The 206,003-nt window shown below is 72.3% G+C and carries 194 protein-coding genes, 1 tRNA gene, 1 rRNA gene, 1 pseudogene and 1 riboswitch (1 of these 198 cut by a window edge); of the genes and pseudogenes, 118 read left to right on the plus strand and 79 right to left on the minus strand.

The window, feature by feature from the left end:
* From AC3A3L_RS15920 to AC3A3L_RS15935, 4 genes are all read left to right on the plus strand, one after another.
* On the plus strand, positions 1 to 345 hold the 3' portion of the coding sequence (locus tag AC3A3L_RS15920) for an NUDIX domain-containing protein (protein WP_487641013.1). The gene continues 153 nt to the left of window position 1, outside the view; the window shows 345 of its 498 coding nt (coding positions 154-498); the start codon falls outside the window, past its left edge; it ends in the stop codon at positions 343 to 345.
* Entirely contained in the window at positions 342 to 1,277 is a 936-nt protein-coding gene (locus AC3A3L_RS15925) for an SMP-30/gluconolactonase/LRE family protein (RefSeq protein WP_487641014.1), read from the plus strand. Before AC3A3L_RS15920 ends, AC3A3L_RS15925 begins: the two co-directional genes overlap by 4 nt.
* Before the next feature lie 16 nt (positions 1,278 to 1,293).
* Positions 1,294 to 3,198 carry a 1-deoxy-D-xylulose-5-phosphate synthase gene (gene dxs / locus AC3A3L_RS15930; protein ID WP_487641015.1) on the plus strand — a complete coding sequence of 635 codons (1,905 nt, stop codon included), beginning with the start codon at positions 1,294 to 1,296 and terminating at the stop codon, positions 3,196 to 3,198.
* Positions 3,199 to 3,274: 76 nt separating this feature from the next.
* The gene (locus tag AC3A3L_RS15935; protein WP_487641016.1) at positions 3,275 to 4,792 is read left to right on the plus strand and encodes an amino acid permease; all 1,518 of its coding nucleotides are present in this window, start codon (positions 3,275 to 3,277) and stop codon (positions 4,790 to 4,792) included.
* A gap of 144 nt (positions 4,793 to 4,936) precedes the next feature.
* Here the strand turns inward: AC3A3L_RS15935 and AC3A3L_RS15940 are convergent, their stop codons facing one another.
* Together AC3A3L_RS15940 and AC3A3L_RS15945 are read right to left on the minus strand one after the other, a co-directional pair.
* A complete protein-coding gene (locus AC3A3L_RS15940; protein WP_487641017.1) occupies positions 4,937 to 7,015 on the minus strand; it encodes a 3-hydroxyacyl-CoA dehydrogenase NAD-binding domain-containing protein in 2,079 nt (692 codons plus the stop codon).
* Positions 7,012 to 8,223 carry a thiolase family protein gene (locus AC3A3L_RS15945; protein WP_487641018.1) on the minus strand — a complete coding sequence of 404 codons (1,212 nt, stop codon included), beginning with the start codon at positions 8,221 to 8,223 and terminating at the stop codon, positions 7,012 to 7,014. The genes AC3A3L_RS15940 and AC3A3L_RS15945 overlap by 4 nt, the downstream gene beginning before the upstream one ends.
* A 118-nt stretch (positions 8,224 to 8,341) precedes the next feature.
* Between AC3A3L_RS15945 and AC3A3L_RS15950 the strand changes: the two genes are divergently transcribed.
* Both AC3A3L_RS15950 and AC3A3L_RS15955 read left to right on the plus strand, forming a co-directional pair.
* Entirely contained in the window at positions 8,342 to 9,301 is a 960-nt protein-coding gene (locus AC3A3L_RS15950; RefSeq protein WP_487641019.1) for a PAC2 family protein, read from the plus strand.
* Positions 9,301 to 10,167 carry an acyl-CoA thioesterase gene (locus AC3A3L_RS15955; protein WP_487641020.1) on the plus strand — a complete coding sequence of 289 codons (867 nt, stop codon included), beginning with the start codon at positions 9,301 to 9,303 and terminating at the stop codon, positions 10,165 to 10,167. The genes AC3A3L_RS15950 and AC3A3L_RS15955 overlap by 1 nt, the downstream gene beginning before the upstream one ends.
* Before the next feature lie 2 nt (positions 10,168 to 10,169).
* On the opposite strand, the gene AC3A3L_RS15960 is transcribed toward AC3A3L_RS15955, so the two are convergent.
* Together AC3A3L_RS15960 and AC3A3L_RS15965 are read right to left on the minus strand one after the other, a co-directional pair.
* On the minus strand, positions 10,170 to 11,051 hold the full coding sequence (locus AC3A3L_RS15960) for a MaoC/PaaZ C-terminal domain-containing protein (RefSeq protein WP_487641021.1): 882 nt from the start codon (positions 11,049 to 11,051) through the stop codon (positions 10,170 to 10,172).
* A complete protein-coding gene (locus AC3A3L_RS15965) occupies positions 11,051 to 12,385 on the minus strand; it encodes a 3-oxoacyl-ACP reductase (protein ID WP_487641022.1) in 1,335 nt (444 codons plus the stop codon). Before AC3A3L_RS15965 ends, AC3A3L_RS15960 begins: the two co-directional genes overlap by 1 nt.
* 151 nt (positions 12,386 to 12,536) lie before the next feature.
* Here AC3A3L_RS15965 and AC3A3L_RS15970 point away from each other — a divergent pair, with 151 nt between their 5' ends.
* The 4 genes from AC3A3L_RS15970 to AC3A3L_RS15985 all read left to right on the plus strand — a co-directional run bounded on the left by AC3A3L_RS15970 (position 12,537) and on the right by AC3A3L_RS15985 (position 16,692).
* Positions 12,537 to 13,832, plus strand: a complete 1,296-nt coding sequence (locus AC3A3L_RS15970) for an acetyl-CoA C-acetyltransferase (RefSeq protein ID WP_487641023.1) — start codon at positions 12,537 to 12,539, stop codon at positions 13,830 to 13,832.
* A gap of 87 nt (positions 13,833 to 13,919) precedes the next feature.
* Entirely contained in the window at positions 13,920 to 14,489 is a 570-nt protein-coding gene (gene pyrR, locus AC3A3L_RS15975; RefSeq protein WP_487641024.1) for a bifunctional pyr operon transcriptional regulator/uracil phosphoribosyltransferase PyrR, read from the plus strand.
* Positions 14,486 to 15,424 carry an aspartate carbamoyltransferase catalytic subunit gene (locus AC3A3L_RS15980; RefSeq protein ID WP_487641025.1) on the plus strand — a complete coding sequence of 313 codons (939 nt, stop codon included), beginning with the start codon at positions 14,486 to 14,488 and terminating at the stop codon, positions 15,422 to 15,424. The genes pyrR and AC3A3L_RS15980 overlap by 4 nt, the downstream gene beginning before the upstream one ends.
* Positions 15,424 to 16,692: a dihydroorotase gene (locus AC3A3L_RS15985; protein WP_487641026.1), complete on the plus strand. Its 1,269-nt coding sequence runs from the start codon at positions 15,424 to 15,426 to the stop codon at positions 16,690 to 16,692. The genes AC3A3L_RS15980 and AC3A3L_RS15985 overlap by 1 nt, the downstream gene beginning before the upstream one ends.
* A gap of 142 nt (positions 16,693 to 16,834) precedes the next feature.
* Here the strand turns inward: AC3A3L_RS15985 and AC3A3L_RS15990 are convergent, their stop codons facing one another.
* Both AC3A3L_RS15990 and AC3A3L_RS15995 read right to left on the minus strand, forming a co-directional pair.
* Positions 16,835 to 17,482, minus strand: coding sequence for a DUF3060 domain-containing protein (locus tag AC3A3L_RS15990; protein ID WP_487641027.1), 648 nt, complete (start codon positions 17,480 to 17,482; stop codon positions 16,835 to 16,837).
* Positions 17,483 to 17,528: 46 nt separating this feature from the next.
* Positions 17,529 to 18,260 carry a VOC family protein gene (locus AC3A3L_RS15995; protein WP_487641028.1) on the minus strand — a complete coding sequence of 244 codons (732 nt, stop codon included), beginning with the start codon at positions 18,258 to 18,260 and terminating at the stop codon, positions 17,529 to 17,531.
* Between the two features lie 32 nt (positions 18,261 to 18,292).
* On the opposite strand from AC3A3L_RS15995, the gene AC3A3L_RS16000 reads away from it, so the two are divergent.
* Positions 18,293 to 18,757 (plus strand): VOC family protein, encoded by a 465-nt coding sequence (locus AC3A3L_RS16000; RefSeq protein ID WP_487641029.1) that lies wholly within the window; start codon positions 18,293 to 18,295, stop codon positions 18,755 to 18,757.
* Positions 18,758 to 18,767: 10 nt separating this feature from the next.
* Here the strand turns inward: AC3A3L_RS16000 and AC3A3L_RS16005 are convergent.
* Positions 18,768 to 19,891: pseudogene (locus tag AC3A3L_RS16005) on the minus strand (acetyl-CoA hydrolase/transferase family protein).
* Positions 19,892 to 20,073: 182 nt separating this feature from the next.
* Between AC3A3L_RS16005 and AC3A3L_RS16010 the strand changes: the two are divergent.
* From AC3A3L_RS16010 to AC3A3L_RS16095, 18 genes are all read left to right on the plus strand, one after another.
* Positions 20,074 to 21,732: an ABC-F family ATP-binding cassette domain-containing protein gene (locus AC3A3L_RS16010; RefSeq protein ID WP_487641030.1), complete on the plus strand. Its 1,659-nt coding sequence runs from the start codon at positions 20,074 to 20,076 to the stop codon at positions 21,730 to 21,732.
* A 128-nt stretch (positions 21,733 to 21,860) separates the two neighbouring features.
* Positions 21,861 to 23,012, plus strand: a complete 1,152-nt coding sequence (gene carA, locus AC3A3L_RS16015) for a glutamine-hydrolyzing carbamoyl-phosphate synthase small subunit (protein ID WP_487641031.1) — start codon at positions 21,861 to 21,863, stop codon at positions 23,010 to 23,012.
* A 1-nt stretch (position 23,013) separates the two neighbouring features.
* Entirely contained in the window at positions 23,014 to 26,340 is a 3,327-nt protein-coding gene (gene carB, locus AC3A3L_RS16020; protein ID WP_487641032.1) for a carbamoyl-phosphate synthase large subunit, read from the plus strand.
* Positions 26,341 to 26,342: 2 nt separating this feature from the next.
* Complete coding sequence (locus tag AC3A3L_RS16025; RefSeq protein ID WP_487641033.1) at positions 26,343 to 27,374, plus strand: quinone-dependent dihydroorotate dehydrogenase; 1,032 nt, start codon at positions 26,343 to 26,345, stop codon at positions 27,372 to 27,374.
* Positions 27,367 to 28,233 (plus strand): iron-sulfur cluster-binding protein, encoded by an 867-nt coding sequence (locus tag AC3A3L_RS16030; RefSeq protein ID WP_487641034.1) that lies wholly within the window; start codon positions 27,367 to 27,369, stop codon positions 28,231 to 28,233. The genes AC3A3L_RS16025 and AC3A3L_RS16030 overlap by 8 nt, the downstream gene beginning before the upstream one ends.
* The gene (locus tag AC3A3L_RS16035) at positions 28,230 to 29,069 is read left to right on the plus strand and encodes a nitronate monooxygenase (protein WP_487641035.1); all 840 of its coding nucleotides are present in this window, start codon (positions 28,230 to 28,232) and stop codon (positions 29,067 to 29,069) included. Before AC3A3L_RS16030 ends, AC3A3L_RS16035 begins: the two co-directional genes overlap by 4 nt.
* Positions 29,066 to 29,890, plus strand: a complete 825-nt coding sequence (pyrF, locus tag AC3A3L_RS16040; RefSeq protein ID WP_487641036.1) for an orotidine-5'-phosphate decarboxylase — start codon at positions 29,066 to 29,068, stop codon at positions 29,888 to 29,890. Before AC3A3L_RS16035 ends, pyrF begins: the two co-directional genes overlap by 4 nt.
* Complete coding sequence (locus AC3A3L_RS16045) at positions 29,887 to 30,339, plus strand: hypothetical protein (protein WP_487641037.1); 453 nt, start codon at positions 29,887 to 29,889, stop codon at positions 30,337 to 30,339. The genes pyrF and AC3A3L_RS16045 overlap by 4 nt, the downstream gene beginning before the upstream one ends.
* A 152-nt stretch (positions 30,340 to 30,491) precedes the next feature.
* Entirely contained in the window at positions 30,492 to 30,815 is a 324-nt protein-coding gene (mihF, locus tag AC3A3L_RS16050; protein WP_135840118.1) for an integration host factor, actinobacterial type, read from the plus strand.
* Positions 30,812 to 31,435 (plus strand): guanylate kinase, encoded by a 624-nt coding sequence (gene gmk, locus AC3A3L_RS16055; RefSeq protein ID WP_487641038.1) that lies wholly within the window; start codon positions 30,812 to 30,814, stop codon positions 31,433 to 31,435. Before mihF ends, gmk begins: the two co-directional genes overlap by 4 nt.
* 15 nt (positions 31,436 to 31,450) lie before the next feature.
* Complete coding sequence (rpoZ, locus tag AC3A3L_RS16060) at positions 31,451 to 31,762, plus strand: DNA-directed RNA polymerase subunit omega (RefSeq protein WP_172261153.1); 312 nt, start codon at positions 31,451 to 31,453, stop codon at positions 31,760 to 31,762.
* 13 nt (positions 31,763 to 31,775) lie between these two features.
* Positions 31,776 to 32,993 carry a bifunctional phosphopantothenoylcysteine decarboxylase/phosphopantothenate--cysteine ligase CoaBC gene (coaBC, locus tag AC3A3L_RS16065; RefSeq protein ID WP_487641039.1) on the plus strand — a complete coding sequence of 406 codons (1,218 nt, stop codon included), beginning with the start codon at positions 31,776 to 31,778 and terminating at the stop codon, positions 32,991 to 32,993.
* 72 nt (positions 32,994 to 33,065) lie between these two features.
* Positions 33,066 to 34,268 carry a methionine adenosyltransferase gene (gene metK, locus AC3A3L_RS16070; protein ID WP_487641040.1) on the plus strand — a complete coding sequence of 401 codons (1,203 nt, stop codon included), beginning with the start codon at positions 33,066 to 33,068 and terminating at the stop codon, positions 34,266 to 34,268.
* A 163-nt stretch (positions 34,269 to 34,431) separates the two neighbouring features.
* A complete protein-coding gene (locus tag AC3A3L_RS16075) occupies positions 34,432 to 36,441 on the plus strand; it encodes a primosomal protein N' (protein WP_487641041.1) in 2,010 nt (669 codons plus the stop codon).
* A gap of 114 nt (positions 36,442 to 36,555) precedes the next feature.
* On the plus strand, positions 36,556 to 37,101 hold the full coding sequence (gene def, locus AC3A3L_RS16080; RefSeq protein ID WP_487641042.1) for a peptide deformylase: 546 nt from the start codon (positions 36,556 to 36,558) through the stop codon (positions 37,099 to 37,101).
* A gap of 13 nt (positions 37,102 to 37,114) precedes the next feature.
* Positions 37,115 to 38,056, plus strand: coding sequence for a methionyl-tRNA formyltransferase (fmt, locus tag AC3A3L_RS16085; RefSeq protein WP_487641043.1), 942 nt, complete (start codon positions 37,115 to 37,117; stop codon positions 38,054 to 38,056).
* Positions 38,053 to 38,466 (plus strand): MmcQ/YjbR family DNA-binding protein, encoded by a 414-nt coding sequence (locus AC3A3L_RS16090; protein WP_487641044.1) that lies wholly within the window; start codon positions 38,053 to 38,055, stop codon positions 38,464 to 38,466. The genes fmt and AC3A3L_RS16090 overlap by 4 nt, the downstream gene beginning before the upstream one ends.
* Entirely contained in the window at positions 38,459 to 39,784 is a 1,326-nt protein-coding gene (locus tag AC3A3L_RS16095; RefSeq protein ID WP_487641045.1) for an RsmB/NOP family class I SAM-dependent RNA methyltransferase, read from the plus strand. Before AC3A3L_RS16090 ends, AC3A3L_RS16095 begins: the two co-directional genes overlap by 8 nt.
* Before the next feature lie 17 nt (positions 39,785 to 39,801).
* Here the strand turns inward: AC3A3L_RS16095 and AC3A3L_RS16100 are convergent, their stop codons facing one another.
* Positions 39,802 to 40,539, minus strand: coding sequence for an AAA family ATPase (locus AC3A3L_RS16100; RefSeq protein ID WP_487641046.1), 738 nt, complete (start codon positions 40,537 to 40,539; stop codon positions 39,802 to 39,804).
* 176 nt (positions 40,540 to 40,715) lie between these two features.
* Here AC3A3L_RS16100 and AC3A3L_RS16105 point away from each other — a divergent pair, with 176 nt between their 5' ends.
* The 7 genes from AC3A3L_RS16105 (at position 40,716) to AC3A3L_RS16135 (ending at position 45,816) form a co-directional block, all read left to right on the plus strand.
* Positions 40,716 to 41,774 carry a hypothetical protein gene (locus AC3A3L_RS16105; protein ID WP_487641047.1) on the plus strand — a complete coding sequence of 353 codons (1,059 nt, stop codon included), beginning with the start codon at positions 40,716 to 40,718 and terminating at the stop codon, positions 41,772 to 41,774.
* Positions 41,775 to 41,812: 38 nt separating this feature from the next.
* Complete coding sequence (gene ligD, locus AC3A3L_RS16110; RefSeq protein WP_487641048.1) at positions 41,813 to 42,787, plus strand: non-homologous end-joining DNA ligase; 975 nt, start codon at positions 41,813 to 41,815, stop codon at positions 42,785 to 42,787.
* A 104-nt stretch (positions 42,788 to 42,891) separates the two neighbouring features.
* Entirely contained in the window at positions 42,892 to 43,839 is a 948-nt protein-coding gene (locus tag AC3A3L_RS16115) for a lipid kinase (RefSeq protein WP_487641049.1), read from the plus strand.
* Between the two features lie 9 nt (positions 43,840 to 43,848).
* Positions 43,849 to 44,511 carry a ribulose-phosphate 3-epimerase gene (rpe, locus tag AC3A3L_RS16120; protein ID WP_487641050.1) on the plus strand — a complete coding sequence of 221 codons (663 nt, stop codon included), beginning with the start codon at positions 43,849 to 43,851 and terminating at the stop codon, positions 44,509 to 44,511.
* Complete coding sequence (locus AC3A3L_RS16125; protein ID WP_487641051.1) at positions 44,511 to 44,918, plus strand: hypothetical protein; 408 nt, start codon at positions 44,511 to 44,513, stop codon at positions 44,916 to 44,918. Before rpe ends, AC3A3L_RS16125 begins: the two co-directional genes overlap by 1 nt.
* Positions 44,915 to 45,328: an MmcQ/YjbR family DNA-binding protein gene (locus AC3A3L_RS16130; protein ID WP_487641052.1), complete on the plus strand. Its 414-nt coding sequence runs from the start codon at positions 44,915 to 44,917 to the stop codon at positions 45,326 to 45,328. Before AC3A3L_RS16125 ends, AC3A3L_RS16130 begins: the two co-directional genes overlap by 4 nt.
* 23 nt (positions 45,329 to 45,351) lie before the next feature.
* On the plus strand, positions 45,352 to 45,816 hold the full coding sequence (locus tag AC3A3L_RS16135; protein ID WP_487641053.1) for a DUF427 domain-containing protein: 465 nt from the start codon (positions 45,352 to 45,354) through the stop codon (positions 45,814 to 45,816).
* Between the two features lie 19 nt (positions 45,817 to 45,835).
* On the opposite strand, the gene AC3A3L_RS16140 is transcribed toward AC3A3L_RS16135, so the two are convergent.
* The 3 genes from AC3A3L_RS16140 to AC3A3L_RS16150 form a co-directional block, all read right to left on the minus strand.
* The gene (locus tag AC3A3L_RS16140) at positions 45,836 to 46,207 is read right to left on the minus strand and encodes a hypothetical protein (protein WP_487641054.1); all 372 of its coding nucleotides are present in this window, start codon (positions 46,205 to 46,207) and stop codon (positions 45,836 to 45,838) included.
* A gap of 116 nt (positions 46,208 to 46,323) precedes the next feature.
* The gene (locus AC3A3L_RS16145; RefSeq protein WP_179620627.1) at positions 46,324 to 46,551 is read right to left on the minus strand and encodes a DUF5703 family protein; all 228 of its coding nucleotides are present in this window, start codon (positions 46,549 to 46,551) and stop codon (positions 46,324 to 46,326) included.
* Positions 46,552 to 46,589: 38 nt separating this feature from the next.
* Positions 46,590 to 47,537 carry an aldo/keto reductase gene (locus tag AC3A3L_RS16150; protein ID WP_487641055.1) on the minus strand — a complete coding sequence of 316 codons (948 nt, stop codon included), beginning with the start codon at positions 47,535 to 47,537 and terminating at the stop codon, positions 46,590 to 46,592.
* Between the two features lie 67 nt (positions 47,538 to 47,604).
* Between AC3A3L_RS16150 and AC3A3L_RS16155 the strand changes: the two genes are divergently transcribed.
* Positions 47,605 to 48,426 carry an undecaprenyl-diphosphate phosphatase gene (locus AC3A3L_RS16155; protein WP_487641202.1) on the plus strand — a complete coding sequence of 274 codons (822 nt, stop codon included), beginning with the start codon at positions 47,605 to 47,607 and terminating at the stop codon, positions 48,424 to 48,426.
* Here AC3A3L_RS16155 and AC3A3L_RS16160 read toward each other — a convergent pair.
* Positions 48,392 to 49,654, minus strand: a complete 1,263-nt coding sequence (locus tag AC3A3L_RS16160) for an MFS transporter (RefSeq protein WP_487641056.1) — start codon at positions 49,652 to 49,654, stop codon at positions 48,392 to 48,394. The two genes, AC3A3L_RS16155 and AC3A3L_RS16160, sit on opposite strands and share 35 nt — an antisense overlap.
* Positions 49,645 to 50,625 carry a magnesium/cobalt transporter CorA gene (gene corA, locus AC3A3L_RS16165; protein WP_487641057.1) on the minus strand — a complete coding sequence of 327 codons (981 nt, stop codon included), beginning with the start codon at positions 50,623 to 50,625 and terminating at the stop codon, positions 49,645 to 49,647. The genes AC3A3L_RS16160 and corA overlap by 10 nt, the downstream gene beginning before the upstream one ends.
* Before the next feature lie 33 nt (positions 50,626 to 50,658).
* On the opposite strand from corA, the gene AC3A3L_RS16170 reads away from it, so the two are divergent.
* From AC3A3L_RS16170 to mshC, 4 genes are all read left to right on the plus strand, one after another.
* The gene (locus AC3A3L_RS16170; RefSeq protein ID WP_487641058.1) at positions 50,659 to 51,381 is read left to right on the plus strand and encodes a histidine phosphatase family protein; all 723 of its coding nucleotides are present in this window, start codon (positions 50,659 to 50,661) and stop codon (positions 51,379 to 51,381) included.
* Positions 51,382 to 51,391: 10 nt separating this feature from the next.
* Entirely contained in the window at positions 51,392 to 51,976 is a 585-nt protein-coding gene (locus AC3A3L_RS16175; RefSeq protein WP_487641059.1) for a DUF3090 domain-containing protein, read from the plus strand.
* Complete coding sequence (locus AC3A3L_RS16180; RefSeq protein ID WP_487641060.1) at positions 51,966 to 52,748, plus strand: SCO1664 family protein; 783 nt, start codon at positions 51,966 to 51,968, stop codon at positions 52,746 to 52,748. The genes AC3A3L_RS16175 and AC3A3L_RS16180 overlap by 11 nt, the downstream gene beginning before the upstream one ends.
* A gap of 153 nt (positions 52,749 to 52,901) precedes the next feature.
* Positions 52,902 to 54,140, plus strand: coding sequence for a cysteine--1-D-myo-inosityl 2-amino-2-deoxy-alpha-D-glucopyranoside ligase (gene mshC / locus AC3A3L_RS16185; RefSeq protein ID WP_487641061.1), 1,239 nt, complete (start codon positions 52,902 to 52,904; stop codon positions 54,138 to 54,140).
* Between the two features lie 435 nt (positions 54,141 to 54,575).
* Here the strand turns inward: mshC and AC3A3L_RS16190 are convergent, their stop codons facing one another.
* Positions 54,576 to 55,421: a PAC2 family protein gene (locus AC3A3L_RS16190; RefSeq protein ID WP_487641062.1), complete on the minus strand. Its 846-nt coding sequence runs from the start codon at positions 55,419 to 55,421 to the stop codon at positions 54,576 to 54,578.
* 193 nt (positions 55,422 to 55,614) lie between these two features.
* Here AC3A3L_RS16190 and metH point away from each other — a divergent pair, with 193 nt between their 5' ends.
* Together metH and AC3A3L_RS16200 are read left to right on the plus strand one after the other, a co-directional pair.
* The gene (metH, locus tag AC3A3L_RS16195) at positions 55,615 to 59,343 is read left to right on the plus strand and encodes a methionine synthase (RefSeq protein ID WP_487641203.1); all 3,729 of its coding nucleotides are present in this window, start codon (positions 55,615 to 55,617) and stop codon (positions 59,341 to 59,343) included.
* Positions 59,344 to 59,496: 153 nt separating this feature from the next.
* On the plus strand, positions 59,497 to 61,416 hold the full coding sequence (locus tag AC3A3L_RS16200; protein WP_487641063.1) for a PAS domain S-box protein: 1,920 nt from the start codon (positions 59,497 to 59,499) through the stop codon (positions 61,414 to 61,416).
* A gap of 15 nt (positions 61,417 to 61,431) precedes the next feature.
* On the opposite strand, the gene AC3A3L_RS16205 is transcribed toward AC3A3L_RS16200, so the two are convergent.
* Positions 61,432 to 62,853, minus strand: a complete 1,422-nt coding sequence (locus AC3A3L_RS16205; RefSeq protein ID WP_487641064.1) for a GntP family permease — start codon at positions 62,851 to 62,853, stop codon at positions 61,432 to 61,434.
* 141 nt (positions 62,854 to 62,994) lie between these two features.
* Here AC3A3L_RS16205 and AC3A3L_RS16210 point away from each other — a divergent pair, with 141 nt between their 5' ends.
* Positions 62,995 to 63,750 (plus strand): HAD family hydrolase, encoded by a 756-nt coding sequence (locus tag AC3A3L_RS16210; protein WP_487641065.1) that lies wholly within the window; start codon positions 62,995 to 62,997, stop codon positions 63,748 to 63,750.
* Between the two features lie 12 nt (positions 63,751 to 63,762).
* Here AC3A3L_RS16210 and AC3A3L_RS16215 read toward each other — a convergent pair whose 3' ends face one another.
* Complete coding sequence (locus AC3A3L_RS16215; RefSeq protein ID WP_487641066.1) at positions 63,763 to 64,683, minus strand: RecB family exonuclease; 921 nt, start codon at positions 64,681 to 64,683, stop codon at positions 63,763 to 63,765.
* Positions 64,684 to 64,750: 67 nt separating this feature from the next.
* Between AC3A3L_RS16215 and AC3A3L_RS16220 the strand changes: the two genes are divergently transcribed.
* The 5 genes from AC3A3L_RS16220 (at position 64,751) to AC3A3L_RS16240 (ending at position 69,724) form a co-directional block, all read left to right on the plus strand.
* Positions 64,751 to 65,920: a site-2 protease family protein gene (locus AC3A3L_RS16220; RefSeq protein ID WP_487641067.1), complete on the plus strand. Its 1,170-nt coding sequence runs from the start codon at positions 64,751 to 64,753 to the stop codon at positions 65,918 to 65,920.
* Between the two features lie 35 nt (positions 65,921 to 65,955).
* Positions 65,956 to 66,930, plus strand: coding sequence for a tRNA (adenine-N1)-methyltransferase (locus AC3A3L_RS16225; protein ID WP_487641068.1), 975 nt, complete (start codon positions 65,956 to 65,958; stop codon positions 66,928 to 66,930).
* Complete coding sequence (locus tag AC3A3L_RS16230; protein WP_487641069.1) at positions 66,927 to 67,469, plus strand: GrpB family protein; 543 nt, start codon at positions 66,927 to 66,929, stop codon at positions 67,467 to 67,469. The genes AC3A3L_RS16225 and AC3A3L_RS16230 overlap by 4 nt, the downstream gene beginning before the upstream one ends.
* A 125-nt stretch (positions 67,470 to 67,594) precedes the next feature.
* Entirely contained in the window at positions 67,595 to 69,340 is a 1,746-nt protein-coding gene (arc, locus tag AC3A3L_RS16235) for a proteasome ATPase (protein ID WP_487641070.1), read from the plus strand.
* An 18-nt stretch (positions 69,341 to 69,358) separates the two neighbouring features.
* Complete coding sequence (locus AC3A3L_RS16240) at positions 69,359 to 69,724, plus strand: hypothetical protein (RefSeq protein WP_487641071.1); 366 nt, start codon at positions 69,359 to 69,361, stop codon at positions 69,722 to 69,724.
* A gap of 166 nt (positions 69,725 to 69,890) precedes the next feature.
* Here the strand turns inward: AC3A3L_RS16240 and AC3A3L_RS16245 are convergent, their stop codons facing one another.
* On the minus strand, positions 69,891 to 70,514 hold the full coding sequence (locus tag AC3A3L_RS16245; protein ID WP_487641072.1) for a class I SAM-dependent methyltransferase: 624 nt from the start codon (positions 70,512 to 70,514) through the stop codon (positions 69,891 to 69,893).
* A gap of 3 nt (positions 70,515 to 70,517) precedes the next feature.
* On the opposite strand from AC3A3L_RS16245, the gene dop reads away from it, so the two are divergent.
* From dop to prcA, 4 genes are all read left to right on the plus strand, one after another.
* The gene (gene dop, locus AC3A3L_RS16250; RefSeq protein WP_487641073.1) at positions 70,518 to 72,038 is read left to right on the plus strand and encodes a depupylase/deamidase Dop; all 1,521 of its coding nucleotides are present in this window, start codon (positions 70,518 to 70,520) and stop codon (positions 72,036 to 72,038) included.
* A gap of 164 nt (positions 72,039 to 72,202) precedes the next feature.
* Positions 72,203 to 72,400, plus strand: a complete 198-nt coding sequence (locus AC3A3L_RS16255) for a ubiquitin-like protein Pup (protein ID WP_172261243.1) — start codon at positions 72,203 to 72,205, stop codon at positions 72,398 to 72,400.
* A 5-nt stretch (positions 72,401 to 72,405) separates the two neighbouring features.
* The gene (gene prcB, locus AC3A3L_RS16260) at positions 72,406 to 73,236 is read left to right on the plus strand and encodes a proteasome subunit beta (protein ID WP_487641074.1); all 831 of its coding nucleotides are present in this window, start codon (positions 72,406 to 72,408) and stop codon (positions 73,234 to 73,236) included.
* A gap of 23 nt (positions 73,237 to 73,259) precedes the next feature.
* On the plus strand, positions 73,260 to 74,219 hold the full coding sequence (gene prcA, locus AC3A3L_RS16265) for a proteasome subunit alpha (RefSeq protein WP_487641075.1): 960 nt from the start codon (positions 73,260 to 73,262) through the stop codon (positions 74,217 to 74,219).
* A 4-nt stretch (positions 74,220 to 74,223) separates the two neighbouring features.
* Here the strand turns inward: prcA and AC3A3L_RS16270 are convergent, their stop codons facing one another.
* Both AC3A3L_RS16270 and AC3A3L_RS16275 read right to left on the minus strand, forming a co-directional pair.
* Positions 74,224 to 74,634, minus strand: a complete 411-nt coding sequence (locus tag AC3A3L_RS16270; protein ID WP_487641076.1) for a hypothetical protein — start codon at positions 74,632 to 74,634, stop codon at positions 74,224 to 74,226.
* 32 nt (positions 74,635 to 74,666) lie between these two features.
* Positions 74,667 to 75,143 (minus strand): hypothetical protein, encoded by a 477-nt coding sequence (locus AC3A3L_RS16275; RefSeq protein WP_487641077.1) that lies wholly within the window; start codon positions 75,141 to 75,143, stop codon positions 74,667 to 74,669.
* Positions 75,144 to 75,254: 111 nt separating this feature from the next.
* On the opposite strand from AC3A3L_RS16275, the gene pafA reads away from it, so the two are divergent.
* The 12 genes from pafA to AC3A3L_RS16335 all read left to right on the plus strand — a co-directional run bounded on the left by pafA (position 75,255) and on the right by AC3A3L_RS16335 (position 87,376).
* The gene (gene pafA / locus AC3A3L_RS16280; RefSeq protein ID WP_172261247.1) at positions 75,255 to 76,616 is read left to right on the plus strand and encodes a Pup--protein ligase; all 1,362 of its coding nucleotides are present in this window, start codon (positions 75,255 to 75,257) and stop codon (positions 76,614 to 76,616) included.
* A gap of 121 nt (positions 76,617 to 76,737) precedes the next feature.
* A complete protein-coding gene (locus AC3A3L_RS16285) occupies positions 76,738 to 77,697 on the plus strand; it encodes an FKBP-type peptidyl-prolyl cis-trans isomerase (RefSeq protein WP_487641078.1) in 960 nt (319 codons plus the stop codon).
* 49 nt (positions 77,698 to 77,746) lie between these two features.
* Positions 77,747 to 78,727, plus strand: a complete 981-nt coding sequence (locus tag AC3A3L_RS16290) for a helix-turn-helix transcriptional regulator (RefSeq protein WP_487641079.1) — start codon at positions 77,747 to 77,749, stop codon at positions 78,725 to 78,727.
* Positions 78,724 to 79,719, plus strand: a complete 996-nt coding sequence (locus AC3A3L_RS16295; protein WP_487641080.1) for a helix-turn-helix transcriptional regulator — start codon at positions 78,724 to 78,726, stop codon at positions 79,717 to 79,719. The genes AC3A3L_RS16290 and AC3A3L_RS16295 overlap by 4 nt, the downstream gene beginning before the upstream one ends.
* A 46-nt stretch (positions 79,720 to 79,765) precedes the next feature.
* Positions 79,766 to 80,083 carry a Sec-independent protein translocase subunit TatA gene (gene tatA, locus AC3A3L_RS16300; protein WP_487641081.1) on the plus strand — a complete coding sequence of 106 codons (318 nt, stop codon included), beginning with the start codon at positions 79,766 to 79,768 and terminating at the stop codon, positions 80,081 to 80,083.
* A gap of 20 nt (positions 80,084 to 80,103) precedes the next feature.
* Positions 80,104 to 80,940 carry a twin-arginine translocase subunit TatC gene (gene tatC, locus AC3A3L_RS16305; RefSeq protein ID WP_487641082.1) on the plus strand — a complete coding sequence of 279 codons (837 nt, stop codon included), beginning with the start codon at positions 80,104 to 80,106 and terminating at the stop codon, positions 80,938 to 80,940.
* Between the two features lie 31 nt (positions 80,941 to 80,971).
* Positions 80,972 to 81,382 carry a hypothetical protein gene (locus AC3A3L_RS16310; RefSeq protein ID WP_487641083.1) on the plus strand — a complete coding sequence of 137 codons (411 nt, stop codon included), beginning with the start codon at positions 80,972 to 80,974 and terminating at the stop codon, positions 81,380 to 81,382.
* A gap of 75 nt (positions 81,383 to 81,457) precedes the next feature.
* Positions 81,458 to 82,363: a diacylglycerol kinase gene (locus AC3A3L_RS16315; RefSeq protein WP_487641084.1), complete on the plus strand. Its 906-nt coding sequence runs from the start codon at positions 81,458 to 81,460 to the stop codon at positions 82,361 to 82,363.
* A 7-nt stretch (positions 82,364 to 82,370) separates the two neighbouring features.
* Positions 82,371 to 85,175 carry a DEAD/DEAH box helicase gene (locus AC3A3L_RS16320; protein WP_487641085.1) on the plus strand — a complete coding sequence of 935 codons (2,805 nt, stop codon included), beginning with the start codon at positions 82,371 to 82,373 and terminating at the stop codon, positions 85,173 to 85,175.
* A 12-nt stretch (positions 85,176 to 85,187) separates the two neighbouring features.
* Positions 85,188 to 86,117: a 5'-3' exonuclease gene (locus AC3A3L_RS16325; RefSeq protein WP_487641086.1), complete on the plus strand. Its 930-nt coding sequence runs from the start codon at positions 85,188 to 85,190 to the stop codon at positions 86,115 to 86,117.
* A gap of 10 nt (positions 86,118 to 86,127) precedes the next feature.
* Positions 86,128 to 86,595, plus strand: a complete 468-nt coding sequence (locus tag AC3A3L_RS16330) for an Lrp/AsnC family transcriptional regulator (protein ID WP_487641087.1) — start codon at positions 86,128 to 86,130, stop codon at positions 86,593 to 86,595.
* A gap of 130 nt (positions 86,596 to 86,725) precedes the next feature.
* Positions 86,726 to 87,376, plus strand: a complete 651-nt coding sequence (locus tag AC3A3L_RS16335; RefSeq protein WP_487641088.1) for a maleylpyruvate isomerase family mycothiol-dependent enzyme — start codon at positions 86,726 to 86,728, stop codon at positions 87,374 to 87,376.
* 127 nt (positions 87,377 to 87,503) lie between these two features.
* Here the strand turns inward: AC3A3L_RS16335 and AC3A3L_RS16340 are convergent, their stop codons facing one another.
* Together AC3A3L_RS16340 and AC3A3L_RS16345 are read right to left on the minus strand one after the other, a co-directional pair.
* Positions 87,504 to 88,448, minus strand: a complete 945-nt coding sequence (locus tag AC3A3L_RS16340) for a type IV toxin-antitoxin system AbiEi family antitoxin domain-containing protein (protein ID WP_487641089.1) — start codon at positions 88,446 to 88,448, stop codon at positions 87,504 to 87,506.
* A gap of 163 nt (positions 88,449 to 88,611) precedes the next feature.
* A complete protein-coding gene (locus tag AC3A3L_RS16345; protein ID WP_487641090.1) occupies positions 88,612 to 90,078 on the minus strand; it encodes a KamA family radical SAM protein in 1,467 nt (488 codons plus the stop codon).
* Between the two features lie 174 nt (positions 90,079 to 90,252).
* Here AC3A3L_RS16345 and kdd point away from each other — a divergent pair, with 174 nt between their 5' ends.
* From kdd to AC3A3L_RS16380, 7 genes are all read left to right on the plus strand, one after another.
* Positions 90,253 to 91,332 carry an L-erythro-3,5-diaminohexanoate dehydrogenase gene (gene kdd / locus AC3A3L_RS16350; protein ID WP_487641091.1) on the plus strand — a complete coding sequence of 360 codons (1,080 nt, stop codon included), beginning with the start codon at positions 90,253 to 90,255 and terminating at the stop codon, positions 91,330 to 91,332.
* Between the two features lies 1 nt (position 91,333).
* Complete coding sequence (gene kamD / locus AC3A3L_RS16355; RefSeq protein WP_487641092.1) at positions 91,334 to 92,926, plus strand: lysine 5,6-aminomutase subunit alpha; 1,593 nt, start codon at positions 91,334 to 91,336, stop codon at positions 92,924 to 92,926.
* Positions 92,923 to 93,675: a lysine 5,6-aminomutase subunit beta gene (gene kamE, locus AC3A3L_RS16360; RefSeq protein WP_487641093.1), complete on the plus strand. Its 753-nt coding sequence runs from the start codon at positions 92,923 to 92,925 to the stop codon at positions 93,673 to 93,675. The genes kamD and kamE overlap by 4 nt, the downstream gene beginning before the upstream one ends.
* Positions 93,672 to 94,076 carry a 3-aminobutyryl-CoA ammonia lyase gene (gene kal / locus AC3A3L_RS16365; protein ID WP_487641094.1) on the plus strand — a complete coding sequence of 135 codons (405 nt, stop codon included), beginning with the start codon at positions 93,672 to 93,674 and terminating at the stop codon, positions 94,074 to 94,076. Before kamE ends, kal begins: the two co-directional genes overlap by 4 nt.
* Before the next feature lie 424 nt (positions 94,077 to 94,500).
* Entirely contained in the window at positions 94,501 to 96,069 is a 1,569-nt protein-coding gene (gene lnt / locus AC3A3L_RS16370) for an apolipoprotein N-acyltransferase (RefSeq protein WP_487641095.1), read from the plus strand.
* A gap of 26 nt (positions 96,070 to 96,095) precedes the next feature.
* Positions 96,096 to 96,818, plus strand: a complete 723-nt coding sequence (locus AC3A3L_RS16375) for a polyprenol monophosphomannose synthase (RefSeq protein ID WP_487641204.1) — start codon at positions 96,096 to 96,098, stop codon at positions 96,816 to 96,818.
* The gene (locus AC3A3L_RS16380; RefSeq protein WP_487641096.1) at positions 96,815 to 97,369 is read left to right on the plus strand and encodes an FxsA family protein; all 555 of its coding nucleotides are present in this window, start codon (positions 96,815 to 96,817) and stop codon (positions 97,367 to 97,369) included. Before AC3A3L_RS16375 ends, AC3A3L_RS16380 begins: the two co-directional genes overlap by 4 nt.
* Before the next feature lie 24 nt (positions 97,370 to 97,393).
* Here the strand turns inward: AC3A3L_RS16380 and AC3A3L_RS16385 are convergent, their stop codons facing one another.
* The 3 genes from AC3A3L_RS16385 to AC3A3L_RS16395 form a co-directional block, all read right to left on the minus strand.
* A complete protein-coding gene (locus tag AC3A3L_RS16385) occupies positions 97,394 to 97,774 on the minus strand; it encodes an RNA polymerase-binding protein RbpA (protein WP_179620692.1) in 381 nt (126 codons plus the stop codon).
* Between the two features lie 254 nt (positions 97,775 to 98,028).
* The gene (locus tag AC3A3L_RS16390; protein WP_487641097.1) at positions 98,029 to 99,390 is read right to left on the minus strand and encodes an MFS transporter; all 1,362 of its coding nucleotides are present in this window, start codon (positions 99,388 to 99,390) and stop codon (positions 98,029 to 98,031) included.
* A gap of 28 nt (positions 99,391 to 99,418) precedes the next feature.
* On the minus strand, positions 99,419 to 100,222 hold the full coding sequence (locus AC3A3L_RS16395; RefSeq protein WP_487641098.1) for a glycerophosphodiester phosphodiesterase family protein: 804 nt from the start codon (positions 100,220 to 100,222) through the stop codon (positions 99,419 to 99,421).
* Positions 100,223 to 100,266: 44 nt separating this feature from the next.
* On the opposite strand from AC3A3L_RS16395, the gene AC3A3L_RS16400 reads away from it, so the two are divergent.
* Positions 100,267 to 100,518, plus strand: a complete 252-nt coding sequence (locus AC3A3L_RS16400) for a TFIIB-type zinc ribbon-containing protein (protein ID WP_487641099.1) — start codon at positions 100,267 to 100,269, stop codon at positions 100,516 to 100,518.
* 177 nt (positions 100,519 to 100,695) lie between these two features.
* On the opposite strand, the gene AC3A3L_RS16405 is transcribed toward AC3A3L_RS16400, so the two are convergent.
* On the minus strand, positions 100,696 to 102,219 hold the full coding sequence (locus AC3A3L_RS16405; protein ID WP_487641100.1) for a helix-turn-helix domain-containing protein: 1,524 nt from the start codon (positions 102,217 to 102,219) through the stop codon (positions 100,696 to 100,698).
* A 124-nt stretch (positions 102,220 to 102,343) separates the two neighbouring features.
* On the opposite strand from AC3A3L_RS16405, the gene AC3A3L_RS16410 reads away from it, so the two are divergent.
* Together AC3A3L_RS16410 and AC3A3L_RS16415 are read left to right on the plus strand one after the other, a co-directional pair.
* Complete coding sequence (locus tag AC3A3L_RS16410) at positions 102,344 to 103,360, plus strand: zinc-dependent alcohol dehydrogenase family protein (RefSeq protein ID WP_487641101.1); 1,017 nt, start codon at positions 102,344 to 102,346, stop codon at positions 103,358 to 103,360.
* A complete protein-coding gene (locus AC3A3L_RS16415; protein WP_487641102.1) occupies positions 103,357 to 105,165 on the plus strand; it encodes an alkaline phosphatase D family protein in 1,809 nt (602 codons plus the stop codon). Before AC3A3L_RS16410 ends, AC3A3L_RS16415 begins: the two co-directional genes overlap by 4 nt.
* A gap of 24 nt (positions 105,166 to 105,189) precedes the next feature.
* Here AC3A3L_RS16415 and AC3A3L_RS16420 read toward each other — a convergent pair whose 3' ends face one another.
* Positions 105,190 to 105,336: a hypothetical protein gene (locus tag AC3A3L_RS16420; RefSeq protein ID WP_487641103.1), complete on the minus strand. Its 147-nt coding sequence runs from the start codon at positions 105,334 to 105,336 to the stop codon at positions 105,190 to 105,192.
* A gap of 146 nt (positions 105,337 to 105,482) precedes the next feature.
* Between AC3A3L_RS16420 and AC3A3L_RS16425 the strand changes: the two genes are divergently transcribed.
* A complete protein-coding gene (locus AC3A3L_RS16425; protein WP_487641104.1) occupies positions 105,483 to 106,598 on the plus strand; it encodes a DNA glycosylase AlkZ-like family protein in 1,116 nt (371 codons plus the stop codon).
* Between the two features lie 74 nt (positions 106,599 to 106,672).
* A complete protein-coding gene (locus AC3A3L_RS16430; RefSeq protein ID WP_487641105.1) occupies positions 106,673 to 106,885 on the plus strand; it encodes a hypothetical protein in 213 nt (70 codons plus the stop codon).
* A 16-nt stretch (positions 106,886 to 106,901) separates the two neighbouring features.
* Here AC3A3L_RS16430 and AC3A3L_RS16435 read toward each other — a convergent pair whose 3' ends face one another.
* Genes AC3A3L_RS16435 through AC3A3L_RS16445 form a run of 3 tightly spaced genes read right to left on the minus strand, consistent with a single transcriptional unit; the run spans position 106,902 to position 108,923 of the window.
* Positions 106,902 to 107,609 (minus strand): 4a-hydroxytetrahydrobiopterin dehydratase, encoded by a 708-nt coding sequence (locus AC3A3L_RS16435; RefSeq protein ID WP_487641106.1) that lies wholly within the window; start codon positions 107,607 to 107,609, stop codon positions 106,902 to 106,904.
* Positions 107,610 to 107,627: 18 nt separating this feature from the next.
* Positions 107,628 to 108,428, minus strand: a complete 801-nt coding sequence (locus tag AC3A3L_RS16440; RefSeq protein WP_487641107.1) for an SRPBCC family protein — start codon at positions 108,426 to 108,428, stop codon at positions 107,628 to 107,630.
* A 12-nt stretch (positions 108,429 to 108,440) separates the two neighbouring features.
* The gene (locus AC3A3L_RS16445) at positions 108,441 to 108,923 is read right to left on the minus strand and encodes a pyridoxamine 5'-phosphate oxidase family protein (protein ID WP_487641108.1); all 483 of its coding nucleotides are present in this window, start codon (positions 108,921 to 108,923) and stop codon (positions 108,441 to 108,443) included.
* A gap of 138 nt (positions 108,924 to 109,061) precedes the next feature.
* Here AC3A3L_RS16445 and AC3A3L_RS16450 point away from each other — a divergent pair, with 138 nt between their 5' ends.
* Complete coding sequence (locus AC3A3L_RS16450; protein WP_487641109.1) at positions 109,062 to 111,425, plus strand: ATP-binding cassette domain-containing protein; 2,364 nt, start codon at positions 109,062 to 109,064, stop codon at positions 111,423 to 111,425.
* Positions 111,425 to 112,105: an alpha/beta fold hydrolase gene (locus AC3A3L_RS16455; protein WP_487641110.1), complete on the plus strand. Its 681-nt coding sequence runs from the start codon at positions 111,425 to 111,427 to the stop codon at positions 112,103 to 112,105. Before AC3A3L_RS16450 ends, AC3A3L_RS16455 begins: the two co-directional genes overlap by 1 nt.
* 9 nt (positions 112,106 to 112,114) lie before the next feature.
* On the opposite strand, the gene AC3A3L_RS16460 is transcribed toward AC3A3L_RS16455, so the two are convergent.
* On the minus strand, positions 112,115 to 112,906 hold the full coding sequence (locus AC3A3L_RS16460; protein WP_487641111.1) for an Fpg/Nei family DNA glycosylase: 792 nt from the start codon (positions 112,904 to 112,906) through the stop codon (positions 112,115 to 112,117).
* Positions 112,907 to 112,968: 62 nt separating this feature from the next.
* Between AC3A3L_RS16460 and mmuM the strand changes: the two genes are divergently transcribed.
* Positions 112,969 to 113,871, plus strand: a complete 903-nt coding sequence (gene mmuM / locus AC3A3L_RS16465; protein ID WP_487641112.1) for a homocysteine S-methyltransferase — start codon at positions 112,969 to 112,971, stop codon at positions 113,869 to 113,871.
* Here mmuM and helR read toward each other — a convergent pair.
* Complete coding sequence (helR, locus tag AC3A3L_RS16470) at positions 113,861 to 116,041, minus strand: RNA polymerase recycling motor ATPase HelR (RefSeq protein ID WP_487641113.1); 2,181 nt, start codon at positions 116,039 to 116,041, stop codon at positions 113,861 to 113,863. The genes mmuM and helR overlap by 11 nt on opposite strands.
* A gap of 64 nt (positions 116,042 to 116,105) precedes the next feature.
* Here helR and AC3A3L_RS16475 point away from each other — a divergent pair, with 64 nt between their 5' ends.
* The 14 genes from AC3A3L_RS16475 (at position 116,106) to AC3A3L_RS16540 (ending at position 128,685) form a co-directional block, all read left to right on the plus strand.
* A complete protein-coding gene (locus AC3A3L_RS16475) occupies positions 116,106 to 116,546 on the plus strand; it encodes a YiiD C-terminal domain-containing protein (RefSeq protein ID WP_487641114.1) in 441 nt (146 codons plus the stop codon).
* Positions 116,543 to 116,905 carry a DNA polymerase ligase N-terminal domain-containing protein gene (locus AC3A3L_RS16480; RefSeq protein WP_487641115.1) on the plus strand — a complete coding sequence of 121 codons (363 nt, stop codon included), beginning with the start codon at positions 116,543 to 116,545 and terminating at the stop codon, positions 116,903 to 116,905. Before AC3A3L_RS16475 ends, AC3A3L_RS16480 begins: the two co-directional genes overlap by 4 nt.
* Before the next feature lie 31 nt (positions 116,906 to 116,936).
* Entirely contained in the window at positions 116,937 to 117,146 is a 210-nt protein-coding gene (locus AC3A3L_RS16485) for a hypothetical protein (RefSeq protein WP_487641116.1), read from the plus strand.
* Positions 117,147 to 117,390: 244 nt separating this feature from the next.
* Positions 117,391 to 118,215, plus strand: a complete 825-nt coding sequence (locus AC3A3L_RS16490; RefSeq protein ID WP_487641117.1) for a bestrophin-like domain — start codon at positions 117,391 to 117,393, stop codon at positions 118,213 to 118,215.
* The gene (locus AC3A3L_RS16495) at positions 118,190 to 118,852 is read left to right on the plus strand and encodes a hypothetical protein (protein WP_487641118.1); all 663 of its coding nucleotides are present in this window, start codon (positions 118,190 to 118,192) and stop codon (positions 118,850 to 118,852) included. Before AC3A3L_RS16490 ends, AC3A3L_RS16495 begins: the two co-directional genes overlap by 26 nt.
* Positions 118,853 to 118,977: 125 nt before the next feature.
* Complete coding sequence (locus tag AC3A3L_RS16500) at positions 118,978 to 121,854, plus strand: Na+/H+ antiporter subunit A (RefSeq protein WP_487641119.1); 2,877 nt, start codon at positions 118,978 to 118,980, stop codon at positions 121,852 to 121,854.
* Positions 121,851 to 122,348 (plus strand): Na(+)/H(+) antiporter subunit C, encoded by a 498-nt coding sequence (locus AC3A3L_RS16505; protein WP_487641120.1) that lies wholly within the window; start codon positions 121,851 to 121,853, stop codon positions 122,346 to 122,348. The genes AC3A3L_RS16500 and AC3A3L_RS16505 overlap by 4 nt, the downstream gene beginning before the upstream one ends.
* The gene (locus AC3A3L_RS16510; protein ID WP_487641121.1) at positions 122,345 to 124,051 is read left to right on the plus strand and encodes a Na+/H+ antiporter subunit D; all 1,707 of its coding nucleotides are present in this window, start codon (positions 122,345 to 122,347) and stop codon (positions 124,049 to 124,051) included. Before AC3A3L_RS16505 ends, AC3A3L_RS16510 begins: the two co-directional genes overlap by 4 nt.
* Entirely contained in the window at positions 124,048 to 124,608 is a 561-nt protein-coding gene (locus AC3A3L_RS16515; RefSeq protein ID WP_487641122.1) for a Na+/H+ antiporter subunit E, read from the plus strand. Before AC3A3L_RS16510 ends, AC3A3L_RS16515 begins: the two co-directional genes overlap by 4 nt.
* On the plus strand, positions 124,605 to 124,910 hold the full coding sequence (locus AC3A3L_RS16520) for a monovalent cation/H+ antiporter complex subunit F (protein ID WP_487641123.1): 306 nt from the start codon (positions 124,605 to 124,607) through the stop codon (positions 124,908 to 124,910). The genes AC3A3L_RS16515 and AC3A3L_RS16520 overlap by 4 nt, the downstream gene beginning before the upstream one ends.
* The gene (mnhG, locus tag AC3A3L_RS16525) at positions 124,907 to 125,272 is read left to right on the plus strand and encodes a monovalent cation/H(+) antiporter subunit G (protein ID WP_487641124.1); all 366 of its coding nucleotides are present in this window, start codon (positions 124,907 to 124,909) and stop codon (positions 125,270 to 125,272) included. Before AC3A3L_RS16520 ends, mnhG begins: the two co-directional genes overlap by 4 nt.
* 52 nt (positions 125,273 to 125,324) lie before the next feature.
* Positions 125,325 to 127,040, plus strand: a complete 1,716-nt coding sequence (locus AC3A3L_RS16530) for a cation:proton antiporter (protein WP_487641125.1) — start codon at positions 125,325 to 125,327, stop codon at positions 127,038 to 127,040.
* Positions 127,041 to 127,075: 35 nt separating this feature from the next.
* Positions 127,076 to 127,915 carry an aldo/keto reductase gene (locus AC3A3L_RS16535; protein WP_487641126.1) on the plus strand — a complete coding sequence of 280 codons (840 nt, stop codon included), beginning with the start codon at positions 127,076 to 127,078 and terminating at the stop codon, positions 127,913 to 127,915.
* Between the two features lie 38 nt (positions 127,916 to 127,953).
* Positions 127,954 to 128,685 carry a peptidylprolyl isomerase gene (locus AC3A3L_RS16540; RefSeq protein WP_487641127.1) on the plus strand — a complete coding sequence of 244 codons (732 nt, stop codon included), beginning with the start codon at positions 127,954 to 127,956 and terminating at the stop codon, positions 128,683 to 128,685.
* 43 nt (positions 128,686 to 128,728) lie between these two features.
* On the opposite strand, the gene AC3A3L_RS16545 is transcribed toward AC3A3L_RS16540, so the two are convergent.
* Positions 128,729 to 129,157, minus strand: a complete 429-nt coding sequence (locus tag AC3A3L_RS16545; RefSeq protein ID WP_487641128.1) for an OsmC family protein — start codon at positions 129,155 to 129,157, stop codon at positions 128,729 to 128,731.
* A gap of 396 nt (positions 129,158 to 129,553) precedes the next feature.
* Here AC3A3L_RS16545 and AC3A3L_RS16550 point away from each other — a divergent pair, with 396 nt between their 5' ends.
* From AC3A3L_RS16550 to AC3A3L_RS16570, 5 genes are all read left to right on the plus strand, one after another.
* The gene (locus AC3A3L_RS16550) at positions 129,554 to 130,378 is read left to right on the plus strand and encodes a formate dehydrogenase accessory sulfurtransferase FdhD (protein ID WP_487641129.1); all 825 of its coding nucleotides are present in this window, start codon (positions 129,554 to 129,556) and stop codon (positions 130,376 to 130,378) included.
* 59 nt (positions 130,379 to 130,437) lie between these two features.
* Positions 130,438 to 131,631, plus strand: a complete 1,194-nt coding sequence (locus AC3A3L_RS16555) for an exonuclease SbcCD subunit D (RefSeq protein WP_487641130.1) — start codon at positions 130,438 to 130,440, stop codon at positions 131,629 to 131,631.
* On the plus strand, positions 131,628 to 134,612 hold the full coding sequence (locus AC3A3L_RS16560) for an AAA family ATPase (protein WP_487641131.1): 2,985 nt from the start codon (positions 131,628 to 131,630) through the stop codon (positions 134,610 to 134,612). The genes AC3A3L_RS16555 and AC3A3L_RS16560 overlap by 4 nt, the downstream gene beginning before the upstream one ends.
* Before the next feature lie 434 nt (positions 134,613 to 135,046).
* Positions 135,047 to 136,567, plus strand: coding sequence for a TldD/PmbA family protein (locus AC3A3L_RS16565; RefSeq protein WP_487641132.1), 1,521 nt, complete (start codon positions 135,047 to 135,049; stop codon positions 136,565 to 136,567).
* Entirely contained in the window at positions 136,567 to 137,964 is a 1,398-nt protein-coding gene (locus AC3A3L_RS16570) for a metallopeptidase TldD-related protein (RefSeq protein ID WP_487641133.1), read from the plus strand. Before AC3A3L_RS16565 ends, AC3A3L_RS16570 begins: the two co-directional genes overlap by 1 nt.
* A gap of 16 nt (positions 137,965 to 137,980) precedes the next feature.
* Here AC3A3L_RS16570 and AC3A3L_RS16575 read toward each other — a convergent pair whose 3' ends face one another.
* The 13 genes from AC3A3L_RS16575 to AC3A3L_RS16635 form a co-directional block, all read right to left on the minus strand.
* A complete protein-coding gene (locus AC3A3L_RS16575; RefSeq protein ID WP_487641134.1) occupies positions 137,981 to 139,276 on the minus strand; it encodes a serine hydrolase domain-containing protein in 1,296 nt (431 codons plus the stop codon).
* Between the two features lie 27 nt (positions 139,277 to 139,303).
* Positions 139,304 to 142,126 (minus strand): aminomethyl-transferring glycine dehydrogenase, encoded by a 2,823-nt coding sequence (gcvP, locus tag AC3A3L_RS16580; protein WP_487641205.1) that lies wholly within the window; start codon positions 142,124 to 142,126, stop codon positions 139,304 to 139,306.
* Between the two features lie 105 nt (positions 142,127 to 142,231).
* Positions 142,232 to 142,339: riboswitch (glycine riboswitch) on the minus strand.
* Positions 142,340 to 142,434: 95 nt separating this feature from the next.
* Positions 142,435 to 143,001 (minus strand): MerR family transcriptional regulator, encoded by a 567-nt coding sequence (locus tag AC3A3L_RS16585; protein WP_487641206.1) that lies wholly within the window; start codon positions 142,999 to 143,001, stop codon positions 142,435 to 142,437.
* A 236-nt stretch (positions 143,002 to 143,237) separates the two neighbouring features.
* Positions 143,238 to 143,705 (minus strand): bifunctional nuclease family protein, encoded by a 468-nt coding sequence (locus AC3A3L_RS16590; protein WP_191195587.1) that lies wholly within the window; start codon positions 143,703 to 143,705, stop codon positions 143,238 to 143,240.
* Between the two features lie 451 nt (positions 143,706 to 144,156).
* Positions 144,157 to 144,897, minus strand: a complete 741-nt coding sequence (gene ftsR / locus AC3A3L_RS16595) for a transcriptional regulator FtsR (protein ID WP_487641135.1) — start codon at positions 144,895 to 144,897, stop codon at positions 144,157 to 144,159.
* A 3-nt stretch (positions 144,898 to 144,900) separates the two neighbouring features.
* Positions 144,901 to 145,413, minus strand: a complete 513-nt coding sequence (locus tag AC3A3L_RS16600; RefSeq protein WP_487641136.1) for a zinc-ribbon and FHA domain-containing protein — start codon at positions 145,411 to 145,413, stop codon at positions 144,901 to 144,903.
* A gap of 138 nt (positions 145,414 to 145,551) precedes the next feature.
* Positions 145,552 to 145,938 (minus strand): glycine cleavage system protein GcvH, encoded by a 387-nt coding sequence (gene gcvH, locus AC3A3L_RS16605; protein WP_487641137.1) that lies wholly within the window; start codon positions 145,936 to 145,938, stop codon positions 145,552 to 145,554.
* 72 nt (positions 145,939 to 146,010) lie between these two features.
* On the minus strand, positions 146,011 to 146,817 hold the full coding sequence (locus AC3A3L_RS16610; protein ID WP_487641138.1) for a DUF881 domain-containing protein: 807 nt from the start codon (positions 146,815 to 146,817) through the stop codon (positions 146,011 to 146,013).
* A gap of 15 nt (positions 146,818 to 146,832) precedes the next feature.
* Positions 146,833 to 147,165 carry a small basic family protein gene (locus tag AC3A3L_RS16615; RefSeq protein ID WP_254182985.1) on the minus strand — a complete coding sequence of 111 codons (333 nt, stop codon included), beginning with the start codon at positions 147,163 to 147,165 and terminating at the stop codon, positions 146,833 to 146,835.
* Positions 147,162 to 148,070, minus strand: a complete 909-nt coding sequence (locus AC3A3L_RS16620) for a DUF881 domain-containing protein (protein WP_487641139.1) — start codon at positions 148,068 to 148,070, stop codon at positions 147,162 to 147,164. The genes AC3A3L_RS16615 and AC3A3L_RS16620 overlap by 4 nt, the downstream gene beginning before the upstream one ends.
* Entirely contained in the window at positions 148,063 to 148,662 is a 600-nt protein-coding gene (gene clsA, locus AC3A3L_RS16625; RefSeq protein ID WP_487641140.1) for a cardiolipin synthase ClsA, read from the minus strand. The genes AC3A3L_RS16620 and clsA overlap by 8 nt, the downstream gene beginning before the upstream one ends.
* A 20-nt stretch (positions 148,663 to 148,682) precedes the next feature.
* Positions 148,683 to 149,747, minus strand: a complete 1,065-nt coding sequence (locus AC3A3L_RS16630) for a hemolysin family protein (RefSeq protein ID WP_487641141.1) — start codon at positions 149,745 to 149,747, stop codon at positions 148,683 to 148,685.
* On the minus strand, positions 149,737 to 151,086 hold the full coding sequence (locus AC3A3L_RS16635) for a hemolysin family protein (RefSeq protein ID WP_487641142.1): 1,350 nt from the start codon (positions 151,084 to 151,086) through the stop codon (positions 149,737 to 149,739). Before AC3A3L_RS16635 ends, AC3A3L_RS16630 begins: the two co-directional genes overlap by 11 nt.
* Positions 151,087 to 151,344: 258 nt before the next feature.
* Here AC3A3L_RS16635 and AC3A3L_RS16640 point away from each other — a divergent pair, with 258 nt between their 5' ends.
* Positions 151,345 to 152,868, plus strand: coding sequence for a sulfatase-like hydrolase/transferase (locus tag AC3A3L_RS16640; protein ID WP_487641143.1), 1,524 nt, complete (start codon positions 151,345 to 151,347; stop codon positions 152,866 to 152,868).
* Between the two features lie 4 nt (positions 152,869 to 152,872).
* Positions 152,873 to 153,958, plus strand: coding sequence for an SLC13 family permease (locus AC3A3L_RS16645; RefSeq protein WP_487641144.1), 1,086 nt, complete (start codon positions 152,873 to 152,875; stop codon positions 153,956 to 153,958).
* Between the two features lie 266 nt (positions 153,959 to 154,224).
* Here the strand turns inward: AC3A3L_RS16645 and AC3A3L_RS16650 are convergent, their stop codons facing one another.
* Positions 154,225 to 155,583: a phospholipase D-like domain-containing protein gene (locus AC3A3L_RS16650; protein WP_487641145.1), complete on the minus strand. Its 1,359-nt coding sequence runs from the start codon at positions 155,581 to 155,583 to the stop codon at positions 154,225 to 154,227.
* Between the two features lie 380 nt (positions 155,584 to 155,963).
* On the opposite strand from AC3A3L_RS16650, the gene AC3A3L_RS16655 reads away from it, so the two are divergent.
* Together AC3A3L_RS16655 and AC3A3L_RS16660 are read left to right on the plus strand one after the other, a co-directional pair.
* Positions 155,964 to 156,767 carry an S-methyl-5'-thioadenosine phosphorylase gene (locus tag AC3A3L_RS16655; protein ID WP_487641146.1) on the plus strand — a complete coding sequence of 268 codons (804 nt, stop codon included), beginning with the start codon at positions 155,964 to 155,966 and terminating at the stop codon, positions 156,765 to 156,767.
* Complete coding sequence (locus AC3A3L_RS16660; RefSeq protein ID WP_487641147.1) at positions 156,764 to 157,813, plus strand: NAD-dependent epimerase/dehydratase family protein; 1,050 nt, start codon at positions 156,764 to 156,766, stop codon at positions 157,811 to 157,813. Before AC3A3L_RS16655 ends, AC3A3L_RS16660 begins: the two co-directional genes overlap by 4 nt.
* 5 nt (positions 157,814 to 157,818) lie before the next feature.
* Here the strand turns inward: AC3A3L_RS16660 and AC3A3L_RS16665 are convergent, their stop codons facing one another.
* Positions 157,819 to 159,144, minus strand: coding sequence for a hypothetical protein (locus tag AC3A3L_RS16665; protein WP_487641148.1), 1,326 nt, complete (start codon positions 159,142 to 159,144; stop codon positions 157,819 to 157,821).
* A 118-nt stretch (positions 159,145 to 159,262) separates the two neighbouring features.
* On the opposite strand from AC3A3L_RS16665, the gene AC3A3L_RS16670 reads away from it, so the two are divergent.
* The 6 genes from AC3A3L_RS16670 to AC3A3L_RS16695 all read left to right on the plus strand — a co-directional run bounded on the left by AC3A3L_RS16670 (position 159,263) and on the right by AC3A3L_RS16695 (position 163,396).
* Complete coding sequence (locus AC3A3L_RS16670; RefSeq protein ID WP_487641149.1) at positions 159,263 to 159,913, plus strand: glycosyltransferase family 2 protein; 651 nt, start codon at positions 159,263 to 159,265, stop codon at positions 159,911 to 159,913.
* A gap of 62 nt (positions 159,914 to 159,975) precedes the next feature.
* Positions 159,976 to 160,560, plus strand: coding sequence for a TIGR04282 family arsenosugar biosynthesis glycosyltransferase (locus tag AC3A3L_RS16675; protein ID WP_487641150.1), 585 nt, complete (start codon positions 159,976 to 159,978; stop codon positions 160,558 to 160,560).
* Positions 160,557 to 161,192 (plus strand): class I SAM-dependent methyltransferase, encoded by a 636-nt coding sequence (locus tag AC3A3L_RS16680; RefSeq protein WP_487641151.1) that lies wholly within the window; start codon positions 160,557 to 160,559, stop codon positions 161,190 to 161,192. Before AC3A3L_RS16675 ends, AC3A3L_RS16680 begins: the two co-directional genes overlap by 4 nt.
* Before the next feature lies 1 nt (position 161,193).
* Positions 161,194 to 162,366 (plus strand): molybdopterin-dependent oxidoreductase, encoded by a 1,173-nt coding sequence (locus AC3A3L_RS16685; protein ID WP_487641152.1) that lies wholly within the window; start codon positions 161,194 to 161,196, stop codon positions 162,364 to 162,366.
* Positions 162,363 to 162,767 (plus strand): hypothetical protein, encoded by a 405-nt coding sequence (locus AC3A3L_RS16690; protein WP_487641153.1) that lies wholly within the window; start codon positions 162,363 to 162,365, stop codon positions 162,765 to 162,767. The genes AC3A3L_RS16685 and AC3A3L_RS16690 overlap by 4 nt, the downstream gene beginning before the upstream one ends.
* 155 nt (positions 162,768 to 162,922) lie before the next feature.
* A complete protein-coding gene (locus AC3A3L_RS16695) occupies positions 162,923 to 163,396 on the plus strand; it encodes a DUF6326 family protein (RefSeq protein WP_487641154.1) in 474 nt (157 codons plus the stop codon).
* Between the two features lie 12 nt (positions 163,397 to 163,408).
* Here AC3A3L_RS16695 and AC3A3L_RS16700 read toward each other — a convergent pair whose 3' ends face one another.
* Together AC3A3L_RS16700 and AC3A3L_RS16705 are read right to left on the minus strand one after the other, a co-directional pair.
* Entirely contained in the window at positions 163,409 to 165,202 is a 1,794-nt protein-coding gene (locus tag AC3A3L_RS16700; RefSeq protein WP_487641155.1) for a histidine kinase N-terminal 7TM domain-containing protein, read from the minus strand.
* 76 nt (positions 165,203 to 165,278) lie between these two features.
* On the minus strand, positions 165,279 to 165,986 hold the full coding sequence (locus AC3A3L_RS16705) for a GntR family transcriptional regulator (RefSeq protein ID WP_487641156.1): 708 nt from the start codon (positions 165,984 to 165,986) through the stop codon (positions 165,279 to 165,281).
* Between the two features lie 81 nt (positions 165,987 to 166,067).
* Here AC3A3L_RS16705 and AC3A3L_RS16710 point away from each other — a divergent pair, with 81 nt between their 5' ends.
* A complete protein-coding gene (locus AC3A3L_RS16710; protein ID WP_487641157.1) occupies positions 166,068 to 166,313 on the plus strand; it encodes a DUF2630 family protein in 246 nt (81 codons plus the stop codon).
* Positions 166,314 to 166,374: 61 nt separating this feature from the next.
* On the plus strand, positions 166,375 to 167,211 hold the full coding sequence (locus AC3A3L_RS16715) for a MerR family transcriptional regulator (RefSeq protein ID WP_487641158.1): 837 nt from the start codon (positions 166,375 to 166,377) through the stop codon (positions 167,209 to 167,211).
* On the opposite strand, the gene AC3A3L_RS16720 is transcribed toward AC3A3L_RS16715, so the two are convergent.
* Complete coding sequence (locus AC3A3L_RS16720) at positions 167,184 to 169,013, minus strand: helix-turn-helix domain-containing protein (protein ID WP_487641159.1); 1,830 nt, start codon at positions 169,011 to 169,013, stop codon at positions 167,184 to 167,186. The genes AC3A3L_RS16715 and AC3A3L_RS16720 overlap by 28 nt on opposite strands.
* A 121-nt stretch (positions 169,014 to 169,134) precedes the next feature.
* Here AC3A3L_RS16720 and AC3A3L_RS16725 point away from each other — a divergent pair, with 121 nt between their 5' ends.
* Positions 169,135 to 169,488, plus strand: coding sequence for a nuclear transport factor 2-like protein (locus AC3A3L_RS16725; RefSeq protein WP_487641160.1), 354 nt, complete (start codon positions 169,135 to 169,137; stop codon positions 169,486 to 169,488).
* Between the two features lie 130 nt (positions 169,489 to 169,618).
* Positions 169,619 to 170,320, plus strand: a complete 702-nt coding sequence (locus tag AC3A3L_RS16730) for an alpha/beta fold hydrolase (RefSeq protein ID WP_487641161.1) — start codon at positions 169,619 to 169,621, stop codon at positions 170,318 to 170,320.
* A gap of 51 nt (positions 170,321 to 170,371) precedes the next feature.
* Here the strand turns inward: AC3A3L_RS16730 and AC3A3L_RS16735 are convergent, their stop codons facing one another.
* Together AC3A3L_RS16735 and AC3A3L_RS16740 are read right to left on the minus strand one after the other, a co-directional pair.
* Positions 170,372 to 171,196: an ERCC4 domain-containing protein gene (locus AC3A3L_RS16735; RefSeq protein WP_487641162.1), complete on the minus strand. Its 825-nt coding sequence runs from the start codon at positions 171,194 to 171,196 to the stop codon at positions 170,372 to 170,374.
* Positions 171,197 to 171,589: 393 nt separating this feature from the next.
* Positions 171,590 to 171,663 (minus strand) — tRNA-Pro (locus AC3A3L_RS16740).
* 179 nt (positions 171,664 to 171,842) lie between these two features.
* Between AC3A3L_RS16740 and AC3A3L_RS16745 the strand changes: the two genes are divergently transcribed.
* Positions 171,843 to 172,523 carry a M23 family metallopeptidase gene (locus tag AC3A3L_RS16745; protein WP_487641163.1) on the plus strand — a complete coding sequence of 227 codons (681 nt, stop codon included), beginning with the start codon at positions 171,843 to 171,845 and terminating at the stop codon, positions 172,521 to 172,523.
* Positions 172,524 to 172,534: 11 nt separating this feature from the next.
* Here the strand turns inward: AC3A3L_RS16745 and der are convergent, their stop codons facing one another.
* From der to AC3A3L_RS16810, 13 genes are all read right to left on the minus strand, one after another.
* Entirely contained in the window at positions 172,535 to 173,902 is a 1,368-nt protein-coding gene (der, locus tag AC3A3L_RS16750) for a ribosome biogenesis GTPase Der (protein WP_487641164.1), read from the minus strand.
* Between the two features lie 6 nt (positions 173,903 to 173,908).
* Positions 173,909 to 174,658: a lysophospholipid acyltransferase family protein gene (locus tag AC3A3L_RS16755; RefSeq protein WP_487641165.1), complete on the minus strand. Its 750-nt coding sequence runs from the start codon at positions 174,656 to 174,658 to the stop codon at positions 173,909 to 173,911.
* Positions 174,655 to 175,341, minus strand: a complete 687-nt coding sequence (gene cmk / locus AC3A3L_RS16760) for a (d)CMP kinase (RefSeq protein WP_487641166.1) — start codon at positions 175,339 to 175,341, stop codon at positions 174,655 to 174,657. The genes AC3A3L_RS16755 and cmk overlap by 4 nt, the downstream gene beginning before the upstream one ends.
* Before the next feature lie 11 nt (positions 175,342 to 175,352).
* The gene (locus AC3A3L_RS16765) at positions 175,353 to 176,450 is read right to left on the minus strand and encodes a prephenate dehydrogenase (RefSeq protein ID WP_487641167.1); all 1,098 of its coding nucleotides are present in this window, start codon (positions 176,448 to 176,450) and stop codon (positions 175,353 to 175,355) included.
* Complete coding sequence (aroH, locus tag AC3A3L_RS16770) at positions 176,443 to 176,820, minus strand: chorismate mutase (protein ID WP_487641168.1); 378 nt, start codon at positions 176,818 to 176,820, stop codon at positions 176,443 to 176,445. Before aroH ends, AC3A3L_RS16765 begins: the two co-directional genes overlap by 8 nt.
* Before the next feature lie 55 nt (positions 176,821 to 176,875).
* The gene (locus tag AC3A3L_RS16775) at positions 176,876 to 177,286 is read right to left on the minus strand and encodes a VOC family protein (RefSeq protein ID WP_487641169.1); all 411 of its coding nucleotides are present in this window, start codon (positions 177,284 to 177,286) and stop codon (positions 176,876 to 176,878) included.
* Positions 177,287 to 177,326: 40 nt separating this feature from the next.
* The gene (locus tag AC3A3L_RS16780) at positions 177,327 to 178,142 is read right to left on the minus strand and encodes a helix-turn-helix domain-containing protein (RefSeq protein ID WP_487641170.1); all 816 of its coding nucleotides are present in this window, start codon (positions 178,140 to 178,142) and stop codon (positions 177,327 to 177,329) included.
* Positions 178,143 to 178,206: 64 nt separating this feature from the next.
* Positions 178,207 to 179,010 (minus strand): pseudouridine synthase, encoded by an 804-nt coding sequence (locus AC3A3L_RS16785; RefSeq protein WP_487641171.1) that lies wholly within the window; start codon positions 179,008 to 179,010, stop codon positions 178,207 to 178,209.
* Positions 179,011 to 179,065: 55 nt separating this feature from the next.
* Positions 179,066 to 179,848 (minus strand): SMC-Scp complex subunit ScpB, encoded by a 783-nt coding sequence (gene scpB / locus AC3A3L_RS16790; protein WP_487641172.1) that lies wholly within the window; start codon positions 179,846 to 179,848, stop codon positions 179,066 to 179,068.
* Positions 179,845 to 180,750 carry a segregation and condensation protein A gene (locus AC3A3L_RS16795; protein WP_487641173.1) on the minus strand — a complete coding sequence of 302 codons (906 nt, stop codon included), beginning with the start codon at positions 180,748 to 180,750 and terminating at the stop codon, positions 179,845 to 179,847. Before AC3A3L_RS16795 ends, scpB begins: the two co-directional genes overlap by 4 nt.
* The gene (locus tag AC3A3L_RS16800; protein WP_487641207.1) at positions 180,747 to 181,100 is read right to left on the minus strand and encodes a hypothetical protein; all 354 of its coding nucleotides are present in this window, start codon (positions 181,098 to 181,100) and stop codon (positions 180,747 to 180,749) included. Before AC3A3L_RS16800 ends, AC3A3L_RS16795 begins: the two co-directional genes overlap by 4 nt.
* A gap of 2 nt (positions 181,101 to 181,102) precedes the next feature.
* Positions 181,103 to 182,011, minus strand: a complete 909-nt coding sequence (locus AC3A3L_RS16805) for a ParA family protein (protein WP_487641174.1) — start codon at positions 182,009 to 182,011, stop codon at positions 181,103 to 181,105.
* A 653-nt stretch (positions 182,012 to 182,664) separates the two neighbouring features.
* Complete coding sequence (locus AC3A3L_RS16810) at positions 182,665 to 185,262, minus strand: DEAD/DEAH box helicase (RefSeq protein ID WP_487641175.1); 2,598 nt, start codon at positions 185,260 to 185,262, stop codon at positions 182,665 to 182,667.
* Positions 185,263 to 185,345: 83 nt separating this feature from the next.
* Between AC3A3L_RS16810 and AC3A3L_RS16815 the strand changes: the two genes are divergently transcribed.
* Positions 185,346 to 186,371, plus strand: coding sequence for an ATP-binding cassette domain-containing protein (locus AC3A3L_RS16815; protein ID WP_487641176.1), 1,026 nt, complete (start codon positions 185,346 to 185,348; stop codon positions 186,369 to 186,371).
* Positions 186,368 to 187,180, plus strand: coding sequence for an ABC transporter permease (locus AC3A3L_RS16820; protein WP_487641177.1), 813 nt, complete (start codon positions 186,368 to 186,370; stop codon positions 187,178 to 187,180). The genes AC3A3L_RS16815 and AC3A3L_RS16820 overlap by 4 nt, the downstream gene beginning before the upstream one ends.
* Here AC3A3L_RS16820 and AC3A3L_RS16825 read toward each other — a convergent pair.
* From AC3A3L_RS16825 to AC3A3L_RS16840, 4 genes are read right to left on the minus strand one after another with little or no spacing between them, the layout of a single operon-like run.
* Positions 187,164 to 190,292, minus strand: a complete 3,129-nt coding sequence (locus AC3A3L_RS16825) for an ATP-binding protein (RefSeq protein WP_487641178.1) — start codon at positions 190,290 to 190,292, stop codon at positions 187,164 to 187,166. The genes AC3A3L_RS16820 and AC3A3L_RS16825 overlap by 17 nt on opposite strands.
* Positions 190,289 to 191,221 carry a site-specific tyrosine recombinase XerD gene (xerD, locus tag AC3A3L_RS16830; protein WP_487641179.1) on the minus strand — a complete coding sequence of 311 codons (933 nt, stop codon included), beginning with the start codon at positions 191,219 to 191,221 and terminating at the stop codon, positions 190,289 to 190,291. Before xerD ends, AC3A3L_RS16825 begins: the two co-directional genes overlap by 4 nt.
* Positions 191,218 to 192,333 (minus strand): alanine dehydrogenase, encoded by a 1,116-nt coding sequence (gene ald, locus AC3A3L_RS16835; protein ID WP_487641180.1) that lies wholly within the window; start codon positions 192,331 to 192,333, stop codon positions 191,218 to 191,220. The genes xerD and ald overlap by 4 nt, the downstream gene beginning before the upstream one ends.
* 45 nt (positions 192,334 to 192,378) lie before the next feature.
* Positions 192,379 to 193,032 carry an NUDIX domain-containing protein gene (locus AC3A3L_RS16840; protein ID WP_487641181.1) on the minus strand — a complete coding sequence of 218 codons (654 nt, stop codon included), beginning with the start codon at positions 193,030 to 193,032 and terminating at the stop codon, positions 192,379 to 192,381.
* Positions 193,033 to 193,090: 58 nt separating this feature from the next.
* Between AC3A3L_RS16840 and pepN the strand changes: the two genes are divergently transcribed.
* Positions 193,091 to 195,556 carry an aminopeptidase N gene (pepN, locus tag AC3A3L_RS16845; RefSeq protein WP_487641182.1) on the plus strand — a complete coding sequence of 822 codons (2,466 nt, stop codon included), beginning with the start codon at positions 193,091 to 193,093 and terminating at the stop codon, positions 195,554 to 195,556.
* Positions 195,557 to 195,558: 2 nt separating this feature from the next.
* On the opposite strand, the gene pyrG is transcribed toward pepN, so the two are convergent.
* Genes pyrG through AC3A3L_RS16885 form a run of 8 tightly spaced genes read right to left on the minus strand, consistent with a single transcriptional unit; the run spans position 195,559 to position 204,146 of the window.
* Positions 195,559 to 197,253, minus strand: a complete 1,695-nt coding sequence (gene pyrG / locus AC3A3L_RS16850; RefSeq protein ID WP_487641183.1) for a CTP synthase — start codon at positions 197,251 to 197,253, stop codon at positions 195,559 to 195,561.
* Positions 197,254 to 197,264: 11 nt separating this feature from the next.
* Positions 197,265 to 198,158: a copper transporter gene (locus AC3A3L_RS16855; RefSeq protein WP_487641184.1), complete on the minus strand. Its 894-nt coding sequence runs from the start codon at positions 198,156 to 198,158 to the stop codon at positions 197,265 to 197,267.
* The gene (gene steA / locus AC3A3L_RS16860) at positions 198,155 to 199,354 is read right to left on the minus strand and encodes a putative cytokinetic ring protein SteA (protein WP_487641185.1); all 1,200 of its coding nucleotides are present in this window, start codon (positions 199,352 to 199,354) and stop codon (positions 198,155 to 198,157) included. Before steA ends, AC3A3L_RS16855 begins: the two co-directional genes overlap by 4 nt.
* A gap of 15 nt (positions 199,355 to 199,369) precedes the next feature.
* Positions 199,370 to 201,142, minus strand: a complete 1,773-nt coding sequence (gene recN / locus AC3A3L_RS16865) for a DNA repair protein RecN (protein WP_487641186.1) — start codon at positions 201,140 to 201,142, stop codon at positions 199,370 to 199,372.
* Positions 201,135 to 202,088 (minus strand): NAD kinase, encoded by a 954-nt coding sequence (locus AC3A3L_RS16870; RefSeq protein ID WP_487641187.1) that lies wholly within the window; start codon positions 202,086 to 202,088, stop codon positions 201,135 to 201,137. The genes recN and AC3A3L_RS16870 overlap by 8 nt, the downstream gene beginning before the upstream one ends.
* Entirely contained in the window at positions 202,085 to 202,924 is an 840-nt protein-coding gene (locus AC3A3L_RS16875; RefSeq protein ID WP_487641188.1) for a TlyA family RNA methyltransferase, read from the minus strand. The genes AC3A3L_RS16870 and AC3A3L_RS16875 overlap by 4 nt, the downstream gene beginning before the upstream one ends.
* A gap of 6 nt (positions 202,925 to 202,930) precedes the next feature.
* Positions 202,931 to 203,116, minus strand: coding sequence for a hypothetical protein (locus AC3A3L_RS16880; RefSeq protein WP_487641189.1), 186 nt, complete (start codon positions 203,114 to 203,116; stop codon positions 202,931 to 202,933).
* Positions 203,117 to 203,126: 10 nt separating this feature from the next.
* Positions 203,127 to 204,146, minus strand: a complete 1,020-nt coding sequence (locus AC3A3L_RS16885) for an HAD-IIA family hydrolase (protein ID WP_487641190.1) — start codon at positions 204,144 to 204,146, stop codon at positions 203,127 to 203,129.
* Between the two features lie 48 nt (positions 204,147 to 204,194).
* Here AC3A3L_RS16885 and AC3A3L_RS16890 point away from each other — a divergent pair, with 48 nt between their 5' ends.
* The gene (locus AC3A3L_RS16890) at positions 204,195 to 205,313 is read left to right on the plus strand and encodes a DUF1015 family protein (RefSeq protein WP_487641191.1); all 1,119 of its coding nucleotides are present in this window, start codon (positions 204,195 to 204,197) and stop codon (positions 205,311 to 205,313) included.
* Here AC3A3L_RS16890 and AC3A3L_RS16895 read toward each other — a convergent pair.
* Complete coding sequence (locus AC3A3L_RS16895) at positions 205,288 to 205,623, minus strand: single-stranded DNA-binding protein (RefSeq protein WP_487641192.1); 336 nt, start codon at positions 205,621 to 205,623, stop codon at positions 205,288 to 205,290. The two genes, AC3A3L_RS16890 and AC3A3L_RS16895, sit on opposite strands and share 26 nt — an antisense overlap.
* A gap of 310 nt (positions 205,624 to 205,933) precedes the next feature.
* Positions 205,934 to 206,003, minus strand: a 5S ribosomal RNA gene (rrf, locus tag AC3A3L_RS16900); the annotation flags it as partial.

The raw sequence follows: 206,003 nt of genomic DNA on the forward strand, positions 1-206,003 counted from the left end.
GAGAAGTGGGGGTTGGCCGGCGGCCACGTGGAGCCCGGCGAGGACTTCGAGCCCGCCGCGCACCGCGAGCTCGAGGAGGAGACCGGCGTCAGCCTGCCGGCAGGCGGGCTGCAGCTGTTCCGGGAGTTCGTGGTCGACCACCGCCAGGCCTACGGCACGTGGGACGTGATGCAGGTCTTCGTCGCCGCCACCGACCTGGCCGACTCCGACATCGACTGCCGCGAAGGGCGCCAGATCGTCTTCGTGGACCCGGCCGTCGCCCGGGGGCTCGACCTGAGCTCCGCGGCGGTCGAGATCGTGCCGGCCTTCCTCGACAGCGACGTCTACGCCAGCATGGCGCCATGACCGGCCAGGCCCTCACCGTCCACCCCGTCCCGTCGATGGGCGCCGAGGACGTACTCGTGACGCCCGACGGCACCGTCTGGACCGGCACCGAGGACGGGGCGATCTGGGCGCTCGACCCCGCCACGGGCAGCACCCGCCGCGTCGCCGACACCGGCGGCCGCCCGCTCGGCATCGAGCTGCTGCCCGACGGCGACCTCCTCGTCTGCGACGCGGAGCGCGGCCTCCTGCAGGTGTCGCCGACCACCGGTGCCGTCGAGCTGCTCGTCGGCGAGGTCGGCGGCGAGCCGATGAGGTTCTGCAACAACGCCGCGGTCGCCGGCGACGGGACCGTGTGGTTCAGCGACTCCTCGCTGCACTACGGGGTGGCGCAGTGGAAGGACGACTTCGTCCAGCACACCCGCACGGGCCGGCTGCTGCGTCGCCATCCGGACGGCTCGGTCGAGGTGGTGCTGACCGGGCTCGCCTTCGCGAACGGCGTCGCGCTCGCCGCCGACGAGTCCTACGTGGCCGTGGCCGAGTGCCGCGGTCGCACCGTCGTACGCCTCTGGCTCACGGGTCCGCGCGCGGGGGAGCGCGACCACCTCGTCACGGACCTCCCCGGTTACCCCGACAACATCAGCCGCGGCAGCGACGGCCTGGTCTGGGTGACGGTCGCCAGTCCGGTCGACCCGTTGGTCGAGCGCCTCGGCACCGCCCCGACGCTGCTGCGGAGGGCTGTCACGAAGATCCCCGAGGCGTTGCAGCCCAAGCCGAAGCAGACGATCCGCGTGCAGGCGTACGACGACGACGGCCGTCTCGTGCACGACCTCGACCTGCCGCGTCCCGACCGGGGTCCCGGGTTCCACATGGTCACCGGCGTCCGGGAGCACGAGGGCCGGGTGTGGCTGGGCAGCCTCCACGAGCCGTCGGTGGCGGTCATCGACCGGCCATGAAATAGACTCTCGCCCCATGGCTCTCCTCGACTCGATCGCCTCCCCGCGCGACCTCCGCGGTCTCTCCGCGGAGCAGCTCGACGAGCTCGCCGCCGAGATCCGTGACGTGATGATCCGCACCGTCGCGACGAACTCGGGACACCTCGGCCCCAACCTCGGTGTCGTCGAGCTGACGCTGGCGATCCACCGGGTCTTCGACTCCCCGCACGACCGCGTCGTGTTCGACACCGGCCACCAGTCCTACGTCCACAAGCTCGTCACCGGCCGCCACGCCGACTTCGCCACCCTGCGCAAGGAGGGTGGCATCAGCGGCTACCCCAGCCAGGCCGAGTCCGAGCACGACATCGTCGAGAACTCGCACGCCTCCACCGCGCTGTCCTACGCCGACGGGCTCGCCAAGGCCTACGCCATCCGGGGCGAGGACCGCCACGTCGTCGCGGTGATCGGCGACGGCGCCCTCACCGGCGGCATGGCCTGGGAGGCCCTCAACAACATCGCGATCGCGAAGAAGAGCCGCCTGGTCATCGTCGTCAACGACAACGAGCGGTCCTACACCCCGACCATCGGCGGGCTCGCCACCGCGCTGACCTCGCTGCGCACCAACCCGCGCTACGAGCAGGTCCTCGACCTCGTGAAGAAGCGCCTCAACGCCGTGCCCGGCGTCGGGCACGCGGCCTACGACGCCCTCCACGCGGTCAAGAAGGGCATGAAGGACGCCCTCGCCCCGCAGGGGCTGTTCGAGGACCTCGGCCTCAAGTACGTCGGGCCGGTCGACGGCCACGACCGTGCCGCGATGGAGCAGGCGCTGGCCAACGCCAAGCGCTTCGACGGCCCCGTCATCGTCCACGCCCTGACGCGCAAGGGCCAGGGCTACGACCCCGCCCTGCGGCACGAGGCCGACCAGTTCCACGCTCCCGGCCCCTTCGACGTGCAGACCGGTGCGGAGAAGCCCAAGGGCAAGATCTGGACCGACCACTTCTCCGAGGCGATCGTCGACCTCGGCGCCCGCCGCGAGGACGTCGTCGCCATCACCGCGGCGATGATGCATCCCGTCGGGCTCGACGTGTTCGCCGAGAAGTACCCCGAGCGCACCTTCGACGTCGGCATCGCCGAGCAGCACGCCGTCACGTCGGCCGCCGGGCTGGCGATGGGCGGCCTCCACCCCGTCTTCGCGGTCTACGCGACCTTCCTCAACCGCGCCTTCGACCAGGTGCTGATGGACGTCGCGCTGCACAGGTGCGGTGTCACCTTCGTCCTCGACCGCTCGGGCGTCACCGGCGACGACGGTGCCAGCCACAACGGCATGTGGGACATGTCGATCCTCCAGGTCGTCCCCGGCCTCCGGCTGGCGGCGCCCCGCGACGTCACCCGGCTGCACGAGCTGCTCGACGAGGCCGTCCAGGTCGACGACGCCCCGACCGTGGTCCGGTTCCCGAAGGGCCCGCCGCCCGAGGACGTCCCGGCCGTCGACCGCGCCGGTGGCGCCGACGTGCTCGTCCGCTCGGGCGACCGCGACGTCCTCGTCGTCGCCGTCGGGTCGATGGCGACCACGGCCGTCGAGGTCGCCGCGCGGCTCAGCGACCAGGGCATCGGCGTCACCGTCGTCGACCCGCGCTGGGTCAAGCCGGTCGACCCGGCCCTCATCGAGCTCGCCCGCGAGCACCGGCTGGTGGTGAGCGTCGAGGACAACGGACGCGTCGGAGGCTGCGGCGCGACGCTCCTGCAGGCACTCAACGACGCCGCCGTGCGTACGCCGTTCCGCCTGCACGGCATCCCGCAGGAGTTCCTCGACCACGCCAAGCGCGACGTGATCCTGGCCCGCATCGGCCTCGACGCGCAGACCCTCGCCCGGTCCATCGTCGAGGACGTCACCGCCCTCGACCGCGGGCTCACCGTCGTCGAGGTCGACCACACCGCCTGACCGCCCGGCTCAGGGGCGACACGCGACACGCGAGACCGGGAGGCGCGGGAGGGCCACTCGGGTCTACCTTGCTGGGATGAGTCTCTTCCGGACCAAGTCAGTCGAGCAGTCGATCGCGGAGACCGAAGAGCCCGAGCACCGCCTGAAGAAGAACCTCGGCGCGCTCGACCTCACGATCTTCGGCGTCGGCGTCATCATCGGTGCCGGCATCTTCGTCTACACCGGCCTCGTGGCGGCGACCAACGCCGGTCCCGCCATCTCCATCTCCTTCCTCATCGCCGGGCTCGCGTGCGCGCTCGCGGCCCTCTGCTACGCCGAGTTCGCCTCGACCGTGCCGGTCGCGGGCAGTGCCTACACGTTCTCCTACGCCACCTTCGGCGAGCTGATCGCCTGGATCATCGGCTGGGACCTCGTGCTCGAGTTCACGGTCGGCGCCTCGGCGCTGGCGGCCGGGTTCTCCGGCTACCTGCAGAACGTCCTAGACGGCACGCCGCTCGAGGTGCCCGCCTCGCTGGCCTCGGCGAGCGACGGGGTGGTCAACCTGCCGGCCGTGCTGATCTCGCTGCTGGTCGCCGCGGTGCTGATCGGGGGCATCAAGCTCTCCAGCCGGATCAACCAGGTCATCGTCGCGATCAAGCTCGCGGTGGTCGCGCTGGTCATCGTGATGGGGATCGGCTACATCAAGGTCGCCAACTACTCGCCGTTCATCCCGCCGAGCCAGCCCACCAGCGGGTCGGAGGGCGGCTTCTGGAAGTCACCTCTCATCACCTCGATCTTCGGCCTGGAGCCCGCGGTCTTCGGCATCGGCGGCGTGATCGCAGGCGCCGCCATCGTGTTCTTCGCGTTCATCGGCTTCGACGTCGTCGCCACCACCGCGGAGGAGACGCACAACCCGCAGCGCGACGTGCCGATCGGCATCCTCGGCTCGCTGGCGATCGTCACCGTGCTCTACATCGCCGTCTGCCTCGTCATCACCGGCATGCAGTCCTACAAGACGATCGACCCCGACGACGCCGCACCACTCGCGACCGCCTTCGACAAGGTGGGCGTGGAGTGGATCGGCAACGTGATCTCGGTCGGGGCCACCATAGGTCTGACGGTCGTCGTCCTCATCCTGATGATGGGCCAGACCCGCGTGGCCTTCGCGATGGCACGCGACGGCCTGCTCCCGACCTGGCTGGCCCGGGTGCACCCGACGTTCGGCACGCCCTACCGCATCACCGCGATCACCGGCCTCGGCGTCGCGCTGCTGTCCGGCTTCGTCGACTTCGCCACCCTCGGCGACCTCGTCAGCATCGGCACGCTCTTCGCGTTCGTGCTCGTCAGCGTCGGCGTCCTGGTGCTGCGGCGCACGCGACCCGACCTGCCGCGCGCCTTCCGTACGCCGGCCATCCCGGTCGTGGCCACGCTGTCGGTGCTCCTCTGCTTCTACCTGATGCTCAACCTCATCGGCGAGACGTGGGTCCGGTTCCTCGTCTGGATGGCCCTCGGGCTCGTCGTCTACTTCCTGTACGGCCGCTCCCACAGCCGTCTCGGCCGGGGCGAGCTCGCCGGCACGCGCGCGCCCGACGCCGCGGCCGACCCCGGCGCCTGAGCGGTCGGGTCGGCGCGACCAGGCCCGGAAATGGGGTCGAGTCGGCGCATCTGCTCCGCAAATTGGCGTCGAGTCGGCGCATCCTCCCGCAGGATGCGCCGACTCGACGGGCTACGGGCGACAGATGCGCCGACTCGACCTCCGTCAGTGGAAGCGCCTGCCGGTCGCCTTCTCCGAGATGCCGGCCACGTCGAGCAGGAAGGTCAGCCCGCCGTTCCAGAACGAGAACCCGGCGCCCGTGATCATCGCCAGGTCGATGTCCTGCGGCGCGGCGACCACGCCCTCGTCGAGCATGAGCCGGGCCTCCTCGGCCAAGCCGGACAGGGTCCGCTCCCGCACCTCGTCGGCCGTCAGCACCACCGGGTGCTCCGGCTTCTCGAGCAGCTCCTCGACCTCGGGGTCCAGGCGGCCGTCGGGGCCGTAGTAGGCACCCTTCCTCGCCGCCACGATCCGCTCGAGGGCGGGGGAGACGTAGAAGCGGTCGGGGAACGCGCCCTTCAGGGTCTCGTTGTTGTGCAGCGCAATGGCCGGCCCGACGAGCGAGAGGAGCACGAACGGCGGCATCGGTGCGATGCCGGCGAAGGCGCTGTCGGCGACGCCGACGGACGTGCCCTCGTCGACGATGCGGCCGACCTCGCTCATGAAGCGGCCGAGCAGCCGGTTGACGATGAACGACGGGCTGTCCTTGACCAGGATCGTCGTCTTCTTCAGCGCCTTGCCGGTCGCGAAGGCGGTGGCCAGCGTGGCGTCGTCGGTGGCGTCGCCCTGCACGATCTCCAGCAGCGGCATGACCGCGACGGGGTTGAAGAAGTGGAAGCCCACCACCCGCTCGGGGTGCTCGAGGTCGGCGGCCATCTCGGTGATCGACAGCGACGAGGTGTTGGTCGCGAGGACGCACTCGGCACTCACGACCTTCTCGACGTCGGCGAAGACGGTCTTCTTGACCGCCATCTCCTCGAAGACGGCCTCGATCACGAAGTCGGCGTCGCCGAAGGCGACCTGCTTGTCCGTCTCGCCGGACACCAGGGCCTTGTGGCGGTTGGCCTTGTCCTGGTTGATCCGGCCCTTGGCGAGCAGCTTGTCGATCTCGGCGTGGACGTAGGCGACGCCCTTGTCGGCCCGCTCCTGGTCGAGGTCGGTCAGCACGACCGGCACCTCGAGGCGTCGTACGAACAGCAGCGCCAGCTGGCTGGCCATCAGGCCGGCACCCACGATGCCCACCTTGGTGACCGGGCGCGCGAGCGACTTGTCGGGCGCACCGGCGGGTCGCTTGGCCCGCTTCTGGACGAGGTCGAAGGAGTAGAGCGAGGCGAGCAGCTCGGCGGTCTGCGACAGCGCCTCGAGGGCGTCGTCCTCGGCTGCGAAGCCGGCATCCCGGTCGGTGTCGCGAGCGGCGGCGATGAGCTCGACTGCCTTGGCCGCTGCGGGGGAGCCGCCACCGGTCTTCGCCGCCACGATGCCCTTGGCCCGCTCGACGGCGGCGTCCCAGGCCGCGCCGCGGTCGACCTCGGGACGCTCGACGGTGGTCTCCCCGCGGAGCACGGAGGCCGCCCAGAGCAGCGACTGCTCGAGGAAGTCGGCGCCGTTGAAGACCGCGTCGGCCAGCCCGTGGTCGTACGCCGCCTGACCGCCGAGGGTCTTGCCCTGGTTGAGCGGGTTCTCGACGATCAGCGTGACCGCCTTGTCGGCGCCGACGAGGTTGGGCACGAGCCAGGCGCCGCCCCAGCCGGGGACGAGGCCGAGCATGACCTCGGGCAGTCCGAGGGCCGGCGCGGAGTCCATGACGGTGCGGTAGGTGCAGTGCAGCGCCACCTCGAGGCCACCGCCGAGGGCGAGGCCGTTGATGAAGCCGAACGACGGCTTGCCGCCGTCCTGCAGCTTGCGGAAGACGGCGTGCCCGAGCTCGGCCACGGTGCGTACGGCGTCGGGGCCGCCGCCCTGGATGGCGGTCAGGTCCGCGCCGGCGGCCAGGATGAACGGCTTGCCGGTCACCGCGATCGCGTCGACCGTGTCGTCGGCCAGCGCCGCGTCGATCGCCGTGTTGAGCGCGAGCAGCGAGGCAGGGCCGAAGGTGTTGGGCCTGGTGTGGTCCTCGCCGTTGTCGAGGGTGATCAGGCCGATGGTCGCGCCCGGCAGGGCCACGGCCCGCAGGTGGGCCTGGGTGACGCGCTCGGCGTCGGACACGATCGCCTGCGCACGCTCGAAGATGCTGACGTCGTTCACTTGCTGTCTCCCTCGTTGCCGCCGGTCCAGTGCGGGTTCTCCCAGATCACGGTGCCGCCCATGCCGATGCCGATGCACATGGTGGTGAGGCCGTAGCGGACCTCGGGACGCTCCTCGAACTGGCGCGCCAGCTGGTTCATGAGGCGTACGCCGGACGAGGCCAGCGGGTGCCCCATCGCGATCGCGCCGCCGTAGGGGTTCACGCGCGGGTCGTCGTCGGCGATGCCGTAGTGCTCGAGGAAGGCGAGCACCTGCACGGCGAAGGCCTCGTTGACCTCGAACGCGTCGATGTCGTCGATGGTGAGGCCGGCCAGGCGGAGCGCCTTCTCGGTGGCCGGGATCGGGCCGGCGCCCATCACCTCCGGCTCGACGCCGACGAAGGCGTAGGTGACCAGGCGCATCTTGACCGGCAGGCCGAGCTCGTGGGCGGTCTCCTCGTCGGCGAGGAGGGCAGCGGTGGCACCGTCGTTGATGCCGGCGGCGTTGCCGGCGGTCACGTTGCCGTGCGAGCGGAACGGCGTCTTGAGCCCGGCGAGCGACTCCAGGGTCGTCTCGGGGCGCATCGGCTCGTCCGTCGTCGCCAGGCCCCATCCGGCCTCGGCGGAGCGCGTCGCGACGGGCACCAGGTCGGGCTGGATCTTGCCGGCGTCGTAGGCCGCCTTGGTCTTCTGCTGACTGCGGACGGCGTACTCGTCCACGCGCTGCTTGGTGATCATGGGGTAGCGGTCGTGGAGGTTCTCCGCGGTCTTGCCCATCACGAGCGCGTCGGGGTTGACGATGCGCTCGGACATGATGCGCGGGTTCGGGTCGACGCCCTCGCCCATGGGGTGGCGGCCCATGTGCTCGACGCCGCCGGCGATGGCGACGTCATAGGCACCGAAGGCGATGCCCGACGCGGTGTTGGTCACCGCGGTCATCGCACCGGCGCACATGCGGTCGATGGAGTAGCCCGGCACGCTCTGCGGGAGCCCGGCGAGCAGCGCGGCGGTGCGGCCGATGGTGAGGCCCTGGTCGCCGATCTGGGTGGTGGCGGCGATCGCCACCTCGTCGACCCGCTCGGGCGGCAGGGACGGGTTGCGGCGGAGCAGCTCGCGGATGCTCTTGATGACGAGGTCGTCGGCGCGCGTCTCGGCGTACTGGCCCTTGGCCTTGCCGAACGGGGTGCGCACGCCGTCGACGAAGACGACCTCACGCTGTGGTCGGGACACTGGCTACTCCCAGGCTCTGAGGGGGACAGGGTGCGCTCACGTTACCCTTGAGTAACAAGGCCTGCCACCACGGCGGGTGTGTGTCGGGTCACGGACCGCGAGTCACTAGGCTGGAGGCATGGCCGACCGACTCGTGCACATCGTCGACGACGCCGAGGTGCTCGCCGACGCCGGTGACCTCAGCCTCGTCGTCGTCCTCACCGGGTTCCTCGACGCGGGCAAGTCCGCGGAGCTGGCCGCCCGGCACCTGTCCGACCTCTCGGACGGCAAGGTGGTGGCGACCTTCGACGTCGACGCGCTCCACGACTACCGGGCCCGCCGGCCTCCCGTCACCTTCGTGCGCGACCACTACACCGACTACGAGGCGCCGCGGCTCGTCGTCCGGGCGCTGCGCGACACCGGCGGCACGCCGTTCCTGCTGCTCGCCGGCCCCGAGCCCGACATCAAGTGGGAGGCGTTCGCCCGCGCCGTCCGCGAGGTGGTCGAGCGCTTCAGCGTCAACCGGGTCGTCAGCCTCGGCGCCGTGCCGATGGCCGTGCCGCACACCAGACCGATCGCGATCACCCCGCACGCAAACCGTCCAGAGCTCGTCCCCGGCGAGAGCCCGTGGCAGGGCGAGCTGCGGGTCCCGGCCAGTGCGCAGGCGCTGCTCGAGATCCGGCTGGGTGAGTGGGGCATCGACGCCCTGGGCTTCGTGGCCCACATCCCGCACTACCTCGCCCAGATGGAGTACCCCCAGGCTGCGCTGGTGCTGCTCGAGCACCTGGAGATCGGCGGTCACCTCACCATCGACCTCGGCGAGCTCCGCGAGGCGGCCGAGATCACCGAGAACGAGGTCGACCGCTACCTCTCGACCCACGACGAGGTCGGCGACGTCGTCCGCGGGCTCGAGCAGCAGTACGACTCCTTCCGCGAGGCCGAGGCCAGCGGTTCCTCCCTGCTCGCCGGCGACGAGCCGCTGCCGACGGGTGAGGAGATCGGCAGCGCGTTCGAGGCGTTCCTGGCCGACCTCGACGACCAGGGCCGCGACCAGTCCAAGGACAACGGCGACGACGCCGGCGGCTGGGACGGCCGCTGATGGCGGGCAGCGCCGACGAGCTGGCGACCCTGCTGGACCTCGAGCGCCTCGAGGTCGACCTCTACCGCGGAGCCCAGGCGCGCACCGAGCGCCAGCGCGTCTTCGGCGGCCAGGTGGCCGCGCAGGCGGTCGTCGCCGCGACCCGCAGCGTGGAGGGGGAGTTCGTCCTGCACTCCCTGCACTCCTACTTCCTGCGCCCGGGCGACACGACTGTCCCGATCGTCTACGACGTCGAGCGCATCCGCGACGGGCGCTCCTTCGTGACCCGGCGCGTGTCGGCGCGCCAGCACGGTCGGCCGATCTACTACATGACCGCCAACTTCCAGGTCCCCGAGCCGGGCCTCGAGCACCAGGACCGGATGCCGGAGGTGCCGGCGCCCGAGCAGGGCATGCCGCTCGTCGAGCTCGCCCGCTTGCGCGGCCCCGAGGCGGCCGAGCACTGGGAGCGGGAGTGGGCGGCGCTCGACATCAGGTACGTCGGGATCACCGGCCAGGGGCTCCCGGAGGACCCCGAGCAGCCGGCCCGCGCCCGCCTCTGGATCAGGGTCGACGGCGAGCTCGCCGCCGATCCGACCGTCCAGCAGGCGGCGTTCACGTACGCCAGCGACCTCACGCTGCTGGGCGCCACGCTGGTGCCGCACGGCATCCACATCGCCTCGCCGCGCCTCCAGCCCGCGTCGCTCGACCACACGATCTGGTTCCACCGGCCGTTCCGCGCCGACGAGTGGTGGCTCTATGACCAGTTCTCGCCGTTCGCGGGCGGCGCCCGCGGCCTCGCGCTCGCCCGGGTATTTTCGCAGTCGGGTGAGCTCGTCGCGACCGTCGCCCAGGAGGGCCTGATCCGGCTCCGCGACGACCGCTCGTAGCGTCAGGCGGGCGTCGTACGCCCCAGCAGGTGCGGCGAGCCGTCCTTCGGGCTGGTCATCGCGAACGTCCAGCCCCCCTCGTGCCGCTGCGCGGCGTAGCGGACGGTGCCCGGCAGGAGGACCGGCTTCCTGAACGCCACCTCGACCGTCACGGCATCGGGAAGCCGGTTCTCGATCGCGGCGACCGAGCGGGCCAGGGTCCACATGCCGTGGGCGATCTGGCGTGGGAAGCCCAGTGCCTTCGCGGTCAGCGGGTGCAGGTGGATCGGGTTGGCGTCACCCGACACTCCCGCGTACGTGCGCCCGAGGTCGGCGGGCAGCCGCCACTCGACCCCGCCCGCCGGCGGGTCGGGCAGGGAAGGGCCGGTGCTCGGGTCACCGTCGACCGACCGTCCGCGGCGCAGGTAGGTGGACGTGGACTCCCACGCCGTCTCGCCGTCGGCGGACACCGTGGTCGCGAAGTCGAGGAGCACGCCCTTGGCGTGCGGGCGCGGCGCGGCGACCGAGGTGGTGAGGTCGAGGGCTTCGCCGACCGCGATCGCGCGGTGCGCCGTGATCGTGTTCTCGACGTGGACCATGCCGATGGCGGTGTAGGGGAAGGCCGGGTCGCTCATCACCGCCATGTGGAGCGGGAAGGCGAGCAGGTGCGGGAACGGCACGGGTACGACGTCGCGGCGCGGGAAGCCGCACACGGCGGCGTACGCCTCGACGCGGGAACGCTCGACGACCACGCCCTCGCGGGAGTAGGAGAGTCCGGGGAAGTCGCCCGCGGCGGCCTTGCGGACACCCGGCAGCCGGTTGACGCCCGGCACCGCCGGCAGTGCGGCGCGGACGAGCGTCGTCAGCCCGCCCGGCTCGCCCTCGAGGGTCTTCGGCGTCGTCATCAGGCGCCCAGCATCATCTGGCCGCAGACCCGGACGGTGTTGCCGTTGACCGCTCCCGAGCCGGGGCTGGCGAACCACGCGATGGTCTCGGCGACGTCGACCGGCAGGCCGCCCTGGGACATGGCGTTGAGGCGCTGGCCGACCTCCCGCGTCGCGAAGGGGACGGCTGCCGTCATCTTGGTGACGATGAAGCCGGGCGCCACGGCGTTGACGGTGATCCCGTCGGCGAGCTCGTCGCGCAGGCTGTCGACGAGGCCGATGACGCCGGCCTTGGAGGTCGCGTAGTTGGTCTGGCCGACGTTGCCGGCGATGCCGGCGATCGAGGCGACGCCCACGATGCGGCCGCCGGCGTTCACGACTCCCTGGTCGAGCAGCTCGCGGGTGATCAGCTCGGGTGCGGTGAGGTTCACGGCGACGACGCTGCTCCAGCGGTCGTCGGCCATGTTGGCGAGCTTCTTGTCGCGGGTGATGCCGGCGTTGTGCACGACGACGTCGACGCCGCCGTGGTGCTCGCGGAGGTGGTGGGCGATGCGCTGCGGGGCGTCCTTGGCGGTGATGTCCAGCACGAGGTGGTCGCCGTCGAGCTCCTCCATGAGGGTCTGGAGCTCGCTGGCGGACTGCGGCACGTCGACGCCGACGACCGTCGCTCCGTCGCGGTGCAGGACGCGCGCGATCTCCTCGCCGATGCCGCGGCTGGCGCCGGTGACGAGGGCGATCTTGCCGGTCAGGGGACGAGCCTGGTCGGGGACGTCGTCGGTGGTCACCGCTCCGTGTGCGCCGATGCGGACCACCTGTCCGGAGACATAGGCGGACTTGGGGGAGAGGAGGAAGGCGAGGGTCGAGTCGATCGCGCCGTCGGCGGCAGGGGCGACGTACACGAGCTGGACCGTGCCGCCGCGGCCGATCTCCTTGCCGAGCGAGCGGGTGAAGCCCTCGAGCGCGCGCTGGGCGACCCGCTCGGAGCCGCTGCGCTGCTCCGGCGGCGTGCCGATCACGACGACCCGGGGGCAGGTCTCGAGGCGGCGCATGAGCGGGGTGAAGAACTGCTGCAGGGCGACGAGGCCGGCGGTGTCGGTGATGCCGGTGGCGTCGAAGACCAGGGCCTTGGCGCGGACGCCCTCCTCCAGGGTGGTGGCCGAGGCGATGCCGAGGCCGTCCAGGGTGGTCGGGAGGGTCTCGGCGAGGCGACCCTCGCCGCCGAGCACCACGAGCCCGTCCACCAGCGGGGAGCCGACGGACCAGCGCTCGAGCGGGGTCGGGTTGGGCAGGCCGAGGTTCTTGACGAGCAGCTTGCCGATCGGGGTGGACACGAAGCCCTGGTAGCGGTCGCTCATGGTCGCGGTGTTCCCTCTTCGTTCGACGGGGACGGGGTGGGGACGGGACGGTCTTGTCGATGTGTAACGCGTGCTGTAACTCTGAGTCCACTTTTCGTGACGTGCCCCTCACGCCGTTGGCCGGGGGCGACTCTCCGGCAAGGATAGGAACATGCAGCCCACCACCCGTCCGGTCGCCGTCGTCGGCGGCAACCGCATCCCCTTCGCCCGGTCCAACACCGTCTACGCCGGCGTCTCCAACCAGGAGATGCTGACCGCCGCGATCGACGGGCTCGTCGACCGGTTCGACCTGCGGGGAGAGCGGCTCGGGGAGGTCGTGGCCGGTGCGGTGCTCAAGCACTCGCGCGACTTCAACCTGACCCGGGAGTGCGTGCTCGGCTCGCGGCTCGCGCCGGAGACCCCCGCGACCGACATCCAGCAGGCCTGCGGCACCGGCCTGCAAGCGGCGATCCAGGTGGCCGGCAAGATCGCGCTCGGTGTCATCGACGCCGGCGTCGCCGGCGGCACCGACACCACCTCCGACGCCCCGGTCGCGATCAGCGACAAGCTGCGCCGGAAGCTGATGAGGGTCAACTCGGCCAAGGACACCGCGTCGCGGCTCAAGGCGCTCGGCGCCATCCGGCCCGGCGACATCGGCCTCGACATCCCGCAGAACGGCGAGCCCCGGACCAGGCTCTCCATGGGTGAGCACGCCGCACTGACCGCGCTGGAGTGGCGGATCACGCGCGAGGCGCAGGACGAGCTGGCCGCCCGCTCGCACCACAACCTCGCCCGCTCCTACGAGGAGGGCTTCCACGACGACCTGGTCACGCCGTTCCGCGGTGTCGAGCGCGACAACAACTTGCGCCCCGACTCGACGGTCGAGAAGCTCGCGACCCTCAATCCGGTCTTCGGCAAGGGGGCGGCCGCGACGATGACCGCCGGCAACAGCACGCCGCTCTCCGACGGAGCGTCCGCGGTGCTGCTGTCCAGCGACGAGTGGGCCCAGGAGCGCGGACTTCCCGTGCTCGCGCACCTCGTCGACGCCGAGACGGCGGCGGTCGACTACGTCAACGGCCACGAGGGCCTGCTGATGGCGCCGGCGTACGCCGTCCCGCGGATGCTGGAGCGCAACGGCCTCACGCTCCAGGACTTCGACTACTACGAGATCCACGAGGCGTTCGCCTCGCAGGTGCTGTCCACGCTCGCGGCCTGGGAGGACCCGGTGTTCTGCAAGGAGCGCCTCGGCCTCGACGCGCCGCTCGGGTCGATCGACCGCGACAAGCTCAACGTCAACGGCTCCTCGCTCGCGGCCGCGCACCCGTTCGCCGCGACCGGCGGCCGGATCATCCCCGTCGCCGCCAAGCTGCTCGCCCAGAAGGCTGAGTCCACTGGCACGGGGGGCCGTGCGCTCATCTCGATCTGCGCCGCCGGCGGCCAGGGGGTCGTCGCGATCCTGGAGCGCTGAGCGCCAGGGCGGTCCGGTAGGGTCGCCACCGATCGACATCCTTTAACGAGCCGTCCCGTGAGGCGGAGAAGGAGGTCCGGCGCGCAGATGCCTGCCCCCGAAGAAACCGTGTCCGACCTCGCGAGCGGGAGGGCGGACCGCACCGTCCTCGACGCCCGTGACATCTCCCGGGCGCTGACCCGGATCTCGCACGAGCTGCTCGAGCGCAACAAGGGCGCCACCGACCTGGTGCTGCTCGGGCTGCACACCCGCGGCGTTCCCCTCGCCAAGCGCGTCGCAGAGAAGATCGCCGCCGTCGAGGGCACGCCCGTCGCCGTCGGCGAGCTCGACGTGACGATGTACCGCGACGACCTGCGCTCGCAGCCCACCCGACGCGCGCACAAGACGGCGCTGCCGCCCGGCGGCATCGACGGCAAGGTCGTCGTCCTCGTCGACGACGTGCTGTTCTCGGGCCGCACCATCCGCGCAGCGCTGGACGCCCTGGCCGACCTCGGCCGCCCCGGCGCCGTACGCCTGGCGGTGCTCGTCGACCGCGGCCACCGTGAGCTGCCCATCCGCGCCGACCACGTCGGCAAGAACCTGCCCAGCGCCCTCGCCGAGCGCGTCAGCGTGCGCCTCGCCGAGGTCGACGGCACCGACGAGGTGACGATCTCGTGAAGCACCTGCTCTCCATCGACGACCTCTCGACCGACGAGATCCACCAGCTCTTCGAGACCGCGGCCGACATGCACGACGTGCAGAGCCGCGAGGTCAAGAAGCTGCCCGCGCTGCGCGGCCGGACCGTCGTCAACATGTTCTTCGAGGACTCCACCCGCACCCGGTCGTCGTTCGAGATCGCCGGCAAGTGGCTCTCCGCCGACGTCATCAACGTCAGCGCCAAGGGGTCCAGCACCTCCAAGGGCGAGAGCTTGCGGGACACCGTGCTCACCGTCTGCGCGATGGGCGTCGACGGCCTCGTCATCCGCCACCCGGCCAGCGGCGCCGCCGTCCAGGTGAGCCAGTGGGTCGACGCGGCCGTCGTCAACGCCGGCGACGGGATGCACGAGCACCCGACGCAGGCGCTCCTCGACGCCTACACGCTGCAGCGCCACCTCGGCTCGCTCGAGGGCCGCCACGTCGCGATCATCGGCGACCTGACCCACAGCCGGGTCTTCCGGTCCAACGTCCAGTGCCTGACGCGGCTCGGCGCTCGGGTGACCGTCGTCGCGCCACCGACGCTGATGCCGAGCGGCATCGGCGCCTGGTCGGCCGCGGCCGGCTTCGAGACGTCGTACGACATCGACGCGGTGCTGCCGGAGGCCGATGCCGTGATGATGCTGCGCGTCCAGCGCGAGCGGATGTCGGGCGCGTTCTTCCCGAGCCCGCGCGAGTACACCGTCGGCTACGGCCTGACCCGCGACCGGCTCGGGCTGCTCAAGCCGGACGTCCCGATCTGCCACCCGGGACCGATGAACCGTGGCCTCGAGATCGCGGCCGACGCCGCCGACGCGGCCCAGTCGGTCGTGCTGGAGCAGGTCTCCAGCGGCCTGGCGATCCGGATGGCCGTGCTCTACCACCTGCTGGCCGGGGACACCCGGGGAGGAATTGCCTGATGTCGCTGGTGATCAAGGGACCCTCGCTGCTCGGCGAGCAGACCCGGGACCTGTACGTCGACGACGCGGGCGTGCTCGTCGACGAGGCGCCGTCCGGTGCGGAGACCATCGACGCCGACGGCCTCGTGGCCCTGCCCGGCCTCGTCGACCTGCACACCCACCTGCGCGAGCCCGGCCGTGAGGACGCCGAGACCATCCTGACCGGCTCGCAGGCCGCCGCGCTCGGCGGCTACACGGCCGTGCTGGCGATGGCCAACACCTCGCCCGTGACCGACACCGCCGAGGCCGCCACCCGGGTGTGGGAGCTCGGCCGCGAGGCGGGCCTCGTGCACGTCCAGCCGGTCGGCGCGGTGACGCGAGGCCTGGCGGGCGAGGAGCTCGCCGAGCTGGGGCTGATGCACCGCTCGCGCGCCGCCGTGAAGGTGTTCTCGGACGACGGGAAGTGCGTCCACGACCCGCGGGTCATGCGCCGGGCGCTGGAGTACGTCAAGGCCTTCGGCGGCGTCGTCTCCCAGCACTCGCAGGATCCGTCGCTCGCCGGCCCGAGCGCCTGCTGCCACGAGGGTGAGCTGTCCGGTCGGCTCGGGCTCCCGGGCTGGCCCGGGATCGCCGAGGAGGTCATCGTCGCTCGCGACGTGATGCTCGCCCGGCACACCGGGTCGCGGGTGCACGTCGCCCACGTCTCCACCGCCGGCTCGGTCGAGGTGCTGCGCTGGGCCAAGGGGCAAGGCATCGACGTCACCGCCGAGGTCACCCCCCACCACCTGCTGCTCACGACCGACCTGTTGACCGGCTACGACCCGACCTACAAGGTCAACCCGCCGCTGCGCCCCCAGGAGGACGTCGACGCACTCCGCGAGGCGCTCGCCGACGGCACCATCGACGCGGTCGCGACCGACCACGCTCCGCACGCGCGCCACGACAAGGAGCACGCGTTCGTCGACGCAGCCTTCGGGATGCTCGGCATCGAGACCGCGCTCGGCGTCGTCCGCACGGCGCTGCCCGACCTGTCCTGGGCCGACGTCGCGCGCGTGATGTCGACGACTCCTGCCCGGATCGCGGGCCTGCCCGACCAGGGCCAGCCACTGGAGGCGGGCTCGCCCGCCCACGTCGTCCTCGTCGACCCCTCCGCCGCGATCACCGTCGACCGGGACGCCTCGGCGTCGCTGTCGCGGAACAACCCGTGGCACGGGCGCAGCCTGACCTCGCGGGTCGTGCACACGGTGTACGGCGGCCGGGTGACGGTGCGCGACGGCGCGCTCGCCTGAGGCGTCGTACGTCCGCACTGGCCAGTGAGTCGCCCAGAGACTCACTGGCCAGCGCGGGGGAAGTGGCGGCAGATGACGTGCCTGTCGGGCGTCTGGATGCGACGTGCCGCCACCCCGCGGACGAGTGGCGGCACGAGCCGGCTCAGCGGCGCCGGCGCGGGCGCAGGTCGAGGACGTTGTCGTTGCCGCGGGCGCGGAGCGTCGTACGACCGCGGGAGACCGTGACGGCGTTGCGGTCGCCGGTGAGCACGAGCTTGTCGGCCCGCCGGAGGGACACCACGTTGTCCGAGCCGGTGACCCGCGTGCGGTAGGCCTTGCGAGCAGTCAGGGCGTCGGCGCCGCGCAGGCGAGCCACGTTCACGACGTCGGCCGTCAGGGTCGACGAGGTGCTGGACAGCTCCACCGACTCGACGAGGCCGGAGACGGTCACCGTGGTGCCGGCGCCGGTGACGGTGAGGGACCGCGCGGACGGCGTGGTGAGGCTGTTGCCGGCCCCGGTCACCTCGACGTCGAGGAGCGGCTTGGCGGTCACCGCGTTGCCCGCGCCCTCGAGGACGAGGCGGGTGGCGGCCGGCATGGTGACGGTCGCGCGGTCGGCGCTGACCCGGACCACGCCGCACGTGCCGTGCAGCTCGTAGGTCACGTCGTCCCACGGCAGCACCGTCTCGGCGCCGATCTCGCACTGCACGGGCAGGGCCGGCGCGTCGGCGTGAGCGGGGGCCACGGCGGCGGCCGGTGCGAGCGCGGCCGTGAGCGCGAGGACGGGCAGGACGCGGTGGCGAGAAGTCACATACCGACAGTACGCACGGTGGGGCTCGAGTGGGCGGTGGGGTCGGTCACACGCCGCCGGCGCGACCGGTGGCCGGGTCGCGGTCGGTCAGGCAGTAGACCTGGCCGCCCGGTGCGGTCAGCACGGTCCAGAACGCGTTGATCGACACGACCTCCGCGCCCAGCCCGACGTGGAGGGCGGTGTCGGCCTCCCGGTCGGCGGTGGCGAGGTCGGGGTGCGCCCGGACCGGAGCGTCGGGCTCGTCGAGGCGCTGGAGCAGGATCCGCGGCCGCCCGTTCTCGACCAACAGGGTGAACTCAGGGAGGCTGCCGACCTGCGGACCGCGGCCCGTCAGCGCAGCCCAGAAGGCCACCTCGGACTCCCAGTGGGCGGCTGGGATGTCGATGCACACCTGGTCGAGGAGGGTCGCCCCGTCGCGGACCAGGCTCGGTTCGCCGTCGAGCAGCGTGTGGCAGAAGACGAGGCCGCCGGGCGAGCGCATCACCTCGACGTCGTGGTAGGTCCAGGCGGACGTCGCGCCGAGGTCGCGGGCCCGCTCGACCGTGGCCGGACGGTCGCCCGAGTCGAGGTCGAGGTGCACGCCTGCCGGCCCGTCGACGGCCTGCAGCTTGAGGTACGACGCACCTGCCGGTGGTAGCAGCGTGAGGAACTGACCGTCCTCGCCGCGTCGCTCGGACGGCGTCCAGCCGGTGACGGCCGACCAGAACGCGACAGCCTCCGCGAAGGAGCCCGCGGGGGTGTCGAGGAAGACCTGGATCCACTCGGGTCGAGCGCTCATGACGTGATCCTCACACGCCGTAGGGTCGGGTGATGGTCACCCCTCCAGCCGGCCACGCCCATCCCGCCGACTTCCCGCCGGCCGTCCCGCAGCTGCTGCACACCGTCCTCGACGCGCGTGACGTGCGCCGTGAGGCGGAGTTCTGGCGGATGCTGCTCGGGCTGGTCTACCGCCCGGGCGACGAGGCGCCGGACGAGGGCGCCGACGGCGACGACGACGACAAGGACTGGCTGGTGCTCACCCACCCGGACGGTAGGCGTGCCCTGGCGGTGCAGCAGGTCGAGGAGCTTCCGCCGAGCCGGTGGCCCGAGCCCGGGCACCCGTCGGTGTCGCACCTCGACACCACCGTCCCGTCGCGGTCCGCGCTGGACGCCGTGCACGACCTGGTCCTCGAGCTGGGCGGCGAGCTCCGATTCGACCGGACCGACGACCCCGAGGAGCCGCTCCGGGCCTACGCCAGCCCCGAGGGCCACATCTTCTGCGTCTTCGTCGCCTGACGACGCACGATCACGCCAGCCCGAGCCCGCGCGCCTCCTCCCGGAGGTCGTCGCGGACCCGCGGGTGGGCGGCGTGCTCGATCAGGTTGCGCGCCTGCTCGCGCTCGCTGCGACCCCACATCCAGGCGATGCCCTGCTCGGTGACCACCGCGCCGTGCTGGAACGACGTCACCGGCTCGTCGACCAGCGGCACGATCGTCGAGACGTCGGCGCGCGGGTGCCAGCTGCGCAGGGCCATGAACGCCCGGCCGCCGGGCGAGTGGCTGGCGCCCACGGTGAAGTCGGTCTGGCCGCCGAACCCGCTGTAGATCCGGGTGCCGATCCGCGACGCGTTGGCCTGGTCGAACAGGTCGACCTGCAGCGCCGTGTTGATCGACGTCATCGCCGGCTGCTGGGCGATCGCGGCGGGGGAGTTGGTGGTCTCCGTGCGCAGCATCCGCACACGTGGGTTGTCGCCGACCCAGTCGTAGAGCTCCTGGCTGCCGAACACGAACGACGTACGCACCGGGGTGCCGCGGTCGAGCGCACCGGCCTGCTCCAGCACGAGCACCCCGTCGCTGAACATCTCCGTCCGCACCTTCAACCCGCGGCGTTCGAGGACGCCGCCGATCGTGGCGTCGGGCACCTCCCCGATGCCGGCCTGGAGGGTCGCCCCGTCGCCGATCTCGGCGGCCACGCGGGCGCCGATCAGCCGCGCCTCGTCGCTCGGCGGACGGGCGACGTGGGTGGTCAGCGGAGCGTCGACCTCGACCCCGAGGTCGACGGCGTCGATCGGGAGCACTGCGTCGCCGAAGGTCCACGGCATCCGCGGGTTGAGCTGCGCGACTACGAGCGCACCTCGCTCCGGAAGAGCCGCGGCACCATCGACAGCCGACAGGGGACGTACGCCAGCCGGGGGTGACGGCGGAAACCGGGCCCGACGAACGTCGTCTCCGGCGCGATGCCGTCGTGCAGCGGGAGGTCGTGCTGGGCGTTGAGCACGTGCAGGCGTGCAGCCGCGAGCTCCGCCAGCAGCGGGGCGAGCAGCGCCACCGGGGTGGCGAAGTTGCCGCTGGCCACGACCCGGGGCCGATCGAGGGACCCGCAGTGCTCGTGCACCTCGCGGACGGCCCGCTCGACCTCGACGACGCGCATGCGACCACCCATGGCCCCAGCGTGGCAGCCGCCGTCGGTTAATCGGTGGGCCTTCCGGCCCGGACCACGTAGGCTCTTGGTCATCATGTGGATCCAGGACTGACCCGACTCGCGTCCGCGGCGGCGCACCAGTGCGCCCGAGGCCCGGCGAGTCCTCCCAGACCCTGTCGAAGGACCTCCGCATGCCTGCCTCCCACTCGTCGTCAGCCGCCCTCCCCGGCGCCACCACCTCGTCCGGCCTCGCACCTCTCGTCGTCTCGGGGCTGTCGGTGACCTATCCCGACCGCACGGTCCTGTCCGGGGTCGACCTGCTCGCCCAGCCGGGCCGCCGCATCGGCCTCGTCGGCGAGAATGGAGTCGGCAAGTCGACGCTCCTTCGCGCGGTCGCGGGGCGGCTCCCGGCCCGGGCGCGCGTTGCCGGGACGGTCACCGCTCCCCACGACCTGGTGCTGCTCGGCCAGGAGCCGCCGTTCCCTGACACCGCCACCGTCGCCGACGTGCTCGCCATGACGCTCGCACCCCTGCGGACGGCCGTCGCCGACGTCGAGCGGCTCGCCGCCCATGTCGGCACACCCGAGGGTGACACGGCGTACGAGCGGGCGCTCGAGGCGGCCCTCGTCCACGACGCGTGGGACGCCGACCGTCGCGCCGAGGTCGCGGCGGCCCGGCTCGGGCTCGCCGAGCTCGGGTCCGACCGGGTCGTCGGCACCCTCTCGGGCGGCCAGCGCACCCGGCTCGCGCTCGCGACGATCATGACCACCCGCCCGGCCTGCCTGCTGCTCGACGAGCCGACCAACCACCTCGACGACGACGCCATCGACGTCCTCACCGGGTTCCTCCGCGAGCTGCCCGGGGTCGTCGTGCTGGCCAGCCACGACCGGGTGCTGCTCGACGACGTGTGCACCGACCTGGTCGACCTGGACGCCGGGGAGCTGGGCACCGACGGCCAGGGTGGCCGCCGCTTCGGTGGTGGGTGGTCGGACTACGAGGCTGCCCGCGCCGATGCCCGTCGGCGTTGGGAGGAGACCTTCGCCGCCCAGCAGGAGGAGATCGCCCGGCTCCGCGACGCCACCCGCATCGGGACGTCGGCGATCGCGCACGACAGGGGTCCCACGGACGGCGACAAGTACATCTACTCCTTCAAGGGCGGGCGGGTGGACCAGACGCTCGCCCGCCGCAAGAAGGACGCGCAGCGCCGGCTCGAGGTCGCCGAGCGCGACCAGGTCCGCAAGCCGCCGGCTCCGCTCACCTTCCGCGGCGACCTGACCTCACCGGCGACCGGGCGCCTGGTGCAGGTCCGTGACCTCGAGGTGGCGGACCGGGTGCGCGTCGAGCGGCTCGACCTGGCCGCGGGGGACCACCTGCTGCTGACCGGTGCCAACGGGTCGGGCAAGTCCACCCTGCTCGGCGTCCTGTCCGGGCGCGTGGCGCCCACGGGCGGCACGGTCGTCGTCCCGGCCCGTACCGTCCGCGAGCTCACCCAGGACCCGGAGGTGCCCGACCGCACCCGCTCCGCGCTGGCGACGTACGACGACGCGGTGCGGCACCTGCCCGACGCCCCCGCGCTGCGGGACCTGGGCCTGCTGCACCCGCGGGACCACCGCACGCCCGTCGGCAGCCTGTCGGTCGGCCAGCGGCGACGGCTCGGCCTGGCAGTCGCTATCGCCGCCGCGCCCGACCTCCTGCTGCTCGACGAGCCCACCAACCACGTCTCGCTCGCGCTCGCCGGAGAGCTGGAGGAGGCGCTCGCGACCGCGCCGGGAGGCGTCGTCCTCGCCTCCCACGACCGCTGGCTGCGGCGCCGCTGGGACGGGCCGGAGCTGACGCTCACGCCGTGGTGAGGCGGTGCGGCGGTGCTGTCTCGACAGGCCGACGCGATGCCGGCCGGGAGCGCCGGCGCTGGTAGGGTCGGCGACGGCTCGAACATCCTTTAACGATCCGTCCCGTGAGGCGGAGAAGGAGGTACGGCATGGCTCTGCCTGCCGAGAATCAGACGTCGAATCAGACCGCAGCGCTCCTGGTCCTCGAGGACGGGCGCACCTTTCGCGGTGAGTCGTTCGGGGCCGAGGGCGAGACCTTCGGCGAGGCGGTCTTCTCCACCGGCATGTCCGGCTACCAGGAGACGTTGACCGACCCCAGCTACCACCGCCAGGTCGTCGTGATGACGGCCCCCCACGTCGGCAACACCGGCATGAACGACGAGGACACCGAGTCCTCGCGGATCTGGGTCGCCGGCTACGTCGTGCGCGACCCGGCCCGCGTGCCGTCCAGCTGGCGCAGCGTGCGCAGCCTCGACGACGACCTGCGCGACCAGGGTGTCGTGGGCATCAGCGGAGTGGACACCCGCGCACTGACCCGCCACCTGCGCGAGCGCGGTGCGATGCGTGTCGGCATCTCCACGACCGAGACCGACCCCCAGCGCCTGCTGGACCGGGTGCTGGAGTCGGGCGAGATGGCCGGCGCCAACCTGAGCGAGGCCGTGTCCACGCAGGAGGCCTACGTCGTCCCCGCGGTCGGCCCGAAGCGCTTCACCGTCGCCGCCGTCGACCTGGGCATCAAGTCGAACACCCCGCGGATGATGAGCGAGCGCGGCATCGAGGTGCACGTGCTCCCGGCCACGGCGAGCATCGAGGACGTCCGGGCGGTCGGCCCCGACGGGCTGTTCTTCTCCAACGGACCCGGCGACCCCGCGGCCACCACAGGGCAGGTGCAGCTGCTGCAGGACGCGCTGCGCGCCGGCATCCCCTACTTCGGCATCTGCTTCGGCAACCAGCTCTTCGGCCGGGCGCTCGGCTTCGGCACCTACAAGCTGAAGTACGGCCACCGCGGCATCAACCAGCCGGTGATGGACCGCACCACCGGCAAGGTCGAGGTCACCGCCCACAACCACGGCTTCGCCGTCGACGCACCGCTCGAGGGATCCACCACGACCGAGTTCGGCCAGGTGACCGTCAGCCACGTGTGCCTCAACGACGACGTCGTCGAGGGGCTCGAGCTGCGGGACCCCGACGGCCGGCTCACCAGCTTCTCCGTCCAGTACCACCCCGAGGCGGCCGCCGGCCCCCACGACGCGGCGTACCTCTTCGACCGCTTCACCGCGCTGATGGAAGGGAAGGCCTGAGATGCCGAAGCGCACCGACATCCAGAGCGTCCTGGTCATCGGCTCCGGGCCGATCATCATCGGCCAGGCCTGCGAGTTCGACTACTCCGGCACCCAGGCGTGCCGGGTGCTGCGGCAGGAGGGCCTGCGGGTCGTCCTGGTGAACTCCAACCCGGCCACGATCATGACCGACCCCGAGTTCGCCGACGCGACCTACGTCGAGCCGATCACGCCCGACTACGTCGAGAAGGTCATCGCCAAGGAGCGCCCCGACGCGCTGCTCGCCACCCTGGGTGGCCAGACCGCGCTCAACTGCGCGATGGCCCTCGACAAGGCCGGGGTCCTCGACAAGTACGGCGTCGAGCTGATCGGCGCGTCCATCGAGGCGATCGAGCGCGGTGAGAACCGCCAGCAGTTCAAGAAGATCGTCGAGCAGCTCGGTGGGGAGTCCGCCCGCAGCGTCATCTGCCACTCGGTGGACGACCTGCTCGCCGCCGCCGACGACCTCGGCTACCCGATGGTGGTCCGCCCGTCCTTCACGATGGGCGGCACCGGGTCCGGCATGGCCTACGACGAGGCCGACCTGCGCCGCATCGGCGGCGCGGGGCTCGACGCCAGCCCGACCACCGAGGTGCTCCTCGAGGAGTCCATCCTCGGCTGGAAGGAGTACGAGCTCGAGGTGATGCGTGACCGCGCCGACAACAGCGTGATCGTCTGCTCGATCGAGAACCTCGACCCGATGGGCGTCCACACGGGCGACTCGATCACGGTCGCGCCGGCCATGACGCTGACCGACCGCGAGTACCAGAAGATGCGCGACCTCGCGATCGGCATCATCCGCGCCGTCGGGGTCGACACCGGTGGCTGCAACATCCAGTACGCCGTCAACCCGGCCGACGGGCGCCTCATCGTCATCGAGATGAACCCGCGCGTCTCGCGGTCCTCCGCCCTCGCGTCGAAGGCCACCGGCTTCCCGATCGCCAAGATCGCGGCCAAGGTGGCGATCGGCTACACCCTCGACGAGATCCAGAACGACATCACCGAGGAGACGCCCGCCTCCTTCGAGCCGACGCTCGACTACGTCGTGGTCAAGGTGCCGCGGTTCGCCTTCGAGAAGTTCCCCGAGGCCGATCCGACGCTCACCACCCACATGAAGTCGGTCGGCGAGGCGATGGCGATCGGCCGCAGCTTCACCGAGGCGCTGCAGAAGTCGCTGCGCTCGCTGGAGAGCAAGCACGCGCCGTTCGACTGGCACAAGGAGTACGTCGAGCTCGACAAGGCGTCGCTGCTCGAGGAGATCAAGGTCCCGCACGACGGCCGGCTCAAGAAGGTCATGGACGCGATCCGGGCCGGCGCGACGCCGGAGGAGATCTTCGACGCGACCGCCATCGACCCGTGGTTCGTCGACCAGCTCGCGCTGATCAACGAGGTCGCCGTGCAGCTCATCGAGGCGACCGAGCTGACCCCGGACCTGCTGCGCCTCGCCAAGCGGCACGGCTTCTCCGACGAGCAGGTCGGCAAGATCCGCGGCCTGTCCGCCGACGTCGTCCGCGGCGTCCGGCACGCCCTCGGCATCCGGCCGGTCTTCAAGACCGTCGACACCTGCGCCGCCGAGTTCGCCGCGCGCACGCCGTACCACTACTCGTCCTACGACGAGGAGACCGAGGTGCAGCCCCGCGCCGAGGGCAAGGAGGCCGTCATCATCCTCGGCTCCGGGCCCAACCGCATCGGCCAGGGCATCGAGTTCGACTACAGCTGCGTGCACGCCTCGCTGGCGCTGGCGGAGGCCGGCTACGAGACGATCATGGTCAACTGCAACCCGGAGACGGTGAGCACCGACTACGACACCTCCGACCGGCTCTACTTCGAGCCGCTCACGCTGGAGGACGTCCTCGAGATCGTCCACGCCGAGCAGCAGGCCGGCCCGGTGGCCGGTGTCGTGTGCCAGCTCGGCGGGCAGACACCGCTCGGCCTCGCGCAGGGCCTCGCCGACGCCGGCGTGCCGATCGTCGGCACCACCCCGGAGGCGATCCACCTCGCGGAGGAGCGCGGCGCCTTCGGCCGGGTCCTCGCCGACGCCGGCCTCCCGGCGCCCAAGCACGGCACCGCGACGTCGTACCCCCAGGCGCAGCGGATCGCCCACGAGATCGGCTACCCCGTGCTCGTGCGGCCGTCCTACGTCCTCGGCGGGCGCGGCATGGAGATCGTCTACGACGACGCCGCCCTCGAGCACTACCTCGAGCGCTACGTCGCCAACGGGCTCATCAACGAGCGCCAGCCGGTGCTGGTGGACCGCTTCCTCGACGACGCGGTGGAGATCGACGTCGACGCGCTGTTCGACGGCGAGGAGCTCTTCCTCGGCGGCGTGATGGAGCACATCGAGGAGGCCGGCATCCACTCCGGCGACTCCTCGTGCGCGCTGCCGCCGATCACGCTGGGCCGCGAGGAGATCGACCGGATCCGCCGCTCCACCGAAGCCATCGCCCGCGGGCTCGGGGTGCGGGGGCTGCTCAACATCCAGTTCGCGCTCGCCTCGGACGTGCTCTACGTCCTCGAGGCCAACCCGCGCGCGTCGCGGACGGTGCCGTTCGTGTCCAAGGCCACCGCCACGCCGCTGGCCAAGGCCGCGGCGCGGGTCATGCTGGGGGAGTCGATCGCCGACCTGCGCTCCGCCGGCGTGCTGCCCGCGGAGGGCGACGGCGGGCACCTGCCCGACGGCTCACCGATCGCGGTCAAGGAGGCGGTCATGCCCTTCGACCGCTTCAAGACCTCCGACGGCCGCACCGTCGACGCGCTGCTCGGCCCCGAGATGCGCTCGACCGGCGAGGTGATGGGCTTCGACGCCTTCTTCGGCACCGCCTTCGCCAAGGCGCAGGCCGCGGCCTACGGGTCGCTGCCGCTGTCGGGCAAGGTCTTCGTGTCCGTCGCCAACCGCGACAAGCGGCACATGATCTTCCCGGTCAAGCAGATCGCCGACATGGGCTTCGAGATCCTCGCGACCGCTGGCACCGCCGAGGTGCTGCGCCGCAACGGCGTCGAGGCCACGGTGGTGCGCAAGCAGTCCGAGGGCGAGGGCCCGGGCGGCGAGCGCACGATCGTCGGGCTGATCCGCGACCGCGAGGTCGACCTGGTGATCAACACGCCCCACGGAGCCACCAGCGGCGGGTCGCCGCGCGCCGACGGCTACGACATCCGCACGGCCGCGGTGCTCACCGACATCCCGTGCATCACCACCATCCAGGGCCTCGGGGCCGCGGTGCAGGGACTGGAGGCGATGCGCCGCGGCGACATCGGCGTCCGCTCGCTGCAGGACTGGGCGGCGCTCGCGAGCACCGGCGGGGACTCCTGACGGTGCGGCCCTACGACGTCCTCTTCGAGCAGGCGCTGACCCGGGTCGACCCCGAGCGCATCCACCACGCGGCGTTCCGGGCGATCCGGGCGGCCGCACACGTCACGGCGCGGGCGGTCCGGCTGCCGTCGGCGCCGGTGCGGGCACTCGGGCTGACGTTCCCGCACCCGCTCGGCCTCGCCGCCGGCTTCGACAAGAACGCCGTCGGGATCGACGGGCTGGCCGCCCTCGGGTTCGGTCACGTCGAGATCGGGACGGTCACCGGCGAGGCGCAGCCGGGCAACCCGCAGCCGCGGTTGTTCCGGCTCACCGACGACCGGGCGATCGTCAACCGGATGGGCTTCAACAACGACGGTGCCGAGGTGGTCGCCCGGCGGCTCGCGGACTGGCGCGCCGGAGGCGGGTCGACGATCCTCGGAGTCAACATCGGCAAGACCAAGGTCGTGCCCGAGGACGAGGCAGCCCGTGACTACGAGAAGTCGGCCGGGTTGCTCGCCCCCTTCGCCGACTACCTCGTCGTCAACGTCTCCTCGCCCAACACGCCCGGCCTGCGCGACCTCCAGGCCGTGGAGAAGCTCGAGCCGATCCTGGCAGCCGTCCGCCGGCGCGCCGACGACGTGCGCCCCGACGACCGGGTGCCGCTGCTGGTGAAGATCGCCCCCGACCTCAGCGACGACGACGTGCTCGCCGTCGCCGACCTCGCGCTCGCCACCGGGCTCGACGGGATCATCGCCACCAACACGACCATCAGCCGCGACGGGCTCGCGACCCCGGTGCCCCAGGTCGAGGAGGTCGGGGCCGGCGGCCTGAGCGGACGGCCGCTCACCCCGCGCTCGGAGGACGTCGTACGCCTGCTGCGCGACCGCGTCGGTCCCGACCTCACGCTGGTCGGCGTCGGTGGCATCACCACCGTCGACGACGCCCGGCGCCGGCTCGCCGCCGGCGCCGACCTGCTGCAGGGCTACACCGCGTTCGTCTACGAGGGTCCGCTCTGGCCCCGGCGCATCGTGCGAGGTCTCGCCACGGATGGCTGACGAGCGGGGATCCGTCCACCCCCACGTGCGCCCCCACGTGCACCCGAGCGTGCACGTCGACGGCGAGGTGGTGGCCACCAAGCGCGTGGGCGGCTACCGCCACCTGACCCTCACCGCGCCGGGCGTCCCAGAGCGGTTCCGGGCGGGCAACTTCGTCGCGGTCAGCGTGGCGGGGCACGTGGCGCGACGAGCGCTGTGGGTGCACCGGGTCCGGGCGTCCAGCGCGTTCGGTCCCACGCTCGACGTCGTCGTCGAGGCGCGGGGGAGCGGCACCGAGTGGCTCGTCGCCCAGCCGGTCGGCGCTCGGATCGCGATCACCGGTCCGCTCGGCCGCCCGTTCGCGCTGCCCAAGGACGCCGTGTCGTGCCTGCTCGTCGGGGAGGGCTACGCCGCGGCCCCGCTCTTCCCGCTCGCCGAGCGTCTCCGCGAGCGCGGCTGCGCCGTCTCCCTGGTCGTCTCCGCGCCCGACGAGGCGCGCCTGCTGTCCGCGCTGGAGGCACGGCGTTCGGCCCGGTCGGTCACCGTCCTCACCGCCGACGGGTCCGTCGGGCAGCGCGGGAGCGTCGCCGACCACGTCGACGACCTCGTCCGGCGCAGCGACGCCGACGTCGTCTACGCGGCCGGCCCCCAGGCCGTGCTCCGCAGCGCGGCCGCGGCGGCCGAGCGCGCGGGCGCATGGAGCCAGGTCGCGGTGGAGACCCCGACGCCGTGCGGCACCGGCCTCTGCCACGGGTGCCCCCTGCCCGTCGTCGGTGAGGACGGCGTGGAGCGGGTCGTCCGGGCCTGCGCCGAGGGTCCCGTCGTGCGCGGCGACCGGATCCGGTGGGACGCACTGCACGACGGAGGGCAGGCACGGTGAGCGCGCAGCTGCCCGGCCCCGTCATGGTCGCTGCCGGGTGCGGCGGCACCGGTCGCGAGCTCGAGCCGTACGCCGGTCCCGACGGGCTGGCCGGCCTCGACCTCGTCACCCGCTCGATCACCCTCGACGCCCGCGCCGGCGGTCCCGGGCCACGCGTCGTGGAGGTGCCCGGCGGCCTGGTCAACGCCGTCGGCCTGCCCAACCCCGGGCTCGAGCACTTCCTCGCCACCGAGCTGCCCTGGCTGGTGCGCGCCGGCGCACGCGTCTTCGTCTCGATCGCCGGCTCCACGATGGGGGAGTACGCCGACCTCGCGCGCCGCCTCAGCCGCGCGCCGGGCGTCGCCGGGCTCGAGGTCAACGTCGGTGCCCCCGACGAGGTGGGCGCCGGCCTGTTCGAGGTCCGCGAGCCCTACCACTCGGCCAGCGTCATCGCGGCCGTGCGCCGCGAGTTCCCCACCGACCGGCCGGTCCTGGCCAAGCTGCGCCCCGACGTCTCGCGGATCGTCGAGGGCGCACGCTCGTGCCACGAGGCCGGAGCGACCGCGGTCGTCGTCGGCAACGCCGTACCCGCCGCGTTCCCCGACGGACGGGCCGGCGGCCTCAGCGGCCCCGCCGTCGCCCCGGTCGCGCTGCGCTGCGTCGCCGAGGTGCACCGGGTCCTGCCCGACGTGCCCACCATCGGGTGCGGCGGCGTGCACGACGTCCGGTCCGCCAACGCCTACCTCGACGCCGGCGCGAGCGCCGTCCAGGTCGGCACCGCACTGCTGCACGACCCGACCACCGTGGCCCGGCTGCGGTCCGCGCTCTCGCCCAGACACCACCAGGAGGACGCATGACCCCCTTCGGCACCCGCCTCGCCCATGCGATCGAGGAGCGCGGGCGCTTCTGCGTCGGCATCGACCCGCACGCGGCGCTGCTGCACGAGTGGGGCCTGGCCGACGACGTGGCCTCGCTCGAGAGGTTCGCGCTCACCGTGGTCGAGGCGGTCGCGCCGGTCGTCGGCGTCGTGAAGCCGCAGAGCGCGTTCTACGAGCGCTTCGGCAGCCGCGGCGTCGCCGTCCTCGAGCGGGTGGTGGCGGAGTCGCGTGCCGCGGGGGCACTGGTGCTGATGGACGCCAAGCGGGGCGACATCGGCTCCACCAGCCAGGCCTACGCCGACGCCTACCTCGACCCCAGCTCCCCGCTCGGCTCCGACGCGGTGACCGCGAGCCCCTACCTGGGCTTCGGCTCGCTCGACCCGATGGTCGAGGCGTGCCGCCGCCACGGCGGCGGGCTGTTCGTCCTCGCCCTGACCTCGAACAAGGAGGGCCCCGAGGTGCAGCACGCCCGCACCGGTGACAGCACGGTCGCCGGGACGGTGCTCGCGCACCTGCGTGTCGCCAATGCGGGGGCGGAGCCGGTCGGGTCATTCGGGGCGGTCGTGGGCGCCACGATCGGCGACACCGACGAGGACCTCGACGTCAACGGACCACTCCTCGTGCCGGGCTACGGCGCCCAGGGCGGCACGGTCGACGACATGGCGCGCATCTTCGGCTCGGCCGCCCGGTGGGCGCTGCCCAGCTCCTCGCGCGACGTGCTGCGCGCCGGGCCCGACGTGGGAGCGCTCCGTGACGCCGCCCTGCGCGGCAACGACGCCGTGCGAGGCTTGGGGGCGTGAAGCTCCGCGGCCCGGCAGTCCTCCTCGCCGTGGCCTGCGCGACCGGCCTCGCGGTGACCGGTTGCACCAGCGAGCCCCAGGACGACTACTGCGCGGCGGTCGAGGACCACCAGGCCGACCTCAGCGACGTCGCCGCCTCCGACGACGCGGGCGCGGTGTTCGACGCGCTGGACGACTACGAGGAGCTCGCCGAGCAGGCGCCCCGCGACATCGCCGACGAGTGGTCGGCCGTCGTGCGGCCGCTGCGAGCCCTCGAGGAGGCGCTCGACGCCCACGACGTCGACCCGTCGACGTACCGGGCCGACAAGCCTCCGGCCGGGCTCGACCCCGACGCGCGCGAGGACATCGAGGCGGCCGCCCGCGCCGTCGGGGCGCAGCGGACCGTCGAGGCGATGGCCGCTGTCGAGCAGCACGCGCTCGACGTGTGCGGGACCCCGCTGTCGCGCTGACCGCCCGATCACATGGTGAACGTCACGTCCCGGGCCCCGGCCGCGCACCCGATTGCCCGACCGGACGCGACCTGACTAGATTGATCCGCACTCGTCCGGGTCTCCGCCCGGCGCCCGTCCGACCCTCGTCCGACCCCAGAAGGATCGCTTTCGTGGCCTTGCCCCCTCTGACGCCCGAGCAGCGCCAGGCAGCCCTCGACAAGGCTGCGGCCTCCCGACGCGAGCGGGCCGAGGTGAAGAACCGCCTCAAGAACTCCGGCGGCTCCATCGTCGACGTGCTGCACGAGGGCCAGACCAACGAGGTCATCGGCAAGATGCGCGTCGTCGAGCTCCTCCAGTCGGTGCCCGGCCTCGGTCGCGTCCGCGCGCGCCAGGTGATGGAGCGCCTCGGCATCGCCGAGAGCCGACGGGTCCGCGGACTGGGCGTCAAGCAGGTCGCCGCGCTCGAGCGTGAGTTCGGCCCCGACGCCTCGTGACCCACACCGCTGAGACCCCGGCAGCCGGCTCGACCGGCAACACCCCCACCCGCTCGCGGCTGATCGTCCTCGCCGGCCCGACGGCCGTCGGCAAGGGCACGGTCGCCGCCGCGGTGCGCGAGACGCACCCCGAGGTGTGGCTCTCGGTCTCGGCCACCACGCGCAAGCCGCGCCCCGGCGAGGAGAACGGCGTCCACTACTGGTTCGTCTCCGACGAGGAGTTCGACGCCATGGTGGAGAAGGGCGACCTGCTCGAGTGGGCCGTGGTCCACAAGGCCGCCCGCTACGGCACGCCCCGCGGCCCCGTCGACCTCGCGCTGGCGTCCGGCCAGCCGGCCATGCTGGAGATCGACCTCCAGGGCGCCCGCCAGGTGCGCGAGACGATGCCCGAGGCGCTGTTCGTCTTCCTCAAGCCGCCGTCGTGGGAGGAGCTCGTACGCCGCCTCGTCGGCCGCGGCACCGAGACCGAGGCCGAGCGGGAGCGTCGTCTCGAGACCGCGCGCGCGGAGCTGGCCGCCGAGAGCGAGTTCGACGTCACCATCGTCAACCACGAAGTTCACGCCGCTGCCGACGAGTTGGTAACCTTGATGGTCGGTCCTGCTCCATCCACATCTGACTAGCGAGGCACCCACACCGTGGCTTCTCCCACCATCGCCGCCGAGGGCGTCACCAACCCCTCGATCGACGACCTGCTCACCAAGACCGACAGCAAGTACAAGCTGGTGCTCTACAGCGCCCAGCGTGCCCGCCAGATCAACGCCTACTACTCCCAGCTCGGCGAGGGCCTGCTGGAGTACGTCGGCCCGCTCGTCGACACCCACGTCCAGGAGAAGCCGCTCTCGATCGCGCTCCGCGAGATCAACGACGACCTCCTGACCTGCGAGGACATCGACCCCGCCGCCGAGGCCGCTGCCGCCGAGGCTGCTGCCGGCGACGCCACGGAGTGACGCGAGCCTCCCGATGACCGTGAGGGTCGTCCTGGGGGTCTCCGGCGGGATCGCGGCCTACAAGGCCTGCGAGCTGCTCCGCCGGTTCACCGAGTCGGGGCACGACGTCACCGTCGTGCCCACGGCGTCGGCGCTGGAGTTCGTCGGCGCGCCGACCTGGTCGGCGCTGTCGGGCAAGCCCGTCGCCACCGACGTCTGGACCGACGTCCACGCCGTGCCCCACGTCCACATCGGCCAGCAGGCCGACGTGGTCGTGGTCGCACCGGCGACCGCCGACCTGCTCGCGCGGGCGGCACACGGCCTCGCCGACGACCTCCTCACCAACACGCTCCTCACCGCCCGCTGCCCGGTGGTCTTCGCCCCGGCGATGCACACCGAGATGTGGGAGCACCCGGCCACGCAGGCCAACGTGGCCACCCTGCGCGAGCGCGGCGCGCTCGTGATCGAGCCGGCCGTCGGCCGCCTCACCGGCGCCGACACCGGCAAGGGCCGGCTGCCGGAGCCGGGCGAGATCTACGAGCTGGTGCGCGGGCTCCTCGACCGCGGGGCCGACGCCGCCCAGGACCTCGCCGGTCGCAAGGTCGTCGTCTCGGCCGGCGGCACCCGCGAGTACCTCGACCCCGTCCGGTTCCTCGGCAACCGGTCGTCGGGGCTGCAGGGGTACGCCCTCGCCCGGGCCGCCGCCTCGCGCGGCGCCCACGTCACCCTGGTCAGCGCCAACGTGACCCTGCCCGACCCGGCCGGCGTCAACGTCGTACGCGTCGAGACGACCGAGCAGCTGCGCGAGGCGGTCGTCGCCGCGACCGCCACCGCCGACGCGGTCGTCATGGCAGCGGCGCCGGCCGACTTCCGGCCCACGGCGGTGAGCGAGGCCAAGATCAAGAAGGCCGACGACGGGTCCGCGCCGGCCATCGAGCTGGCGCAGAACCCCGACATCCTCGCCGAGATCTCCCACGACCGCGTCCGCGAGGGCGCCGTCATCGTGGGCTTCGCCGCCGAGACCGGCGACGCCACCGGCTCGGTGCTCGACCTCGGGCGGGCCAAGCTGGCCCGCAAGGGGTGCGACCTCCTCGTCGTCAACGACGTCAGCGGGGGTGCCGTCTTCGGCAGCGCCGACAACGAGGCGGTCGTCCTGGCCGCCGACGGAGCGGCCGTCGAGGTCCCGCGCGGCTCCAAGACCGCGCTCGCCCACGTCATCTGGGACGAGGTCGCCCGGCGATTCGTCGGGTGAGACACACGTCCCGGATGCTGGTCGACGGGTACGTTCCAATCCGACCGTTCCAGAGAAGAAGCGAGTGACGACGTGGCAGGACGCCTCTTTACCTCCGAGTCCGTGACCGAGGGTCACCCGGACAAGATCGCCGACCGCATCAGCGACTCGGTGCTCGACCACCTGATGGCCGAGGACCCGGACAAGGCCAACCTGCGGGTGGCGGTCGAGACGCTGCTGACCACCGGGCTGGTCGTCGTCGCCGGCGAGGTCCGCACCCAGGCCTACGCGCCGGTCGCCGACATCGTCCGCAAGGCGATCCTCGACATCGGCTACGACTCCTCCGACAAGGGCTTCGACGGCCACACCTGCGGCGTGCAGGTGGCGATCGGCGCCCAGTCCAGCGACATCGCGGCCGGCGTCGACGCCGGCCACGAGTCGCGGGTCGGCGCGTCGGAGGACGAGCTCGACAAGCGCGGCGCCGGCGACCAGGGGCTGATGTTCGGCTACGCCTGCGACGACACCCCGCAGCTGATGCCGCTCCCGATCACCATCGCGCAGCGGCTCGCCCAGCGCCTCACCGAGGTCCGCAAGGACGGCACGCTCGGCTACCTGCGGCCCGACGGCAAGACCCAGGTCACGATCGAGTACGACGAGGACGACCGTCCGCTGCGCATCGACACCGTCGTCCTCTCGACCCAGCACGACCCCGACGTCGAGCACGCCACGCTCGAGGCCGACATCAAGCAGCACGTGATCGACCACGTGCTCGCCGACGTCGACCTGCCCTCGGACGGCTACCGGATGCTGGTGAACCCCACCGGCACGTTCGTCATCGGCGGCCCGATGGGTGACGCGGGCCTCACCGGCCGCAAGATCATCGTCGACACCTACGGCGGCATGGCCCGCCACGGCGGCGGCGCCTTCTCCGGCAAGGACCCGTCGAAGGTGGACCGCTCGGCCGCCTACGCGATGCGCTGGGTCGCCAAGAACGTCGTGGCCGCCGGCCTCGCCAGCCGCTGCGAGGCCCAGGTCGCGTACGCCATCGGCAAGGCCGCGCCCGTGGGTGTCTTCATCGAGACGTTCGGCACGGGCGTCGTCCCGGACGAGAAGATCCAGGACGCGGTCCTCGAGGTCTTCGACCTCCGCCCCGCCGCGATCATCCGCGACCTCGACCTGCTGCGCCCGATCTACGCCCAGACCTCGGCCTACGGCCACTTCGGTCGCGAGCTGCCCGAGTTCACCTGGGAGAAGACCGACCGCGCCGACAAGCTGAAGGCCGCCGCCGGCATCTGACCGGCTGCCTGCTGCTGGCCCCTGTCGAGCTGTTGGCGCCCGCCCTGCGCAGTTTCCCCGCTCGAGCGGGGAAACCGACTCCTGGAGGCCTTTGCAAAGGCCTCCAGGAGCAAGAACTCCCCACCAAGTCCGGCTGTCGGGGCCCGCTGACAGAATCTGCCGCATGACGTCCCACGAAGCCCCGGAAGCCGAGATGCTCCCGGGGCTTCGTGCTGCCGTCGACGACGCGCGGGCCAAGGCGGCCGCCACCCGGCGCCGCAAGGCAGCGGCCTGGCAGCCCGCCGAGTCCGACCCGGTCGCCCGCGTCCTGGTCGACATCGCGCTGGCCCACCTCGACCGCCCGTTCGACTACGCCGTCCCGACCGCCATGGCGGAGACCGCCGTCCCGGGCGCCCGGGTCAAGGTGCGCTTCGCCGGCCAGGACGTCGACGGCTACGTCGTCGAGCGCACCAGCCACACCGACCACACCGGCAACCTCCAGCCGCTGCGCCGGGTGGTGAGCCCGGAGCCCGTGCTCGCGCCGGAGATCGTCGCGCTGAGCGAGACCCTGGCACGGAGGTACGCCGGCGCGCGCTCCGACGTGCTCCGCCTCGCCGTGCCGCCCCGGCACGCTGCGACGGAGAAGGCCGTGTCGACACCAGCGCCCGCAGCTCCGGCGGTCGACGGGCCGACGACCTGGGCCGGGGTCGCGCACGCAGACGCTTTCCTCCGCCACCTCGCGTCCGGCGGGTCGCCCCGAGCGGTCTGGGCGGCGGCCCCCGGGGACGACTGGCCCGCAATGGTCGCCGAGGCGGTTGCGACGACGTACGCCGCCGGGCGGGGCGCGCTCGTCTGCGTGCCGGACCGGCGTGACGTCGCCCGGGTCGGCGCCGCGCTGGCGGCGCGGCTGGGGGAGGGGCACCACGTCTGCCTGACCGCCGACGGCGGCCCGGCCGCGCGCTACCGCGACTTCCTCGCCGTGTCCCGCGGAGCGCGGCGCATCGTGGTCGGCACGCGCTCCGCCGCCTTCGCGCCGGTCGAGGATCTTGGGCTCCTGGTGCTCTGGGACGACGGCGACGACCTGCACGCCGAGCCGCGAGCCCCCTACCCGCACACCCGCGAGGTGCTCGTGGTCCGCGCCGAGCAGCAGGGGACGGCGGCGTTGCTCGGCGGGGTCGCCCGCAGCCCGGAGGCGCAACAGCTGGTCGCCGGCGGGTGGGCGCACGAGCTGGCGGTCCCACGTGAGGTGCTGCGACGCCGGGCCCGGGTCGAGGTCGTGCCGGCCGAGGACCGCTCCGTCGGCACCCGCGTCCCGCGCGCCGCCTACGACGCCATCCGGCGAGGCCTTGCGGCCGGTCCCGTGCTCGTGCAGACGCCCCGGGCCGGTTACGCCGCCTCCCTGGCCTGCGACACCTGCCGAGCGCCCGCGCGCTGCACCGTCTGCACCGGTCCGCTGGTCGTGGACGGCCCTGCGGTCCCGCCGCGCTGCCGGTGGTGCGGCCACGTCGAGGCGGCCTGGGCGTGCCCCACCTGCGGTGGCCACGGACTGCGCGCGCCGGTGCGCGGTGAGGCCCGGACGGCGGAGGAGCTGGGCCGGATGTTCCCCGGCACCACCGTCCGCAGCTCCAGCGGCGAGCGGGTCGTCGACCGCGTCGGCGAGTCGGCCGACCTCGTCGTCGCCACCGTGGGGGCCGAGCCGGTCGCCGACGAGGGCTACGCAGCGGTCGTCGTCCTCGACACCTGGCTGAGCCTGGCGCGCGACGACCTCCGGGCGGCCGAGGAGGCACTGCGCCGGTGGCTCAACGCGGCCGCGCTCGTGCGGCCGGGAGGCCACGTCGTCGCGGTCGGCGACCCGGCCCACCCTGCGCTGCAGGCCCTCGTGCGGTGGGACCCGGCCGGTTTCGCCCGCCGGGAGACCCACGAGCGGTCGCAGGCGCACCTCCCACCGGCAGCACGGCTGGCGACGGTCACCGGCGATCTCGGTGCGCTCGACGACGTCCTCCACCTGCTCGACCTGCCCGCCGGTGCCGAGGTGCTCGGCCCGGTCCCGGCCGACGACGAGCACCGCGTCCTGCTCCGCGTGCCCCGCTCGAGCGGTGAGGCGCTGTCCCGCTCGCTGTGCGACCTCCAGCGGGTGCGCTCGGCCCGCAAGCTCGACCCCGTCCGCATCCAGGTCGACCCGCTGACCATCTGACCGACGGGTCCCGGCGACCGGCCGCCATGAGCGACCGCGGGGTGCCTCCCTAGACTTGGCCACTGCCCGATCGCCCACCCCGCCCCGACCGACCCAGCCGAGCGAAGGAGCTCCGTGGCCGTCCAGCCCATCCGTCTCTTCGGTGACCCGGTGCTGCGCCAGCGCGCGGTGGAGGTCGACGACTTCGACCGTGAGGTCCGCCAGCTCGTCACCGACCTGACCGACACGATGCTCGCCGCCCCGGGCGCGGGCCTCGCGGCGCCGCAGATCGGCGTTGGCCTGCGGGTGTTCACCTGGAACGTCCACGGCGAGGTGGGCCACCTGGTCAACCCCTCGCTCCAGCTCTCCGACGAGACGCAGGACGGGGCGGAGGGGTGCCTGTCCCTGCCCGAGCTCACCTACGACTGCCTCCGCGCGCTGTCGGTGGTCGCGACCGGCTTCGACATGTACGGCGAGCCGCAGCGGATCGAGGCGTCGGAGCTGCTCGCCCGCGCCATGCAGCACGAGACCGACCACCTCGACGGCATCCTCTTCATCGACAAGCTCGACACCGCCGCGCGCAAGGCAGCGATGAAGGAGATCCGCGAGTCCGAGTGGTTCGGCCTCGAGCGGCCGACGGTCCGGCTCAGCCCCCACCCGACGAACGGATTCGCCCGATGAAGGTCCCCACCTGATGCGCGTCGTCTTCGCCGGCACCCCCGAGGTCGCCGTGCCTGCGCTCGACGCCGTCGCCGCCAGCCGCCACGAGCTGGTCGGCGTCGTCACCCGGCCCGACGCCCCGAGCGGGCGCGGACGCAAGCTGGTCGCCAGCCCGGTCGCCCAGCGCGCGGAGCAGCTCGGCGTACCCGTCCTGAAGCCCGAGCACCCGCGCGACCCGGACTTCCAGCAGGCGCTGGCCGCCCTGCGTCCCGACGCCTGCCCGGTGGTGGCGTACGGCGCCCTGCTCCCGCAGTCGGCGCTCGACCTGGTGCCGCACGGCTGGATCAACCTGCACTTCTCCGTGCTGCCGTCGTGGCGCGGCGCGGCCCCCGTGCAGCACTCGCTCTGGGCGGGCGACGAGGTCACCGGCGCGACCACCTTCCGGATCGTCAAGGCGCTCGACGCCGGACCGGTCTTCGGGGTGATGACCGAGCGCGTGCGGCCCACCGACACCGCCGGAGACCTGCTCGCCCGGCTCGCCGAGGGGGGAGCGGGCCTGCTGGTGCAGACCCTCGACGGGATCGAGGACGGCACCCTCGAGGCGCGCGAGCAGCAGGAGGACGGCGTCTCCTTCGCCCCCAAGATCCTCGTCGACGACGCACGCATCGACTGGACCCACCCGGCGGTCGCCATCGACCGGCAGGTCCGCGCCTGCGACCCCGCCCCCGGCGCGTGGAGCACCTTCGAGGGCGAACGGATCAAGATCGGTCCGGTGCGACCGGTGGAGCGCGAGCCGCTGCGACCGGGCGTCCTCGAGGTCACCAAGAACGCCGTGCTCGTCGGCACCGGCACCACGCCGGTCGAGCTCGGTCAGGTCAAGGCGTTCGGCAAGAAGCAGATGGGTGCCGCCGACTGGGCCCGCGGTGTGCGGCTCCAGTCCGGGGTCCGCCTCGGCGACCAGGACCCGCCCGCGTGAGCCGGCCCGCTCGCCCCGAGGACGTCGACGAGATCTGCGGCAGCCTGCCGGAGACCGAGCTCGGCATCTCCTGGGGCGACCGGCCGACCTGGAAGGTGCCGCGCGGCGACAAGGGCAAGGGGTTCGTCCTCTACCGCGCGCCGCACAGGACGGCCGTCGACCCCGCGACCGGGGAGATGTACGACGACCTGGTCGTGATCACGACGCCGACCGAGGTGGAGAAGCACGCACTCGTGGCGGACGAGTCGACGCCGTTCTTCACCATCGACCACTTCCGGGGCTACGCCGCCGTGCTCGTGCAGCTGTCGCGGCTCGGGGAGATCGACCGTGACGAGCTCGAGGAGATCATCACCGACGCGTGGGCGGCGAGGGCGCCGAAGAGGCTCGTCAAGGAGCACCTCGGTGGGTGACCGCCGCCGTCCGGTCGACAAGGCGCGCCGTGCCGCGCTCGACGTGCTCACCGCCGTCCGCACCGACGACGCCTACGCCAACCTCGTGCTGCCCCAGGTGCTGCGCAAGCACGGGCTCACCGGCCGCGACGCCGCGCTGGCCACCGAGCTGTCGTCCGGGGCGATCCGCATGCACGGGCTGTACGACGCCGTGATCGACGCCTGCCTCACCAAGCCGCGGCTGCAGCCGGAGGTGCGCGACGTGCTGCGGCTGGGGACGCACCAGCTGCTCTCGATGCGGGTCCCGGACCACGCCGCGATCTCGACCAGTGTCGACCTGGTCCGGGCCACCGTCGGTCAGGGGCCGGCCGGACTGGTCAACGCCGTCCTCCGAAAGATCAGCAGGCGGGACCTCGCCGGCTGGGTCGCCGAGGTCGCCCCCGACGAGGAGCAGGACCCGCACGGCCACCTGGCCGTCGCCCGCTCCCACCCCCGCTGGGTCGTCGAGGCGCTCGGGGAGGCGCTGAGCGGGGCGCTGGGCGACGATGACGAGCTCGACGCGCTGCTGGAGGCCGACAACGCCCCGCCGCGGGTCACGCTGGTCGCCCGCCCCGGCATGGCGACCGTCGAGGAGCTCGAGGCCGCCGGCGGCACCCGCACCGGCCGCTCGCCGTACGCCGTCACGCTGGGCGGCGGTGACCCGGCCGCGGTCCCGGCGGTCGCCGAGGGACGCGCCGGCGTCCAGGACGAGGGTTCGCAGCTCGTCGGGCTCGCGCTCTCCGAGGCCGCGCTCGAGGGCCGCGACGAGCGGTGGCTCGACCTGTGCGCCGGCCCGGGCGGCAAGGCAGCCCTCCTGACGGCCCTCGCCGCCGAGCGCGGGGCCGTGCTCGTCGCCAACGAGCGGCAACCGCACCGGGCCGCGCTGGTCGCCTCCGCCCTCCGCGCGACGCCGGACGGCGCCGCGCACGTGCTCGCCGGCGACGGCATGCGCCCCGCGTGGCTCCCCGGCACGTTCGACCGGGTGCTCGTCGACGCGCCGTGCTCGGGGCTGGGTGCACTGAGGCGACGTCCCGAGTCGCGCTGGCGGCGTACACCCGAGGACGTCGAGGAGCTCGTCGCGATCCAGCAGGTGCTGCTCGATTCCGCGCTGGAGTCGGTGCGCCCGGGCGGTGTGGTGGTCTACGCGACCTGCTCGCCGGTGGTCGCCGAGACGAGCGACGTCGTGCGCGACGTCCTCGCCCGCCGCGGCGACACCGACGAGGTCGAGCGCTTCCAGCTGTGGCCGCACCGCGACGGCACCGACGCGATGTTCGCGGCCACCCTGCGCCGACGGACCTGACGGCAGCGAGCGACCGCTCAGTCGTCCTGGAGGTGGCGGAGGTAGGCCCACGGATCGGCGAGGTAGCGCCGCCAGTGGTCGACGACCTCCAGGTCCTCCCACGCCGAGTCGCGCAGTCCCCACGACCCGGCCTCCAGGACCCGGGCGCCGGGCATGGCGGCGAGCACGGGGGAGTGGGTGGCGCACAGGACCTGCCCGCCGCGGGCCACGACCCGCTGCAACGCCGCGACCAGCCCCAGGGTGGAGGAGAACGACAGTGCTGCCTCCGGCTCGTCGAGGCAGAAGAAGCCCGGGCCGGTGAACCGCGACTCGAGCACGGCGAGGAAGGACTCGCCGTGGCTCATCTCGTGGAAGGCCAGGTCGTCGCCACCGAGGCCCTCGATGTAGGAGTACCAGCCGTGCATCGTCTCGGCGCGCAGGAAGAACCCCCACTTGCTCGCGCCGGCGCCCCGCACGAGCTGGAGGGCATCGCCGAGCCCTGACTCGGTGGCGCGGGTGGAGTGCCGGCTGTGGGTGCTGCCGCCCTCGGGCGAGAGGCCGTAGGCGATCGCCACGGCCTCCACCAGCGTCGACTTGCCGGAGCCGTTCTCGCCGACCAGGAAGGTGACACCCGGTGGCAGGTCGAGCCCGTCGCGCAGGACCTGGGCGACAGCGGGGATGGACGCCGGGTAGCGCCGCGCCGCGAGCTCGTGGCCCCCGCGGGCCTCGACGCGACGCACGGGATGGCGGGCGACATCTGCGCCCCGGAGCGGCATGGCGCCCAACCTATCGGCGCGGTGCGACAGTCGGACGACCCAACGTTGGTCTCGGTTTCATCCACCATTGGGGTGACTTCCATGGACGGGCGGTTCACATCCTTTGCTTTGACCAGCATGATGGTGTCAGCTCGGCGCACCGGAGGGGTGTGTCGTGTCACGGGGAGCAGGAATTCATGCACGTGCGCAGCATCATGACGGCCCTGGCCGCCACCACCTTGGCCCTGACGGTCGGGACGACCCTGGTGAGCAGTCCCGCTCACGCGGCAGGGGGCACTCGCACGCTGTCGGGGCCGGCCACCGGCGACGCCGACGTCTACCTCACCTACGTCGGGTGCGCCGACGTGCTCGGCAAGGCGGCCGCCCCTGCGTCCCGCATCAACCTCGGGCCCTACGCGGCTCCGCTCGGACGGAGGTCGCTCGGCCTGGTCCCGAGCGCCGCCGGCAGCGCGGCGGGTCCCTACACCTCCTTCGACTCCCTCGCCGGGCTCGACTCGTCGGTCGCCGTGGCGGCCACCGGCGGCAGCTCGGGCGTCTCGTGGGTCATGTCCGTGAGCCGGCAGAGCCCGGCCGGCACCGCGTGGCGCGGCCGCGCAGCCGTGTCGGCCCCGGCAGGCTCGTGGACCACCGTGTCCTCCTCCGCGCTCAGCTACGACTGGACGCTCGTCGACCTCTCCTCCGGCGCGGTCGTCGACCGGTTGGGGTCCGCCACGACGGCGCAGTTCGCCGCCGACCACGGCGACGGCCCCGGGTTCGCCGTCACCGGCTTCGGGTGCGACGGCAAGGCCTTCAACCTCGACGCGGTCCGGGCCTCCGGCTCGACGTTCGACTTCGAGGGGGTCTCGCTGTCCACCGCGATCGCGGCAGGTAGGCAGCAGGTGAAGGCCGACGAGCAGGTCGAGCTCACCGGACGGGTCACCGACGGGTCCGGACGCCTCACCGGCGACCCGCTCGTGCTCGAGTCCCGCTCGCCCGGTGGGCAGTGGGCCGCCGCCGGCAAGCCCGTCCTCGCCGACCGTGACGGCGTCGCCCGGGTCGCCGTGCCCGTGGCGGAGACCACCGAGTTCCGCTGGCACCGTCCCGAGAGCCAGTACGCCGACGAGGGCTGGTCCGACACGGTCACCGTGACCGTGGAGAAGCCGCAGGAGACGCAGCCCGGCGACCAGCAGGGTGGCCAGCAGGGTGGGCAGCAGGGTGGCCAGCAGCAGCCGTCGGAGACCGCCGCACCCCAGTGACCCCCGCGACCGTCGGCGCTCGCGGCTAGGCTCCCGACATGGCGTCGCCGTTCACCGAGATCGAGGTCGACGACCGCGTCGTCAAGGTCACGAACCCCGACCGGGTCTACTTCCCGCCCACCGACGCCTCGCCGAGCGGAGCGACCAAGCTCGACCTCGTCGAGTACTACCTCGCCGTCGGCGACGGGATCGTCAACGCGCTCCTCGAGCGGCCGTGCATGCTGCACCGGTTCCCCAAGGGCCTGGCGGGCGACAAGGTGCACCAGAAGCGGCTGCCCGCCGGTGCCCCCGAGTGGGTCGAGACGGTCCAGCTCTTCTTCCCGAGGTGGAAGCGCACCGCCGACGAGCTGTGCGTCACCGAGCTGGCGAGCGTGATCTGGGGGGTCCAGATGTCGACGGTGGAGTTCCACCCGTGGAACAGCCGGCGCGACGACACCGAGAAGCCCGACGAGTGGCGCATCGACCTCGACCCGGGACCGGAGTGCGACTGGGCCACGGTCCAGCGCGTCGCCCACGTCGCCCACGAGGTGCTCGACGAGCTCGGCGCCGTGGGCTTCCCCAAGACCAGCGGCGGGTCGGGCATGCACGTCTACGTCCGGATCCCGCCCGACCACGGCTTCCAGGACGTACGGCGCGGCGCGCTGGCGTTCGCGCGGGAGGTCGAGCGGCGGGCCGGGGGAGAGGTCACCACCGCCTGGTGGCGCAAGGACCGCGATCCCTCGCAGCTCTTCGTGGACTACAACCAGAACGCCCGCGACCACACGATCGCCGCCGCCTACTCGGTCCGGGGAGTGCCAGAGGCCCGGGTGTCGGCGCCGATCCGCTGGGACGAGGTCGACGACTGCGTGCCGGATGACTTCACCATCTTCACGATGCCCGAGCGCTACGCCGAGATCGGCGACCTGCACGCCGCGATCGACGACCACCCCTTCGACATCGCTCCGCTGCTCGCGTGGGCGGACCGCGACGAGGCGGAGGGAGCCGAGGCGCCGCCGGAGCCCGAGGGCGAGTAGTGGGCCGGTCGATGGCGCGCGGGCGGGTGTCCGCGAGACCGGGGCACAGCCCGCACACAGGTCGTCCTCATCCTCCTCTCACGCGAGCGACCTAGCGTCGAGCCATGCAGCAGAACAGGTCCGCCCGTCCGCGCACCGGCCGGGTCGCGGTCGTCGTGAACACGGCCGCCCGCCGGGGCGCGCGTGCCCTCCCCCTGGTCGAGGCGACGGTCCGTGGCGTGTCCGACGACGTGACGGTGCACCCGGTGCACGGCGGCCTCGAGCTCCTCGAGGCGCTGGCGGTCGCGGTCGAGTCCGAGCCCGACCTGCTGGTGGTCGGTGGCGGAGACGGCACGATCGGGTGCGCCGCCGCGATGGTCGCCCACACCGGCACCGCGCTCGCCGTGCTGCCGCTCGGCACCGCCAACGACTTCGCCCGCACCCTCGGGATCCCCGGCGACCTCGCGGCGGCGGTCGACACGCTCGTCCACGGGCACGTGGTGGACGTCGACCTCGGGCGGGTCGACGGCCGCGCCTACCTCAACGTCGCCTCCGTCGGCCTGTCCGTCGCCGTCACGCAGCGGCTCACCCCCGCGCTCAAGCAGCGGCTCGGCCGCTTCGCCTACCCGGTGGCCACGCTGGCGGCGTACCGGTCGCACCGGCCGTTCGCCGCCCGCCTCGAGCTCGACGACGGCACCACCCTCGAGCTGTCCGACCTCATGCAGGTCGCGGTCGGCAACGGCCGGCACTACGGCGGCGGCCTCACCGTGGCGCCCGACGCGTCGATCGACGACCACCTCCTCGACGTGTACGCCGTCGAGCAGGGCCGGCTGCGCGACCACGTCTCGGTCGCGCGACTGCTGCGGACCGGGCACCTCGTCGAGCACGAGCGGGTGCACCACGTCACCACCCGGCGCCTGCGCCTGGTCACCGACGAGCCGCTCCCGGTCAACCTCGACGGCGAGATCGCGGCCACCACCACCGCGACCTTCGAGGTCGACCGCAACGCGCTCCACGTCGTCGTACCGGCCGGGAGCCGTGCCGCCCGGCTCGACGGCCCCGGGGGTCACTAGGCTCACCCCGTGGGCATCCAGATCACGCCGAGCATCCTCAACGCCGACCTGTCGCGCCTCGCCGACGAGGTGGCCCGGATACCGAGCGCCGACTGGGTGCACGTGGACGTGATGGACAACCACTTCGTCCCCAACCTGACGCTGGGGCTTCCCGTCATCGAGGCGCTGAGCAAGCACGCCAGCCAGCCGATCGACGCGCACCTCATGATCGAGGACGCCGACCGGTGGGCCCCGGCGTACGCCGAGGCGGGGTGCGGGTCGGTCACCTTCCACGCGGAGGCGGCCAAGGCGCCGGTGCGGCTCGCCCGCGAGATCCGGTCGCAGGGCGCCCGCGCGTCGATGGCACTCAAGCCCGCCACGCCCGTCGAGCCCTACGAGGCGCTGCTGCCCGAGCTCGACATGGTGCTCATCATGACCGTCGAGCCCGGCTTCGGCGGCCAGAAGTTCCTCGACCTGTGCCTGCCCAAGATCCGCACCACCCGCGAGCTCATGCGCAAGCACGGCGTCGAGACCTGGCTGCAGGTCGACGGCGGTGTGTCGCTCGACACGATCGAGCGGTGCGCCGAGGCCGGGGCCGACGTGTTCGTCGCCGGGTCGGCCGTCTACTCCGCCGACGACCCCGACGCGATGGTCCAGGACCTCCGCGAGCGGGCCGAGGCCGCGAGCGCCTGATGGAGCTGGCGCACCGCTACGACCGGATGTGGGAGCGCCTGCTCATGCTCCTCGACACCCTCGGAGAGCTGGACACGACGACACCCGGCCGGCTGCGCCTCCGCGTCGAGGGGTACGACATCGAGATCGTGATGACCGAGAGCGACTGGGACGGCATGGCGGGCACCGTGCACGGGTCGTTCGTCAGCGCTGCAGCAGACGTGCTCCGCTCGATCAAGCGTGCCCAGATGGACGCGGCACCGTTCCTCGTCTTCTACAACTACGAGCTGGAGCCCAGCGCGACGCCCAGGAGCCCGACCCGCGCGCGGGAGGAAGCCGAACAGCGGCGGATCGAGGAGTACCTCCGGACCCACCCGGGCGCGAAGGGCCAGTGGCGTGCCTACCCGCCCGGACAGGAGCCGACATGAGCCGTCCGGCCACGGTGGACGACATCCACGCGACCGCACGGGCGATGCCGCACGTGAGCGTCGTACGACCGGAGAAGAACCCCGTCTACCAGGTCGGCGGCAAGTCGTTCGTGTTCTTCCGCACGCCACGCCCCGACGCGTTCGACCCGGAGACGGGTGAGCGCTACGACGACGTGGTGGTGCTCTGGGTCGCCTCCGAGGGGGACAAGCAGGCGCTGCTGCAGGACGACCGGCTGCCGTTCTTCACGACCGCGCACTTCGACGGCCACCCGTCGGTGCTCCTGCGCGCCTCCCGGGTGGGGGAGGTCGATCGCGACGAGCTCGTGGAGATCGTCGAGGAGGCGTGGCTCGCGCAGGCCTCCGACCGGCGCGGCCGCGCCTGGCTCGCCTCGCGCGACCTCGAGCCGTAGGAGCCGTTCCGTAGGTTGGGCGCATGACCGAGTCCGTGTGGGACTACCCCCGGCCGCCGCGGGTGGAGCCGAGCACCGAGCACGTCGTCGTCACCCACGGTGGTGTGGTCGTCGCCGACACCACCGCGAGCCTGCGCGTGCTCGAGACCAGCCACCCGCCGACGTACTACCTCCCGGTCGGTGACTTCAGCGGCGCCCTCCTGCGTCCGGGCCAGGGATCCTCGTGGTGCGAGTGGAAGGGCCAGGCCACCTACTACGACCTCGTGGTCGGCGACGCCGTGCTCCCGGCCGTGGCCTGGACGTACCTGACCCCGTCCGCGGGGTTCGAGGCGCTGGTCGACCACGTCGCGCTCTACCCCGGACGGGTCGACCGCTGCACGGTCGACGGGGAGGTCGTGCAGCCGCAGCCGGGCAGCTTCTACGGCGGCTGGATCACCTCGCGGGTCACCGGCCCCTTCAAGGGCGGGCCGGGCTCGTCCGGCTGGTAGCCGTCGTGCGAGCCGGCGCTCAGTGCAGGCCGCGGTTGTCGACCTGCTGGCTCTGGAGGCGCGGCGCGTGCCGTTCGTGGTCCTCGAGGCGGCGCTGGTCGGCCACCAGCGTCTCGCCCTCGAGCTGGTCGGCGCGCGTCTGCACCCGCTCGAGGCGGGCGTTCCACGCGTCGACCTCGCGGGCGACGTCGTCCAACCTCGCCGCCGGCACCACGATCGCGTCACCCTCGCTCCGGAGCCCGGGCTCGGCGGTGGCCAGCCCCTCCGCCTCGTACGCCGTCAGCGGGCGTGTCAGCCTGATCCGCACCGGGTAGGTCTCCCGGTCCACGTCGGCCGGGTCCACCGCGAGCTCCACGATCCCGAGTGCCGGCCTGTGCCTGCGTGTCGCCATGTGCGTCGTCCCCTCACCGGGGCCGGGGTGGCCCCGCTCCTCCGAGTCGAGCACCACCGGGTGACGGCGTCCATGGGGTCCGCACCCCATGCCGCACCACCCCGGCGAGGGGTCGGTCAGCCGGCGAAGAGGGTCAGCCGCTGCCGGATGATCTTGCGGCGCAGGACCACGCGCCGCTTGCCGTCGTTGCCGATGCGGAGCCGGTCGAGCTCCCAGCCGCCGTGCTCGGCCCGCTCGACGAGCACGCGGGTGACCACGTTGCGGGAGAAGTCCTTGGGCAGCACGAGCGTCTCGAACTCCCACTCAACCCCGCGGCCCGGTGGGCGGCGCTGGATCCTGGCCATGGTCTCTCCCGTCTCTCCTGTCAGTCCCGAGGGTGGGTTCAGTCGGCCGACACGTCGTCGAGGGCGTCCACGATCTCCGCCGGCAGGGTCAGCTCCTCGATCCCGAGCGCGCCCTTGAGCTGCGCGGCCGTGCGCGCACCGACGATCGGGGCGGAGACCCCGGGCCGGTCCCGGGCCCAGACGAGCGACACCTCGAGCGGCGACCAGCCGAGGCCGTCGGCGGCGCGCGCCACGGCCTCCACGATCCCGCGGCCGCGCTCGTCGAGGTAGGCGCCCACGAAGCGGGCGAAGTGCTCGGTCGCGGCCCGCGAGTCCGACGGCGTGCCGGTGCGGTACTTGCCGGTCAGCACGCCGCGGCCGAGGGGCGACCAGGGAAGGACGCCGAGCCCCAGCGCCTGGGCGGCCGGGACGACCTCGTGCTCGACGTGCCGGTTGAGCAGGGAGTACTCGACCTGGGTGGACGCGAGCGGCACCCGGCCGGGGACGGCCCGCTGCCAGGTCGCCGCCTGGGCGGTCTGCCAGCCGGTGTAGTTGGAGACGCCGACGTAGGACGCGCGCCCCGACGTGACGGCGAGGTCGAGGGCGCTGAGGGTCTCCTCGACAGGGGTCTCGTCGGTCCACACGTGCACCTGCCAGAGGTCGACGTGGTCGACGCCGAGGCGCTTGAGCGAGGCGTCGAGCGTGGTCAGCAGGCTCCCGCGGGACGTGTCGGTCACGCGCTCGCCCGTACGCCGGTGGATGCCCGCCTTGGTGGCGAGGACGACCTCGTCACGAGCGACCACGTCGCCGATGAGCGTGCCGATCAGCTCCTCGCTGGCGCCGTCGCCGTAGCCGGCGGCGGTGTCGACCAGCGTGCCTCCTGCCTCGGCGAAGGCGATCAGCTGGTCGCGCGCCTCGTGCTCGTCGGTGTCGCGGCCCCATGTCATGGTGCCGAGGCCGAGCCGGGAGACCTTGAGCCCGGTCGCGCCGAGGGAACGCTGCTGCATGGTGGTGAGGGTAGCCACGGGTGGTGCGCTGTCGGCACGGGACTCGCCCGTAGGCTCACGCCCTGTGATCGATCTCCTCAAGGCAGTGGTCCTCGGCGTCATCCAGGGGCTGACCGAGTTCCTGCCGATCTCGAGCAGCGCGCACCTGCGGATCTTCCCCGAGCTGTTCGGCTGGGGGGACCCGGGAGCGGCGTTCACGGCCGTGATCCAGATCGGCACCGAGCTCGCCGTCCTCATCTACTTCCGCAAGGACATCTGGCGCATCGGCAGCGCGTGGGTGCGCTCGCTGTTCAAGGCGGAGTACCGCGGCACGTTCGACGCGCGGATGGGCTGGTTCATCATCATCGGGTCACTCCCGATCGTGGTGCTCGGGGTGCTGCTCAAGGACGTCATCGAGAGCGAGTTCCGCAACCTGTGGATCACCGGGTGCACGCTCGTCGTCATGGGCATCGTGCTCGGCATCGCCGACCGTGTCGGGCGCACCGACCGGCCGCTGGGCAAGCTCACGCTGCGCGACGCGGTGCTGATGGGCGTCGCGCAGGCGATGGCCCTGATCCCGGGTGTCTCGCGCTCCGGCGCCACGATCTCCATGGGGCGCTTCCTCGGGTTCGAGCGCGAGGCTGCGACCCGCTTCGCGTTCCTGCTCGCGATCCCCGCGGTCGTCGGTGCCGGCCTGTTCGAGCTCAAGGAGATCCCGCACGGCCACAACGACTTCGGCTGGGGCCCGACGATCACCGCCACGGTGGTCTCGTTCGTCGTCGGCTACGCCGCCATCGCGTGGCTGCTGCGCTACGTCAGCACGAACTCCTACACGCCGTTCGTGATCTACCGGATCCTGCTCGGGACCGGCGTGCTCATCCTGCTCGGAGCCGGCGTGCTGACCGCCTGAACGTGTCGGCCAGCAGCACCAGCGCCACCAGCTGGGTGACGGCGACGACGGCCACGAGGGCGGGCACCGACCGGTCGTAGAGCCACCCGGCGGTGACGCCGCCGACGATCGCGAACAGTCCCTGGATGCCGGCGAAGACGCCGTACGCCGTGGCGCGGCGGGGTGCGTCGACCAGGTCGGCGACCACCGCCTTGACCGTCGAGTCCTGCACCCCCTGGGCGATGCCCCACGCGATGACACCGCCCAGCACGGCTACCAGGGCCGAGCCGAGGGCGAGGGCCGGCACGATCGCGACCAGCACCGGCACGAGGAGCAGGACCCGTGGTCCGGTGCTGTCGTAGACGGACCCGACCGCGAGCGCCGCGACCGCCTCGACGGCCATCGCCGCGGCGTAGACGACGGGGACGGCCGCGACGGGCAGCAGGTCGTCGACGGTGAGGTGGTAGCCGATGATGCCGAAGGTGACCAGCGCTCCCGTCGTCAGCGACGCGGCGACGGCGTAGCGGAAGAAGTCAGCCGGCAGGCCCGCCCCGACGACCTCCGCCCACCAGCCCCGCCGGGGAGCCGGGTGCTCGGACGCCTCCGACCCGGCGGCAGGCGGAGGCGAGTCGTCGTACACGCTGGGGTCGGGCACCCGGCGGCGGAGCGTCAGCAGCAGGACCATGGCGATCGCGCCCGGGACGGCCAGGACGGCCATGCCCCACCACAGCGACGCGACCGCGACGACACCGGCCACGACCAGCGGCCCGGCGAACGCGCCCACCTGGTCGAGGGCCTTGTGCACCCAGAAGCCGCGACCCCGGCCCACGGCGGACGCGACGTGCGCCAGCAGCGCCGACTTCGACGGCGACCGGACCGCCTTGCCGAGGCGCTCGAGCAGGATCATCGTGGACGCGAACGCCAGTCCCGCCGCGCCGAGGCGCGGGGACAGCGCGATCAGCGGGACGCAGACGGCGGTGAGGCCGTAGCCCACGATCGTCAGCGACCAGTAGCGACCCGTGCGGTCGGCGATCGGGCCGAACGCGAGGCGCATGACCAGCGCCACCGCCTCGCCGGCGCCGGTCACGAGCCCCACCACCACCGCGGACGCGCCGAGGGCCGCGAGGACGGGGCCGTAGACCGACCTGGCGCCCTCGTAGACCATGTCGGCGGCGAGGCTCACGAAGCCGAACCACCACACCACCCGCCAAGCCGTGGGGACGGCCGTGGCCGACCGCGTCAGAGCCACCCGGACCTCTTGAACCAGGCGAAGAGGCCGGCGGCGATCCCGGCCATCAGGAGCAGCGCGTAGGCGTAGCCGAACTCCCAGTGCAGCTCGGGCATGTGGTCGAAGTTCATCCCGTAGATCCCGGCCACCAGCGTCGGGACGACGACGAGGGCGGCGCCGGCGGAGATCTTGCGCATGTCCTCGTTCTGCTGGACCGAGATCCGGGCGATGTGCGCGTCGAAGGCGGTGGACAGCAGCACGTCGAGGTTGTCGATCACCTCCGAGACCCGCTGGAGGTGGTCGGCGACGTCGCGGAAGTAGGTTGCCGTCTCGGTCGTGATCCGCTCGTCCACCCCCATCGCGAACTTCCGCATCGGCTCGCGCAGCGGCATGACCGCCCGGCGCACCTCGGCGATCTCGCGCTTGAGGACGTAGATCCGGTTGGAGTCGTTGGTGCGGGCGTCGGAGAAGACCGACTCCTCCACCTCGTCGACGTCCTCCTCGAGCTCCTGGCCGACCTTCTCGTACTCGTCGACGACGCGGTCGCAGATCGCGTAGAGGACGGCCATCGGGCCGTGCTCGAGCACCTTTGCGCGGTGCTCGAGGTCGCGCCGTGCGGTCGCGAGATCGATGCCCTGGCCGTGGCGCACGGTCACCACGAAGTCCTTGCCGATGAACAGGTTGATCTCGCCGGTCTCGACCGCGTCCTCCTCGTCGACGTACCAGAGCGTCTTGAGCACGAGGAACAGCGTGTCGCCGTAGCGCTCGAGCTTGGGGCGCTGGTGGGAGTCGCCCGCGTCCTCGACGGCCAGCGGGTGCAGGTCGAAGGTGCGGGCGATCAGCTCGAGCTCGTCGGGGCTGGGGTCGTGGATCCCGACCCACTGGAAGTCCCCGGGGTCGCACGGCACCCGGGCCCAGCCCAGGCTCTGGTCGTCTCCGTCGCCGAGCTGGACGCGCTTGCCCTGGTGGTACAGGGCGTTGTCGACGATCACAAGGCCGAGGCTAGCCCCACTAACCTCTGGAGAATGCCCACCGTCATCCTCGTGCGACACGGCCGCTCGTCGGCCAACGCCAGTGGAGTCCTCGCAGGCCGGCTGCCCGGCGTCCACCTCGACGACGCCGGAGTGAGGCAGGCGGTCGCGGTGGGGGAGCGGCTCGCGGGCGTACGCCTCGCTGCTGCGGTGACGAGCCCGCTGGAGCGCTGCCGCGAGACGTGCCGCGAGATCACCACGCGGCAGGCGACGTCGCTGCGCGCCGGCAGCGACAGGCAGCTGTCGGAGTGCGACTACGGCGAGTGGCAGGGACGCCCGCTCAAGGAGCTCGCCAAGGAGAAGCTCTGGAAGACGGTCCAGGCGCAGCCGTCGGCGGCCACCTTCCCCGGCGGGGAGTCGATGCGGGCCATGCAGGACCGCGCGGTGGCGGCCGTACGGCGGCACGACGCACGGGTGGCGGCCGAGCACGGGGACGACGCCGTGTGGCTCGCCGTGAGCCACGGTGACGTCATCAAGTCGATCCTCGCCGACGCGCTCGGCACCCACCTCGACCTGTTCCAGCGCATCCACGTGGACCCGGCGTCGGTGTCGATCGTGCGCTACACCGAGTCGCGGCCCTTCGTGATCGGCACCAACACCCACGCCGGCGACCTCGCCTGGCTCACCCCGCCGAAGAAGCCCCGTCGCTCCTCCCGCGCGCGCCGCACGGACGCCGAGGTGGGTGGAGGAGCCGGACCCCAGACAGGCACGCCCTAGGGTGAGTCACATGCCCGTCGTGCACCGCTTCGACCCACCCGAGCGCTTCGTCGCCGGCACCGTTGGCGAGCCCGGCCAGCGCACCTTCTTCCTGCAGGCGCGCGAGGGCGCCCGCCTGGTCAGCGTCTCGCTCGAGAAGCAGCAGGTGCAGGCCCTGGCCGAGCGCATCGACGAGCTGCTCGACGAGCTGATGCGCGCCCCCGGCGGCGACGTGCTGATCCCGGCGATCGCACCACGTGACCTCACCGATGGGCAGCCGCTCGAGCAGCCGATCGAGGAGGAGTTCCGCGCCGGCACGATGACCCTGTCGTGGGACGGAGCCGACGAGCGGGTGGTCATCGAGGTGTTCCCGTTCACCGAGGCGGCGGTCGTCTCGCCCGAGCAGCTGCAGGAGGACCTCGAGGACCTGCTGGAGCCCGAGCCGGAGGAGATCTTCCTCGTCCGGATCACCGCCGCCGCGGCGCGCTCGTTCGTCGAGCGCTCCCTGTCGGTCATCGGCGCCGGGCGCCCCGACTGCCCGTTCTGCGGCGAGCCGATCGACCCGGACGGGCACCTCTGCGTCCGTGCCAACGGCTTCAAGCGCCGTGATCCCTGACAGCACGCTCCCGGCCGGCTTCCCCACCGGGGAGCTGACCCTGCACGGGCGCGTGCTGCCGGCGTCCAACGCCACCTTCGTCGGCGAGCTCGGCGGCGTCCGCGTGGTCTACAAGCCGATCGCGGGAGAACGCCCGCTGTGGGACTTCCCGAACGGCACGCTCGCCGCCCGCGAGGTGGGGGCGTACGCCGTCTCCGACGCGCTCGGCTGGGACATCGTGCCGCCGACGGTCCTCGGTGACGGGCCGCACGGCCCGGGCATGGTGCAGCTGTGGCGTGACGAGGTCGAGGACGCCGCCCCCGTCGACATCGTCGGTGAGGGCGAGGTCCCGGCGGGCTTCCGCCACGTCTTCGACGGCCTCGACGCGCACGACCAGGCGGTGTCGCTGGTCCACGAGGACAGCGAGCCGCTGCGGCGGATGGCGCTCTTCGACGTCGTGGTCAACAACGCCGACCGCAAGGGCGGCCACGTCCTCCCCATGCCCGACGGCCACCGGCACGGCGTCGACCACGGCCTGACCTTCCACGTCGAGCACAAGCTGCGCACCGTGCTGTGGGGCTTCGTGGGCGACGCGATCAGCGCCGAGGAGACCGACGGGCTGCGCGGGCTGGCGTCGGCGCTCGACGGCGAGCTGGGTGTGGTGCTGTCCGGGCTGCTGACCGACGACGAGGTCGAGACCACCAGGCGCCGGGTGGGTCGGCTGCTGGCCCGGGGGACGTTCCCCGGCCCCCGCTCGTCGTCGTACCCCGTCATCCCCTGGCCGCCGTTCTGAGGCCGGCAGCTGGCGGCGAGGAACGAGCCGGCGGCGTGGCCGGACCAGATCGAGTAGGCCCGCGAGCGAGGCACGAGCACGCGCTGGGCCGTATCGAGATCAAGACGGGCAGCGACGGTGGGTGGCTCCCGGGCGGCCGATAGGCTGCGCCACATGCGTGCCTGGTCGTCTCCCGACGTTCCCTCACTGCCCGTGGTGGGCCCGGTCGTGCGGGTGCACGACACCGCGAGCGGCGACCTCGTCGAGACCCGCCCCGAGGGTCCGGCGCGGATGTACGTCTGCGGGATCACGCCCTACGACGCGACGCACATGGGGCACGCCGCGACCTACGTCGGGTTCGACCTGCTCAACCGTGCGTGGCGCAACGCCGGCCACGAGGTCACCTACGTCCAGAACGTCACCGACGTCGACGACCCGCTGCTGGAGCGCGCGGCCAAGGTGCACGTCGACTGGGCGGAGCTCGCCCAGCGCGAGACGCAGCTCTTCCGTGAGGACATGGAGGCGCTGCGGGTCCTGCCCCCCGCGCACTACACCGGTGCGGTCGAGTCGATCCCGCAGGTGATCGAGCTGATCCATCGCCTCGACGAGGCCGGGTCGGTCTACCGCGTCGAGGACGACCTCTACTTCTCCGTGACCGCCGACGACTCCTTCGGCGCGGTGTCCGGGATGGACCGCGACACGATGCTCGAGATCTTCCCCGAGCGCGGTGGCGACCCGGACCGCGAGGGCAAGAAGGATCCGCTCGACTGCCTGCTGTGGCGTGCCGAGCGACCGGGCGAGCCATCGTGGGACAGCCCGTGGGGCCCGGGCCGGCCGGGTTGGCACGTCGAGTGCTCCGCGATCGCGCTCGACCACCTGGGGTCCACCTTCGACGTGCAGGGCGGCGGCAGCGACCTGGTGTTCCCGCACCACGAGATGTCGGCCGGGCACGCCCAGGTGGCCCACCCCGGCGAGCGGTTCGCGCGCGCCTACGCCCACGCCGGGATGGTGGCCTACGACGGCGAGAAGATGTCGAAGTCCAAGGGCAACCTCGTCTTCGTCTCCGCCCTGCGGATGAGCGAGGTCGACCCGATGGCGATCCGGCTCGTGCTGCTGCGCCACCACTACCGCAGCGACTGGGAGTGGACCGACGACCAGCTCTGGGACGCCGTCGACACCCTCGCCGCCTGGCGCCGCGCCCTGGCGCTCGGCTCCGGTGCGCCCGCGCTCCCGGTCGTCGAGCGGGTGCTCGCCGCGCTGGCCGACGACCTCGACGCCCCGACGGCGGTGGCCGTCGTCCAGGAGTGGGTCGAGGCGACGCTCGGCACCACCGGCCTCGCGGACACCTCCGACCCCGAGGCCGCGGCGACCATCCACCGGCTCCTCGACGCTGCCCTCGGCCTCTCGCTCTGACCTACACCCGCCCGAGCGGTGCGCCAGCCACATTCCGTACGCCGGGAATGTGGGTGGGCCACCGCCGACCGGGCCAGCGGTGCGCCAGCCACATTCCGCGGGCCGGGAATGTGGGTGGGCCACCGCCGACCGGGCCAACGGTGCGTGAGACAGGTTTTCGCGCCGCAGAAGGTGTCTCACTCACCGCCGCGCGGCGTGTCGGCGTACGGCGCGCCCGCGAGCGGTGCGCCAGCCACATTCCGTACGCCGGGAATGTGGGTGGGCCACCGCCGACCGGGCCAGCGGTGCGTGAGACATGTTTTCGCGCCGCAGAAGGTGTCTCACTCACCGCCGCGCAGCGTGTCGGCGTACCAGCGGTGCGTGAGACAGGTTTTCGCGCCGCAGAACGTGTCTCACTCACCGCTCGAACCCGCCAGCCAGCCGGCAGTGGCGACCTCAGTCGGTGTCGCGTCGCTTGAGGTAGCGCTCGAACTCCCGCGCGATGGCCTCGCCGGAGGCCTCGGGGAGGTCGGCGGTGTCGCGGGTCTCCTCGAGGGCGCGGACGTAGTCGGCGACGTCCTCGTCCTCGGCGGCCAGCTCGTCCACGCCGCGTTCCCAGGCCTTGGCGTCGTCGGCGAGGTCGCCGATGGGCATCGGCGCCTGGAGGAGCTCCTCGAGCTGGCCGAGGAGGGCGAGCGTCGCCTTCGGGCACGGCGGCTGGGCGACGTAGTGCGGGACGGCGGCCCAGTAGGAGACGGCCGGGATGTCGAGCTGGGTGCATGCGTCGTTGAAGACGCCGACGATGCCCGTCGGACCCTCGTAGGTCGACTGCTCGAGGACGAGGCGGTCGACGAGCTCGGGCTCGCTCGCGGTGCCGGTGACCGGGATGGGCCGGGTGTGCGGGGTGTCGGCGAGCAGCGCGCCCATGGTCACCACGAGCTCGGCGCCGAGGTCGTCGCAGGCGGCCAGGAGCTCGGCGCAGAACTGGCGCCACTTCATGTTGGGCTCGATGCCGCGCACCAGGATGACGTCACGGTCCAGCTCGGCGGGGCGTGCGACGGCGATGCGGGTGGTGGGCCAGGTGAGCCGACGGTAGCCGTTGACGTCGGTCCCGATCACCGGCCGGTTGACCTGGAAGTCGTAGAACTCCTCGGGGTCGATCGCCCCGATGACCTCGGCCTTCCACTGCTCGATGAGGTGGTCCACCAGCCCGGAGGCGGCGTCGGCGGCGTCGTTCCAGCCCTCGAAGGCCGCGATCACCACCGGTGACACCAGGTCCTGCACGTCGTCGAACTCGATCACCCGCCCAGCCTAGGGCGCGCCGCCCAGCGATCCGCCGTGATTTCGCCGCCCGACGCGCCGAGTGCCACCATGTGGGAAAGCTGTCCGCGTGTCGGACGCCGTTCCTAGGCTGGCCGCACCGCCGCCCGAGAGGAGCCACCCACCCGTGGAGCCGCAGCACCGCCCTGATGCCACCGCCGCCCTGACGGCGATCATGAGCGAGCGGATCATGGTGCTGGACGGGGCGATGGGTACGGCGATCCAGCGCGACCGCCCGGACGAGGCGGGCTACCGCGGTGAGCGCTTCGCCGACCACCCGAGCGACCTCGTCGGCAACAACGACCTGCTCACGGTGACCCAGCCGCAGATCATCCGGACGATCCACGAGGAGTACCTCCGGGCCGGCGCGGACATCATCGAGACCAACACGTTCAACGCCAACGCGATCTCGCTCTCCGACTACGGCCTCGAGGACCTCGCCTACGAGCTCAACTTCGAGTCCGCGCGCCTCGCCCGCGCCGCCGCCGACGAGGTCGCGACCGACGACCGGCCCCGCTGGGTCGCCGGGGCGCTGGGCCCGACCACGCGGACGGCCTCGATCTCGCCCGACGTCAACGACCCCGGCGCCCGCAACGTCACCTTCGACCAGCTCGCCGACGCCTACCTCGTCGCCGCCCGCGGGCTCGTCGACGGTGGCGCCGACCTGCTGGTGATCGAGACGATCTTCGACACCCTCAACGCCAAGGCAGCGATCTTCGCCGTCGAGACGCTCTTCGAGGAGCAGGGGCGCCGTTGGCCGGTCATCATCTCCGGCACCATCACCGACGCCTCCGGCCGCACGCTCTCGGGCCAGGTCACCGAGGCGTTCTGGGACTCGGTGCGCCACGCCCGGCCGTTGGCCGTCGGCCTCAACTGCGCGCTGGGCGCCCGCGACATGCGGCCCTACGTCGCCGAGCTGTCGCGCCTGGCCGACTCGTTCGTCAGCGTCTACCCCAACGCGGGCCTGCCCAACGCCTTCGGTGAGTACGACGAGACCCCCGACCAGACGGCTGCGGTGCTGGCCGAGTTCGCCGACGCCGGGTTCCTCAACGTCGTCGGGGGCTGCTGCGGGACCACGCCCGACCACATCGAGGCGATCGCGAAGGCCGTCGAGGGCAAGGGACGTCGCGAGCCCGCGACCGTCGAGCCGGTGATGCGGCTGTCCGGTCTCGAGCCGCTGACGATCACCGAGGACAGCCTGTTCGTCAACGTCGGCGAGCGGACCAACATCACCGGGTCCGCCCGCTTCCGCAAGCTGATCAAGGACGGCGACTACGACACGGCGCTCACCGTGGCCGCCCAGCAGGTCGAGGCCGGTGCGCAGGTCATCGACGTCAACATGGACGAGGGGATGATCGACGGGGTGGCGGCCATGGACCGCTTCCTCAAGCTCATCGCCGCCGAGCCCGACATCAGCCGCGTCCCGGTGATGGTCGACTCGTCCAAGTGGGAGGTCATCGAGGCCGGCCTCAAGTGCGTGCAGGGCAAGGCGATCGTCAACTCCATCTCCATGAAGGAGGGGGAGGAGCCGTTCCGCGAGCACGCGCGGCTGTGCCGGAAGTACGGCGCGGCCGTCGTCGTGATGGCCTTCGACGAGGACGGCCAGGCCGACAACCTCGAGCGGCGCAAGGCCATCTGCGAGCGGGCCTACCGCATCCTCGTCGACGAGGTCGGGTTCCCGCCCGAGGACATCATCTTCGACCCCAACGTCTTCGCCGTCGCGACCGGCATCGAGGAGCACGCCACCTACGGCGAGGACTTCATCGAGGCGACCCGCTGGATCAAGCAGAACCTCCCCGGCGCGAAGGTCAGCGGCGGCATCTCCAACGTCTCGTTCTCGTTCCGGGGAAACAACCCCGTCCGCGAGGCGATCCACGCCGTCTTCCTCTTCCACGCCATCCGCGCCGGTCTCGACATGGGCATCGTGAACGCCGGTGCCCTGGTCGTCTACGACGAGGTCGACGCCGAGCTGCGCGAGCGCATCGAGGACGTCGTCCTCAACCGCCGCGCCGACGCCGCCGAGCGGCTGCTGGAGATCGCCGAGCGCTTCAACGTCACGGCGGCCGACGCGGAGGAGGCGCAGGACGAGTGGCGCAGCCTGCCGTTGCGCGAGCGGATCACCCACGCGCTCGTCAAGGGCATCGACGCCCACGTGGAGGAGGACACCGAGGCGCTCCGCGCCGAGATCCAGGCGGCCGGCGGGCGACCGATCGAGGTCATCGAGGGTCCGCTCATGGACGGCATGAACGTCGTCGGCGACCTCTTCGGCGCGGGCAAGATGTTCCTTCCGCAGGTCGTCAAGAGCGCCCGTGTGATGAAGAAGGCCGTGGCCTACCTGATCCCCTTCATCGAGGAGGAGAAGGCGAAGGACCCCGAGCTGGCAGCCCAGAAGGACACGAACGGCACCATCGTGATGGCGACCGTGAAGGGCGACGTCCACGACATCGGCAAGAACATCGTCGGCGTCGTCCTGCAGTGCAACAACTACGAGGTGATCGACCTTGGGGTCATGGTCCCCGCGCAGAAGATCCTCGACACGGCCCAGGAGTCCGGCGCCGACATCATTGGCCTGTCCGGGCTGATCACTCCGTCCCTCGACGAGATGGTCAACTTCGCCTCCGAGATGCAGCGCCTCGGGCTCGACATCCCGCTCCTCATCGGCGGCGCCACCACCTCGCGCGCCCACACGGCCGTGAAGATCGACCAGAAGTACGACGGTCCGGTGGTCTGGGTCAAGGACGCGTCCCGGTCGGTCCCGACCGCGGCGGCCCTGCTGAGCCCGACGGGCCGCGAGAAGCTCATGGGCGACGTCCGCGCCGACTTCGACTCGCTCCGCGCACGCCACTCGGCGAAGAACGACCGGCCGCTGGTGACGCTGGAGCAGGCGCGTGCCAACGCCACCCCCGTCGACTGGTCCGGCTACCACCCGCCCAAGCCCCGCATGCTGCTGCGGCAGGACCACGCGGTCTCGCCCCTCACCGGCGTCCGCGCCAGCCAGCACGTGCGGGTGATCCGTGACCAGGACCTGACCACGCTGCGCCGCTACATCGACTGGCAGCCGTTCTTCAACGCCTGGGAGATGAAGGGCGCCTTCCCCGACATCCTCAACAACCCCGGCTCGGGTCCCGCCGCCCGCAAGCTCTACGACGACGCGCAGGCGATGCTCGACCAGATGATCGAGGAGAAGTGGATCCGCGCCCACGGCGTGGTCGGCTTCTTCCCGGCCAGCTCGGTGGGCGACGACGTCGAGCTCTACCTCGACGACGACCGCAGCGATGTGCACGCCACCCTGCACCACCTCCGGCAGCAGGGCCAGCACCGCGACGGGGTCCCCAACCGCTCACTGGCCGACTACGTCGCCCCCAAGGAGACCGGGCTCCGGGACCACGTCGGCGCGTTCGCCGTGACCGCCGGCGACGGGCTCTCCGACCGTGTCGCAGCGTTCCGGGCCGACCTCGACGACTACAACGCGATCCTGCTCGAGTCCCTCGGCGACCGGCTCGCCGAGGCGTTCGCCGAGCAGCTCCACGAGCGCGTGCGCAAGGAGCTGTGGGGCTACGCGCCCGACGAGCGCCTCGACAACGTCGGGCTCATCAAGGAGCAGTACGACGGGATCCGGCCGGCGCCGGGCTACCCGGCGTGCCCCGAGCACACCGAGAAGGAGACGCTCTGGGAGCTGCTCGACGTCGAGGAGCACACCGGCATCACGCTCACCGAGTCGATGGCGATGTGGCCCGGCGCCTCGGTCAGCGGGTTCTACTACTCGCACCCGCAGTCGCAGTACTTCGTGGTGGGCCGGCTGGCCCGCGACCAGGTGGCCGACTACGCCGAGCGCAAGGGCTGGACCCTCGCCGAGACCGAGCGGTGGCTCTCGCCGAACCTCGGCTACGACCCCGAGGACTGAGGCTGGCGGGTTGCCAGCCGGCCGTGCATGGTTGAGTGCCCCTTCGGGAACAGCGTTCGGGTCGATCCGCAGCGACGGCGGCGGGACGACCGTGCACCGATGGCCGGCAGATGGAGGGACGTAGAGGTGGTTGGGGCCGGCAAGGTGTCGGTGGTGCTCGTCGACGACTCCGTCGACGTGCGCACGCTCGTGCGTCTGCGCCTCGAGTCGTCCGGGCTGTTCGACGTCAGGGGTGAGGCCGCGGACGGGGGGCAGGCGATCGCGCTCGTCATCGAGCACGAGCCGGAGCTGGTGCTGCTCGACGTGTCGATGCCCCACATGGACGGCGTCGAGACGCTGCCGTCGATCCTCGCGGTGCGGCCCGACACGTCCGTCGTGATGTTCAGCGGCTTCGGAGGCGACGACCTGGCCGAGGAGATCCGTGACCTCGGTGCGATCGACTTCATCGAGAAGTCCATCCCCCTCGAGCAGCTCCCGGATCGTCTCCTGCAGAGCCTGCGCGGTGTCGGTCGGGCGACCGCCACCACTCCACCGTCCTCATCGGGCAGCACGCCGGCCGGGTTGCGCGCGGTCGAGGCCGTCGTCGACGTCGAGGTGGACGCGGCGCGAGTCGAGCAGGAGGTGCTGGACGAGCACCTCGAAGGCTTCCGGGCGCTCTTCGACCGGGCCGCGATCGGGATGGCGACCATGACGGTGCACGCCACGATCGTGCGGGCGAACGACGCCCTCGCCGAGCTGATGTCGTGCGAGCCCAGTGATCTGGTGGGCGTCGACTACGGGAGGCTGACCGGCGGGCAGGGTGACGTCCTCGACGAGCAGCTCGACGCCCTGCGGTCCTCGCAGGCCAAGGTCGCAGCGTTCGAGCACCGCATCCCCGGCCCGCCTGAGGAGACGGACGTGCGCACCGCACTCGTCACCCTCGTCCCGATCCGCGACTCCTCCGGCCAGATGCTCTACGTGTTCGCCCAGGTGCAGGACATCAGCGCCCAGCGAGCCGCCGAGGACGAGCTCCACCGCGCGGAGGAGAGGTTCCGGCTCCTGGTCGCAGCCGTCGAGGAGTACGCCGTGTTCATGCTCGACCCCGGTGGACGGGTGATGAGCTGGAACGCGGGGGCACGGCGGATCAAGGGCTACGAGGCCGACGAGATCATCGGCAGCGACTTCCAGGTCTTCTACCCCGAGGACCAGCAGCTGACGGGTCATCCGCAGCGCAACCTCGAGGCGGCCCTGCGCGACGGGTCCCACGCCGAGGAGGGGTGGCGCGTCCGCAAGGACGGCACCCGGTTCTGGGCCAGCGTCGTCATCACCCCGGTCCACGACGACCGCGGCCGGCACATCGGCTTCGCCAAGATCACCCGCGACCAGACCGAGCAGCGTCAGAACGCCGAGGACCGGATCGAGGCGATGACCGAGCAGGTACGACTGCTCGCCGTCACCGCCCACGAGCTCCGCAACCCGACGGCCGTCATCGACGGCAGTGCCCACGTGCTCCAGGAGTCAGAGGGCCGGCTCGCGGCCGGCGAGCGCGACCAGTTCCTCCGCGGGATCCGGAGCAGCGCCGAGCGCCTGCGCCGCCTCGCGGCCGACCTCACCGCCGCCTCGCAGCTGCAGGGGTCGGGCATGCAGTTCCGCAAGCAGGGCGTGTCGATCGCCGAGCTGGTCCGGAGCGCCGCTGCCCGACGGGAAGCCTCCAGTCCCATCGACCAGATCTCGGTCGACGTCCCTGACGACGCCGTCGTCGAGGCGGACGAGGTCCGCCTCGCCCAGGCCCTCGACAACCTGCTCGACAACGCCGTACGCCACGGCGCACCGCCCGTCACGGTCAGCGCGCGCGTGGTCGACCAGCAGGTCGAGCTGCGCGTCACGGACTCCGGCGCGGGGGTGCCCGACGCGCTGGTGCCACGGGTGTTCGACCGGTACGCCGCCGCCGGCGGCACCGGCGGAACCGGCCTGGGCCTCTACCTCGTGCGCGAGATCGCGCGCGGCCACGGCGGCGGGACGGCCTACCAGCCCCCGACCGAGGGCAGCCCGACGACGTTCGTCGTCCGGTTCCCGGTGGTCGGCGGCGGGTGACTCGGACCCGCCCGCTCAGAGGACCACGGCCGCCAGCATCACCAGCGGCAGCGAGACCACCGAGGCGACCGACGTCACCAGCGTCAGCGTCTTGAGCGTGCCCTTGGTCGACAGCCCCAGCAGCGACTTGAACATCCAGAAGAAGTTGCTGTTGACCTGGAGCGCGAACATCGCGCCGGACGCGATGGCCAGTCCGACGGCGATGGGGGAGATGGTCAGCGAGTCGAGGATCGGGGCGATGATGCCGGCCGCGGTGATCGCCGCCACCGACACCGAGCCGATCGCGAGGTGCAGCACGGCGGCGATGAACCACGCCAGCAGGATGCTCAGCACGACAGGTGCGCCCTCGTCGGCCTGGAACAGGTCACCCAGCACGCCGTCGAGCCCCGTCGCCTCGATGACCGCGCCGAGGGAGCCGCCCACACCCGTGATGAGCAGGATCTCGCCGGTCGTGTGGAAGCCGTCCTCCATCGCCTCGTTGGTGTGCTCCCGGCCCGACGAGCTGCGCGAGAGGAAGTAGGCGCCGAGCAGGCCGATGAAGAGCGCGACGTTGGCATCCCCGAGGAACGCGATGAAGGCGTTCGACCAGCCGCCCAGCTCGGCGAAGGCGCCGAACGCGATCAGGACGAGGGGAACCAGGATCGGCAGCATCAGCACGACCAGCGGCAGCTGGCGTACGCCTTCCTGCTCCTTGGCAGCGGTCGCCTCCGACTCGCTGCGAGCCAGCGCCTCCTCCGAGGAGCCCGCCTCGCCGGTCAGGTAGGCGCGATCGGCCGCCTCCTGCTCGGCCATCGCCTCGTCGACCTCCTCGTCGGTCTCGGGGTTCCAGAAGCCACCGGCCGAGAACAGCAGGCGCATCAGCAGCGTGGAGACGACGGCGGTGATGAGGCCGATCACGACGCCGTAGACGAGCCAGTCGCCGAGGCGGATGTCGAGCAGCCCCGCGATCGAGATCGCGGCGAGGCCCGGGATGACGAACACGTAGCCGGCGAAGATGCCGCAGCCCATCGCGGAGGCGAGCACCGGGAGGCCCACCTTGCCGATGAAGGGCGACGCGGAGCGGGCCACCGGCGCCGCGAGGACCACTTGGACGTCCACGTAGATCGACGGCATGACGACCGCCAGCATCGACGTCAGGGCGTACGGCAGCCGCCCCGGGCCGACCCGTTGCACCAGGAGCGCGACCAGGCGCCGGAAAGCGCCCGTCGAGTGCAGCAACGAGCCGATGAGGACGCCGAAGCCGATCAGCAGACCGACCTCCGCCATGATCCCGCCGAAGCCGGTGGTGATCGCCTCGACGGTCCCGGCGAAGCCGACGCCGCTGGCGAGTCCGAGGTACAGCGATCCGAGGATCAGCGAGATCACCGGGTCGATCCGGACCTTGATGATCAGTCCGATGACCAGGACGATCGCGATCGTGGTGTGCAGGGCGACCATGGGCTCTCCAGAGAAGTCGTCGTCCCCCGAGAGGTTCCCGAGTGGCCTCCTGTCTACCGTCGCCGGGTGGTGGCTGACCACCCGGTGTCGAGTGCTGGGCACCGTCGGGGGGTGCGACCGTCGCTCGATAGGGTCGGGCGTGTGACGCCGCACCGCACCGGGACCGACGAGATCGACGCGATCCACGAGGTCGGGGCGATCGGCGACGGTCCCACCACCGCCCCGGCCGCGGTCCTGTGGGACATGGACGGGACGCTCGTCGACACCGAGCCCTACTGGATCGCCACCGAGTACGCGATGGCTGAGAAGTACGGCGGCACCTGGTCGGACGAGCACGCGTTGAACCTCGTCGGCAACGCCCTGCTCGCGTCCGGCGAGTACATCCGCGACCACATGGGGATCGACCGCACGGCGCAGCAGATCGTCGACGAGCTGCTCGACGGCGTCGTTGCGCGGGTCGAGGAGGAGGTGCCGTGGCGCCCCGGGGCGCGCGAGCTCCTCACCGACCTGCACCGCCACGGCGTGCCCTGCGCCCTCGTCACCATGTCGTGGCAGCGCTTCGTCGACCCGATCCTGGCCCGGCTCCCGGACGGCGCCTTCGCGACGGTGGTGACCGGCGACCGCGTCGAGTTCGGCAAGCCGCACCCCGAGCCGTACCTCACCGCGGCTGCCGAGCTGGGCCTCGACCCGGCCACGTGCGTGGCCATCGAGGACTCCAACACGGGCGCCAGGTCGGCGGTCGCCGCCGGGTGCACCGTCCTGTGCGTCCCCAACCACGTGCCGATCCTCGAGGGCGACGGGCGCGTCTTCGTCGACACCCTCGACGGCCTCGACGCCGGCGGCCTCGCCGCGCTCGTGGAGGCGTACGCCGCCGGCTCGGCGTCCCCGGCGGTCTGACCGCCGCGGCGGTCAGTCGGTGGACTCGTCGGTCGACGCGTCCACGGAGGTTGCCGGCGCCGCCTCGGGCAGCGGGGGGATCGTCCCGCCCTTGGTGGGGCAGAGCTGGTGGAAGGAGCACCAGTCGCACAGGCGCGACGGGCTCGGACGCCAGTCGCCCGTCTCCTGCGCGAGCCGGATCGCCCGCCACACCGCCTCGACCTTGCGCTCGGTGGCGCGGAGGTCGGCCTCGTCGGGCTCGTAGCGGAGGATCTCGCCGTTGCCGAGGTAGACCAGCTGGAGCACCGACGGCACCACGCCGCGCAAGCGCCAGAGGACGAGCGCGTAGAACTTCATCTGGAACAGCGCCTTGGCCTCGTAGCCCTCGCCGGGCGACCGCGAGGTCTTGTAGTCCACCACCCTGATCCGGCCGTCCGGGGCGACGTCGACCCGGTCGACGAACCCCCGCAGCAGGAGCTTGGAGTCGAGGAGCGCCTCGACGTAGAGCTCCCGCTCGGCCGGCTCGAGGCGACGCGGGTCCTCGAGGTCGAAGTAGCGGTCGAGGACCGTGCGGCAGGACGCGAGCCACGCCGCGAGGTCGGGCCCCTCGCCCCCGAACATCCCGGCGAGCCCGGGCTCGAGCTCGAGCAGGTGCTCCCAGGTGGGCACGAGCAGCTCGCCGGCCCGCTCGGGCGTGCGCTCCGCCGCCGGTGCGTCGAAGAGGTCCTCCAGCACCTTGTGCACCAGGGTGCCGCGGACCGCGTCGGGCGACGGCGGCTCGGGCAGCCGGTCGATGGTGCGGTAGCGGAACATCAGCGGGCAGGCCATGAAGTCACCCGCCCGGCTGGGCGAGATCGCCCCGAGCACGTCGACCCCGTCCACGGGCGTCGAGATCCGCTCGGCGGGGGACTCGGGCACCGTCGGGACTGCTGGGGGCGGGTGGGGGATCGACATGACGCGGCCACCCTAGGCAGGTCCACCGACAACGGCCGCTGTGGGCGGTGTTCGTTAGGGTTCAGGAGTGCCTGACCCCACCGATTCAGCGCCTGTCGACGGCGACCAGCGGCGCCCGCCGCGCCCGCGCGGCACGCTGCGCATCGGGTCGATCGTCGGGATCGACGTCCTCATCACGTCCTCGTGGTTCGTCGTCGCGCTGCTCATCGCGCTGGCGTTCGGGCCGCGCATCGAGGCCGCCCAGCCCGGTCTCGGGTTCTGGAAGTACGTCGCGGGCTTCGTCCTCGCCGTCGTGCTCTACCTCTCCGTCCTGCTCCACGAGGCCTCGCACGCCGTCGTCGCCAAGCGCCTGGGCTACGGCGTCAACTCGATCACGCTGCACTTCCTGGGCGGCATGACCGAGGTCGACGGGCAGTCGCGGCGCCCCCGCCACGAGTTCTGGATCGCCGTCGTCGGCCCGCTCACCTCGATCGCCGTCGGCGCCGTGGCCGCCGTGGCGGCCTACGCCATGTCCGACGGTCTCCTCCGCGAGGCGATGATCCTGCTCGCCGGCGCCAACCTGCTGATCGGCGTGCTCAACCTCGTGCCGGGCCTTCCGCTCGACGGCGGGCGCGTCCTCAAGGCGGTCGTCTGGGGCGCCTCCGGCGACCAGCACCGCGGCAGCATCGTCGCGGGCTGGGGTGGCCGGATCACGGCCCTGGCGCTGCTGGCCTGGCCGCTCGTGCAGGAGCAGGTCATCGGCGAGCCGCCGTCCATTCTCGACCTCGTCCTCGTGTTCATCCTCGGGCTGTTCCTGTGGACGGGAGCCACGGCCGCGATGGCCCACGCCCGGCTCCGCCAGCGCCTCCCGGCGCTCGTCGCGCGCCCACTCGCCCGCCGTACGCTCACCGTCCCCGAGGACCTGCCGCTCGCCGAGGCCGTGCGCCGCGCCCAGGAGGCCGAGGCGGGCAGCATCGTGACGGTCGCGGCCGACGGCACCCCCGTCGGGATCGTGAGCGAGGCGGCGGTGACGGCGATGCCGGCCGAGCGCCGGCCGTGGGTGGCGGTGTCGGCGGTCGCCCGCACGCTGGAGGCGGGGCTCACGCTGCCCGCCACCGTCGCGGGGGAGGACCTCATCCTCGCGATCAGCCGCCGCCCCGCCGAGGAGTACCTGCTCGTCGAGGCCGACGGCCGGATCTACGGCGTCCTGTCGACCGCGGACGTCGACCGGGCGTTCCGCGACAACGCTCGCCGCTGAGGGAACTCGGCGCTCCCGATACTAGGGTTCGCGCCATGTCCGAGCCCTCTCCTGACGTCCCCGCCGAGGCCTGGTCCGGCGTCCACCGCGGCCCCCTGCGCGAGGGCGAGTGGGTGCGGCTGACCGACCAGAAGGGCCGCAAGCACAACTTCGAGCTGGTCGCGGGCAAGCGCTTCTTCTCGAACAAGGGCCACCTCGACCACGACGAGATGATCGGTCGCGACGAGGGCTTCACGGTCACGTCGTCGGCCGGCGGTCAGTACCTCGTCTTCCGGCCGCTCCTCAACGAGTTCGTCGTGTCGATGCCTCGCGGCGCCGCGGTGGTCTACCCGAAGGACGCCGCCCAGATCGTGGCCCTCGCCGACATCTACCCCGGCGCCAGGGTCGTCGAGGCCGGAGCCGGGTCCGGCGCGTTGACCTGCTCGCTGCTGCGCGCCGTCGGCCCGTGGGGCCGGGTGACGTCCTTCGAGCTGCGCGAGGAGTTCGCCGACGTCGCCCGCCGCAACGTCCACCAGTTCTTCTCCGCCCCCGAGGGCCGGACGCACCCCGCGTGGGACCTGCGCCTGGGTGACCTCAAGGACGGCCTGCCGGGCCTCGGCACGCAGGTCGATCGCGTCATCCTGGACATGCTCGACCCGTGGAACTGCGTCGACGCGGTCGCCGACGCGCTGGTCCCCGGCGGCATCGTCTGCGCCTACGTCGCCACCACCACGCAGCTCTCGCGGGTCGTGGAGACCCTGCGCGCCCACGGCGGCTTCACCGAGCCCCAGCCGTGGGAGTCCCTGGTGCGCGACTGGCACGTGGAGGGGCTCGCCGTGCGACCCGGACACAAGATGATCGGGCACACCGCCTTCCTCGTGACCGCTCGCCGCATGGCACCGGGGGAGAAGCCGCCCCGCAAGACCCGGCGGCCCGCACCCGGCGCCTACGGCCCCGACTACACCGGCCCCCGCCCGGCCGACGTACCTCCCCTGGAAGCCACCGACGGGCACTCGGACCTGGACTCGTGAGCATCGAGGTCGTCGACTGGTCGCCGGAGTGGCCCGCCGAGTTCGACGCGGTCGCGGCCGTCCTGCGCGAGGTGCTGGCCGACCTCCCGTCCGCTGTCGTCGAGCACGTCGGCTCCACGTCGGTGCCGGGGCTGGCGGCCAAGCCGATCCTCGACATCGACGTCGTCGTCGACGCCGAGGACGTGTCCGGCGCGATCACGGCGCTGGAGTCGATCGGGTACGTGCACCGGGGCGACCTCGGCGTCGCCGGCCGCGAGGCCTTCCACGCTCCCGATGGGCCGCGGCGCAACGTCTACGTCTGCACCGCCGGCACGACGAACGTGCGCAACCACCTGGCCGTCCGCGACGTGCTCCGCCGCCGTGACGACCTGCGGGACGCGTACGCCGACGTCAAGCGCGCCCTGGCGGACGACCCGACGATGGACATCGACACCTACCTGGCCGGCAAGTCCGCCGTGCTGCAGCGGGTGCTGGAGGCGTCGGGCGAGTTCACCGAGGCGGAGCTCGAGACGATCCGCCGGCTCAACGACCCGTCCTGAGGTCGTCGCGCGGGGTACTGGTGGGGGTCGCGCCGCGGAGCGTTGCCCAAAGGTGATCAACACGGCGAGATATTCGCTTCCGTCGCGTGGATCGATGGGTAGTGTCACTGGACAGGAGGTGCGAGATGTCCGAGCCGACACGAGAGCAACTTGCCACCCAGGTGCGCTACCTGGAGGCCGAGGTCACCGACCTGCGTCGCCGCCTGGAGGACGTGCCCGGCCAGTCGCGCGGCCTGGAGTCCCGGCTGGCCGACGCTCAGCGCTCGCTGGCCGCGGTCTCGAGCCAGAACGAGCGACTCGCCCAGACACTGCGCGACGCACGTGACCAGATCACCACGCTCAAGGAGGAGGTCGACCGCCTCGCGCAGCCGCCGGCGGGCTTCGGCACCTTCCTCGGGCGCAACGACGACGACTCGGTCGACGTCTTCACCGGCGGGCGCAAGCTCCGGGTGAGCGTGAGCCCCGCCGTCGAGCTCGACGGCCTCGTGCGTGGCCAGGAGGTCATGCTGAACGAGGCCCTCAACGTGGTCGCCGCCCTCGACTTCGAGCAGGTCGGCGAGGTCGTCATGCTCAAGGAGATCCTGGCCGACGGCGAGCGCGCCCTGGTGATCGCCAACGCCGACGAGGAGCGCGTGGTCCGCCTCGCGGAGCCGCTGTGCGCCGAGGACGTCACGATCCGGGCCGGCGACTCGCTGCTGCTCGACACCCGCGCCGGCTACGTGTACGAGGTCGTCCCGAAGTCCGAGGTCGAGGAGCTCGTCCTGGAGGAGGTGCCCGACATCGACTACACGCAGATCGGCGGCCTCACCACCCAGATCGACGCGATCCGCGACGCGGTCGAGCTGCCGTACCTGCACCCCGAGCTGTTCAAGGACCACGAGCTGAAGCCGCCGAAGGGCGTGCTGCTCTACGGCCCGCCCGGCTGCGGCAAGACGCTGATCGCCAAGGCGGTGGCCAACTCGCTGGCCAAGAAGGTCGCCGAGCGCACCGGGGCGTCGGGGAAGTCCTACTTCCTCAACATCAAGGGCCCCGAGCTGCTCAACAAGTACGTCGGCGAGACCGAGCGCCACATCCGCCTGGTGTTCCAGCGGGCACGCGAGAAGGCCTCGCTCGGCACGCCGGTCATCGTGTTCTTCGACGAGATGGACTCGCTCTTCCGCACCCGCGGCTCGGGCGTGTCGTCCGACGTCGAGAACACGATCGTGCCCCAGCTGCTCAGCGAGATCGACGGCGTCGAGGCGCTGGAGAACGTCCTGGTCATCGGCGCCTCCAACCGCGAGGACATGATCGACCCGGCCATCCTGCGCCCCGGTCGTCTCGACGTGAAGATCAAGATCGAGCGCCCCGACGCGGAGTCGGCGCGCGACATCTTCTCGAAGTACCTCACGCCGAGCCTGCCCCTGCACGCCGAGGACCTCACCGAGTTCGGCCAGGACCGCATGGCCACCGTCAACGCGATGATCCGCGCGACCGTGGAGCGGATGTACACCGAGTCGGAGGAGAACCGCTTCCTCGAGGTCACCTACGCCAACGGCGACAAGGAGGTCCTGTACTTCAAGGACTTCAACTCCGGCGCGATGATCCAGAACATCGTCGACCGGGCCAAGAAGATGGCGATCAAGGACTTCCTCGACAGCGACCTCAACCCCGCCCAGCGTGGTCTCCGGGTCCAGCACATGCTCCAGGCGTGCGTGGACGAGTTCAAGGAGAACGAGGACCTGCCCAACACCACCAACCCCGACGACTGGGCGCGGATCTCGGGCAAGAAGGGCGAGCGGATCGTCTTCATCCGCACACTCATCACGGGCAAGCAGGGCACGGAGCCGGGCCGGTCGATCGACACGGTCGCCAACACCGGCCAGTACCTCTGAGTCCGGGCTGAGGTGCGCATGAGCCAGCAGGACGACCTCGGCCACGGCGACATCGAGGCCGCCCTGGCCGCCCGACGCGAGCTCGGCGCCCGCTACGACGCCGAGCTCGTGGACGGCTTCGCCGACCGCATCGAGCGGGCCGTGGAGCGCCGGGTGGCCGAGCGCGGCGAGCTGCAGCAGCGTCGTACGGCCGGGACGGAGGGCGGCCGGATCCGGCAGTTCGTCCTCGGCATCATCTCGGTCGGCGTCGGTGTCCCGATCACCATCGTGCCGATGGTCGCGACCGACAACGGGCTGCCGGCCGTCATCGTGGCCTGGCTCGGCATCGGTGCGGTCAACGCCGCCCACGCCTCGACGATCAACGGCCCCCGCAGCCGGGACTGACCCGCCGCGACACCCCTGCGGAGGAGTTGCCCGGGCGCTCGTCCGCACTAGGTTGGCGGGATGCGAACCATTCTGATCATCGTCGTCATCGTCGTCATCGTGCTGTTCCTCGTCGGGTTCCTCCGCCGCGGACGCTGACCGTCCGCCCCGCCCTCCCCTGGGCAGCTCAGCCGGCGACGAGCCGGTAGACGTACGTCCACGGGCGGGCGAGCGCCGGTCCGGGCAGGTAGGACTGCTCCCGGTCCTCGACACGCCACCCCGCTGACGCCAGCAGCGCCGTCATGTCCCTGGTGAGGTGGCAGCCGCCTGCAGTGGCCCGCTGCAGCGGCTCCAGCCGGCGCTGCCAACGGCGTACGGACTCGTCGGGCGCCAGCCCGTGCTCGAGGACGTGCAGCCGGCCCTCCTCGTGCACGACCCGCCTCGCCTCGTGCAGCGCGAGGACCGGGTCGGGGACGGTGCACAGGCTGAAGGTGACCAGGGCGCCGTCGTGCGAGTCGTCGGGCAGGTCGAGGCGCTGGCCGTCGAGCCCGCCCCGCTCGACTCGGACGTCGCTGCCGGCCCGCCGGGGCTCCGAGAGCTCCCACGCGAGGTCGGACGGCTCGATCGCGGTCACGGACGTGACCTGCGGTGGGTACCAGCGGACGTTGAGCCCGCTGCCGAAGCCGATCTCCACCACCCGCCCGGTCAGCCCCGCGCAGGCTGCCGCGCGCAGCCCATCGAGCTCGGGGACGCGCAGCCGCCGGTCGGTCAGGCGAGGCAGCACGCGCTCGTCCCACACCCGTAGGCTCATCACATGAGCGTACGCCGGGTGATGGGCACGGAGGTCGAGTACGGCATCTCCGTGCAGGGACAGCCGTCGGCCAACCCGATGGTCGCGTCCTCGCAGATCGTCAACGCCTACGCGAGCTCCACGGTGAAGGCGCGACGCGCACGCTGGGACTTCGAGGAGGAGTCGCCGCTGCGCGACGCGCGCGGCTTCGACATGGCCCGCCAGGTCGCCGACCCGACGCAGCTCACCGACGAGGACCTCGGCCTGGCCAACGTCATCCTCACCAACGGCGCGCGGCTCTACGTCGACCACGCGCACCCGGAGTACTCCTCGCCGGAGGTGACGACCCCGCTCGACGTCGTGCGGTGGGAGAAGGCGGGGGAGCAGGTGATGCTCGACGCGTCGCGGATGGCGGCGCAGGTGCCCGGCAGCACCCCGATCGTGCTCTACAAGAACAACACCGACAACAAGGGCGCCTCCTACGGCGCGCACGAGAACTACCTGATGCGCCGCTCGACGCAGTTCGCCGAGATCGTGCGCCACCTCACGCCGTTCTTCGTCTCGCGCCAGGTGGTCACGGGCGCCGGGCGCGTCGGCATTGGCCAGGACGGGCGCGACACGACCGCGGAGCGCGGCTTCCAGATCAGCCAGCGCGCCGACTACTTCGAGGTGGAGGTGGGCCTCGAGACGACCCTCAAGCGGCCGATCATCAACACCCGCGACGAGCCGCACGCCGACCCCGCCGTCTACCGCCGTCTCCACGTGATCCTCGGCGACGCCAACCTCGCCGAGGTCTCGATCTACCTCAAGTCCGGCACCACCGCGCTCGTGCTCGCGATGATCGAGGACGGCTTCATCGACCGCGACCTGAGCGTCGAGGGAGCCGTCAAGGCGCTGCGCGACGTCTCGCACGACCCGACGCTGCGGCAGCTGGTCACGCTGCGCGACGGACGGCGGCTCACCGCCGTACAGCTGCAGCTGGAGTACCTCGACCTCGCCCGCAAGTACGTCGAGGACCGCTACGGTGCCGACGCGGACGAGCAGACCGTCGACGTCCTCGCCCGCTGGGAGTCGGTGCTGACCCGCCTCGAGCGCGACCCGATGGAGTGCGCCGGCGAGCTCGACTGGGTCGCCAAGCTCAAGCTGCTCACCCAGTATCGCGACCGCGACGCCCTCGACTGGGACGACGCCAAGCTCCACCTCATCGACCTGCAGTACGCCGACGTACGACCCGACAAGGGGCTCTACCACCGCCTCGCCGCCGCCGGTCGCATCGAGCGGCTGCTCGACGACGCGACGATCGAGGCGGCCATGCACGACCCGCCGGTCGACACCCGCGCCTACTTCCGTGGCCGGTGCCTCGACAAGTACGCCGACTCCGTGGCCGCCGCGTCGTGGGACTCGGTGATCTTCGACCTCCCCGGCCGCGAGTCCCTCCAGCGGGTCCCGACCATCGACCCGCTCCGCGGCACCCGCGCCCACGTCGGCGAGCTCATCGACCGCAGCGACACCGCCCAGGCGCTGGTCGCGGCGATCACCCGCTGACCTCAGACGCTGGTCGAGGAAGGCGCCCCGCGCCTGTCACGAGACCCTGCACGTCGCCATGTCGGTCTCGTGACGGGACTTCGTCCCTCCTCGACCAGCGAGACATGCCGTCCGCCGAGGGTGAACGTCCTTGTGGCGTCGGCCGGAGTGGATAGGGTCGAGTCATGGCCCAGGAGCAGAAGCAGCCGCGCAAGTCCTCCCAGGAGGAGACGGCGACCGAGGAGGTCGTGGAGACCGACGTCGCGGAGCGCAAGGAGATGATCGACGAGGACGTCGACGCGATCCTCGACGAGATCGACGAGGTCCTCGAGACCAACGCCGAGGACTTCGTGAAGTCGTTCATCCAGAAGGGCGGTCAGTGAGCCGGATGGGCGACTCCCGACTGCCCGCGTCCTTCATGGCGCCCGGAACCTCGAGCTTCGCCGACTTCCTCGGCGCCGAGGCGCCCGACCTGCTGCCGTCGCGCCGCGCTGTCCCCACCGGTGACGCCGGCGACCTGGCCCCGCACGGCACCACGATCGTCGCAGCCACGTTCGCCGGCGGCGTCGTGATGGCAGGCGATCGCCGCGCCACGATGGGCAACATCATCGCCCAGCGCGACATCGAGAAGGTCTTCCCGGCCGACGAGTTCTCCGTGGTCGGCATCGCCGGCACCGCGGGCCTCGCCGTCGAGATGGTCCGGCTGTTCCAGACCGAGCTCGAGCACTACGAGAAGATCGAGGGCACGACGCTGTCGATGGACGGCAAGGCCAACCGCCTCGCCGCCCTGATCCGCGCCAACCTCGGCCTGGCCATGCAGGGCCTCGCGGTGGTCCCGCTCTTCGCCGGCTACGACCTCGCCGCCGGCCAGGGCCGGATCTTCAGCTACGACGTGACCGGCGGCCGCTACGAGGAGACCGCCTTCCACTCCGTCGGCTCGGGCTCCCTCTTCGCCCGGGGCTCGCTCAAGAAGCTCTACCGCGACGACCTCGACGCCGAGGGCGCCGTGACGGCCGTGGTCCAGGCGCTCTACGACGCCGCCGACGACGACTCCGCCACCGGCGGCCCCGACCTGACCCGCCGCATCTTCCCGGTGGTCCACGTGATCACGCCCGACGGCGGCCGCCGGCTCGCCGACGACGAGGTCTCCGCCATCGCCGACCGGATGATCGCCGCCCGGATGCAGCGCCCCGACGGCCCCGCCGCCGCCCTGACCTGATCTGACGTAGGAGTCACAGCCTCATGAGCATGCCGTTCTACGTCTCGCCCGAGCAGCTGATGAAGGACCGGGCCGACTTCGCCCGCAAGGGCATCGCCCGCGGTCGTTCCGTCATCGCGGTCCAGTACGCCGACGGCGTCCTGTTCGTCTCGGAGAACCCGTCCCAGGCGCTGCACAAGGTCAGCGAGATCTACGACCGGATCGCCTTCGCGGCGGTCGGGCGCTACAACGAGTTCGAGAACCTCCGCATCGCCGGCGTACGCCTCGCCGACATGCGCGGCTACGCCTACGACCGGCGCGACGTCACCGGCCGCGGCCTCGCCAACGCCTACGCCCAGACGCTCGGCACGATCTTCTCCTCGGGCGGCGAGAAGCCCTACGAGGTCGAGATCTTCGTCGCCGAGATCGGCGACGCGGCCGAGGACGACCAGCTCTACCGCCTGACCTACGACGGCCAGGTGGCCGACGAGCACGGCTTCGCCGTCATGGGTGGCGCCGCCGACGTGGTCGCGGGCCACCTGGCCCAGCACTACGTCGCCGGGGCCCCGCTGGAGGAGACGCTGCGGGTGGCGGTGGCCGCGCTCGGGCACAGCGAGACCGAGGACCGGGTCATCCCGGCAGGCGACCTCGAGGTCGCCGTCCTCGACCGCACCCGCACCCAGCCCCGCAAGTTCCTGCGCCTGCGCGAGGCCCGGCTCGCCGGCATCCTCGGCGGTCGCGGCGCCGAGCAGGCCGACGACGTGGCTCCCGAGGACGCCGTCGCCGGGTCCGGTCCGCGGCAGTCCGGCCAGGACGACCCCACCGACCCCACCGACCAGGTCTCGGGGGCGACGCCGCCACTCGAGGACCCCGTCACCGGTGAGCCGCCCGTGGCCCCTCCGGTCGCGCCCCCGGTCGCCCCGCCACCACCGGAGCCGGGCCAGCCCGGCCAGCCTCCGGCGCCGGGCACCCCTCCGCCGCCGACGGAGCCCGGCCAGGTCTGAAGCCTCAGCGCAGGTGGAGGCCCGGCCACTCCGCGGTCGGCTCCGTGGGGATGCCGCTGAGCCGGCGCCGGTAGCGGACCGACGCGCCGAACTCGTCGAGCGCGGTCCACAGGCGCTGGTGGGCCGCCCACGGGAGGGGACCCGACGGCCGGACGTTGCCGTCCGGGCCGAACTCGTGCCATGCGTCGCCGAAGCCGATCCATGCCGGCGTCCAGCCGGCGGCGTCGTCCCACGCGCCGCCCCGCTGCTCGACCAGGCGCCGACGGAGCTGGAACTCCATGCGCGGGCCGTCGAGGACCACCGGGGCCGTCCGCACCGGCCACATCCACAGGTCGTCGGTCATGACCCGGAGCTCGAGGTCCGCGACCACGGCCGGTTCGACCAGCACGGTCGCGACGAGGTGGCGTGGTCCCATGGGGGAACGCTGACCCGCAGGAGGTGTGCCCGTCAACCGTCCGACGAGGTGCGGGACGACGCCTCCCGGGCCTCACGCCGGCTGTCGGAGACGCTCATCGCCAGCGAGGCGCCCGCGGCCGCCAGGCCCATCCACACCCGCGGGCGTCGTACGCCCCGCGCGGCCAGCCGGCGCTCGGCCCACTCGTCGGCCGCCTCCCCACCCCGGCTCGCGGCGAGGACGAGCACACCGAGGCCCGTCCCGAAGGCGGCGGCCGGCAGCGCTCCCACCGGCTCCCGCGGCTCGTCCCGCGAGGTCTCGCCGGGGACGAAGCGGCGCGCCTCGGGCCTGCGCAGGACGTACGCCATGCCGCCGCCGGCGAGGGCGGCCATCCCGCCGTGCAGGGCCCACCGCGCTGGTCGTCTCCAGCGCTGCACGGGCAGGTAGGTCGTCACCACCCCGGTCGCGACAGCGGTCGCGACTTGTGTGGGCCAGGAGTGCAGGACGCTGTCGGAGGGGCGCTGAGCCATGCCCGCAACCTAGGCAGGCACGCCAAGACCGGGCGTCACGACGCCGCGCCGCGCACGATTTCGACGCGCAACACCGCGCAGCACGTGGTCCACGGTCCTAGGGTGGGAGGCATGGACCGGCGGATCTTCGGCATCGAGAACGAGTACGGCGTCACGTGCACGTTCAAGGGGCAGCGCCGGCTGAGCCCCGACGAGGTCGCCCGCTACCTCTTCCGCAAGGTCGTCAGCTGGGGTCGCTCGTCCAACGTCTTCCTGCGCAACGGTGCTCGGCTCTACCTCGACGTCGGCAGCCACCCCGAGTACGCCACGCCCGAGTGCGACGACATCGTCGACCTCGTCACCCACGACAAGGCCGGTGAGCGCATCCTCGAGGGGCTCCTCCTCGACGCCGAGGCGAGGCTCCACGAGGAGGGGATCGCCGGCGACATCTACCTGTTCAAGAACAACACCGACTCCGCCGGGAACTCCTACGGCTGCCACGAGAACTACCTCGTCGGTCGCGCGGGGGAGTTCAGCCGGCTCGCCGACATCCTGATCCCGTTCCTGGTGACCCGGCAGATCGTCGTCGGCGCCGGCAAGGTCGTGATGACGCCGCGCGGGGCGTCGTACAGCGTGAGCCAGCGTGCCGAGCACATCTGGGAGGGCGTCAGCAGCGCCACCACCCGCAGCCGCCCGATCATCAACACCCGCGACGAGCCGCACGCCGACGCGGAGCGGTTCCGGCGCCTGCACGTCATCGTGGGCGACTCCAACATGAGCGAGACCACCACGCTCCTCAAGGTGGCGTCGTGCGACCTCGTGCTCCGGATGATCGAGGAGGGCGTGGTGATGCGCGACCTCACGATGGAGAACCCGATCCGCGCCATCCGCGAGATCAGCCACGACCCGACCGGCCGCCGCAAGGTGCGCCTGGCCAACGGCCGCGAGGCGAGCGCCCTCGAGATCCAGGCGGAGTACCTCGCCAAGGCCCGCGACTTCGTCGACCGCCGGCAGATCTCCACCCCGACCATCGAGCGGGCGCTCGACCTGTGGGAGCGCGGGCTCAAGGCCGTGGAGTCCGACGACCTCGGCCTGGTCGACCGCGAGATCGACTGGGTGATCAAGCTCAAGCTCATCGAGCGCTACCGCGCCAAGCACGGCCTGTCCCTCGGTGACGCGCGCATCGCCCAGCTCGACCTCGCCTACCACGACATCCACCGCGGGCGCGGGCTCTACTACCTGCTCGAGAAGCGGGGCGCGGTCGCCCGCGTCAGCAGCGACCTGAAGATCTTCGAGGCCAAGAGCGTGCCGCCGCAGAACACCCGCGCGCGCCTGCGCGGCGAGTTCATCCGTCGTGCCCAAGAGCGCCGCCGCGACTTCACCGTCGACTGGGTGCACCTCAAGCTCAACGACCAGGCCCAGCGCACGGTGCTGTGCAAGGACCCGTTCAAGGCGTACGACGAGCGGGTGCAACGCCTCATCGACGGCATGTGACCTGCCCGATGACCGGCGCGCGGTGACGTCCTCGCTCCACAGCGGCGGTGTCGCGGCGTCTGGCGTGGGGTGTGCTGGATAGGGTGTCCGGGCAACGCCGACCGATCGAACAGGTGAACCCGTGTCTCGTGTACGTTCCGCTGCCCTCAGCGGTGTCCTCTCCCTCAGCATGCTCGGACTGGCCGCGTGCGGCTCCGGGTCCAGCGACACCGAGGAGGGCGGCGCGTCGCTCAGCTCGGTGACCATCGAGGGCAAGCAGGGCTCGGAGCCGAAGGTCACCTTCGACGGCCGCCTCGACGGCTCGCAGGACGAGACCGAGGTCCTCGTCGAGGGCGACGGCGAGGAGGTCGCCGACGGCGACACGGTGAAGGCCAACTGGTGGATCGGCAACGGCTTCACCGAGAAGGAGGCGCAGACCACCTGGACCAAGGACGGCGCGCCCCAGTCGGTGGAGGTGTCCGAGGACGTCCTGCCGTTCCTGCGCGAGGCCGTCATCGGCAACCAGGTCGGCGACCGCGTCGTGCTGCTCACGAGCGCCGAGGAGGCGTTCGGTGAGGGCGGCCGTCCCGACATCGGCATCGGCAACAAGGACGCCGTGCTCGCCGTCGTCGACATCATGGGCCGGTCCGAGACCGTGCCGCCGCTCGACGGCCCGCAGGGCGAGGACAAGAAGCCCGCGGGCTGGGCGCCCGAGCTGGTCGAGAAGGACGGCGTCATCACCGGCCTCGACTTCAGCACCGCCCACAAGCCCAGCGGCAAGCTGATCGCCACCACCCTCGTGAAGGGTGACGGCCCCAAGGTGAAGTCCGGCCAGACCCTGACCGTCAACTACCTCGGCCAGGTCTACGACGCCGACAAGCCCTTCGACGAGTCCTACAGCGGCGAGCCCGCCGAGTTCCCGATCGGTGTCGGCCAGGTCATCCCGGGCTGGGACGAGCGGCTCGTCGGTCGCACCGTCGGCTCGCGCGTGATCCTGGAGATCCCGCCGGCCGACGGCTACGGCGAGCAGGGCAACGAGCAGGCCGGCATCAAGGGCACCGACACGCTGTTCTTCGTCGTCGACATCCTCGGCGCCTCCTGACCCGACCAGCAGGGACAGCGGATCGGCACAGGAGAAGGAGGGGACGGTCATGGTGCAGCCACGGGCAGAGCGGCTGATGAACCTCCACATCCTGCTGCTCGGCGCCAAGCGCTTCATCGGCAAGGACGCGATCCGCGAGGCGTGCTACCCCGAGCACGCCCGCAGTCCGGCCGGTGACGAGGCGTTCGAGCGTGCCTTCGAGCGCGACAAGGACGCCCTGCGCCAGATCGGCGCGGTGATCGAGGTCGGGAGCGCCGACGCGTTCTTCGACGACGAGATCGGCTACCGCATCCCCACCGAGCAGACCTCGCTCCCCGAGATCCGGTTCGAGTCCGACGAGGCGGCCGTGCTCGGCCTGGCCGCGCAGGTCTGGCAGCAGGCCACCCTCGCGAAGGCGACGGGCCGGGCGCTGGCCAAGCTGAAGGGCCAGGGCGTCGAGATCGATCCCTCCCGCCTCGAGGTCGTCGCTCCCGCCATCTCCGCCGACGAGCCGGCCTTCGAGCCGCTGTGGGACGCCATCGGCAAGCGGCGTCAGGTCAGCTTCCCCTACCAGCGCGCCGACGAGACCGCGCCCACCACCCGGCGTGTCCAGCCCTGGGGCCTCGCGCGCTCGTCGGGCCGGTGGTACGTCGTCGGCTTCGACGTCGACCGCGGCGCCGAGCGCGTCTTCCGGCTCTCACGCATCGTCGGTCCCGTGCGTGCGAGCGGGCGGTCCGGGGCGTACGACGTCCCCGCCGGCACCGACGTCCGCGAGGTCGCCCGCCGGCTGTCGCCGTCGTACCCCACCGTCCGGGCGCAGGTCCGGGTGCGGCAGGGCACGGGCGTGGGCCTGCGCCGGCGCGCCGAGTCGGTGACGCCGGCCGAGGACCGGCCCGGGTGGGACACCGTGGTCGTCGAGGGACCGGTGTACGAGCTGTCCGACGAGGTGCTCACCTACGGCGCCGACGTCGTCGTGGAGGCGCCGCAGTCGCTGCGCGACGACGTCGTCGCACGGTTGCGCGCCGTGGCCCGGGCGGGGGAGACGTCATGACGACGCAGACCGGCGACACCGCTCCCGACCAGGTCGCGCGCCTGCTCGCCCTCGTGCCCTACCTGCTGGCCCGCGGCGAGGTGCGCCTCGAGGACGCCGCCGCCCACTTCGGCACCGACGCCGACCAGATCGAGCGCGACCTGCGGCTGCTGTTCATGACCGGGGTGTCGCCCGGGCTGCCGGGCGACCTGATCGAGGTCGACCTCGAGGCCCTGGAGGGCGATCGGATCATCCGCGTCGACAACGCCGACTACCTCGCGCGCCCGGTGCGCTTCTCGCCCGCCGAGGCCACCTCGCTGGTGGTGGCGCTGCGCACGATGGTCGACGCCGCGCCGGCGGAAGCCCGCGAGGTCATCGAGCGCACCCTGGCCAAGCTCGAGGAGGCCGCCGGTCAGGACGGCGAGGGCCTGCTGCGCCTGCACGTGACGCCGACGCCGCTCGAGAGCAGCGCCGTCGTGCCCGTGCTGGAGTCCGCCCTGGCCCACGGCCACCAGGTCGAGATCACCTACCACGTGCCGTCCCGCGACCGGGAGTCGCGCCGGGTCGTCGACCCCCGCGGGCTGGCGCGGGTGGAGGACCTGCTCTACCTCGACGCGTGGTGCCACACCGCCGGCGGCGACCGCGCCTTCCGCGTGGACCGCATCGTCGCCGCCACCGAGCTGGACAGCCCCGTCGCCGACCCGGGCGCTCGTGCCCGTGACCTCACCGGCGGCTGGTTCACCGACGCCGAGACCACCACGGTCACCCTGCGCCTCGCACCTCCCGCACGCTGGGTGGTCGAGTACTACCCGGTGACCGGCCGGCGTCCCGGGCCCGACGGCACGATCGACGTCGACCTCGAGGTGGCCAGCGAGGAATGGGTGAAGTCCCTGCTGCTGCGCCTGGCACCTCACGCCGAGCTGCTCGCGCCGGTGGCGTACGCCGACGCGTTCACGACCGCCGCGCGAGCGGCGCTCCGCCTCTACGAGGACGACGGCGTAGACTCCGAATGACCCCCCGCACGTGATCCACCACACCACCAATGACGGAGTGACCCACATGATCCACCCGATGATCGGCATGCCGCAGGGCCTCGAATGGCTCGTGATCCTGGCGATCGTGGTGCTGGTGTTCGGTGCCGCCAAGCTGCCCGACCTCGCCCGCAGCTCGGGCCAGGCGCTGCGCATCTTCAAGACCGAGACCAAGGGTCTGCGCGACGACGAGGACAACGACGCCGAGAAGACCCCGGAGCAGCGCGAGCTCGAGGCCCGCAACCAGGCCCACGACCCCGCCCAGGGCCCGGTCCAGGGTGGCGAGGTGCGCAACGAGACCACCGGTGAGGTGCTGCGCGAGCGGCGCGACGACACCACCGCCTGATCGCTGGAGTCCCGAAGAGCGTGAGGATCGCTGGTCTCGCCGGCCTGTTCAAGGGGCCGCCGCAGGACGCCGTGGGCCCGGACGGCCGGATGGCGCTCGCCGACCACTTCCGTGAGTTCCGGGCGCGCCTGCTGCGCTGCCTGCTGGTGTTCTCGGTCGCGCTCGCGGTTGCGATCGTGTTCCGGCACCCGATCTACGACGCGGTCTACGGCCCCTACCAGGACGCCCAGGAGACCCTCGCCGCCGGCACGTCCATCGCGACGACGAGCGGTGCGGGAGCCGGACTGCTGCTGTGGCTGACCCTGTGCGGCTTCGCTGCCGCGGTCGTGACCGCGCCCTACTGGCTCTACCAGGTGTGGGCCTTCGTGCTTCCCGGGCTCTACGCCCAGGAGCGCAAGATGAGCCGCGTCTTCGTGGCGGTCGCCGGCCCGCTCTTCCTCATCGGCATCGTCCTGGGCTACGTCACGCTCCCGGTCGCGCTGGAGGTGCTGATCGGGTTCAACCCCGACGGTGTCACCAACCTCATCGACTTCAACGACTACCTGCAGTTCTTCACCCGCACGCTCTTCGTGTTCGGCCTGGCGTTCAACATCCCGGTCTTCGTCGTGCTGCTCAACTTCGCGGGCGTGGTGAAGGGGTCGGCCCTGAAGGCCTACCGGCCCTGGATCATCATCGGCACCTTCGTCTTCGCTGCCGTCGCGACGCCGTCGGCCGACCCGTTCACGATGACGCTGATGGCGGTCCCGATGGTGCTGCTGTTCTTCGCCTCGGAGGCGATCGCGCGGTTCAACGACAGGCGACGGGCCCGCAACGCCCCCAACGCCGGGCTGTCGCCCGACGAGCTGTCCTCCATCTGAGGCTTCCCGGCGGCTCTGACAGGGTGGACCCATGCAGGCCACCATCACGGACATCGACCCGTTCGACCTGCCGGAGTGGCTCGGCACCGGCGACGTGGTCTGGCGTGCCGACGAGGGCCTGCAGACCGGGCACCTGGTCCGGGGCCGGCTGGCCGCGGAGCTGCCCGGCGACGAGGCTGGGTCGTCGCCGGAGATCGAGTGCGACCTGCTGGCCGTCGACGAGGCCTATCCCGCCCCGGTCGTCGACGACGCGACCCGGCTGCGGGTGCACCAGGCGTGGCGCCACGGGCAGGTCGTGATCGGCGAGCACGGGTCGCGGATGGTCCTGGCCGTCCCGGGGACCCGGTTCGGCCCGGACCTGGTGCTGGACGCCCTCGGCCGGCTGGCCCGTGCGGTGGGCGCGCGTGCCGAGCGGTACGCCGTACTGCTGCGCCTGGGTTGAGCGGGCGGCCCGCGCACGGCCGGGTGTCCGGGAGAGTCGACCCGGCGCGTCGGTGCCGGGGGATAGGGTCGCGCCATGCACGACCCGGCTGCGCCCGACCGCCCTGTGCGGGGGCGGGAGATCGCCTTGCTGACCAACCCGACATCGGGTCGCGGCAGGGGAGCGCGACACCGTGACGCGGCCCTGGCCCGGCTGCGGGAGAGCGGCTTCGTCGTGCGCAACCTGCAGGGTCGCGACGCCGCCGAGGCGGCCGACCTGGCCCGTGGCTGCGTCGCGGACGGGGTCGAGGCCCTCGTCGTCTGCGGTGGCGACGGGCTGGTCCACCTCGGTGTGCAGGCCGTCGCCGGCACCGGCGTGCCCCTCGGCGTGGTCCCCAGCGGCACCGGCAACGACTTCGCGCGCTACCTCGGGCTCCCGCGCACCGACCCGGTCGCTGCCGCCGACCGCATCATCGCCTCGCGGCGGCGCACCATCGACCTGGCCCGCAGCGGAGACCGGTGGTTCGTGACCGTGCTCGCGGCCGGCTTCGACGCGATCGTCAACGAGCGGGCCAACGCGATGACCTGGCCCCGCGGCCAGATGCGCTACAACCTCGCGACGCTCGCCGAGCTGCGCACCTTCCGCCCCATCCCCTACGTGCTCGAGCTCGACGGCGAGACGATGGAGCCCGAGGCGATGCTGGTCGCCGTGGGCAACGGGCCGTCGTTCGGGGGCGGGCTGAGGATCACCGAGGGCGCACTCCTCAACGACGGCCTGCTCGACGTCGTCGTCATCACGCGGATGAGCAAGCCCAAGCTGGTGCGCTCCTACCCGCGCCTGTTCACCGGCCGGATCGACGGTGTCGCGGAATACGTCCACCGGCGGGTGCGGAGCGTCACCGTGGCCGCGCCCGGCATCGTGTCGTACGCCGACGGCGAGCGCTTCGGCCCCCTGCCGCTGACCGTCGAGTGCGTCCCCGGTGCGCTCGACGTGATTGCATGAGGAAGCCATGAGCGACGACGACGACCAGCCCACGCCCGCCGAGCGCTACGCGGCGTTCCAGCGCGAGAAGCCCTACCCGATGCTCAAGGACTTCGAGGGCCTCTACGGCTTCGAGCTCGACGACTTCCAGCTGCGGGCGTGCCGCGAGATCGAGGACGGGCGCGGGGTGCTGGTCGCGGCCCCGACCGGGTCCGGCAAGACGATCGTGGGCGAGTTCGCCATCCACCTGGCCCTCCAGACCGGGCGCAAGGCGTTCTACACGACGCCGATCAAGGCGCTGTCCAACCAGAAGTACCACGACCTGGTCAAGCGCTACGGCGCCGACCAGGTCGGGCTGCTGACCGGTGACAACGTGGTCAACGGCGAGGCGCCCATCGTCGTGATGACGACCGAGGTGCTGCGCAACATGCTCTACGCCGGGTCGCGCACGCTCCTCGGCCTCGGCTTCGTGGTGATGGACGAGGTGCACTACCTCGCCGACCGGATGCGCGGCGCCGTGTGGGAGGAGGTCATCATCCACCTCCCGGAGTCGGTGACGCTCGTGTCCCTCTCGGCGACGGTCTCCAACGCCGAGGAGTTCGGCGAGTGGCTGGCCACCGTGCGCGGGGAGACCACCACGATCCTCGAGGAGAAACGGCCGGTCCCGCTGTTCCAGCACGTCATGGTCGGCCGGCGGCTGCTCGACCTGTTCGCCTCCTCCGACGTCGACGCCAGCGCCGGCTTCGTGAAGGAGGGCGCACCCGTCAACGACGAGCTGACCCGCATCGCCCGCGACGACTGGGCGAGCTCGCGGCTGATGCGCGACCGCCGCTCGCCCCGCAAGGGCAAGCCCGGGTCGACGAAGAACCCGAGGTCGGTGGGCAACGGGCGCCGGGTGTGGATCCCGAGCCGCGTCGAGGTGGTGGACCGTCTCGACCGCGAGGGCCTGCTGCCGGCGATCGTCTTCATCTTCAGCCGGGCCGGGTGCGACGCCGCCGTCACCCAGCTCGTCCAGGCCAACACCCGGCTCACCACCGCCGCGGAGCGCGACGAGATCTTCGCCCGGGTCGAGGAGGCGTCGCGGACGCTGCCCGAGGAGGACCTCCACGTCCTCGGCTACCACGAGTTCCTCGACGGGCTGACCCGCGGCGTCGCGGCACACCACGCGGGCCTGCTGCCGGCGTTCAAGCAGGTCGTGGAGGAGCTCTTCCAGGAGGGCCTGGTCAAGGTCGTCTTCGCCACCGAGACGCTGGCCCTCGGCATCAACATGCCGGCCCGCACGGTGGTGATCGAGAAGCTGTCGAAGTGGAACGGCGAGACCCACGCCGACCTCACGCCGGGGGAGTACACCCAGCTCACCGGGCGGGCCGGGCGGCGTGGCCTCGACATCGAGGGCCACGGCGTCGTGCTCTACCAGCCCGGGATGAACCCCCGCGAGGTCGCCGGTCTGGCGTCCACCCGCACCTATCCGCTCCGCTCCTCCTTCCGTCCGTCCTACAACATGGCCGTCAACCTCGTGCACCAGTTCGGCCGCGCGACGTCCCGCGAGCTGCTCGAGCAGTCCTTCGCCCAGTTCCAGGCCGACAAGGCCGTCGTCGGGCTCGCGCGGCAGGTCCACAAGGCCGAGGAGGCCCTCGAGGGCTACCGCGAGGCCGCGACGTGCCACGTCGGCGACTTCATGGAGTACGCCGGCCTGCGCCGGCAGATCTCCGACCTCGAGAAGGGCGCCGCGCGCGAGCGCCGGATGGACCGGCGGGAGGAGGCGATGCGCTCCCTCGGCAAGCTCCGCCCGGGCGACGTGATCCACGTGCCCGCCGGCAAGTTCAGCGGCCTCGCGGTCGTGATCGACCCGGGCCACTCCGGCGACGAGCCGCGCCCCTACGTCCTCACGGCCGACCGCCAGGCCCGCCGCCTCGCGCCGATGGACTTCCCGACCCCGGTCGAGGCCATCGGCCGGATGCGGATCCCCAAGTCGTTCAACGGGCGCAACCCCGCCATGCGACGCGACCTCGCCACCGCGCTGCGGGCCAAGGCCCACGGCCTCGACGCCCCGGGGGAGCGCCGCACGAAGCAGCGCGACTCCTTCAGCGACACCCCGACGGACCGCGAGATCGCCCGCCTGCGCGCCGAGCTCAAGGCGCACCCGTGCCACCAGTGCCCCGAGCGCGAGGACCACGCCCGGTGGGCCGAGCGCTGGTTCAAGCTGCAGCGCGACACCGAGACCCTCAAGCGGCGGGTCGACAACCGCACCAACACCGTGGCCCGCACCTTCGACAGGGTCTGCGACGTGCTGACCGCCCTCGGGTACCTCGAGGGCGACACGGTCACCGAGAAGGGCTCGCACCTGCGGCGGATCTACACCGACATGGACCTCGTCGCCGCCGAGGCGATCCGGGCCGGGCTGTTCGACGGGCTCGCGCCATCGGAGCTGGCCGCGGTGCTGTCGGCGCTGGTGTTCGAGGCCAGGCGCGCCGACGACGCCTCGTCGCCCAAGATGCCGGGCGGCCAGGTGCGGCCGGTGCTCGCCGAGCTGGTCCGCCTCTGGAGCCAGCTCGACGCCCTGGAGCGCGACCACCGGCTCGACTTCCTCCGCGAGCCCGACATCGGCTTCGCCTGGGCTGCGTGGCGGTGGGCGGAGGGCGACGACCTCGACGACGTGCTGATGGTGACCGGACTGTCAGCGGGCGACTTCGTGCGCTGGATGAAGCAGCTGCTCGACCTGTGCGGCCAGGTCGCCGACGCGGCGGGCGAGCGGGAGCTGCGCGACACCGCCAGGGCGACCGCCCGGCTGCTCAAGCGGGGCGTCATCGCCTACAGCGTGCTCGCCGACTGAGAGGCTGCTCCCATGACCGACCGTCTCCTCCTGCTGGACACCGCCTCGCTCTACTTCCGGGCGTTCTTCGGGGTCCCCGACTCGATGAAGGCCCCCGACGGCACCCCCGTCAACGCCGTCCGCGGGCTGATGGACTTCATCAGCCGCCTGGTGGGGGAGTACGACCCGACGCACCTGGCGTGCTGCTGGGACGACGACTGGCGCCCGCAGTGGCGCGTCGACCTGCTGCCCTCCTACAAGGCCCACCGGGTGGTCCGCGCGATCCCCGGTCCGCGACCCGACGTCGAGGAGGTGCCCGGCCCGCTGGAGGCACAGGTCCCGATCATCGAGTCGGTGCTCGAGGCCTACGGGATCGCCAAGGTCGGGCACGCCGAGATGGAGGCCGACGACGTCATCGGCACCCTCGCCACCGACGCCGGGATGCCGGTCGACATCGTGACCGGTGACCGCGACCTGTTCCAGCTCGTCGACGACGACGCCGAGGTGCGGGTGCTCTACGTCGCCCGCGGGGTGAGCAAGCACGAGCGCGTCGACAACGCCTGGGTGCGCGGCAAGTACGGCGTCGACGCCCGTCAGTACGCCGACCTCGCGACGCTGCGCGGTGACGCCTCCGACGGCCTCCCGGGCGTTGCGGGCGTGGGCGACAAGACCGCGGCCACGCTGCTCAACCGGTTCGGCACCATCGACGCCGTCGTCGCCGCGGCGAGCGACCCCGACTCCGACATGGGCCCCGGGCCGCGCGCGAAGATCAAGGCGGCGGCCGACTACCTCGCCGTTGCGCCGCGCGTGGTCGCCGTACGCCGTGACCTCGACCTCGGCGGGCCCGACCTGACCCGGCCGCGCACGCCCGCCGACCACGACGCTGTCGTCGCGCTCGACGCGCAGTGGGGGCTCGGCTCGTCTGCCGTGCGCCTGGTGGAGGCGCTGTCCGGCTCGCACTAGGGTGTCGCGCGTGAGCTCCTCCGAGGTCGAGTCCAAGGACCGGCAGATCCTGGCCCTGCTGGCCGCTGACGGACGCATGTCGTTCACCGACCTGGGCAAGGCGACCGACCTGTCGACGTCGGCGGTGCACCAGCGCGTCAAGCGGCTCGAGCAGCGTGGCCTGATCACGGGCTACGGCGCGACCGTGGACCACGACCAGCTCGGTCGGCCACTGACCGCGTTCATCTCCATCACGCCGATCGACCCGTCCCAGCCGGACGACTACCCCGACCGGCTCAAGGGCATCACCGAGATCGAGTCGTGCTGGTCGGTGGCAGGGGAGGAGTCCTACATCCTCAAGATCCGCGTCGCGACGCCGCTCGCGCTCGAGGAGCTGCTCGCCCGCATCCGCGGCGTCGCGAGCGTCTCCACCCGCACCACGATCGTGCTGTCGACGCCCTTCGAGAACCGTCCCGTCGAGAACCGTCCCGTCGACTGACGCTGGCGGACCGTCACGCGCTGCTCGACGCCGCGCAGGGACTCCTTGACCGCTCGCCCCGACAGGCGTAGGTGTGGTGGATGGCAGGTCACCGTGCCCCAGCGCGCGGCGCGCTCCGGGGGAGCGCACCGTGAGGGAGCGCGACGCGGTGGCCGAGCAGACGCGCGCCCACCGCGAGGACTTCATCGAGACCCTCAAGGGACTCGGCCCCGAGCAGTGGGCGGCGCCGTCCCTGTGCGCGGACTGGCGGGTGGTCGACGTGGCCGCCCACCTGGCTTGGGCGCCGGTGATGGGCGCCGGCGCCGGGGCGGCCGCGCTGGTGCGCCACGGGTTCTCGATGAACCGCATGATCGCCCGCTCGGCCATCGAGTGGTCCGACCGCGGCCGGGACGCGATCCTCGCCCAGCTGCGCGACAACGCGCGCTCCGGGGTGACGCCGATCGGGATGCCCCCCGTCGCTGCCCTGGCCGACGCGGTCGTGCACGGGATGGACGTACGCCGCCCCCTCGGGCTCCCGGTCCACGTGCCGGTCTCGGCTCTGGCGCCCCTCGCCGAGTTCACCCTCGCGACGCCGTGGCCGATGAACGCCGTCGTCGGCGGCAGCGCGCGACGCCGGGTCGCCGGCGTACGCCTCGTGGCGACCGACACCGACTGGGCGTACGGCACCGGTGCCGAGGTCTCCGCCTCGGCCGAGACCCTCCTGCTCCTCCTCTACGGCCGCCCCGTCGACCCGCCCGACCTCTCCGGCCCCGGCGCCGCCACCCTCCTCGCCCGCCTTTGACCCACCTGCTGCCTGTCTGCTCCTGCCTGCCGCCTGCTCGTGGAATCCCCGCTCGAGCGGGGAAACTGACTCCTGGAGGCCTTTGCAACCCCCTCCAGGAGTCAGAAACCCTCAACAAACCGCCCTTTCACCGGGCGAGCATGCGGCTCTCGAGGACCTTGCGAATCCGGCGGGCGAGCACCGCGGGCCGCTGCAAGTCGGCCCAGGTGATCCGGATGCAGATCCAGCTCTTCTCGATGCAGATCTGTTCCTCACGCCGCTTCTCGCGCATGAGGTAGTCGGCCAAGGACTCACCGGGTCGCCGGTGCCGCTCGTACTTGATCCGCCCATCGAACTCGAGAAAGACGCCGAGCGCCTGCCACAGGAAGTCGACGATGCCGAGCAGGTTGCCCTGTGCGTCGCAGACCTTCACCTGTGGCTCGGGGCGGACGATCCCCTGCTCGAAGAAGAGGTGCCACACCCGTGCCTCGGCCACGTTGGTCAGCCGAGCGTCGGCGCGTGCCAGGACGAGCCGGGTGCCGAGACTCCCGGGCCAGCGCACGGCGTCCTTCGCCACCTCCTGCAGCTCGGCAAGCGTGGCGAGCTCCTGGTTGAGAACGCCACATGCCGCGACAAGGCCGGCCTCAGCGCCGTACGCCGTGACCACCTCGATGGCTGCGCGGGCCGGGTGCGTGAGCGGGATGCCGTCGTGGACCGCCCACCACCGACTTCCCAACGTGGCGCGGTGGTGCACGACGCCTGCCTCGCGACGCCCGGGGCGCCCGTCCGTCCGGGTCAGGTGCGTCTCGTGGGGGCCGACCCCCCACGTCCCGACCCCGTGCTCGGCCAGAGCGGTCTGGTGGCTGAGCACCGCTGTGGGGTGAGCCGTGCGCAGGACTGCCCGCGCCCGGGCACGGGCCAAACCCGTCTCGTCGAGCCCCTTGACCAGCTCGGTGGCGACGTACGCGCCATGACGCAGGCGGGTGAGATCGCCGGCAGCCACACGTTGGTGGATGTCACGGTCAGTCAACCCAGCGGCGATGAGTTCTCGACGGAGGAACACGTCGTCGAGTGAGAGCTGGAACTCGGTCATGCCCCTTGTGGTGCCCAGCCGGAGCCCGACCGAAAACGCGCCGCTACTGCCCTGTGGACAACCGCGACTTGTGGGGGAGTCCTGACTCCTGGAGGGGTTTGCAAAGGCCTCCGGGAGTCAGAATCCCCGCTCGAGCGGGGATTCCACAGACGGCGGAGAGGACCTACCAGGCCTGGAGGGCGGCGGTACGACGCGACGCCTCGGCCATCTCGGCGGCCTTGAGGGAGGCCTCGTCGAGACGCCCGTGCTCCTCCCACCACTGCTGGCCCGACTCGGGGAGGGTGTGGATCGGGTCGTAGTACTCGTAGTAGCGCGACAGGGCCTCGGCGTCGTCGGCCTCGATGGACGTGCGGTAGTTCTTGGTCCAGTAGGAGATGCCGTGCTCGGTGTCGTAGTCGGCGTTCTGGTGCACCCAACGCTTGCCGACGAACGGCACGTCGCACACGATGCGCGGCGTCGCGAAGCCCGGCAGGTAGCCCATGATGTGGTGCTGCAGGCGCTGGGCGTCGGCCAGCGAGACCCGCCAGTGCTCCGAGAACGGGATCATGTCGCACATGTAGAAGTAGTAGGGCATGATCTGCGCGCCGTCGAGGAGCCGGAAGCACAGGTCGAGCAGGGCGTGCGGGTCGGCGTTGACGCCGTCGAGCAGCACGCCCTGGTTGCGTACGTCGCGCAGGCCGGCGTCGAGCATCGCCCGCGAGGCCTCGGCCACGATCGGCGTCACGGAGTTCGCGTGGTTGGCGTGGGTGTGCATCGCCAGCGAGACGCCGCGCGAGCGGGCGACGGCGGCCACGCGGGCCACGCCCTCGACGACGTCGGGCTGCAGCCAGTGCTGGGGCAGGCCGATGAGGGCCTTGGTGGCGAGGCGGATGTCGCGGATGTTCTCGACCTCGAGCACCGACATGAGGAACGCCTCGAGGCGGGGCCACGGCATGTTGGCCACGTCGCCGCCGGAGACGACCACGTCGCGCACGGACGGGGTGCGCTGGAGGTAGGCGATCATGTCGCCGAGCCGGTCGTTGGGCTTGCCGGCGAACTTGAGCTTGTCGATGACCGGCGTCGAGTTGCCCACGAGGTCCATGCGGGTGCAGTGGCCGCAGTACTGCGGGCACGTCGGCAGCAGCTCGGCGAGCACCTTGGTGGGGTAGCGGTGGGTGAGGCCCTCGGTGGCCCACATGTCGTGCTCGTGGAGCGAGTCGCGAGCAGCGTGCGGGTGCGACGGCCAGTCGGTGCGGCGGTCGCTGAAGACCGGGATCATGTAGTGGCGCACCGGGTCGGCGTAGAACGCCTCGGTGAGCGAGCCCGCACCGGCGGGCGTCGCCGTCGGCACCATCGTGTTCATCATCTGCGGGGGCACGAGCATCGACATGGTGGCCCGCTCGGCCTGGTCGCGCTCGAGGTCGGCGTAGAAGCGCTCGTCGAGGAGGTCGCCCATCAGCTCGCGCAGCTGCTTGACGTTCTTGATGCAGTGGGCGCGCTGCCACTGGACGGAGGCCCAGTCCGCGGCGGTCACGTCGGACCAGCCCGGGAAGCGGGTCCAGTCGGGCTCGACGAGCTCGACCCGCTGGTAGGGGTAGGGCTGGCCGGTGGCGAGTGCCCCCTCCAGCGAGGTGGCGGTCTCGATGCTCATGGGTTCTCCTCGCGGTGGCCCCGGCCCGCGTGAGCGGTGGGGGTCAGGTCTGACGGCGCGCCGGTTGTGTGTGCGGCGACACATCTGGGAGAGTACGTGGAGAACATGCGGCGAGTCCAATGCCACGCCGCAAGATTTGCGGCTGCACGCGACGAACCTAGAAGGATGCCCTGCATGAACACTTCCCCGGACATCCAGGCGGACGTCCGCACCAGCGATCCGACCGGCCTGCACCGCGTCCTCGACGACGGTGCCGTGCTGCCCCAGGCCGCCCGCTGCCTCGACACCCGCGCCGAGCTGTGGCCCGACGAGGTGCGCATCCGCGTCGAGCGGCTCAACCTCGACGCCGCGTCGTTCCGCCAGCTCGAGCGCAAGCACACGAAGTACGGCGAGACGAACGGCGACGCCGTCCGTGCGGAGGTGCTCGACATCGTCGCCACCCGCGGCAAGATGCAGAACCCCGAGACCGGCTCCGGCGGGATGCTCGTCGGCACCGTCGAGGAGGTCGGCCCGGAGTCGCCGCTCGGCCTCGTGGTCGGCGACCGTGTCGCGACGCTCGTGAGCCTCACGCTCACCCCGCTCGTCATCGAGGACGGCCTGGCCCGCTGGGACGGCAGGAGCGAGCAGGTGCCGTGCGACGGCTACGCCGTGCTCTTCGGCCGCTCGATCGCCGCGGTGATCCCCGACGACCTCGACCCGGCCCTCTCGCTCAGCGTGATGGACGTCTGCGGCGCCCCGGCACTCACCGCCCGCGTCGTGGAGGAGTACGCCGCCCGCGGACGCGCCCCGGTCGTCGCCGTCATCGGCGGGGCGGGCAAGTCCGGCTCCCTCAGCCTCGCCGCCGCGCGGCAGGCCGGCGCGGCCCGCACCATCGGCGTCGTGCCCCACCAGGGCGAGCACGACCTGCTCACCGGAGCCGGCCTCGCCGACGCCGTCGCCGTCGCCGACGCCCGCGACCCGATCGCCCTGCGCGACGCCGTCACCGCCGCCGGCGGCCCGGCCGACGTCACCGTGGTGTGCGTCGACGTCCCCGGCTGCGAGGGCGGCGCCATCCTCGCCACCGCCGAGGGCGGCACCGTGATCTTCTTCTCCATGGCCACCAGCTTCAGCGCCGCGGCCCTGGGTGCCGAGGGCCTGGCCGCCGACGTGCGTATGCTCGTCGGCAACGGCTACGTCCCGGGCCACGCCGCCTTCGCGATGGAGCTGCTGCGCGGCGACGCGGGCGTCCGCGGACTCTTCGAGCGGAGGCTCTGACATGGCCCGCCCCACGAGCGCCCTCGGCATCGACCGCGCCGATGTCCGCCGCGCGCGCACGCTCGCCCGCCAGGTGGGCAAGCCGATCGTCGACCTGGCCCAGCGCCACACCACGGTGAGCGTCGAGCGCGCCACCCTGCGCCTCGCCGGCCTCGGCGGGGCCGACCCCGACGGCACGCCGTGGGTCAACCGCCTCGCCGACGTCGTACGCGCGGACGTCGGCCTCGAGCACGGCGTCAGCCTCCCGGTCTGGGACGCCCTGGTCCGTGGCGAGGGCGACGACCTGCTGACCCTCGCGCAGAAGGCGGCGGCCGGCTCGGTCACCTTCCGCGTGCCCGAGGGCAAGGACGCGAAGCGCGCGAGCGCCGCGGCCCGCAAGGCCGTGGGCGCAGGCATCAAGCAGGTCGACCGCCAGCGCGTCGCGCGCGAGCGGATGATCGCCAAGGTCGGCGACGCCCCGAGCAAGCCGTGGATCTACCTCATCGTCGCCACCGGCGACATCCACGAGGACATCCCGCAGGCGCAGGCCGCCGCCCGCGAGGGGGCGGACGTGATCGCCGTGATCCGCTCGACCGGGCAGTCGCTGCTCGACTTCGTGCCGGAGGGCGCCACCCGCGAGGGGTTCGCCGGGACCTACGCCACGCAGGAGAACTTCCGCCTCATGCGGGCGGCCCTCGACGAGACGTCGAAGGAGCTCGGCCGCTACGTCCGCCTCACCAACTACGCGTCCGGCCTCTGCATGCCGGAGATCGCGGCGCTGGCCGGCCTCGAGCGGCTCGACATGATGCTCAACGACTCGATGTACGGCATCCTCTTCCGCGACATCAACCCGATCCGCACCTTCGTCGACCAGCGCTTCAGCCGCCAGGTCCACGCCCGGGCCGGGATCATCATCAACACCGGCGAGGACAACTACCTCACCACCGCCGACGCGATCGAGGCCGCCCACACGGTCACGACGAGCCAGCTGCTCAACGAGTACTTCGCCAAGGAGGCCGGGCTCGAGGACTGGCAGCTGGGCCTCGGCCACGCCTTCGAGATCGACCCCGAGGTGCCGGACTCGTTCCGGCTCGAGCTCGCCCACGCGATGCTCGCGCGCGAGCTGTTCCCCGACGCGCCCCTCAAGTGGATGCCGCCCACGCGCCACATGACCGGCGACATCTTCAAGGGCTACCTCCTCGACGGGTTCTTCAACCTCGTCGGCGCCATGACCGGCCAGGGCATCCTGCTCGTCGGGATGATGACCGAGGCGGTCGTGACGCCGTGGATCTCCGACCGCGACCTGGCGCTGCAGAACGTCCGCTACGTGATGAACGCCGCCGGCAACCTGCGCGAGGACTTCCACCCCTCGCCCGACGGCTTCATCGCCTCGCGCGCCCGCGAGGTGCTGGGCGAGGCGATCGGCCTGCTCGAGGAGATCAAGGCCGACCGCAGCGTGCCCGGGGAGCCCCCGCTGCTCTCCGCGATCGCCGACGGCACCTTCGGCCTCATGAAGCGCCCCGCCGACAAGGGCAAGGGCCTCGACGGCGTCGCCGAGAAGGCGCCCGACTACTACAACCCGGCGACCGAGATCCTCGAGGAGGAGAAGCGATGAGCCTGATCCGCCCGTACGGCGACACCACCGGCGACGGCATGGTGCAGCTGTCCTTCACCCTGCCGATCGAGCACTCCAAGGTCGCCGAGGGCGCCGCCGTCCAGCTCGCCAACAAGATGGGCATGGACCCGGCGCTCGTGGTGCACGCCAAGCCGATGGGGGAGGGCTTCACGTTCTTCGTCGTCTACGGCCGCGTCAACCACCTCGTCGACCCGAGCACGGTCGAGGTCGTCGAGCGCGACTACCCGCTGCTGACGCCCAAGGAGGCCAACGCCGCGATCAAGCGGTCGATGCGGCGCCGCCTGGTGGTCGTCGGCGGCTGCATCGGCACCGACGCCCACACCGTCGGCATCGACGCGATCCTCAACATCAAGGGGTTCGCGGGGGAGAAGGGCCTGGAGTACTACCGCGAGCTCAAGGTCGTGAACCTCGGCGCGCAGGTGTCCGTGCCCCAGCTCGTCGAGGCCGCCCGCGAGGAGAAGGCCGACGCCGTCCTCGTCTCCCAGGTCGTCACCCAGCGCGACGCCCACCTGCTCAACACCCGCGAGATGTCCGCGGCCTTCCGCGAGGCCTACCCGGCCACCAAGCGCCCGCTTCTCGTCGTCGGCGGACCGCGCTTCGACGAGACGATGGCCACCGAGCTCGGTGTCGACCGCGTCTTCAGCAGGGGTACGACGCCGGGCGAGGTCGCGTCGTTCATCGTCCACCGCCTCGCGGGCCCGCGGGCGCCGAAGGAGAAGGCCTCATGAGTGACAGCACCCGGGTCGGCACGGTCGTGACCCACCGCCGTTACGTCCCTTACTCACACGCCCACTACGCCGGCAACCTCGTCGACGGGGCCTACAGCCTGGGCCTGTTCGGCGACGTGGCCACCGAGATGTGCATCGTGCTCGACGGAGACGAGGGCCTCTTCGCGTCCTACTCCGACGTCCAGTTCCGGGCTCCGGTCCGCGCCGGCGACGTCCTCGAGATCACCGCGACGCTGGTGAAGGAGGGCACGCGCAGCCGCGTCATGGACTTCGCCGTCCAGGTCGTCGGGAGGGGCGCACCCACCGACGAGGCACCCGGACGCGCCGAGGTCCTCGACCCGCCGGTGGTCGCCACGACCGCGACGGGCACGGTCGTCGTACCCCCGGCGACGCGCGACTGATACCCCATCGTCGGCGTGTCATGCGCCGACACGCCGACAAGGGTGAGATTTGTCGGACAACTTTCACGCACTCCCCGGTCCGTTGACCTGCGACAACGCGCGTCGTCGCAGGTCAGGGACGTGTTGACACCTCCTCGCGACGGAGGGAGGGTTCCGGGGTCCGCCTGTGCAGCTCGCGGGTGGCGCCTTCGACAGAGCGGAGACGAGCGTGGGGCACGTCCAGCCAGCGGTGCCCACCGTCCGTCGACGAGTCGACGGCGCCCCGCGGGGGCTGGATGCGGGAGGGACCCCGGGGCCGTAGACAACTTCGCGCGCTCGTCAGCCAGACGGGTGTGCGTTGGTCCGAAGCCCCCCGGTTCCTCCCGCTCCGCTGCAGGCGCTCGACGGTGCTCGTCGGCGCCCGGTCGTCGGCTACGGTCTGTGCGTGCTGGTCCGCTGCTTCCTCGCCCTCGTGGGCGGGCTCGTGCTGGCGGCGGCGTTCGAGCCGATCGGCCACTCCTGGCTGATGCCTCCCGCGATCGCGGTGCTCGTCCTCTGCGTGCGCGGCCTCGGACCGCGCCGCGCCTGGCTCCCGAGCCTGGTCTTCGGGACCGCCTTCGTCTACGCGGTGATGGTGTGGATGCGCTCGGTCGGCACGGACGCGTGGATCGCGATGTGCGCGATGGAGGCGGCCTTCTTCGTGCCGCTCGGTGTCGGGATCGCGTGGAGCATGCGGGTGCGCGCCTGGCCCGTCCTCGCCGCCCTGTGGTGGGTGGGGATCGAGACGTGGCGCAGCGGCTTCCCCTTCAGCGGGATGCCGTTCGGCCGGCTGGTCTACGCCACCGCAGGCACCCCGTGGGCCGACGCCCTGCCCTGGATCGGCATGACGGGCGTCAGCTTCCTGGTGGCGCTCACCGGCACCACGCTCGCCTGGGCGGTGCTGCAGGTGCGCTCGCCCTCGCGCGCGACGTACGTCGCCGTGGCCGCGCTGGCCGTGGTCACCCTCGCGCCCGCGCTCGTGCCCTTCCCGCTGGAGCGCACCGGCACGGCCACCGTCGCGGCCGTCCAGGGAGACGTGCCCGGCACCGGGCTCAACGTGCCGGCGGTCCACCGGGAGGTGACGGCCAACCACGTGCGGCTCACCGAGGACCTCGCCGACGCGGTGGCAGCGGGGGAGCAGCCGCGCCCCGACTTCGTGGTCTGGCCGGAGAACTCGACGGCGGTCGACCCGTTCCTCGACACCGAGGTCCACGCCGGCATCGTCGCGGCCTCCGACGCGATCGACGTGCCGATCCTGGTGGGCGGCACCAACAGCAACCCGCTCGACGACACCCAGGTGCTCAACCAGGGGATCGTCTACCGGCCGGGCCTCGGCAGCGGCGACCGCTACACCAAGCGACACCCGGTGCCCTACGGCGAGTACATCCCGTTCCGGGGCAGCAGCTGGATGCCGTCGACGTACGGCCGGCTCACCGAGGTGCCCCGCGACATGGTCCGCGGCACCAGCCTCGAGCCGATCCGGGTGGGCGACCTCCGCGTGGCCGACGCGATCTGCTTCGACGTGGCGTACGACGACGGCATCGGCGGGCAGGTGGCCCGCGGCGCCGAGCTGGTGACGGTGCAGACCAGCAACGCGATGTTCAGCCGCACCGGCCAGCTCGCCCAGCAGTTCGAGATCAGCCGGCTGCGCGCCCAGGAGACCGGCCGCTGGGTCGTGGTGGCCGCGATCAACGGGATCTCCGGCGTCGTACGGCCCGACGGGTCGGTGGTCGCCTCGGTGCCGGCGCGGGGCCAGGAGGTCCTCGTGGAGGACGTCGGCCTCAGCACGACCGAGACCGTCGCCGTCCGCCTCGGTGTCTGGCCGGGACGACTCGTGATGCTCTTCCTCGTCCTGCACACAGCGGTGGTCCTCATCACCTATCGTCGTCGCCGGCGCGACGGTGCCGACCACCAGCTGCAGCGCGCGTCGGCGCCGCAGTCCCCGCAACCCCTGGAGCGAGGTACGCCCGCGTGAGTGTCGACGGCCTCGGTCGCTGCGTGATGGTCATCCCGACCTACAACGAGTCGGAGAACCTCGAGTGGATCGTCGGGCGGCTGCGCGCCGCGCAGCCCGGCGTCGACGTGCTGGTCGTCGACGACAACAGCCCGGACGGCACCGGGGAGCTCGCCGACCGGCTCGCGGCCGCGGACCCGGCTGTCGGCGTCGTGCACCGCACCGAGAAAGCCGGGCTCGGCGCGGCCTACCTCCACGGCTTCGACGTGGCGCTCGCCGCGGGCTACGACGTCATCGGGGAGATGGACGCCGACGGCTCGCACCAGCCCGAGCAGCTGCAGCTGCTGCTCGACGCCCTGCGCACCGCCGACCTCGTGATCGGCTCGCGCTACGTGCCGGGCGGCTCGGTCGTGAACTGGCCGGTCCACCGCCTGCTGCTCTCGCGCGGCGGCAACCTCTACGTCCGGCTGCTGCTCGGGATCCGGGTGAAGGACGCGACCGCCGGCTTCCGCCTGTTCCGTCGTACGACGCTCGAGGCGATCGACCTTGCCTCGGTGAGGTCTACTGGATACGTGTTCCAGACCGACCTCGCCTACCGCACCGTCAGCCGTGGCCTCCGCCTGACGGAGGTCCCGATCGAGTTCATCGAGCGCGAGCGCGGGGACTCCAAGATGAGCGGCCAGGTCGCGAGCGAGTCCCTACGCATGATCACGCGGTGGGGGCTCTCCGAGCGCCGCCAGCAGCTGCGACACGGCCGGGGACGGGCATGACCGCTCCCACCCCGTCCGCAGCACCACGGCGCCGGCGCCGGTGGGTTCGCCCGACCCTCGCCGCCGCCTTCGTCATCGTTCCGCTCGTCGAGATCTGGGCCATCCTGCAGGTCGGCCAGCTCGTGGGGCCGTGGTGGACCATCGTCCTCCTCGTCCTCGACAGCATGCTCGGCGCGTGGTTGATCAAGCGTGAGGGCGGCCGGGCGTGGACCGCGCTGCGCGAGGCGCTGCAGCGCGGCCGGATGCCGGCGAAGGAGATCGCCGACGGCGCCCTCGTCCTGATCGGCGGCACCCTGATGCTCAGCCCCGGTTTCGTCCTGGACGTCCTCGGGATCGTGCTGATCCTGCCGTTCACGCGTCCCGTGGCGCGCCGGCTGCTGACCACGGTGGTCGAGCGCCGTCTCGTGGTCGCGCCCGCGTTCGGCACGCCGTTCGGACGCCCCGGGGCCGGCCGGGGCTTCGGCTTCGGTCCCGGTTTCGGGCCCGGAGACGACGAGCGCCCCGGACCGGGGCCCGGAGGCCCGGTGGTCCGGGGCGACGTCGTCGAGTGAGGCTCGACCGGCTGGATCAGCCGGTCAGCTGACCCGCTTCTTCTTGTTGGCGCGGTGCAGGTGCGCGGGGCCGATCTCGCCGCCGCGCAGCAGCTCGAGCCGCTCCTTGAGGATGTCCTCGAGCTCCTTCTCCGAGCGACGCTCGAGAAGCATGTCCCAGTGCGTGCGGGCCGGCTTCTCGACCTTCTCCTCGGGAAGGATGCCCGCCGTGCTCAGCGCCTCGGCGCCGCAGCGCGGGCACTCCCACACGGCCGGGATGTCGGCCTCGACCGACATCGTGACCTCGAACTCGTGTCCCTGCTTGCACCGGTAACCGACCTGCTGGCGAGCCGCGAACTCGATGCCGCGCTCATCCTCGAAACTCTGGCCGCCGAGCCGTGCGCCACGTAGTGTGCGCTCCGCCACCGTGCCCACCTCCATTGGGTTGCTGACACCCGTTGTGTTGTGTTCGGGTTCTCCAGGTGCAACGAGCCAGACAGGTGATCGTGACGCCGCTCGTGACGACGCGGCTCTGCCGCTCCCGGAACTTCTACGATCTTCAACGGTAGCGGGGACAGCACAATTCCGCGGATTCGCGGTGTCGTCCGCCACGCTCAGGCGAGACGAACTTCACCCCAGGGGGTGGACCCAGTCGTGCGGGACGCAGGGGATCGACGGGCTCAGATCACGGCGGGTACGTCGTTGCCGGCCTCGCGGATGCCGCGCTCGGTGTCCACGCGGGTGAGCAGCACGCCGCCGATGACGAAGAACGCGATCAGGGCGAACAGCGCCGGTCGGTAGGAGTCGGTGATCGCCAGCACGATGCCGAACGTGGCCGTGCCGAACCACGACGTGCCCCGGTCCATCGCGTGGTAGAAGCTGAAGTACTCGGCCTCCTTGCCCCGGGGGATGAGCAGGGAGAAGTACGACCTGGCCAGCGCCTGCGTGCCGCCCAGCACGATGCCGATGGCGACGCCCATCACCAGGAACAGGGCGACGTTGCCCGCGGGCAGGAACAGGCCGGCCGTCACGATGACGCACCAGATCGCCAGCCCCATGAGGATGGTCCGCTTGGCACCCATCCGGCCGGCGAGCCGACCGAAGAGCAGCGCACCGCCGAAGGCCACGAACTGCACCATCAAGATGGTGGCGATCAGGATGGTCTGGCCGTGGCCGAGCTCCTCGGAGCCGTAGACCGACGCGGACGCGATGACGGTCTGGATGCCGTCGTTGAAGAACAGGTAGGCGACGAGGAACGTCAGCGCCATGGGGTACTGGCGCATGTCACGCAGGGTGGCGGCCAGCTGGCCGAAGCTGCGGCGGACCGCGTTGCCCTCGACCTGCTCGACCGCGGCCGGTGGGTGGTCGTTGAGCCTCAGGTAGGGGATGAACGTGAAGCCGGCCCACCACACGGCGGCCGAGAGCATGCAGAGCCGGGCAGCGAGGGCCTCGTCGAGTCCGAGCGCCTCGTGCCCGAGGTAGACCGCGAGGTTGAGCACCAGCAGGAGCCCGCCGCCGAGGTAGCCGAACGCCCAGCCACGTGACGAGACCCGGTCGCGGTCGTCCTCGTCGGAGATGAGCGGCAGGATGGAGTCGTTGACGACACCGGCCGCGCCGAAGAACAGGTTGCCCAGCACGATGCCCACGGCGGCGAGCTGCCAGTTGTCGCCGGTGGCGAAGAAGATCAGCGCCGCGAAGAACGAGCCGATCCAGGCCAGGGTCGCCAGCAGCCGCTTCTTGTTGGCCACGCGGTCGGCGTACGCGCCCAGCGGCGGCAGGATCAGCGCGGACAGGATCGTGGACAGGGTGATCAGCCAGAAGAACAGCGAGTCCGGCGGGAGCGAGAGCCCGAACGCCTCGAAGCGGCCGTCCTCGCCGCCGACGGCGTTCTCGGCCAGGTTGATGAAGTAGGGGCCGAAGAAGACGGTGCCGATGGTCGTCGTGTAGGCGCTGTTGGCCCAGTCGTACCAGTACCAGGCCTTCTGCTCGCGCGCCTGCTCGAGCGGCTGCAGGTTGGCGATGCCGCCCTCCACGTCGGTCATGCGTCCCTCTCCATGCGTTCCCCTGACGTCACCGGTCGGGTCCGTTCCACTGTCCGCGGGCGCGGAGCACGTCCCTGAGTATGTCCGTGCGATCGGTCATGATGCCGTCGACACCACGGTCCAGGAGGGCGTTCATCTCGATTGGGTCGTCGATGGTCCAGACGTGCACCTGCACGCCGGCCGCCTGCGCGCGTCGTACGAGCCCGCGCGAGACCACGAGCACGCGACCGCGGCGGTGGGGCACCTGGAGCGCCACGGGCCGTCCGCGGGTGAGCCACCGGGCGAGACGGGCGCTCGGGGACACCACGAACGCGACCACCTCGAGCGGGTGGGCGGAGGTGGCGACCCGGCCCGCCGTGCGCCGGCGGAACGCGTTCATCCGGCGGCCCGAGAAGGAGCCGACCAGCACCCGGTCCCACGCCTCGCGCTCCTCGATGAAGCGGGCGAGGGACTCGACGGCCCCCTCGGACTTCAGGTCGATGTTGAAGCGCGCCTGCGGGAAGGCGTCGAAGAGGTCGGCCAGCGTCGGCACGCGCTCGCGCCCGCCGATGAGTGCCTGCTGCACCTCGACGTACGTCGACTCCGCGATGCTGCCGGTGCGGTCGGTCACCCGGTCGAGGACCGTGTCGTGGAAGGCCAGCAGCACCCCGTCGCTGGTCACGTGGACATCGGTCTCGAGGTAGGTGTAGCCGAGCTCGACCGCGTGGGTGAACGCCGCGAGCGTGTTCTCCAGGCCCTCGATGTCCGGGTGGTAGGCGCCGCCACGGTGGGCGAAGGCCAGCGGTCGCGGCGCGTCGAGGTAGCCCGGTCCGGACAGGTGCGGTGGTTCCACGCGAGAAGTATGGGGGTCAGCGGTACCGTCGGGGGATGGAGAGCATGACGTGTCCCCGGTGCGGTGTCGAGATGGATCAGCGGACCCACGGCGAGGCGACGGTCAGCTCGTGCCCCGAGGGGCACGGGGTGTTCCTCGCGCGCGCCGACCTGGGCATGCTGGTCGAGGCGGAGAACGACTGGCACCGCAACGCCGGCCAGCACACCGCACCGATGCCGAGGATCACCGCCGACATGACCGCGCCGCCCGCCATGGGCAAGCAGTCCCGCGCCTGGGTGGAGACGCTGTTTGGTTGAGCAGCCGACTGCCAGGCACGAGCAGGCGGCGTCGCTCAACCAGGTCGAGTGCCACCGCGACCGAGGCACGAGGTCGCGACGTGGCGTACCGAGACCCGGCGATCCAGGTACCTACGAACCCAGCAACAAGGGGTCTCGATACGCCTCGCTCGTGCCTCGCTCTCGACCAGCGAGTGGCTAGATGTCCCGGAAGGTCTCGATGTTGGCGCCGAGCTCGTTGAGCCGCTCGGCGAGGTCCTCGTAGCCGCGGTGGATGACGTACGTCGAGCGCAGCACGCTGCGGCCCTTCGAGGCGAGCATCGCGATCAGCAGCACCACGGCGGGGCGCAGCGCGGGCGGGCAGACGATCTCCGCGCCGGAGAAGTGCGTCGGCCCCTCGACGAGCACGCGGTGGGGGTCGAGCAGCTTGACCTGGGCGCCGAGCTTGTTGAGCTCGGTGAGGTAGATGGCGCGGTTCTCGTAGACCCAGTCGTGGAGGAGGGTCTGGCCGTCGGCCACCGCCGCGATGACGGCGAAGAACGGCAGGTTGTCGATGTTGAGGCCCGGGAACGGCATCGGGTGGATCTTGTCGAGGGGCGCTCGGAGCTCGGAGGGACGCGTGGTGATGTCGACCAGGCGGGTCTCGCCGTTGAGGGCGGCGTACTCGGGGGAGCGGTCGTAGCGGAAGCCCATCTCCTCGAGGGTCGCGAGCTCGATCTCGAGGAACTCGATCGGCACCCGGCGGATGGTGATGGACGACTTGGTCACGATGGCGGCCGCGAGGAGCGACATCGCCTCGATCGGGTCCTCGGCGGGCGCGTAGTCCACGTCGACGTCGATCGACGAGCGGCCGGTGACCTTGAGGGTCGTGGTGCCGATGCCCTCGACGGTGACGCCGAGCTTCTGCAGGTAGAAGCAGAGGTCCTGGACCATGTAGTTGGACGAGGCGTTGCGGATCACGGTGGTACCGGGGTGCAGCGCGGCGGCCATGAGCGCGTTCTCGGTGACGGTGTCGCCGCGCTCGGTCAGCACGATGGGGCGCTCGGGCTCGAGGGCCCGGTTGACGCGGGCGTGGTAGGCGCCGTCGGTGGCCTTCACCTCGAGGCCGAAGGGGCGCAGGGCGGCCATGTGCGGCTCGACGGTGCGGGTGCCGAGGTTGCAGCCGCCGGCGTAGGGGAGCTCGAACTCCTCGGTGCGGTGGAGCAGGGGACCGAGGAACATGATCACCGAGCGGGTGCGCCGCGCGGCGCCCTCGTCGATCTGCGAGAGGTCGAGGTGGGCCGGCGGGACGATCTCGAGGTCGTTGTCCTCGTTGAGCCAGCGGGTGGCCACGCCGAGGGAGTTGAGCACCTCGAGCAGCCGGTTGACCTCCTCGATGCGCGCGACCTTGCGCAGCGTCGTACGCCCCTTGTTGAGCAGCGAGGCGCACAGCAGTGCGACGCCGGCGTTCTTGGAGGTCTTGACGTCGATCGAGCCGGACAGCGTCGTGGGACCGTCGACCCGCAGGTGCGTGGGACCGGCGCCCAGGGCGACGATCTCGGAGTCGAGTGCCGCGCCGATGCGGGCGAGCATCTCGAGGGAGAGGTTCTGGTGACCCTTCTCGATGCGGTTGATGGCGCTCTGGCTCGTGCCGAGCAGCTCGGCCAGCTGGTGCTGGGTGAGCCCGCGGTGCTTGCGGGCGTCGCGGATGAGGTTGCCGATGCGACCCTTGTAGTCAGCCATGCCGGACACGGTATCTCAGATATGAGATAAAGCGAGATCGGCACTCCGACGGCGGTCCGCACCCTCGTCAGACCTTCGCCCGCAGGGAGGGGACGGCCCTCGACCACCGTGGCAGGATCGCCGCATGCGTGCAACGACCATCCATGCCCCGGGCGACATCCGTTTCGAGGACGTGCCCGACCCGCGGATCGAGGAGCCCACCGACGCCATCGTCAAGGTGGTCGCCGGGTGCATCTGCGGCTCCGACCTGTGGCCCTACCGCGGCGAGAACGACGTCCACGCGGGCTCCACCATCGGCCACGAGTGCGTCGGCGTGGTGGAGGAGGTCGGCTCGGACGTCTCGGCCACCAAGGTCGGCGACTTCGTCATCGTGCCGTTCTGCCACTGCGACAACACCTGCGCGCACTGCCGCGCGGGCATGCAGTCGGCGTGCGTCAACCTCGGGATCACCCAGAGCGGCCAGGGGGAGTACGCCCGGGTGACCCAGGCCGACGGCAGCCTGGTCGCGACCGACGGGATGCCCGACGACGACCTGGTCCCGTCCCTGCTGGCCCTGACCGACGTCATGGCCACCGGCTGGCACGCCGCCGTCGCCGCGGGCGTGCAGCCCGGCCACACCGTGGTGGTCGTCGGCGACGGCGCGGTGGGCCTGAGCGGCGTCCTCGCTGCGGCCCAGATGGGTGCCGAGCGCGTGGTCGCGATGTCGCGGCACGAGCCCCGCCAGGCGATCGCCCGCTCCTTCGGCGCCACCCACGTGGTCGCCGAGCGCGGCAAGGAGGGGGAGGCGCACATCGCCGACCTCACCGACGGCGTGGGCGCGGACGCCGTGCTCGAGTGCGTCGGCACCGACGGCGCGATGAAGACGGCGTTCACGGTCGCCCGACCGGGCTCGACCGTCGGCTTCGTCGGGGTGCCCCACGGCGTCGAGCTGCCGGTGCGCCGCATGTTCCAGAAGAACGTCGGGCTCGCCGGCGGCATGGCTCCCGTGCGCCGCTACCTGCCCGACCTGCTCGACCGCGTGCTGTCCGGCGCGATCGACCCGGGGAAGGTCTTCGACCTCACGCTGCCGATGTCCGAGTCGGCCGAGGGCTACCGGGCGATGGACGAGCGCCGCGCGATCAAGGTGCTCCTCCGCCCATGACGGCGTCCATGCACGACCGGGAGGACCGGCTGGTCCTCGGTCCGCTGCTCCGCTACGTCGACGAGACCTCGGCGGCCGTCTGGGTCGAGACCGACGGCCCCGCCACCGTCACCGTCACCCGGGGTCCGGCCTCCGCGACCGCGCCGACCTTCGTGGTCCACGGCCACCACTACGCCCTCGTCGAGCTCGACGGCCTCGAGCCCGGCACGACCGAGGCCTACACCGTCGACGTCGACGACGACCGCGCCTGGCCACCCGCGGGGTCGCCGTTCCCGGACCCCGTCATCGCCACCCTCGAGGCGGGACGGCCGCTCGACATGGCGTTCGGCTCCTGCCGCACGTCGGTCTCCCACGACGAGAAGGGCAACAGGACCCACGGCGTCGACGCGCTGCGTGCGTGGGCGCTGCGCGTCGCCGGCCAGGTCGAGCCCGCCGACCCGGACGACCCCGACCTCGACCCGGACCGGCTGCCCGACCTGGTGCTCTTCCTGGGCGACCAGGTCTACGCCGACGAGACCACCGATGCGATGCGGGAGTTCATCGAGTCCCGCCGCGACATCGAGCAGGCACCGTGGACCGAGCTCAAGGACTACGAGGAGTACGCCCACCTCTATGAGCTGGCCTGGTCCGACCCGGCCAACAGGTGGCTGCTGTCGACCGTGCCCAGCGCGATGATCTTCGACGACCACGACATCCGCGACGACTGGAACACCTCGATAGACTGGCGTCGCGAGATGGAGGCCACCTCGTGGTGGCACGGCCGCATCGTCGCCGGCCTGGCGTCGTACTGGGTCTACCAGCACCTCGGCAACCTGTCGCCGGTCGAGCGCGAGAAGGACGAGGTGTACGCCGAGGTGCGGGCGCACCGCGGCGACGACGAGCACGACCTCGGGCCGTTCCTCGACGCGTTCGCCGACCGGGTCGACCAGCAGCCGCAGAGCTACCGCTGGAGCTTCACCCGCGACTTCGACACGCAGGCCCGCCTGGTGGTGGTCGACTCGCGCGCCGCGCGCAAGCTCGATCCCGACGACCGGGCGATGCTCGACGACGACGAGGCAGCGTGGCTCGACGAGCAGCTGCGCGGCGACGTCGACCACCTGCTCATCGGCACGTCCCTGCCGTTCCTCCTGGCCCGCGGCCTCCACCACCTCGAGGCGTTCAGCGAGGCCCTCGCCCAGGGCGCCTGGGGGGAGCGGGGCGGCCGGATGGGGGAGCGGCTGCGCCAGGTGGTCGACCTCGAGCACTGGGGCGCGTTCCAGCGGAGCTTCCAGGAGGTCGCCGGCCAGGTGATGGAGGTCGCCGCCGGCCGGCGGGGTCGCGCCCCCTCGACGGTCACCTTCCTCTCCGGCGACGTGCACCACAGCTACGTCAGTGAGGCACGCCCCAGCCACGGTGGCCCGGCGCTGCGCTCGACGGTGCTGCAGGCCGTCTGCTCCCCGATGCGCAACCCGCTCTCGCGCAACATGCGGTTCGCCACGGCCGTGCTGTCCTACGGCGTGGCGGGCCCGATGGGTCGCCTGGCGTCGAGGTCGACGCGGGTGCCTGACGCCCCCCTCACCTGGACCTACGCCGAGGGACCCTGGTTCGACAACAACCTGGCGTTCCTCCGCCTGGCCGGCCCCAGCCTGCGGATGTGGTGGGTCACCGGCGAGGTGCTCGGCGACCACGACCGGCCCCAGCTGGCGAAGGTGGAGTCCTACGCGCTCGACGAGGACGGAAACCCACCGCCTCGCGAGCGGCTCACGTCGAAGGTGGGCCGGCGGATCAGGCGGCGCGCCAAGGACGACTCGGTGCGCGAGCGCTGACCGGACGCCGGGGCCCGGCCGTGCTCAGGCGTGGCTGAGCACGCGGTCGCGCCCGCGGGTGCAGCTGCACGTGTCGGAGCACGGCAGGTAGGTGTGACGACCGTGGCCGCACTCGCTGCACGGCAGGTCGTGAGAGAGGTGGACCGAGCTGGTCTCGACGGTGTCCCACATGCCGTCCACGGTCGCACCGCGCGGCGCAGCGTGGGCCCGAACCGAGCAGTAATGGCTGACCTGCGTCGCGAATGGCCCGTTGGGGCCATGCCGGCCTGGCCCCGACACACCGGTCCGCGGTCCTTGGCTGTGCCTAGGATCCCGCCATGGGCCCCACTCCGAGCCTCGAGCTGACGTCGCGGCAGGCCCGGCGCATCGCCGTACGCGCCCAGCTGCTCGCCGCACCGCGACCACGCGACGTGCTGGACGTGGTGCGACACCTCGGCTCCCTCCAGGTCGACCTCACCCGCGTGGTGGCGCACCACACGGACCTCACGCTGTGGACCCGCCTCGGCGACGCCTACCAGCCCGAGGACCTCGAGGCGCTCGTCGGCGACGGCGCGCTCGTCGAGCTGCGGGCGCGGCTGCTGCCCAGCGAGGACGTCGCGCTGCACCGGGCCGACATGGACGCCTGGCCGGGGGAGCCGCCGCTGAAGGAGTGGCAGGAGGACCTCGCCGACTGGGTGGCCGCCAACGACGGCTGCCGCCGCGACATCCTGGCGCTGCTGCGCTCGGAAGGACCGACCGCGGCCCGGGACCTGCCCGACACCTGCGAGGTGCCGTGGCGCTCCACGGGGTGGACCAACGACAAGAACGTGATGAAGCTCCTCGAGTGCATGGAGGCGCGCGGCGAGGTCGCCGTCGCGTCGCGGGAGGGACGTGAGCGTCGCTGGGACCTCGCCGAGCGGGTCCATCCCGGCGACCCCGCGGTGCCCGCGGAGGAGGCCCACCGCACGCTCGCCGCCCGGAGGCTCCGCGCGCTCGGCATCGCGCGCCCGCGGGCACTCGAGGCGTGGGACGAGAGGTACGACGTCCGCGGCACCGGCACGGCCGCTCGCGTCGACGGCGTGCGCGGGCTGTGGCGGGTGGACCCGGCGCGCGTGGACGACCTCGACGACTTCGATGGCCGCACGGCGATCCTCTCGCCGCTCGACCGGCTGGTCTTCGACCGGAAGCGGATGGAGGACCTGTTCGCCTTCGACTACCAGCTCGAGATGTACAAGCCCGCCGCAAAGCGGCAGTGGGGCTACTGGGCGATGCCGGTGCTCGACGGCGACGAGCTGGTGGGCAAGGTCGACGCGACGGCCGACCGGGAGGCGGGCGCGCTGATCGTCGACGCGGTGCACGAGGACGGCGACTGGTCCGCGGCCCGGCGCCGGCGGGTGCACGACGAGCTCGACGCGCTGGGTGAGTGGCTGGGGCTCGAGATCGCGAGAGCCTGAGCGTCCGGGCGTGGCCGCATGCCGATCGGGTGGGCGGGTACCCGACAGGGACACCCACGAGACGGAGGACGACCATGAGCCACGACGGATCCGAGGAGCTCGGCAGGCTCGACGACGAGCAGGAGGCGGCCGCGGAGTCGTCCACCACGACGGGCGCTGCCGCCGACGGGGACTACGACCCGACGGAGGGGTCGCCGGGCACCGGCCACCCGACCGGCGAGGACTTCCCGGACGAGGCCGTGCGCTACGACGACCCGGACGCGCGCCCGCGCTCGGACGGGAGCTGACGCAGGGGCTGCACGGTCAGGCCGTCGTCGCAGCCGAGGTGTCGACGCAGATGACGCCCCGGTTGCCGTCCTGGTCGGCGATCACCGTCAGCCCGCTCTCGCTGCCGTCGTCGACGACGGTGCCGCCCGCCGCGACGGCGGCGGCGACCCGCTGCTCGAGCGCCTCCGGAGCGACGTACACCTCGACGTGCCACCGCTGGGCGGCGGGCTGGTCGTCCGCAGCGTCGTCGAACCACAGGTTGGGGACCCGGGCGGTGGCGTCGCGGACCTCGTCGCTGGGTGACCCACGCCCCTGGGACGCCGCGTCGCCCGTCAGGAGGGCCGCCCACACGGGGGCGACGGCGCCCGAGTCCGTCGTGTCGAGGCCGAGCTCGACCTCGCACACGGACGCCGGGTCGGCTGTCAGACCGTGGTCGGCGGCGATCCCGGTCACCCGGCGCGCGAGGTCGACGTCCTGCTGGGTCACCCACTCGACGACGTGCTCGGTGCCATCGTCCTCGCGGTAGATCGCGTCTGAGGTGACCAGCTCGAGGTCGACGTGCCCCTCACCGATCGTCACGCGCGGATGGTGCCCGATCGTGTCACCCGCCTCGCCCACCGCGGCGGCGAAGCGCACGCCAGCGGCGAAGCCGTCGGTCAGGTAGCGCGCGTGCAGTCCCTGGGCCAGCTTGCGCCAGTCGGTCAGTCGGGCCTCGGCGATCTGGGCTCCCCGCAGCATGTCCATGCTCCGCGACCCTAGTCGTCAATCGTCCAGCGCGAACCCCAGCGCGGTCGCGAGCCGGCGCGGGTCGGCGACAGCGACCGTGGCCCCGGGGTGCGTGATGGTGCCGGTGGGGTCGATGGCGGGGACTTGCTCGTGGAAGGTCAGGCAGAGGGCACGGTCGCCGTTGGTGGTGAACGAGACTCCCCGGTCGCTCAGCGACAGGTGGGGAGGGCCCGCCGTGCGGTGCCACGCGAAGCCACCGGTGAGCTCGGCCGAGGCGAGGTTGGACCTGGGTGTCACCAGGCGCCACGGGCCGTAGCGGACGAAGAGCCACTCGGGGCCGACCTCCACCGTGGTCGTCGCGGGCGTGACGCCGAAGGCACGCGCCGGGGCGACGTAGTTCGGCGCGAAGGCGAAGTCGAACGACTCGACCGCCTCGGGTGCACCGTCGCCGCCGGGCTCGCGCACCAGGCCGCGCAGCGCCGCACCGGCGGGCAGCCGGTAGGGCTGCAGCACGGCCGCGGCCGGAGCCGGCACGCGCAGCAACGCCCGGCTGCCCCCACCGGGCGCAGGCAGCACGTGGTGGTCCATCGACACCGCCGCTGGTCCGACGGCGGCGCGCCAGGTCCACGAGCGCAGGACGGGGTCGACCCCGGTCACCTCGAAGTCGACGGCCACCCCGGCCGGGCCCTGCACCCGACCGGTCGTGCCGACTGCCAGCACCTCGTCCGAGGCCTCCACGTCACGGATCAGCGGCGCCCACGACGGCCACGTCGCGGGCGTGGTGAAGCGCCGCCACGCCTCGTCGGCGGTGGCGGGACCGTGGGCGTCGACCAGCACAGGGCGCTCGGCTCAGAGCTGGACGGTGTCGTTGTCGCCGAGGTCGGGCTTGTCGTCGCTGACGAGCCCCTTGGCCATCTGGACGGCGACGGCGACCTTGCCGGGGGACTCCCAGAACTCCGCGGTGGCGCCGTCGATGCGCAGCAGCACGTTGTCCGGGTCGTCGGGACCGCCGGACATGAAGGCGCCCGCCGAGGCGTCCCAGAGCTCGTGGAGCTTGGCGCGGTCGTCGCTGACGTGGGCGGTGCCGGTCAGCGAGACCCACCCTGCCTTGCTGGAGTACGACACGTTCACCCGCGGGTCGGCCTCGATGGCGCGCACCTTGTCGCTGCTGCGCTCGGTGAGGAACCAGGTGGTGGCGGGGTCCTCGAAGTCCTGGGTGCCCATGGGCGTGGAGACCAGGTGGCCGTCCAGCGACACGTAGGTCAGCACGGCGATGTCGGCCTCCTCCATGATCTCGGCAACGGTCGCGGTCCGGTCGTCGTGGGTGCTCATGCATCGACACTGACACGTTGGACAAACCCTGCACCCCACCCGAGGGGCTGGGGCCGGTCACAGCACCGGCGCTCGAGGCGTCGTACTGGCAGGATTGCCCCCGCCACGGGAGGCCACACGACAGGGGAGACGCGCACGATGACCACCACACACCCGGCCGACGACCACGCGCTGATCCGCGTCGAGGGCGCACGTGAGAACAACCTCAAGAACGTCAGCGTCGAGCTGCCCAAGCGTCGCCTGACCGTCTTCACCGGGGTGTCCGGCTCCGGGAAGAGCTCGCTGGTCTTCGCCACCATCGCGGCGGAGTCGCAGCGGATGATCAACGAGACCTACAGCGCGTTCGTGCAGGGCTTCATGCCCACGCTGGCGCGGCCCGACGTCGACCACCTCGAAGGCCTCACCACCGCGATCATCGTCGACCAGGAGCGGATGGGCGCCAACCCGCGCTCGACGGTCGGCACCGCGACCGACGCCAACGCGATGCTGCGGATCCTCTTCAGCCGGCTCGGTGACCCGTACGTCGGCCCGCCGACGGCGTACTCCTTCAACGTCCCCACCCGCAAGGCGAGCGGGATGATGACCACCGAGAAGGGCGGGCGCACCGAGCGCCGGATCGCCAAGCAGGAGGTCTACCTGGGTGGCATGTGCCCGCGCTGCGAGGGCATGGGCAAGGTCAACGACATCGACCGCACGGCGCTCTACGACGAGGAGAAGTCGCTCTCCGAGGGGGCGTTGACGGTGCCGGGCTACTCGATGGACGGGTGGTACGGCCGGCTGTTCGAGGGCATGGGCCTGCCGATGGACAAGCCGATCAAGTCGTTCACCAAGAAGCAGCTCGAGACGATGCTGTGGTCGGAGCCGACCAAGATCAAGGTCGAGGGCGTCAACCTGACCTTCACCGGGATGATCCCCCAGATCCAGAAGTCGATGCTGTCGAAGGACCCCGAGGCGATGCAGCCGCACATCCGGCGCTTCGTCGAGCGGGCGGTCACCTTCCAGACCTGTCCCGACTGCGAGGGCACCCGCCTGACGCCGGAGGCGCGGAAGTCCACGATCAACGACAAGTCGATCGCCGACCTCTGCGAGATGCAGATCAGCGACCTCGCGGAGTGGGTGCGCGACCTCGACGAGCCGTCGGTGACGCCGCTGCTGAAGGGGCTGCAGCACCTGCTCGACTCGTTCTCCGAGATCGGCCTGGGCTACCTCTCGCTCGACCGGCCGGCGGGCACCCTGTCCGGCGGCGAGGCCCAGCGCACCAAGATGATCCGCCACCTCGGGTCGTCTCTCACCGACGTCACCTACGTCTTCGACGAGCCGACGATCGGGCTGCACCCGCACGACATCGAGCGGATGAACAACCTGCTGCTGCAGCTGCGCGACAAGGGCAACACGGTGCTCGTCGTGGAGCACAAGCCCGAGACCATCGGGATCGCCGACCACGTGGTCGACATCGGCCCCGCGGCGGGCGCGGCCGGCGGCAGCATCTGCTTCGAGGGCGACGTCGAGGGCCTCCGCCGGAGCGACACCATCACCGGCAAGCACCTCGACGACCGCGCCAGGCTGAAGGAGTCGGTGCGCGAGTCGTCGGGGACGATGGAGGTGCGCGGGGCGAGCACGCACAACCTGCGCGACGTGGACGTCGACGTCCCGCTGGGCGTGCTGACGGTCGTCACCGGCGTCGCCGGGTCGGGCAAGAGCTCGCTGATCCACGGCTCGCTCGCCGGGCGCGACGAGGTCATCGTCATCGACCAGGGTGCGATCAAGGGGTCGCGGCGCAGCAACCCCGCGACCTACACCGGCCTGCTCGAACCGATCCGGAAGGCGTTCGCGAAGGCCAACGGGGTCAAGCCCGCGCTCTTCAGCGCCAACTCCGAAGGGGCGTGCCCGACCTGCAACGGCGCAGGCGTGATCTTCACCGAGCTGGGCCCGATGGCGACGGTCGAGTCGCCGTGCGAGGAGTGCGAGGGGCGCCGGTTCAAGGCCGAGGTGCTCGAGCACACGCTCGGCGGCAAGGACATCGCCGAGGTGCACGAGATGTCGGTCGTCGACGCCCTTGCGCTGTTCAGCGAGGGTGAGGCCAAGATCCCCGCCGCGGTGAAGATCCTCGACCGGCTGGTCGACGTGGGCCTGGGCTACCTCTCGCTCGGCCAGCCGCTGACCACGCTGTCCGGCGGCGAGCGCCAGCGCCTCAAGCTGGCGACGCAGATGGGGGAGAAGGGCGACGTCTACATCCTCGACGAGCCCACCACCGGCCTGCACCTCGCCGACGTGCAGAACCTGCTCGGACTGCTCGACCGGCTCGTCGACGCCGGGAAGTCCGTCATCGTCATCGAGCACCACCAGGCCGTGATGGCCCACGCCGACTGGATCATCGACCTCGGCCCGGGCGCGGGTCACGACGGCGGCACCGTCGTCTTCGAGGGTCCGCCGGCCGACATGGTGGCGGCGAGGAAGCCGACACTGACCGGCAAGCACCTGGCTGCCTACGTCGGCGCCTGATGCTGTTCCTGCACGGGCTGGGAGCCACGTCGGGCGTCTGGCGGCGGTACGACGGCCTCGCACCGGACCTGCCCGGCCACGGGTCGGCTCCGTGGGAGTCGTCGTACTCCTTCGCGAGCCTTGCGCGGGCGGTGATGCCGCTGCTCGACGGCGTCGACGGACCGGTCGCGGTGGTCGGACACTCCATGGGCGGCGTGGTCGCCCTCGAGCTGGCCCGGCTGGCCCCCGACCGGGTGGCGAGCGTGATCGGGCTCGGGATCAAGGTGTCGTGGCCGCCCGAGGACGTCGCACGGGCGCTCGCGATGGCCGACCGGCCCGTGGCGTCGTACGACACCCGCGAGGCAGCGGTGGACCGGTTCCTGCGGGTCTCCGGCCTCTCGGGGCTCATGCCCGCCGACGACCCGGTGGTCGACGGCGCCGTCGTCGACCGTCGGGCAGCGGGGGAGGGGAGTGGCTGGCGGCTCGCACAGGACCCCCGCACGTTCGGCGTCGGCGTGCCCGACATGACCGGGCTCCTGTCAGCCGTGTCCTGCCCGGTCGTCCTCGCCCGCGGCGAGCACGACCCGATGGTCAGCCACGAGGACCTCGCCGGTCTGGTGCCCGACCCGGTGACGCTGCTGGGGCTCGGCCACAACGCCCACGTCGAGGACCCGGCGGCGGTGCTCGGGCTGCTTCCCTAGCGGCTCCCGCTACGCCTGGCAGACCGCGCACCAGAACAGGCGGCGGGCGGCGATCGACGTGTCCTGCACGGGCGTCCCGCAGATCCGGCAGGGCAGGTCGGCGCGGCCGTAGACGTAGTGGGCGTCCACGCGCCGTGGGCGTCCGGAGGGGCGCTCGCGGTCGGCGGGCAGCGTCGTGACGATGCGGCCGGCACGGACGCCTGCGCGCAGCAGCACCACGAGGTCGTCCCACAACGCGTGCAGCACGGACGCGTCGTGGAGGCGCCCGGGTCGCAGCGGGTCGAGCCGCTGACGGAACAGCACCTCGGCGCGGTAGACGTTGCCGACCCCTGCCACGACCGCCTGGTCCATCAGGAGGGTGGCGATCGGTGCGCGACTGCGCAGGACGCGGGCCACGAACGCCTCCACGTCGGGACGCCTCCGGAGCGGGTCGGGACCGAGCCTGGCCAGGACGCCCTTGCGCTCCGCGTCGGTGAGCAGCTCGCAGGCGGTCGGCCCGCGCAGCTCCAGCCAGTGCCCGCCGCCCACCAGCCGCAGCCGGAGGGCACCACGAGGGGCCGGCGCCGGGAGCGTGCCGTCGCGGAACTTCCCGTAGAGGCCGAGGTGGATGTGCAGCCACAGGTCGTCGTAGCGGTGGAAGAGGTGCTTGCCCCACGCGTCCGTCGCGCCGAGCACGCGACCGTCCAGGAGTCGCGCGCCGTCCTCGAAGCGGCCCTGCGGGCTGTCGGCGGACACGTGCTGGCCGCCCAGGAGCCGGGCGTGGCGGCGGGCGAGTCGGTGGATGGTGTGTCCCTCTGGCACGGGCCGATCGTCGCCGACGAGACCCGCGTGTCGTCACACCCCTCGGGTGCCAGACTCGGGGCATGACCCGCACGGACGTCCGCACCACCATCGCCGAGCGCCCGGTCGTCCTCGACGGTGGTCTCGCGACCCTGCTCGAGGAGCACGGCCACGACCTGTCGAGCGACCTGTGGTCCGCGCGGTTGCTGCGCGACGACCCGGCGGCGGTCGAGCGGGCCCACCGCGAGTTCTTCACCGCGGGGGCCGAGGTGGCGACGACGGCGTCGTACCAGGTGTCGTTCGAGGGCTTCGGCGCTGAGGGCGCGGACCGCGACGAGGTCGAGCACCTGCTGCGCAGGAGCGTCGAGCTGGCCGCCGCCGCGCGGGACGAAGTGGCGCCCGACGGGTGGGTCGCGGCGTCGGTCGGGCCGTACGGCGCGGTGCTCGCCGACGGCTCGGAGTACCGCGGCGACTACGACCTCGACGTGGCCGGGCTGCGGGCCTTCCACCGACCCCGGCTCGACGTCCTCGCCTCGACGGTCGGCTGGCACGCCGACGTGCTCGCGGTCGAGACGATCCCGTGCCTCGCCGAGGTGGAGGCCGTGCTCGCCGAGCTCGACGGGAGCGGCGTGCCGGCATGGCTCTCGCTGTCCACGGCCAACGGGCTCACCCGACTCGGCGAGCCCATCGGCGAGGCGTTCGCGATGGCGGCCGACGTCGACGAGGTCGTCGCCGTCGGGGTCAACTGCACCTCGCCCACCGATGCAGGTGAGGCCGTGCGGGTCGCCGGTGCGCACGGTCCCGCGGTCGTCTACCCCAACTCCGGCCAGGGCTGGAACGCCGCCACCCGCTCGTGGGAGGGGCGCTCGGCGTTCCACCCGGCCGACGTCGAGGCGTGGGTGGCGGCAGGCGCACGGCTCGTCGGCGGCTGCTGCCGCGTCGGCACCGCCGACATCACCGCCCTGCGCAACGCCCTCACGACGTGAGCACGACGAGCCGCTGCGTGGCACGGGTCATCGCGACGTAACGGTCCACCGCGCCTGCCACGCCGTCCCCGAAGCGGTCCGGGTCGACGAGCACGACGAGGTCGAACTCGAGGCCCTTGACCAGCTCGGGCGCGAGTGAGCGGACCCGAGGATGGTCGACCCAGGTCGGGTCGCCGACCACGACCGCCGTTCCCTCGGCGTGCTGGGCGAGCCAGTCGCCGATGATCGCATCGCGATCGGCGGCGGGCGCGTGGAGCACCGGGATCCCGCTCTCGCGGACCGAGGTGGGGACGTTGGCCCCGGGCAGCGCCGCGCGGATCACCGGCTCCGCCTCGGCCATCACCTCGGCCGGGGTGCGGTAGTTCACGGTCAGGGGAGCCACGGTGACGCCCGTGAGGCCGACCCGTGCCAGTCGCTCGGTCCACGACTCGGCGAAGCCGTGGCGGGCCTGGGCCCGGTCGCCGACCACGGTGAGGCTGCGCGAGGGACAACGCCGCAGCAGCATCGCCCACTCGGCGTCGGTGAGCTCCTGCGCCTCGTCGACGACCACGTGCGCGAACGGCCCGGCGAGCAGGTCGACGTCCGAGGGCGGCAGCGCCTCGTCGTCGACCAGGGCTGTCTGCAGGTCGTCGTGCAGGAGCATCGACACCAGTCCGTCGCCGAACTCGTCCGCGCCCGTCTCCCGCGCCGTGGTCCGCAGGTCGTCGATCACCTCGCCCATCCGCGCCCGCTCACGGGCCTCGGCAGCCTGCGTTCGCCGTCGCCGGCGCGACGCCTCGGGGTCGCCGAGCCGCAGCCGTGCGGCGTCGAGCAGCGGGAGGTCGGCGTACGTCCAGGCCTCGGCATCGTCGCGACGCAGGGCACGCACGTCGTCCGGCCCGAGCCAGGGAGCGCAGTGACGCAGGTAGGCCGGCACCGTCCAGAGGTCGCCGACGAGGTCGGTGTGCTCGATCAGCGGCCACGCGCGGTCGAACGTGTCGCGCAGCCCGGCGTGCCGGTCGAGCACGCGCCGGACCTGGTCGGGGGAGAGGTCCTCGAAGGCGTCCGCCGCCTTGTCGACGAGGATCGTGAGGACCTCGTCCCAGACCTCGTCGCGGGCCAGGTTGTGGGGAGTGCCGGGGTCAGGGGAGTCGAAGGCCTCGGCCCACTCGGCTGCGGTGATCCGGACGTCGCCCCACGCGGTCTCGACGACGTACGACTCGGAGGGCGGCTCCTCGTAGAGCGCGACCGCCGGCTCGATCGCCTCGACCATCCGCACGTCCGACTTCATCGACGCGACGTGCACGTCGGGCTCGGGACCAGCCGCGTCCTCGGGCACGAGGTCGCGGACCGTGCAGGTCTGCACGCCTTCCTCGCCGAGGCTCGGCAGCACGTCGCCGACGTAGGCGAGGTAGGGCTCGTGCGGACCGACGAAGAGCACGCCGCCACGCCGGTGCCCCAGTCGCGGATCGGCGTAGAGCAGGTAGGCGGTGCGGTGCAGCGCGACCACCGTCTTGCCCGTGCCCGGTCCACCGTCGACCACCAGCGCTCCACGCGACCCGGCGCGGACGATGGCGTCCTGGTCGGTCTGGATGGTGCCCAGCACGTCGCGCATCCGCGGCGTACGGCTCCCGCCGAGGGTCGCGATGAAGGCCGACTGGTCGTCCAGCGCGGCGGTGTGCGTCAGGCCCTCCTCGGTGAATGCCTCGTCCCAGTAGTCGACGATCCGGCCGCCCGCCCAGCGGTAGCGGCGCCGGCTCGCCAGGCCCTGTGGGTGCGCGTGGGTGGCGGCGAAGAAGGGCTCGGCCGCCGGCGAGCGCCAGTCGACGAGCAACCGCCGGCCGTCCGCGTCGGCAAGGCCGAACCGGCCGACGTACGTCGTCTGCGCGCCGTCCGCGTGGACGATCCGCCCGAGGCAGAGATCGAGGTCGTAGCGGCGCAGGGCGCGCAGCCGGGTCGTCAGCCGGTGCACCTCCTGGTCGCGCTCGAGGGCGGCCGTGCCGTGACGCACGGCGGTCCGCCTGGTCTCGGCGAGGCGCTCCTCGAGGTCGGCGACGGCCCGCTCGAGACTGGTGGCGATCCGGGCGAAGTGCTCGCGGTCGCCGTCGATCAGGGCGGGGTCGGACTTGGCGCTGAGGGTGTGGGGGAGGGCGAAGGGTGCGGTGTCCTGATGGCTGTCGAGCTGTGTCACGCGGTGCAGTGTGAGGGCTGACCGGGGCCTTGCGGCAAGCCCCCCGATGGCCTATACGTTGAGAGTGGAGGCAGTCCAGGCCGTCGGTTCGGTCCCGATCCTGGAGGCCATGGGGATCCGCGTCGTCGAGCTCCGTGCGGGCCACGCCGCCGCCGAGCTCCCGCACGAGCCCAACGTCAACCACTTCGGCGTCACCTACGCCGGCTCGCTCTTCAGTGTCGCCGAGATGCTGGGTGGGCTGCTCAGCCTGACCACCTTCGACCTCGAGGGCGAGCTCGCCGGGTTCGTGCCGCTCGTCAAGGAGTCCACGATCCGGTTCCGTCGGCCCGCGCTGGGCGTCGTACGCGCCACGGCGTCGTTGTCCGACGACGAGGTCGCGCGGGTGCGCGCCGACGCGCTGGCGTCGGGCAAAGGGGAGTTCGTGCTCGAGGCGACGCTCACCGACGCCGCCGGCGAGGTCGTGGCGACGACCGTCGGGACCTACCAGCTGCGACGTCTCGGGTGACCGGGCCGAGGTTCGTCCTGCACGACCACCGCAAGCCGAGCCCACACTTCGACCTGCGGCTCGAGGAGGACGGCGTGCTGCGCAGCTGGGCGGTGCCCAAGGGGCTGCCCGACGACCGGCGGCACGACCGCCTCGCCATCGCGGTCGACGACCACGCCCTGGACCACGTCGACTACGAGGACGAGCACAAGTCCGTGGCGGACACCGGCACGTGGGAGGAGCACTCCCGTGACGACCGGCGCCTGGTCTTCTCCCTGCACGGTCGTGGCGGCTCCCGGCGCTATGCGCTCATCCACACCGGTGGCTCCCAGTGGCTCCTCCACCTCACCAAGGAGCAACCCCGCGTCAACAACGGTTGACAACAGGCGTTATGTCAACGACAGTTGACGCATGAGGACCTCAGTCGACGCAGGCGAGCCGAACGAGGAGAGCCCGCTGGAGGAGCTCATGAGGATCGCCCGCGCCAAGCACGAGCTGGCCGCTGCGGAGGCCGTCGCCGTACGACGCGCACGCGTCCACGGGTTCTCCTGGGCAGAGATCGGCACGATGCTCGGCGTCTCCAAACAGGCGATGCACAAGAAGTACGGCAAGTTCGCCTGACGCGACGGCGTGATCGGGGAACATCGGCCCGCTGAGGGCGAGCCGAAGTTCCCCGATGTCAGGTCTCGCGGGACGCAGCCGCCCCTCTTTCACATCAGGCGGGATCGCCGATAACTGACATTATGTCAGATCGGGTGTGCGTCGCCCCCTCCCCGCCAGCCTCCTCATTCCCCGCGGGTGATGGCGCGGCCTGCTGAGCCCCCGAGGATCAGCAGGAGCAGCGCCCACAGGACGGAGGCCGGCCGTGAACCTGCTCTGGGGTGTCCTCGTCGTGGTCCTCGTCGTCGCCGTCGCGGTGGCCGCCATGCTGACGGTTCGCAGGCACGCACCCGAGGGCAGCTTCTTCAGCGACGGTGATCGTGCCTCCGGCGTCTTCGGCGTGCTCGCGACCGGCTTCTCGCTGCTCCTCGGCTTCATCATCTTCCTGGCCTTCTCCTCGTACGACGCGTCGCGCACCGGCGCCGAGGCCGAGGCGACCGCCGTGTCGCAACAGGTGGAGACCGCCCAGTTCATGCCCGCGACGGTCTCGTCGGAGCTGACCGGTGAGCTGGTCTGCTACGGACGCTACGTCGTGGGACCGGAGTGGGACGCCGTGGACGCCGGGACGCTGGACGACGCCGTGAACCCCTGGGGCGCCGAGATGTACCGCACGTTGAAGGGCGTCGAACCGAGGACCGCAGCCGAGCAGTCGGCCTACGACCGCTGGATGGACCAGACGACCGACCGCCAGCAGGCGCGGCTCGCGCGCATCCACGGGGTGGAGGGCATCATCCCGTCTCCCCTGTGGGTGGTCCTGTTCGTGATGGCCGGGATGATCCTCGTCTACATGCTGTTCTTCGCCGACGCCGGCGAGCGCGCGGTCACCCAGGCCCTCCTGATGGGCAGCGTGACCGTCGTCCTGGCCGTGCTCCTGCTCATCCTCGTGTTCTTCGACCACCCGCACGGCCACGGCGTCGGCCGGCTGCAGCCCACGGCCATGGAGCGCTCCCTGCGCCTCGTGGACCTGCAGGCCGAGGTCGCCGGACTGGACCTGGAGGTCCCTTGTGACGCGCGCGGCCGCAGCAGCTGACCGGCCGCCCGGGACGCCGAGCACCGCGGCGTTCGAGCTGCTGGTCACCATCCTCCTCGTCGTCGCGGCTGTGGCGACGTCGTGGAGCAGCTACCAGGCGACGCGCTGGAACGGCGAGCAGGCCAAGGCCGCGGGGCGCACCAGTGCCATCAGGATCGAGGCCGCCCGGTCCGCGGGCCTCGCCGAGGCGCAGACCCAGATCGACGTCGCCACCTTCATCGCGTGGACCGAGGCCGACATCGGCGGCGATCCCAAGCTCGCCGAGTTCTACGTCCGGCGCTTCCGCGACGAGTTCCGCGTCGCGTTCGACGCGTGGATCGACACCGATCCGCTCCGGGACCGCACTGCGCCACGCACGCCGTTCGTCATGCCGGAGTACGAGGTCGCGGCGCGCACGGAGGCGGTGGCACTCGACGCGAAGGCTGAGAAGTCCGCGGCGTCCGTGGCCGAGGACGTCCAGCGGGCGAGCAACTACGTCCTGACGGTGGTCCTCTACACCGTCGTGCTGCTGTTCGCCGGGATGAGCACCAAGCTGTCGCAGCGGCGTACCCGCATCGGCATGCTGACGATCGGGTACGTCCTGCTGCTCGCCACCATCGCCTGGGTGACGACCTTCCCGGTCAGCGTGGCGGTCTGACGACGCCGCGGATGGGGTCCTCGCCCCATCTTTGGTCCCAGCGCCGTCGAGCGTCCGGATCGGGGTTCGAGCGCCTGTACGGTTGAGGAAACTCCACCGAACGACGAGGACCGCTGCCTGTGCTGTTGCTGATCGCCGCTCTGCTCGCGGCGGCGGTCGTGTCTCCATGGCTGTTGCTCCGCGCGGGCAGGCGAGCATTCCTGGGCATCGCCCTGGTGCCCCTGGCCGGCACCGTGTGGGTCGCTGCCCAGGGCGCGGCCGTCCACGACGGCGAGACCCTCGCCGAGGTGCATCCGTGGGTCGGCAGCATCGGCATGGACCTGGCGCTCGCCATGGGCACCCTCCAGTGGGTGATGGCGCTGATCGTGCTCGGCATCGGCGCGCTCGTCCTCGGCTACTGCGCGTGGTACTTCGACGACGACGAGCCGGGCGTCCCTCGCTTCGCCGGCGTGCTGGTCGCGTTCGTGGCGTCCATGCTCGGCCTGGTCCTGGCCGACGACCTGCTGCTGCTCTACGTGTTCTGGGAGCTGACGACGGTCTTCTCGTTCCTCCTCATCGGCCACGACTCCGAGCGACGCGCCAGCCGCCGCGCCGCCATCCAGGCGCTGGTGGTGACCACCTTCGGCGGCCTCGTGCTGCTCGTCGGCGCGATCGTGGTCGGGCGGGCCGCCGGGACCTTCCGCATCACCGAGATCCTGGCCGACCCGCCCGGAGGCGCCGCCGTGACCGTCGGCGTCCACCTCCTCCTGGTGGGCGCCGTCAGCAAGTCGGCCCTGCTCCCCTTCCACTTCTGGCTCCCGTCGGCGATGGCGGCGCCGACCCCCGTCAGCGCCTACCTCCATGCGGCGTCGATGGTGAAGGCCGGCGTCTACCTGGTCGCTCTCCTGGCTCCCGCGTTCGCCGCCGTGACCGGGTGGCGCACCGTGCTCCTGGTGCTCGGTCTCACCACGATGGTCCTCGGCGGCGCACGAGCGCTGCGCCAGCACGACCTCAAGCTCCTGCTCGCCTACGGCACCGTCAGCCAGCTCGGCTTCCTGGTGCTCGTCCTCGGCGTCGGCACCCGCAGCGCGACGCTCGCCGGGCTCGCGCTCCTGATCGCGCACGCGCTGTTCAAGGCGACGCTCTTCCTCGTCGTCGGCGTGATCGACCACAGCACCGGCACGCGCGACCTCCGCGAGCTCACCGGCCTCGGCCGCCGGCTGCCCGTCGTCGCCGTCACCGCGACGCTCGCCGCCGCCTCCATGGCGGGACTCCCCCCGCTGATCGGCTACGTCGCCAAGGAGAGCGTGCTCGTCGCGCTCGTCGACGTCGCCCGCACGGGCGACGGCACAGGGATCGGTACGACGAGCGGGTGGCTGCTGCTCGCCGGAGTGGTCGTCGGGTCGATCCTCACGGCCGCCTACTCGGCCCGGTTCCTGTGGGGCGCGTTCGGCAACCGGGAGGTCGAGTCCCCCGTGTCGGTGCACTCCCCCTCCGCCGGCTTCGTCGTGGCTCCCGTGGTGCTGGCGGGGCTGTCACTCGCGCTCGGGTTCCTCGGCGTGCCGCTCACGTCACTCCTCGACCCCCAGGCAGACACGTTCCCGCCCGGCGCGCACGAGCCGGAGCTCTCGCTCTGGCACGGCGTCGGACTCCCCCTGGTGCTCACCCTCGTGACCCTCGCCGCCGGTGCCGCGATGTTCGTCGCCCGCGAGCCCGTCGCGCGATGGCAGGCGGCGCTCGTCCACGACTGGAGCCTCGAGCGGGCCTACCGCGGCGGCATGCGCCTGCTGGACCGGACGGCGGTCGAGGTCACCGGTGTCGTGCAGCGGGGCTCCGCGGCGGCGTACCTCGCCATCATCCTGGTGGTGCTCGTGCTGCTCCCGGGCTCGACCCTGCTGGGCGGCCTCGACGGTGTGCACGTGTCGGCGTGGGACAACCCCGCGCAGGCGGTCATCGGCGCCGTCGTCGTCGTCGCAGCCGTGATGACGGCGCGGTCCCGGCGCCGCATCCGCGCGGTCCTGCTCGTCGGGGTCACCGGCTACGGCACGGCCCTCCTCTTCGTCCTCCAGGGCGCGCCCGACCTCGCCGTGACCCAGGCGCTCGTCGAGACGCTGACCGTGGTGGTCTTCGTGCTGGCGCTGCGCCGGCTGCCGGAGTACTTCACCGACCGTCCGCTGAGTCGCCAGCGCTACCTGCGGATCGCGCTCGGCGTCGCGGTCGCCGTCGTGACCGCCGGCTTCCTCCTCGTCGCAGGCGCGGCGCGCACCGCCGACCCGGTCTCGCTCTCGCTGCCCGAGCAGGCGCTCGAGTTCGGCGGCGGCGGCAACATCGTCAACGTCATCCTCGTCGACACGCGGGCGTGGGACACCCTCGGCGAGCTCGCCGTGCTCGTGGCGGCGGCCACCGGCGTGGCCAGCCTGGTGTACGTCAACGCCCGCGGCGCCGACATCCGCCGCGTCCACGACATCCCCTACCCGGCCGGCGTGGAGAAGGTCGCCACCAGCCCGGGACGCCGCGCCTGGCTGCCCGGCTCCCGCACCCTGCCGCCCGACAAGCGCTCGATCATCTTCGAGGTGATCGTGCGGCTGCTCTTCCACACGCTGGTCGTGATCTCGATCTACCTCCTGCTCGTCGGCCACAACCAGCCCGGCGGCGGCTTCGCCGCGGGCATGACCACGGGCCTGGCCCTCGTGGTGCGCTACCTCGCGGGAGGCCGCTACGAGCTCGACGAGGCGGCGCCGGTGGACGCCGGGCGCCTGATCGGGGCCGGCCTCGCGGTGGCCGCGCTGGCGGCGCTGCTGCCGATGGCCTTCGGCGGCGTGGTGCTCCAGTCCGCCGTGATCGACCTGCACCTGCCGCTGCTGGGTGACCTGCACCTCGTGTCGTCGGTCCTCTTCGACGTCGGGGTCTACCTCGTCGTGGTCGGGCTGGTCCTCGACCTGCTGCGGGCCCTCGGCTCCCACATCGACCGCGACATCCAGCGCGCCATGCGCGCGGCCCAGTCGGAGGCGGAGACCGCATGACCGTGAACCTGACCCTCGTCCTCGTCGCCGCCGCCCTCCTCGGGTGCGGTGTCTACCTCGTGCTCGAGCGCAGCCTGTCGCGCGTGCTGATCGGGATCGTCATGATCGGCAACGGCGTCAGCCTCTCCTTCATGGTCGCCGGCGGTCCGGCGGGCCGCGCCCCGATCGTGACGAAGGGCGGCGACACGACCGGCCTCACCGACCCGCTCCCCCAGGCGATGGTGCTCACCGCCATCGTGATCACCCTCGCGACCACCGCGTTCGTGCTGGCCATGGCCTACCGCAGCTGGCAGCTCAACGGCCACGACGACGTGCAGGACGACATCGAGGACGACACCATCCGCAGGCTCGCCCTGCGCGACGTGACGTCGGAGGCCTACTCGGCCACGACGTCCGACTACCCCGGCGACGACTCCAGCGGCGACCCCGGGCAGGGCCCGGACGACGACCCCCTGGCCGCCGACGCCGCCGAGACGGAGGCCCGGTCGACGTGAACTCCCTCGTCCCCCTCCCCGTCCTGCTGCCGATCCTCGGCGCGGGTGCCTCGCTGGCGCTGCTCCACCACCCGCGCATCCAGCGCTGGCTGAGCCTCGCCGTGCTCGGCTCCGTCGTCGTCGTCGCTGCCGTGCTCCTCGTGCAGGCGGACCGGCACGGCCCGCAGACCGTGTGGATCGGAGCGTGGCCCGAGACCCTCGGCATCGTGCTGGTCGCCGACCGGCTCGCCGCGCTGATGCTGCTGGTCAGCGCCATCGTGACGCTGGCGGTCCTCGCCTACTCGGTCGGGCAGGGCATGACCGAGGACGAGGAGGGCGCGCCGATCTCGGTCTACCACCCCACGTTCCTCGTGCTGGTGGCCGGCGTCGCCAACGCCTTCCTCGCCGGCGACCTGTTCAACCTGTTCGTCAGCTTCGAGATGCTGCTCTTCGCGAGCTACGTCCTGCTGACCCTGGGCGGCACGGCGGCCCGGGTCCGCGCCGGCACGATCTACGTGCTGGTCAACCTGTTGTCCTCGACGCTCTTCCTCATCAGCCTGGCGGTGACGTACGCCGCCACGGGAACGCTCACCCTCGCCCACCTGGCGCACCGGCTGGCGGAGCTGCCCGACCACGTCTCGCTGATGATCCAGCTGCTCCTGCTGACGACGTTCGCCATCAAGGCGGCCGTGTTCCCGCTGTCGCTGTGGCTGCCGGACAGCTACCCGACCGCGCCCGCGCCGGTCACGGCGGTGTTCGCCGGGCTGCTCACGAAGGTCGGCGTCTACGCGATCCTGCGGATGCAGACGCTGCTGTTTCCCGACAGTCCCCTCACCGACCTGCTCCTGTGGGCCGCGCTGCTCACGATGCTGATCGGCATCCTCGGTGCCATCGCGCAGTCCGACATCAAGCGCATGCTGTCCTTCACGCTGGTCAGCCACATCGGCTACCTCATCCTCGGCATCGCGCTCGCCAGCCGCACCGGCACGGCCGGCACGACGTTCTACGTCGTCCACCACATCACCATCCAGACCGCTCTCTTCCTCGTCCTCGGCCTCGTCGAGCGGCGCGCGGGCAGCACGGCGCTGATGCGCATCGGCGGGCTGGCGCGCATCGCCCCGGTGCTGGCGGTCCTCTTCTTCGTGCCGGCGATGAACCTCGCGGGCATCCCGCCGTTCTCGGGCTTCATCGGCAAGGTCGGGCTGTTCCAGGCGGCGCAGCTCGACGGCAGCCCGCTCGCGTGGACGCTCGTCGCGGCGGGCGCCGCGACCAGCCTGCTGACCCTGTACGCCGTCGCCAAGACGTGGGCGGTCGCCTTCTGGCGCACCCCGCTCGAGGCCCACGAGGCGCTCGAGGCGATCGGCGAGTCCGTCGGCGAGGCCGCCAGCGAGCCGGTGCCGGGCCACGACACCCGTCCCGTGCACCAGCACCGGGGCCACGTCCACACCGCCGCGGGCACCGTGTCGCGGCGCGACATCGAGGAGGCGCGCCGCCTCGGCGACGACAACGAGCCCGACCGTGACTTCCACACCCTGATCGAGGCGGGCGAGGACAACCGCCACTCCCCCCTCGGCATGCTGCTTCCCGCGGGGGCCCTGGTCGCGGCCAGCGTGGTGCTGTCGGTGATCGCGGGACCGCTCTACGCGCTCAGCGACCGGGCCTCGGTCGACCTGCACGAGCGCACCCCCTACCTCTCCTCCGTCCTCACCGAGGAGCACCCGTGAGCCCGGTCATGCGCACCCGCCGGGACGGGTCCACCCGCCCCGCCCGGCACCGGGCCGTCCAGCCGCTGGCGGTCGCCTGGCTGCTGCTCGTCTGGCTGGCGCTGTGGGGAGCGGTGACGCCGCTGCTCCTCGTCGGGGGCGTGCTCGTGGCGGTGGTGGTCTGCCTCGCCTTCCCCCTCCCCCCGATCGACCTCGGGTCGTCGGTCCGCCCCCTCCCCCTGCTCGGCGTGATCGCCCGCTTCCACCTCGACGTCGTACGGGCGAGCATCGAGGTGGCCGGCGTCGTCCTGCGGCGGCGACCGGTGCGCAACGCGGTTGTCGCCGTCGACCTCGAGACCAAGTCCGACTTCCTCATGACCCTCGTCGCGTCCATGCTGTCGCTGATCCCGGGGTCCGTGGTCGTCGAGGCCCGCCGGTCCACCCACACGCTCTACCTCCACGTCATCGACGTACCCGACGCGGCGGCAGCCGAGGAGTTCCGCCGCACCGCCCTGGCCCTCGAGCAGCGGCTGCTGCGCGCGCTGCCGCCGCGACCCACCGACCGGGAGCGCCCATGACCCTCGTGCTCGTCCTCGGAGCCACGCTGCTCGCAGCCGCCGCCGTGCTCCTGCTCGTGCGCCTCACCATCGGACCGACGATCCTCGACCGCAGCGTCGCCCTCGACGTGCTGGTCGCGGTCACGGTGTGCGCGACCGGCCTGTACGTCGCCCACTCCGGCGTGACCTACCCGCTCCCGATGCTCGTGGTGCTCGCCGGGTGCGGCATGGTCGGCGCGGTGAGCGTCGCCCGCTACGCCAGCCGCAGCGACGACCTCGAGGCCGGCGACCGGGACGACCCGGGGATCGGGGGCAAGTGGTGAGCTGGACCCAGGGGGCCGACCTCGCCGCCGCCGTGTGCATCCTCCTCGGCGCGCTGCTCGCGCTCATCGCCGCGATCGGCGTCGTACGGCTGCCCGACCTGCTGACCCGGATGCACGCCGCCACGAAGCCGCAGGTCCTCGGCACGGTGCTGGTGATGACCGGCGTCGCGCTGCGCCTGCGCGACCCGGCGGTCGTCGGCATGCTCGCGCTCATCGTGCTGCTCCAGATGGCCACCAGCGTGGTGTCCAGCCACATGGTCGGCCGAGCTTCGTTCCGCGCGGGACAGGTCCGCAGCGACCTCCTCGTGGTCGACGAGCTCAGCGACGGCCCGAGCCACGAGGAGCCGCGCGGCGCACCCTGACCGCGTCTCCGGGCCCGGCGCCGGGCGGCCGAGCCTCGCTACCCTGACGGGCGTGGAGCTGCTGACCCTCGCCGTCGCCGCCCTCACGGCGATCGTGGTGGCGGCCGTGCTGTCCCGGCGCACCGGGATCGCCACGCCCCTGGTGCTGCTCGTCCTCGGCATCGCCTTCAGCCTCGTGCCCGGCACGCCCGACTTCCAGCTGGAGCCCGACTGGATCCTGCTCGGGGCGCTGCCGCCGCTGCTGTACGCCACGGCGGTCCAGGTGCCCGTCCTCGACCTGCGCCGCAGCATCGGCATGATCACGTGGCTCTCGGTCACGCTGGTCGTCGCGTCCGCACTCGCCGTCGGTGCTGTCGTGCACCTCGTCGCTCCCGACGTCTCCTTCGCCGCCGGCGTGGCGCTGGGCGCCGTCGTGAGCCCCACGGACGCGGTCGCCGCGACCGCGATCGGCAAGCGCCTCGGTCTCCCCCACCGGCTGATGACCGTGCTGGAGGGCGAGAGCCTCTTCAACGACGCCTCCGCCCTGGTCCTGCTGCGGACGGCCCTGCTGGCCATCACCGCGGGGTTCAGCCTGGGCGACGCGGTCCTCGACTTCGTCCGAGCGGTCGCTCTCGCCGTCCTCATCGGGTACGTCGTGGGCCGGGCGACCGTCTGGCTGCGGAGCAAGCTGGACGACCCCGTCCTGATGACGGCGGTCAGCTTCATCGTGCCGTTCCTGGCCTTCCTGCCCACCGAGGAGGCCGAGGCGTCGGGCGTCGTGGCCGTGGTGGTGGCGGGCCTCGTCACGGGGCACCACGGACTCCGGACCTTCAGCGCCCGGGAGCGACTCACCGAGCGCACCAACTGGCTGACGATCCAGTTCCTCGTCGAGAACGGCGTGTTCCTCTTGATGGGCCTGCAGCTCGAGTCGCTGCTGCGCGACCTCGACGACTCGTCGAGCAGCCTGCCCGAGGTGCTGGGCATCGCCGCCCTGGTCCTCGTGCTGCTGCTCGTGCTGCGCATCGGCTTCATCGGTGTCCAGGTGCTCCTGGCCCGGCGACGCCGACCGCGACTCGGCGCCCTGCGCCAGCGGCTCACCCTCATCAGCCACCGCGTCGACACGATGGAGCAGGAGGGCGGACCGCGCGTCGACAGCCCACGTGGGCAGCACCGGCTCGCGCAGTTCCGGCGACGGATCGAGCGCGGAAGGGCCGACGTGGCCTACCAGGAGAGCGAGCCCATCACCGCGCGGGGCGGAGCGGTCCTGTCGTGGGCCGGGATGCGCGGCGTCGTCACGCTCGCCGCCGCCCTCACGATCGGCCCGGAGGTCGACGAGCGAACGCTGCTGATCACGGTCGCGTTCGTCGTGGCGGTGGTGTCGCTCCTCGTCTACGGCGGCACCCTTCCGTGGGTGATCCGCACGCTGGGCGTCTCGGGTGTCGATCCGGACCGGCAGCGTGCCGAGGTGGCTGAGCTCGTCGACGACATCACCGCCACCGCGGCCGCCGCCGTGGGACCCGCGGACCGGATCGTCATCGACGGCACCCCGATCGACCCGGACGTCGCCGCCGAGACGCTGGCCTGGTTGGACCGCATCCGCGACGCCCGCGCCGACCGGGACCCGGAGGCCCTCACCCGCGCCTCGCAGCGGGTCCTCCTGCACCGCCAGCTCATCACGCTGATGCGCGACGCGCTGCACGAGGAGCGCGCGATCGGCGCCTACAGCACGGCTGCGCTGACTCGCGCGTCCGCACTCATCGACGCCCAGGAGCTCCGGCTGGAGCGCTGAGACGCGCGCTTTCCGGCGCGGCCTAGGTTGGTGCCATGGCCCACATCCCGACGTACGACCTCAACGACGGCACGACCATCCCCGCGATCGGCTTCGGCACCTACCCCCTGCGCGGTGACGACGGCACCGAGGCGATCCGCACCGCCATCGAGGCCGGCTACCGCCTCGTCGACACCGCGGTGAACTACGAGAACGAGGTGGAGGTCGGTGAGGCCGTCCGCCGCTCGGGGGTCCCCCGCGACGAGCTGGTCGTGGCCAGCAAGATCCCGGGGCGCCACCACGCGTACGACGACGCGATCGCGTCGGTGCGGGAGTCGCTGGGCCGCCTCGGGCTCGAGCGCACGGACCTCCACCTCATCCACTGGCCCAACCCGAGCCAGGGGAAGTACGTCGAGGCGTGGCGCGCGCTGGTGCAGCTGCAGAAGGACGGCCTGGTGCGGTCCATCGGTGTCTCCAACTTCACCGAGGAGCACCTCGAGCGGATCATCGACGACACCGGTGTCACGCCGGCCGTCAACCAGGTCGAGCTGCACCCGCGCTTCCCGCAGGACCACATGCGCGAGGTGCACGAGCGGCTCGGCATCCGTACCGAGGCCTGGAGCCCGATGGGCAAGCGGCGTGCACCCCTCGAGGAGGACGCGGTCCGGGCAGCGGCAGACGCACACGGCGTCTCCCCCGGTCAGGTCATCCTGCGCTGGCACGTCCAGCTGGGCTCGCTCCCGATCCCGAAGTCGGCCGACCCCGCCCGGCAGGCGCAGAACCTCGACGTGTTCGGCTTCGAGCTCACCGACGACGAGGTGGCCGCCATCTCCGGGCTCGCGGAGGCCAAGGGGCGCCTGTTCGGGGGCGACCCGGACACCCACGAGGAGATGTGACGCAGGGCCCTCGAGGTGGGCTGGCTACCATCACGGGCATGCTGAAGCGACTCGCCACCGTGGCCGCCTGCCTGTCCGTCCTCGCGCTCTCCGCGTGTGGCAACGAAGCGGACGGGAAGGACACCGCGTCCGACCCGGCGGCGTCCGACACCACGAGCGAGTCGGCCGACGCGTCGGAGTCGGACTCGCCGGAGGCGTCCGGGAAGACGACCACCTGCGACTACCCCGAGGACGGCCAGGAGCCGGCGCGCGACGTCGAGCGCCCGGACGCCGAGGCGCCCGCCGAGGGCACGGTCGCCGCGACGATCACGACCAACTTCGGCGACATCGGCCTGACCCTCGACGCGGCGACCACGCCGTGCACGGTGAACTCGTTCGTCTCGCTCGCCGAGCAGGGCTTCTACGACGACACCCCGTGCCCGCGCATCGGTGACCAGGACGGCTTCGGCATCCTGCAGTGCGGCGACCCGACCGGCACCGGCTCCGGCGGCGCCGGCTACTCGTTCGCCGACGAGCTGAGCGGCGACGAGACCTACCCGGCCGGCACCCTCGCGATGGCCAACGCGGGTCCCGACACCAACGGCTCGCAGTTCTTCTTGGTCTTCCGCGACTCGCAGTTCCCGCCGAACTACACGGTCTTCGGCACGATCGACGAGGCCGGTCTCGAGACGATCGACGCGATCGCGGCCGAGGGCAACGACGGTGCCCACCCCGCCGGCGGCGGTGCGCCCAACAAGGACGTCACCATCGAGAAGGTCACCGTCGGCTGACCGTCGGGCGCGCGCCGTCGTACGTCGTACGAGGGCACGGCGCTCAGGGCACCGGGTCGTAGGCGACGGCCTCGCCGAGCTGCACGGTCCGCGAGACGGTGCACAGCCGGTCGCGCGACATCTCGATCGCGGACTGGACGCGCTCGCGGGCGGCGTCACCGTCCGGACCCTCCGGGAAGGCGATGTCGAACGAGACCCGGATGCCGATCAGGTGGTTGCCCTCGCCGTCGCGCACCTTGTGGCCCTCGGCGTGGACGTCGAACGTCGTGCTGGACGTGCGCTTGTGCGTGATCGCCTCGACGTCGAGGGCGGTGCAGCCGGCGATCGCCGTGAGCAGCAGCTCGATGGGCGTGAAGTCGGGGTCCACTCCCCCGGTGCCGAAGAACGTCTCGCCACCGCGGGCGTTGGTGGCCTTGAACCTGGCCGGGCCGATGCGGGTGAGCTCGACGCTGCGCAGCGTGTCGTCCGTCATGACGAACACCCTGCCAGAGCATGCTCGGGCAGGGTGTCCGGTCCCCGACGGTGGGGTCTCCGCGGACGACCTCGCAGGGGGGTCAGCGGGTGACGCGTCGCGCGGCGCGTCGGGCTCGGCGCTCCTCACGGCGGGCGATCTCCACGTTGCGCAGGAGCGCGGTCCTCGGCGGAACGCGCTCGCGAGTCGACGAGGCTGAGAGCCAGGTGCAGCTGCGTGGTCATGAAGATCGGTCCTCTCGAGGGCGTCGGGCCCTCACGTGGTGAGCAGTGGATGTAAGAACTAGCCGCTCCGTTGCGGCCCTTACAGTTTACGGACCAGTAGCTTCCGGTCCGGCATCCACGAAGGGGTGATCTCGACCACCGTTCGCACGGGAGCGCGGGCTAGGGTCGAGGGGTGACGACCGAGCGAGGGCGACGGCCCGGACCCTCCGTCCGGACGCGGGTGGTGGAGCACACCGAAGCCGCCGAGGTGCCCCGCGAGGACCGCCTGATCACCGAGGAACCGCTCGAGATCCGCGTGCGGTCCGCATCGTCGGCCCCTCGTCGCGCCTGGGTGACGATGCGGACGCCCGGGCACGACTTCGAGCTCGCCGCCGGCTGGCTCGTCAACGAGGGTCTCGCGGCGCCGACGTCGATCACGCAGGTCGCCTACTGCACGGACGCCGACCTCGCTCCCGAGCAGGAGTTCAACGTCGTGACGGTGACCATCAGCGACGCCACCGCTCTCCCCCACCGGCACGAGTCGGCGTCCTCGGGCTCCTCGGCCTGTGGCGTGTGCGGCAAGGACAGCGTCGTCGAGGCGCTCGCCACCCGGACGTCCCGGCCCTGGGCCGGCCCGCGTCCGGACGCGTCCGTCGTACGACGCCTGCCGGGGGCGCTGCGCGCGCGGCAGACGCTCTTCGCCCGGACGGGCGGCGTGCACGCCGCGGGGCTGGCCGACGAGCGCGGGACGCTCTCCGTCGTCCGCGAGGACGTCGGTCGCCACAACGCGGTCGACAAGGTCGTCGGAGCGAGCGTGCTCGCCGGCGCCCCTGCCGCCTCGGCGTGCCTGGTGCTGAGCGGGCGGGTCGGTTTCGAGCTCGTGCAGAAGGCCGCGGCGGCCGGGATCGGGTCGATCGTGGCGGTCGGAGCGCCGACCAGCCTGGCGGCACGACTGGCGGACGAGGCGGGCATCGAGCTGTGGGGCTTCACGTCCGCAGGGCGCACGGTCCGCTACTGACCGAGCCGTCGGCGGCGTGGTGGGCGGACCGTGTCGGTGCAGCGATCTAACGTCGTCCCGTGCGCATCCTCCACACCTCCGACTGGCACCTGGGGAGGTCCTTCCACCGTGAGGACCTCCTGGTCCACCAAGGAGCCTACGTCGACCACCTCCTCGAGGTCGTCGACCAGGAGGACGTCGACGTCGTGGTCGTCTCCGGCGACGTCTACGACCGCGCACTCCCCCACGTCGACGCCGTGGCGCTGGCCGACGAGGCGTTCGCGCGGCTGGCCGCCTCCCGGGCACAGGTCGTGGTGAGCAGCGGCAACCACGACAGCGCGCGTCGCCTCGGGTTCGGCTCGCGCCTGATGGACGCGGCGGGGGTCTTCGTCCGCACCGACGCCTCGTCGGTCGGCACTCCCGTCGTGCTGTCCGACCAGCACGGTGACGTGGCGATCCATGCCATCCCCTACCTCGACCCGTCCGCGCTGCTCGAGCCCTGGGCGTTGGGCCGCCGAAGCCACGAGGCCGCACTGTCCGCAGCGATGACGCGGGTCCGGGCCGACCTCGCCGCGCGGGGAGGGTCCGCCCGCAGCGTGGTCCTCGCCCACGCCTTCGTCGCCGGCGCGACACCCTCGGAGTCCGAGCGCGACATCAGCGTGGGAGGCGTGTCCCGGGTGGCCACGAGCCTGTTCGACGGCATCGACTACACCGCCCTCGGGCACCTCCACGGCCCCCACGTGCTCGACGAGCGACTGCGCTACTCCGGGTCCCCGCTGGCCTACTCCTTCTCGGAGGCCGACCAGGCCAAGGGCTCGTGGCTGGTCGACCTCGACGCCACCGGCTTCGCCTCCGCGACGTGGGTCGACGCGCCGGTGCCGCGCCGACTGGCCCGGCTCTCGGGCACGCTCGAGGAGCTGCTCGCCGACCCCACGCTCGCGCACCACGAGGACGACTGGGTGCAGGTCACCCTGACCGATGCCCGCCGACCCGTGCGCGCGATGGAGCTGCTGCGCCGGCGCTTCCCCCACACGCTGGTCCTGCAGTTCCCGACCCCCACCGTCGACGCCCGCACCGCTCCACGACCCGCACCCGGCACGAGCGACCACGCCATCGCGCTCGACTTCGTGCGCCACGTCCGCGGCTCCGATGCCACCCCCGCCGAGGCCGCGCTCCTGCGCGACGCGATCGACGCCTGCTGCGACGACCCCGACCTCGACGTCCTCGTGGGTGCGCGGGCTGACGCCCCCGGTGACGCAGGCGGTGCCGCGTGAGGCTGCACCAGCTCCAGGTCGTCGGCTTCGGACCCTTCGCCGACCCGGTGTCGATCGACTTCGACGCCCTGTCCGACGCCGGGCTCTTCCTGCTCAGCGGGCCGACCGGCGCGGGCAAGTCCAGCGTCCTCGACGCCGTCTGCTTCGCCCTCTACGGCGACGTCCCGGGCGACCGGGCCGCGGCCAAGCGGCTCCGCTCCGACCATGCCGCCGACGACGTCGCCCCACGGGTGGTGCTGGAGGCGACCCTGTCCGGTCGACGCTTCCGGATCGACCGCTCGCCGGCGTGGACCAGGCCCAAGAAGCGCGGCACGGGCACCACCACCGAGCAGGCCCGGGTGGTGATCTCCGAGCGCCGACGCACCGACGACGGGCAGCACCTGTGGCACCCGCTCAGCACCCGCCTCGACGAGACCGGTCACCTCGTCACCCGCCTCGTCGGCATGACGCTCCCCCAGTTCTGCCAGGTCGCGATGCTGCCCCAGGGCCGGTTCCAGGCCTTCCTGCGTGCCCGCTCCGAGGAGCGCCACGCGCTGCTCCAGCAGGTCTTCCAGACCGGCCGCTTCGACCGCACCGAGCGGTGGCTGCGCGAGCGTCGCGTCGAGCTGAGACGTGCCTCCGACCAGCACCGCAGCAGCGTCGCCGACCTGGTGAGCCGCGTCAGCGAGGTCGGTGACGATCGTGCTCCCGACGACTGGCAGTCCGATCCCGGCAGCCTCGCGGACTGGGTCTCCGAGCTGACCCGAGCAGCGGAGGAGGCGTCGACCGAGCAGTCACGCCGTGCCGTCGACGCGGCTGCCGCGGAGACCGCAGCTGCCGCCGCCAGTGCTGCGGGCGCCGAGCTCGCAGGGTTCCAGGCCACCCACGCCGCGGCCCGACGTGACCGGTCCGCCCTCGAGGCGGCTGCGGGGGTGCACGCCGAGCGCGTACGTCGCTCCGAGCTGAGCCGACGCGCCGCTGCCGTGCGCCCGCTCCACGACCTCGCGGTCGAGTCGGGCGCCGCGGCCGCCGACCTCGAGCGCCGGCACGCGGACTCCGTCGCGTCGTTGGCCGAGCTGCTCGGACTGACCACCCTCGACGAGACCCAGGTCGCAGACCAGCTCCGCGGCGCCACCCGCGTGCTCGACGACCTCGCCCGGGTGCGTCCGTTGCGCCGCCAGGTCGGCGAGGCCGAATCCGCCCTCGCCCGCACGGCGAGCAGCCGACAGGAGGCCGCGGCGGAGCTGGAGCGGCTCTCCGAGAGGGCGGATCAGGTGCCCCGCGTCCTGGCCGAGCTGGAGCCGCAGCTCGCATCCGCGCGCGAGGCGGTGTCGGAGACGACGGCTCTCGAGCGGGACCTCGCGGTGGTGGGCTCGCGCGTGCGCGCTGCCCGGACGGCCGTCGACCTCACGTCCGAGCTCTCGGTCGCCCGGCAGCAGCTCGACGCGGCGACGCAGGCCCGGCTGCTCGCGCGCGAGCAGCTCGTGGAGATCCGCGAGCAGCGTCTCGACGGCATGGCCGCCGAGATCGCCCGCCAGCTCGCCGTCGGCGCGTGCTGCCCCGTGTGCGGGTCGGCCGACCACCCCTCCCCTGCCTCCTCCGCCTCCGGCGCACCCGACGAGGCTGCCGAGCGCGAGGCGCGACGTGAGGTCGACGACCTCGAGGTCGTCGTGGAGGCGCACGCCCAGCAGGTGCGTGGCCTCGAGACCCGCCTCGCAGCCGCCCTCGCCGAGGCGGGCGAGTCGCTCGAGAGCCTGCTCGCGACCGAGGCCACGACGACCAGCCGTCTCGCGGCCGTCCGTGCAGCCGCGGGGACGGTCGAGCCCCTGGCCGGGCGGCAGCGCGCCCTGCTCGACGAGCAGGCCGACATCTCCCGGCAGCGCGAGGCGGTCACCGCCACGGCGTCACGGCTCGACACCGAGGCAGCCGTCCTCGCCTCCCGGCTCGAGGCGCTGCGCGAGCAGGTGCGCACCGTCCTCCCCGATGGCGCCGACCTCGACGCCATGACCGCACACCACCGGCAGGTCGAGCAGCTCGCCGCCACGTGCATCGAGGACGCAGCCGGTCTCGCCCGCGCGCGAGACACGGCGACGAGCACCCAGCAGGCCGCCGACACGGCCGCGTCCGAAGCGGGATTCGGGTCGTCCGTCGACGCGGCGGCCGCATGGCTCCCCGAGGCCGAGCTCGGCGCACTCCTCGGGGCCATCGATCAGCACGAGCGCGAGCTCGCCCGCACCGGGGAGCTGCTCGCCGACCCCGACCTGGTCCGCGCCGGAGCCACCGACGCCCCCGACCTCGACCTGCTCGCCGAGACCCATCGCCGTGCGCGCGAGCAGGCGGCGACCGCCCGGCACCGCGACCTGGCGCTGCGCGACCGCGTGCGCCGCCTCGGCGACCTCACCGACGAGGTCCGTGCCGCGCTCGCCGCGTGGGAGCCGGTCCGCGCGGACCTCGACCTGGTCGGCGACCTCGCTGCCCTCGTGGAGGGCAAGCATCCTGACAACCGCCACCAGATGCGCCTGTCCGCCTACGTCCTGGCTCACCGGCTCGGCCAGGTCGTCGATGCCGCCAACCTGCGGCTCTCCACCATGAGCGACCGGCGCTACTCCCTCGTCCACACCGGACAGCGCGGTGCCGGGGAGACGCGTGGCGGCCTCAGCCTGCTGGTCCGCGACGACTGGACCGGAGACAGTCGCGACCCGGCGACGCTCTCGGGCGGGGAGACCTTCGTGGTGTCCCTCGCGCTCGCGCTCGGCCTCGCCGACGTGATCACCCAGGAGGCAGGTGGCGCCGACCTCGACACCCTGTTCGTCGACGAGGGTTTCGGCTCGCTCGACGCCGAGACGCTCGAGGACGTGATGGACACCCTCGACACCCTCCGTGACGGCGGACGGGTGGTCGGCGTGGTCAGCCACGTGCCCGAGCTGCAGACGCGGATCCCCGCCCAGCTGCGGGTCCACCGCGGGCGCCACGGCAGCCGCACCAGCCTGGTCGTCGCCTAGCTGCTTCGTACGCACAGGTGCCGTTCGGCGTACGCCCCCAGCTGATCCACGTTTTCAGCCCACCGGTGCCAGGCAGATCTGGACCGATGGCTGCGCGTCGGGTCTCGGGATGACCAGGGCGGTCGGTCGTGAACGGTTCGCATGCGTACGACGCTGCGGGCAAGGACCTGCTATCTGAGGACGCCACGATCGTGGATCGGGCCCGGATCCGTACGCCGCGTCCTCAGATAGCCGTCCTGCCGGGAGTCGTCGCTGCGTCGCGCAGGGTCGGGATCCATCGCTGAATGCACCCTCGACCAGAGCACCGCTACCAGGCGGACAACGCCGTGATGTCACCGATGTCCTGCGACATCACGAACCCATGGGTCACGGCTCGTATGGCGCAGCGCGCCCGCAACCGACCGCCACGACCACCCTCCGATAGGTTCGTGCCCATGTCTGCGCCCGGGTTCGACCCAACCTTCCACGACCTGCCGCACCGCCGGCTCGGCGAGGTGGCTCTCGCCCGGGCGCAGGAGCTCGGAGCGAGCCATGCGGACTTCCGGTTCGAGCGCAACCGCTACCAGTACCTCGGCGCCCGCGACGGCGTGCTCCAGACCGCGAGCGACGCCGAGGACCTCGGCTTCGCCGTCCGGGTCGTCCACGAGGGCGCCTGGGGGTTCGCGTCGGGCGTGGTCCTGACCGACGACGAGGCCCGGCGCGTGGCGGAGACGGCCGTGTCAGTGGCCCGGGTGGCCGCGACGATGACCACGACGCCCGTCGAGCTCGCGCCGGAGCCGGTGCACGACGACGTCACCTGGGTCTCCGGCTACGACATCAACCCGCTCGACGTACCCACGCCCGAGAAGGCAGCCCTGCTGGTCGACTGGACGGAGCGGCTCCGCGGCGCGGCGTCCGTCGCCCACGCCACCGCCTTCCTCCAGCAGGTCCAGGAGAACAAGTACTACGCCGACCTCAGCGGCACCCGTACGACGCAGCAGCGGGTGCGCCTGCAGCCCGGCTTCGAGGCCACCGGTGAGGACGAGCAGAGCGGCATCTTCGACTCGATGGCCTCCATCGCACCCCCGGTCGGGCGCGGGTGGGAGTACCTCACCGGCTCGCACTGGGACTGGGACGCCGAGCTCGCCGAGGTCCCCGAGCTCCTCGCGGAGAAGCTGAAGGCGCCTTCCGTCCAGGCCGGCACGTACGACCTCGTGGTGCACCCCTCCAACCTCTGGCTGACCATCCACGAGTCGATCGGCCACGCCACCGAGCTCGACCGGGCTCTGGGCTACGAGGCCAACTACGCCGGCACGTCCTTCGCCACCTACGACAAGCTCGGCACCCTCCGCTACGGGTCCCCGGTGATGAACGTCCGCGGCGACCGCACGCAGCAGCACGGCCTGGCCACGGTCGGCTACGACGACGAGGGTGTCCGCACGCAGGAGTGGGACATCGTCCGCGACGGCGTCCTGGTCGGCTACCAGCTCGACCGCTCGATGGGCCACCTCAAGCCGGAGCTGAACGACGGCCGGTCCAACGGCTGCGCCTACGCCGACTCCCCCGGCCACATCCCCATCCAGCGGATGGCCAACGTGTCGCTCATGCCCGGCACCGACGACCTCGGCACCGACGACCTGGTCTCCCGGGTCGAGCGCGGCATCTACGTCGTGGGCGACAAGTCATGGTCGATCGACATGCAGCGCTTCAACTTCCAGTTCACCGGCCAGCGGTTCTACAAGATCACCGACGGCAAGCTCGACGGGATGCTGCGCGACGTGGCCTACCAAGCCACCACGACCGACTTCTGGGGGTCCATGGAGGCCGTCGGAGGCCCCGACACATGGGTCCTCGGCGGCGCCTTCAACTGCGGCAAGGCCCAGCCCGGGCAGGTCGCAGCGGTCAGCCACGGCTGCCCCACCGCCCTGTTCCGCGGGGTCAACATCCTCAACACCATCGACGAGGCGGGCCACTGATGACTTCCCTGCGCAGCACTCCCCAGCAGCTCGTCGAGCACGCGCTCGCGGCGTCGACCGCCGACGACTGCATCGCGATCGTCCGTGACGTCACCAGCGCGAACCTCCGCTGGGCCAACAACACGCTGACCACCAACGGCGTGATGACCGAGGTGTCGGTGACGGTCGTCAGCTTCGCCGCCGTCGAGGGCGGCGTCGCCACGGGCTCGGTCTCCGGCAGCGCGTCCACGCCCGAGCAGGTCTCGGCGCTGGTGCAGGCCGCCGATGCCGCCGCCCGCGCGGGCTCCCCCGCCGAGGACGCCGCCGAGCTCGTCACCGACGCGACCTCGGCCGACTGGGACACCGAGCCGGAGACGACCGACATCGGCGTGTACGACGCCTTCGCACCCGCCCTCGGCGAGGCGTTCGCCCAGGCCACCGCCGAGGACCGGCTGCTCTACGGCTTCGTCAACCACGACGTCGCCACCACCTACCTCGGGTCGTCCCGGGGCCTGCGGCTGCGGCACGTGCAGCCCACCGGGCACTACGCGTGCACCGGCAAGGACACCTCGCTGACCCGCAGTGCGTGGACGGGCGGCGCGACCCGAGACTTCCGCGACGTCGACGCGGCTGCCATGGCCGCGACGGTCGCGCAGCGCCTCGCGTGGGCGGAGCGCCGGGTCGACCTGCCGGCCGGGCGCTACGACACGATCCTGCCGCCGTCGTCGGTCGCCGACCTGATGATCGACGCCTACTGGGGTGCCGGCGCGCGCGTGGCCCACGAGGGCGAGTCGGTCTACAGCCGCCGCGGCGGGGGCACCCGCATCGGCGACAAGGTGGCCGCGCCCGGCGTCAGCCTGTTCTCCGACCCGGCCCACCCCGGGCTCGAGTGCGCCCCCTTCGTGATCGCCGGCGCGTCCGACAACACCGACTCGGTGTTCGACAACGGGCTCGCCCTCGAGCGCACCGACTGGATCCGCGACGGCCTGCTGACCGGCCTGCTGCAGACCCGTCACTCCGCCGGGATGACCGGGCAGCCGGTGACGCCGATGATCGACAACCTCGTCCTCGAGGTGGGCGACGGCGCCGGGACGATCGAGGACATGGTGGCCGGCACTCAGCGCGGGCTGCTGCTGACCTGCCTGTGGTACATCCGCGAGGTCGACCCGCAGACGATGTTGCTCACCGGTCTGACCCGCGACGGCGTCTACGTCGTCGAGGACGGCGAGATCGTCGGCGCGGCCAACAACTTCCGCTGGAACGAGAGTCCGATCGACCTGCTCAACCGCTTCAGCGCGGCCACGGGGACGGTGCCCAGCTTCAGCCGCGAGTGGGGCGACGACTACTTCTCCCGCACCGCGACGCCCGCACTGCGCATCCCGGACTTCAACATGTCGAGCGTGTCGCAGGGCGTGTGACGCCGCGCCACCCCCGTCAGCCTCGGCGCGGGTGGCCGCCCGGGATGTCCACCTCGGGGTCGTAGGGCGTCCGGGTGTAGACGAACGTCGCGCACTCGAGGTGGTGGACCGACCCGTCGGGACGGCGTACGACGTCGAGCCGCTCGCCGCGGTGGTAGCCCAGGGCGCCGACCAGCGTCCCGTGCACCAGCTCGAAGCGGTCGGTGACGACGTTGCCGCGCGCCATCGCCCGGAGCTCGAGCCCATCGTTGTGCCAGCGCACGTCGTACGCCGAGTTGCCCCAGAACCACAGCCCCGGGACGCCCTGCGCCTCCCGCGGGACCACGACGGTCGGGCGCCACGGCGTGGGACGGGTGTCCTCGGCGTCGGGGTCGCCCTCGATGAGCGAGACGGCGAGATCCTTCGGGTCGATGCCCGTCGTCGCATTGGTGAGCACCACCGCGCCGATGCCGCTGTCGGGATCGACGTGGAGGGCTGCCAGGAAGCCCGGCATCGAGCCGTTGTGGCCCACCAGCCGCCCGCCGGGATGCATCCCCAGCATCAGCCCGAGGCCGTAGTCCGGCGTGACCGGGCGCTGCATCTCCTCGAGCGACGACGCCGACAGCAGGTCGGGGCGCGCCCCGCCGAGCAGCTGTCCCCACGTGACGAGGTCGCCGAGGGTCGACCACAGCTGGCCGGCCGGGGCCATCGCTCCCGTGTCGGTGAGCGGCTCGTGCACCCGGACCCCGGTGAAGTGGTCGACGCTCCAGCCCGGCTGGGCACCGGGCCGGGGCAGGTACGACGTCGCCCGCATGCCGAGCGGCCCGAGCAGGCGCTCGGCGACCAGCGCCCTCCACGGTGCGCCGAACCGGCGCGCCACGACCTCGCCCAGCAGCCCGTAGCCGAGGTTGGAGTAGTGGAACCACGCGCCCGCCGGCGCCACCCGACCGCTGCCGTCATTGGCCGCGGCCAGTGCCGGGAAGTCGCCGCCCCGCGTGCGCTCCCACCACGGACCACGTGGCTCGCTCTGCATGCCCGAGGAGTGCGCCAGGGCGTCGCGGACCGTCACGTCGCCGTAGCCGACGTCGCCGAGGTGCGCGGCGAGCGGGTCGTCGAGGTCGAGCAGCCCGTCGTCGCGTGCCTGGACGACCAGGACGGCCGTCATCGTCTTGGTGATGGAGCCGATGCGGTACTGGCCGTCGAGGCCGGGCGCCTGCCCGGCCCCGCCCGCCCACACCGCGCCGTAGCGGTCGAAGACCGCACCGACGACCGACGTCAGGCGCCCTTCCGCCTGGGCGACCTCGAGGAGTCGCTGCCGCTGGTCGTCGCTCACGGCAGGACCCTACGACCTCGTCGGAGATCAGTACTGCGCGAACGCCTCCGGCGGCGGGCACGCGCAGACCAGGTTGCGGTCGCCGTAGGCCTGGTCGATGCGAGCCACGGGCGGCCAGTACTTGTCGGGGTCGATGCCGCGCGGGAACACGCCGACCTCGCGCGAGTAGGGGCGGTCCCACTCACCGACGAGCGCGCGGGCCGTGTGGGGCGCGTGGCGCAGCGGCGAGTCCTCCGGGGTCCACTCCCCCGACTCGACCCGCGCGATCTCGCCGCGGATCGCGATCATCGCGTCGCAGAAGCGGTCGATCTCGGCGAGGTCCTCGGACTCGGTGGGCTCCACCATCAGCGTGCCGGCCACCGGGAAGGACATGGTCGGGGCGTGGAAGCCGTGGTCGACGAGCCGCTTGGCCACGTCGTCGACGCTCACGCCACTGGCCTTGGTGATGCCCCGGAGGTCGAGGATGCACTCGTGGGCCACCAGGTTGCCGTGGCCGCGGTAGAGCACCGGAAAGTGCTCCTCGAGGCGGTGGGCGATGTAGTTGGCCGACAGGACTGCGACAGCGGTCGCGCGGGTCAGCCCCTGCGCTCCCATCATCCGGATGTAGGCCCAGGTGATCGGCAGGATGCCGGCCGAGCCGTAGGGGGCGGCGCTGATGGGGCCGATGCCCGCACGCTTGTCGGTCTCCGGGTGCCAGCCGTGCGAGGGCAGGTAGGGCGCCAGGTGGGCGCGTACGGCGACCGGGCCGACGCCGGGGCCCCCACCGCCGTGCGGGATGCAGAAGGTCTTGTGCAGGTTGAGGTGGGACACGTCGCCGCCGAACTCCCCGGGGCGGGCCCAGCCGAGCAGCGCGTTGAGGTTGGCGCCGTCGACGTAGACCTGCCCGCCGTGGTCGTGGACGATCTTGCAGAGGTCGGTGATGGTGTCCTCGTAGGCCCCGTGGGTCGAGGGGTAGGTCACCATGATCGCGGCGAGCGTCTCGGCGTGCTGGTCGCACTTGGCGAGCAGGTCGTCGAGGTCGACGGACCCGTCGTCGGCGGCCTTCACCACGACGACCTTCATCCCGGCCATGACGGCCGACGCGGCGTTGGTGCCGTGGGCCGAGGACGGGATCAGGCACACGTCGCGACCGGTGTCGCCGTTGGCCCGGTGGTAGCCACGGATCGCCAGCAGGCCGGCGAGCTCGCCCTGGGAGCCGGCGTTGGGCTGCACCGAGACCTTGTCGTAGCCGGTGACCTCGGCCAGCCAGCGCTCGACGTCGTCGACGAGCTCGCGGGACCCGGTGGCGTCCTGGGCCGGCGCGAAGGGGTGCAGGTCGGCGAAGCCCGGGAGGCTGATCGGCTCCATCTCGGTGGTCGCGTTGAGCTTCATCGTGCAGGACCCGAGCGGGATCATGCCGCGGTCCAGCGCGTAGTCCCGCGACGAGAGCTTGTGCAGGTAGCGGAGCATCTGCGTCTCGCTGTGGTGCGAGTTGAAGACCTCGTGGGTCAGGAACTCGGTCGTGCGGCGCAGGTCCTCGGGGAGGCCCGAGCGCGACCCGTTGCCGGTCGGCGCCACGCCGAACGCCCGCAGCACCGCTGCGACGGTCGAGGGGCTGGTGCGCTCCGACGTCGACAGGCCGACGTGGTCGGCGTCGATCGACCGCAGGTGCAGGCCGACCTGGCGTGCCGCCGCGACGACGTCACCCGCGCGCCCGGGAACGGCGACCGTCAGCGTGTCGAACCAGGTGTCGTTGACGACCTCCACTCCCCCGGCGCGCAGCGCCTCCGCGATCCGGCTGGCGTGGTCGTGGGTGCGCTGCGCGATCCGGCGCAGGCCCTCCGGGCCGTGGTAGACGGCGTACATCGACGCCACGACGGCGAGCAGCACCTGGGCGGTGCAGATGTTGGACGTCGCCTTGTCCCGGCGGATGTGCTGCTCGCGGGTCTGGAGGGCCAGACGGTAGGCCGGCCGTCCTTCCGCGTCGACGGACACGCCCACCAGGCGTCCCGGCAGGTGCCGCTCGAGCCCGGCCGACACCGACATGAAGCCGGCGTGCGGACCGCCGTAGAAGAGGGGTACGCCGAAGCGCTGGGACGAGCCCACCACGACGTCGGCGCCGAAGGTGCCGGGTGCCTCGAGCAGGGCGAGGGAGAGGATGTCGGCCGCCACCACGGCCAGGGCGCCACGCTCGTGGGCGGCGTCGATGACGGGCCGCGGGTCGCGGACGGCACCGGAGGCGCCGGGGTACTGGACGAGCACGCCGCACACGTCGCCGTCGGGCAGCCCCTCGTCGAGGTCGGCGACGACGACGTCGATGCCCATCCCCTCGGCGCGGGTGCGCACCACGTCGATGGTCTGCGGGAGCGCGTCCGCGTCGACCACGAAGGCGCCGGTCGCGTTGCGCTGCGCACGTCGTACGAGCGTCATCGCCTCAGCGGCCGCCGTGCCCTCGTCGAGCAGCGAGGCGTTGGCGGTGGGCAGGCCCGTCAGGTCGGCGACGACGGTCTGGAAGTTGAGCAGCGCCTCGAGGCGGCCCTGGGAGATCTCCGGCTGGTAGGGCGTGTAGGCGGTGTACCAGGAGGGGTCCTCGAGCACGTTGCGCCGGATGACCGCCGGCGTGATCGTGGCGTGGTAGCCCAGCCCGATCATGGCCTCGGCCGGCCGGTTCTGCGAGGCGAGGGTGCGCAGCGCGCGTGCGGTCGCCTCCTCGTCGAGCGGGTCCGGCAGGTCGAGCGCCGCGGCGGAGCGGATGCCGTCGGGGACGGCGGCCGTCATCAGCGACTCGAGCGACTCGTGTCCGATCGCCTCGAGCATGTGGGCGACGGCGGCGTCGTCCGGACCGATGTGACGGGCGACGAACTCGCCCATCGCGTCGGTGGCGCTGGCGGAGGTCGGGGTGAGGTCGGGCACGAAGGCTCCCTGAGGTCGCTCGCTGGACCTCCCCCTCTGTCGGTCCGGTGACCTCCAGAGTGCCAACCCAGTGCGGTCCGGGTGCCTGAGAGGTTCCGGGGAGGAATTGCCCCTTCGGCGCGCGACGCCCGGTCGGGTGACCGTGCGCCGTGACTCTCCCGCATGGGATGTCGGCGCCACCGAGTCTAGCCAAGGAGGGCGGAAATGCCCGAGGCCGCCCGGTGCACGGGCGGCCTCGTGGGAGAACGGGAGGGTCGGAGCGTGGGTCAGCCGGTCTGCCGAGCGGCGCGGCGCGCGGCGAGCTCGTCGTTGGGCGAGGGCGCCGCCTGCTCGGCGGTGCGCTCGGACGGCAGCTCGGCGAGGGTGCCCTCGATCTCGCGCCACACACCGCCGATGGCGATGCCGAACACGCCCTGCCCGCCCTGGAGCAGGTCGATGACCTCGTCGTTGCTGGTGCACTCGTAGACGGACGCGCCGTCGCTCATCAGGGTCACGCGGGTCAGGTCGTCGGTGCCGCGCTCACGCAGGTGGGCGGTGGCCGTGCGGATCTGTTGCAGCGAGATGCCGGCGTCGAGCAGGCGCTTGACGACCTTGAGGATCAAGATGTCGCGGAAGGAGTAGAGGCGCTGGGACCCGGATCCGGCCGCTCCGCGCACGCTCGGCTCGACGAGGCCGGTGCGGGCCCAGTAGTCGAGCTGGCGGTAGGTGATGCCGGCCGCGTTGCATGCGGTCGGACCGCGGTAGCCGGTGTCGCTCGGCAGTGGCGAGACGTCGTCGTCGAAGAGCAGTCCCTGCTCCTCGGCGAGGTCGGCTGCCTCGGCCTCGGCCTTCATCCGGGCGACGTCGGCGCCCTGCTCGTTCTCGTTGCCAGTCACAGTGACCCTCCAGGTCAGATCCTCCGCTGAGCGGTAACTCCTGGGGGAAGGGCCCGCCCGGCGCCGGAGGACCGACAACCACAACGGTGGAGTTACAACAGAGACAGTTCAAACTAAGCCCGATCACCCGGGTTGTCCATCCACGGAGCGGCGTGTCGCAACCCTCAACCTCAACTTGAGGGTGAGGGTCTGCGTCAGTGCGACTCGAAGTCGTCGGGCGAGACGTGGTCGAGGAACTCGCGGAACCGCTCGACCTCGTCCTCCTGCTCCGCGGGCACCGCCAGGCCGGCCTCGTCGAGGACGGCCTCGGCGCACACGATGCGCGACCCGGTGCGCAGCGCGAGGGCGATGGAGTCGGAGGGACGGGCGCCCACCTCGGCACCGCCGTCGAAGACCAGCTGCGCGAAGAACACGCCGTCCCTCATGTCGACGATGCGGACCTCGTCGAGCCGCTGGCCCGTCGCCTCGAGCACGTCTCGCATCAGGTCGTGCGTGAGCGGGCGCGGGGGCGTGACGCCCTGCTGGGCGAAGGCGATCGCCGTCGCCTCGACCGCACCGATCCAGATCGGCAGGTAGCGCTCCCCCGTCACCTCCCGGAGCAGCACGATCGGCTGGTTGGAGGGCATCTCGACGCGGACTCCCACGACGTCCATTTCGCGCATGCGTCCACCCTACTCACGTGCCCTGATCGACCGGACCGGGTCCCGGCCTGCTCCCGGCCCGCTCTCTGAGCGGTGCCCCACCCACATTTCCGGGTGTCGGAATGTGGCTCGACCACCGCTCGCGGGCACGGTGGCGTACGACATGCGCATCAGCGGTGCCACACCCACATCTCCCGACTGGCGAAGGTGGCTCAGCCACCCGCCCCTGGCCGCGCGGTGAGCAGAGCAGGTTCTGGCGCCCCGAAACCTGCCTCACGCACCGCTCGGCGTTCCGGGCGGTGCGTCAGCCACGTTTCCGGGCCTCGGAATGTGGCTCAGCCACCGCTCGCGGGCGCGTCATCGTGCGACACGCACGCCAGCGGTGCGCCAGCCACGTTGCCGGGCCGCGGAATGTGGCTCAGCCACCGCTCTCAGGGCACTCCGGCGTACGACGCGGGGGCGGGCGGGCGCGTCAGCCGCGGTCGAGGCCGACCTTCACGAGCGTCGCGTGCAGGCGCACGGACAGCGCCGCGATCTCCGAGGTGGCGTCCTCGGCGCGTCCGCGAGCGGCGGCGTCGCGCCCCCGGGCGAGGGGGGCGACGACCTGCTGGACGAGACCGACCTCGCGGTCGGCGGCCGTCTTGAACGCGCGCAGGTGGCGCGGCTCGAAGCCGAAGTCGGCGAGCTCGCGGGCCGTCTGGGCGACGACGAGCGCGTCGCTGTCGAAGTGACCGGTGCCGCTGCGAGCGCTCACCAGCCCGAACTGCTCGAGCTCGACCAGCAGCTCCTCGCTGATCTCGGCGACCTTGAGCAGCTCGCGTCGGGAGAGGCGCAGGTCGCTGCTGCGCCGGAACGACTCGGGGCTGGGCAGCCCGTCAGCGCTCAGCGCCACCTTCGGGACGGTCGGCACGACCGACTCGATGGCCGGCGGCTCGAGCCCGCGGTCGATGGCGTCGAGGTGGTCGCCGATCACCTTCAGCGGCAGGTAGTGGTCGCGCTGCATCGTCAGGATGTAGCGCAGGCGGGTGACGTCGTCGGCGGAGAACTTGCGGTAGCCGGCGGCGGTGCGCTCGGGTTTCACCAGGCCCTGGTCCTCGAGGAAGCGGATCTTGGGGATGGTGACCCCCGGGAAGTCCGCTCGCAGCTGGTCGAGCACCTGCCCGATGTTGTAGCGGGCGCCGCGACTCGAGCCGGCGGCTGTCGAGGCACTCACGGATCAGCTGGCCGGGTGGGAGGAGAAGAACACCAGGCGGTACTTGCCGATCTGGACCTCGTCACCGTCGTTGAGCTCGACCGAGTCGATCCGGTCGCGGTTGACGTAGGTGCCGTTGAGGCTGCCGACGTCGCTGACGGTGTAGCCCGACCCGGTGCGACGGAACTCCGCGTGGCGGCGGGAGACGGTGACGTCGTCGAGGAAGATCTCGCTGTCGGGGTGGCGACCGGCGCCCACGACATCGACGTCGAGGAGGAAGCGGCTGCCGGCGCTCGGCCCGCGCTGCACCACGAGGAGGGCGTGGCCCTCGGGGAGGGCGTCGACCGCCGCGGCGTCGACGGGGCTCAGCTGGCGGTCCGAGGACTCCCGCTGGTCCGGGGCCCCGAAGGTGATGGTCGCAGTGGTCTCGACCGGGCTCGCGCCCGTGTCCTCCCCAGCGAGCAGCTTGGTGCCGCACTGGGCACAGAAGCGCGCATCGTCAGGGTTCTGCTTGCCACAGGCGGTGCAGAACGGCATGGATACTCCTCGACGGATCGACGCCCAACCCTCAGCCGAGGGTTGAGGTTGACGGTTTCCCCGAACCTACCAGCCCGCTGGAGGCGACGGCGGGCGGTCGGGGAACACCGGGAACACCTGGTCGGGCGGCTGGCGGGATCAGCCGTCGAGGCCAGCCTGGTAGGCCGCCGCGTCCATCAGCCCGTCGACCTGCGAGCTGTCGGAGACGGAGACCTCGAACAGCCAGCCTGCCTCGTAGGGGTCGCTGTTCACCAGCTCGGGGGTGGAGTCGAGGGCCGCGTTGGTGGCGACGACCTCGCCCGTCACCGGGGCGTAGATGTCGCTGACCGACTTCGTGGACTCCAGCTCGCCGCAGGTGTCCCCCGCCGTCACCTCGTCACCGACCTGCGGCAGGGAGACGTACACGATGTCGCCGAGCGCGTCCTGCGCGAAGTCGGTGATCCCGACCCGGACCGAGCCCTCGGTGTCACCGGGGCTGCGGACCCACTCGTGCTCGCTGGTGTACTTGAGGTTCTCCGGATACACGGGGACTCCTAGGTGCGCTGGGTCGTCGGTGGGTGGGCTGTACGTCGGGTGGCTGCGGGGGTGTCCGGCAGGCTACTGGCCGCTGCCCGACTCCGCATACTCAGGTCGCGCGGCCTCGCGGACGCTCGTGATGTCGACCTTCTCGAGCTCCTCGATCTCGACCGTGGCCCCGTCGTAGGTCTCGAGCGTCTCGACGGGTCCGGTCGAGAAGGTGAGTGCCGTCTTCAGGACGTGCGGGTCGCCGATCACCTCGAGGGTGTACGGCGGCTCCAGCAGCTGGCCGTCGAGCTCGATGCCGCCCACCGCGTTGTCGAAGGAGCTGTCGGCGCCGACGCGGATCGAGTCGTTGAACTCCATCGCCTCGGCGCCCGCGGTGCGCAGCTCCTGGACGGTGTCGAGCAGCGACCCGACGTTGACCCGGCTGGACGACTCGGTGATGGTCATCCGCAGGCCGGGGCCGGTGACGGGCACCAGGCCGGCGATGATGTTGAGCGTCCTGACCCGCTGCTCGGCCTCGTCGAGGGCCGCGGACCGTGCCCGGCTCTCGTTGGTCAGCTCGTCGCGTCGCGCCTCCAGCCGCCCGACCTCGCGCCTGGCCCGCTCGGCCGTGCCGGTCAGGCCGTCGAGCACCTCGATCAGCTCGCTCTCGCGCAGCCCGCTGTAGGTGTCGTTGGCCTTGGTGTCGCGCACCTGCACGACGAAGGCGAAGCCGAGCACGGCGAGCAGCACGGCGACGACGACCTGGCGCCGCGAGGGGCGGACGAGGGCGTGGCGCAGCCGCTCGCGACCGGGCTCGGGCTCCCGCTCGGTGCGGTGCGCGGGATGGGCCTCGTGACCGGCCTCGTGGCCGGGCTGGGGATCGGGCGTCTCGTCGGGCATGGGATCGAATCGGGTTCAGGCGTGGAAGACGTGCCTGCGAATCGCGGCGACGTTGGAGAAGATGCGGATGCCGAGCACGACGACGACGCCGGTGCTGAGCTGGGACCCGACGCCGAGCTGGTCGCCGAGGTAGACGATCGCGGCCGCGACCACGACGTTGCTGACGAAGGAGACGACGAACACCTTGTCGTCGAAGATGCCGTCGAGGTAGGCCCGGAGCGCGCCGAAGACGGCGTCGAGGGCAGCCACCACCGCGATCGGCAGGTAGTTCTGCAGGCTGAGGGGCACGTCGGGGGCGAAGGCCAGCCCGGCGATGATGCCCAGGAGCAGGCCAAGTGCGGCGATCACGGCGAGCTCCCTTCCTGTGCTGGTCCGCCGTAGGGTTCGGCGTCGAGCTCGATCACATCACGAAGGACGCGTTCGGGCGCAGCCGGCAAGCGGATGTCGTCGACATTCTCGGCCTCGTACACAAACCCGAAGTTGTTGACGCGCCCGAACCACTGCTGGCCCTGGTAGGTCTCCACCAGCCGGGCCTGCAGCGTGCGGGGGTCGCCGATCGCCGAGACGACGTAGGGCGCGTTGACCGGGCGCCCGTTGACGTGCACGGCGCGGTTGGTGTTGCGGATGCCGCCGAGGGCGTTGATCCGCTGGTCGTTGATCGCCACCGCCTCCGCGCCCGCCTCGAACAGGCCGTCGACCAGCGTGGCGAGGTCCTCGTCGAGCACCTCCCCGTCGACGTCTCCCCCGGGCCGGTTGTCGACCGTGATCCGCACGCCCGGGCCGTGCACGGCGGAGAACCCGCTGGTGAGCTCGGCGCGGCGCACGCGGGCATCGGTGTCTCCGAGGTCGGACTGGGTGCCCGTGCTGTTGCTCGCGACCTCGGCGTTGAAGCGGGTGAGCCGCGCGACGTCGGCCTGCAGGGAGCGGACCTCGTCGCTGCGGCTGTCGATCTGCTCGACGAGCGCAGCCCGGCTCAGCTCGTTGGCCGGGGCCTCCCGATCGGTCTGCACGGCGACGACCGCCGCCATCACGCCCAGCGCCGCGACGGCCAGGAGGCTCGCCCAGTGCGGCCGCGTCGCCTGCGGACGCGCGTCGCCCGCGACGGCCCGCTTCTCCGCGACGTGGGCGTAGTCCTCGTCCATCGACCGGGCCGTGATCAGCGTCAGCAGCGGGGTCGTGACGTGCTCGGGCAGCGGGCGCCCCGAGTCCGGTTTGCCCGGCGCGGTAGGGGTGCCCGCGCTCGTGTCAGCCATGGTCCGTCGCCGGTGACGTACGGCGTGGGGTCTCGCGCAGCAACGTCCGCACCTGCCACGCGTAGAGGACGCCCGCCCACCAGTAGAGCCCAATGCCCCACCAGGCGAAGGCCCACCCGAAGTTGCGGGCGAGCGTCGCGACGATGCCGTCGCCCTCGCCCAGGAGCAGCAGAGGGAAGGCGTAGAGCAGGTTGAACGTCGCGGCCTTGCCGAGGAAGTGCACCGGCAGCGCCGAGAACCCGCGGGTGCGCAGGATCGGCACGAGCCCCCACAGGAACAGGTCGCGCAGCGGCAGCGCGATGGCGACCCACCACGGGATGATGTCGCGCATGTAGAGGCCGACGACGACCGCCAGGATGTAGAGCCGGTCGGCCACCGGGTCGAGGATCTCGCCCAGCTTCGAGTACTGGTCGAGCCGCCGGGCGAGCCACCCGTCGAGGAAGTCGGTGAAACCGGCGACCATCAGCACCACGAGGGCGATCGCGTCGGCCTCCGGCCCGAGCACCAGCCACAGGAAGAGGGGCACGCCTGCGAGCCGCACCACACTGATGATGTTGGGCACGGTCCAGACGCGAGAGGCTTCCTCGGACACGCTCAGACCCTATCCAGCGCTCAGTGGGCCTCGACGCCGGACACGTCGTGGTGCGCGGCGTCGCGGATCTCACCGACGAGCTCCTCGAGCACGTCCTCGAGCGTGACCAGGCCGATCACGCTCCCGTCGCGCTCGACGACCCGAGCCATGTGGGCGCCCTTGACCTGGAGGCTCTCCAGCGCGTCGTGGAGCAGGTCGCCGGGGTGCACCGAGGCGAAGGGACGGATCCACTTGTCCTCGATGACGCGCGAGCGCTTGTCGTCGTCGGACTCGAGGGCGTCCTTGATGTGGAGGTAGCCCAGCAGCGTGCCGTCGTCGCCGGCGACCGGGAACCGGCTGAAGCCGGTGGCCGCGCACACCGCCTCGACGTCCGCGACGGTGGAGCCGGGCGCCACGGTGGCCAGGGTGTCCGGCGCCATCACGATCTCGGCGACCGACTTCTCGGTGAAGCCCAGCGCGCCTGCGAGCCGGTCGTACTCGTCCGCCTCGATGAGGCCCTCGCCCCGCGACTCCTCCACCAGTGCGGCGACCTCCTCACGCGTGAAGCTCGAGTGGACCTCGTCCTTGGGCTCGATGCGCAGCAGCCGGAGCACGCCGTTGGCGGCCATGTTCATGCCGGCGATCACCGGGCGCAGCACGGTGACGATCGCCATCATCGGCGGGCTGAGGACCATGGCTGCGCGGTCGGCGCCGGCCAGCGCGATGTTCTTGGGCACCATCTCGCCGAGGACGACGTGGAGGTAGACCACGATCGACATCGCGACCACGAACGACACCGGGTGCAGCAGGTCGTCGGGCAGCCGGGCGGCGTGGAACACCGGCTCCAGCAGGTGGGCGACCGCCGGCTCGCCGATGGCACCGAGGCCCAGGGAGCAGACCGTGATGCCCAGCTGGGCGCCGGCCATCACCAGCGAGACGTTCTCCATCGCGGCCAGCGTGGTGCGGGCGGCGCGCGAGCCCTCCTGGGCGCGCGGCTCGATCTGGCTGCGGCGAGCGGCGAGGAGCGCGAACTCGGCGCCCACGAAGAAGGCGTTGAGGGCGAGCAGTACGACGGCGAGGCCGACGCCGAAGAGGTCACTGTTCACGGTCGACCTCCCCCACCAGCACGAGGTCGAGGCGGTCGATGCGCAGGCCGTCCATCCGCTGCACGGTCAGCGTCACGAGGCGCTCACGCACCTCGTGGGGGTCGCTGCGGTCGGGCACCGGCAGCTCCACGCGGTCACCCGGCTCCGGGATCTTGCCGAGCTCGCGCATGACCAGGCCGGCGACGGTGTCGTAGTCGTCGTGGTCGGGCAGCTCGATGTCGGTGACGTCCTCGACCTCGTCGGGCCGCAGGAGCCCGGACAGGGTCCAGCTGCCGTCGCGACGCTGGCGGATGCGGGCGCCGAGGCGGTCGTGCTCGTCGGAGATGTCGCCGACGATCTCCTCGACGACGTCCTCGAGCGTCACGATGCCCGCGTGGCCGCCGTACTCGTCGAGCACGATGGCCATCTGGAAGCCGTCCTGGCGCAGCAGCGCGAGGAGCGGGTCGAGCCGGAGGCTGTCGGGTACGACGACGGGCCTGACCATCACGTGCTTGATGCGGGTGGTCGACCGCTCGTGCACCGGGACGGCGACCGCGTGCTTGACGTGCACAGTACCGACGACGGTGTCCTCGGCGTCGAGGACCGGGAAGCGGGAGTGGCCGGTCTGGCGCGCCAGGTCGATCACCGCGGAGACCCGGTCGCCGTCCTCGACCGTCGTGGTCCGCACGCGCGGGGTCATGATCTCGCCGGCCGTGCGGGTGCCGAACTCCACCGAGCGCTCGACCAGCTCCGCGGTGTCGGCGTCGAGGGTGCCCTGGTCGGCGGAGCGCTGCACGAGCGAGGAGAGCTCCTGCGAGCTGCGGGCGGAGCGGAGCTCCTCCTGCGGCTCGATGCCGAGGCGGCGGACGATCGCGTTGGCCGAGCCGTTGAGCGCCCGGATCGGCCCGCGGGTGAGGGCGGTGAAGCCGCGCATGAAGCCCTGCGTGGTGCGGGCGGTCTGGAGGGGGCGGGCGATGGCGATGTTCTTCGGCACCATCTCGCCGAAGATCATCGTCACGACGGTGCCGAGGACCAGGCCGAGCGCCAGCGCGAGGGGCGTGACCACGCCGTCGGGGACGCCGGCGGCCGCCAGCGGGTCGTCGATGAGGTCGGCGATCGCCGGCTCGGCGAGGAAACCGATGGCCAGGTTGGTCACGGTGATGCCGACCTGGGCGCCGGAGAGCTGCGTCGACAGCGAGCGGAGCGCCAGCTGGACGCCGCGGGCGCCCTCGTCGCCGGCGGCCGCGGCGCGCTCGACGCTGGGCCGGTCGACGGTGACGAAGGAGAACTCGGCGGCGACGAAGAGGCCGCAGGCGGCCACGAGGGCCAGCGACACAAGCAGGAGCAGGAGGGGGGTCACGACGCGCACCAGGCCTTCAGTGCGGTCGTGCGGGGACTTTGACTCTCGTCCATGGCGGCTGCTGCGGGTTCCTTCGTCTCGTGCTGTCAGGTGCGCACCGGACCGTGCGATCGGGCTCGGGCGAGTCCACAGGGTAGCGGTCCGGACCAGTCTCGCCCCAGTCGTCGTGTCGCTTTGGGGAGGTGACCGCCCGCGTCCTAGTCTTGCGCCGACACAGGGCGGGCGAGACGGACCCTCAGGGTCTCGGCGAGGGGCAAGATGCGAGCGTGGGCACAGTCGATCACGGCTGCCCTCCTCGTCGTACTCGTCGCCACCCTCGCCACCGTCACCGCGACCAGCGACAGCGGTGAGGCCAGCGGCCCCGGCTCGGTGCGGATGGTGCAGGGCACGCAGTCCCCCACCGCCGAGGCCGACGGCCCGAGGCGCCCGAACCTCGTCTTCGTCCTGACCGACGACATGCGCGACGACGACCTCGACCACATGCCGATCACCCGGCGGCTGCTGGCCGACGAGGGCATGGAGTTCACCGACGCGATCTCCCCGCACCCCCTGTGCTGCCCGGCCCGCGCGCAGCTGGCCACGGGCCAGTACGCCCAGAACAACGGCGTTCAGCACAACCGGGGCGTGCACGGAGGCTTCCAGGCGCTCGACCCCACGCAGGAGGCGAGCACCTGGTTCCGCAGCAACGGCTACCGCACCGGGTTCGTCGGCAAGTTCCTCAACGGCTACCACCCCGGCGACGTGCGCCCGGACGGCTGGACCCGGTGGGACGCGCTGACCCGCGGCGTCTACGACTACGTCGACTTCTCGATGACCGGCGACGGCGACCCGGTGCGCTACACCGACAGCTACATCACCAGCGTCATCGAGGACCGCACCAACGAGGACGTCCGCGACTTCGCCCGCAGCGGCGACCCCTTCGTCGTCTACGCATGGCACCTGGCGCCGCACTACCGGATCAGCCCCGAGGGCGGGCGCGGCCTGCCCCCGGCCGAGCCGAGGGACGAGCACCTGTTCCTCGACGACCGCCCGGCGTCCTTCGACGATCCGGCGTTCGACGAGGAGGACGTGTCCGACCAGCCGGGCTACCTCCGCCGCCTCTCCCCCGCGTCCCCCGACGAGGTCCGGGCCGAGAACACCGCGCGGCTGCAGACGCTGCAGTCCGTCGACCGCGCGGTCGGCTCCCTGGTCGACACGCTGGACCAGGAGGGCGTGCTCGAGGACACCTACATCGTCTTCACCTCCGACAACGGCTACTCCCTCGGCGAGCACCGCTTCGTCGGCAAGGACGTGCTGACCGACGAGGCGCTGCAGGTCCCGCTCCTCGTCCGTGGCCCCGACGTCGTCGCGGGGAGCACGTCCGGGCTGCCGGTGACGCTGGTCGACCTGCCCGTCACGTTCGCGGCGTTGACCGGGGTGACGCCGCAGTGGCAGGTGGACGGCGCGTCCCTGGCACCGACGCTGCGCGGCGAGGACCAGCCGTTCCGTGACACGACCCTCATCCAGACCGGTCGCACCCTCGGTGACGGCTGGTCGCACCGCGGCGTCCGCACCGAGCGCTACCTCTACGGCACCGACGGCGTCGACCCGTTCCTCTACGACCGGCTCCTCGACCCGGACGAGATGGTCAACGTCGTCGACGACCCGACCTACGAGGTGGTCCGCGCCGCGCTGGAGTCGCGCCGGCGGGAGCTGGTCGACTGCGCGGGCTGGACGTGCAACCAGCAGTTCGGCCCCGTCCCGGAGCCGGTGACGGGCTCTCCGCGCCACCCGTCGTCGTGACGCCGTGAGCGAGGCCCTGCAGCCCGTCCTGGCCCAGGTGCTCCCGGTCGCGGTCTTCCTGCTCGCGATCACCGTGACCGCCGAGGTCGCCCAGCTGGCCGGCGTGTTCGACGTGGCGGCCCACGCCCTCGCCCGTCGCGCCCGGCACCGGGTGGTGCTGCTGTGGCTGACGTTCGCGGCGCTGGCCGTGGTCTGCACGATCGTGCTGAGCCTCGACACCACGGCGGTCCTGCTGACACCGGTCGGCATCGCCATCGCGAGCCAGACGGGCGTCTCACCACTCCCCTTCGCGCTCACCACGCTCTGGATCGCCAACACCGGGTCCCTGCTGCTCCCGGTGTCCAACCTGACCAACCTCCTCGCGGTGCACCGCTTCGAGGACCTCGGCGCGGGCCACGGCGACTACGTGCGCACGGCGGCGGCCCCGGCGCTCACGGCCATCGTCGTCACGCTCGTGTTGATCGCCGTCCTCCAGCGGCGCGCGCTGCGCGGGACGTACGCCGTCGAGCCCCCTGCCGAGCCGCACGACCGCGTGCTGCTCGTGGTCAGCTCGGTCGTGTGCCTCGCCATCGGGCCGCTGTTCGCCGTCGGCGTGGAGCCGGCCGTCGTGGCCGTCGGGTCGGCGGTCGTCCTGCTGGCAGCCCTGCTGTGGCGTGCGCCCGGCCTGCTGCGGGAGGTCCGGCCGCCCTGGCTGATGGCCGGCGGTTTCGTGCTCGTCGCCGGGGTGCTCCGCCTCGCCCAGGCTGACGGACTCCTCGACTGGCTGGCACCCGCGGTGGGCGCCGGCATACACACGCTCGACCTGCTGCACCTCTCGGCCGCCTCGGCGGTCGGCGCCAACCTCGTCAACAACCTGCCCGCGTACCTCCTCGTCGAGCCGGCTGCGGCCGATGACGTACGTCGCCTCGTCGCCACGTTGGTGGGCGTCAACGCCGGCGCACTGGTGACGCCCTGGGCCTCGCTCGCGACGCTCCTCTGGCTGCAGCGCTGCCGGTCGGCCGGGCTGGAGATCCCGCTGCTCCGGCTGGCGGGATGGGGCGCCGTGTGCGCTGTGCTCTGCGTGACCACCGCGACCCTGGCCATCCGCTGAGCCCTCGCCCTGACCCTCCCGACCGCGAGCGCCTTCAACGCAGCAGCGGCGCGGCCCCGAGGGGCCACGCCGCTGTTCTGCGCGTTTTCGAGCCGTCCCACCGCCTCTGGGGGGATCCGTGCCTCGGCGGGAGGTCGGGACACGGGTGAGCGGTGCTGGGCCCGGCGGAACGCGGCCGCCTACTTCCACAGCGCCGACGCCGTACGGGGTGTTACGGGGTCCCGGGGAAATTTTGCTGTCCCGCCCCCGACCGCGCGGACGTGCCGTCAGTCGGCCTCCCAGTACGGGCCCTTGCGGTAGGGATCCCGCTCGATCGTGGTGACCGGCCGGCGCACCGTCCGCCACACCGTGCGCGGCGTGCCGTCGTCGTCGACGACCGTCCGGGCGACGCGGAAGTTCACGTACGTCGTGGTGTAGGCGTTGCGGGAGTTGCGCTTCTTGCGCCACTGGTAGTTGAAGTTCTTCACGTACTTCCGGGTCAGCTTCTTGCCGCGGATCGTCATCCAGAGCTCGTCGTTGCCCGGGCTCAGGCTCGCCCAGTTGGCAGAGCCCGTGGCCACCATGTTCGTGTCGGGGTTGCCCTTGTAAGTGCCCTGGATGGCGACGTACTTCTGGTGGCTGTAGTAGCTCAGGATCAGGTCGGGCTTCCCGTCCTTGTTGAGGTCGTAGTCGTCGTCGGGGTTGTAGTCGAGCCCGGTCGACCGGAGCGGGATCCGCCCCCGCGGCGTCGGAGCGCCGACGACGCGCTTGGTGTGGTAGCCGATCAGGCCGTACATCACGCGGACCTTGCATCCCTCGATCCACTTCTGCCGGATCGCCGCGGCGAGGTAGTCGCCGCGCCGGCCCCGCATGGTGTGCATCGACACCGCGATGCGACTCCGCTTCTGGCCACCCGCACCGTCGGGGGTCAGGCACTGGACGTTGCCGAGCAGGTCGAGGACGAGGTCGTTCCTGGGGCCCGACGGCTTGGGCCAGGCCCAGACCGTGTGCTTGTCGATCGAGTCGTCGCACGCGACGCCGTTGGCCGGCGTGCCGCAGAAGAACTGCGGTGGCTGGCGGGTGGAGTGGTCCTTGCGCATGTCGTTGAACAGCCGCACGAACTGGCGGAACAGCTCGTGGTCCCCCGAGGTGAAGTAGAGGTCGTTCCACTGGTGGATGTCGGCGTTCAGCATCATGTTCGCCGACCCCACGGCGATGACGTCCTTGGACCTGCCGGCCTGCGAGAACGAGTAGAACTTCGTGTGCATGTTGTTGTACTTGTTCTGCTTGCTCCTGCACCCGGCCGTGCACCGGTAGATGAAGCTCGAGCGATAGCGCCTCGCCCCGATCTCCTTGCGGACCGCGCGCATCGCCTTGGTGTACTGGTGGTCGTTGAGGATCATCTGCACCTTGACCCCCCGACGATGGGCAGCGATGAGCGCCTTCGCGACCGGCATCCGGTCGAAGGAGTAGACCGCGATCCGGATCGTCGAGCCCCGCGGCGTGTGGTTGATCGTGTCAATGACCCGGCGCTCGATGCGGAACCATCCCTTCTTGCGGCGCGGGTCGTTGAAGAACGGACCCTGCGGTGCCTTCCACCGCTTGCGTGCCGACTGCACCTTGGCGGAGGCCGCTGTCGGTGCCACTGTCGAGGCCACAGACGGAGCCGCTGAGAGCGCGGCCGTCGAGGCTGCACCTCCGACCGGAGCGGCTGCAGCGGGGACCGCTGCCAAGGGAGTGCCCACGACCAGGCACAGGGTGAGCAGGAGCAAGAGCCTCGGCACGAACTCGCCTTCCCGACGCTGCGCGTCGGCGGCGTCGTCACGTTCAGGCCCCGGCGCACGACCCGTCTGTCACGGGCGCCCGCAGGGCATGTCGACCGGACCCGCGGCGTGCGCTGGTCCGGTCCCGTCCATGGGGTGACGACGCCCGGACCGACAAAGTTGTCCGTCGGCGCGACCGGGTCTGGAGACGTGGCTCACATTGCCGCGACCGGGCGTCACCGCCGGACATCTAGGGTGACCGGATGGTCGACTCACCACGCGCCGACGTCGCCGTCATCGGCGGCACCGGGTTCTACTCGTTCCTCGCCGACGCGACCGAGCAGGTGGTCGAGACGCCGTACGGCGATCCGTCCGGCCCGATCTCGATCGGTGAGGTCGCCGGGCGCCGGGTCGCCTTCGTGCCGCGGCACGGGGCACACCACGACCACCCGCCGCACGGCATCCCCTACCGCGCGAACGCGTGGGCCCTGCGCTCCCTGGGCGTGCGCCAGGTGCTGGCACCGTGCGCGGTCGGCGGCCTCCGGGACACGGTCGCGCCCGGTGACCTCGTCGTGCCGGACCAGCTGGTCGACCGCACCCAGCGCCGGGTCGGCTCGTTCGTCGAGTCCGGCGCCGTGCACCTGCCCTTCGCCGACCCGTACTGCCCGGGTGTCTCGGGTGCCCTGGCCGCGGCCGACGAGGACGTCCGCACCGGCGGCACGATGGTCGTCGTCGAAGGACCGCGCTTCTCCACGCGTGCGGAGTCGCAGCACTACGCCGCGCAGGGCTGGGACCTGATCAACATGACCGGCGCCCCCGAGGCGCAGCTCGCCCGTGAGATGGGACAGTGCTACGCCGCGCTCGCGCTGGTCACCGACATGGATGCCGGCGCCGAGTCGGGCTCCGGGGTCGGCCAGGACGAGGTCTTCGCCCGCTTCAAGGAGAACCTCGAGCGGCTCACCGGCATTCTCGCCGCCGCCGTGGCGGGGCTGCCCGACCCCAGCGGCTGTGCCTGCGCGGCGTGGTCGGACGGGATCGACCTGACCTACGAGGTGCCCGGCCCGTGAAGGTCCTCCTCACCGGCTCGGCCGGCTTCATCGGGTCCGCGATCCGGCGCCGGCTCATCGACGCCGGCCACGACGTCGTCGGCGTCGACCTGATGCTCCCCTCGGCCCACGGCTCCACGGAACCGCCGGGCGGCACGCTGCGGCTCGACGTGCGCGACGCCGGTTCGGACGCGTGGGCGGAAGCGCTGCGCGATGTCGACGCGGTGTGCCACCAGGCCGCGCTCGTCGGTGCCGGCGTGCGCGTCGCGGACCTGCCCGACTACGCCTCGCACAACGACGTCGGCACGGCGGCCCTGCTGGTCGCGATGCACGACGCCGGCGTCGACCGGCTGGTGCTGGCATCGTCGATGGTCGTCTACGGCGAGGGCCTGTACGCCTGCCCCGAGCACGGTCCGCAGCTGCCGACGGCACGTCCGGTCGCGGCACTGGAGGCCGGCGACTTCGAGAACCACTGCCAGGCCTGCGACCGCCCGCTGGAGTGGCAGCTGGTGCCGGAGGACGCGCGCCTCGACCCGCGCAGCAGCTATGCCGCGAGCAAGCTCGCGCAGGAGCACTACGCCTCGTCGTGGGTGCGCCAGGCCGGTGCCGCGGCGATCGCGCTGCGCTACCACAACGTCTACGGCCCGATGATGCCGCGAGACACCCCCTACAGCGGGGTGGCGGCGATGTTCCGCTCGTCGCTCGAGCGTGGCGAGGCACCGCAGGTCTACGAGGACGGCGAGCAGGTGCGCGACTTCGTCCACGTCGACGACGTGGCCCGGGCCAACGTGCTGGCACTGGAGTCCGTGGTCGCCGGCCCGGCGCCGCGCTGGTCGGCGTACAACGTCTGCTCCGGTCGCCCGGTGACGATCCTCGACGTCGCCACGCGGGTCGCCGAGGGCACCGGCCGCGCCATCGCGCCCGAGGTGACCGGCGGCTTCCGTCCCGGCGACGTGCGCCACGTCGTCGCGTCACCTGAGCTGGCGACGAGCGAGCTCGGCTTCACCGCGTCCGTTGGTCCGGACGAGGGGTTGCGGGCGTTCGCCACCGAGCCGCTCCGGGCCTGAGGGGCCTACCAGCTCGTGTAGAGGAGGTGCTCCACGACGAGCGCCGTGAGCACCTGCAGGCCGAGTCCCCAGCGCCGCCATCCACCGGGCAGCAGCGCCAGCGAGACGGTCAGCCACGGCACGAACGGCAGCCAGATCCGCTCGACCTCCGCCTTCGACATCCGGCTCAGGTCGGCGACGGCGATGGTGAGGGCAGCCGCTCCGGCGAGCACGGCGGCGGTCCGCGCAGGTCCGGTGTGCCGGTGCGCGCCGACCGCCAGGCCGGCGCCCACCAGCGGTCCGGCGGAGACGAGGAGCGCAGCCAGGTTCCCCCATCCCCAGTACGACATCGGGCGGGTCGATGCGATGCCGGCCCAGTAGCGGTCGACCAGCACCGGATAGGCCTCCCACCACGCGAAGCCCAGCGCCGCGAAGCCCAGGACCACGGCCAGTGCCGCGACCGCGGCGACCGGCAACGGCCACCACGAGCGCGCCAGCCACAGGACGGCGAGCGCGAGGACTCCCAGCAGGGGCAGGCCGTAGGAGCTCATCACACACCAGCCCAGCAGCAGCCCGGAAGCGGTTCCCCATCCGAGCAGGCTGCCCCGCGACGTGGCCCTCGCCGAGGCGGCCAGGGCGGCCAGCCCCCACGCGGCCAGCGCCGTGAAGACCGCGTCGGCCGACACCGCCAGGAACACCGCGGCCGGCGACAGGACCAGGAAGGGAGCCGCTAGGCGCGCCGGTGCCACGGCACCCAGGACGCGCAGCGTCGTCATCGTCGCCAGCGGGATCGACGCCGCGATCGCGACGACGACGAGCGCGGACACCAGGTCACCGCCGAGCCCGATCCGGACGAGGGCGATGTGGAAGAGCACCGCCCCGGGCGGGTGGCCGGCGAGGTGGATGGGCCAGTTGTCCGGCGCCGTGGACGGGATGCGGTCGACGTACTCGTGCAGCATCGCCGGCACGTCGCTGATCTCCCGCGCCGAGACCATGTACTCCGTCGGGCTCGTCATCACCCGCGTGAGCCCGACCTCCCCGTCGACCAGCGCGAGCGCGAGCAGCCACACCAGCCCCGTGACGTACGACAGCAGGAGGAGGCGTCGCCACGACAGGCTCCGGGCGAGCGCCTCTCCGCGCCACACGCCGCCCACCGCGACCAGGACCGCGAGCAGCGAGGTTGCCGACACCCGAGGGTCCGGGAAGCCGTGCAGCGGGGGCAGACCGAGCATGTCACTGCGTGCGTCGACGTCCCATCCGAACAGGGGCGGCACGACGAACCCCAGGGTGATGACCACGAGCGCGACCACGAGACCGATCGCCGCACGGCGCGAGGCGGTGGCGTCGGTCATGCCGTGCAGCCTAGGGACGGGGTCGCGACGGCCTGGTCCCCCGGGCGCATACCGGAGTTGCACGTGGGTACCTGTCATCGTCCGGACCGCCAGGTCTGACCAGCGGCCGGGGGTGCTCATGTGTGATCTCGTGCTCCCCTGTCGCGACGAGGGCCCGGCCCTGCGAGAGCTACTCCCGCGAGTGCCTGAGGTGTTCTCGGTGATCGTGGTCGACAACGGGTCGCGCGACGACACCGCCGCTGTCGCGCGCCGGCTGGGCGCCCGGGTCGTCACCGAGACGACGCCGGGGTACGGCGCTGCCGTCCACGCCGGCATCGAGGCCGCCACCGGGGACTACGTCGCCGTGATGGACGGCGACGGCTCCTTCGATCCCACCCAGCTGCTCCCCCTTCTGGCCGACGTGCGGTCCGGTCGTGCCGACATCGCCGTGGGGCGCCGACGCCCGGTCCGGCGGGGGGTCTGGCCGTGGCACGCCCGCGCCGGCAACGCGCTCATCGCCACCTGGCTGCGCAGTCGGATCAGGATGGACGCCCACGACATCGCACCGGTACGGGTCTGCCGCCGGCAGGCGCTGCTCGACCTCGACCTGCGCGACCGTCGTTTCGGCTACCCCGTCGAGCTGCTGCAGGCGATCACCGTCGCCGGCTGGCGCGTCAGCGAGCACGACGTGGACTACCACCCGCGCGCCGCCGGCACGCGCTCCAAGGTGTCCGGGTCCGTCACCGGCACGGCCCGGACCGCCCGGGACTTCTGGCGGGTGCTGCGATGAAGGTCCTCCTGGTCGCGAAGGCACCGGTCCCCGGACGCGTGAAGACACGTCTGGGTGCTCTGGTGGGCGACGAACCCGCCGCCGACCTCGCCGCAGCCGCCCTGCTCGACACCATCGACGCGTGCCGGGACACCCAGGGCTCCTGCCACCTCAGCCTGTCCGGCGACCTCGCCGAGGCCGTGCGCGGCCCCGAGATCGCGGCCGCGCTCCGCGGCTGGGACATCTCGCCCCAGCGCGGCGAAGGGTTCGCCGAGCGGCTCGTCAACGCCCACCTCGACTCCGGTCCGGGCGCCCTCGTGCAGATCGGGATGGACACGCCCCAGGTCACCGCGACCGCCCTGCACGAGGTGACGAGCGGCCTGCGCGACCACGACGCGGTGCTGGCACCCGCGACCGACGGCGGCTGGTGGGCACTCGCCCGGCGCACGGCCGAGGTCGTACGACACGTGGCCGAGGTTCCGATGTCGACCGACACCACCTACGCCGAGACCCGACGCGCCCTCGAGCGAGCAGGGGCCAGGGTCGCGCACGCCCCCTCGATGACGGACGTCGACGAAGTCGCCGACGCCGACGTCGTCGCAGGGCTCGCCCCCGGGACCCGCTTCGCCGAGGCGTGGCGAGCACTACGGGTAGGGGTGGGACCGTGATCGAGCAGTCGTTCAGCGAGGTCTTCGCCGACGCCCTCGACGGTCACCCCACCGTCGTCGTCGGCCTCGGCGACGAGCCGCAGGCCCTGCCCGTCGAGTCGTGGCGCAGGGACGCCGGCGCCGAGGACCACGACCTGCTGGCGCTGTGCGACGGGCCGACCCTCGACATCGGCTGCGGACCGGGACGGCTCACCGAGGCCCTCGCCGCTCACGGCCACCTGACCCTCGGCATCGACGTCGTCGCCGCCGCCGTCGCGCTCACGCGTGAGCGCGGCGTGCCGGCCGTCCAGCTCGACGTCCTCGCCGCCGACGTGCCCGGGGAGGGCCGGTGGAGCACCGCGCTGCTGGCCGACGGCAACATCGGCATCGGCGGTGACCCCGTCCGGCTGCTCCGGCGGGTGCGGGCCCTGCTCGCGCCAGGTGGCCGCGTGGTCGTCGAGCTCGCCGGGCCCGGCACCGATGTGGTGAACTGCTGGGCCGCTCTGGAGGCCGTGGGGCGCCGGAGCCGGCCGTTCCGGTGGGCCACCCTCGGCGTCGACGACGTCGACGGTGTCGCAGCCGCAGCCGGCTTCGGCGTCTCCCGCACCTGTCGGATCGGCGACCGCTGGGCGGCGGTCCTCGGGAGTCGGTGACGTGACCCCGCGGCCTGCGGCACCGACGCCCGACCGGTTCACCTCGACACTGCGGTCGCCGGCGGTGGCGGCGCGGGTCGGTGTCTGGCTCGGCGTCGCCTTCGGCCTCTGCTTCGTCACCGGGCTCATCAGCCACTACGCGCAGCTCCCCAGCCACCCCGTGCCGTTCCCGACCAGCCCGAGCTGGGGCTACCGGCTGACGCAGGGCCTCCACGTCACCTCCGGGATCGCCGCGATCCCCCTGCTGCTGGTGAAGCTCTGGTCGGTCCTTCTCAAGCTGTTCGAGAGGTTCCCGGTGCGGGATCCCCGAGCTTTCCTGCTGACCGCCCTCGAGCGCTCGTCGATCGCCGTGCTCGTCGCCGCCTCGATCTTTCAGCTCGCGACCGGCGTGGCCAACGCCGCCCAGTGGTATCCGTGGACCACCTTCTCGTTCCGGACCACCCACTACGCGGTCGCCTGGATCGCCATCGGTGCCCTCGTCGTGCACGTCGCGGTCAAGCTGCCGCTGATCCGCGACGTCCTCTCCTGCGACGTCGACGACACCACGCACGACCGCGCTGCCGCGACGCGCCCCGGGGTGCTGTCGCGGCGCGCGCTCGTGCGAACGGCCCTCGCCGCCGCTGCGGCCGCGACCGTCGCGACAGCGGGCGGCACCGTCACGTGGCTGCGCCAGGTCTCCGTCCTCGCCAGTCGAACCGGCGAGGGGCCGGCCGGCGTACCCATCAACAAGTCCGCGCGTGCGGCCGGCGTCGAGGAGTCGGCCGCCTCGGCCGACTGGCGGCTCGAACTGCTCCTCGACGGCGCCGTCGTCGGCTCGCTGTCGTACGACGACCTGCGTGCGCTCCCCCAGCACACGGCCGACCTGCCGATCGCCTGCGTCGAGGGGTGGAGCGCGCAGGGAACCTGGTCGGGCGTGCGGCTCGCCGCGCTCCTGGCCGCGGTCGGCGCACCGGCCGACCGCGACGTCGTGGTGACGTCGCTGCAGGAGTCCGGCCCCTACCGGCGCACGACCCTGCCGGCCGACTTCGCCGCCGATGATCGGACGCTGCTGGCGCTGGACCTGTCCGGGATGCCACTGGCGCTCGACCACGGCTACCCGTGCCGGCTGATCGCGCCGAACCGCCCGGGCGTGCTGCAGACCAAGTGGCTGTCGCGGCTGGAGGTGTCGACGTGAGGACGCGACTGGCGACGGGCGCCGTCGGGGTCGTCCTGGGACTGTACGGCGCGTACCTGCTGCTGACCAGGCAGGACCCGGCCCAGTGGCTCGAGGTGGGCATCTGGTTCGGCGTCGGCGTGGCCGCGCACGACATCGTCCTCTCCGGCGTCGTGATCGTGCTGTGCCTCCTCGGCTCGCGCCTGCTGCCGCAGCCGTGGCGGGCACCCGCGACCGTCGCGCTGGTCGTGTGGGGAACGGTGAGCATCGCCACGCTGCCGGTGCTGACCCGTGCCGGCGCACGAGCGGACAACCCCACACTGCTCGATCGCCCCTACGCCATGACGTGGTGGACGATCAGCGCCGTCGTCGTCCTGCTCGTCGTCGCTGCCGGGTTCTTCCGCTCCCGCCGGTCTCGCTGAGGTCGGCGCGGCGTCGGTCAGGGTCCACCGGCCGAACGGCCGATGGAGACCCGTGCGATCGGCCGGGTGGATCGGGCTCCCGGGGCGATGCGTGCGCCGCCGGGCAGAGCGAGCGTGGACACACCGAACCCCGACCTCTCGAACGGAGCCCCGAGATGACGACAGTCCAAGCCTCCACCGCCACGCTCCAGGAGCAGCGCATCCCGATGGGTGCCAAGCTCGCCGCGACGTGGACGAGCTTCATGTTCCTGTACGCCTACGTGGACATCCTCAACTTCTTCACGCCCGGCGTCGTCGCAGACATCCTCGACGGCAGGGTCTTCGAGTTCGACCTCTCCCAGACCTTCTCGACCTCGGCGCTGCTCCTGGTGGCCGTGCCGATCCTGATGGTCGTGCTCTCGGTGACCCTGCCGGCCCGCGCCAACCGCACCACGAACCTCGTCGTGGCCCTGCTCTACGTCCCCGTCACGGCGTTCAACGCGGTGGGCGAGGAATGGCTGTTCTTCTACGGCCTCGGCATCGCACTCGAGCTGGCTCTGCTCGCCCTCGTCGTGCGGTACGCCTGGACCTGGCCCCGTACGACGACCGTGGCGGCCGGCAGCGACGTGCGTGCCGACGCGCTCCGGTGACGCGGCGGAGCTCTACGAGGGAGCCTGCGGAACCGTCGCCGTCCTCATGAGGAGGACGGCGAGGTCGTCGGCGAGCTGGTCGCCGTGGAAGTCGTGGACCGCGTCGACGAGGCAGCTCGAGATCTCGGCCGCAGTTCGCGCGACACGGCAGCCGAGCGCGGCGGTGACGCGCTCGACCCCGAACATCTCGCGCTCCCGGCGCGCCTCGACGAGGCCGTCGGTGAAGACGCACAGGAGGTCCGCCGGGCCGAGGTGGACGGTGGTGTCGTGCAGGTCGGGCTGGTCGAAGAGCGCCAGCGCGGTCCCCAGCGCGCCGACCTCCTCGGCCTCACCCGTGGCACGCAGCACGATCGGGGGATGGTGCCCGGCCAGGGTGAAGACCACGGTCGCCCCCTCGCCCTCCGGGCGCACCTGCCCGTAGACGAGCGTGCAGTGGCGCTCCAGGTCGGTCTGGCCGAGCAGGCTGGTGTTCACCTTCCGCACCGTCTCGCTGGGCGTGGTGTCGGCGGCCGCCAGGGCGCGGAGCGTGTACCTCGTGGCTGCACTCACCGTTGCCGCCTCTGCACCCTTGCCACTCACGTCGCCCAGCACGAAGCCCCACGTCTGCCCGCCGAGGTCGAACACGTCGAGGAAGTCGCCGCCCACCTCCCGTCCGTCCCCGGCAGGCAGGTACTGGCTGGCGAGGTCGATGCCCCGGACGTCGGGAAGGGTCGGCGGCACCATGCTGGCCTGCAGGGCGGATGCCACCCGCGACTGGTCCTCCAGGATCCGTTCGAGGCGCTGGCGGTCGTCGACGCGCTCGGTGATCTCGTGCAGCACCACCACCGCCCCTGCTGGGCGGCCCGCCACGTCGCTGAGGTCCTGCCGGGAGACGTCGAAGGTGCGGCGGCGGTTCACGACTCCGTCGGGACCGGGCAGGTCGAGCACCACCGTCCCCTCGTCGGAGGCGTCGGCGGGCACGACGTCCTGGAGCCTCCGGCCCAGCAGTGCGGTGCGGCTGGTCCCGAGCAGCTCGACGGCTGCCGGGTTGAGGTCGACGATGCGCCCGTAGGGGTCGGTGACGTAGACCGCGTCGGCCATCCTCTCGAGCACGGCGCTTCGGGCGAGGGGCGCGAGGTCGACGAGCCGTTCGTGGAAGAGCCCCCAGACCAGCACCGCGCCGGTGAGGGTGAACGCGAACGGCGTGAGGTCGATGGAGGCGAACCACCCGACGTTGGTGTTGTAGAGCGTGTTCGCTGCCAGCGGGACGAGGGCGGCGACGACGAGCACCACCGCCATCCGGCGGTAGCTGCGAGCCAGGCGCCCCGTGGTGACGACGAACAACAGGGTGGCGCCGACGAGGACGACGTAGTTGTAGCCGAAGAACGTGTTGAACAACGGACCCGCCTCGACCTCGGGGACCTCGCCCTCCACGGCCGGGGGGTAGGACCTCAGCAGGTCATGGGTGGCCGGGACCGCGAGGAGCAGCGCGGTGGCGACGGGCACGACGGCGAGGGCGCACAGCAGCCGCCAGGTCACCCACCGCTGCCGGCCGACGTACTGCAGCACGAACACGAGCCACGCCGGCGCGAGGGCGACGATGCCGAGGTACTTGAGGTCACCCCACCTGCTCTTCAGCGCGACGTCGTCGACGCCGAGCTCGACCGCATAGGCGACGCCCCACCAGGCGCCCGCCAGGAGCAGGACGGCCAGGCTCCAGCCGATGCGCGCCTCCCGTCGCCAGGCGACGTACGCCGCCAGGCAGGCCAGCGCGGTCCCCGCCGTCGCCATGACCGTCGCGAAGGACGTCAGCGTCCCGAGTCCCATTCCGCCCCCTCAAGCGGCACAGCTCCCGACCGTCGCCCCCACGAGACCGCGACGGGAGCAGACGGCCGCAATCCGCTCATTGTCGCGACGCGCCGGCACCCACCGTCCCGACCTCGTCGCCCTCTTCACCATTTTTGGGGTCGTCGGGCGACAGCGCGTGGAAGGTGTCGAGGACGACCGATGCGGCGCCGTCGGCATCCCCCTCTCCGCACAGCCGGATCAGCTCGTGGTGCCGGGCGATCGACTCGCGAGCGCTGGCCGAGGCGAAGCGGAGCCGCTCGGCGCGTCGCAGGACCGGGACGAACTGGTCGAGCACCGTCGCGAGCGCGCGGTTGCCGGACACCCGGACCGGCACGCCGTGGAGGTCGTCGTCGGCACGCAGCGCGGCCTCGACGTCGCCAGCGGCGACGGCTTCCTCGAAGCGGGCGTTGGCCGCACGCATCTGCTCGACGTCGTCCGGTGTGAGCCTCGGCACGGACTCGCGGACCGCCAGCTCGTGCATCGCGGCGACCACGTCGCGGGCCTCGCGCACGGCGGTCGTGGTCACGGTGCTGACGGTCGTCGACCGTCCCGGGCGGGTGACCACGAGGCCGGCCTGCGCGAGCCGCAGCAGCGCCTCGCGCACGGGCGTACGGCTCACACCGAGCCACGCGGCCAGGTCGGCGTCACGCAGCTGCTCGCCCGGCTCGAGGGTCCCCTCGATGATGGCGTCCCGCAGCCGGCCGTGCACGTCGTCGCGCAGGAGCTGGCGGCCGACGCCGGGGACGGACTCGGGGATCGGCATGCACCGTATTGGACATCGCCGGGGCGGCAGCGTCAAAGCACGACGGACGGGCGAGACCCGCGCGGGCGTACTCTGGCGGACATGAGCGACGACGACATCCTGGGCCGGGTGCGGTCCCTCGTCGAGCGGGAGCACGAGCTCCGCGCCCTGCGGGAGAGCGGTGAGCTGAGCGGCGCCGAGGAGCGCGACGAGATGCAGCGCGTCGAGGAGGCCCTCGACCAGTGCTGGGACCTCCTCCGGCAGCGGCGCGCCCGGTCCGAGTTCGGCGAGGACCCCGACGACGCCGGCGCCCGCCCGACCGACGTCGTGGAGAACTACCTGCAGTAGCAGCGCCGGCCGCGACCGGACCCCTGGACCCTCCCGCAGGGAGAGGGTGCAGACTGCCCGGGTGTCGACCCGCCTCAGCATCGGGGAGTTCTCCCGCCTGACCCACTTGAGCGTGCGCACCCTGCGGCGCTACCACGACGCCGGGCTGCTGGCCCCTGCCACCGTGGACCCTGCCACCGGCTACCGCTACTACACCGGCGAGCAGATCCCCACCGCCCAGGTCATCCACCGGCTCCGGGAGCTCGACGTGCCGCTCGCGGCCGTGCAGCGCATCCTGGACGCGCCCGACACCGGCGCCCGCGCAGACCGGGTGGCCGAGCACCTGCACCGCCTCGAGGCCGAGCTCGACCGCACCCGAGCCGCCGTCCGCTCGCTGCGCCGGCTCCTGGCGCCCGAGCCCGCGCCGGTGCGCGTCGAGGTGCGCGCCGTCCCGGCGACGTCGGTGGCCGCCATCGAGGCCGACGTCGCGCTGGACGACGTGCTCAGCTGGTACGCCGGGGCGATGGCGGAGCTCGACGCCGCCCTGCCCGTGCTGGTCGGTCGTCCGGGAGGCGTGTACGACAACGCGCTCTTCGAGGTCGGCCGCGGTCACGTGCTGGTGCACCGGCCCGTGGACGACCCGCCGCGGACCGGCAGGGTGCACCCGGTGGAGCTCCCCGCGGTCGAGCTGGCCGTGGCGACGCACGTGGGCGACCACGACGACATCGAGGTGACCTACGGCGAGGTCGGCTCCTGGGTCGTGGCCAACGCCCTGCAGGTGGCCGGCCCCGTGCGCGAGACCTACCTCGTCGGCCCGCGCGACACCGACGATGCCTCCGCGTGGCGCACCGAGATCGGGTGGCCCGTCTTCTCGGTCGCCCGGGGCGCCGGTCAGTCAGCTGGGGGCACCACGCCCTGAGCGCCGGCCGGCCCGCCGGACCGCTTCCCGGCACGGGCCAGGTGGACCTGCAACGCCAGCTGCAGGGGGAACCACGCGTCAGGAGCGGTGACGTCGAAGCCGCCCAGCTGTGACGCGCGAGCCAGGCGCTGGGCGAGCGTGTTGCGGTGGATCACCAGGTCCCGGGCAGCGGCACTCCGGCTCCGGACGTGCAGGTACGTCGCGACGGTGCCCAGGAGCTCGGTGCCCTTGACACGGTCGTACTCGGCGATGCTCTCGACCGCCACGGCGTACCTGTCCCGGACGCCCGCCACGCCCGCGACACGGCTCAGGAGCAAGTGGTGACCGACGTCGTCGAGCGTGAACACGCCGGCGGGCTCCGGCAGCGAGCTGGCGACGCTCATCGCCTCGCGTGCCTCGGCGAGCGCGTCGGCGAAGCCGTCCGCGGACGTCGCCGGTCGTGAGACGCCCACGGTCAGCGCTGCGCCGGTGGCCCGGACGTGGGCGCACGCGCGGAGCAGCGGACGGCGGAGCGCGTCCACCGACGCGGTCCCCGACGGCCACGGCACGACGGCGACGGCCTGGTGGGGCGTCGCCCCCGTCAGCGTCCCGTCCGGCAGCGCCGCGACTCGCTCGAGGACGGTGGGGAGCTCGACTCCTCCGGCCGGGCCCGACGTGCACGCCACCACGAAGACGTGGGCGGCCGCCCGGTCCAGGCCGAGCGCCTCGGCCCGACGACGCAGGTCCTCCTCCTCCAGTCGCCCGGAGGTGACGGCCCGGAGGAACCAGGTCAGGCCGTTGCGGCCGTCGAGCTCCTCCAGCGCGATCCCGAGCCGGGTCGCCACCGCCACGTGCCCCGCGATGGCGGGGAGCAGCCCGTCGGGGGGCGGCGGGCGGCGGCCCAGCCCCAGGACGTGGGCCTCGATCCTCCCGAGCTCGTCCGGCCCGCACCGCACCGCGGCCGTCGCGAGCGGCTGGGACTGGCCCTCCAGGGCGCGCGCGACCCGCTCGGCGGCGACCTGCCAGGTGATCCGCGCCCGCCGCAGCTCGTCGTCGATCTCGAGCAGTGCGCGGCGGACGGTCGCCGCCGGCGCGCTGCGGTCCGGATCGGTGCCCGAGGCGACGGCGACGACCATGCGGTCGCCCCCCGACGGATCGGCGACGACCGCGACCACCAGGTCCGCCGCGAGACCGGTCAGCGCGAGCTCCACCGCGCTTCCCACCACCCTGCCGACGGACGCTCGGGTGGCGACCAGGTCGCCGAGCTCGCGCAGACCCTTCTCGGTGCGGGTGAGCACGCCGACCTGCTCACGCAGGCGCTCGCGCTCCAGCGACGTCGCGAGCAGCGACGCCACGTGCTCCGCCAGCGGGACCTCGTACGCCTCGAACCCGTCGTCGGGCGTCGCCCACACCGTGATGCACCCGACCAGCTCGTCCGCCGACGTCACCACGGGAACCGAGAAGATCGCGCCGTACTGCTCCTCGCCGATCCCCGGGTAGGCCAGGAAGTGGGGGTCGCTGGCCGGGTCGTGGGGCACCACGTAGCTCGCCCGCGAGGCGGCCACCCACCCGGTCACGCCACCGCCGTAGGGCACCCGCAGGGTCCCCACCTCACGCGCGGCGGGGCTCTCGGTCGCGCCGACCAGCAGGAGGTCGTCACCGCCGTGGTCGTACAGGTAGACGTAGACGTCCCGGGTCGCTCGTCCGCACCGCACGGCCTCGGCGACCCGCGAGCACACGACCCGCAGGTCCGGGTCGGACCCCACCGCGTCGGCGACGCCACGCAGCACCTCGAGCTCGAGCGCGCCGGTGGACGAGGTCACCGGCCCACCTTCCCGCGACATCGGGTGTCGCGTCCACGTCTGCGCCGGCCGGCCGGACCCTCTCCCCGCGGGAGACATCCGTCCTTGACCCTCCGTCCGGGGGAGCCCGCACGCTCGTGGCATGACCACACCCACGAAGGACATCGACACCGCCCAGCTCCCCGCCACCATCCGCGCGTTCCTGGCCGCGCACGCCGCCCGCGAGGTGGACGCCGCCATGCGCACGCTCGCCGCAGACCCCGTGGTCGTCGACCAGGACGAGACGTTCAGCGGGACCGAGCGGGTGCGGCACTTCCTCAGCGACGCCGGCACCGAGTTCACCTACACCTCCGAGCTCGTCGGTGCGCGACGCACCGACGACACGCACTGGGTCGCCGTCATCCACCTCGAGGGCGACTTCCCCGGAGGCGTCGCGGACCTCGAGTACGCGTTCGTCCTCGACGGCGACCTGGTGTCCGAGCTCCGTATCCGGTGATCGCCCAAACCCGGTTGCCGCGGCTGCACCAGGTGTGCTGATCGCCTGCGAAGTGTGTGCAGGTTGCCCATCGTCTGGCGCTGGACCTCGCTTCAATATATCGCATATCACTGCTACCGAAGGAGACTCCATGAACACCACCGACACCTCCATCACCAACGTCGTGCTGGTCCACGGCGCGTTCGCCGACGGCTCCGGCTGGCGGAAGGTCCACGGCCTCCTCACCGCCCGCGGCTACCGGGTGAGCATCGTGCAGAACCCGCTCACCTCGTTCGCCGACGACGTCGCCGCCACCCGTCGCGTCCTCGACCGGCAGGAAGGCCCCACGATCCTCGTCGGACACTCGTGGGGCGGCACCGTCATCACCGAGGCCGGCACCCACGACCACGTCGCAGGGCTGGTCTACGTCGCCGCCCTCGTCCCCGACAGTGGCCAGACCTCGGGCCAGCAGTACGAAGGCTTCGCCGCCACGCCTGACTTCGTCATCGACACCGGCGACGACGGCTTCGGCTTCCTGAACCGGGAGGCCTTCAAGACGGGCTTCGCCGCTGACGCCAGCGACGACGACGCCGCGTTCATGCGTGACGCCCAGGTCCCGGTCGACATGGCCGTCTTCGCCCAGCCCGTCACCGAGGCGGCGTGGCACACCCGGCCCAGCTGGGCGGTGTGGGGCACCGAGGACAAGGCGTTCGACCAGGCGATGTTGCGCCACATGGCCGAGCGCGCCGGCGCCACGATCACCACCGTCGAGGGCAGCCACGCCGTCTACCTCACCCAGGCCGAGACCGTCGCCGACGTCATCATGACCGCCGCGGAGAAGGCCTCGACATGACGCGGACGATCAAGCTCGGCCGGTCAACCGGGAACGCGCACGGACCGGGCGTCAGCGGACGGGTTCGGTCGCTTCCGCGACCACCTCGCCGGTGAGGCTGTCGATGAGCTGGGTGCCGGTTCCGGCACCGCGTAGTGCACGCAAGGCGATGGCCTTCCGCGCGAACGATTCCGTCTCGCCTGTGTCCACTGGCGGGTTGAGCACCCACCGACGCAGGACGCGGGCTGCGGGCGTGCGGTCCGGCTCAGGGTCGCGTTCGGCGACCGGGACGTACGCGCCGTGCAGCGCCTGCTCGAGGCGGGCCGCTCGTACTCTCCCGATGCCCGGGTGGTCGCGGAGTCCGTCGGGTGCTGCAGCGGCAACGCCCGACAGGCTGCCGAAGCTGCTGAGCAGGCTGCGGGCGATGGTCGTCGAGATGCCTGGCACGACGGACAGCATCACCTCGGCCTGCGCGGACGGGTGTCGCGGCGAGCGGCGCGGTCCTTCAGCCCGGCTCGTCGGGGCGGTGCGTCGTGCTCGTTTCGCGAGGCGTACCAGCCAGGCTGCGCTGTCGTCGCGGTCGAGGCTGTGCAGGACCGTGATGCCGTCCTCCACGAGCCGGCTCACCGCGCCTCGCCAGGCATCCTCGGCAACGTGCGGCTCACCTTCGACGAGCAGGACGGCTTGCGGGAAGACGGCCTGGATGCGTTCGGCCTGGTCGAAGAGACGGCCATCGCGGATGGACGCACCCAGGTCGGATGGTCCTTTGCGTTCCACGGCGAGCGCGGGACCGAGGACGTAGTCGCCGACCGGCAGGTCGACGAGCTGCACGTCGAGGCCGGCGTCGGTGAGGGCTCGAGGGATGCCGCTGCCACGTTCGCGGTGGTCGACGAGCACTGGCTCCGCCCACACGGACTCGGGTGGACCAGTCGGGCTCGACGCGTTCCTCACGACCTCGACGTACCCCCGTGCGCGCGGGGCATGCCTAGCGGCCCAGCTCGAGGATGTCGCCGCCCTGGACGCTTCGCGCGAGGCCGGCTGTGCCTGCCGCTGATGTGGAGGCTCGGTCGTCCCGGCGGCGGCCCGGGCCACGATGTCGTGCGCCTCGACGACCACGAGCCGGAGGTGTACGACGAGCTCGTGCGACGTGCCGCAGCAACAGCGGATCCCGGGAGCTGAAGTCCCGTCGCTGCGAGATGCGGCCGTCAGGCCCCTCAGTGTCGCCGGACCGCGTCACGACGCAAGAAGCCCCTGACCGGCGTTTCCGCTGGTCAGGGGGCTTCTCCTCGGTCGGGCTGACAGGATTTGAACCTGCGACCCCTTGACCCCCAGTCAAGTGCGCTACCAAGCTGCGCCACAGCCCGAGTGCTCCCGGCACGAGGCCTCTGGAGCGAGGGGAACACTACCGCAGGGTCTCCGCGGTCACGGAATCGACCCGCCTGAGGGGGCTGGCCCTAGTCCGAGTGGGCCATTTGTTCCCGAACCCGGTGAGCTCGTCCGGTCGCGGTCCGACCATGGGTCGTCGACCTGTGGGGGTTTCCTGATGCGAGCTGTGCCGCGCCTCGGCCCGGTGGTCGCCGCGATCGCGGCGGTCGTCGGGCTGGGTCTCGTCGCGCCCGCCGCCCACGCCGCACCCGAGGCGGTCGTGCGCGATGACTCCGCGGAGGCCGAGGCCGCTGCGCAGGCCGCGGCCCTGGCCGATCAGCTCGCCGCGCGGCAGCAGTCGCTGACCAGCCTCAACCGGGCCGCCGACGCCCGCGACCGGGCGCTCATCGGCTACCGCGCCGTCCTGGCCCGTTACGGCTACGACGGCGACCCCGACGCGGTCCGCGCGGTGCTGCCGCTGGCGTCGTACGACGTCTCGGCCGGCTTCGGCCTGACGGGACCGCTGTGGGAGGCCGAGCACGGCGGCCAGGACTTCAGCGCGTACGCCGGTGAGCCGCTGGTCGCGGTGGCCGACGCCGTCGTCACCGAGGTCGCGTACGCCGGGCCCTACGGCCTGCGCACGATCCTCACGCTCCCCGACGGCACCGAGGTCTGGTACTGCCACCAGACCGACGTCTCAGTCGTCGCCGGCCAGCAGGTCGGCATCACCGACGTCATCGGCAGCGTCGGGTCCACCGGCAACGCCACCGGACCGCACCTCCACCTCGAGGTCCGTCCGGACGCCGGCGCCCCGGTCGACCCGATGGACTGGCTGCTCGCCCAGGGCCTCGACCCGTGAGCTGAGCCGGGTCAGCGCTTGCGCTTCTCCCGCGGCTTCTGCTGGATGACGATCGGCGTGCCGACGAAGCCGAACTCCTCGCGCAGGCGCCGCTCGACGAACCGCTCGTAGGCGGCGTCGAGCTTGCCGCTGGTGAACAGCACGAACGTCGGCGGGGCCACCGACGGCTGGGTCGCGAACAGGATCTTCGGCTGCTTGCCGCTGCGCACGGGATGCGGGTGCTCGGCGACCAGGCGACCGAGGAAGGTGTTGAGTGCGCCGGTGCCGATCCGGGTCTCCCAGCCCTCGAGCGCCTTGTCGATCGCCGGGACGAGCCGGTCGACGTGCCAGCCGGTGCGCGCGGTGAAGTTGATCCGCGGTGCCCACTTCAGCTGCACGAGGTCGCGCTCGATCTCGCGCTCGAGGTAGTAGCGACGCTCCTCGTCGACGAGGTCCCACTTGTTGAAGGCGATGACCATGGCCCGGCCGGCGTCGCGGATGGTCTGGATGATCCGCATGTCCTGCTCGGAGACCGTCTCGCTGGCGTCGAGCACCAGGACCGCCACCTCGGCGCGGTCGATGGCGGTCGTGGTCCGCAGGGAGGCGTAGTACTCGTGGCCCGATGCCTGGTTGACACGCTTGCGGATGCCCGCGGTGTCGATGAAGCGCCAGGTGCGGTCGCCGAGCTGGATCAGCTCGTCGACGGGGTCGACCGTGGTGCCGGCGGCGTTGTCGACGACCACCCGGTCCTCCTTGGCCAGCATGTTGAGGAGCGACGACTTGCCGACGTTGGGCTTGCCGACGATCGCGATGCGGCGCGGGCCGCCGACCTCCTCGAACGACTCCTCGGGCGTCTCCGGGAGCGCCGCGAGGATCGCGTCGAGCATGTCGCCCGAGCCACGACCGTGCAGCGCGGACACCGCGAAGGGCTCCCCCAGGCCGAGGTTCCACAGGCCGTAGGCCTCGGCCTCGGTGCGCTGGTCGTCGACCTTGTTGGCGGCCAGCACGACGGGCTTGCCCGACTTGCGCAGGATGCGTACGACAGCCTCGTCGGCGTCGGTGATCCCGACGGTGGCGTCGACCACGAACAGCACCGCGTCGGCCAGCGACACGGCCACCTCGGCCTGGCCGGCGATGCGCTCGGCGAGCCCGCGAGCGTCGGGGTCCCAGCCGCCGGTGTCGACGACGGTGAAGGCGCGGCCGTTCCAGTTCGCGTCGTAGGAGACGCGGTCGCGGGTCACGCCGGGGCGGTCCTCGACGACGGCCTCGCGGCGGCCGATGATCCGGTTGACGAGGGTGGACTTGCCCACGTTGGGTCGCCCGACGACGGCCAGCACCGGGGTGGGGCCGGTCGGCTCGTCGGTGGACGCGGCCTGGACGCCGGCGTCGTACTCAGTCATGGGTGATCACAGCTCTCTGGATGGCTCGACGAGCCCGGTGTCGGGGTCGTCCTCGGATTGTCCCGCAGGAAGCGGTCCGGGCAAGGATCGGCGCGTGTCGGCGAGCGCGGTGGCCAGCTCGGACAGCAGGTGCCCCCGGAGCAACACCGACGTGGCGGCCACGTGTTCCCGCGTGCGCGGCCAGGGCTGCTGTGTCGTCCGCCACGGCCGGCCGAACACGAGGTCGACGGTCTCCCCGCGCCGCGGGAGGGCGTTCGCCCCGCCGCCGGACGGTCGGGTGCCGAGCATCGTCACCGGCACGACCGGGGCACCGGTGACGAGGGCGAGGTAGGCGGCGCCGTGGTGGAACCGGTGCAGCTCGCCGTCGCCGCGGGTGCCCTCCGGGAAGATGCCGGCCACTCCCCCGTCGCGCAGGACGCGCAGGCACGACCGGATGGCGCCGGGGTCGGCGTGGAAGCGGTCGAGCGGGATCTGGCCCGAGGCGCGCAGGAAGCCGCCGAGCCGGCCCTCGAACATCTCCTGCTTCGTCAGCGCGTGGACCGGTCGGGGCGAGAAGACCGCGAGGAGCGGACCGTCGATGATCCCGATGTGGTTGCTGGCGAGGATGACCCCGCCCGTGGCCGGCACGCGGTCGGCGTGGTGCACGACCACCGGCCACCGGGTGCGGACCAGCCGTGCGGCTGCGGGGCGCAGGAGGTGCAGCAGCCGGGTCGCGGGGTGCTCGTCGGCGCTCGCAGGCAGGTCCGCCCGGGTCACGCTCGCCGTGCCCGCGCCAGCTCGACGATCCGGTCGATGACCTCGGCGAGCGTCAGGTGGGTGCTGTCGACGTGGACGGCGCCCTCGGCCATCGTCAACGGCGCGGTGGCACGGCCGGAGTCGATCCGGTCGCGCTCGAGGAGGGACTGCTGGGTGCTGGCGACGTCGGTCCCGCCCTGCTCGGCCGTACGACGCTGCGCGCGGGCGTCGGGGTCGGCGCTGAGGTAGACCTTGACCTCGGCCTGCGGCCACACGACGGACCCGATGTCGCGCCCCTCGACCACGATGCCGCCGTCGCCAATGGCCTCGCGCTGCAGGTCGAGCAGCCGCGCCCGGACCTCCGGGACGGCGCTGACCGGGCTGACCGCGGCGTTGACGTCGTCGCTGCGGATCTCGACCGAGACATCGGTGCCGTCGACCGTGATGGTCGGCGCCAGCGGGTCGGTGCCGGACGCGATGACGGGCCGTCCGGCGGCAGCGGCCACGGCCGCCGTGTCGCGTACGTCGATGCCCTCGCGCAGCAGCCACCAGGTCATCGCCCGGAACATCGCACCGGTGTCGAGGTAGCGGAGGCCCAGCTTGTCGGCCACGCCGCGGGAGGTGCTCGACTTCCCCGAGCCCGACGTGCCGTCGACGGCGATGACGAGGGACCCGGTCTGCGCGGTGCTGTCGACGGTGCTCACGGGCGAGAAGGTTACCGGTGGGTCGTCCAGCCGCGGGATTCGAGAGCGGCGAGGAGGCGCTCGGCGCTGCCGCGCTCCACGACGAGCTCGGTGAGGCCGACGGGACGTCCCGGGTCGTGGTCGATGTGCACGTCCTCGATGTTGACGCCGATCTCGCCGGCGTCGCCGAACAGGCGCGCGAGCTCGCCGGGGTGGTCGGGCACCGCGACGAAGACCGAGCGCGTCGGCCGCGCAGGCCCGCCGTGCTTGCCCGGGATCGCCGCCGTGCCCGCGTTGCCACGGGTGAGGATCTCGACGAGGTCGGGTCCGGCGTCGGAGGCGACCGCGGTCATCAGGGCGTCGAGGTCCGCGCGGACCTCGGCGAGGAGGTCGAGCACGGCCTCGGAGTTGGCCTCCAGGATCTGCTGCCACAGCTCCGGGTCGCTGGCCGCGACCCGGGTGACGTCGCGGACGCCCTGTCCCGACAGGGCGAGGTGCTCGACCGGAGCCGCTGCCAGCCGTCCCGCCACGAGCACGGCCGCGAGGTGGGGCAGGTGGGAGATGCGGGCGACCGCCCGGTCGTGCTCCCCCGGCTCCATCACGAGCGGTGCGGCGCCGCACTCCAGCACCAGGGCCTCGACGAGGCGTACGGCGTCGGGGCGCGCGTGCGGGTGCGGCGTGACGGCCCAGGGACGACCGTCGAAGAGGGCCGCGCTGGCGGCGAGCGGTCCGGAGCGCTCGCTGCCGGCCATCGGGTGCGAGCCGACGTAGCGGGCCAGGTCGTCCGCTCCGACGCGGCCGGCCACCTCCTCGAACGGGGCTGCCTTGACGCTGCCCACGTCGGTGACGACGGCGCCGGTGCGGCTCAGTGCGTCGACGATGGCGTCGCCGACCGAGGCGGGGGGCACGGCCACCACGACGAGCTGCGGTCTGTCGTCCGGCGTCGCCGCGCGTCCGGCTCCGAGGCCGTGAGCCGTGCGGAGGTTCTCCTCGGAGGTGTCGCGCAGCACGACCTCGATCCCGAGCCGGCTGCACACCAGGGCGATCGAGGTGCCGATGAGCCCGGCCCCGACGACCTCCACCGGCCCGGTCAGGGCCGGCAGGTCGTCCCCGTCATGGGGGTCAGTCATGGCTCGTGGTCCGGGCCAGGTCGCGGCGCAGGTTGGCAGCGCCGTGGAGGTAGGCGTGGGTGATCTCCGAGCGCGGCAGGTCGGTCTCGACGTGCGCCATCAGCCGGACCACCCGCGGCATCGAGCCCTCGATCTCCAGCTCGCGCGCGCAGACCAGCGGCACGTCGGAGAAGCCCAGCTGTCGCGCGGCGTAGGCCGGGAACTCGCTGACCAGGTCGCTGGTCGCGGTGAAGATGATCGAGATGAAGTCGTCGACCTCGAGGCCGTTGGCCTCCATCACGTCGGTCACCAGCTCCGCCACCCGGTCCAGCATGTGCTCGCGGGTGTCCTCCTCGAGCTGGGTCGCCCCACGCACTGCTCTGACTGCCACGTGAGAACCCTAGGCCAGCGCGCGCACCCGCCCCGGCGCGGTCTCGTCAGACGGGTCAGGCCGGCTGGTAGCTGCCGAACGACCAGTGGTTGCCCTCCGGGTCGGTCACGCTGCCGCCCCGGCCTCCGTAGTCATGGTCGACCATCGGCCGCACCACCGTCGCACCGGCGGCGACCGCGGCCTCGAAGACCGCATCCGGGTCCGGTGTCACGAGGTAGGCCGCAGCGGGGCCGGTGCCGCTGATCGCGCTGTCGTCCCGCTCGGAGCCGAACATGATCCCGCCGCCGCCCGGCCACGCCCACTCGGCGTGCACGACGACGCTGGGGTCCTGCTCGTCCCGGTACGTCGCGTGCTCGATGAACCCGATGGCCCCGAGCCACGCCGTCATCGCTCCCGCATCGCGCACGGAGAACGTGTGCCACAACGTGGTGGTGGAGACGTCCACCTGGTCGGTCTTCTCGGACATGGGTTCCTCCTCGGTCCGGCCGGTCGGTCCGGCCACGACGTCAGGCTGCCCCGTCGCGCTCCCCCGTGGCTTGGACGATCGGGAACTCCCGGCGCACCCACTCGGTGGGGCTGCACCCGGCGAAGCCGGTCCACTCCCGGGCGAGGTGCGCCTGGTCGGCATAGCCCGTCTCGGCGGCGACCGTGGCGACGGACACCTCGCCCGCCAGCGCGGCCCGCCGCAGCCGGGCGTGCGCGCGGGCGAACCGGGCGAGCCGCTGGTAGGTCTTCGGCGTGACGCCCACCTCGTCCTGGACGAGCGTGCCCAGCCGGCGCCTGCTGTAGCCCACGTCGCCGGCCGTCACGGCCACCGGCACGCCTCTCGTCAGGAGCGCCATCGCCCGGGCGACCTCGGGGCGCAGCGACGGCGCCTCGTGTCGGCGTACGGCGTCGAGGAGGGCGCGCTCGAGCACCTCGAGGCGGGCCTTCCAGGTGGCCTCCCCGGCCAGCTGGTCGGGCAGGTCGGCGAGCGCGGTGTCGACATCGGCGAGGCCGAGGAGCTGTCCCGCGAGAGCACTGGCCGGCACGCCCCACACGGCGCGGGCACCGGCCGGGGTCAGGCTCAGCTGGATCCCGCGCTGGTGGTCGCCGTGCTCGACGGCCGCTGGAGCGGTGTGGAGGCCCGAGACCGACGTCCAGCCGACGGTGCGCGCGTCCGGCGCGCCGTCCCACGAGACGGCGAGCGGCTCGTCGAGCGGCAGCACGAAGGTCAGGCCGGTCGACGGCATCCCGATGTGGACGCCCGGCCCGGCGAACGCGACGTCGTACACCACGATCGAGCGGACGTAGGGCGCCAGCGCGGGGTGCACGGCGGCCATGGCGTCACCGTACGCCCGCGGGCCGACACCGGGCCGCCGATGTGAGGCACCCCGAGGAGATGGCTCAGAGCCGGGCGCTGTCCATCAGCTCGCCCAGCTCGGCCACGGTGAGCTCACGCATCTCCCCCGACCGCAGCCGGGCGAGGGTGATCGGTCCGATCTGGGTGCGGGTGAGCCGGCGCACCGGGTGGCCGACGTGGGCGAGCAGGCGACGCACGATGCGGTTGCGCCCCTCGTGGATGGTGAGCTCGACGATCGAGCGGTTGCTGCCCTCGCGCCGCGGGTCGCCGCCGAGCACGCGGGCCTTGGTGACCGTGACCGGCCCGTCCTCGAGCGTCACGCCCGCGAGCAGCTCGCGGACCGTGCGGACGTGCACCTCGCCGTCGACCTCGGCCACGTAGGTCTTGTCGACCTCGTGCGAGGGGTGGGCGAGGTGCTGGGCGAAGTCGCCGTCGTTGGTGAGGATGATCAGGCCCTCGGTGTCGGTGTCGAGCCGGCCGACGTGGAAGAGCCGCTCGGGCCGGTCGGCGACGAGGTCGCCGAGGGTGCGCCGGCCCTCGGGGTCCGACATCGTCGAGACGACGCCGCGGGGCTTGTTGAGCACCAGGTAGACCTTGTCGCTGATCGGCGGCAGGCGCTTGCCGTCGACGCGGATCACGGCCGTGCGCGGGTCGACCTTGGTGCCGAGGCGGGTGATCACCTCGCCGTCGACCTCGACGAGGCCGTCGAGCATGAGCTCCTCGCACTTGCGGCGGCTGGCGACGCCGGACTGCGCGAGCAGCTTCTGCAGGCGGATCAGGCCGTCCTCGTCGGTGTCGGGCCGCTGTGAGGCGGGCTGGTCGTTGTCGGGAGCGTCGTGCGGTCTCATGGCTTTTCGGGGTCCCTGCGGAAGCGCGAGCGAAGCGAGTGGTTTCGTGGGGTGGTCAAGAGATCTCGGTCCCGCCGTCGGGCTCGGTGCCGTCGCCGGAGTGGGGCGAGTGGTGGTACGGCGCCGGGGCCGGCGCCGGCTCGGGTGCCGGCTCGGGTGCCGGCTCGGGCGTGGGCTCCGTCGAGGAGTCGACGCCGGCGACGCTCGCCAGCTCGTCCTCGAGGTCGTCCATGTCGGGCAGGTAGGGCGCGAGCTCGGGCAGCTCCTCGAGCGAGGTGATGCCGATCCGCTCGAGGAAGTAGGACGTCGTCCGGTAGAGGTTGGCGCCGCTCTGCTCGTCCTGCCCGGCCTCCTCGACCAGCCCGCGGGTGAGGAGCGTGCGCATCACGCCGTCGACGTTGACGCCGCGGATCGCCGAGACCCGCGCACGTGACACGGGCTGCTTGTAGGCGACCACCGACAGGGTCTCGAGGGCGGCTCGGGTGAGCCGCGCCTGCTGCCCCTCGAGCACGAACGACTCGACGACACCCGCGAACTCCGGGCGCGAGTAGAACCTCCACCCACCGGCGACGGATCGCAGGTCGAAGCCGCGGCCCTGCTCGGCGTACTCACCCGCCAGCGCCTCGAGGGCCGTCTCGACCTCCTCGACCGGGTGGCCGACCACCGAGGCCAGGCGCACCGTGCCGAGTGGCTCGTCGGAGACCATCAGGATCGCCTCGAGCGCGGGGCGCAGCTCGGCCACCGCGACGTCCAGCGTCTCGATGCCCGCTTCGTCGCCGGTGGGTGCGTCCTCGACGGGCCCCGGGTCCGGCTGGGTGCTGTCGGGCTGCTCGCTCACTCGTCCTCCTCGGGCTCGTCGGCGGCTGCCGACGGCATGGCTGCATCATCGTCCCCCGGCGGGGCGCCGTCGAACTCGTCGTGGATGTCGACGTCGCCGTCCTCCGCGCCCGTCCACCGCACGGTGAGCTCGCCGAGAGGGGTGACCTGGTCGAAGGACACCGCACCCTCGCGGAACAGCTCGAGCAGCGACAGGAAGCGGGCCACCGTGGTCAGCCGGTCCGGGGAGTCGCCGCACAGCGCCCGGAACGTCATCGTGCCGCTGCGGCGCAACCGGTCGACGACGAGGTGCGCCTGCTCGCGGACGCTCACCTTGGCGGCGTGGATGTGCTGGAGGGACACCTCGAGCACCGGCTTGGGCTCCAGCGCCCGCGCCGCCATCTGCGCGAAGTCCTCCAGGCCGATGCCGATCAGCACCTCGGGGAGCAGGGTCGCGAACTGCTCCTCGAGCCCGACCGCGCGTGGGTGCCGTCGTGACTCCGATGCCAGCCGCTCGTCGAGGACCGTGGCCACCTGCTTGAACGCGCGGTACTGCATGAGCCGCGCGAAGAGCAGGTCGCGCGCCTCGAGCAGCGCGAGGTCCTCCTCGTCCTCGACGTCGCCCTGCGGCAGCAGCCGCGCCGCCTTCAGGTCGAGCAGCGTCGCTGCGACGAGCAGGAACGACGTGGTCTGCTCGAGGTCCCAGGTGTCGCCCAGGTTCTTCACGTGGGCGATGAACTCGTCGGTCACCTGCGAGAGCGCGACCTCGGTGATGTCGAGCTTGTGCTTGGCGATCAGGCCGAGCAGCAGGTCGAAGGGTCCCTCGAAGTTGTCCAGGCGTACGGCGAAGGCCGGGGCCTCGCCGCCCGGCTCGAGCGTGCCACCGGGCGAGAGGTCCGGGGCAGCGGGACGGCCGGTGCTCACTCGTCGAGCAGCCGCTGCACCAGCGCGCTGTCGGCGCCCTGGGCCTCGAGGTCGGCGAGCACCAGCGCGAGCGCCTCCCGGACCAGGCGGCCGCGGTCGACGGCGAGGCCGTGCTCGCGGCGCAGCGTGAGACGGGCGTGCTCGATGTCGAGCAGCTCGTCGGAGGTGACGTAGACCGTCATCTTCTCGTCGTGCCGCACCCGGCCGCTGGGCTTGCGGGGGCCTGCGGGCTCGCCAGGATCGGGGTTGGTGTCGGCGACGGCCCGGACACGGCGCTGGCGCGGCTCGGGAGCAGGCTCCGCGGACGCGGTGTCGGAGGTCGGCCGGAACAGGTCGTCCGCGGCCGGCATGCTCACTCGGCGGGCCACCGGGTCACAACCTCCTTGGCCAGCTGGCGATAGGCGTCGGCACCGGTCGACGACGAGGCGTACGACGTGATCGGCTCCCCGGCGACGGTGGCGTCGGAGAACTTCACGGTGCGGCGGATGACGGTGTGGAAGACCTTGTCGCCCCACGCCGAGACGAGGCGCTCCATGACCTCGCGGCTGTGCAGCGTGCGCCCGTCGAACATCGTGCCGAGCACGCCGTCGATCTCCAGCTTGGGGTTGAGCCGCTCGCGCACCTTGTCGATCGTCGTCTTCAGCAGCGCCACGCCGCGCAGCGCGAAGTACTCGCACTCCAGCGGCACGATGACGCCGTCCGAGGCGGTGAGCGCGTTGACGGTCAGCAGGCCGAGCGAGGGCTGGCAGTCGATGAGGATGACGTCGTAGTGCTCGAGGGCCGGGGCGAGCACCCGCTGCAGCGTCTGCTCGCGCGCCACCTCGTGCACCAGCTGCACCTCGGCGGCCGACAGGTCGATGTTGGAGGGCAGCAGGTCCATGCCCTCGATGCCGGACGGGACCACGACCTCGTCGAGCGTGGTCTCGCGGTCCATCAGCAGGTTGTAGATGGTCAGGTCCATCTCGTGCGGGTTGAGGCCCAGGCCCACCGACAGCGAGCCCTGGGGGTCGAAGTCGACGAGCAGCACCTTGCGCCCGAACTCGGCGAGCGAGGCGCCCAGGTTGATCGTGGTGGTGGTCTTGCCGACGCCACCCTTCTGGTTGCACATCGAGATCACGCGCGCGCCACCGTGCTGGGCAAGGGGCTGCGGCTCGGGGAAGACCGGCATCGGACGGCCGGTCGGGCCGAGCGGCGTCTCCGCCTCCAGGGTCGTCGTGGCGCGTGTCTCGAGCGGGCGCTCGAAGGGGATCGGCTGGGTCACGGTCTGCTCGTCTCGCGGGGTCGGGCCGGGGTGGGGGGTCTGGTGCGGGTGCGGTGGTCGGACGAGGGGCGGCATCTGCGGGGCACTGCTGCCCGTGTCGTGACTACGGAATCCCGCACCGCTCATGTCTGCTCCTCGTCGCATCCGTCGTGCATCGGCCTGGACCTCGATTGGACCACGCCGGACACCGGAGACTTTGTCGACACGTCGACAGTTCGCAGACGAGTTCGGACGGGTCCGCTCGCGCACCGCGCGGGACTCTACGCGGTCGTCACAGTTGGCCCTCGCGAAGGTGGCGGCACACGACAACCCCAGACCCCACCCGATGTCGTCCGCCGCCACCCTCACCACCCGCCACCCCAAGGTGGCGGCACACGACAACCCCAGACCCCACCCGATGTCGTCCGCCGCCACCCTCACCACCCGCCACGCGAAGGTGGCGGCACACGACAACCCCAGACCCCCACCCGATGTCGTCCGCCGCCACCCTCACCACCCGCCACCCCAAGGTGGCGGCACATCGCAGGCTCGGGCGTTCCAGGGACGCAACCTGCCGCCACCACCGCGAGGCCGAGCCGCACCCCCGCGAGAGGGGAGGGACGACACGCGAGGGACGGGACGAGACGGGTCAGGAAAAGACGAGCCGACCGGCCTCAGAGCCGCCGCATGGCGGCCGTCGCCAGCACGAGCTCGCCTGCACTGTCGGTGGCGTCGCAGTCCACCACCGCCTCGATGACCCAGTCGTGGTGGTCCTCGGGGTCGTGGATGGTCTGGCGTACGTCGCGCAGGCGGGCCGTGGTGCCCTCCTCGGCGCCGACCGGCTCGCCCGTCCGCTCCTCCCCCACGACCAGCAGGTCCGGGCCGCGGGCGTCGCCGTCCGTGAGGACGCGGTCGTGCTCGGCGTAGTAGTCCTCGAGCGCCGCGTCCCACACCGAGCGCCCGACGACGACCTGGCGCGGCGGGTCGGTGCGGTCGGCCGCCGCGCGCTCGAGGCGTACGAGCCCGTCGAGGTCGTCGCGCGAGACGGCGTCCACCCGCGCCCACATCGCGTTGCGCAGCATCACCCGGAACGGCCGCTCCTGCTTCGAGAGCGGGCGCGGCGGAGGCGGGGGCTCGTGGTGGGCGACCGCCGACGACGCGTGGTCGGGGTCCGAGAGCGCCTCCCACTCGTCGAGCAGCGAGGAGTCGGTCTGGCGCACGGTCTCGCCGAGCCACTCGATGACGTCCTCGACCTCGGGGGCCCGGTGCGACTCGGGCACGGTCTGGCGCAGCGTGCGGTAGGCGTCGGTGAGGTAGCGCAGCACCAGTCCCTCGGAGCGGGCGAGCTGGTAGCGGCCGACGAAGTCGGTGAACCCCATCCCCTGCTCCCACATCTCCCGCACCACGGACTTGGGACCGAGCGCGTCGTCGGGGAGCCAGGGGTGGGTCTGCCGGTAGGTCTCGTAGAGGGCCTCGAGGAGCTCGCGCAGCGGCTGCGGCCAGGTGATCTCCTCCAGCAGCGCCATCCGCTCGTCGTACTCGAGCCCGTCGGCCTTCATCTCCCCGATGGCCACGCCGCGGGCGGCGTGCTGCTGGGCCATCAGGATCTGGCGCGGCGCCTCGAGCACCGACTCGACGACCGAGATCACGTCGAGGCCGTAGGTCTCCGACTCCGGGTCGAGGACGTCGAACGCCGCGAGCGCGAAGTGGGCCAGCGGCTGGTTGAGCGCGAAGTCGTCAGGCACGTCGGCGCTGAGGACGTAGCGGCGCCCGAGGTCGTCGACCTCCGGCAGCCGCGTGACGATGCCGGTGCGCACGAGCGAGCGCGAGAGCCGCAGCGCGCGCCGCGCGAGCCGCAGCTGCCCCCGGCGCTCCTCGTGGTTGTCGGTGAGCAGGCGGCGCATGACCGCGAAGGCGTCCTCCTCGCGCGACACCACGTTGACGAGCATCGCGTTGTCCACCTTCATCCGGCTGGTCAGCCGCTCCGGGACGCCGGCCACGAGCTTGTCGAAGGTCTGCTCCGTCCACACCACCGCGCCCTCGGGCGCCTTCTTCAGCTGCGCCTTGGACTTCTTCTTCCCGGCCGCCACCCGCGCGGCCGCCTTGGCCTTCGCCTGCTCGTTCTCGATGACGTGCTCGGGAGCCTGTACGACGACGTAGCCGGCGGTGTCGTAGCCGGCGCGGCCCGCCCGGCCGGCGATCTGCTGGAACTCCCGGGTCCTGAGCACCCGCTGCCGGTTGCCGTCGAACTTGGCGAGGCCGGTGAAGAGCACCGTGCGGATCGGCACGTTGATCCCCACGCCCAGGGTGTCGGTCCCGCAGATCACCCGCAGCAGCCCGGCCTGGGCGAGGGTCTCCACGAGTCGCCGGTACTTCGGCAGCATCCCGGCGTGGTGGACACCGATGCCGCTGCGGACCAGCCGCGACAGCGTCTTGCCGAACCCCGCGCCGAACCGGAACGCCCCGATCCGCTCGGCGATCGCCTCCTTGTCGACCTTCTTCGGCGGCCGCCGCAGGAGGTTCGTGGCGTGCTCGACGGCCGCCGCCTGGGTGAAGTGGACGACGTAGACCGGGTCCTGGCCGGTGGTGACGAGCTCCTCGAGGGTGTCGTCCAGCGGCTCCATGGACCAGCGGAAGCTGAGCGGCACCGGCCGCTCGGCGTCGTCGACGACGGCGGTGTCGCGACCGGTGCGCCGCTTCAGGTCCTCCACGAAGAAGGAGACGTCGCCCAAGGTGGCCGACATCAGCAGGAACTGGGCGTCGACGAGCTCCAGCAGCGGCACCTGCCAGGCCCAGCCGCGGTCGCCCTCGGCGTAGAAGTGGAACTCGTCCATCACCACGAGCCCGACGTCGGCCGACCGCCCCTCACGCAGGGCGATGTTGGCCAGCACCTCGGCGGTGCAGCAGATGATCGGTGCGTCCGGGTTCACCGCGGCGTCGCCGGTCAGCATGCCGACGTTGTCGGCCCCGAAGACCTCGATGAGGGCGAAGAACTTCTCGCTCACGAGCGCCTTGATGGGGGCGGTGTAGAAGCTCACCTCGTCCCTGGCGAGCGCCGCGACGTGGGCGCCGATGGCGACCATCGACTTGCCGGAGCCCGTCGGCGTCGCGAGCACGACGTGGTTGCCGCCGAGCAGCTCGATGACGGCCTCGTCCTGGTGCGGGTAGAGGTCGAGCCCCTGGTCGGCCACCCAGCCGGTGAAGGCGTCGTAGACCGCGTCCGGGTCGGCGCCCGTCGGGACCCGCGTGTCGAGGCGCACTGGATCCGGCATGCGTCGATCCAACCATCCGCCGGTTTCGTGCCTCGCAGCGCCACGCAACCACCGTGAAACCACGCGGGCGCAGGCTTCGGGACATGACCACACACGACATCGACCTCGCGGTCCGGGCCACCGGGCTCGTCAAGCAGTTCGGCGACCAGCGCGCCGTCGACCAGATCGACCTCGAGGTCCGCCGCGGGGAGGTCTTCGGCGTCCTTGGCCCCAACGGAGCCGGCAAGACCACCATGCTGCGGATGCTCGCGACCCTCCTCCACATCGACGGCGGTGCTGCCGAGATCTTCGGCCACGACGTCCGCACCGAGCCGCACGCCGTACGACGCCTGCTGGGCGTCACCGGGCAGTACGCCTCGGTCGACGAGAACCTCACCGCCACCGAGAACCTCTGGCTCTTCGCGCGGCTCCAGGGCCTCGGGCGCACCGAGGCCCGCACCCGCGGGGCCGAGCTGCTCGAGCAGTTCGACCTCACCGAGGCGGCGAGCAGGCCCATCTCGGCCTTCTCCGGCGGCATGCGCCGGCGTCTCGACCTCGCCGCCAGCCTCCTCACCCGCCCGCCGCTGATCTTCCTCGACGAGCCCACCACCGGCCTCGACCCGCGCACCCGCGGGCAGATGTGGGACACGATCCGCGACCTCGTCCGCAGCGGGTGCACCGTCCTGCTCACCACGCAGTACCTCGACGAGGCCGACCAGCTCGCCGACCGGATCGCCGTCATCGACCGCGGCCGCAAGGTCGCCGAGGGCACGGCCGACGAGCTCAAGACATCGGTGGGCCAGTCCACCCTGCAGCTCCAGCTGGCCGATCACGCCGACCTGCCGCTCGTGGCGGACGAGGCACGGCGGCTGGTCGGCGAGGAGGCGGTCCTCACCCCTGAGGCGCGACGGGTCAACGTTCCGCTGACCCGCACCGACCAGGCCGTCGACGTCCTGGTCGCCCTCCGCGACCGCGGGATCGTCATCGAGTCGGTGACCGTCCAGAAGCCGTCGCTCGACGAGGTCTTCCTCGCGCTGACCGGCCACGACACCCATGACCCCGACACCCAGGACGGCGCCTCGCCGAGCGTCGCCGACCTCCCCGACCTCCAGATGGAGAACGTCCGATGAGCACCCTCACCGCCACCGACCCTGCCGAGGTCGGCACCCACCGGGTCGGCCTGACCACCACCCTCAGCCAGACGATGACGCTGGCCTGGCGCGCGACGATGAAGATGCGCCGCAGCCTCGAGGTGATGTTCGACGTCACCATCCAGCCGCTCGTCTTCACCGGCATGTTCGCCTACATCTTCGGGGGCGCGATCTCCGGGGACGTCGACAGCTACCTGCCACTGATCATCCCCGGCCTGATCGGCCAGACCGTGCTCACCGCGTGCGTCGCCACCGGCGTCCAGCTCCGCACGGACATGGACACCGGTGTCTTCGACCGGTTCAAGGTCCTCCCCATCGCCCGGATCGCGCCGTTGGCCGGCCCGATGGTGGCCGACCTGCTGCGCTACTTCATCGCCTCGGTGCTGACGTTCGCGGTGGGGATCGCGATCGGCTACCGCCCCGGGGGCGGGGTGCCCGGCGTCGCTGGTGCCGTGCTGCTCGCGATGCTGGCGGGCTGGTCGCTGGCGTGGATCTTCACGCTCTTCGGGATCGTGGGCCGCAACGCCCAGGCCGTGCAGGGCATCTCGCTGCTGGTGATGTTCCCGCTGACGTTCCTCTCCAACGCGTTCGTGCCGACCGACACGATGCCCGAGCCGCTCCAGACGTTCGCCGAGGTCAACCCCGTGTCGCTGGTCATCACCGCCATCCGCGACCTGGCCAACGACGGTGCCGTCACCAGCGACGTCGGTTGGGCGCTGCTCGGCTGCAGCGTCGTCATCGCGATCTTCGCCCCGCTGTCGGTGCGGGCCTTCAACCGGAAGATGTGACCCACCGGCGCCGCAGCCGCTCGATCGTGGCAGCGGCCTCCGGCACCAGCTCCGGGCCCGGGCGGTCAGCCAGCTCCTCGACGAGCCGGCCGACCCGCCCGGGCAGCACGGCGTCCGCGAGGTCGACCATGGGCGTCCACGCCATGACCGGGATGCTGCGGTTGTAGGCCCATCGGTGGGCGACCGCGAGCAGCTGCGCCGCGTCGGCGTGCTGGTCCTCGTGTCCGTGGCGCAGCACCCAGCTCGCCAGGGCGACGAGCAGCACGCCGTTGAGCGGCAGGTCGGTGAACCAGAGCGTGCCCTCGGGTCCCGTCCCGCTGTCGCCGACGACCAGGTCGCGCAGCTCGTCGGCCCGCGGGTCGGGCCCGGCGGCGGCGTGCCGCACCCTGGCCACCAGGGCGGCGGAGGCCGCGATCGCCAGCCACGGTGAGACCGCCGGTCCGCCCTCGATGTCCGTGACCAGCTCGACGACCTCGTCGTACCGGGCCAACGCCTCCTCGTGGTCGCCCTTCGCGAGGGCGAGCTCGGCCTGGGCTGCGTGCCACGTCAGGCGCGCACCCATCTGCGCCGAGTCGCCGTCCGGTGGCCCGAACCCGTCGAGCAGTCGCTCGGCCTCCGTGACGTCCCCGTCGAGCAGCGGGGCGATCGCGGTCGCGACCTGGAGGCTGTAGGCATCGGTGACCGAGTGGATCCGTTCGAGGAGCGGCCAGGCGACCTCCGCGTGCTGCGCCGCCCGGCGGTGGTCGCCCACCGCCATCGCGAGCTGGCTGAGCTCGGCGTGCAGCGACGCGCCGAGGTACGGCGGGAGGGGGCCCTGCAGCGCCTCCTCGGCGTAGCGGCGCGCGGTGTCGACGTCGCCGTCGTTCTCCGCGACGATCGCGGCCCACAGCAGCAGGGCGCCGGACATGGCCGGCCGCGCCTGCTGCGCGGCGACCTCGGCGAGCCTGGCCGGAGTGCCGCCCTCGGCGACGTGGACGGTGTGGCCGATGAGGCCCCACGTCCCCGTCGGCCGCTCCCCCTGCACCAGGAGGTCCCGCAGGGCCTCGAGGTCGGCCCCGGGCATCCAGCTGAGGTGGATCATGAGCACACCGGCGGCCTCCTGCACGTGGTGGTGCAGGCCGTCGGGGACCTCCCAGCCGGCCAGCAGGTCAGCGGCCGCGTCGCAGATCGCGAAGATCCTCGGCTGGTCGCCGGTGATGGTCCAGAGGCTTCCCAGGAGCGACACCAGCCTCGCCACCAGCTCGCGGTCACCGGTCGCGAGCGCGTGGCGCAGCACGTCGGTGAGGTTGTTCTGCTCGCGCACGAGCGCGTCCACCAGGACGACCTGGTCGTCGGCGAGGACGAGGTCCTGGGACCGGTCGGCGAGGTCGCGCGCCCACCGTCGCTGCGCGTCCTCGGCAGCGTCCGCGTCGCCACGGAGCGCGAGCTGCGCCGCGGCGTACTCCCTGATCGTCTCGAGCGCCCGGAACCGGGCGGTCCCGCCCTCCTCGGTGATCGCCAGGAGCGACTGCTCGGCGAGCGAGTCGACCAGGTCCGACCCTGTCGGGCCGAGGACCGACACGGCCGTCGACCGGTCGAACCCGTCCTGGAAGATCGAGAGCCAGGCCAGCGCCTGCTGCTCGTCCGGTCCCAGCAGGTCCCAGGACCAGGCGATGACCGCCTCGAGCGTGCGGTGGCGGTCGGGGGTGCTGCGATCGCGACTGCGCAGCGTGGCGAAGCGGTCGTCCAGCGCCGTGGCGACCTCGGCTGCCGTCATCGTCCGCACCCGGGCCGCCGCCAGCTCGACGGCGAGCGGGAGGCCGTCGAGGCGGTCGACGACGTCGCGCACGGCGTCGGGCTCGAGCAGCGCGTCGGGCCGAGCGGCCGACGCCCGCTGCACGAACAGCGCTTCCGCGTCCCGTGTCGAGAGCTGGCTCAGCGGAACGGCGCGCTCGACGGCGAGCCGCAGCGGGGCGCGGCTGGTCGTCAGCACCTGCAGGTCGCGGGTGGTGGCGAGCAGGAACGCCACCAGCGCCGCGACGGGTTCGAGCACGTGCTCGCAGTTGTCCAGCACCAGCAGTGTCGGTCCGGCGTCCAGCTCCTGCGCGAGCCGGCTGCGTACGTCGGCCAGCTGGGCAGGCGTGAGCGCCGATCGGGCCGTGACGGACCCGCGGACGCCGAGCGCCGCGCCGATCGCGACCACGACGTCGTCGCCCGCCCCGACGCCCACGAGCTCGACGACGTGCACGCGAGGCAGCGCCGACTCGCGGGCGACCACCTGAGCGATGCTGGTCTTGCCGATGCCGCCGGGGCCCAGCACCGTCACGAGGCGTGACGATGCGAGCGCCGACCAGAGCCTGGCGAGGTCCTGCTCCCGGCCGAGCAGCCCGGCACCGTCGTAGCGCAGCCCGGTGCGCACCGGGTCGTCGGCTGCGAGCAGCTCGCGGTGCAGGCGCTGGAGCTGGGGGGCCGGGCCGACACCGAGGCGCTCGGCCAGGTCGGTCCGGTAGGTCTCGTAGCGCCCGAGAGCGACCGCGGGGCCGCCGACCGCCGCCATGCTCCGCAGCAGGTCGGCCAGCACGGTCGCGTCGTCCCTCCAGCGCTCGGCCGCGGCCTCGAGCAGCGGGAGGGCCTCGGTGTGCCTGCCTTGCCGCGCCAGCGCGCGACCGAGGAGGTCGTCGGCGGCGTCGAGCGTCCGGGAGGCGAGCGACCTCAGTCGTGCGAGCGGACCCGACGCGTCGTCGACGGCGGGCTCGGGCCACGCGCGCGCCAGCTCGGCCTGCTCCGCCGCGGCGACCGCGTCGCCGGCCGCGAGCAGCTCGCGGGCACGGGCCACGTGGAGGCCCAGCGCGAGCACGTCGACCTCGTCGGCCTCGAGCCCCAGCCGATAACCGGTCTCGGTGAGCTCGACGGCCCTTGCCGCTGTCGCGGAGCGCACCCGGGAGACGATCACCTGGAGGGCCTTGCCGGGAGTCGCCGGCGGCTCGTCCCCCCAGATCTGCTCGACCAGCTGCGCGACGGTGAGTCCGCGCGGCTCGACCACGAGGGCCGCCAGCAGCGCGTGCAGGCGTCCCCCCACGATCGGGATCCCGTCCCACGCAGGCGTTGCGAGGAGCTGGAGCCGGGTGGTCATCCGCGTGCCCGCGGGTGCGCCGTGGCGAACACCTCGCGCAGGTTGTCGACGGTGACGAGGGTGTAGACCTGCGTGGTGGTCACGGACGCGTGGCCGAGCAGCTCCTGGACGACGCGCACGTCGGCGCCGCCGTCGAGCAGGTGGGTGGCGAACGAGTGCCGCAGCGTGTGCGGGGAGACCGACGCGGTCACCCCCGCCCGGTCGGCGGCCTTGACCAGCACCGCCCACGCGCTCTGCCGCGACAACCGGCCCCCGCGGGAGTTCAGGAACATCGCCGGTCCGCCCTTGCCGGCCCCGACCAGCTCGGGCCGCGCCCGCGTCAGGTAGGCGGCCACGGCGTCCCGGGCGTAGCCCCCGACCGGGACCAGCCGCTCCTTCGCGCCCTTGCCCCGCAGGAGCACCGTGCCGTCGACCTGGTCCAGGTCGTCGACGTCGAGCCCCACCGCCTCGGAGATGCGCGCGCCGGTGCCGTAGAGCAGCTCGAGCAGGGCGCGGTCGCGCAGGGCGAGCACCGTGTCGGGAGCTCCTGCCGCCTCGAGGATCGCCTCGACGTCGGAGAGCGGCAGCGCCTTGGGCAGCCGCTTCGCGGGCGTGGGCGGCTTGACGGCAGCCGCCGGGTCGGCCGCGGCCAGGCCGTCCTGGACGGCGAACTTGTGGAAGCCGCGCACCGCCACGACGGTCCGCGCCGCCGACGTCGCGCTCAGCGGCGGATGGGCCTCGCTGCCCTCGCGCAGGCTGACCAGGAACGCGGCCACCGTCGCCTCGGTGACCCCGTCCAGGACGTCGATGCCCTGCCCGGTCAGGAACTCGTCGTAGCGGGCCAGGTCACGGCGGTAGGAGCTGAGGGTGTTGGTCGCCAGCCCTCGCTCGACCGCCAGGTGGTCGAGGTAGGTGCGGACCGCGCGGTCCAGCCTCGCCCCGGAGCTCACCCGAGGACGGTATCGAGTCCCACCGACTCGATGCCCACGGCCTCGCCGACCGGCGCGTTGGTGAGCTCGCCCGCGTGGGTGTTGAGGCCGAGTGCCAGGCTCTTGTCGTCGCGCAGCGCCTGCTGCCAGCCCTTGTCGGCGAGGGCCACGGCGTAGGGCAGCGTCGCGTTGGTGAGCGCGTACGTCGAGGTGTTGGGCACCGCGCCGGGCATGTTGGCCACGCAGTAGAACACCGAGTCGTGCACCTCGTAGGTCGGGTCGTCGTGCGTCGTGGCGTGGGAGTCCTCGAAGCAGCCGCCCTGGTCGATGGCGATGTCCACCAGCACCGAGCCCGGCTTCATCCGCGAGACCAGCTCGTTGGAGACCAGCTTGGGTGCGGCCGCGCCCGGGATCAGCACGGCACCGATCACCATGTCGGCCTCCATGACCTGCTGCTCGATCGCGAGCTTGGACGAGGCGAGGCCGTGGACGCGGTTGTTGTAGCGCCAGAACGACATCCGCAGCTTGTCGAGGTCGGTGTCGAGCAGGGTCACGTCGGCACCCATGCCGAGCGCGATGTTGGCGGCGTTCTGGCCGGAGACGCCGGCGCCGATGATGACGACCTTGGCGTTGGCCACGCCACCGACGCCGCCCATCAGGACGCCGCGGCCGCCGTTGGCCTTCATCAGCGAGTACGCGCCGACCTGGGGTGCGAGGCAGCCCGCCACCTCCGACATCGGGTAGAGCAGCGGCAGCCCGCCCGAGGGCAGCTGCACCGTCTCGTAGGCGATCGCGGTGACCTGGCGCTTCATCAGCTCCTCGGTCAGGGGCTTGTCGGCGGCGAGGTGGAGGTACGTGAAGAGGGTCTGACCCTCCCGCATCCGGCCGTACTCCTCGGCGATCGGCTCCTTGACCTTGAGCACCATGTCGGCCTCGCCCCAGACGTCGTCCGCCGAGTCGAGCATCGTCGCGCCGGCGGCGACGAACTCCTCGTCCGGGATCTGCGAGCCCTCGCCGGCGGTCTTCTGCACCACGACCTCGTGGCCGTGCTGGACGAGCTCGTGCACGCCGATCGGGGTCAGGGCCACGCGGTACTCGCGGTTCTTGACTTCCTTGGGTACGCCGACCTTCATGCCTTGCTCCTCAGGATCCGGGGGGCCACCACGTTGTGGCCCGCCTCACAGCGAGGGCGAGACTACTCCCGGGATGCCCTGCGCGGCGTCAAGGGCCCCTCGGCGCTTGAGCACGTCGTAGGCCAGCACCGCCTGTGCCAGCGGCCCCTGCCGGACCCGGCCCTCCAGGACGGCCTCGAGCAGGTCGGCCATGGGCACCCAGAAGTGCTCCATCTCGGCCTCCTCGTGCTCCATCTCGAAGTCCCCGCGTGGCGCGTGGGTCAGCCCGCGAGCCAGGAAGATCTCGTGCACCTCGGTGCTGATCCCGGCGCTGCCGAAGGTGCTCAGGAGCAGGCGCCAGTCCGACGCCTCGAGCTCGACCTCCTCGCGGAGCTCGCGCTTCGCGGTCTCCACGCTGGGCTCGTCGCCCGCGTCACGCAGCCCGGCCGGCAGCTCGACGAACTCGCGCCGGTTGGTGTGCCGGTACTGCCGCAGGCACATCACCCGCTCGTCGTCGTCCACCGCCAGCACCACGACCGCACCGGGGTGCTCCAGGGTGAGCCGGCTGAACTCGTCGGCGTGGCCCGGACGGGTGATCACGTCCTCGCGCAGCGCGACCACCCAGTCGTCCCGGTGCAGGTCGTGGCTCGACACGACGGGCCACGTCATCGGCCGGTCGGCGAGCTCGTCCGGTCGGCCAGGGGTGCTCGGGTCGGTCATGCCCCGACGCTAGCCCAGGCGGAGATGCGGACGGACGGGGTGGGCTAGGTTCGGCTGCATGACGTTGTCGACCCTCACCAAGCACGAAGCGAAGACCCGGTCCGACCTCCTCGAGGTCCAGCGCTACGACATCGACGTGGACCTGACCGGCCTCCTCGAGGGTGAGGTGTGGCGCTCCACCAGCACCATCGCGTTCACCTGCTCCGAGCCCGGCGCCACCACGTTCGTCGACGTCGCGATGGACGTCGCCCGAGCGACGCTCAACGGCGAGGAGCTCGACGTCTCCGCCGCGGCCGACGGTCGGCTGCCGCTCCCCGCGCTCGCGGCACACAACGTCCTGGTCGTCGAGGCGAGCACCGCCAACACGGCGACGGGCGAGGGCATCCTGCGCACCGTCGACCCGACCGACAAGCTCGTCTACGTCTGGACCAGCCTCGAGCCCGACGAGGCTCGGCGCGTGTGGGCCTGCTTCGACCAACCCGACCTCAAGGCGCCCCACCGCTTCGTCGTGACCGCACCGTCGTCGTGGCTCGTCACGTCCAACGGCGCACCCGAGTCGGTCGAGGACGCAGACCCCGACCTGGCCGTCGAGGCCCGCGTGTGGACCTTCCCCGACACCCCGCGCCTGTCGACGTACGTCGTCGTGGTCAACGCCGGCCCGTTCCACGAGGTGCGGCAGCAGCACGACGGCTACGACCTCGGCTTCTACTGCCGCCAGTCGCTCGTCCCGATCCTCGAGCGCGACCTCGAGGAGATGGTCACCCTCACCCGGCAGGGCCTCGCGTTCTTCGGCGAGCGGTTCGGCTACCCGTTCCCGCAGGAGCGCTACGACCAGGTCTTCGTGCCCAACCTCGGCGGGGCGATGGAGAACTGGGGCTGCGTCACCTATGGCGACGGCCAGCTCTTCCGCACTCCCCCGACCCACGCGCAGCGCGCCGTGCGGGCCGAGTTCATCTTCCACGAGATGGCGCACATGTGGTTCGGCGACCTCGTGACGATGCAGTGGTGGGACGACCTCTGGCTCAACGAGGCCTTCGCCTCGTGGGCGGCCAACTGGGGCATGGCCGGGGCGAGCGAGTTCACCGAGCAGTGGGCCACGTTCCTGGCCGCCTTCAAGCGCACCGCCTACGAGATGGACATGAGCCCCGCTCGCCACCCCATCCGCAGCGACGTGCCCGACGTGTCGTCGGCGATGTCCAACTTCGACGCCATCACCTACGTCAAGGGCCAGAGCGTGCTCCACCAGCTCGTGGCCTACATCGGCGAGGACGCGTTCGTGGCGGGCCTGCGCGACTACTTCAGCCGCTACGCCTTCTCCAACACCCGCCTCGACGACCTGATGGACTGCTACTCCCGGGCGTCGGGCCGCGACCTGTCCGCCTGGACCAAGGCGTGGCTCGACGAGGCCGGCACCGACGTGATCTCGCTCGTCGACGGCGAGCTCGTCGTGGAGACGACCGACGGCCAGGAGCCGCGCCCGCACCGCCTCGACGTCGCCGTCTTCGACGCCTCCGGCGACTCCGGCGACTCGCTCGTGCCGGTGGGCCGCTCCTCGCACGAGGTGACGGGTCCGCGCACGCCGGTCGAGCTGCCCGAGGGCGACCTCCGCCTGGTCAACGCGGGTGACTTCACGTTCGCCGCGGTCAAGCCCGACCCGACCTCGCTGCGGCTGATGCTCGAGCGCGTCCAGCAGCTCGACGACCCGCTCGACCGCGCGCTCGTCGCGGCCACCGCCGGCCAGCTGCTGCTGCTCGGCGACGTCGCCCCCCGCGACGTGGCGGGCGTCCTGACCCGCGCCCTGTCCTCCGAGACCAGCCCGGCGCTCGTCGAGCCGTTCCTGAGCCAGGCGCTCCTGGTCGCCGACCGGTGGGCACCGGCCGACGAGTCCCCCGGCCTGCTGGCCGCCCTGGCCGACGCGGTGATCGGGCTCGTCGACGTGCCCGACGCCCGTCAGGCGGCGCTGCGCACGCTCGCGGCGTCCGCCTCCACCGACGAGCACTGGTCGGTCCTCCAGGAGGCTGCCGACCGGGCCACCGACCTCGACCTGGCCTGGCGGACGGCGGTGCGCCGCGCCGAGCTCGGCGACTACGACGAGGACGCCGTACGCCGCCTGCTCGAGTCCGACCCCGACCCGGACGCCGGCATGCGCCGCCTCGCGGTGCTGGCCGCCCGTCCCGACGTGGAGGCCAAGGAGGAGGTCTGGCGGGCCTTCTTCGTCGACTACGCCGTCCCGGCCAGCCGGGAGACCCTCGTCCTGGGCTCGACCTTCTGGCGTCCCGGCCAGGCCGAGCTGCTCGCGCCGTTCGCGCACCGCTACCTCGAGGAGCTGCACACGCTCAAGGGCGGCCTGCTCAACCAGGGGCTCACCATCCGCGCGATGTACCCCCTCGGGGCCGGTGACGAGACGTTCCTCGCCGCCGCCGAGGCCGCGGCCGACGACACCAGCCTGATCGCCTACGCCCGCAACCAGCTCCGCGCGAACTCCTTCGTGCTCGGCCGGATCCTGCAGGCCCGCCGCCTCTGAGGTCAGTCCTCGGCGCCCTCGTCCTTGCGGCGCAGGCCCGACTCGTCGAGCGGGAAACGCTCGGAGCGCTGGCGCTCGATGGCCGCGCCGACGAGACCGGCGAACAGCGGGTGCGGCCGCGTCGGGCGCGAACGCAGCTCGGGGTGCGCCTGGGTGGCGACGTAGTACGGGTGCACGTCCGCGGGCAGCTCGACGAACTCGACCAGCCCGAGCTCGGGATTGACGCCCGAGAACACCAGTCCGGCCTGCGCGAGTGTCTCGCGGTAGGCGTCGTTGAACTCGTAGCGGTGGCGGTGCCGCTCCTCGACGGTCGCTGAGCCGTACGCCGTCCGCACGACGCTGCCCTCGGCGAGGTCGGCCTTCTGCAGGCCGAGCCGCATGGTGCCGCCGAGGTCGCCGGCACCCTCGACGTACTTCTTCTGCTCCTCGATGGTGGAGATGACCGGCTCGACCGTGTCGGGGTCGAACTCCGTCGAACCCGCCTTGGTCAGGCCCGCCTCGTTGCGGGCGTACTCGATCACCATGCACTGCAGGCCCAGGCAGAGCCCGAGCGTCGGGATGCCGTGCGTGCGGGTGTAGTGCAGCGCACCGAGCTTGCCCTCGATGCCGCGCACGCCGAATCCGCCGGGCACGAGCACGGCGTCCACGTCGGCGAGGTGCTTCGCCGCGCCGGCCTCGGTCTGGCACTCGTCGGAGGCGACCCATCGGATGTGGACCTTGGCGTCGTGGGCGAAGCCGCCGGCACGCAGCGCCTCGCTCACGGAGAGGTAGGCGTCGGGCAGGTCGATGTACTTGCCGACGAGCGCGACCGTGACCTCCTCGGAGGGGTGGTGCACCCGGCGCAGCAGGTCGTCCCAGTCGGTCCAGTCGACGTCGCGGAACGGCAGGTCGAGACGTCGTACGACGTAGGCGTCGAGGCCCTCGCGGTGGAGCACCTTCGGGATGTCGTAGATGGACGGCGCGTCGGCGGCCGTCACGACGGCCTCGTCGTCGACGTCGCACATGAGCGCGATCTTGCGCTTGATGCCCTCGGGGAGCTCACGGTCGGCCCGGCACACGATGGCGTCGGGCTGGATGCCGATGGAGCGCAGCGCGGCGACGGAGTGCTGGGTGGGCTTGGTCTTCAGCTCACCGGACGGGCCGATGTAGGGCACCAGCGAGACGTGGATGAAGAAGCAGTTGTCGCGCCCGATCTCGTGACGGGTCTGGCGCGCCGCCTCGAGGAACGGCAGCGACTCGATGTCGCCCACGGTGCCGCCGACCTCGGTGATCACGACGTCGATGTCCGGACCGCCCATCGCGAGGATGCGGTCCTTGATCTCGTTGGTGATGTGCGGGATCACCTGCACGGTGTCACCGAGGTAGTCGCCGCGGCGCTCCTTGGCGATGACGGTCGAGTAGACCTGACCCGTCGTGACGTTGGCGATCTGGTTGAGGTCGGTGTCGAGGAACCGCTCGTAGTGACCGATGTCGAGGTCGGTCTCGGCGCCGTCGTTGGTCACGAAGACCTCGCCGTGCTGGAACGGGTTCATCGTGCCGGGATCCACGTTGAGGTAAGGATCCAGCTTCTGCATCGTGACGCGCAGACCGCGCGCCTTCAGCAGGTTGCCCAGGCTGGAGGCTGTGAGCCCCTTGCCGAGGGAGGAGGCGACGCCTCCGGTCACGAATACGTGCTTGGTCGGCGTGCGGCTCTTCACGGGCTTTTATCCTACCCGAGGGGGACCGGACCGTCCGCACCCGACGCACCGAACGCACCGCCCGGAGTCGTCAGCGAGCGCTGCAGGGTGAGGATCGTGGCGACCCGGCCGGCGGCGGTGTCCACGCCGTCGAGCGTCGCGACCGCGGCGGACGCCGGGTCGGCCCGGAGCCGGCCGAGCTGGCCCTCTCCCCCGTCGGCGGTGGCTCCGGCCACGACCACCCCGCCCGCCTGCGCGGCGAGACCCTGGGCGAGTCCGGCGAGGATCGCGTCGGAGCCCTCGTCGTCGGCGTCCGTGCCCAGCACGAGCAGCACGAGCGGCGAACGCTGCCCGACCTCGGCCGGCTTCGCCATCAGGCCGGCTCCGCTGACGGCGTCCACGATCGCGCGCGACTTGCCGTTGACGTCCTGGCCCTCGGCCTCCTTGGTCGCCACCGCCAGTCCGATCAGCTGCCCGATGCGGTCGTACGTCGACGCGTCGGCGGCGACGTCGCCCTCGGCCTGCTGGGTGAGCAGCTGGCTGCCGAGCGTGTCGACGAGCGACTTCTGGCCGGGGTCGACGATGTCGTCGGACAGGTCGTAGCGGGCGCTGACGGTGCCACCGGCCGCGGACACCTGCTCGGCGAGCGCGCCGACGACCTGCTCGTCGGCGCCCGGCACCGTGACGACGGCGACCGAGCGGTCGGCCAGGCGGCCACCGACCGTCGCCGGCCCCAGCGCCGAGACGACGCTCTCGGTGTAGTCGGTCTGCGCCCGGTCCTCGGCGGGAGCGGACTCCTTGTCGCCGGACGAGGTCGCGACGGTGGGTCCGACGTCGGAGAGCGGGCCACCGCCGAGGACGATCCCGGCCGCGAGGGCGAGGAAGACGGCGACGATGGTGAGCAGGTGGTGACGCAGGGTGATCACGGAAGCATTCCTCGGACGTTGTCGATCAGGTCTGACGTGGTGCGGGTGACGGGCGGCGACAGCTCGTCGACCCACTGCTGGCCGACCGGTGTGACGCTGACGGCGGCGGCGAGGGCGAGGACCCCGGCGGCGAGCGCCGCGACGAGGTGGCGCGGGCGGACCGCGCCGTCGTAGAGCCGCGGCAGCGCTGCCGCGTCGACGAGGTCGGGGCCCAGCTTGAGGCGGGTCAGGAAGGTGCTGGCCAGGCCGCCGCGGCGCCGGTCGAGGAAGTCGGCGAGGGTGGCGTGCATGCCGACGCCCACGATGAGCGCAGCCTCGTGGGCGGAGGCGAGGAGCAGGGCGGCGTCCTCGGTCGTGGCGGATGTCTCGAACCGCAGTGGACGGATGCCGAGCCGCTCGAAGGGCTCGGTCGCGCTGCGCGGAGCACCGCGCTCGACGAGGACGACCACGTCGCGGGCCCGGCGGACCACGGCGGCAGCGGGCAGGTCGTCGGAGCCCCCGGTCACCACGATGACGTCGGGGCGGTGCCCGGCGCTGTCGAGGGCGTCCGCGCCACGGTCCACCGCGACGAGGACCGGACGTTGCTCCCGCACGAAGGGCTTGATGCCGTGCAGCTCCTGCTCCCACCCGTGCGACCGCACGACCACGACGACCGGGCGTCCGGCCATCTCGGTGGCGGTGCGCGGGACACCGTGGCCGTGGAGCAGCAGGTCCTGCTCACGCCGGAGGAACTCGGTGCTGTTGTGCGTGAAGCTCTCGAGCTGCGCGGAGAGCCCGGTCCGGGCGCGGTCCATCTCCGACTCGACGAGGCCAACGGTCAGCTCGCGGCCCTCGGCGACCAGGTCGCCGGCTGCATGCACCGCTCCCCCGTCGACTCGGAGGTCGGCTCCGTCGCGGACCCGGTCGAACACCTCGGGGCCCACGCTGTCGACGACCGCGAGTCCGGCCTCGACGAGCAGCTGGGGCCCCAGGTTGGGGAAGCGGCCCGAGATCATCGGGCTGGCGTTGACCACGGCCACGACGCCGGCGTCGACGAGCGCCTGGGCCGTGGCCCGGTCCATGTCGAGGTGGTCGAGGACGGCGACGTCCCCTGCGTGGAGGCGGCCGAGGGCGCTGGCCGTACGACGGTGGACCCGGGCGGGACCGTGCACGCCGGGGAGGGCGGGGGCTTGGCGGGAGCGGACTGCGAACTTCATGACCGCGCCATGGTGTCAGCCGCGGGTGGGCCTCTCGGGGAGGCACGCCCGCTCGGGCGCGGCGGCCTCGAGCAGCTCCCGGGCGTGGGCGCGTGCGCTGTCGGAGTCCTCGACGCCGGCAAGCATGCGGGACAGCTCGCGCTCACGGTCGTCGTCGGTCAGCGAGACGAGGCCGGACGTCGTCACCGAGCCGTCGCTGGACTTGTGCACGACCACGTGGCGGTCGGCGTAGGCCGCCACCTGCGGCAGGTGGGTCACGACCAGCACCTGGGAGGTGCGCGCGAGGGCGGCGAGCCGCCGGCCGACCTCGATGGCGGCCTTGCCGCCGACACCGGCGTCGACCTCGTCGAAGACGAAGGTGGGCACGGAGCCGGTCTCGGCCAACGACACCTCGAGCGCGAGCATGACCCGGGAGAGCTCGCCCCCGGACGCTCCCTTGTGCAGGGGGCGGGCGTCGGCGCCGGTGTTGGCGGCGAGGAGGAACTCGACGTCGTCGACCCCGTGGGCCCCGGCGCGCAGCCAGCGCCCGTCGACGAGGAGCTGGGGCCCGGCGGGGGTCTCCGGGGTGGGCGTGTCCTGCTGGCTGACCGCGATGGTGACCGTGGCGTGAGGCATCGCCAGCGAGGTCAGCTCGTCGCTCACCGCCTCGCCCAGCCGTCGCGCGGCCTCGCTGCGCTGGGCGCTGAGCGTGCCGGCGAGCTCACCGAGCTCGGCGCGGATGCGGTCGCGGCGCGACTCCAGCTCGGCGATTTGGCCGTCGGTGTCCTCCAGGTCGAGCAGCCGCTTGGCGCCGTCCTCGGCCCAGGCGAGCACCTCGTCGATGGTCTCCCCGTACTTGCGGGTCAACGCCGTGAGCGCGGCGCGCCGGTCGGAGACGGCAGCCAGCCGGGCCGGGTCGGTCTCGAGCGACGCGGCGTAGGACGCGACGTCGCCGGCCAGGTCGACGAGCAGGTGGCTCAGCTCGGCGAGCCGGTCGGCGAGCTCCCCCGCGGCCGGGTCGTGGTCGCGGACGCCCTCGAGGGCCTGCCGCGCGGCACTGGTCGTGGCGAGGGCGTCGGGTGCGCCCTCCTCGCTCGAGAGCGCCTCGCGGGCAGTCTCGGCCGCGGTGCGGAGCGTGTCGGCGAACCCCAGGCGCGTCTCCTCGGCCGCGAGCTCGGCGTCCTCCCCCGGCCGCGGGTCGACGGCCTCGACCTCGCCGAGGCCGAACCTCAGCTGGTCGGCCTCGCGGGCGCGCTCGCGTGCGGAGCCGACGACGTCCGCGAGCGTCCGCTCGGTGTGGACCAGGTCGGCCCACCGGGTGGCGTACGACGACGCGGTCGCGGCCAGCGCCTCCCCACCGAACCGGTCGAGCGAGGCGCGCTGGGCGCCGGAACGGAGCAGCCGGTGCTGGTCGGACTGGCCGTGCACGGCGACGAGGGGCTCGGCGACCTCGGCCAAGGCCGTCACGGGCACCGAGGCGCCGCCGACCCACGCGCGGGACCTCCCCTGGGCCGCGACGTTTCGGGCGAGCACGACCTGGTCGTCCTCCACCTCACCTCCGGCGTCCTCCACGGCCGCACGGAAGCCGGTGAGGTCGCCGGCGGCGACGACGCCCTCGACGCGGGCCTGCTTGGCGCCCGAGCGCACGGCACCCGAGTCGGCGCGGCCACCGAGCAGCAGGCCCAGGGCGGTCACGACCATCGTCTTGCCGGCACCGGTCTCGCCCGTGATCACGGTCAGGCCGGGGCCGAGCTCGAGAGTCGAGGACTCGATGACGCCCAGCTGGCTGATCCGGAGCTCCTCAAGCATCGGCGTCCCCATTGTCTCGGCGGCGGCGCTCGGCGGCGCCGCGCCACCCCTCGACCGGCAGGCCGAACTTCGCCACGAGGCGGTCGGTGAACGGCGCGTGGTGCAGCCGGACGAGGCGCACCGGGCGCGCGCCGCGGCGCACCTCGATGCGGGCACCCGGGGGCAGGTCGACGGTGCGCCGGCCGTCGCACCACAGCACGCCGGCAGAGCCCTGGGTGGTGGACAGCACCTCGACGGCGAGCACGGAGGTGGGAGCCACCACCATCGGCCGCGCGAAGAGGGCGTGGGCGCTCAACGGGACCATCAGCAGGGCCTCCACCTCGGGCCACACCACGGGGCCGCCGGCACTGAAGTTGTAGGCAGTGGATCCGGTCGGGGTGGCGCAGACGACCCCGTCGCAGCCCCACCGGGAGAGCGGTCGTCCGTCGACCTCGACGACGACCTCGAGCATGCGCTCACGGGCGGCCTTCTCGACACTCGCCTCGTTGAGGGCGAAGGTGGAGAACCGCACCTCCTTGCCGACCAGCACGCAGACGTCGAGGGTGAGCCGGTCCTCGGCGGTGTAGTCGCGGGCGACGATGGCGGCGATGGTCGACTCGACGTCGTCCTGCTCGGCCTCGGCGAGGAACCCGACGTGCCCGAGGTTGACCCCCAGCAGCGGGGTGCTCGTCGCGTGGGTCAGCTCTGCGGCGCGCAGGATCGAGCCGTCGCCACCGATGACCAGCACCAGCTCGCAGCCCTCGCCGGGCGCGTCGTCGGGTCGCGTGGTCTCGACCAACCCGTCCATGTCGGCCAGTCCGAGGTCGGCGGCCTCGTCAGCCAGCAGTCGTACGGCGATCCCGTGGGTCGTGAGGCTCTGGACGCAGGCACGGGCCACTTCGCGTGCCTCGGCACGGCCGGTGTGGGCGAGCACCAGGACGCGGCGTTGGGGGCTGTGGGTGCTCACGGGTCCACCCTCTCACCCGCCACCCCCATCGACCCGGCGCGCTCGACCTCGGCGCGGATGTCCTCAGCACCGATGGACGCCGGACCGCGTCGCAGCAGGAGGAAGAACTCGACGTTGCCGGACGGCCCGGGGAGCGGGCTCACTGTGACGGCGACGGCACCCCAACCGCGCTCGGCAGCGAGGTCGGCGATCGTGGTGACGGCCTCGGCGCGCAGCGAGAGGTCGCGTACGACGCCGCCCTTGCCGACGCGCTCCTTGCCGACCTCGAACTGCGGCTTCACCATCAGCGCGAGCTCGCCGTCCTCACGCGTCACGGACAGGAGCGGGTCGAGCACGAGGGCGAGGGAGATGAAGGAGAGGTCACCCACCACGAGGTCCACCGGGTCGCCGACCACGTCGAGGGTGAGCTCGCGGATGTTGGTGCGGTCGTGCACCTGGACCCGCTCGTCACTCTGCAGCGACCAGGCCAGCTGCCCGTAGCCGACGTCCACCGCCACCACCTCGCGTGCACCGGCGCGGAGGAGCACGTCGGTGAACCCACCGGTGGACGCTCCCGCGTCGAGGCAGCGCTTGCCGTTGACGGTCAGGCCGTGGTCGGCGAACGACTTCAGGGCCCCAGCCAGCTTGTGCCCGCCCCGGGAGACGTAGTCGACGGACGTCGGGTCGTCCTTGACCACGATCGCGACGTCGGTCGTCACACCGGTCGCCGGCTTCGTGGCGGGCGCGCCCGAGACCGTCACCCGGCCGGCGGCCACGAGCTCGCTGGCGTGCTCGCGCGAGCGGGCCAGGCCGCGTCGCACGAGCTCCTGGTCGAGCCGCAGACGTCTGGGGGGCACGGTCGTTCAGTCGACCCGGTGGTCGGCGGACGCGTCGGGTCTCGCGTCGAGGGCGCGGCGCAGCTGCTCGTGGGCGCGCTCGAACACCGCGACGTGCTCGGCCACCGGTGCGTCGACGAGGGCGGTCACCTCTGCCAGCACGCGGTCGACCGACTCGACGCCGGTCGTCTCGTGGTCGGGCAGGTCGCTCATGGCCGCGAGCCTACTCGGCGCCGAGCTGCCGGAGCGGTCCGGGCGGCGTCGTGTCGGAGACGTCGGCCGCGCTGCCCGACTCGTCGAGGTGGCGCCAGCACGCCGTGGCGGCGACCCGCCACCAGTCGGCGTCGCTGCCCTCGCCCTCGACCCTCAACCGGCCGTCAGCGACCTGCGCGGACCAGCCGCCGAGCTCCGACTCGGCGCCGTCGATCGTCGGCAGGGGCTGCGGCTCGAACAGGCCCGCCAGCGTCGGGGAGATGTACGTCGGTCGCAGCCGCGGCGGGGCCGCCGCCAGCTCCTCGAGCCACGTCACTCCGGTGAGCACCAGCAGGGAGGGAGCATCGATCGCGTGGGCACCCTCGATGTCGGTGTCGAGTCGGTCGCCCACCATGAGGGGCCGGTCACCACCGACGCGCAGCACGGTCTCCTCCATCAGCGGCTTCTCGGGCTTGCCGGCCACAGTGGCGTCGACGCCCGCGAAGCCGGTGATGGTCCGCACCAGGACGCCGTGCCCGGGTGCGAGGCCGTAGGGGGTCGGGATGGTCAGGTCGGTGTTGCTCGCGACGTAGGGCAGGCCGTCGCGCACGAGGGTGGCCATCCGCATGATGTCGCGCCACCGGACGTCGGGGCCGTAGCCACTCGCGACCGCCACGGCACCGTCGGGGTCCTCCACCGGCTCGAGGCCGGCCTCGAGCAGCGCCACCCGCAAGCCCTCGCCTCCGAGCATCAGCACGCGCGCGCCCGCGCCGTGCTCCTCGACCAACAGCCGTGCCGCGGCCTGGGCGGACGTGACCACGTCGGCCGCCTCGGCCGACACGCCGACCTTGGTGAGCCTGGTCGCCACCTGGTCGGGGGTGCGCGAGGCGTTGTTCGTCACGAACGCCACGTGCCTCCCGGACCCTCGCACCCGATCGATCACCTCGGCGACACCCTCGATCGCCTCGCCCCCGACGTAGACCACGCCGTCGAGGTCGAACATCACCAGGTCGTGGGCCTCGACGAGGGCCGTCGCGGACTCCTCGAGCATGGTCCACCCCTTTCCGGATTGTGACGAGCGTCCCCCTACGATGCTCCGATGGACCCCGCCACCATCGTGCCTCCGTACGTGGCGAAGCCCCTCGAGCTGCTTCCCTTCCGGGCGGTCATGCTCTCCCCGAGCCGCGTGGGCGACCCCGCATCCGCGCGAGCACTGGCGCGACCCTACCGTGACGTCGCCGCGCGCCTCATGCAGTGGATCGACCGCGGCGATGCACGTGCCGACAGCGCGCCCGCCCTCTACCTCCATGAGTACACCTCCGGCGGCCTGACCGTCCGGGGCCTCGTCGGTGCGCTGCGGGTGTCGGCGCGCGCGGACACCTTGGCCGACCGTGCCGTCTGGCCGCACGAGGCGATCCATCCCGAGCAGGCCGGCGAGCTGGCTGACCGGATGCGTCAGATGGACCTCAACCCTGCACCGATCCTGCTGGTGCACCATGGTGGCCAGGAGCTCCGCGACCTCGTCACCGAGATCGCCCAGGGCGATCCCGACTGGCGCTACCTCGACCGCACGGGCCAACGCCAGCGGCTCTGGGCCGTGCGGGACGAGCAGACCGTCGCGACGATCGCACGGCTCATCTCTCACAGCCAGTGCCTCCTGGCCGACGGACACCACCGCTACGCGGCCTACCTGCGGCTGCAGGAGGAGCACCCGGGCACCCCGTGGGACGCCGGGCTCGCGATGCTGGTGGACCAGGCCGACACTCCCCTGTTCCTCGGCGCCATCCACCGGACGTTGCCGAGAGTCGATCTGGACGCGCTCGTGCAGGCGACGCGCGGAGCGGGCGCCGAGGTGACGGCGCGCTCGCGGCAGCAGGCGCTCGGCGCCCTCGACAGCACTCACCTGGTGCTGACCGACGGGGAGACCTGGTACGCCGTCGCACCTCACGGCCTCGACCGCGAAGCGGCGGTGTCGTGGCTCCACGACCACGTCCTGCCTCGTCTGCCCGAACCCCCGCGGCGCCTCGAGCACCACCACACGGTGGAGGAGGCACTGACCGCCACCTCACCCTCGGCACCCGCGGTGCTGCTGCCGAGCCCCGATTTCGACCAGGTCAGGATCCTCGTCGAGTCGGGCGGGCTCCTCCCGGAGAAGGCGACGTCCTTCCAGCCCAAGCCCAGCCTCGGCGTCATCATGCGACCGGTGCACGACGAATGACCTTCGCGGACGAGGCGACGACCTCCACCCGAGAGCGCGTCGCTCCCCCTGCCTGGTAGAACCGGCAGCAGATGGCGCCGGTGATCTCGACCGTGTCACCGGGGCGCCAGCCGGCGATCCGGCGGCGCAGCACGGCGCTCCAGGCGGAGCAGGGGACCGAGTCCACCCGCTGGGTCGACGCGCCCGCCGTCTTCGCCGACCCAGGGCCGCGAAGAACCGAGACCCGGAAGCTCACGAGCGCATCACCGCTCGGCAGGTCGACCACGACGGGGACACTGGTCAGGCGACCCACCAGCCGCACCTCGTTCACTCCCGCGTCTTCCGCGGCAGCCCCAGGACGGTCCCTGGTACGACTCCGCCCGCCGGCGGCAGCCTTGGTGACGGTCCTCTTCTTCGTGTCTGTCGTCGTGTCCGTTGTGGTCACAGTGCACCTCCTGGAGACGACTGTGTCTCCCCGGTGCGACGCTCGAGCTGGTCCAGACCGCGGGCGTGTGGAGAACCGCCGATCGAGGACCCCTGTGGACGTTGCGTGGCCAAGGCGGAGCTCGCCAGCGGTCGCAGAGATGTCCGCAAATGCAGAAGTGGGGCCACCCGAAGGTGACCCCACTTCCACAATGTTTGTCCGGCGGCGTCCTACTCTCCCACAACCTCTCGGTTGCAGTACCATCGGCGCTGAAAGGCTTAACTTCC

The organism is Nocardioides sp. Soil_C_8 (genome assembly GCF_057656315.1).

Excerpts from the sequence above, each read along its gene's own strand:
- AC3A3L_RS16590 (WP_191195587.1), bottom strand. The coding sequence starts at position 143,705 with ATGCGCGAAATGGACGTCGTGGGAGTCCGCGTCGAGATGCCCTCCAAC.
- AC3A3L_RS16535 (WP_487641126.1), top strand. The coding sequence starts at position 127,076 with ATGGCCCACATCCCGACGTACGACCTCAACGACGGCACGACCATCCCC.
- AC3A3L_RS16295 (WP_487641080.1), top strand. The coding sequence starts at position 78,724 with ATGACGACGCAGACCGGCGACACCGCTCCCGACCAGGTCGCGCGCCTG.
- coaBC (WP_487641039.1), top strand. The coding sequence starts at position 31,776 with ATGACCGTGAGGGTCGTCCTGGGGGTCTCCGGCGGGATCGCGGCCTAC.
- AC3A3L_RS16710 (WP_487641157.1), top strand. The coding sequence starts at position 166,068 with ATGAGCGACGACGACATCCTGGGCCGGGTGCGGTCCCTCGTCGAGCGG.
- AC3A3L_RS16170 (WP_487641058.1), top strand. The coding sequence starts at position 50,659 with ATGCCCACCGTCATCCTCGTGCGACACGGCCGCTCGTCGGCCAACGCC.
- tatA (WP_487641081.1), top strand. The coding sequence starts at position 79,766 with ATGATCCACCCGATGATCGGCATGCCGCAGGGCCTCGAATGGCTCGTG.
- AC3A3L_RS16400 (WP_487641099.1), top strand. The coding sequence starts at position 100,267 with ATGACGTGTCCCCGGTGCGGTGTCGAGATGGATCAGCGGACCCACGGC.
- AC3A3L_RS16765 (WP_487641167.1), bottom strand. The coding sequence starts at position 176,450 with ATGACTGACCCCCATGACGGGGACGACCTGCCGGCCCTGACCGGGCCG.
- AC3A3L_RS16105 (WP_487641047.1), top strand. The coding sequence starts at position 40,716 with ATGCACGTGCGCAGCATCATGACGGCCCTGGCCGCCACCACCTTGGCC.
- AC3A3L_RS16140 (WP_487641054.1), bottom strand. The coding sequence starts at position 46,207 with ATGGCGACACGCAGGCACAGGCCGGCACTCGGGATCGTGGAGCTCGCG.
- AC3A3L_RS16780 (WP_487641170.1), bottom strand. The coding sequence starts at position 178,142 with ATGGCCGCCGTGCACCCCGCGCTGGCGCCCTACGTCCGCTCGATCGTG.
- AC3A3L_RS16725 (WP_487641160.1), top strand. The coding sequence starts at position 169,135 with ATGACCACACCCACGAAGGACATCGACACCGCCCAGCTCCCCGCCACC.
- AC3A3L_RS16380 (WP_487641096.1), top strand. The coding sequence starts at position 96,815 with ATGACCGCTCCCACCCCGTCCGCAGCACCACGGCGCCGGCGCCGGTGG.
- pyrF (WP_487641036.1), top strand. The coding sequence starts at position 29,066 with ATGACCCCCTTCGGCACCCGCCTCGCCCATGCGATCGAGGAGCGCGGG.
- kamD (WP_487641092.1), top strand. The coding sequence starts at position 91,334 with ATGGCCCGCCCCACGAGCGCCCTCGGCATCGACCGCGCCGATGTCCGC.
- AC3A3L_RS16390 (WP_487641097.1), bottom strand. The coding sequence starts at position 99,390 with ATGACCGACGTGGAGGGCGGCATCGCCAACCTGCAGCCGCTCGAGCAG.
- AC3A3L_RS16130 (WP_487641052.1), top strand. The coding sequence starts at position 44,915 with ATGAGCCGTCCGGCCACGGTGGACGACATCCACGCGACCGCACGGGCG.
- AC3A3L_RS16340 (WP_487641089.1), bottom strand. The coding sequence starts at position 88,448 with ATGACCGAGTTCCAGCTCTCACTCGACGACGTGTTCCTCCGTCGAGAA.
- AC3A3L_RS16600 (WP_487641136.1), bottom strand. The coding sequence starts at position 145,413 with ATGCCGTTCTGCACCGCCTGTGGCAAGCAGAACCCTGACGATGCGCGC.
- AC3A3L_RS16890 (WP_487641191.1), top strand. The coding sequence starts at position 204,195 with ATGGACCCCGCCACCATCGTGCCTCCGTACGTGGCGAAGCCCCTCGAG.
- AC3A3L_RS16565 (WP_487641132.1), top strand. The coding sequence starts at position 135,047 with ATGTCTGCGCCCGGGTTCGACCCAACCTTCCACGACCTGCCGCACCGC.
- AC3A3L_RS16505 (WP_487641120.1), top strand. The coding sequence starts at position 121,851 with ATGACCGTGAACCTGACCCTCGTCCTCGTCGCCGCCGCCCTCCTCGGG.
- gcvP (WP_487641205.1), bottom strand. The coding sequence starts at position 142,126 with ATGGGCGAGTTCGTCGCCCGTCACATCGGTCCGGACGACGCCGCCGTC.
- AC3A3L_RS16670 (WP_487641149.1), top strand. The coding sequence starts at position 159,263 with ATGTGTGATCTCGTGCTCCCCTGTCGCGACGAGGGCCCGGCCCTGCGA.
- AC3A3L_RS16270 (WP_487641076.1), bottom strand. The coding sequence starts at position 74,634 with ATGGGACCACGCCACCTCGTCGCGACCGTGCTGGTCGAACCGGCCGTG.
- AC3A3L_RS16000 (WP_487641029.1), top strand. The coding sequence starts at position 18,293 with ATGGTCACCCCTCCAGCCGGCCACGCCCATCCCGCCGACTTCCCGCCG.
- AC3A3L_RS16255 (WP_172261243.1), top strand. The coding sequence starts at position 72,203 with ATGGCCCAGGAGCAGAAGCAGCCGCGCAAGTCCTCCCAGGAGGAGACG.
- AC3A3L_RS16620 (WP_487641139.1), bottom strand. The coding sequence starts at position 148,070 with ATGGCTGACACGAGCGCGGGCACCCCTACCGCGCCGGGCAAACCGGAC.
- arc (WP_487641070.1), top strand. The coding sequence starts at position 67,595 with ATGTCCGAGCCGACACGAGAGCAACTTGCCACCCAGGTGCGCTACCTG.
- AC3A3L_RS16435 (WP_487641106.1), bottom strand. The coding sequence starts at position 107,609 with ATGGACATGCTGCGGGGAGCCCAGATCGCCGAGGCCCGACTGACCGAC.
- AC3A3L_RS16775 (WP_487641169.1), bottom strand. The coding sequence starts at position 177,286 with ATGTCCGAGAAGACCGACCAGGTGGACGTCTCCACCACCACGTTGTGG.
- AC3A3L_RS16415 (WP_487641102.1), top strand. The coding sequence starts at position 103,357 with ATGACGGCGTCCATGCACGACCGGGAGGACCGGCTGGTCCTCGGTCCG.
- AC3A3L_RS16215 (WP_487641066.1), bottom strand. The coding sequence starts at position 64,683 with ATGTCGATCCCCCACCCGCCCCCAGCAGTCCCGACGGTGCCCGAGTCC.
- AC3A3L_RS16485 (WP_487641116.1), top strand. The coding sequence starts at position 116,937 with ATGAGGACCTCAGTCGACGCAGGCGAGCCGAACGAGGAGAGCCCGCTG.
- pafA (WP_172261247.1), top strand. The coding sequence starts at position 75,255 with ATGGACCGGCGGATCTTCGGCATCGAGAACGAGTACGGCGTCACGTGC.
- AC3A3L_RS16785 (WP_487641171.1), bottom strand. The coding sequence starts at position 179,010 with ATGAGACCGCACGACGCTCCCGACAACGACCAGCCCGCCTCACAGCGG.
- AC3A3L_RS16445 (WP_487641108.1), bottom strand. The coding sequence starts at position 108,923 with ATGAGCACCCACGACGACCGGACCGCGACCGTTGCCGAGATCATGGAG.
- AC3A3L_RS16010 (WP_487641030.1), top strand. The coding sequence starts at position 20,074 with ATGCCTGCCTCCCACTCGTCGTCAGCCGCCCTCCCCGGCGCCACCACC.
- AC3A3L_RS16840 (WP_487641181.1), bottom strand. The coding sequence starts at position 193,032 with ATGACCGACCCGAGCACCCCTGGCCGACCGGACGAGCTCGCCGACCGG.
- fmt (WP_487641043.1), top strand. The coding sequence starts at position 37,115 with ATGCGCGTCGTCTTCGCCGGCACCCCCGAGGTCGCCGTGCCTGCGCTC.
- AC3A3L_RS16640 (WP_487641143.1), top strand. The coding sequence starts at position 151,345 with ATGCGAGCGTGGGCACAGTCGATCACGGCTGCCCTCCTCGTCGTACTC.
- AC3A3L_RS16115 (WP_487641049.1), top strand. The coding sequence starts at position 42,892 with ATGCAGCAGAACAGGTCCGCCCGTCCGCGCACCGGCCGGGTCGCGGTC.
- AC3A3L_RS16430 (WP_487641105.1), top strand. The coding sequence starts at position 106,673 with ATGAGCCACGACGGATCCGAGGAGCTCGGCAGGCTCGACGACGAGCAG.
- AC3A3L_RS16815 (WP_487641176.1), top strand. The coding sequence starts at position 185,346 with ATGACCACACACGACATCGACCTCGCGGTCCGGGCCACCGGGCTCGTC.
- ald (WP_487641180.1), bottom strand. The coding sequence starts at position 192,333 with ATGAAGGTCGGCGTACCCAAGGAAGTCAAGAACCGCGAGTACCGCGTG.
- carA (WP_487641031.1), top strand. The coding sequence starts at position 21,861 with ATGGCTCTGCCTGCCGAGAATCAGACGTCGAATCAGACCGCAGCGCTC.
- AC3A3L_RS15965 (WP_487641022.1), bottom strand. The coding sequence starts at position 12,385 with ATGAGCGACCGCTACCAGGGCTTCGTGTCCACCCCGATCGGCAAGCTG.
- AC3A3L_RS16540 (WP_487641127.1), top strand. The coding sequence starts at position 127,954 with ATGCTGAAGCGACTCGCCACCGTGGCCGCCTGCCTGTCCGTCCTCGCG.
- AC3A3L_RS16325 (WP_487641086.1), top strand. The coding sequence starts at position 85,188 with ATGACCGACCGTCTCCTCCTGCTGGACACCGCCTCGCTCTACTTCCGG.
- AC3A3L_RS16245 (WP_487641072.1), bottom strand. The coding sequence starts at position 70,514 with ATGAGCCTACGGGTGTGGGACGAGCGCGTGCTGCCTCGCCTGACCGAC.
- AC3A3L_RS16240 (WP_487641071.1), top strand. The coding sequence starts at position 69,359 with ATGAGCCAGCAGGACGACCTCGGCCACGGCGACATCGAGGCCGCCCTG.
- AC3A3L_RS15985 (WP_487641026.1), top strand. The coding sequence starts at position 15,424 with ATGTCGCTGGTGATCAAGGGACCCTCGCTGCTCGGCGAGCAGACCCGG.
- pepN (WP_487641182.1), top strand. The coding sequence starts at position 193,091 with ATGACGTTGTCGACCCTCACCAAGCACGAAGCGAAGACCCGGTCCGAC.
- ligD (WP_487641048.1), top strand. The coding sequence starts at position 41,813 with ATGGCGTCGCCGTTCACCGAGATCGAGGTCGACGACCGCGTCGTCAAG.
- steA (WP_487641185.1), bottom strand. The coding sequence starts at position 199,354 with ATGAAGTTCGCAGTCCGCTCCCGCCAAGCCCCCGCCCTCCCCGGCGTG.
- AC3A3L_RS16885 (WP_487641190.1), bottom strand. The coding sequence starts at position 204,146 with ATGCTCGAGGAGTCCGCGACGGCCCTCGTCGAGGCCCACGACCTGGTG.
- kdd (WP_487641091.1), top strand. The coding sequence starts at position 90,253 with ATGAACACTTCCCCGGACATCCAGGCGGACGTCCGCACCAGCGATCCG.
- prcB (WP_487641074.1), top strand. The coding sequence starts at position 72,406 with ATGGGCGACTCCCGACTGCCCGCGTCCTTCATGGCGCCCGGAACCTCG.
- AC3A3L_RS16665 (WP_487641148.1), bottom strand. The coding sequence starts at position 159,144 with ATGACCGACGCCACCGCCTCGCGCCGTGCGGCGATCGGTCTCGTGGTC.
- kal (WP_487641094.1), top strand. The coding sequence starts at position 93,672 with ATGAGTGACAGCACCCGGGTCGGCACGGTCGTGACCCACCGCCGTTAC.
- AC3A3L_RS16450 (WP_487641109.1), top strand. The coding sequence starts at position 109,062 with ATGACCACCACACACCCGGCCGACGACCACGCGCTGATCCGCGTCGAG.
- AC3A3L_RS16745 (WP_487641163.1), top strand. The coding sequence starts at position 171,843 with ATGCGAGCTGTGCCGCGCCTCGGCCCGGTGGTCGCCGCGATCGCGGCG.
- dop (WP_487641073.1), top strand. The coding sequence starts at position 70,518 with ATGAGCGTACGCCGGGTGATGGGCACGGAGGTCGAGTACGGCATCTCC.
- AC3A3L_RS16695 (WP_487641154.1), top strand. The coding sequence starts at position 162,923 with ATGACGACAGTCCAAGCCTCCACCGCCACGCTCCAGGAGCAGCGCATC.
- AC3A3L_RS16585 (WP_487641206.1), bottom strand. The coding sequence starts at position 143,001 with ATGAAGGCCGAGGCCGAGGCAGCCGACCTCGCCGAGGAGCAGGGACTG.
- prcA (WP_487641075.1), top strand. The coding sequence starts at position 73,260 with ATGAGCATGCCGTTCTACGTCTCGCCCGAGCAGCTGATGAAGGACCGG.
- mmuM (WP_487641112.1), top strand. The coding sequence starts at position 112,969 with ATGACCCGCACGGACGTCCGCACCACCATCGCCGAGCGCCCGGTCGTC.
- metH (WP_487641203.1), top strand. The coding sequence starts at position 55,615 with ATGAGCGAGCGGATCATGGTGCTGGACGGGGCGATGGGTACGGCGATC.
- AC3A3L_RS16425 (WP_487641104.1), top strand. The coding sequence starts at position 105,483 with ATGGGCCCCACTCCGAGCCTCGAGCTGACGTCGCGGCAGGCCCGGCGC.
- AC3A3L_RS16075 (WP_487641041.1), top strand. The coding sequence starts at position 34,432 with ATGACGTCCCACGAAGCCCCGGAAGCCGAGATGCTCCCGGGGCTTCGT.
- AC3A3L_RS16345 (WP_487641090.1), bottom strand. The coding sequence starts at position 90,078 with ATGAGCATCGAGACCGCCACCTCGCTGGAGGGGGCACTCGCCACCGGC.
- AC3A3L_RS16205 (WP_487641064.1), bottom strand. The coding sequence starts at position 62,853 with ATGGTCGCCCTGCACACCACGATCGCGATCGTCCTGGTCATCGGACTG.
- AC3A3L_RS16520 (WP_487641123.1), top strand. The coding sequence starts at position 124,605 with ATGACCCTCGTGCTCGTCCTCGGAGCCACGCTGCTCGCAGCCGCCGCC.
- AC3A3L_RS16820 (WP_487641177.1), top strand. The coding sequence starts at position 186,368 with ATGAGCACCCTCACCGCCACCGACCCTGCCGAGGTCGGCACCCACCGG.
- AC3A3L_RS16175 (WP_487641059.1), top strand. The coding sequence starts at position 51,392 with ATGCCCGTCGTGCACCGCTTCGACCCACCCGAGCGCTTCGTCGCCGGC.
- AC3A3L_RS16655 (WP_487641146.1), top strand. The coding sequence starts at position 155,964 with ATGGTCGACTCACCACGCGCCGACGTCGCCGTCATCGGCGGCACCGGG.
- AC3A3L_RS15960 (WP_487641021.1), bottom strand. The coding sequence starts at position 11,051 with ATGACGACGCCGAAGACCCTCGAGGGCGAGCCGGGCGGGCTGACGACG.
- AC3A3L_RS16825 (WP_487641178.1), bottom strand. The coding sequence starts at position 190,292 with ATGACCACCCGGCTCCAGCTCCTCGCAACGCCTGCGTGGGACGGGATC.
- AC3A3L_RS16730 (WP_487641161.1), top strand. The coding sequence starts at position 169,619 with ATGAACACCACCGACACCTCCATCACCAACGTCGTGCTGGTCCACGGC.
- AC3A3L_RS16320 (WP_487641085.1), top strand. The coding sequence starts at position 82,371 with ATGAGCGACGACGACGACCAGCCCACGCCCGCCGAGCGCTACGCGGCG.
- AC3A3L_RS16705 (WP_487641156.1), bottom strand. The coding sequence starts at position 165,986 with ATGCCGATCCCCGAGTCCGTCCCCGGCGTCGGCCGCCAGCTCCTGCGC.
- AC3A3L_RS16455 (WP_487641110.1), top strand. The coding sequence starts at position 111,425 with ATGCTGTTCCTGCACGGGCTGGGAGCCACGTCGGGCGTCTGGCGGCGG.
- mshC (WP_487641061.1), top strand. The coding sequence starts at position 52,902 with ATGCGTGCCTGGTCGTCTCCCGACGTTCCCTCACTGCCCGTGGTGGGC.
- AC3A3L_RS16135 (WP_487641053.1), top strand. The coding sequence starts at position 45,352 with ATGACCGAGTCCGTGTGGGACTACCCCCGGCCGCCGCGGGTGGAGCCG.
- AC3A3L_RS16420 (WP_487641103.1), bottom strand. The coding sequence starts at position 105,336 with ATGTGGGACACCGTCGAGACCAGCTCGGTCCACCTCTCTCACGACCTG.
- AC3A3L_RS15995 (WP_487641028.1), bottom strand. The coding sequence starts at position 18,260 with ATGAGCGCTCGACCCGAGTGGATCCAGGTCTTCCTCGACACCCCCGCG.
- AC3A3L_RS16800 (WP_487641207.1), bottom strand. The coding sequence starts at position 181,100 with ATGCCGGCCGCGGACGACCTGTTCCGGCCGACCTCCGACACCGCGTCC.
- AC3A3L_RS15950 (WP_487641019.1), top strand. The coding sequence starts at position 8,342 with ATGGCCGACCGACTCGTGCACATCGTCGACGACGCCGAGGTGCTCGCC.
- AC3A3L_RS16310 (WP_487641083.1), top strand. The coding sequence starts at position 80,972 with ATGCAGGCCACCATCACGGACATCGACCCGTTCGACCTGCCGGAGTGG.
- AC3A3L_RS16315 (WP_487641084.1), top strand. The coding sequence starts at position 81,458 with ATGCACGACCCGGCTGCGCCCGACCGCCCTGTGCGGGGGCGGGAGATC.
- AC3A3L_RS16145 (WP_179620627.1), bottom strand. The coding sequence starts at position 46,551 with ATGGCCAGGATCCAGCGCCGCCCACCGGGCCGCGGGGTTGAGTGGGAG.
- AC3A3L_RS16275 (WP_487641077.1), bottom strand. The coding sequence starts at position 75,143 with ATGGCTCAGCGCCCCTCCGACAGCGTCCTGCACTCCTGGCCCACACAA.
- pyrR (WP_487641024.1), top strand. The coding sequence starts at position 13,920 with ATGCCTGCCCCCGAAGAAACCGTGTCCGACCTCGCGAGCGGGAGGGCG.
- AC3A3L_RS16810 (WP_487641175.1), bottom strand. The coding sequence starts at position 185,262 with ATGCCGGATCCAGTGCGCCTCGACACGCGGGTCCCGACGGGCGCCGAC.
- AC3A3L_RS16410 (WP_487641101.1), top strand. The coding sequence starts at position 102,344 with ATGCGTGCAACGACCATCCATGCCCCGGGCGACATCCGTTTCGAGGAC.
- carB (WP_487641032.1), top strand. The coding sequence starts at position 23,014 with ATGCCGAAGCGCACCGACATCCAGAGCGTCCTGGTCATCGGCTCCGGG.
- AC3A3L_RS16375 (WP_487641204.1), top strand. The coding sequence starts at position 96,096 with ATGGTCATCCCGACCTACAACGAGTCGGAGAACCTCGAGTGGATCGTC.
- AC3A3L_RS15970 (WP_487641023.1), top strand. The coding sequence starts at position 12,537 with ATGCAGCCCACCACCCGTCCGGTCGCCGTCGTCGGCGGCAACCGCATC.
- recN (WP_487641186.1), bottom strand. The coding sequence starts at position 201,142 with ATGCTTGAGGAGCTCCGGATCAGCCAGCTGGGCGTCATCGAGTCCTCG.
- AC3A3L_RS16100 (WP_487641046.1), bottom strand. The coding sequence starts at position 40,539 with ATGCCGCTCCGGGGCGCAGATGTCGCCCGCCATCCCGTGCGTCGCGTC.
- AC3A3L_RS16125 (WP_487641051.1), top strand. The coding sequence starts at position 44,511 with ATGGAGCTGGCGCACCGCTACGACCGGATGTGGGAGCGCCTGCTCATG.
- AC3A3L_RS16610 (WP_487641138.1), bottom strand. The coding sequence starts at position 146,817 with ATGCCCGACGAGACGCCCGATCCCCAGCCCGGCCACGAGGCCGGTCAC.
- AC3A3L_RS15935 (WP_487641016.1), top strand. The coding sequence starts at position 3,275 with ATGAGTCTCTTCCGGACCAAGTCAGTCGAGCAGTCGATCGCGGAGACC.
- AC3A3L_RS16290 (WP_487641079.1), top strand. The coding sequence starts at position 77,747 with ATGGTGCAGCCACGGGCAGAGCGGCTGATGAACCTCCACATCCTGCTG.
- AC3A3L_RS16150 (WP_487641055.1), bottom strand. The coding sequence starts at position 47,537 with ATGCAGCAGCGTTCCCTCGGCGCGACCGGGCTCAAGGTCTCCCGGCTC.
- AC3A3L_RS15925 (WP_487641014.1), top strand. The coding sequence starts at position 342 with ATGACCGGCCAGGCCCTCACCGTCCACCCCGTCCCGTCGATGGGCGCC.
- AC3A3L_RS16570 (WP_487641133.1), top strand. The coding sequence starts at position 136,567 with ATGACTTCCCTGCGCAGCACTCCCCAGCAGCTCGTCGAGCACGCGCTC.
- AC3A3L_RS16225 (WP_487641068.1), top strand. The coding sequence starts at position 65,956 with ATGTCCGAGCCCTCTCCTGACGTCCCCGCCGAGGCCTGGTCCGGCGTC.
- dxs (WP_487641015.1), top strand. The coding sequence starts at position 1,294 with ATGGCTCTCCTCGACTCGATCGCCTCCCCGCGCGACCTCCGCGGTCTC.
- AC3A3L_RS16545 (WP_487641128.1), bottom strand. The coding sequence starts at position 129,157 with ATGACGGACGACACGCTGCGCAGCGTCGAGCTCACCCGCATCGGCCCG.
- AC3A3L_RS15955 (WP_487641020.1), top strand. The coding sequence starts at position 9,301 with ATGGCGGGCAGCGCCGACGAGCTGGCGACCCTGCTGGACCTCGAGCGC.
- AC3A3L_RS16030 (WP_487641034.1), top strand. The coding sequence starts at position 27,367 with ATGGCTGACGAGCGGGGATCCGTCCACCCCCACGTGCGCCCCCACGTG.
- AC3A3L_RS16700 (WP_487641155.1), bottom strand. The coding sequence starts at position 165,202 with ATGGGACTCGGGACGCTGACGTCCTTCGCGACGGTCATGGCGACGGCG.
- der (WP_487641164.1), bottom strand. The coding sequence starts at position 173,902 with ATGACTGAGTACGACGCCGGCGTCCAGGCCGCGTCCACCGACGAGCCG.
- AC3A3L_RS16405 (WP_487641100.1), bottom strand. The coding sequence starts at position 102,219 with ATGGCTGACTACAAGGGTCGCATCGGCAACCTCATCCGCGACGCCCGC.
- kamE (WP_487641093.1), top strand. The coding sequence starts at position 92,923 with ATGAGCCTGATCCGCCCGTACGGCGACACCACCGGCGACGGCATGGTG.
- AC3A3L_RS16880 (WP_487641189.1), bottom strand. The coding sequence starts at position 203,116 with ATGAGCGACCTGCCCGACCACGAGACGACCGGCGTCGAGTCGGTCGAC.